233 protein-coding genes, 2 tRNA genes and 3 pseudogenes (2 of these 238 running past the window's edge) are annotated in these 219,670 nt (G+C 66.4%); 117 read left to right on the plus strand and 121 right to left on the minus strand.

Annotation, left to right across the window (positions count from 1 at the left end; genetic code table 11):
* Positions 1–1,148, plus strand: the final stretch of a protein-coding gene (locus tag E6N53_RS06515; RefSeq protein WP_142857853.1) for an Eco57I restriction-modification methylase domain-containing protein. Its footprint begins 2,986 nt before the window's first position; only the last 1,148 of its 4,134 coding nucleotides appear in the window; the start codon falls outside the window, past its left edge; the stop codon is at positions 1,146–1,148.
* 72 nt (positions 1,149–1,220) lie between these two features.
* Here the strand turns inward: E6N53_RS06515 and E6N53_RS06520 are convergent, their stop codons facing one another.
* Positions 1,221–2,000 carry a RodZ family helix-turn-helix domain-containing protein gene (locus tag E6N53_RS06520; RefSeq protein ID WP_142857855.1) on the minus strand — a complete coding sequence of 260 codons (780 nt, stop codon included), beginning with the start codon at positions 1,998–2,000 and terminating at the stop codon, positions 1,221–1,223.
* A 365-nt stretch (positions 2,001–2,365) separates the two neighbouring features.
* Between E6N53_RS06520 and E6N53_RS06525 the strand changes: the two genes are divergently transcribed.
* Positions 2,366–2,698, plus strand: coding sequence for a DUF8070 family membrane protein (locus tag E6N53_RS06525; protein ID WP_142857857.1), 333 nt, complete (start codon positions 2,366–2,368; stop codon positions 2,696–2,698).
* 16 nt (positions 2,699–2,714) lie between these two features.
* Here the strand turns inward: E6N53_RS06525 and E6N53_RS06530 are convergent, their stop codons facing one another.
* The 11 genes from E6N53_RS06530 to E6N53_RS06580 form a co-directional block, all read right to left on the minus strand.
* On the minus strand, positions 2,715–3,020 hold the full coding sequence (locus tag E6N53_RS06530) for a hypothetical protein (protein ID WP_142857859.1): 306 nt from the start codon (positions 3,018–3,020) through the stop codon (positions 2,715–2,717).
* A 2-nt stretch (positions 3,021–3,022) separates the two neighbouring features.
* Positions 3,023–5,023, minus strand: a complete 2,001-nt coding sequence (locus E6N53_RS20655; RefSeq protein WP_161596517.1) for a right-handed parallel beta-helix repeat-containing protein — start codon at positions 5,021–5,023, stop codon at positions 3,023–3,025.
* A complete protein-coding gene (locus E6N53_RS06540; protein WP_142857861.1) occupies positions 5,020–5,595 on the minus strand; it encodes a hypothetical protein in 576 nt (191 codons plus the stop codon). The genes E6N53_RS20655 and E6N53_RS06540 overlap by 4 nt, the downstream gene beginning before the upstream one ends.
* Positions 5,596–5,615: 20 nt before the next feature.
* On the minus strand, positions 5,616–5,825 hold the full coding sequence (locus tag E6N53_RS06545; RefSeq protein ID WP_142857863.1) for a hypothetical protein: 210 nt from the start codon (positions 5,823–5,825) through the stop codon (positions 5,616–5,618).
* Positions 5,826–5,833: 8 nt separating this feature from the next.
* On the minus strand, positions 5,834–6,247 hold the full coding sequence (locus tag E6N53_RS06550; protein WP_142857865.1) for a hypothetical protein: 414 nt from the start codon (positions 6,245–6,247) through the stop codon (positions 5,834–5,836).
* The gene (locus E6N53_RS06555) at positions 6,247–6,774 is read right to left on the minus strand and encodes a hypothetical protein (protein ID WP_142857867.1); all 528 of its coding nucleotides are present in this window, start codon (positions 6,772–6,774) and stop codon (positions 6,247–6,249) included. The genes E6N53_RS06550 and E6N53_RS06555 overlap by 1 nt, the downstream gene beginning before the upstream one ends.
* Positions 6,774–9,179 carry a cell envelope integrity TolA family protein gene (locus E6N53_RS06560; protein WP_142857869.1) on the minus strand — a complete coding sequence of 802 codons (2,406 nt, stop codon included), beginning with the start codon at positions 9,177–9,179 and terminating at the stop codon, positions 6,774–6,776. The genes E6N53_RS06555 and E6N53_RS06560 overlap by 1 nt, the downstream gene beginning before the upstream one ends.
* 2 nt (positions 9,180–9,181) lie before the next feature.
* Positions 9,182–9,361, minus strand: coding sequence for a hypothetical protein (locus E6N53_RS06565; protein ID WP_142857871.1), 180 nt, complete (start codon positions 9,359–9,361; stop codon positions 9,182–9,184).
* A 204-nt stretch (positions 9,362–9,565) separates the two neighbouring features.
* Complete coding sequence (locus E6N53_RS06570) at positions 9,566–10,270, minus strand: hypothetical protein (RefSeq protein WP_142857873.1); 705 nt, start codon at positions 10,268–10,270, stop codon at positions 9,566–9,568.
* Positions 10,270–10,818 (minus strand): hypothetical protein, encoded by a 549-nt coding sequence (locus E6N53_RS06575; protein ID WP_142857875.1) that lies wholly within the window; start codon positions 10,816–10,818, stop codon positions 10,270–10,272. Before E6N53_RS06575 ends, E6N53_RS06570 begins: the two co-directional genes overlap by 1 nt.
* Positions 10,819–10,829: 11 nt before the next feature.
* Entirely contained in the window at positions 10,830–11,114 is a 285-nt protein-coding gene (locus E6N53_RS06580; protein ID WP_142857877.1) for a hypothetical protein, read from the minus strand.
* 288 nt (positions 11,115–11,402) lie between these two features.
* Here E6N53_RS06580 and E6N53_RS06585 point away from each other — a divergent pair, with 288 nt between their 5' ends.
* From E6N53_RS06585 to E6N53_RS06605, 5 genes are all read left to right on the plus strand, one after another.
* A complete protein-coding gene (locus E6N53_RS06585) occupies positions 11,403–11,645 on the plus strand; it encodes a hypothetical protein (RefSeq protein ID WP_142857879.1) in 243 nt (80 codons plus the stop codon).
* A gap of 4 nt (positions 11,646–11,649) precedes the next feature.
* Complete coding sequence (locus tag E6N53_RS06590) at positions 11,650–12,006, plus strand: hypothetical protein (RefSeq protein ID WP_142857881.1); 357 nt, start codon at positions 11,650–11,652, stop codon at positions 12,004–12,006.
* Complete coding sequence (locus tag E6N53_RS06595; protein WP_142857883.1) at positions 12,003–12,530, plus strand: hypothetical protein; 528 nt, start codon at positions 12,003–12,005, stop codon at positions 12,528–12,530. Before E6N53_RS06590 ends, E6N53_RS06595 begins: the two co-directional genes overlap by 4 nt.
* Positions 12,527–12,928, plus strand: coding sequence for a hypothetical protein (locus E6N53_RS06600; RefSeq protein WP_142857885.1), 402 nt, complete (start codon positions 12,527–12,529; stop codon positions 12,926–12,928). Before E6N53_RS06595 ends, E6N53_RS06600 begins: the two co-directional genes overlap by 4 nt.
* Positions 12,929–13,002: 74 nt before the next feature.
* Complete coding sequence (locus tag E6N53_RS06605) at positions 13,003–13,656, plus strand: ATP-binding protein (protein WP_201741089.1); 654 nt, start codon at positions 13,003–13,005, stop codon at positions 13,654–13,656.
* A gap of 179 nt (positions 13,657–13,835) precedes the next feature.
* Here E6N53_RS06605 and E6N53_RS06610 read toward each other — a convergent pair whose 3' ends face one another.
* The 6 genes and pseudogenes from E6N53_RS06610 to E6N53_RS06635 form a co-directional block, all read right to left on the minus strand.
* Positions 13,836–14,315, minus strand: coding sequence for a hypothetical protein (locus tag E6N53_RS06610; protein WP_161596518.1), 480 nt, complete (start codon positions 14,313–14,315; stop codon positions 13,836–13,838).
* A gap of 198 nt (positions 14,316–14,513) precedes the next feature.
* Entirely contained in the window at positions 14,514–19,676 is a 5,163-nt protein-coding gene (locus E6N53_RS06615; RefSeq protein ID WP_142857891.1) for a hypothetical protein, read from the minus strand.
* Between the two features lie 99 nt (positions 19,677–19,775).
* A pseudogene (locus tag E6N53_RS21605) lies at positions 19,776–20,384 on the minus strand (DUF6610 family protein); the annotation flags it as partial.
* Between the two features lie 117 nt (positions 20,385–20,501).
* Positions 20,502–20,636: a hypothetical protein gene (locus tag E6N53_RS21415; RefSeq protein ID WP_269090091.1), complete on the minus strand. Its 135-nt coding sequence runs from the start codon at positions 20,634–20,636 to the stop codon at positions 20,502–20,504.
* A gap of 890 nt (positions 20,637–21,526) precedes the next feature.
* Entirely contained in the window at positions 21,527–22,849 is a 1,323-nt protein-coding gene (locus E6N53_RS06630; protein ID WP_142857897.1) for a tyrosine-type recombinase/integrase, read from the minus strand.
* 201 nt (positions 22,850–23,050) lie between these two features.
* Positions 23,051–23,671 carry a metal-dependent hydrolase gene (locus E6N53_RS06635; RefSeq protein ID WP_201741090.1) on the minus strand — a complete coding sequence of 207 codons (621 nt, stop codon included), beginning with the start codon at positions 23,669–23,671 and terminating at the stop codon, positions 23,051–23,053.
* A gap of 113 nt (positions 23,672–23,784) precedes the next feature.
* On the opposite strand from E6N53_RS06635, the gene E6N53_RS06640 reads away from it, so the two are divergent.
* The 3 genes from E6N53_RS06640 (at position 23,785) to E6N53_RS06645 (ending at position 25,382) form a co-directional block, all read left to right on the plus strand.
* On the plus strand, positions 23,785–24,453 hold the full coding sequence (locus tag E6N53_RS06640; RefSeq protein ID WP_136589603.1) for a potassium channel family protein: 669 nt from the start codon (positions 23,785–23,787) through the stop codon (positions 24,451–24,453).
* Between the two features lie 343 nt (positions 24,454–24,796).
* Positions 24,797–24,919: a hypothetical protein gene (locus tag E6N53_RS21420; protein ID WP_269090092.1), complete on the plus strand. Its 123-nt coding sequence runs from the start codon at positions 24,797–24,799 to the stop codon at positions 24,917–24,919.
* On the plus strand, positions 24,909–25,382 hold the full coding sequence (locus E6N53_RS06645) for a DUF7384 family protein (protein WP_142857900.1): 474 nt from the start codon (positions 24,909–24,911) through the stop codon (positions 25,380–25,382). Before E6N53_RS21420 ends, E6N53_RS06645 begins: the two co-directional genes overlap by 11 nt.
* Positions 25,383–25,537: 155 nt before the next feature.
* On the opposite strand, the gene E6N53_RS06650 is transcribed toward E6N53_RS06645, so the two are convergent.
* The 9 genes from E6N53_RS06650 to E6N53_RS06690 form a co-directional block, all read right to left on the minus strand.
* Positions 25,538–26,161 carry a non-canonical purine NTP pyrophosphatase gene (locus E6N53_RS06650; protein ID WP_142857902.1) on the minus strand — a complete coding sequence of 208 codons (624 nt, stop codon included), beginning with the start codon at positions 26,159–26,161 and terminating at the stop codon, positions 25,538–25,540.
* A gap of 51 nt (positions 26,162–26,212) precedes the next feature.
* Entirely contained in the window at positions 26,213–26,485 is a 273-nt protein-coding gene (locus E6N53_RS06655; RefSeq protein ID WP_136589600.1) for a DUF5808 domain-containing protein, read from the minus strand.
* Between the two features lie 203 nt (positions 26,486–26,688).
* Complete coding sequence (locus E6N53_RS06660; RefSeq protein WP_142857904.1) at positions 26,689–28,287, minus strand: bifunctional N(6)-L-threonylcarbamoyladenine synthase/serine/threonine protein kinase; 1,599 nt, start codon at positions 28,285–28,287, stop codon at positions 26,689–26,691.
* Positions 28,288–28,299: 12 nt separating this feature from the next.
* On the minus strand, positions 28,300–28,614 hold the full coding sequence (locus E6N53_RS06665) for a 30S ribosomal protein S24e (RefSeq protein ID WP_136589598.1): 315 nt from the start codon (positions 28,612–28,614) through the stop codon (positions 28,300–28,302).
* Positions 28,615–28,710: 96 nt separating this feature from the next.
* The gene (locus tag E6N53_RS06670; protein WP_142857906.1) at positions 28,711–29,256 is read right to left on the minus strand and encodes a GTP-dependent dephospho-CoA kinase family protein; all 546 of its coding nucleotides are present in this window, start codon (positions 29,254–29,256) and stop codon (positions 28,711–28,713) included.
* A gap of 5 nt (positions 29,257–29,261) precedes the next feature.
* The gene (gene spt4, locus E6N53_RS06675) at positions 29,262–29,459 is read right to left on the minus strand and encodes a transcription elongation factor subunit Spt4 (RefSeq protein WP_136589596.1); all 198 of its coding nucleotides are present in this window, start codon (positions 29,457–29,459) and stop codon (positions 29,262–29,264) included.
* Positions 29,459–30,028, minus strand: a complete 570-nt coding sequence (locus E6N53_RS06680; RefSeq protein ID WP_136589595.1) for a DNA-directed RNA polymerase — start codon at positions 30,026–30,028, stop codon at positions 29,459–29,461. Before E6N53_RS06680 ends, spt4 begins: the two co-directional genes overlap by 1 nt.
* 17 nt (positions 30,029–30,045) lie before the next feature.
* A complete protein-coding gene (locus tag E6N53_RS06685) occupies positions 30,046–30,417 on the minus strand; it encodes a PIN domain-containing protein (RefSeq protein WP_142858488.1) in 372 nt (123 codons plus the stop codon).
* 15 nt (positions 30,418–30,432) lie between these two features.
* Positions 30,433–31,671, minus strand: coding sequence for a translation initiation factor IF-2 subunit gamma (locus E6N53_RS06690; RefSeq protein WP_142857908.1), 1,239 nt, complete (start codon positions 31,669–31,671; stop codon positions 30,433–30,435).
* A gap of 207 nt (positions 31,672–31,878) precedes the next feature.
* Here E6N53_RS06690 and E6N53_RS06695 point away from each other — a divergent pair, with 207 nt between their 5' ends.
* The gene (locus tag E6N53_RS06695; protein WP_142857910.1) at positions 31,879–32,838 is read left to right on the plus strand and encodes a DUF5787 family protein; all 960 of its coding nucleotides are present in this window, start codon (positions 31,879–31,881) and stop codon (positions 32,836–32,838) included.
* Positions 32,839–32,975: 137 nt separating this feature from the next.
* Here E6N53_RS06695 and E6N53_RS20660 read toward each other — a convergent pair whose 3' ends face one another.
* The 4 genes from E6N53_RS20660 to E6N53_RS06710 form a co-directional block, all read right to left on the minus strand.
* Positions 32,976–33,122, minus strand: coding sequence for a hypothetical protein (locus E6N53_RS20660; protein WP_161596519.1), 147 nt, complete (start codon positions 33,120–33,122; stop codon positions 32,976–32,978).
* Positions 33,123–33,247: 125 nt separating this feature from the next.
* Positions 33,248–34,072, minus strand: coding sequence for an MBL fold metallo-hydrolase (locus E6N53_RS06700; protein WP_142857912.1), 825 nt, complete (start codon positions 34,070–34,072; stop codon positions 33,248–33,250).
* An 89-nt stretch (positions 34,073–34,161) separates the two neighbouring features.
* Positions 34,162–34,530: a hypothetical protein gene (locus E6N53_RS06705; protein ID WP_142857914.1), complete on the minus strand. Its 369-nt coding sequence runs from the start codon at positions 34,528–34,530 to the stop codon at positions 34,162–34,164.
* A 297-nt stretch (positions 34,531–34,827) separates the two neighbouring features.
* Positions 34,828–36,216 carry an ATP-binding protein gene (locus E6N53_RS06710; protein ID WP_136589591.1) on the minus strand — a complete coding sequence of 463 codons (1,389 nt, stop codon included), beginning with the start codon at positions 36,214–36,216 and terminating at the stop codon, positions 34,828–34,830.
* A 433-nt stretch (positions 36,217–36,649) separates the two neighbouring features.
* On the opposite strand from E6N53_RS06710, the gene mobA reads away from it, so the two are divergent.
* Positions 36,650–37,339 (plus strand): molybdenum cofactor guanylyltransferase, encoded by a 690-nt coding sequence (mobA, locus tag E6N53_RS06715; protein WP_201741091.1) that lies wholly within the window; start codon positions 36,650–36,652, stop codon positions 37,337–37,339.
* Positions 37,340–37,451: 112 nt separating this feature from the next.
* Entirely contained in the window at positions 37,452–38,585 is a 1,134-nt protein-coding gene (locus E6N53_RS06720; protein WP_142857918.1) for a thiolase family protein, read from the plus strand.
* A 15-nt stretch (positions 38,586–38,600) separates the two neighbouring features.
* Here the strand turns inward: E6N53_RS06720 and E6N53_RS06725 are convergent, their stop codons facing one another.
* Positions 38,601–40,289 (minus strand): aldehyde ferredoxin oxidoreductase family protein, encoded by a 1,689-nt coding sequence (locus E6N53_RS06725; protein ID WP_142857920.1) that lies wholly within the window; start codon positions 40,287–40,289, stop codon positions 38,601–38,603.
* A gap of 102 nt (positions 40,290–40,391) precedes the next feature.
* On the opposite strand from E6N53_RS06725, the gene E6N53_RS06730 reads away from it, so the two are divergent.
* Positions 40,392–40,568: a spore germination protein gene (locus E6N53_RS06730; protein WP_136589587.1), complete on the plus strand. Its 177-nt coding sequence runs from the start codon at positions 40,392–40,394 to the stop codon at positions 40,566–40,568.
* 155 nt (positions 40,569–40,723) lie between these two features.
* Here the strand turns inward: E6N53_RS06730 and E6N53_RS06735 are convergent, their stop codons facing one another.
* Positions 40,724–42,592, minus strand: coding sequence for a cation:proton antiporter domain-containing protein (locus tag E6N53_RS06735; protein WP_142857922.1), 1,869 nt, complete (start codon positions 42,590–42,592; stop codon positions 40,724–40,726).
* Between the two features lie 134 nt (positions 42,593–42,726).
* Here E6N53_RS06735 and E6N53_RS06740 point away from each other — a divergent pair, with 134 nt between their 5' ends.
* Complete coding sequence (locus tag E6N53_RS06740; RefSeq protein WP_136589585.1) at positions 42,727–43,149, plus strand: universal stress protein; 423 nt, start codon at positions 42,727–42,729, stop codon at positions 43,147–43,149.
* Positions 43,150–43,154: 5 nt separating this feature from the next.
* Here the strand turns inward: E6N53_RS06740 and E6N53_RS06745 are convergent, their stop codons facing one another.
* Positions 43,155–44,057 (minus strand): MBL fold metallo-hydrolase, encoded by a 903-nt coding sequence (locus E6N53_RS06745; protein ID WP_142857924.1) that lies wholly within the window; start codon positions 44,055–44,057, stop codon positions 43,155–43,157.
* Between the two features lie 144 nt (positions 44,058–44,201).
* On the opposite strand from E6N53_RS06745, the gene serS reads away from it, so the two are divergent.
* The 3 genes from serS to E6N53_RS06760 all read left to right on the plus strand — a co-directional run bounded on the left by serS (position 44,202) and on the right by E6N53_RS06760 (position 46,616).
* Complete coding sequence (gene serS / locus E6N53_RS06750) at positions 44,202–45,575, plus strand: serine--tRNA ligase (protein ID WP_142857927.1); 1,374 nt, start codon at positions 44,202–44,204, stop codon at positions 45,573–45,575.
* 64 nt (positions 45,576–45,639) lie between these two features.
* On the plus strand, positions 45,640–46,068 hold the full coding sequence (locus E6N53_RS06755) for a hypothetical protein (RefSeq protein ID WP_161596520.1): 429 nt from the start codon (positions 45,640–45,642) through the stop codon (positions 46,066–46,068).
* A gap of 50 nt (positions 46,069–46,118) precedes the next feature.
* Positions 46,119–46,616, plus strand: coding sequence for a DUF367 family protein (locus E6N53_RS06760; RefSeq protein WP_136589581.1), 498 nt, complete (start codon positions 46,119–46,121; stop codon positions 46,614–46,616).
* 27 nt (positions 46,617–46,643) lie between these two features.
* On the opposite strand, the gene E6N53_RS06765 is transcribed toward E6N53_RS06760, so the two are convergent.
* Complete coding sequence (locus E6N53_RS06765) at positions 46,644–47,006, minus strand: DUF5518 domain-containing protein (RefSeq protein WP_142857931.1); 363 nt, start codon at positions 47,004–47,006, stop codon at positions 46,644–46,646.
* A gap of 244 nt (positions 47,007–47,250) precedes the next feature.
* Here E6N53_RS06765 and E6N53_RS06770 point away from each other — a divergent pair, with 244 nt between their 5' ends.
* Together E6N53_RS06770 and E6N53_RS06775 are read left to right on the plus strand one after the other, a co-directional pair.
* On the plus strand, positions 47,251–47,763 hold the full coding sequence (locus tag E6N53_RS06770; protein WP_142857933.1) for a peptidylprolyl isomerase: 513 nt from the start codon (positions 47,251–47,253) through the stop codon (positions 47,761–47,763).
* A 100-nt stretch (positions 47,764–47,863) separates the two neighbouring features.
* Complete coding sequence (locus E6N53_RS06775; protein WP_142857935.1) at positions 47,864–48,538, plus strand: peptidylprolyl isomerase; 675 nt, start codon at positions 47,864–47,866, stop codon at positions 48,536–48,538.
* 19 nt (positions 48,539–48,557) lie between these two features.
* Here the strand turns inward: E6N53_RS06775 and E6N53_RS06780 are convergent, their stop codons facing one another.
* Together E6N53_RS06780 and E6N53_RS06785 are read right to left on the minus strand one after the other, a co-directional pair.
* Positions 48,558–48,959, minus strand: coding sequence for a DUF8062 family protein (locus tag E6N53_RS06780; RefSeq protein ID WP_136589577.1), 402 nt, complete (start codon positions 48,957–48,959; stop codon positions 48,558–48,560).
* A 25-nt stretch (positions 48,960–48,984) separates the two neighbouring features.
* Positions 48,985–49,272: a DUF8028 family protein gene (locus E6N53_RS06785; protein WP_201740132.1), complete on the minus strand. Its 288-nt coding sequence runs from the start codon at positions 49,270–49,272 to the stop codon at positions 48,985–48,987.
* A gap of 240 nt (positions 49,273–49,512) precedes the next feature.
* Here E6N53_RS06785 and E6N53_RS06790 point away from each other — a divergent pair, with 240 nt between their 5' ends.
* A complete protein-coding gene (locus E6N53_RS06790) occupies positions 49,513–49,992 on the plus strand; it encodes a nucleoside deaminase (RefSeq protein WP_136589576.1) in 480 nt (159 codons plus the stop codon).
* An 8-nt stretch (positions 49,993–50,000) separates the two neighbouring features.
* Here E6N53_RS06790 and E6N53_RS06795 read toward each other — a convergent pair whose 3' ends face one another.
* Complete coding sequence (locus E6N53_RS06795) at positions 50,001–51,353, minus strand: hypothetical protein (RefSeq protein WP_142857937.1); 1,353 nt, start codon at positions 51,351–51,353, stop codon at positions 50,001–50,003.
* A gap of 106 nt (positions 51,354–51,459) precedes the next feature.
* Here E6N53_RS06795 and E6N53_RS06800 point away from each other — a divergent pair, with 106 nt between their 5' ends.
* The 6 genes from E6N53_RS06800 to E6N53_RS06825 all read left to right on the plus strand — a co-directional run bounded on the left by E6N53_RS06800 (position 51,460) and on the right by E6N53_RS06825 (position 56,376).
* Positions 51,460–53,283 carry a histidine kinase N-terminal 7TM domain-containing protein gene (locus E6N53_RS06800; protein ID WP_236642327.1) on the plus strand — a complete coding sequence of 608 codons (1,824 nt, stop codon included), beginning with the start codon at positions 51,460–51,462 and terminating at the stop codon, positions 53,281–53,283.
* A 192-nt stretch (positions 53,284–53,475) separates the two neighbouring features.
* Entirely contained in the window at positions 53,476–53,817 is a 342-nt protein-coding gene (locus E6N53_RS06805) for a ferredoxin (protein ID WP_136600898.1), read from the plus strand.
* Between the two features lie 47 nt (positions 53,818–53,864).
* Positions 53,865–53,949 (plus strand) — tRNA-Leu (locus E6N53_RS06810).
* A 217-nt stretch (positions 53,950–54,166) separates the two neighbouring features.
* Complete coding sequence (locus tag E6N53_RS06815; protein WP_142857942.1) at positions 54,167–55,141, plus strand: endonuclease/exonuclease/phosphatase family protein; 975 nt, start codon at positions 54,167–54,169, stop codon at positions 55,139–55,141.
* A gap of 122 nt (positions 55,142–55,263) precedes the next feature.
* Positions 55,264–55,467 (plus strand): DUF8015 family protein, encoded by a 204-nt coding sequence (locus E6N53_RS06820; protein ID WP_136589571.1) that lies wholly within the window; start codon positions 55,264–55,266, stop codon positions 55,465–55,467.
* A 420-nt stretch (positions 55,468–55,887) separates the two neighbouring features.
* Entirely contained in the window at positions 55,888–56,376 is a 489-nt protein-coding gene (locus tag E6N53_RS06825) for a DUF5813 family protein (protein ID WP_136589570.1), read from the plus strand.
* A gap of 15 nt (positions 56,377–56,391) precedes the next feature.
* Here the strand turns inward: E6N53_RS06825 and E6N53_RS06830 are convergent, their stop codons facing one another.
* Entirely contained in the window at positions 56,392–56,622 is a 231-nt protein-coding gene (locus E6N53_RS06830; protein ID WP_142857945.1) for an Lrp/AsnC ligand binding domain-containing protein, read from the minus strand.
* 2 nt (positions 56,623–56,624) lie between these two features.
* The gene (locus tag E6N53_RS06835; protein ID WP_142857947.1) at positions 56,625–57,308 is read right to left on the minus strand and encodes a potassium channel family protein; all 684 of its coding nucleotides are present in this window, start codon (positions 57,306–57,308) and stop codon (positions 56,625–56,627) included.
* A gap of 137 nt (positions 57,309–57,445) precedes the next feature.
* Here E6N53_RS06835 and E6N53_RS06840 point away from each other — a divergent pair, with 137 nt between their 5' ends.
* The gene (locus tag E6N53_RS06840) at positions 57,446–57,679 is read left to right on the plus strand and encodes an Lrp/AsnC ligand binding domain-containing protein (protein ID WP_136589567.1); all 234 of its coding nucleotides are present in this window, start codon (positions 57,446–57,448) and stop codon (positions 57,677–57,679) included.
* 22 nt (positions 57,680–57,701) lie between these two features.
* On the opposite strand, the gene E6N53_RS06845 is transcribed toward E6N53_RS06840, so the two are convergent.
* The gene (locus E6N53_RS06845; protein WP_142857950.1) at positions 57,702–58,742 is read right to left on the minus strand and encodes a thiamine pyrophosphate-dependent enzyme; all 1,041 of its coding nucleotides are present in this window, start codon (positions 58,740–58,742) and stop codon (positions 57,702–57,704) included.
* Positions 58,743–58,949: 207 nt separating this feature from the next.
* On the opposite strand from E6N53_RS06845, the gene E6N53_RS06850 reads away from it, so the two are divergent.
* Positions 58,950–59,897 carry a hypothetical protein gene (locus E6N53_RS06850; protein ID WP_142857953.1) on the plus strand — a complete coding sequence of 316 codons (948 nt, stop codon included), beginning with the start codon at positions 58,950–58,952 and terminating at the stop codon, positions 59,895–59,897.
* A gap of 73 nt (positions 59,898–59,970) precedes the next feature.
* Complete coding sequence (locus E6N53_RS06855; protein ID WP_136589564.1) at positions 59,971–60,279, plus strand: DUF7991 family protein; 309 nt, start codon at positions 59,971–59,973, stop codon at positions 60,277–60,279.
* Positions 60,280–60,307: 28 nt separating this feature from the next.
* Here E6N53_RS06855 and tmk read toward each other — a convergent pair whose 3' ends face one another.
* Positions 60,308–60,901, minus strand: coding sequence for a dTMP kinase (gene tmk / locus E6N53_RS06860; protein ID WP_142857955.1), 594 nt, complete (start codon positions 60,899–60,901; stop codon positions 60,308–60,310).
* Between the two features lie 157 nt (positions 60,902–61,058).
* Between tmk and E6N53_RS06865 the strand changes: the two genes are divergently transcribed.
* The 5 genes from E6N53_RS06865 (at position 61,059) to cofG (ending at position 65,947) form a co-directional block, all read left to right on the plus strand.
* Positions 61,059–61,943, plus strand: a complete 885-nt coding sequence (locus E6N53_RS06865) for a complex I NDUFA9 subunit family protein (RefSeq protein ID WP_136589562.1) — start codon at positions 61,059–61,061, stop codon at positions 61,941–61,943.
* A 236-nt stretch (positions 61,944–62,179) separates the two neighbouring features.
* Positions 62,180–63,367 carry a tubulin/FtsZ family protein gene (locus E6N53_RS06870; protein WP_201741092.1) on the plus strand — a complete coding sequence of 396 codons (1,188 nt, stop codon included), beginning with the start codon at positions 62,180–62,182 and terminating at the stop codon, positions 63,365–63,367.
* Entirely contained in the window at positions 63,336–64,133 is a 798-nt protein-coding gene (locus tag E6N53_RS06875) for a hypothetical protein (protein WP_142857957.1), read from the plus strand. The genes E6N53_RS06870 and E6N53_RS06875 overlap by 32 nt, the downstream gene beginning before the upstream one ends.
* Positions 64,134–64,769: a 2-phospho-L-lactate guanylyltransferase gene (cofC, locus tag E6N53_RS06880; RefSeq protein WP_142857960.1), complete on the plus strand. Its 636-nt coding sequence runs from the start codon at positions 64,134–64,136 to the stop codon at positions 64,767–64,769.
* Positions 64,770–64,846: 77 nt separating this feature from the next.
* On the plus strand, positions 64,847–65,947 hold the full coding sequence (cofG, locus tag E6N53_RS06885; protein WP_142857962.1) for a 7,8-didemethyl-8-hydroxy-5-deazariboflavin synthase subunit CofG: 1,101 nt from the start codon (positions 64,847–64,849) through the stop codon (positions 65,945–65,947).
* Positions 65,948–65,949: 2 nt separating this feature from the next.
* On the opposite strand, the gene E6N53_RS06890 is transcribed toward cofG, so the two are convergent.
* Together E6N53_RS06890 and cofH are read right to left on the minus strand one after the other, a co-directional pair.
* Complete coding sequence (locus E6N53_RS06890) at positions 65,950–67,407, minus strand: sensor histidine kinase (protein WP_142857964.1); 1,458 nt, start codon at positions 67,405–67,407, stop codon at positions 65,950–65,952.
* 135 nt (positions 67,408–67,542) lie between these two features.
* Positions 67,543–68,928 carry a 7,8-didemethyl-8-hydroxy-5-deazariboflavin synthase subunit CofH gene (gene cofH, locus E6N53_RS06895; RefSeq protein WP_136589557.1) on the minus strand — a complete coding sequence of 462 codons (1,386 nt, stop codon included), beginning with the start codon at positions 68,926–68,928 and terminating at the stop codon, positions 67,543–67,545.
* A gap of 109 nt (positions 68,929–69,037) precedes the next feature.
* On the opposite strand from cofH, the gene E6N53_RS06900 reads away from it, so the two are divergent.
* Positions 69,038–70,186 (plus strand): alpha-hydroxy-acid oxidizing protein, encoded by a 1,149-nt coding sequence (locus tag E6N53_RS06900; RefSeq protein ID WP_142857967.1) that lies wholly within the window; start codon positions 69,038–69,040, stop codon positions 70,184–70,186.
* 15 nt (positions 70,187–70,201) lie between these two features.
* Here E6N53_RS06900 and E6N53_RS06905 read toward each other — a convergent pair whose 3' ends face one another.
* Positions 70,202–70,894 (minus strand): Sir2 family NAD-dependent protein deacetylase, encoded by a 693-nt coding sequence (locus tag E6N53_RS06905; RefSeq protein ID WP_142858491.1) that lies wholly within the window; start codon positions 70,892–70,894, stop codon positions 70,202–70,204.
* Positions 70,895–71,105: 211 nt separating this feature from the next.
* On the opposite strand from E6N53_RS06905, the gene E6N53_RS06910 reads away from it, so the two are divergent.
* Entirely contained in the window at positions 71,106–72,140 is a 1,035-nt protein-coding gene (locus E6N53_RS06910; RefSeq protein WP_142857969.1) for a phosphoribosylaminoimidazolesuccinocarboxamide synthase, read from the plus strand.
* A 179-nt stretch (positions 72,141–72,319) separates the two neighbouring features.
* Positions 72,320–72,574: a DUF8024 family protein gene (locus E6N53_RS06915; RefSeq protein ID WP_142857971.1), complete on the plus strand. Its 255-nt coding sequence runs from the start codon at positions 72,320–72,322 to the stop codon at positions 72,572–72,574.
* On the opposite strand, the gene E6N53_RS06920 is transcribed toward E6N53_RS06915, so the two are convergent.
* The 3 genes from E6N53_RS06920 to E6N53_RS06930 all read right to left on the minus strand — a co-directional run bounded on the left by E6N53_RS06920 (position 72,543) and on the right by E6N53_RS06930 (position 74,946).
* Positions 72,543–73,514, minus strand: coding sequence for a 5,10-methylenetetrahydromethanopterin reductase (locus E6N53_RS06920; protein ID WP_142857973.1), 972 nt, complete (start codon positions 73,512–73,514; stop codon positions 72,543–72,545). The genes E6N53_RS06915 and E6N53_RS06920 overlap by 32 nt on opposite strands.
* A gap of 117 nt (positions 73,515–73,631) precedes the next feature.
* On the minus strand, positions 73,632–74,387 hold the full coding sequence (locus E6N53_RS06925) for a coenzyme F420-0:L-glutamate ligase (protein ID WP_136600915.1): 756 nt from the start codon (positions 74,385–74,387) through the stop codon (positions 73,632–73,634).
* Positions 74,388–74,439: 52 nt separating this feature from the next.
* Complete coding sequence (locus E6N53_RS06930; protein ID WP_142857976.1) at positions 74,440–74,946, minus strand: metallophosphoesterase family protein; 507 nt, start codon at positions 74,944–74,946, stop codon at positions 74,440–74,442.
* Between the two features lie 280 nt (positions 74,947–75,226).
* Between E6N53_RS06930 and E6N53_RS06935 the strand changes: the two genes are divergently transcribed.
* The 5 genes from E6N53_RS06935 to E6N53_RS06955 are packed head-to-tail and all read left to right on the plus strand — an operon-like array spanning position 75,227 to position 81,980.
* On the plus strand, positions 75,227–77,140 hold the full coding sequence (locus E6N53_RS06935; protein ID WP_142858493.1) for an ABC transporter substrate-binding protein: 1,914 nt from the start codon (positions 75,227–75,229) through the stop codon (positions 77,138–77,140).
* Positions 77,141–77,169: 29 nt separating this feature from the next.
* Positions 77,170–78,153, plus strand: a complete 984-nt coding sequence (locus E6N53_RS06940; RefSeq protein ID WP_136589550.1) for an ABC transporter permease — start codon at positions 77,170–77,172, stop codon at positions 78,151–78,153.
* A complete protein-coding gene (locus tag E6N53_RS06945; RefSeq protein ID WP_236639579.1) occupies positions 78,153–79,082 on the plus strand; it encodes an ABC transporter permease in 930 nt (309 codons plus the stop codon). Before E6N53_RS06940 ends, E6N53_RS06945 begins: the two co-directional genes overlap by 1 nt.
* A gap of 1 nt (position 79,083) precedes the next feature.
* Positions 79,084–81,138 carry a dipeptide ABC transporter ATP-binding protein gene (locus E6N53_RS06950; RefSeq protein ID WP_142857978.1) on the plus strand — a complete coding sequence of 685 codons (2,055 nt, stop codon included), beginning with the start codon at positions 79,084–79,086 and terminating at the stop codon, positions 81,136–81,138.
* A complete protein-coding gene (locus E6N53_RS06955) occupies positions 81,135–81,980 on the plus strand; it encodes an HpcH/HpaI aldolase/citrate lyase family protein (protein ID WP_142857980.1) in 846 nt (281 codons plus the stop codon). The genes E6N53_RS06950 and E6N53_RS06955 overlap by 4 nt, the downstream gene beginning before the upstream one ends.
* A gap of 33 nt (positions 81,981–82,013) precedes the next feature.
* Here the strand turns inward: E6N53_RS06955 and E6N53_RS06960 are convergent, their stop codons facing one another.
* On the minus strand, positions 82,014–84,128 hold the full coding sequence (locus E6N53_RS06960; protein WP_142857982.1) for an acetate--CoA ligase family protein: 2,115 nt from the start codon (positions 84,126–84,128) through the stop codon (positions 82,014–82,016).
* A 285-nt stretch (positions 84,129–84,413) separates the two neighbouring features.
* Here E6N53_RS06960 and E6N53_RS06965 point away from each other — a divergent pair, with 285 nt between their 5' ends.
* From E6N53_RS06965 to ddh, 3 genes are read left to right on the plus strand one after another with little or no spacing between them, the layout of a single operon-like run.
* Entirely contained in the window at positions 84,414–85,295 is an 882-nt protein-coding gene (locus E6N53_RS06965) for a DUF3179 domain-containing (seleno)protein (protein ID WP_142857985.1), read from the plus strand.
* A gap of 59 nt (positions 85,296–85,354) precedes the next feature.
* Entirely contained in the window at positions 85,355–86,200 is an 846-nt protein-coding gene (locus E6N53_RS06970; protein ID WP_136589545.1) for a bacteriorhodopsin, read from the plus strand.
* A gap of 47 nt (positions 86,201–86,247) precedes the next feature.
* The gene (ddh, locus tag E6N53_RS06975) at positions 86,248–87,171 is read left to right on the plus strand and encodes a D-2-hydroxyacid dehydrogenase (RefSeq protein ID WP_142857987.1); all 924 of its coding nucleotides are present in this window, start codon (positions 86,248–86,250) and stop codon (positions 87,169–87,171) included.
* Positions 87,172–87,270: 99 nt separating this feature from the next.
* On the opposite strand, the gene engB is transcribed toward ddh, so the two are convergent.
* Positions 87,271–87,891: a GTP-binding protein EngB gene (gene engB / locus E6N53_RS06980; RefSeq protein ID WP_142857990.1), complete on the minus strand. Its 621-nt coding sequence runs from the start codon at positions 87,889–87,891 to the stop codon at positions 87,271–87,273.
* Between the two features lie 124 nt (positions 87,892–88,015).
* Here engB and E6N53_RS06985 point away from each other — a divergent pair, with 124 nt between their 5' ends.
* Entirely contained in the window at positions 88,016–88,795 is a 780-nt protein-coding gene (locus E6N53_RS06985; RefSeq protein WP_142857992.1) for a hypothetical protein, read from the plus strand.
* On the opposite strand, the gene E6N53_RS06990 is transcribed toward E6N53_RS06985, so the two are convergent.
* Positions 88,778–89,224, minus strand: coding sequence for a Rieske (2Fe-2S) protein (locus E6N53_RS06990; protein ID WP_142857995.1), 447 nt, complete (start codon positions 89,222–89,224; stop codon positions 88,778–88,780). The two genes, E6N53_RS06985 and E6N53_RS06990, sit on opposite strands and share 18 nt — an antisense overlap.
* 97 nt (positions 89,225–89,321) lie before the next feature.
* Between E6N53_RS06990 and E6N53_RS06995 the strand changes: the two genes are divergently transcribed.
* From E6N53_RS06995 to E6N53_RS07010, 4 genes are all read left to right on the plus strand, one after another.
* On the plus strand, positions 89,322–90,224 hold the full coding sequence (locus tag E6N53_RS06995) for a universal stress protein (RefSeq protein ID WP_142857997.1): 903 nt from the start codon (positions 89,322–89,324) through the stop codon (positions 90,222–90,224).
* A gap of 36 nt (positions 90,225–90,260) precedes the next feature.
* Complete coding sequence (locus E6N53_RS07000; protein WP_142858001.1) at positions 90,261–90,977, plus strand: 5-formyltetrahydrofolate cyclo-ligase; 717 nt, start codon at positions 90,261–90,263, stop codon at positions 90,975–90,977.
* Positions 90,978–91,331: 354 nt separating this feature from the next.
* Entirely contained in the window at positions 91,332–92,666 is a 1,335-nt protein-coding gene (locus E6N53_RS07005) for a TIGR00341 family protein (protein WP_136589538.1), read from the plus strand.
* Between the two features lie 136 nt (positions 92,667–92,802).
* A complete protein-coding gene (locus tag E6N53_RS07010) occupies positions 92,803–93,528 on the plus strand; it encodes an SIMPL domain-containing protein (protein ID WP_142858003.1) in 726 nt (241 codons plus the stop codon).
* A gap of 72 nt (positions 93,529–93,600) precedes the next feature.
* On the opposite strand, the gene E6N53_RS07015 is transcribed toward E6N53_RS07010, so the two are convergent.
* Positions 93,601–94,623 (minus strand): NOG1 family protein, encoded by a 1,023-nt coding sequence (locus E6N53_RS07015; protein ID WP_142858006.1) that lies wholly within the window; start codon positions 94,621–94,623, stop codon positions 93,601–93,603.
* A 66-nt stretch (positions 94,624–94,689) separates the two neighbouring features.
* Complete coding sequence (locus tag E6N53_RS07020; RefSeq protein WP_142858009.1) at positions 94,690–95,667, minus strand: quinone oxidoreductase family protein; 978 nt, start codon at positions 95,665–95,667, stop codon at positions 94,690–94,692.
* Positions 95,668–95,777: 110 nt separating this feature from the next.
* Between E6N53_RS07020 and E6N53_RS07025 the strand changes: the two genes are divergently transcribed.
* Positions 95,778–96,809, plus strand: coding sequence for a succinylglutamate desuccinylase/aspartoacylase family protein (locus E6N53_RS07025; protein WP_142858011.1), 1,032 nt, complete (start codon positions 95,778–95,780; stop codon positions 96,807–96,809).
* A complete protein-coding gene (locus tag E6N53_RS07030) occupies positions 96,809–97,228 on the plus strand; it encodes an EamA family transporter (protein ID WP_142858014.1) in 420 nt (139 codons plus the stop codon). Before E6N53_RS07025 ends, E6N53_RS07030 begins: the two co-directional genes overlap by 1 nt.
* Before the next feature lie 2 nt (positions 97,229–97,230).
* Here E6N53_RS07030 and E6N53_RS07035 read toward each other — a convergent pair whose 3' ends face one another.
* The 4 genes from E6N53_RS07035 to E6N53_RS07050 form a co-directional block, all read right to left on the minus strand.
* Complete coding sequence (locus E6N53_RS07035) at positions 97,231–98,163, minus strand: DUF5995 family protein (protein ID WP_142858016.1); 933 nt, start codon at positions 98,161–98,163, stop codon at positions 97,231–97,233.
* 25 nt (positions 98,164–98,188) lie between these two features.
* Complete coding sequence (locus E6N53_RS07040; protein ID WP_136589531.1) at positions 98,189–99,262, minus strand: anthranilate phosphoribosyltransferase; 1,074 nt, start codon at positions 99,260–99,262, stop codon at positions 98,189–98,191.
* 74 nt (positions 99,263–99,336) lie between these two features.
* Positions 99,337–100,488: a DUF4350 domain-containing protein gene (locus E6N53_RS07045; protein WP_142858018.1), complete on the minus strand. Its 1,152-nt coding sequence runs from the start codon at positions 100,486–100,488 to the stop codon at positions 99,337–99,339.
* Positions 100,485–101,525, minus strand: coding sequence for a S49 family peptidase (locus E6N53_RS07050; RefSeq protein WP_136600936.1), 1,041 nt, complete (start codon positions 101,523–101,525; stop codon positions 100,485–100,487). Before E6N53_RS07050 ends, E6N53_RS07045 begins: the two co-directional genes overlap by 4 nt.
* A 161-nt stretch (positions 101,526–101,686) precedes the next feature.
* Between E6N53_RS07050 and ahbB (E6N53_RS07055) the strand changes: the two genes are divergently transcribed.
* On the plus strand, positions 101,687–102,754 hold the full coding sequence (gene ahbB, locus E6N53_RS07055) for a siroheme decarboxylase subunit beta (protein WP_142858020.1): 1,068 nt from the start codon (positions 101,687–101,689) through the stop codon (positions 102,752–102,754).
* Between the two features lie 193 nt (positions 102,755–102,947).
* Here the strand turns inward: ahbB (E6N53_RS07055) and E6N53_RS07060 are convergent, their stop codons facing one another.
* Complete coding sequence (locus tag E6N53_RS07060) at positions 102,948–103,721, minus strand: CehA/McbA family metallohydrolase (RefSeq protein WP_136600938.1); 774 nt, start codon at positions 103,719–103,721, stop codon at positions 102,948–102,950.
* Between the two features lie 88 nt (positions 103,722–103,809).
* A complete protein-coding gene (locus tag E6N53_RS07065; RefSeq protein WP_136589526.1) occupies positions 103,810–104,850 on the minus strand; it encodes an NAD(P)/FAD-dependent oxidoreductase in 1,041 nt (346 codons plus the stop codon).
* 382 nt (positions 104,851–105,232) lie between these two features.
* On the opposite strand from E6N53_RS07065, the gene E6N53_RS07070 reads away from it, so the two are divergent.
* The 7 genes from E6N53_RS07070 to E6N53_RS07100 all read left to right on the plus strand — a co-directional run bounded on the left by E6N53_RS07070 (position 105,233) and on the right by E6N53_RS07100 (position 109,369).
* Positions 105,233–105,928 (plus strand): HAD family hydrolase, encoded by a 696-nt coding sequence (locus tag E6N53_RS07070; RefSeq protein ID WP_142858022.1) that lies wholly within the window; start codon positions 105,233–105,235, stop codon positions 105,926–105,928.
* A complete protein-coding gene (locus tag E6N53_RS07075; protein ID WP_142858024.1) occupies positions 105,925–106,719 on the plus strand; it encodes an aldo/keto reductase in 795 nt (264 codons plus the stop codon). Before E6N53_RS07070 ends, E6N53_RS07075 begins: the two co-directional genes overlap by 4 nt.
* Before the next feature lie 132 nt (positions 106,720–106,851).
* The gene (locus E6N53_RS07080; protein WP_136589523.1) at positions 106,852–107,556 is read left to right on the plus strand and encodes an RAD55 family ATPase; all 705 of its coding nucleotides are present in this window, start codon (positions 106,852–106,854) and stop codon (positions 107,554–107,556) included.
* Between the two features lie 5 nt (positions 107,557–107,561).
* Positions 107,562–107,978 (plus strand): DUF8057 family protein, encoded by a 417-nt coding sequence (locus E6N53_RS07085; protein ID WP_142858495.1) that lies wholly within the window; start codon positions 107,562–107,564, stop codon positions 107,976–107,978.
* A 124-nt stretch (positions 107,979–108,102) separates the two neighbouring features.
* On the plus strand, positions 108,103–108,516 hold the full coding sequence (gene msrB, locus E6N53_RS07090) for a peptide-methionine (R)-S-oxide reductase MsrB (RefSeq protein WP_136589522.1): 414 nt from the start codon (positions 108,103–108,105) through the stop codon (positions 108,514–108,516).
* A gap of 160 nt (positions 108,517–108,676) precedes the next feature.
* Positions 108,677–108,937 carry a hypothetical protein gene (locus E6N53_RS07095; RefSeq protein WP_136589521.1) on the plus strand — a complete coding sequence of 87 codons (261 nt, stop codon included), beginning with the start codon at positions 108,677–108,679 and terminating at the stop codon, positions 108,935–108,937.
* A gap of 39 nt (positions 108,938–108,976) precedes the next feature.
* Positions 108,977–109,369, plus strand: coding sequence for a pyridoxamine 5'-phosphate oxidase family protein (locus E6N53_RS07100; RefSeq protein WP_136600943.1), 393 nt, complete (start codon positions 108,977–108,979; stop codon positions 109,367–109,369).
* Between the two features lie 15 nt (positions 109,370–109,384).
* On the opposite strand, the gene E6N53_RS20665 is transcribed toward E6N53_RS07100, so the two are convergent.
* Positions 109,385–109,534: a hypothetical protein gene (locus tag E6N53_RS20665; RefSeq protein ID WP_161596521.1), complete on the minus strand. Its 150-nt coding sequence runs from the start codon at positions 109,532–109,534 to the stop codon at positions 109,385–109,387.
* Between the two features lie 88 nt (positions 109,535–109,622).
* On the opposite strand from E6N53_RS20665, the gene E6N53_RS07105 reads away from it, so the two are divergent.
* Entirely contained in the window at positions 109,623–110,063 is a 441-nt protein-coding gene (locus E6N53_RS07105) for an acyl-CoA thioesterase (RefSeq protein ID WP_142858027.1), read from the plus strand.
* 7 nt (positions 110,064–110,070) lie between these two features.
* Here E6N53_RS07105 and E6N53_RS07110 read toward each other — a convergent pair whose 3' ends face one another.
* Together E6N53_RS07110 and E6N53_RS07115 are read right to left on the minus strand one after the other, a co-directional pair.
* The gene (locus E6N53_RS07110) at positions 110,071–111,042 is read right to left on the minus strand and encodes an aldo/keto reductase (protein WP_142858029.1); all 972 of its coding nucleotides are present in this window, start codon (positions 111,040–111,042) and stop codon (positions 110,071–110,073) included.
* 163 nt (positions 111,043–111,205) lie between these two features.
* Positions 111,206–111,820 (minus strand): translation initiation factor IF-2 subunit beta, encoded by a 615-nt coding sequence (locus E6N53_RS07115; RefSeq protein WP_136589516.1) that lies wholly within the window; start codon positions 111,818–111,820, stop codon positions 111,206–111,208.
* A gap of 155 nt (positions 111,821–111,975) precedes the next feature.
* Here E6N53_RS07115 and E6N53_RS07120 point away from each other — a divergent pair, with 155 nt between their 5' ends.
* Complete coding sequence (locus E6N53_RS07120) at positions 111,976–112,221, plus strand: hypothetical protein (RefSeq protein WP_142858031.1); 246 nt, start codon at positions 111,976–111,978, stop codon at positions 112,219–112,221.
* Between the two features lie 22 nt (positions 112,222–112,243).
* Here the strand turns inward: E6N53_RS07120 and E6N53_RS07125 are convergent, their stop codons facing one another.
* Positions 112,244–113,089, minus strand: a complete 846-nt coding sequence (locus E6N53_RS07125; RefSeq protein WP_142858033.1) for an ion transporter — start codon at positions 113,087–113,089, stop codon at positions 112,244–112,246.
* A gap of 116 nt (positions 113,090–113,205) precedes the next feature.
* On the opposite strand from E6N53_RS07125, the gene eif1A reads away from it, so the two are divergent.
* On the plus strand, positions 113,206–113,490 hold the full coding sequence (gene eif1A, locus E6N53_RS07130) for a translation initiation factor eIF-1A (protein ID WP_136589513.1): 285 nt from the start codon (positions 113,206–113,208) through the stop codon (positions 113,488–113,490).
* Positions 113,491–113,572: 82 nt separating this feature from the next.
* On the opposite strand, the gene E6N53_RS07135 is transcribed toward eif1A, so the two are convergent.
* From E6N53_RS07135 to E6N53_RS07150, 4 genes are all read right to left on the minus strand, one after another.
* Positions 113,573–113,818: a DUF7861 family protein gene (locus E6N53_RS07135; RefSeq protein WP_142858036.1), complete on the minus strand. Its 246-nt coding sequence runs from the start codon at positions 113,816–113,818 to the stop codon at positions 113,573–113,575.
* Positions 113,819–113,949: 131 nt separating this feature from the next.
* Complete coding sequence (locus E6N53_RS07140) at positions 113,950–114,144, minus strand: cold-shock protein (RefSeq protein ID WP_136589511.1); 195 nt, start codon at positions 114,142–114,144, stop codon at positions 113,950–113,952.
* Between the two features lie 193 nt (positions 114,145–114,337).
* Positions 114,338–114,841, minus strand: a complete 504-nt coding sequence (locus E6N53_RS07145) for a cupin domain-containing protein (RefSeq protein ID WP_142858038.1) — start codon at positions 114,839–114,841, stop codon at positions 114,338–114,340.
* Between the two features lie 302 nt (positions 114,842–115,143).
* Positions 115,144–115,605 carry a universal stress protein gene (locus E6N53_RS07150; RefSeq protein ID WP_136589509.1) on the minus strand — a complete coding sequence of 154 codons (462 nt, stop codon included), beginning with the start codon at positions 115,603–115,605 and terminating at the stop codon, positions 115,144–115,146.
* Positions 115,606–115,726: 121 nt separating this feature from the next.
* Here E6N53_RS07150 and E6N53_RS07155 point away from each other — a divergent pair, with 121 nt between their 5' ends.
* Together E6N53_RS07155 and E6N53_RS07160 are read left to right on the plus strand one after the other, a co-directional pair.
* Positions 115,727–116,143, plus strand: coding sequence for a hypothetical protein (locus tag E6N53_RS07155; RefSeq protein ID WP_142858041.1), 417 nt, complete (start codon positions 115,727–115,729; stop codon positions 116,141–116,143).
* Positions 116,144–116,202: 59 nt separating this feature from the next.
* Positions 116,203–117,153, plus strand: a complete 951-nt coding sequence (locus tag E6N53_RS07160; RefSeq protein WP_142858043.1) for an ArsA family ATPase — start codon at positions 116,203–116,205, stop codon at positions 117,151–117,153.
* A gap of 6 nt (positions 117,154–117,159) precedes the next feature.
* On the opposite strand, the gene E6N53_RS07165 is transcribed toward E6N53_RS07160, so the two are convergent.
* From E6N53_RS07165 to E6N53_RS07205, 10 genes are all read right to left on the minus strand, one after another.
* Positions 117,160–118,221 (minus strand): deoxyhypusine synthase, encoded by a 1,062-nt coding sequence (locus tag E6N53_RS07165; RefSeq protein ID WP_142858045.1) that lies wholly within the window; start codon positions 118,219–118,221, stop codon positions 117,160–117,162.
* A 65-nt stretch (positions 118,222–118,286) separates the two neighbouring features.
* Positions 118,287–119,051, minus strand: coding sequence for a Nif3-like dinuclear metal center hexameric protein (locus tag E6N53_RS07170; RefSeq protein WP_136589506.1), 765 nt, complete (start codon positions 119,049–119,051; stop codon positions 118,287–118,289).
* A 58-nt stretch (positions 119,052–119,109) separates the two neighbouring features.
* A complete protein-coding gene (locus tag E6N53_RS21425; protein WP_268951692.1) occupies positions 119,110–119,235 on the minus strand; it encodes a hypothetical protein in 126 nt (41 codons plus the stop codon).
* Between the two features lie 92 nt (positions 119,236–119,327).
* Positions 119,328–120,164, minus strand: coding sequence for an agmatinase (speB, locus tag E6N53_RS07175; protein WP_136589505.1), 837 nt, complete (start codon positions 120,162–120,164; stop codon positions 119,328–119,330).
* Positions 120,165–120,171: 7 nt separating this feature from the next.
* Positions 120,172–120,552 (minus strand): translation initiation factor IF-5A, encoded by a 381-nt coding sequence (locus E6N53_RS07180; RefSeq protein ID WP_136589504.1) that lies wholly within the window; start codon positions 120,550–120,552, stop codon positions 120,172–120,174.
* Between the two features lie 384 nt (positions 120,553–120,936).
* Positions 120,937–122,007, minus strand: a complete 1,071-nt coding sequence (locus E6N53_RS07185) for an aminotransferase class I/II-fold pyridoxal phosphate-dependent enzyme (RefSeq protein WP_142858047.1) — start codon at positions 122,005–122,007, stop codon at positions 120,937–120,939.
* 200 nt (positions 122,008–122,207) lie between these two features.
* Positions 122,208–122,615 carry a DUF5518 domain-containing protein gene (locus tag E6N53_RS07190; RefSeq protein WP_142858049.1) on the minus strand — a complete coding sequence of 136 codons (408 nt, stop codon included), beginning with the start codon at positions 122,613–122,615 and terminating at the stop codon, positions 122,208–122,210.
* A gap of 69 nt (positions 122,616–122,684) precedes the next feature.
* The gene (locus E6N53_RS07195; protein ID WP_142858050.1) at positions 122,685–123,092 is read right to left on the minus strand and encodes a methylated-DNA--[protein]-cysteine S-methyltransferase; all 408 of its coding nucleotides are present in this window, start codon (positions 123,090–123,092) and stop codon (positions 122,685–122,687) included.
* Between the two features lie 50 nt (positions 123,093–123,142).
* On the minus strand, positions 123,143–124,813 hold the full coding sequence (locus E6N53_RS07200) for an ABC1 kinase family protein (protein WP_142858052.1): 1,671 nt from the start codon (positions 124,811–124,813) through the stop codon (positions 123,143–123,145).
* Positions 124,814–124,822: 9 nt separating this feature from the next.
* Complete coding sequence (locus tag E6N53_RS07205; RefSeq protein ID WP_136589499.1) at positions 124,823–125,185, minus strand: Hsp20/alpha crystallin family protein; 363 nt, start codon at positions 125,183–125,185, stop codon at positions 124,823–124,825.
* 111 nt (positions 125,186–125,296) lie between these two features.
* On the opposite strand from E6N53_RS07205, the gene E6N53_RS07210 reads away from it, so the two are divergent.
* From E6N53_RS07210 to E6N53_RS07225, 4 genes are all read left to right on the plus strand, one after another.
* On the plus strand, positions 125,297–126,529 hold the full coding sequence (locus E6N53_RS07210) for a molybdopterin molybdotransferase MoeA (RefSeq protein WP_142858054.1): 1,233 nt from the start codon (positions 125,297–125,299) through the stop codon (positions 126,527–126,529).
* Positions 126,526–128,415: a molybdopterin biosynthesis protein gene (locus tag E6N53_RS07215; RefSeq protein WP_142858056.1), complete on the plus strand. Its 1,890-nt coding sequence runs from the start codon at positions 126,526–126,528 to the stop codon at positions 128,413–128,415. Before E6N53_RS07210 ends, E6N53_RS07215 begins: the two co-directional genes overlap by 4 nt.
* A gap of 156 nt (positions 128,416–128,571) precedes the next feature.
* Positions 128,572–129,225 (plus strand): HalOD1 output domain-containing protein, encoded by a 654-nt coding sequence (locus tag E6N53_RS07220; RefSeq protein WP_161596522.1) that lies wholly within the window; start codon positions 128,572–128,574, stop codon positions 129,223–129,225.
* Positions 129,226–129,428: 203 nt separating this feature from the next.
* Positions 129,429–130,157, plus strand: a complete 729-nt coding sequence (locus E6N53_RS07225; protein WP_142858058.1) for a response regulator — start codon at positions 129,429–129,431, stop codon at positions 130,155–130,157.
* Here the strand turns inward: E6N53_RS07225 and E6N53_RS07230 are convergent.
* The 7 genes and pseudogenes from E6N53_RS07230 to E6N53_RS07260 form a co-directional block, all read right to left on the minus strand.
* The gene (locus E6N53_RS07230; protein ID WP_142858059.1) at positions 130,144–130,791 is read right to left on the minus strand and encodes an HAD family hydrolase; all 648 of its coding nucleotides are present in this window, start codon (positions 130,789–130,791) and stop codon (positions 130,144–130,146) included. The two genes, E6N53_RS07225 and E6N53_RS07230, sit on opposite strands and share 14 nt — an antisense overlap.
* A gap of 91 nt (positions 130,792–130,882) precedes the next feature.
* The gene (gene lwrS, locus E6N53_RS07235) at positions 130,883–131,281 is read right to left on the minus strand and encodes an LWR-salt protein (protein ID WP_142858060.1); all 399 of its coding nucleotides are present in this window, start codon (positions 131,279–131,281) and stop codon (positions 130,883–130,885) included.
* A gap of 1 nt (position 131,282) precedes the next feature.
* Positions 131,283–131,558, minus strand: coding sequence for a 4a-hydroxytetrahydrobiopterin dehydratase (locus E6N53_RS07240; RefSeq protein WP_136589492.1), 276 nt, complete (start codon positions 131,556–131,558; stop codon positions 131,283–131,285).
* 42 nt (positions 131,559–131,600) lie between these two features.
* Positions 131,601–132,944: a glutamyl-tRNA reductase gene (hemA, locus tag E6N53_RS07245; RefSeq protein ID WP_142858061.1), complete on the minus strand. Its 1,344-nt coding sequence runs from the start codon at positions 132,942–132,944 to the stop codon at positions 131,601–131,603.
* Positions 132,941–133,666 carry a precorrin-2 dehydrogenase/sirohydrochlorin ferrochelatase family protein gene (locus E6N53_RS07250; protein ID WP_142858064.1) on the minus strand — a complete coding sequence of 242 codons (726 nt, stop codon included), beginning with the start codon at positions 133,664–133,666 and terminating at the stop codon, positions 132,941–132,943. The genes hemA and E6N53_RS07250 overlap by 4 nt, the downstream gene beginning before the upstream one ends.
* A gap of 144 nt (positions 133,667–133,810) precedes the next feature.
* A pseudogene (gene ahbB, locus E6N53_RS07255) lies at positions 133,811–134,866 on the minus strand (siroheme decarboxylase subunit beta); the annotation flags it as partial.
* Positions 134,867–134,929: 63 nt separating this feature from the next.
* Entirely contained in the window at positions 134,930–135,337 is a 408-nt protein-coding gene (locus E6N53_RS07260; protein WP_136589488.1) for a DUF5778 family protein, read from the minus strand.
* 122 nt (positions 135,338–135,459) lie between these two features.
* On the opposite strand from E6N53_RS07260, the gene uppS reads away from it, so the two are divergent.
* Positions 135,460–136,395, plus strand: a complete 936-nt coding sequence (uppS, locus tag E6N53_RS07265) for a polyprenyl diphosphate synthase (RefSeq protein WP_136589487.1) — start codon at positions 135,460–135,462, stop codon at positions 136,393–136,395.
* A gap of 105 nt (positions 136,396–136,500) precedes the next feature.
* Here uppS and E6N53_RS07270 read toward each other — a convergent pair whose 3' ends face one another.
* On the minus strand, positions 136,501–137,118 hold the full coding sequence (locus E6N53_RS07270) for an undecaprenyl diphosphate synthase family protein (RefSeq protein ID WP_136589486.1): 618 nt from the start codon (positions 137,116–137,118) through the stop codon (positions 136,501–136,503).
* A gap of 185 nt (positions 137,119–137,303) precedes the next feature.
* Here E6N53_RS07270 and E6N53_RS07275 point away from each other — a divergent pair, with 185 nt between their 5' ends.
* Both E6N53_RS07275 and E6N53_RS07280 read left to right on the plus strand, forming a co-directional pair.
* Complete coding sequence (locus E6N53_RS07275) at positions 137,304–138,650, plus strand: DUF92 domain-containing protein (RefSeq protein WP_142858066.1); 1,347 nt, start codon at positions 137,304–137,306, stop codon at positions 138,648–138,650.
* A gap of 6 nt (positions 138,651–138,656) precedes the next feature.
* Positions 138,657–139,154: a GNAT family N-acetyltransferase gene (locus E6N53_RS07280; protein ID WP_142858068.1), complete on the plus strand. Its 498-nt coding sequence runs from the start codon at positions 138,657–138,659 to the stop codon at positions 139,152–139,154.
* Here the strand turns inward: E6N53_RS07280 and dnaG are convergent.
* Complete coding sequence (dnaG, locus tag E6N53_RS07285) at positions 139,125–140,648, minus strand: DNA primase DnaG (RefSeq protein ID WP_142858071.1); 1,524 nt, start codon at positions 140,646–140,648, stop codon at positions 139,125–139,127. The genes E6N53_RS07280 and dnaG overlap by 30 nt on opposite strands.
* Positions 140,649–140,761: 113 nt before the next feature.
* Positions 140,762–141,499: a sugar phosphate isomerase/epimerase family protein gene (locus E6N53_RS07290; RefSeq protein ID WP_142858073.1), complete on the minus strand. Its 738-nt coding sequence runs from the start codon at positions 141,497–141,499 to the stop codon at positions 140,762–140,764.
* A 237-nt stretch (positions 141,500–141,736) separates the two neighbouring features.
* Between E6N53_RS07290 and E6N53_RS07295 the strand changes: the two genes are divergently transcribed.
* The 6 genes from E6N53_RS07295 to E6N53_RS07320 all read left to right on the plus strand — a co-directional run bounded on the left by E6N53_RS07295 (position 141,737) and on the right by E6N53_RS07320 (position 146,981).
* On the plus strand, positions 141,737–141,952 hold the full coding sequence (locus E6N53_RS07295) for a DUF3311 domain-containing protein (RefSeq protein ID WP_142858074.1): 216 nt from the start codon (positions 141,737–141,739) through the stop codon (positions 141,950–141,952).
* Positions 141,945–143,444 (plus strand): sodium:solute symporter family protein, encoded by a 1,500-nt coding sequence (locus E6N53_RS07300; protein WP_142858075.1) that lies wholly within the window; start codon positions 141,945–141,947, stop codon positions 143,442–143,444. The genes E6N53_RS07295 and E6N53_RS07300 overlap by 8 nt, the downstream gene beginning before the upstream one ends.
* Before the next feature lie 174 nt (positions 143,445–143,618).
* Positions 143,619–144,017: a pyridoxamine 5'-phosphate oxidase family protein gene (locus E6N53_RS07305; protein WP_136600971.1), complete on the plus strand. Its 399-nt coding sequence runs from the start codon at positions 143,619–143,621 to the stop codon at positions 144,015–144,017.
* A gap of 57 nt (positions 144,018–144,074) precedes the next feature.
* Positions 144,075–144,890 carry a YqcI/YcgG family protein gene (locus tag E6N53_RS07310; RefSeq protein ID WP_142858076.1) on the plus strand — a complete coding sequence of 272 codons (816 nt, stop codon included), beginning with the start codon at positions 144,075–144,077 and terminating at the stop codon, positions 144,888–144,890.
* A 2-nt stretch (positions 144,891–144,892) separates the two neighbouring features.
* The gene (locus tag E6N53_RS07315) at positions 144,893–145,459 is read left to right on the plus strand and encodes a cysteine hydrolase family protein (RefSeq protein WP_142858078.1); all 567 of its coding nucleotides are present in this window, start codon (positions 144,893–144,895) and stop codon (positions 145,457–145,459) included.
* 604 nt (positions 145,460–146,063) lie between these two features.
* Positions 146,064–146,981 carry an HFX_2341 family transcriptional regulator gene (locus tag E6N53_RS07320; protein WP_136589476.1) on the plus strand — a complete coding sequence of 306 codons (918 nt, stop codon included), beginning with the start codon at positions 146,064–146,066 and terminating at the stop codon, positions 146,979–146,981.
* A 13-nt stretch (positions 146,982–146,994) separates the two neighbouring features.
* On the opposite strand, the gene E6N53_RS07325 is transcribed toward E6N53_RS07320, so the two are convergent.
* Both E6N53_RS07325 and E6N53_RS07330 read right to left on the minus strand, forming a co-directional pair.
* Positions 146,995–148,050: a hypothetical protein gene (locus E6N53_RS07325; RefSeq protein WP_142858080.1), complete on the minus strand. Its 1,056-nt coding sequence runs from the start codon at positions 148,048–148,050 to the stop codon at positions 146,995–146,997.
* Between the two features lie 73 nt (positions 148,051–148,123).
* Positions 148,124–148,840 carry a DUF1405 domain-containing protein gene (locus tag E6N53_RS07330; RefSeq protein WP_142858082.1) on the minus strand — a complete coding sequence of 239 codons (717 nt, stop codon included), beginning with the start codon at positions 148,838–148,840 and terminating at the stop codon, positions 148,124–148,126.
* A gap of 151 nt (positions 148,841–148,991) precedes the next feature.
* Here E6N53_RS07330 and pdxS point away from each other — a divergent pair, with 151 nt between their 5' ends.
* Entirely contained in the window at positions 148,992–149,900 is a 909-nt protein-coding gene (gene pdxS, locus E6N53_RS07335) for a pyridoxal 5'-phosphate synthase lyase subunit PdxS (protein WP_142858084.1), read from the plus strand.
* A gap of 121 nt (positions 149,901–150,021) precedes the next feature.
* Complete coding sequence (locus E6N53_RS20985) at positions 150,022–150,186, plus strand: hypothetical protein (RefSeq protein ID WP_201740130.1); 165 nt, start codon at positions 150,022–150,024, stop codon at positions 150,184–150,186.
* A gap of 48 nt (positions 150,187–150,234) precedes the next feature.
* On the opposite strand, the gene E6N53_RS21430 is transcribed toward E6N53_RS20985, so the two are convergent.
* Entirely contained in the window at positions 150,235–150,369 is a 135-nt protein-coding gene (locus tag E6N53_RS21430; RefSeq protein WP_268951691.1) for a hypothetical protein, read from the minus strand.
* Positions 150,370–150,497: 128 nt separating this feature from the next.
* The gene (locus tag E6N53_RS07340) at positions 150,498–151,376 is read right to left on the minus strand and encodes a homoserine kinase (protein WP_142858086.1); all 879 of its coding nucleotides are present in this window, start codon (positions 151,374–151,376) and stop codon (positions 150,498–150,500) included.
* 189 nt (positions 151,377–151,565) lie between these two features.
* Between E6N53_RS07340 and E6N53_RS07345 the strand changes: the two genes are divergently transcribed.
* Positions 151,566–152,930, plus strand: a complete 1,365-nt coding sequence (locus E6N53_RS07345; protein ID WP_142858088.1) for an NAD(P)/FAD-dependent oxidoreductase — start codon at positions 151,566–151,568, stop codon at positions 152,928–152,930.
* 216 nt (positions 152,931–153,146) lie between these two features.
* Here the strand turns inward: E6N53_RS07345 and E6N53_RS07350 are convergent, their stop codons facing one another.
* Positions 153,147–153,764, minus strand: coding sequence for a DUF6149 family protein (locus E6N53_RS07350; RefSeq protein ID WP_136589470.1), 618 nt, complete (start codon positions 153,762–153,764; stop codon positions 153,147–153,149).
* A gap of 230 nt (positions 153,765–153,994) precedes the next feature.
* Here E6N53_RS07350 and E6N53_RS07355 point away from each other — a divergent pair, with 230 nt between their 5' ends.
* The 3 genes from E6N53_RS07355 (at position 153,995) to E6N53_RS07365 (ending at position 156,122) form a co-directional block, all read left to right on the plus strand.
* A complete protein-coding gene (locus E6N53_RS07355) occupies positions 153,995–155,230 on the plus strand; it encodes an NAD(P)/FAD-dependent oxidoreductase (protein WP_136589469.1) in 1,236 nt (411 codons plus the stop codon).
* Positions 155,231–155,429: 199 nt separating this feature from the next.
* A complete protein-coding gene (locus tag E6N53_RS07360) occupies positions 155,430–155,648 on the plus strand; it encodes a DUF7979 domain-containing protein (protein WP_136589468.1) in 219 nt (72 codons plus the stop codon).
* Positions 155,649–155,702: 54 nt separating this feature from the next.
* Positions 155,703–156,122, plus strand: coding sequence for a DUF7124 domain-containing protein (locus E6N53_RS07365; RefSeq protein ID WP_136589467.1), 420 nt, complete (start codon positions 155,703–155,705; stop codon positions 156,120–156,122).
* Here E6N53_RS07365 and E6N53_RS07370 read toward each other — a convergent pair.
* Positions 156,119–156,895: a DUF7847 domain-containing protein gene (locus E6N53_RS07370; RefSeq protein WP_142858090.1), complete on the minus strand. Its 777-nt coding sequence runs from the start codon at positions 156,893–156,895 to the stop codon at positions 156,119–156,121. The genes E6N53_RS07365 and E6N53_RS07370 overlap by 4 nt on opposite strands.
* 118 nt (positions 156,896–157,013) lie before the next feature.
* On the opposite strand from E6N53_RS07370, the gene mptA reads away from it, so the two are divergent.
* Positions 157,014–157,940 (plus strand): GTP cyclohydrolase MptA, encoded by a 927-nt coding sequence (mptA, locus tag E6N53_RS07375; protein WP_136589465.1) that lies wholly within the window; start codon positions 157,014–157,016, stop codon positions 157,938–157,940.
* 9 nt (positions 157,941–157,949) lie between these two features.
* Here mptA and E6N53_RS07380 read toward each other — a convergent pair whose 3' ends face one another.
* Both E6N53_RS07380 and E6N53_RS07385 read right to left on the minus strand, forming a co-directional pair.
* Positions 157,950–158,753 (minus strand): TrmB family transcriptional regulator, encoded by an 804-nt coding sequence (locus E6N53_RS07380; RefSeq protein ID WP_136589464.1) that lies wholly within the window; start codon positions 158,751–158,753, stop codon positions 157,950–157,952.
* A 97-nt stretch (positions 158,754–158,850) separates the two neighbouring features.
* Entirely contained in the window at positions 158,851–160,473 is a 1,623-nt protein-coding gene (locus E6N53_RS07385) for a DUF255 domain-containing protein (RefSeq protein ID WP_142858092.1), read from the minus strand.
* Between the two features lie 165 nt (positions 160,474–160,638).
* On the opposite strand from E6N53_RS07385, the gene E6N53_RS07390 reads away from it, so the two are divergent.
* From E6N53_RS07390 to E6N53_RS07405, 4 genes are all read left to right on the plus strand, one after another.
* Positions 160,639–161,133: an FxsA family protein gene (locus E6N53_RS07390; RefSeq protein WP_236639581.1), complete on the plus strand. Its 495-nt coding sequence runs from the start codon at positions 160,639–160,641 to the stop codon at positions 161,131–161,133.
* Between the two features lie 63 nt (positions 161,134–161,196).
* Positions 161,197–161,270, plus strand: a tRNA-Ile gene (locus tag E6N53_RS07395).
* A gap of 175 nt (positions 161,271–161,445) precedes the next feature.
* Complete coding sequence (locus tag E6N53_RS21725) at positions 161,446–161,670, plus strand: DUF7563 family protein (protein ID WP_142858094.1); 225 nt, start codon at positions 161,446–161,448, stop codon at positions 161,668–161,670.
* Positions 161,671–162,168: 498 nt separating this feature from the next.
* Entirely contained in the window at positions 162,169–163,815 is a 1,647-nt protein-coding gene (locus E6N53_RS07405) for a DUF7845 domain-containing protein (RefSeq protein WP_201741093.1), read from the plus strand.
* A 269-nt stretch (positions 163,816–164,084) separates the two neighbouring features.
* Here the strand turns inward: E6N53_RS07405 and E6N53_RS07410 are convergent, their stop codons facing one another.
* The 6 genes from E6N53_RS07410 to E6N53_RS07440 all read right to left on the minus strand — a co-directional run bounded on the left by E6N53_RS07410 (position 164,085) and on the right by E6N53_RS07440 (position 169,915).
* Positions 164,085–164,480, minus strand: a complete 396-nt coding sequence (locus E6N53_RS07410; RefSeq protein ID WP_142858096.1) for a hypothetical protein — start codon at positions 164,478–164,480, stop codon at positions 164,085–164,087.
* 568 nt (positions 164,481–165,048) lie between these two features.
* Positions 165,049–166,266 carry a hypothetical protein gene (locus E6N53_RS07420; RefSeq protein ID WP_142858098.1) on the minus strand — a complete coding sequence of 406 codons (1,218 nt, stop codon included), beginning with the start codon at positions 166,264–166,266 and terminating at the stop codon, positions 165,049–165,051.
* Positions 166,259–167,095, minus strand: a complete 837-nt coding sequence (locus E6N53_RS07425) for a hypothetical protein (protein ID WP_142858100.1) — start codon at positions 167,093–167,095, stop codon at positions 166,259–166,261. Before E6N53_RS07425 ends, E6N53_RS07420 begins: the two co-directional genes overlap by 8 nt.
* A complete protein-coding gene (locus E6N53_RS07430; RefSeq protein ID WP_142858102.1) occupies positions 167,092–167,712 on the minus strand; it encodes a DUF8063 family protein in 621 nt (206 codons plus the stop codon). Before E6N53_RS07430 ends, E6N53_RS07425 begins: the two co-directional genes overlap by 4 nt.
* A 5-nt stretch (positions 167,713–167,717) precedes the next feature.
* Positions 167,718–169,529: an Env/VP5 family phage fusion protein gene (locus tag E6N53_RS07435; protein WP_142858104.1), complete on the minus strand. Its 1,812-nt coding sequence runs from the start codon at positions 169,527–169,529 to the stop codon at positions 167,718–167,720.
* A complete protein-coding gene (locus tag E6N53_RS07440; protein WP_142858106.1) occupies positions 169,526–169,915 on the minus strand; it encodes a DUF8023 family protein in 390 nt (129 codons plus the stop codon). Before E6N53_RS07440 ends, E6N53_RS07435 begins: the two co-directional genes overlap by 4 nt.
* Before the next feature lie 117 nt (positions 169,916–170,032).
* On the opposite strand from E6N53_RS07440, the gene E6N53_RS07445 reads away from it, so the two are divergent.
* Positions 170,033–170,257 (plus strand): DUF8053 family protein, encoded by a 225-nt coding sequence (locus tag E6N53_RS07445; RefSeq protein WP_142858108.1) that lies wholly within the window; start codon positions 170,033–170,035, stop codon positions 170,255–170,257.
* Positions 170,258–170,501: 244 nt separating this feature from the next.
* Positions 170,502–170,762: a DUF7386 family protein gene (locus E6N53_RS07450; protein WP_142858110.1), complete on the plus strand. Its 261-nt coding sequence runs from the start codon at positions 170,502–170,504 to the stop codon at positions 170,760–170,762.
* A gap of 190 nt (positions 170,763–170,952) precedes the next feature.
* Here the strand turns inward: E6N53_RS07450 and E6N53_RS07455 are convergent, their stop codons facing one another.
* The 5 genes from E6N53_RS07455 to E6N53_RS07475 form a co-directional block, all read right to left on the minus strand.
* Positions 170,953–172,248 carry a helix-hairpin-helix domain-containing protein gene (locus E6N53_RS07455; RefSeq protein ID WP_142858112.1) on the minus strand — a complete coding sequence of 432 codons (1,296 nt, stop codon included), beginning with the start codon at positions 172,246–172,248 and terminating at the stop codon, positions 170,953–170,955.
* Positions 172,245–173,222 carry a PD-(D/E)XK nuclease domain-containing protein gene (locus E6N53_RS07460; protein WP_142858114.1) on the minus strand — a complete coding sequence of 326 codons (978 nt, stop codon included), beginning with the start codon at positions 173,220–173,222 and terminating at the stop codon, positions 172,245–172,247. The genes E6N53_RS07455 and E6N53_RS07460 overlap by 4 nt, the downstream gene beginning before the upstream one ends.
* Positions 173,223–173,921: a hypothetical protein gene (locus tag E6N53_RS07465; RefSeq protein WP_142858116.1), complete on the minus strand. Its 699-nt coding sequence runs from the start codon at positions 173,919–173,921 to the stop codon at positions 173,223–173,225. It lies immediately after the preceding gene.
* 123 nt (positions 173,922–174,044) lie between these two features.
* Positions 174,045–174,350 (minus strand): helix-turn-helix domain-containing protein, encoded by a 306-nt coding sequence (locus E6N53_RS07470; protein WP_236642315.1) that lies wholly within the window; start codon positions 174,348–174,350, stop codon positions 174,045–174,047.
* A 35-nt stretch (positions 174,351–174,385) separates the two neighbouring features.
* On the minus strand, positions 174,386–174,673 hold the full coding sequence (locus E6N53_RS07475; RefSeq protein ID WP_142858118.1) for a helix-turn-helix domain-containing protein: 288 nt from the start codon (positions 174,671–174,673) through the stop codon (positions 174,386–174,388).
* Between the two features lie 210 nt (positions 174,674–174,883).
* Between E6N53_RS07475 and E6N53_RS07480 the strand changes: the two genes are divergently transcribed.
* From E6N53_RS07480 to E6N53_RS07505, 7 genes and pseudogenes are all read left to right on the plus strand, one after another.
* Positions 174,884–175,303 (plus strand): hypothetical protein, encoded by a 420-nt coding sequence (locus E6N53_RS07480; protein WP_142858120.1) that lies wholly within the window; start codon positions 174,884–174,886, stop codon positions 175,301–175,303.
* Complete coding sequence (locus tag E6N53_RS07485; protein ID WP_142858122.1) at positions 175,300–176,310, plus strand: tyrosine-type recombinase/integrase; 1,011 nt, start codon at positions 175,300–175,302, stop codon at positions 176,308–176,310. The genes E6N53_RS07480 and E6N53_RS07485 overlap by 4 nt, the downstream gene beginning before the upstream one ends.
* A 356-nt stretch (positions 176,311–176,666) precedes the next feature.
* On the plus strand, positions 176,667–178,352 hold the full coding sequence (locus E6N53_RS07490; RefSeq protein ID WP_161596524.1) for an ABC transporter substrate-binding protein: 1,686 nt from the start codon (positions 176,667–176,669) through the stop codon (positions 178,350–178,352).
* Between the two features lie 80 nt (positions 178,353–178,432).
* Entirely contained in the window at positions 178,433–179,383 is a 951-nt protein-coding gene (locus E6N53_RS07495; protein ID WP_142858126.1) for a hypothetical protein, read from the plus strand.
* 255 nt (positions 179,384–179,638) lie between these two features.
* A pseudogene (locus E6N53_RS21610) lies at positions 179,639–179,731 on the plus strand (surface glycoprotein); the annotation flags it as partial.
* Positions 179,732–180,013: 282 nt separating this feature from the next.
* Positions 180,014–182,377: a PGF-CTERM sorting domain-containing protein gene (locus E6N53_RS07500; RefSeq protein WP_236642317.1), complete on the plus strand. Its 2,364-nt coding sequence runs from the start codon at positions 180,014–180,016 to the stop codon at positions 182,375–182,377.
* A 279-nt stretch (positions 182,378–182,656) separates the two neighbouring features.
* Complete coding sequence (locus tag E6N53_RS07505) at positions 182,657–185,347, plus strand: beta strand repeat-containing protein (protein ID WP_142858130.1); 2,691 nt, start codon at positions 182,657–182,659, stop codon at positions 185,345–185,347.
* A gap of 12 nt (positions 185,348–185,359) precedes the next feature.
* On the opposite strand, the gene E6N53_RS07510 is transcribed toward E6N53_RS07505, so the two are convergent.
* The gene (locus E6N53_RS07510; RefSeq protein WP_142858132.1) at positions 185,360–186,577 is read right to left on the minus strand and encodes a DUF7096 domain-containing protein; all 1,218 of its coding nucleotides are present in this window, start codon (positions 186,575–186,577) and stop codon (positions 185,360–185,362) included.
* A 177-nt stretch (positions 186,578–186,754) separates the two neighbouring features.
* Between E6N53_RS07510 and E6N53_RS07515 the strand changes: the two genes are divergently transcribed.
* Together E6N53_RS07515 and E6N53_RS21435 are read left to right on the plus strand one after the other, a co-directional pair.
* A complete protein-coding gene (locus E6N53_RS07515; protein WP_142858134.1) occupies positions 186,755–188,329 on the plus strand; it encodes a DUF7827 domain-containing protein in 1,575 nt (524 codons plus the stop codon).
* A gap of 91 nt (positions 188,330–188,420) precedes the next feature.
* Positions 188,421–188,549, plus strand: a complete 129-nt coding sequence (locus tag E6N53_RS21435; RefSeq protein WP_268951689.1) for a hypothetical protein — start codon at positions 188,421–188,423, stop codon at positions 188,547–188,549.
* 121 nt (positions 188,550–188,670) lie between these two features.
* Here the strand turns inward: E6N53_RS21435 and E6N53_RS07520 are convergent, their stop codons facing one another.
* Together E6N53_RS07520 and E6N53_RS07525 are read right to left on the minus strand one after the other, a co-directional pair.
* Complete coding sequence (locus tag E6N53_RS07520) at positions 188,671–189,687, minus strand: sodium:calcium antiporter (RefSeq protein ID WP_136589456.1); 1,017 nt, start codon at positions 189,685–189,687, stop codon at positions 188,671–188,673.
* A gap of 172 nt (positions 189,688–189,859) precedes the next feature.
* Complete coding sequence (locus E6N53_RS07525) at positions 189,860–191,188, minus strand: GNAT family N-acetyltransferase (protein WP_142858136.1); 1,329 nt, start codon at positions 191,186–191,188, stop codon at positions 189,860–189,862.
* A gap of 87 nt (positions 191,189–191,275) precedes the next feature.
* On the opposite strand from E6N53_RS07525, the gene E6N53_RS07530 reads away from it, so the two are divergent.
* From E6N53_RS07530 to carB, 5 genes are all read left to right on the plus strand, one after another.
* Complete coding sequence (locus tag E6N53_RS07530) at positions 191,276–191,518, plus strand: DUF7996 family protein (RefSeq protein ID WP_136589454.1); 243 nt, start codon at positions 191,276–191,278, stop codon at positions 191,516–191,518.
* A 95-nt stretch (positions 191,519–191,613) separates the two neighbouring features.
* Positions 191,614–191,865, plus strand: a complete 252-nt coding sequence (locus E6N53_RS07535) for a DUF8006 family protein (RefSeq protein ID WP_136589453.1) — start codon at positions 191,614–191,616, stop codon at positions 191,863–191,865.
* Positions 191,866–191,991: 126 nt separating this feature from the next.
* Entirely contained in the window at positions 191,992–192,525 is a 534-nt protein-coding gene (locus E6N53_RS07540) for a DUF5815 family protein (RefSeq protein WP_136589452.1), read from the plus strand.
* Positions 192,526–192,588: 63 nt separating this feature from the next.
* A complete protein-coding gene (locus E6N53_RS07545) occupies positions 192,589–192,837 on the plus strand; it encodes a hypothetical protein (RefSeq protein ID WP_136589935.1) in 249 nt (82 codons plus the stop codon).
* A gap of 167 nt (positions 192,838–193,004) precedes the next feature.
* Positions 193,005–196,244, plus strand: coding sequence for a carbamoyl-phosphate synthase large subunit (gene carB / locus E6N53_RS07550; RefSeq protein ID WP_142858139.1), 3,240 nt, complete (start codon positions 193,005–193,007; stop codon positions 196,242–196,244).
* Positions 196,245–196,408: 164 nt separating this feature from the next.
* On the opposite strand, the gene E6N53_RS07555 is transcribed toward carB, so the two are convergent.
* Positions 196,409–197,236: an NAD(+)/NADH kinase gene (locus tag E6N53_RS07555; protein ID WP_136589450.1), complete on the minus strand. Its 828-nt coding sequence runs from the start codon at positions 197,234–197,236 to the stop codon at positions 196,409–196,411.
* A 153-nt stretch (positions 197,237–197,389) separates the two neighbouring features.
* Between E6N53_RS07555 and E6N53_RS07560 the strand changes: the two genes are divergently transcribed.
* Positions 197,390–198,502 carry a KaiC domain-containing protein gene (locus E6N53_RS07560; protein WP_142858141.1) on the plus strand — a complete coding sequence of 371 codons (1,113 nt, stop codon included), beginning with the start codon at positions 197,390–197,392 and terminating at the stop codon, positions 198,500–198,502.
* Positions 198,503–198,509: 7 nt separating this feature from the next.
* On the opposite strand, the gene E6N53_RS07565 is transcribed toward E6N53_RS07560, so the two are convergent.
* Together E6N53_RS07565 and E6N53_RS07570 are read right to left on the minus strand one after the other, a co-directional pair.
* Complete coding sequence (locus tag E6N53_RS07565) at positions 198,510–198,920, minus strand: universal stress protein (RefSeq protein WP_136589448.1); 411 nt, start codon at positions 198,918–198,920, stop codon at positions 198,510–198,512.
* 249 nt (positions 198,921–199,169) lie between these two features.
* A complete protein-coding gene (locus E6N53_RS07570; RefSeq protein ID WP_142858143.1) occupies positions 199,170–201,047 on the minus strand; it encodes an ATP-binding protein in 1,878 nt (625 codons plus the stop codon).
* A gap of 94 nt (positions 201,048–201,141) precedes the next feature.
* Here E6N53_RS07570 and E6N53_RS07575 point away from each other — a divergent pair, with 94 nt between their 5' ends.
* Positions 201,142–201,474, plus strand: coding sequence for a DUF7113 family protein (locus tag E6N53_RS07575; RefSeq protein WP_136589446.1), 333 nt, complete (start codon positions 201,142–201,144; stop codon positions 201,472–201,474).
* Positions 201,475–201,492: 18 nt separating this feature from the next.
* Here the strand turns inward: E6N53_RS07575 and E6N53_RS07580 are convergent, their stop codons facing one another.
* Positions 201,493–202,734 (minus strand): DNA double-strand break repair nuclease NurA, encoded by a 1,242-nt coding sequence (locus E6N53_RS07580; protein ID WP_142858146.1) that lies wholly within the window; start codon positions 202,732–202,734, stop codon positions 201,493–201,495.
* 111 nt (positions 202,735–202,845) lie between these two features.
* On the opposite strand from E6N53_RS07580, the gene E6N53_RS07585 reads away from it, so the two are divergent.
* Positions 202,846–203,511 (plus strand): HAD family hydrolase, encoded by a 666-nt coding sequence (locus E6N53_RS07585; protein ID WP_142858148.1) that lies wholly within the window; start codon positions 202,846–202,848, stop codon positions 203,509–203,511.
* A gap of 23 nt (positions 203,512–203,534) precedes the next feature.
* On the opposite strand, the gene E6N53_RS07590 is transcribed toward E6N53_RS07585, so the two are convergent.
* Positions 203,535–203,951 carry a DUF7993 family protein gene (locus E6N53_RS07590; RefSeq protein WP_142858150.1) on the minus strand — a complete coding sequence of 139 codons (417 nt, stop codon included), beginning with the start codon at positions 203,949–203,951 and terminating at the stop codon, positions 203,535–203,537.
* The gene (locus E6N53_RS07595) at positions 203,952–204,401 is read right to left on the minus strand and encodes a DUF2240 family protein (RefSeq protein ID WP_136589442.1); all 450 of its coding nucleotides are present in this window, start codon (positions 204,399–204,401) and stop codon (positions 203,952–203,954) included. It abuts the gene before it with no gap.
* 312 nt (positions 204,402–204,713) lie between these two features.
* Here E6N53_RS07595 and E6N53_RS07600 point away from each other — a divergent pair, with 312 nt between their 5' ends.
* Complete coding sequence (locus tag E6N53_RS07600) at positions 204,714–205,094, plus strand: 30S ribosomal protein S8e (protein WP_136589441.1); 381 nt, start codon at positions 204,714–204,716, stop codon at positions 205,092–205,094.
* 172 nt (positions 205,095–205,266) lie between these two features.
* Here E6N53_RS07600 and E6N53_RS07605 read toward each other — a convergent pair whose 3' ends face one another.
* Entirely contained in the window at positions 205,267–206,268 is a 1,002-nt protein-coding gene (locus E6N53_RS07605; protein WP_136589440.1) for a phosphate signaling complex PhoU family protein, read from the minus strand.
* Positions 206,269–206,563: 295 nt separating this feature from the next.
* Between E6N53_RS07605 and E6N53_RS07610 the strand changes: the two genes are divergently transcribed.
* The 7 genes from E6N53_RS07610 (at position 206,564) to E6N53_RS07640 (ending at position 213,784) form a co-directional block, all read left to right on the plus strand.
* The gene (locus E6N53_RS07610; protein ID WP_142858152.1) at positions 206,564–207,595 is read left to right on the plus strand and encodes a PstS family phosphate ABC transporter substrate-binding protein; all 1,032 of its coding nucleotides are present in this window, start codon (positions 206,564–206,566) and stop codon (positions 207,593–207,595) included.
* Positions 207,596–207,663: 68 nt separating this feature from the next.
* On the plus strand, positions 207,664–208,623 hold the full coding sequence (pstC, locus tag E6N53_RS07615; protein ID WP_136589439.1) for a phosphate ABC transporter permease subunit PstC: 960 nt from the start codon (positions 207,664–207,666) through the stop codon (positions 208,621–208,623).
* Between the two features lies 1 nt (position 208,624).
* Positions 208,625–210,277 carry a phosphate ABC transporter permease PstA gene (gene pstA, locus E6N53_RS07620; RefSeq protein ID WP_142858154.1) on the plus strand — a complete coding sequence of 551 codons (1,653 nt, stop codon included), beginning with the start codon at positions 208,625–208,627 and terminating at the stop codon, positions 210,275–210,277.
* Between the two features lie 9 nt (positions 210,278–210,286).
* Entirely contained in the window at positions 210,287–211,165 is an 879-nt protein-coding gene (gene pstB / locus E6N53_RS07625; protein ID WP_136589437.1) for a phosphate ABC transporter ATP-binding protein PstB, read from the plus strand.
* A 109-nt stretch (positions 211,166–211,274) separates the two neighbouring features.
* Positions 211,275–211,949, plus strand: coding sequence for a phosphate signaling complex protein PhoU (phoU, locus tag E6N53_RS07630; RefSeq protein ID WP_136589436.1), 675 nt, complete (start codon positions 211,275–211,277; stop codon positions 211,947–211,949).
* Positions 211,950–212,061: 112 nt separating this feature from the next.
* Entirely contained in the window at positions 212,062–212,730 is a 669-nt protein-coding gene (gene phoU, locus E6N53_RS07635) for a phosphate signaling complex protein PhoU (RefSeq protein ID WP_136589435.1), read from the plus strand.
* Between the two features lie 79 nt (positions 212,731–212,809).
* Positions 212,810–213,784, plus strand: coding sequence for a coiled-coil domain-containing protein (locus E6N53_RS07640; RefSeq protein WP_142858156.1), 975 nt, complete (start codon positions 212,810–212,812; stop codon positions 213,782–213,784).
* Between the two features lie 42 nt (positions 213,785–213,826).
* Here the strand turns inward: E6N53_RS07640 and E6N53_RS07645 are convergent, their stop codons facing one another.
* The 5 genes from E6N53_RS07645 to E6N53_RS07665 all read right to left on the minus strand — a co-directional run.
* Entirely contained in the window at positions 213,827–214,852 is a 1,026-nt protein-coding gene (locus E6N53_RS07645) for an AbrB/MazE/SpoVT family DNA-binding domain-containing protein (protein WP_142858158.1), read from the minus strand.
* A 77-nt stretch (positions 214,853–214,929) separates the two neighbouring features.
* Positions 214,930–215,850 carry a phosphate ABC transporter ATP-binding protein PstB gene (gene pstB, locus E6N53_RS07650; RefSeq protein ID WP_142858160.1) on the minus strand — a complete coding sequence of 307 codons (921 nt, stop codon included), beginning with the start codon at positions 215,848–215,850 and terminating at the stop codon, positions 214,930–214,932.
* A gap of 2 nt (positions 215,851–215,852) precedes the next feature.
* Positions 215,853–217,475 carry a phosphate ABC transporter permease PstA gene (gene pstA, locus E6N53_RS07655; RefSeq protein WP_142858163.1) on the minus strand — a complete coding sequence of 541 codons (1,623 nt, stop codon included), beginning with the start codon at positions 217,473–217,475 and terminating at the stop codon, positions 215,853–215,855.
* Complete coding sequence (gene pstC / locus E6N53_RS07660; protein WP_142858165.1) at positions 217,475–218,608, minus strand: phosphate ABC transporter permease subunit PstC; 1,134 nt, start codon at positions 218,606–218,608, stop codon at positions 217,475–217,477. Before pstC (E6N53_RS07660) ends, pstA (E6N53_RS07655) begins: the two co-directional genes overlap by 1 nt.
* A gap of 88 nt (positions 218,609–218,696) precedes the next feature.
* A protein-coding gene (locus E6N53_RS07665; protein WP_142858167.1) for a PstS family phosphate ABC transporter substrate-binding protein crosses the window boundary here: on the minus strand, positions 218,697–219,670 show its 3' portion. Its footprint extends 247 nt past the window's final position; only the last 974 of its 1,221 coding nucleotides appear in the window; the start codon falls outside the window, past its right edge; the stop codon is at positions 218,697–218,699.

The raw sequence follows: 219,670 nt of genomic DNA on the forward strand, positions 1-219,670 counted from the left end.
CTCCTCAAGAGTACATCATCTATGAAAAGCCAGAGTTGTACAACCCGATGTTTGAGGAATTGTTTGAAAGTGACAAGATCGTCTTTCGAAAAATTAGTGGAAGGGGATTGATGGCTGTGGCCGACGAGAGTGGATACTACTGCTTCTCCACACTCATCCCCTGTGTGAACATTCGACATGTTGCGAATGTTTCTCGCTCAGGGATTCCCGAGGTCACGGAGGAGTCGAAGTCGTATCAGGACATGTACTACCCGCTCGCGGTGGTAAATTCGACGTTGATGGAGTGGTTCTACGGTGTCAATTTGTCTGATGATCTGAGCGTCGTGCCGGGTCATATTAACGAACTACCGATTCCAGCAATCGAGGACATAAACTCGGAGGTGGATGAAGAGGAGTATGAGACAAGACTTGATGTGGTGATGGCTGGGGTTCGTGACGAATCGGAACTCGATACGGCGATGGAGGCGGTTCACGGATTACATTCAGATCGAATCTATCACGACCTTCTCGCAGATCTTGGTCGGGAAATGATGGATATGAATACCAAACATATTGAACTCAATCTCTCACTGCTTGACTATCTTGGAACATATGACGAGGGACCGACTCTGGTTGATGTAGGATTCACCCAGCCCCCACCGAACGCTGCGGAGTCGGTTCTCCAAGAAACAACTAAAGAGAAACCAAATCTTCGGATCGGTCGGGCTGAAGTACATCGTGAATCAAAATCAACCGTTGAAATCGAACTCACTGCGCGGTACAAGCCCGATGATGACACGGTCGACACAGACCAGTGGGGATACACCGAAACTGAGCTCCTCCCCGCATTACGAATCACCGACCTCTCGGCTACCGAGGCTGAGTTAATTGAAGCGTTCGTCCCGGTCGCCGTCGACGAAGCTGGTGGGTTCGCCAACTTCCGTGAAACAGCAACGAAAACAAATTCGCTCATTGACCGGCTTCGCAAGCTCACACTTCCGCAAATCAGTAGTGTTCAGGACGGCTTGGAGAGTTACACAAAAACACGAGAGCGTGCCGACGAACTGGAGTCAAGGATCGAACGTACAGACGACCTAATTGACGAGATTGTCTACGAACTGTACGGGCTGTCCGAGCAAGATATTAGGACCATAGAAGCGGCTATTTAGGAGTGAGAGGGTACGGGGAGCAGTCACCCGACCCGTCGAAGTGCGACTCGGCTTATCGTTTGATTGAGTCTCTCATTCGTCGTCACCGCGCACGATTTCGGTAGCTTCCTTCATTGCGTATCCAGGCGTCTGCGCGGTCTTGGCGTTCATGTAATCTCGACCGAGTTGGGTCAACTGATAGAGGTTCTTGCTCCCTTCTTTCTCGTCGCGGTAGACCCAGCCATGACTCGTGGCTTTCGAGAGCGTAGCCGAGACTGATTTGTAGCTGACCTCCCAGTCAGTGTCGTCCAGCATGGAGGTGATTTGTCCGAGCGTGAGGCCGCCTTGAACTTGGTGAAGAAGACCGCAGACGTACCACTTGTTCGTATCCGGATTGAGCGGCGAGGAGATGATGTCACGGAACTCGTCGGGGCCGACTGTCTCACCTTCAGCAACTCTGTCGATGAGATCTGATTCGAGGTAGTCGCGGGCTGCTTGCCCGGTGTTCTCAGGTCGGTTGGTTACAGGTGGTTCGTTGGTAGGGCCGTCGAGATTGCCTTCAGATGGGGCGGCTGTGGCGGATGCACCACCGTCGGCAGAGAGTAGCTGGTCGGTGGTGTGTCTCTCACCTTGTGATGGGCCGCTGGGCGATGTCTCTGTGCTTTCAGGACCCTCGGTCGTAGTTCCATCCTCGGTGCTCGTGCCGCTCTCGGTAGCTTCGTGTTGGTCCTTCAGGAATGGATTGTTGGATTCGACTTCGATTCGGATTCTCCCGATACTCGGGGTTAGCTCGATCTGGTTTAGGAGCGATTTGAGTAAGGGGATCTGTTCGCCGGTTACTTCCAGTTCTACCGTGTGCTGGTGTTCAGTCATGGTCGATTTGTTTGGCAACCCTCAGTGGGTCTGGTTGGTTTCCATGACTCGACCGCGTCGCACCTGCTCGTAGAAATGCGTCGACCTGGTCGTCGCGCAAAACTATCCGCTCACCGTTCGCGTACACGATCAGCGTTCGCTTACTCACGGTTGACTTGTTAGGTCAACACGGTGTGGTGGTTGGCCGGTCATGGTGGTACAGGGTTGGGAGTGCGTAACCGCTTCCCGAGTATCTCACATCGTACTACTGACTAAGGCTTTGTGATGATTCTATCAGAATTCAATCGGACAGATGCGATCTCAACTAGAAATTCAGAGAACAAGCCTGCACAAGTATTAGCCACTGAAGAAACATATTCGAGGTTATGGACTGGAAGAAGATTCGTTCCGGAGGCTTTCGATACGGCCTAGTTTACGCTGGCGTCACCGTTCTTGTCATTGGGTTTGTGACTAGAAGTGAATTAGCGGTGGCAGCACTCTTCATTGTCGGACTGATGCTTCTACTGTTCGTCTTCGGGATTGGGAACGTACGAACGGGAGACATCTCGATTTCAGGACAGTCGTATGACGTAGATAGCCAACTGGCAGACGCTCATATTGATCAGCACGAGTACGTGAGCTTTGACCAGAAACTCCTCTTTTTTGCGATTGGACTGGCGATATTTGGGTTTGGAGGAATGGTGGTCCTAGGAGGATGACTTCCTTCGCCCTGTGTCAAGGGGGAGCTTTCTTATCGTCATCCTCACGGGGTCGAGCAGCGTTAATCCATTCTGCCACCAGTCGCAGCACGTCACCGGTCGGGACGATAATGAGGATGAACAGCACCAGGAGAACACCGACAGGCATCTCCATCGGCTGTTTCATCCAGTCGCCGAACACCGTTGCTACCGCCGTCGACAGCGCGAGGATGATAGCGAGCGCACTGGTCCTCGGCTCGATCTCGACACCGCCGTCTGTCGCGTACCGTGGTGTTGGCTCGGAGACGTACCGCTGTAACCAGAGACGAAGGCGGCGCAACATGGCTACGTCTCTCGGAGGTCGTCGAACCAGCACCCAGCCCCACTCCCAGCGAAGCCGACCTTTCCGGACTGGTACGTCGTGTCGTTCGCGGTCACGCTGTCGATCTCCGTCCCGTCCTCGTGAGAAGCCGTGAGGTTGAGCGTGCCGTCGGCTTTCACCTGCATGACCAGTTCGACCCACGTATCGGCGATAGCGCCGATGTCGGCACCTTCGACGAGCGTGGTCGAGGCACCGGCGTCGAGTCGCTTGATATTGAGGCTCTTGGAGAAGCCCTGGTCGAACTCCAACTGGTAGCCGCTCACGTCGGCAATGCCCGTCGAGGTGGGCTGGACCATGAGCATCGGCTTCGTGACGTTGCCAGCGAAACAGCGGACCCACAGCCGGTACTCCCGACCGAGGGTAACGTCGCCGTCCGCGTCACTGCGGAACACTAGTGCGCTCGCCTCGCTCTTGAGAGAGGCGGCCCCCTCGTGCGTGATGCCGGTGTCGAACGAGAAGCTCGCCGTCTCACCCGAGTAGTTGGCGAGTGACTGGGCCTCGAAATCCTCGACGGTCCGATTGAGGACGAGGGCGTTGTTGAACGCCGCGCCGTCGTAGTTCTTGAGCCTCGAAGTCTGCCACTTCGCTCCGGTGAAGAACTCGGGCGCGTTCGGCGTCACGAACGACGAGCCGTTGTACGCCTTCAGCTTCCCGATTGCGGGCTTCGTCGTAGGTGCCGTGACGTTCGGCGGCGGTGGCGGCGGTGTCTTGTCGCCCTCTGCGGGGTTCGAGCCGTCGCCACCGGGTGCGGGACCACCGTCGAGCACTCGGGGGAAGCCGGGGCCGATATCGCCCGCAACCTCCCACGCGCCGAGATCGGGGTCGGACCCGTCGTACTCCTCGATGCCGATGGAGAGGATCGCTCCCGAGTTGATCAGAGGGGACACCGAGGGGGTGGGCCGAAGGAAGTCGGGGTCCGTATCGGTGAGGGAGGCAAACTGCGGGTTCGAGATGCCGAGGTTCCACGCGTTGTTGACCGCGTCGTGGTGGAGAAGCGAATCGGCGTTCTGGTAGCTCACGCAGTTGCGGAGGTAGGCGACCTTCCCAGCGAAAGTTACGTCCCCGTAGACGTGGAAGCCATAGAGGTCGTTGTTCCACGCGGTACAGTTGTAGTACTTGATCGGGTAGCTGGCCCCGTTGTTGTCGAAGCCGCGGCGTCCGTTACTCCACGCGGCGCAGCGATAGACGAGGTGTCCGCCACCGTTACGGGACGCTCCGCCGCCACCCATCTTGAAGCCGTTTCCGTCTCCGGTCGCGCCAGTACCGGTTTCGGTCCCGTTGTCGTAGGCGACACAGTTGACGAGGGTACACGGGTCGGTCGGATCTGCTGCCCAGAAGTCGAAGCCGTCGTCGGCATTGTTGTAGGCCGCACAGTTCTCGAACACGATGTTACGAGCACGGCCCTGTGTCGCGTTTCCGCCGACGTAGAAGCCGTCCGAGTGTGATGCCGTCCGGCCCGTGTGACAGACGACGTTCCGACACCGGTTGTTGTACGTGTCGCCGTAGAAGATGATACCGTTTCCAGCGGTCGAGCTACCCGCACCCCCGTAGTGGTGGACGGTCAAATCCTCGTACAGGTTGTCGTGAGATACGAGATTTCCGCTGGTCGAGCACCGAATCATGTTGTCGCCGATGTTCTTGAACTCGATTCCACGAATCACCCACCACGCGGATCCGAACATATCGACGCCGTTCCCCTCGCGGTCGCCGAAGTCGACGACCGGTGACTCTCCGGCGTAGTTCTCGAACGTGATGGGATTCGCTTCGGTCCCTTCGATTGTCGAGAAGTCGATTTTCTCCGAGGGTGTGAGCGTGGCCGTGTCGCGGAGCTTGATCGTGTCTCCCGCACTGGCTTCGAGGCGACCCTGGTCTTCTATCGGTTCCGTCGTTGCGAGCGCGGTAACTTCGGACGTACCAGCCGCTGCGTCGTCGCCGTTCAGTGGGTCGATGTAGTAAGTCGTCATGCGAGGCTCACCGTGCCGGTCTTGGTCGTTCCAGTCGAGTCCTTGACCTCGAAGACGAGGTTCGATCCCGCCTCGTCGAGTCGGACGCGCATTTCGTTGTTCTCCAGCGTCTCGGCCGTCCCGCCGTCGACGACGCCGTGTATCAGCTCATCTCCGGCCACTCGTGCGACGTTCTCGGTATCGACGACAGCCCCGTACCCGAGTGCCGTCGAGGCCGTCTGGTTGGCCTCTGCGGACGGTCCCACGGCCACGCCTCGATACGCCCGCGACTTGGTGGCGTAGCCGACAGCGACCTGCTGTGCGCCGCCTGTCCCCAGCACGTCCGAGGCAGACGCCGAGGTGCCGATACCGACGCTGTTCGGGACGCGAACCAGAGAACCGCCAATAGCGGTGGACCCTTGCGGAACTGCCTCTGCCGGGGCGTTGATTGCGGTGGCGTGTTGGCCGTCCGCCTCGGTGCTGTACCCGAGAGCGAGGGCCGGGGCACTCGACAGGCCGTTGTCCGCCACGGCGTCCTGCCCGAGCGCCATGTTCACCGTGCCGAAGAGCCGCTGGCGAAGGAGCTTCGCCATCGGCTCAGTCGTCCCTATCGTCATGGCGAGGAGGTGTCGATCCAGAGGTCGCCCGCCTCGGGGTTCGCCGGAGCGGTGTCCCCGACGTAGAGCTTTACGTCACCGTTCGAGATGACGAGGTTGTCCCCGTTGAGCGTCACGTTCTCCGGTGTCGGCATCGCAGACGAGTAGACGGAGCGTTCGAGGAGCTTGATGCGTTCGACGAGATCGGTTTCTTCTGCGTTTGGCATTGGTGGATTCAGTACCCCACGATAACGACCGTGGGCGTCGTGGCTGCGGAACTCTGCTGTCGGACCCACACGTATGCCGAGTTGAGGGGTGGTCGGCCACCCATCGAGAACTCCCCCACGTCGTCGAGGGGGATCGCGGCTGACTCGGTGTTTTGTGGATTGCGAAAGGCAACGTCGATATCGTCGGTGTGGCGGATCGTGACCTCGGAGAGCACCCGGCCAAAGTCCACTCTCTGCCAGTCGTCGGACGCGACCTCGACCGGTTCCGGCCCTGTCGAAAAGTACGTCGCCGTGTTGCCCGACCGTGGCTGGTCGAGGGCGGGCCTCGCGCCGTCCTCGTCGTTCTCTTTCGAGGCCAGCGCCTTGCGGATCGCCTTCAGTTCGGCGAGGGCTTCGTCACCCGCGTCACGGAGGAACGGCACTACTGCGTCCCCCCGTTGAGCGCGTAGTTCATCACGACCGCGACGACGAGGAGTGTGACGACGAGTCGCGTCGTCGAGTCGCCGAACAGTCCACTCTCGTTGCCCTTCGTATGGGGAACAGTACGCTCCCGACTTTCGAGGTACATCTCGACGAGCTTCTGCCGCGCTTCTGGTGGAAGGTCCGAGTTGATGATGTCGGCGAGGGCGTCGTCCGCACTCTGTTCCGTCTCGGCAATCTCCTTCATGCGCCGTACGTCCTGTTCACGGAACAGGAACACGCCGCCAGCGGTGGTCGCGCCGACGACGGCGGCGGGCTTCCAGTACGATCTGACGATACTGTCACCACGGCTCGCGGCGTCGTCGACGACGTTCCCTGCGTCGTCCACGACCTTGCCCGTCCGTTCGGCTACGTCGTCGACCAGACGTTTCGCCGGCCCAGTCCCGATGTCGTCGACGAGCTTCATCGCCTTCGAGATGGGAACGCCAGCGACTCGGGCGAGCTTGATTGCGATTGTGCTGTATACCATTATTCGGCCTCCTGTGAGCCGAGCATGACGACAGCACCGACGCCGAGCGCCGCGAGGGCGACCTTGTTGTCGGTGAGCTTTTCGACCACGGAGGTCGAGTCGGTCGCAGTCGTCGTTTTCTCGGTGTCTCTCTCGATGAGTTCCTTGTTCGGCGAACCCCCGGTGGGTTCGTCCTCGACGGCGATCTCACCGTTATCCAGCTTCTCGTAGTACGCGACGAGCGCCGCGTCGAGAGCGTCCAGGTCGGTGTAGATTTTGGGCGTGTAGGCGACCGACCCGTCGTAATCGAGGTACACGTTGTCGCCCGTCTCGTTGACGGACGATGCGAGGTACTCGTCGCTCTCGCCGTCCGTGCGGTGGAAGATTCGCCACGGGGCGATTGTCTGAACCTCCTCCCACACCGACCATGCGGACGCACCACCTTCGGGGACAGCGCCGTCCTCGGGGACGGTGCCGCCACCCGAGACGTTCTTCGCAATCCACAGCTTGTGGGCGTCTCGCGCGGCCTCCTCCGTAGCGAAGAACGGCAGAGATTCGATGGTCGTGGTGTTGGGATACGTCTGTTCGACGCCGGTTTGGTCGAGGAACTTGCTCGACGACTCACCGGGTGCCGCGACGAAGAACCGGGTTTCCGTCCCGTCCGTCGTTGCCACGGACATGAGGTTCCATCCGTTGTTCAGGTAATCGACCAGTTCAGCGGGTGCCCAGCCCGGTGAATTGTTGAGCGCGTCGTCGATTGCCTGATAGCGGGCAGCCTCGGCGTATGCCGCGTCGACGATGGAATCTTCCGATCCCGAGGAGTCCGTTCCACCACCACCCCCGGAACCATCGCCACCGCTCGTCCCGTCCGACGTCGGGGAGGTCGCGGTAATGCTGGTCGTCGAGGTGGCGAACGGGTCAGTGGTGGCAGGATCGTCGGTCCCCCCAGATGTATCGCCACCGAGGAGAGTGGACGCACCCAACACGGTAGCCCCACCGAGTACAATTCCGCCGCCAGTCGTGACCCGTGGGTCTTTGAACAGCGTGGTGGCTGTCTCATCGAGGGCAGGTGCGGTGTCGTCAACTGTCCGTTTCGCCGCATCGGTAGCGTCGTCGAGGATTCGAGACGTGGTGGTCCCAGCATCGTCGGCCGACCGTACCGTCGTCTCAGCCACCTCGTCGGTGACAGTGAACGAATCGTCGACCGTTCGAGTGGTGAGCGTTCCTGCGTCGTCCACCGTTCGGGTGGTGAACGCTCCCGCGTCGTCGACGAGCGTATCACCTCGCCCGAGGATGTCGTCGACCCGTTTGGTGACGACGTTCTTCGCAGTCGAGCCGCCACCGAGCGTGGCAAGCTCGAAGATGTCGAGCGTACCGGGTGAGGCAGAGGTCGAGCCGTCCGACGCCGAGATATCCACACCGTAGAGCGTCTTACCAGCCGCCACGAACGGCGACTGAAGGACCTCGCTGGCTAAATCCACAGCCGGACGGGCGTACTTCCCCTCGAATAGACCGGTCGAGGTCACGCCTTCATCGACAGCGCGGGTGAGGTCCGCGTAATACTCCTGGCGCTCACGAGCGAACTCCTCGTCAGAAAGGTTCGGCCCGAGGATGGCTCGAAGGTTGTCCTGCACCGAGAGGTTTGGATTGTCGAGTACCAGGTCGGTGGTCGTGCGGACCCCGGCGTCGAACTCGGCGAGTCCGCCGAGGATGCCGCCCTGTTCCTGTGCGGCCTCTTTGGCCGCACGATTCTCACGGTAGTCGTCGGACTGGAGGTACTTGGTGACGCCAGTGAGGTTCCCGATGAACCCCCCGATATCGTCAGCGAGGTCCGTTCCTGACGGTTTCGAGGGCTTCGGGTCTTGCGACTTTTTCCTCGGTGTGTTTCGGTCGATCTGTTCGTACCGGGCCGCCTCGGCCTTCGCCGCTGAGACGATAGACGACTCGGACGACTTCTTCGAGGAAGACGAGGACGACCGACTCGACGATTTCGAGGAAGACGAGGACGACCGACTCGACGATTTCGAGGAAGACGACTTGCTGCTTGACGAGGTACCGCCGAGGTTCCGCAACAGCTTGTCGCGTTCGGCCTTCTGCTTCGCTTCCTCGGCCTCGCGCTTCTTTTTCTCCTGGGCAGCCTTCAGGGCCTTGTCCTCGGCCTCGTACCGTTTCGCTTCGGCAAGCGCGGCCTGTACGATGGACGACGACGAACTGCTCCGCTTTCGTTTCTTGTCCTTCTTGTGGGGCGTCTGGTTTCGACTCGACGACGACTTCGACTTCGACGACGAACGCGACGACTTACTACTCGACGAAGAGGACTGTTTCTTCTTCTCGGCTTCCTTCTTTTTCTTCTTCTCTTGCTCTCGCTTGTAGTCGCGGTCGTTCTTCTTCGTCTCCTTCGGCGAGTACCAAGTGCGGAACGCCATATTCACGCACCCCGCAACTCGGTGTAGATGAGGAACAGAAGGACGACCGTGAGAACGTCGAGGTACAGCTGAGCATCGGACTTTTCGACCGAGATAGAACTCTCGGCTCCAGCCCGACGCTCGTTGGCCTCGACGGCCTCGGCACGGTACTCCGGTGTTTCTCGGATACTTTCTCGGATCATGATTCGATGAGTGACGCAAGAGCCGCGAGTGCGGAGAGAGCCGTAGCGATATCTCGACCCGACACATCCACTTCCGGTGGCTCGTAGGCGTTCAAAAACGGAGAGTTGCGACGGGAGACACGACGGGCTGTGTCGGCAGTCGTGTCAGTGTCGACCTCCGGGGCGTCACGTACCGTCTCGGTGATAACGCCCATGCTACCACCCTCAGAGCTTGATGTCGACTTTCTGCTCGAAGGTGGACACGTAGCTACCGGGGTAGTCGTCGTCCGTCCAGACGATCTGAGTATCGCTGTCGAACACGAGTTCCAGCTTCTCGTACTGGCCGAACCGGATGGACCCGTGCATGTTGACCTCGGTGCCGCGTTTGTTCTGGTCGAAGTCGAGGAACCGGTACACGGGCGTTCCCCAGTCGGAGATAACGCCCTCGACCTGCCCGAACTGGTTCACACCGCGGTACTTGAGCGTCCCGTCGCTCACCGTCGGATAGACCTTCACGTTGTCCGCGCCGTTCGGCGGCGCAGCGGCGAAGGTGATGGTATTGGCAGTGTAGTCCACCGAATCGATGGCAAGCTCGGACCCGCCGACCTCGGCAGCCACGACGGTCGGGAACTTCTGGTCTGCCAGTTCCGTCTCGCCGTGGTGCGACTGAAGCGGTGTCGTGAGAGTGAACGTCGTAGTCGCACCGTCGCCCGAGAGGGTTTCCATCGTCCGGGGAACGAACTTCGTCGGGTGGCGCTGTGCGACCAGTTCGATCCAGTCGAACTTGTCGGGACACTCGAAGGCGAGAATCGGCGTCTCAAGCTGGGGAGATACCTGGTTCTGCGAGCGGACGACGTAAGAGGAGCCGAGGACGGACCCCGTCTGCGAGATGGTGTACTCCTGAATCGACTCGTTGGTTGCGGCGGACATCAGCGGCCACCTCGCGTCGAGGCACGCTTGACGGCCTTGCTCTCCTCGGTCGTGAGGTCACTGTGGCTCACGATCTCGGCTGGGACACCGAAGTCCGAGGTGTCGTCACCGATGGTGAGGCGGCTTTCCGAGGCGCTGAAGCCGTTGGAACCAGCCGGGATGTCGATGAAACATCGAACCAGCTCATCCTCGTCGATCATCAGCGGCTTCGTGACCTTCCGGAAGTAGTCGGGATCGGTCCTCATCTGCTCGTAGTCGAACGACGAGAGGAGGTCCGTGATAGCGATCTTGCCACCGAGTCTGTTCCCCTGGCGGTCGCACTTCTGGAGCGTGACGCGGGCACTGGGATCGATGGGGGCTCCCGCAGAGTCCCGGAATTCGGGGGCGAAGTTGGCCCCGACCGGGATTCCAACGACGTAGCCGCGTGGCCCCTTGATCTCGTAGGCCGGTGTTTCGGAGTCAGCCGCCGCAACGTCTTGCTTCGTGACGAAGGGCTTGCTGTCGTCGATGGTGAGTTCCTTTTCGACGGCCTGGTTTGCGATTTCCATTGTTGTGTGGTTTAAATCAGACCGAACTCGTTAGCGGCCACGCGAACGGCGGTAGCGGTCGAACCCATCGCCAGCGGTCGGCCATATCGGCCCGGAAGAATCGCCAGCGAGAGGAACGCCGTTACGACGGCGTACACGGCGTCCCCACCACGCATGGAGAGGTCCATGACGTTCGAGCGCATCCAGTTTGTCGCGATCTGTGCGAGAAGCGAACCCGCGACAATCATGACGGCGGACTTGATGAACGCCGGGGCCATGAGGGTCGAGGTGGCACGATTCACACTAAGTGAAGCCATTACGAGACGTGCCTTTCCGACCTGTGCGGTTATACGGGCCAATTAATTGGTGATTGGCGGATTCGATTTAGAAAACCAGTCGACAGCGGCTGATTCTTGGTGAAGTGTTTGTCTCATACTCAAACCAGACCCTGATTGGGCATGGGTGTAACAACGAATCCACTGGGCGAGTGCCGGTACTGCGCCAGTGAGCGGGTGGTGCCTGTCCTCGACAAGCGACTGCACAACTCTCCGAGCGCCGGGAACCCGTTCCGCTCCCGGTGTCTGGGGTGTGAGCGGTGGCTTCCCATGACGACGAAAGCGGCGTTCAAGCAGTCGCCGAACGCGATGGTCATGCCGCCTGACCAAGATCCCGACGACCCGGCGTTGGTTCCGTTCGACGAATACGACTATGCGGACAAGCTGTCGGATTTGGCGGCGAAGGTGGACGACTCGCCTAATCAGTTCGTGTGCCCCGTCGAGGGGTGCGAGACGGACCATACGGGCTATCCTGACGAGTGCGACGAGTGCGGCACCGAATACAACTGGTGATTCGATGAGTGACGACTATTCCGACATCAAGAACGAGACGCCCAGTACGCCAACCACAGACGACCTCGACGACACCGCCGGGTCGGGGGTACCACTCCCCTCGATAGACAAGCGAAAGGCGGCATTCGCGGTGGGTGCCGTGGTGGTCCTCGCCGTTCTCGTGTGGTGGGTCCGCCAGTCCCGGTCCCCTGGTGAATACGACGGAGGCGAGGACGATGAGGGGCGCGAGTACGTAGACCTCGGCGACGACGGTCCAACTTCGGCAATAGGCAAACCAGACCCTCGTGACGTGGGCGCTGACGACGACGAGGTGCTTGAGTATCTGGTCGAGTCGGGCCACATGGACGGTGGTGAGCAGTGACGACGCCGGAGATAGCGACACAGCCCGACGTACCCGAGATGTCGACCATCGATGACGACGATGCGCCGAGTGAGCCGGAGAACGTCGCCGAGGTAGAGCTAGGTGAGGACGACTATGGCGGGGACAACCTCTTCGACGACGTAGAGGACGCGGAGAGCGATAGTAGTGGTTCGACGCCCGGTGAGTCGAGCGACATAATGGACGGCCTCGACGCAGCGACGGGCGGCCTCTCGTCGGCCATGAACGAAGGAGCGGCGCGTCTCGCCGTGGTCGGCCTCGACGACGAGGAAAAAGAGGAGTTGGAACAGGAATTCACCGAGGTATTCGGCGCGTTCCGTCTCGGCCACTACGCCGGTCGGTGCGCCGAGGAGTACGTGCTGTCAGATACCGATGAGGAGGTTGATCCAGCGTGGGGACTGCTCGGATCGGTGCTGGTGTGTTCGGCGGTCGTGATGTGGATGAGGCCGGACGGGGACCAACAGATCCAGCAACTGAAGCAGGCTCTCGGAGGTGTCGACGAATGAGCGGCATGAGGGGCCTGAATATCGACATGGGGCCACAGCAGGTGATGGGGCTGATGAACGACCCCAAAGGCGTCGAGAGGATGTTGAAGCAGGCTAGCGACGAGACGGGCGACAGCCCAGCGGACATCATGGCGGACATCATCAACATCCAGCGGCTCGACACCAAGATGATCGCCAAGCAGCAGGGCGTAGATCTCGAAATCAACGAGATGACGCCCGAGCGGGCGGCGGAACTGCTTGCGGGCGTGATTCAGGGCGAGGGTGTGGCCCTGCTCATGGTGTTCAACGAGTTGGAGGACTACAACCACCAGATCCTCCGCGAAGCGATGGGTGAAAACGAGTTCGAGAACTACCGTCGTGCGAAGGTCGGCAGTCTCAATTCGACGACGGACGAGTAATGGCCCGTATCACCGTTCTCGGTCGAAGCGGGACCGGCAAGAGCTACTACACGGGCTATCTCCTCGAACAGTCGGTGCCGGACTTCGACCTCGCCGTTCACATGGATATCGAGGATGAGGAAGGCGGGCTGTCCGACCAGGACAACGAGTATGACCCGCTGTACCTGACGCTCACGGTTGACAAAGACACGGCCAACGCTCTCGACTGGGTGCGTGTGCTGTGGAACCACCGGAAGGTTCGAGTCGTTCCCGACGACCTCACCCACGACGAAATACGCGAAATGTTCGCGGCGATCTGTCGGGCGGTCATGCGACTGTGCAAAGACATCCGGCCCGAACTCACGGCGTTCATCTCGTGTGACGAGGCCCACAACATCCTGAAGGAACACGACTTTCCCGAGGCGGTCGAGCGGGCGATCACGGGTGGTCGGAAGCACGGCGTCGAGACGCTGTTTTGTTCCCAGCGCCCGGCTCTCCTGCCGACGACGCTTATTTCGCAAGCGGACAAGCGGGTGTATTTCGCGCTATCAGACGATAACGACATCAAGAAGGTGAACAAGACATCCTCGTTCCCCGGTGACAAACTGGCGAAACTCCCCGCTCGGAAGGCTATCGTCGAGAACAAAGCCACCGGCCAATGGGAGGAACTTGAGACAGATGGTATCGGGCGGAAGCGTCCGCACTTTTCCGGCGACGACGGAATCGCCGACCGTCACTTCCCGATATAGGGCTGTACTGAAACTCTCCGTCGTTGGTAGGTTTTCGAGGGCGTGATGAATACACAGCGCGAGTCGGTCACCAGCGGGTCGCCGAAAACAAGCCGACCGAATCGTTCGATACAAAGCGTGAGTCGGTCACGGGCAAATGTCTACCATCCGTCGTTCGTCGTTGCGCCGATGTTGCTCATTCAAATAAAGGTTCGCTCGATGTCCACCGTTTCAGCATCTAATATCTCAATCGTCAACCCCTCGGAAGCATCCAAAACTTCATCGATAACTAGATTCCCATCAATAATTAGCACGAAGTTATAATGTTCTCCGGGTTTCCTGTACTCACGTAGCTTTATCTTCTCTGCTGGTGCCAACTCGAATTCGTCGTTGAACACATATGTTCCAGATTCGACTGGGGTTCCACCTCCGTCTGGAATATGTTCAAATTCTCCTAACCGCACTCCAACGGTGTGTACATCGTCCGAGAGATTCACCACGGTGAGTTCTTGATTGTCCGGCTCAGGGGTCACACCAGTTTCAGTAGGTGTAGCTGTTGGGGAAGCGTCACTGGACTCCGTAGAAGCAGGTGACGATGATGGGAAGGATGTACAACCCGCGAGCCAAGTTAACGATAGTACTCCGAATCCTTGTGCAAAATCCCGCCGAGAGGAGGGCATGAGTCTTACCAAAATTGGAAGGCGTTGTGACAAATACTTTCTGCGGGCCACAGCAGATTATACTGTTTCAATAGCCACACACAGTACCGGCTGAATCAGTCGTATCCACGTGAAACCAACAAGCGACTGATGCTGCATACAGCCTCTGTATCTCGCACGCGACTCTTGTCGAACTTCAAGGAGTTCAACAGAATCGCTTTAGAGGCTCACTCCGACGAATTTCAAACTATCGACGCCTACGAAGTCCATCTGGTTCGGTGCTTGAATCCATGTCTCGAAGTCCACGACCTGCTCGCGTGCTTGTATGCCTTCGTCCATGTCCTGAGCCTTCGGCGACCGGCGACGGTGGTGTTCGAGCGCCTTCTGATAGTCGGTGTCCATGAGGCTCGTCGCCGTGGCGTTCGCAGCGACGGCAACACCGCCATCCGTCGCCATGTCGATCATCGGATCGTAGGTCGGCGCGTCGAACTCGAACAGCCCGCCGAGGCGACCGAACAGCGTAGTGCCTTCCGTCTCGGCGGTCGGGGCGTTCGTCCCGGCGTCTCCCCACTCGACGTTCACGAGTCTCGGGAGGTCGGCGAGAGCGACCGTCCGTTGTTCCTTCTTCCCGCCTTCGGTCTTGACGGTCACAGTCGTCTGTATCTCCATCGGCTCCTGTCCGAAACGGGCTCGAACCTCGTTGACCATCGACCCGTACTCGCGGGCCTCTCGGAGAGCGTCGTTGTAGTTCTCGATGGCCTTCTTGCTCTCCTCGGCTTCGAGAGCGGCGGCCCGAAAGCCGTTCCACGCTCGCTGTAACGTCCGAAGCGCGAAGGGCGGAAGCTCGGTGCCGTCGCCACCAGCGACCTCGACGACCTCGGCGGTGACAGCTTCCTCGCCCTCCTCAATCGGCCCACCGTCGTCCGTGATCAGCGAGTCCATACGGAACTCCATCTCGGCCACGTCAGCTCTCATCTCCTCGATTTCCTCGTCGGTCCAGCCGCAGTCACTCACGAGATGGACACAGGCGGCTTCGTCGCCCTTCCCACACCACTCCTCAGCGTGATGGCACTCCTCGCCCTGGGCTTTCTTGGCGCTCTTGGCGCGTCGTGCGACGACGTGTGCGGCGTCGTCCTCGTCGGCGTCGGTGTAGTTCGCACCGCCCCCACGCTGGGCACCTGCCCCCGTCCCGTCCGCATCGAACTGCATGGTCCGGGCGGTCTGCTGGGGCACTAGTGAGAGGTGTTCGCGGGCCTCGATTGTGTGGTCGTACTTCGCCAGCCAGTCGGAGATGCCGTGGTACGTGAGGATGGCCTTCGCGCTCCGAGCGTGGAAGCCGTGGGTTCCCCACGTCCACCCGTCACGCTTCTTGAGACGCTTCTTCTCGTCGTCGGTGAGATCGGTCTGTCCGTATTTTACATCGCTCTCACGCTGGTCGTCCAGAGTTTCGGTTTCCCACGTGTCGCGCTCTTTCTCCGAGAGGGCGTCGGCGTACACCTCGACGGTCTTGTGTCGACGGTCGTATTTGCTCGTCTCGGCCTCGTCGGGTAGCTCATCGCGCATGAGGTTCGCGGCTTCTCGGGTGTCGAACCTGTGCGAGAGTGTCTTGCGGTAGCCGTCGCCGTTGTCGTCCTCGGCAGTGGACTGGATGGCCTGCTCGTCGGCCTCCTGCTCAGCGTCTCGCTCGGCGTCGAGGGTGTCGAGCACGTCGAGGTCGGCTTTCTCTGCGGCGGTCGCGTCCAAGTTGGCGAACACGGCGAATCCGGCGGCGGTGTCCTCTTCCTCGTAATCTCGCGTTTCGTCGTCTTGGTAGAGGAAGTTGCTCACGTCGAGGTCACTGACGGAGGCACCCATGTCCTTCCCCAATGCCCACTCGACTTCGGAAAGCCCGTCGAACGCCGGTCCCCACACGTCCTCGTCCGACATCTCATACAAGGCGTCGGCCTTCGCGTCGGCGGCGTCGAGAGCTTCCCGTGCGTACTTCTCGGCGTCCCACTCGTCGCTCGTGGATTCGTCGCCGATAGCGTCCCTGACGAGTGGGACGATCTCGACGAGTCGGTCGTTCATCTTTGGCCCCACCTTGTCGATATCGCCGAAGCCTCCGTGGGTATCGTAGTAGGCGACGAGGCCTGCTACATCATCCACCTCGTTGCGGAGGTTGTCGGCTCCGAAGCCGTCGATGTCGGCAACGTTCAGGACCAACCAGAGATCGTCGTTCGCGGCGTGGTGGCGAATCTGCCCGACTTTCAACTGGGTGAGGCGCTTACCTCGAATCTCCGACTCACCCCACGGTTGCTTTTCTCGGAGCTTCGATTCCTGCTGGCGCTCGAACTGTTCGAGGCCCTTCGTGTCCGCGGTCCGAACACCGAAGCGACCCAGCCCCTCACGTTCGTTCTCGACGCTGGTGGGTTCGCTGGGCGTGGCGAGGTAGCCCTTGTTCTGCGCAGCGCGGTGTTCGCGGCTGGTGCTGTCGGTCCCCTCCTGAATCTCTATGCCGAACAGTTCGAGACCCTGCCCCGCGCCACGGTCGTCGCGATTGTCGGTCCACTGCTCGGATTCGTCTGTTGCCTGCTCCGGGTTCTTCGTGTCCTCGAAACCGGTTTGACTCTCGAACTCGCGCCAGTCGGCGTCACCGGACACAAGCCGTTCGTCGGTGGGCTTACTGACGAACAGTCGCCACTCGTTGTCAAACTCGCGCTCATTGAGGGGAGGAGGGAAGCCGTAGTCACGGAGGCCGTCTTTGACGGCGTTGACGGTGTCCTCGTTCCACGAGTCGTCCATCACGATGACGGGCTTGCCACCGATTATCTCGACGTAATACCGACCGTCTATGCCCGCGTTCGGACCCTCTTTCATCCACCAGAGGGCTTGAGCGGCCCAATAGTGGGCGTTCTCCATGTGCTTGTCCTTGAACGGGCCGGTGTAGTCGTCGGCCTCGACGGCTTCGGCTGCTATGTCTCCAGGGTTGTGGTTCTGCATCCAGTCGGTCGCCAGTTCGACTGCCTTGTTCCCGAACACGCCGCTTTCAACGCGCTCGATAGTCCCCCAGTCGGACTCGACAACGACGTTGTGACGGTTCTTCTCGGCGCTTTCGACCGTCACCCACACAGTGTTCTCGGGATTGATGTAGGTCCACCACTCGCCCTCGTAGCGTTCCCATCCGTTGATGTTCTCGGGGATCGGTGCGGCTCCATCGAAGGCTTCGACGTGTGCCCGTAGCTCGCCGTAGACGGTGCGGTCCTCTCGAATGAGGACGACGCTGTTCTTCCCGATGTCCTTCGCGGGTTTGCGGGTGAACCAGTCGGAAAGAGCGTACTCGCCAGCCGCGAGGGTACCGTCCGGCAGTTCGTACATAGCTGTGACCGATGGGATGCCGTGACTCATGCCCCGATACGCCAACACCACGTCCTCTTTCCCGTGGTCGGCCCAGCGTACCCAGCCGTTCACCTCGTCCGGTGGGTCACGCTCGAACTTGGCGTCTGCCCTCACCGTGGCCTGCTTCTCGCCTTCTTTGAGCCACGCGTCGGCAGCGGCCTTCGCCTGCTCGTCCTCGATCTCTCGTAGTACGTCGGCGTCGATGTTGTCCGAGGCCCACGCGATAACTGTGCGGGCCTTCTGGTATCGACGGTTGAGTGCCTTCTGTGGCTGTTCGTCGGGGTCGATGTCGTCGCTTCCGAAGTTGCCCGACGACCGCTCATACGGGGTGAGCTTGTAGTGCATCTCTCGCCAGTAACCGGGGTTATCGGGGTCGTCCTCGTGTTCGGTAGACCACCGACCCATACTGGCGCGAACGTCTTCGTGGTGACTGAAGCCGGTACGTGCGCCACCGGCTTGCAGGATACGGCGGGCGAGGTCGATTTCCACCTCCTTCTCGCTCTTGGGGACGTTCTCGGGGTGGGCCACGTCCTGCCACTCGATTTCCCCAGTGAACTCCACGTCGTCGTCGAGCAGATCGCGGGGATCGAACGCTCGGGTGCGGTCGGCCTCGTCGGGTTCGTCGTCGCGGTTGAGGTATGCCTTGCGAGCCTTCTGCCATGCATCGAGGCTCGACGGGCCAACGCCCTTCAGGTCCTCGATGGTGCTCGGTGTCGCGCCGAAGGCTTCGTCGAGGGTCGTGAATTTCGAGGCGATTGCCTTTGCTCCCTGTGCGGGGATTCCCTGTGCTTTCAGTTCGTCAATGAGGCTGCTGTCGGTCATGTCTGTGGAGTCGTCAGTGTCGGTATCGTCGGCCTCGACGGCCTCGGGGAGTAACCCCGTCTCAATCAGTGCGTCTCGAACGTTCGAGGCCTCCTCCTTGGTGAAATTCCCCTCGACGACCTCGGCCTTCGGGAGCTTCTTGAGGAACGATGAGTCGAGTTGCTGGGTCGTTTTCAGCGTCTCGGGCTGTGGCTCGTCGCTGTTCCACAGCGTCCCGCCTCGAAGCGGGTTGGGGTACTCGATTCGGACGCTCTTCTGGTTCACCCGGACGACGCGCCCGGTGTGGAGGTTCGGATTGCGAAAGACCACGAGGTCGCCTTCGGACAGTTCGCCTCGCTTGGCGTCCCGTAGCTTCTCACGTTTCAGTTCGTTCTGTTCGGCGACGGAGCTTCCGGCCTTCTTGAGTGCGCGGCTTCGAGCGCCGTTCACTCGGCCCCGTAGCCGTTCTATCTTCTCGTCGAACTCCTCCTTTCCCCGACGCTCGGAGTCACTGGCTTTCCGATGCTTGCGGACGGGATAGTTCGACGGTCCGGCCTCGGCCCAGCCGGGTATCTGGTCGTATCGCTTCTTTCGACCGACCCAGTCGTTGAACGCCCGTCGAGCGGCGTTGATAGTGCGACCGAGCTTGTAGTCGTTGAGGTAGTAGCGTCGGGCCTCGTCGCTGGGTAGCTCGTCATAGGCGCGTCGGAGCCCCTCGACGATCCTCTCTGGCGGCTTCGAGTAGCCGGGGATGTGGAGTTCTTCGACTGCCTCGACCATCTCGTCGATACTCCCGAACGACTTGATTGGACTGAGGTGCGGAGTGGCATCAAGCCGGTCGAGCGACCGCTGGCGGTAGTCGCCGAAGCCCATGACCGTGGGCTTCTGTTTCTTCTCGTCGGCCTCATCGGGTGAGAAGGACTCGAATCCGGTCTGTCCTCCATCAGCTCGTAGCGCCCGCTCGGCGGCTCGCATTGCCCGTTCTTCGGACTCGTTGATTCGGGCCTCCCAGTCGATGCTCTCTGGGACAACTCCATCTCGGTGATCCTGCGGGCTCCACAGATCGGCCTCGTCGGGTGTGATAGTTGGCGGGCCGTATCCGGCTTCGCTCATGCGGCGTTCGGCCTCGATGTTCTCGGCCTCGTCCCATCCTTCGTCCTCGGAATCGGACTCTGCCGGGTCGGGACACTCGCTGGCGTCGTACACTTCTGGTGAGATCGGAGGTCGGTAGTTGTACCTAACAGACCACGCTCTCACGAGATTGTCGAGCGAGTGCTGCATCTTCTCGTACAGCGGGGGGCACTCCCGAGTGGTCTTGATCCACTTGTCCGGCGTGAACAGCCCCCCGGAGCGGGCGGCCTTGATTACAGAAGCCCCGTCGACGCTCTCGACTGGAATACCGAATTTCGAGACGTGGAGTTGGAGCTTCGGACCTCCCCCGAGGAGGTGTACCGAGTCAACGTCTCGATACTCGGTCCACTGGTGAAACACCGGCTTCCCGCGAGTGTCGAAGAACCCTTCAGGATCGCCGTCTGCGCCGATGTCCCAATTAGCGAGAGGAAGCCCGACGCGATGACGGTCGGGAATCTCGGTCGGGTGAACGCCCTTCGGAACCATGATGACAGTCTCAGCGTGCTCGGCGAGGCGGTCGGCTTGTTCGGTGGCTTCATCGAGATCGGCGGCATCTTGCACGTCGGGGGCAACCGCTAGCTTTGGCTGTTCTCGTTCCACAGCGGCGAGGTGCTCCTCGAACGGTGTCCGGTCTCGAAAGTTGTAGTCGCAAAACTCGATTTCGAGGGAGTCGGGTGGCCGACTCCTCGATGTTTCGTAACCGAGGTGCGCTCCCGAGCGGGAGATAGCTTCTGCCGCCTCTGTCCCGTAGGCGGTGGCGCACACGTCGATAGGTTCGGTCATTACCGAACAGTGCTAGCCGAGGGAGCCGTATGTAAATTGGAGAGAATATCAATACCGGCCGACTGAGAGCCAACTTGGGTGGTACTAATTGGTCAGAGTTTGGCCGAGTCGGAAGGATTACTGAACAGTGATTTCTACCTCAACTGTCTCGCGGTCGTCAATGTCGATCCGATTATTGAGGACGGCACCAATGGCGAAGGCACAGATCCCGGCGAGAGACATCCCGATGATGACCTCGTTTTCCGGGTTCATCGCGCAGCCTCTCGGGCTTGAAGCACGAGGTAGGTAACGAGTGGAGCAGCGATGGTGACACTCCACAGTCCGAGGCCGGTTTGACCGGCTATTGGTAGGCCGGTGGCCGAAGTAATTCCGAGACGGAGTGGGTAGGTGAGAAAGACACCGAGTGCCACGAGTATCGACACGGTAACTCGGCTATTCGAGAGGCCGGAAATGTTCGGAGGATCGGGTATGGGGCTTCCAGTTGTGTCGGTGACTGTACCAGTAGGACCGTCTCGTCCATCGAACAGTTCGTTGTTCACGGGCCGAGGTTCGGCGGTAGGTACAAAAGACAGACAAACCGTCGAAAAGGGGGGTTGGAGCGTGGGGGGCGACACGGTGGACAATATCGCCGGGTTGATTCTGGCCCTACTATCCCCGTCGAATCGATTGGTGGGTTACTGAAAAAGACAAACGGACAGTCCTGTTCGGATTCTCGGCTATATCGTTATTCGTGCAAAGCGAGGTGTGATCAATAGGTGTTAGGATTGACGAATCCGTCTCTCTGCTCGATACCGAAGTATCGTCTCGGCATAGTAGGAATCCTTTCGATCACTCTCCGCGACTTCCTCAAACGCTTGACGCGTTATCTGCTTAGTAGACAATTCACCATCCTCAATCTTCCAGGCAAACGGCTCTTTGGGGTCTAATCCTCGCTCTCGCAGCATGTCCCCATCTACCCGCAACGCCCACACGAGTTCGTCACCGTACTCAATTGCTTGTTCTCGGCTCAGCATCAATTTGTCCAGATATTCATCTCCGTGTGGAGCAGGTGCAGCCCACTCCACTTTCCACTCAGACTCAACGTGATTTGAGGACATACACATAAACCAATGCCCGATGAGATAATTGAGGGGGTTCGACTCCTACTCCTCGCCCATTTCAGCCCGCAATTCCGCGAGAAGTTCTTCCTTCATTTCGGCCATGATAGCGGCTTTTGCGTCGGGATCGGACAGAATTTCTTTCGCTGCGTCGAGTCCCTGCTCTTCCTCGACCGTCTCAGTCTCGCCCTTCGACTCCCACAGTGCTTTGTCGGCCATCTGGTCGATGTTCTCTGCCGAGTGCCTGAGTGGGACACCGCATGAGTGACAGAACGCAACCCCTGTGAGATTCGAGATCGTGACACCACAACTCGGACAGTTCTCGAACAGGTGGCCAACCTCTTCTTCGTCGTCGTCGGTGGCCATACCGTAGTGGTCCTCGATGTCCTCGGCGTGGCTCTTGTCCTTGAGGGAACCGTATCGGTCGAGGTGCTGACTGTCGCTGTGCCAGCCGACCATGTATTTGATACGCTGGTCGCTGAGACCATCCCGGATCATACGGCGAATCGCGGTGTGGCGTAGCCGATGGGTTTGTGCCTTCTCTTCGTCGACACCCGCGGAGGCAGCGAGCCGAGAGATAGTTTTCTCGAAGCCGGAATAGCCCAACGGGTCACCCTTGTTGTAGTGACGCCCTCCTCGCATGGTGACGAACAGTGCGTCGTCCTCGTCGTAGTCGGGCCAGTGCGGGTGTTTGTTGAGCCACCGCGTCACGTAGGGAGTCGCCCAAATCATCGGTCGGTAGCCCTTCGCCCCTTTGAGGCCGGCAGCCTCCGGATTGAGATTGAAGCCACCGCGATTCCCCTTAATCTCGATATCCTTCAGTCGGATCGAAGCGAGGGCACTGATGCGCTGTCCGGTAGCCAGCATGAGCGCGAGGATCGCCGAGTCTCGCTCGTCGGCAACCATGAACATCTTGGCTGTCTCGTCGGAGGTGAAGCAGTCGTCCTCGGTGATTTTTCCTGGGGTAGGTTGCCCGACCTCGATCTCTTCGTGCCAGTCACGACCCAGGTGTTTGAAGAACAATCGAAGGGCTTGACGGAACGACCGGACGTACTCTGCGGAGTATCCCCCCTTCTTGGCACCTTCGATGGTGCCCTGCTGTAGCCCATTGAGGAAGTGGGAGAAGTCGGAGTTGTACTCGTCGTGCTCGTACTCGTGTAGGGGCTTGTGGGTCAACTCGGCACACCGAATCAGCATCGTGAGCAGGTTGCCCTGTGTGCTGGCTTCGTATTGACCGCTGGCGTCACGGCGGTCCATGAGAGCTCGAATTGCCTGTCGGTCTTTGTCGTCTATCTTGGCCTTTTGAAGCCGCTTCCGAGTCTGCTGGTATTTGCCTTCGTAGTCCGAGGGGTCGTTGACTGATACCACACCCAAGAGACGACGGAAGGTCTGATAAGACTAACTGTCTTAGATGTCGTATAGTTTCCCAAGCCAATAGCCCGGGTTCAATTCCCGGACGGCGCATGTCCGTTCTCCGTCGGTTTACGTACCGTCAATCACTCATTTCACCGCTCTCGCCGAACGAGCCTCCGCTGGCCGCGATGGGCGCGAAGACGCGGTGAGACCCCGTTACCGATACGCCGCGATGAACGAGGCCACTCTGGTCGGGAGGCGGTCGAACACGTCCTCCGGAATCTGTGGTACCACTCTGTCGGCGAGCGCGACGAGCGGCTTCCGCAGGGCGGTGTACACCACCGAGATTCCGAGCGCGCCGGCGATTCCGAGCTGTGCCGTGCCGTCGAGGACGAGGAGCGCCGGGAGCGCGAGCGCGCCACTGAGCACCAGGTCCTCCGGCGCACCGTCGTACCGAATCCACCGCCGTGGGGCGATCCACCGGCCGCTCGCGTGGTTGTACACCGCTCGCTCGCCCTGTCCGAGCCAGGGACGCGGTTCGAGGCCGCCGCCCGCCGCGTCCATCACGGAGTGGAGGGCCGCCGCGGCGAGGAACAGGGTGACCGCGAGCGTCGTCGGCGTCGTCACGGCCGCGGCGACGACGCCCGCGAGGAGCGCGGCGACGCTGTAGTACACCGGGAAGTGTAGCGTCTTGCGGTGGTCTCCCGTGAGGTCGAAGTCGGGGAAGAAGCCACCCACGGCCGCAGCGAGGACCGGCAGTCCGCCCGCCTCGGGGACGAACAGGGAGACCGCGACTGCGAGTGCCACGCCGGCGAGGGCGTGGGTCGTTGCCATCATCGTCCCCAGTTTGGGGCGTCGAAGAAAAAACGCTGTCGTGATTCGTGGTATCGTGTCGACGCTCGGTCTCGACGGGGTCCATCCTTTAAGTTCGGGGCGGCGTACTCGTGGGTATGCGATTCGTTATCGTCGGGTACGGCCGTGTCGGTGCGCGGACTGCACGCGTCCTCAAAGAGGAAGGCCACAACGTCGTCGTCGTGGAGAACGACGACCAGAAGGTCGAACGGGCCAGAGAGGCGGGGTTCGAGGTCGTCGAGGGAGACGGGTCGAACGAGGCGACGCTCGAACGCGCCGGCATCGAACACGCCGACGCCGTCGGTGGGCTCACCGGGGACCCGAACGTGAACTTCGCAGCCTGTATGATCGGCAAGGAGTTCGACTGTCGGGCAATCATGCGTATCAGTGAGGACTACCGCGAAGAGATCTACGAGCAGTACGCCGAGGACGTCGACGAGGTCATCTACCCCGAGCGCCTCGGCGCGGCGGGAGCGAAGACGGCACTGCTCGGCGGGAACTTCAACGCGCTCGGCGACCTCACCGAACGGCTCCAGCTCTCGACGGTCACGGTTCCCGAGGGAGCACCGGTCGTCGGACAGCGTGTCTCGGAGGTCGACCTCGGCCCACGGGCACGCATCTATGCACACAGTCACGACCGCGAGGAGATGACGATTCCGCTCCCGGGGACGGAGATTCACGTCGGTGACCAGCTCGCGCTCATCATCGATCTCGACGCCGTCGACGAGGTGAAGACGGCGCTGCTCGGCGACGCGGTCGAAGCCTGAGTGAGAGAGTGGTGGCCCGCCGCCGCGAGACAGCACCGACGGCAGGCGACCGGGAGAGATGGAGCGTTACAGGCACCGCCGACCGGTGCCGCACACCGAACAGCTGTGGGGTGTGCCGGGCGCGCGGGTGGGAGGATGGGAACTGAGGCCGTAGTGCGCGCCCACCAGTTCCCACCGCGGGTGTCACCTTAAATCCGCGTCAGACAGGCGTGTGACTCCCTCGCGAAAAACCGACCGACAGCACGGCTCTGTCGAGCGAAACCGGTCGGATTCTGCGGCGGATACGGCCGGACCCGGCGGCGAACCGGTAACTCTCTTGTCGCGCCCACGTGTACCACCACTCGTGACCTGGGAGGCCCTCTTCGAACGAGCGACGAGGTACGACGTGTCCGAAGCGGCCGTCAGAACCGCGCTCGCGACCGTCCGTGACGCCGACGCCGAGAGCGAGGACGACCGTGTCGACTGACGCGAGTCCGGCCCGCGTCGTCGCCGACGCCGACGTCCTCGCCGCCGACCTCCTCGTCGGCGGCGCCTCGCGTGCGGCGCTCGACCACGTCAGACGCCATTCGTGGATGACGCTCGTCGCGAGCGACGCGCTCCTCGACGACGCCGCGGCGGTCATCACGCGACTCGCGGACGCGGCACTCGCGAGCGACTGGCGAGCGCGCTGTGCGGTGTGGCGCGAACCCGTCGACCACCCCACGGGCGACCACCCCGGACTCGCGTCGGCGTATCGCGGCGGCGCGATGCACCTGCTCTCGTTCGACGAACGACTCGGGAGCGCCCGCGCCGGCGCGTCGCTGCAGGGTCACGTCCCGCTCAGCGTCCGCCCGCCGCAGGCGTTCGCGACGCTGTTCGACGCCGAGAGCCTCTATCTGGAGGTCGTCGGAGGCGACTATCCGGGTCCCGATTGTGACCCACGTGGCTAGGACTGGCGAGCGTCTCACCGGTCCGAGCCGCCGTCCTGGCGGTCGGCGAACCGTCTCCGCCACCTCGTGCCCGACGAGGCATCCGTCACTCCGGGTTGCTCCGTTCGGGATACCACCGGAAGACTCGCACTGCTCGTCTTCCGAGATTCGCTTCGCTACCGCTCAGCAAACCACTCAGCGAACTTCGCGAGCGCGCGCCCCCGGTGTGAGACGCCGTTCTTCTCCTCGGTGCCCATCTCGGCCATCGTCTTCCCGTTGTGCTCGAAGATGGGGTCGTAGCCGAAGCCGCCGTCGCCGCGCGGTTCGACGATGCGCCCACGGACGACGCCCTCGAACAGTTTCACCGGAAGACCGCTCGACTCGTCGTCCCCGTCGGGACCGGTCGCGGCCGCGACGGTCCTGTCGTCGCGGTCGACGGGGTCCGGACTCGCGTCGAACCCCTCACCGTCGCAGTACGCGAGCGTACACCGGAAGGCGGCGCGGTGGTCCGTCTCGGCCGCGGCGAGTTCCTGCACGCGCTCGATGCCGACTGTCTCCTCGACGTACGACGAGTACGGACCGGGAAACCCATCGAGGGCGTCGATGAACAGCCCGGCGTCGTCGACGAGGACGGGCTCGCCGGCGTGACGGTACGCCTCTCTCGCCCCGCGTGCGGCGATGGGGCCGAGCTCCGGGCTCTGTATCTCCGTGTAATCGAAGTCGAGCTGGGCGACGGCCGAGCCGAGATACTCCGTCGCCTCGCGGACCTTCCCGGGATTCGTGGTGACGTATCTGAGCATACGTCTCCTGGACCGTCGCGAGCAAAAGCAGGTTCGATTCGGCCGTTCGGCTCAGTCGTCGATGATGACTTCGACGGGGTCGTCCTCGACGGATTCGACGTCGTCTGCACCCTGTCGTTCGTTCCAGAGGAGTGCCGCGACGACGCCGAGCACGACCCACGAGCGCCACGAGGCGAGGTTGATGGTGTAGCCGATGCCGAAGGGCTTCTCGACGAGCATGCCCTTTCCGGGCTGCCAGTACGACGACAGCAGGCGGCCGACGCTCGGCCGCTCGAAGTTGTAGGGAACACCGAAGATGCTACCGGACTGGGGTTTCTCAGCCATACGCTCCCGTACGACGGCGCCGGGTAAATGGTTTAGCCTCCGTCCCCGACCGCGCGCGACCGGTCACTGCTGCCGAAGGTTCTTGTCCGATACCGCGGCCACCGGTCGGTGTGCACTGACAGCCACTGCGGGGTGTGCCGCGACGCGGCGACACGACACCCCGTCCCCCCGAGTGTCGCCCGTTCGCCCCGTCCGTTCGCGAGTCACTGGTACCGACCGCGACCCTCGACCGTCCGGAGCCGGTCGACCACCGCCCTGGCGGCCGCGCCCCCGGAGTCGAGATAGCCCGAGAGACACGCGTCGAACAGCGGCTCCGGGGTCTCGGCTGTCCCCTCGACGCTCTGCCCGAAGACGTGGAGGTCCATCGCGTGGTCCTCGACGTGTCCCGTGTGGAAGCCGAGCCCGAAGTCGACGAAGAACACCGACTCGCCCGCACGCTCGCCGACCCGGACGTTCCGCGTCGTCGGGTCGCCGTGGACGATGCCGGCGTCGTGGAGCGTCGCGAGGTACTCGCCCACGAGCCGCGTCGCCTCCGTCGACAGCGCCCCGGCGAGGTCGACCTCACCCACGTACTGGAGCGTCAGCGTCGCCTCGGGAAGGTCGACGTCGTGAACGAGTGGGGTCGGAACCCCTGCCCGTCGAGCCTCGCTCAGCAGTCGTGCCTCGGCGACGGTCCGCTCCCGTCGCAGTCGCTCGTCGAGTTCGGGATGGCGGTACTCCTTCGGGAGTCGGCGCTTCGTCACGAGGGCTCCCGCCGTGGTCACGGTCGCCTCGGCACCGCGGACGGTCCCCGTCTCCGACGGTGTCCGCGCGACGGACTCCTCGCCGCTGCGCCACGAGACGGGGACCTGGTCGGGCCGGAAGTTCGAATCGACCGCGGATTCGGGAATCGCGAGCGTGTCGCCGGCGGCGTACATCTTCGCCCCGAGGACGGCGATCATCCCGGCGTTGTCGCGGAGGAACCGCGGGTCGGGCGCGTAGAAGGACGCCCCGCGCGCCTCGCACATCTCCCGAAGCATCTCCCGGAGCCGTGCGTTCTGACCGACGCCACCCCCGAGCACGAGTTCGTCCGTGCCGGTGAGCGACAGCGCCCGTTCCGCGACCTCGGCGAGCATCGCGAAGACGGTCTCTTGGAGCCCACAGCAGACGTCCTCCACGTCGACGCCGTCGTCGTACGCGCCCTTCGCGGCGCTCATGATGCCGGAGAAGGAGAAGTCCATCCCCTTGACCACGTAGGGGAGGTCGACGTACTCGCCGTCTTCGGCGGCCCGCTCGACCTTCGGGCCGCCCGGATGTGACCAGCCGACGTGGCGGGTGAACTTGTCGATGGCGTTCCCCACACCGGTGTCCATCGTCTCACCGAGCACCCGGTAGCGACCGTTGTGATATCCGAGGAGGTGGGCGTTCGCGCCCGAGGCGTTCAGACACACCGGGGAGTCGAAGCCCGACTGGTGTCGGCCGATTTCGAGGTGAGCCACCATGTGGTTCACCCCGACGAGGGGGACGTCGAGCGCCCCGGCGAGGGCGCGTGCGGCGGTCCCGACGATGCGGAGACAGGGACCGAGGCCGGGGCCACGTGAGAACGCGACGGCGTCGATACCGCCTCGCGCGCGGGCGTGTGCCAGCGCGGTCTCGACGACACGCGGGATGGCGTCGCCCATGTGTTCGGCGGCTTCACGCGGGTGAATGCCGCCGCTCTCGGGCTGATAGGGGTCGGACTCGATGAACACGTCGTCGGCCTCGACGTCGAAGACCGCAGCGCTCGCTGCCCAGGCCGTCCCTTCGATACCGAGAACGCGCACCTGTCCGCGAAGTCAGGCCTCTTCGGCCTCGACTTCGGGTTCGTCGCCGCTCGTGATCTTGTTCCGCTCGAGCATGTACTCCTGCTCGACGTCACGGGCGAACTCGGGGCTCTCGTACACCTTCGCGTAGCCGACGGTCTTTCGCATCCCGAACTTCGTGTCGAGCGTGTGGACGACGACCTCGTCGGAGTTTTTGTTCAGCTTCGCGGCGAGACTGTCGCGAACAGAGAGACGAGAGGGAGTTGCTTCCTCGTGGACGACCTCGAACCGGACGTCGGTCCGGTGGAGCATCGGATTCTCGTCCTCGTCGATGATTTCGATTTCCATGGTTCAGTTGCTTCTATTTCGCTCCGAGGCAGGCAAAAGGATTTCGAAGGACGTGACGACGCCACGACGACCTCCGACGTCGCTGCATGTTCCGCTTCAGGCGTCGCCGTCTCCCGCTCCGTCCAGCATCGCCAGCGCGGCGTCAGCGTCGCCGTCGAACCGCCGCAGCAACCCTCGCATCGTCTCTCGCGACTCGGGCGTGACCCGGATGCAGACCATCCCGACGTCGGGCTGGCCGTAGACGACGCTCGCGCCGTCCGGGGCGGCGACGACGGCCGGGAGCGTCACGAGGTCCTCCTCGCCGTCGACGTCGAGGACCTGTGGTCCGGGCGCGTCGATGGCTTCGGTGAGCGCCCGGAGTATCGACTCTGACAGTTCGCCGGCGGGGTTCTCCACAGCGGTCCCCGATGGGAGTTCGTCCAGCGCCGCCGCCGTCTCTGCCGAGACCGACTCGCGTTTCGTCCGGCCGTCGACGACCGCGACGTCGGGGGTCTTCCCGGCACGCAGGAGGTGTGCGGTGACAACGTCGCCGACGGCGACGAGCGGACCGTCGACCTCGGCGAGGAGGTCGTCCGCGTCGGTGTAGACGGGGCCGAACGGCTCCTTGAACTCGCTCCGTAGCGATTTCGGGAGGCGGAGCATCGGGCTCAGCGGACCTTCAGCGCGTAGCCACCGGGGTCGGAGACGTTCATCTCCTCGGCGATCTCCGACTCCTCGGGGTGAGTGATGTAGACGTACCCCGCCCAGTCTTCGGTGAGCGACGACGAGCCACAGAGGTCACACGTCTGGTTGTCGGGCCCGTTGATGTGGTGACACTCGCGGCAGGCGAGTCGCTTCTTCGCCATCAGTCACCGGCCTCCGCTTCCGACTCCTGTCGCTTCGCCTCGAGCCAGCCGTGTTTGCCGAGGCCGGGCTGCTTCGCCGTGAGGCCGATCTTCGAGTCGCGCGGGTTGCGCTCGTCGACGCTCTTCGTCACGATTCGCACCCGGACGGAGTCGCCGACGCCGAGCGTCTGGTTCGACTCCGTCGAGGCGAGTTGTTGGTTCTCCCCGTCGTACGCGAGATATTCGTTGGATATCTGCGAGACGTGCAGCAGACCGTCGACGGGGCCGATGCCGACGAACGCGCCGAACTCGACGACCTCGACGACGTTCCCGTCGACGACTTCCTGCATCTGTGGGTCGAAGGTGACGGCGTCGAACTCCGCCTCGTAGTACACGCCCGGGCGACCCGGCAGCACCGAGCCCTCCCCGATGTCGTGTACTTCGATGACGCTGACGACGCTACCGACGTCTTCGTCCATCCGTCCTTCGAGTTTGTCCTGGAGCAATCGCTTCACCCGTCCGGGGGTGACGTCCGCCAGGTGGCGAGGCGGCACTTCCACCGTGTCTTTGAGTCGTACCCGTTTGTACATACGTGGTTTGAGTCCTGCTACGGTTCCGTAATCGCAAGTGTGTTGCGGCCCCGCCGGCCGACGACCGGGACACCCCGGTCGAGCAATCGGCCGCGGAGGGGTCTGTCGTTCGTGACGACGTAGTCGGCGTCTCCCGCCAGTTCGACGACGGCGTCGTCCGCGTACGACGCCTCGGTGCCGACGACCCGACACCGGTCTGCGAGGTCGCGACCGACGCTCGCGGCGACGGCCTCCTTGCTCGCACCCGACGAGAGCGTCTCGAGTTCGGTCACGACGGCGTGCGGAACGACCAGGTCCACCGCTTCGAGCGACCCGCCGAGCAGGCGAGCGAGTTCGTCGAAGACACGGACGTCGCACTCGACCGGCATCATGAGCGCGTTGGTGTCCAGCACGACTGTCGTCACTTACTGTAGGGTTCCGATTCCGATGAGGCGCCAGCGCGCGCCGACGCGTCGGTTGATGGCGATTTTCGCCCCCGATTCGGCGCACACCGGTCGCTTGAGGTTCACCTCGCACTCTCCCTCGCGGGCGCTCGTCACCGCGCCCACCGTGGTGGCGGTCCCGACGGTGAGCATGAGCGGTTCGCCCGTGGAGATGTCTTCGACGTTTCCGCCCTCGTCCTCGGCACCGACCACCCGGTCGAGGAGGTCGACGCCCATGACGAACGACTCCCGCGTCGGCGGCAGCGTCCCGGGTGCACCGGCGACCTGCCCGGCGAGCGCGTCACCCTTCGTCAGCGACGGGTCCAGTCCCGTCCCGACGCCGAGTAACCCACCGGGCCCTGCCTTCTCCAGTTGGGTGCCGCCAGCCTGTAACGACCGGACCGTCGTCTCGATCGGTCGCCACTCGGACTGCCCGCCCTCTTCGACCTCGCGGCCGGGGCGGAGCTGAATCTCGTCGTCGACCTCCAGTTCACCCTCGACCAGACTGCCGCCGATGACGCCGCCGGTGAGCCCGTCCCAGGTCGTCCCCGGACGGTTGATGTCGAAACTGCGGGCGACGAACATCCGCGGGTCCTCTGTCGCGTCGCGCTCGGGCGTGGGAATCTCCCGCTCGACGGCGTCGATGAGGAGGTCCATGTTAATCTCCTGCTGGGCGCTGATGGGGACGATGGGTGCGTCCTCGGCCACGGTGCCCTCGACGAACTCCTGGATCTGCTCGTAGTTCTCGACCGCGCGGTCGCGGTCGACGAGGTCGATCTTGTTCTGGGCGATGACGATGTTCTCGATGCCGATGATGTCGAGCGCCATCAGGTGTTCTTCCGTCTGTGCCTGCGGGACGTTCTCCGTCGCCGAGACGACGAGGACCGCACCGTCCATCAGTGCGGCACCCGAGAGCATCGTCGCCATCAGCGTCTCGTGGCCCGGCGCGTCGACGAACGACACCGTCCGGAGTACCTCGCTCTTCGAGCCGTCCTCGCACTCTTCTTCGACGGTGTAACAGTCGGGTGCCTCGACGCCGGGACACGTACGGAACGTCGCGTCCGCGTAGCCCAGTCGGATGGAGATTCCGCGCTTCATCTCCTCCGAGTGCTGGTCCGTCCACGACCCCGACAGGGCCTGGACCAGCGTCGTCTTCCCGTGGTCGACGTGGCCGACGAGTCCGATGTTCACCTCCGGTTGCTGTGTTGTGTCTGTCACCATTGACCTCCTGAGAGTAATCTTGGGGAAGTTTCGCCCCGAACGACTGATAAATGTGCTGTTCTCGGCCTCTCCGTGCGGCCACGTACCGCGGTTGCGGTCGTCGCTCGCGGCTGTCGACCGCTCACATCGTCCGGGCGGCCCGACCCGGTCCCGACGGCGCGCGCTCGTGTCGGTGTGGTTTTGTCCGCGCCGCCCTCACGGTCTCCCGTGCGGGAGTACGCCTTCGAACTCGCGCTGTGTGTCCACCTCGAGGAGACGACAGACTGGGTCGTCGCCCGGCAGTTGGGCGGGAGTGTGGCCTCGCCCGGCGGCCGCATCGTCGACGTCGTCGGCCTCGTCCCCGGCCCGGGGTTCGACCGCCGAGCAGCCGTCACCGCCGCGACGATCCCGCCGCTCGCGCTCGAGAGCGACGTCGGCGTCGGCACGTCCGTCCGCCCGGAACGAGCGTTCTCCTGTTCGTCATCGGTGGCGCGACGGGTCGCCGACCGCGCGGTCGAGGTCGGGTTCTTCGAGGCCGACCACCGCGGCGGTCACCGCGTCGTCCGTCGCGCCGTCCGCTACCCCGAAGACTGGTTCGCCGAACTGGTCGCCATCGAGAACAAACCCGACCTCGGGTCGCCGGGCGACCTCGAAGCCCAGTTGCGAACCGACGTGAGCCTCGCGCTGTTCGACCGGGTCGTACTCGCGACGGAGAGCTACGTGACCCGCGCGCACCTCAATCGTATCCCCGAGGGCGTCGGCGTGTGGCGGTTCGACCCCGAGGACGGCGTGAGGGAGGTCGTCCGCGAACCGGCCTCGCTCTCGACGGCGGCCACGGGCGTCGAACCCGTCGACGCACAGCCGCTCCGGACCGACGTCGAGTTCGTCGCCCCGGACGAGAAGGCCCGTGTGCGGCGCAGGGTCGCCGAACGCGCCTACGGCAAGGGATGGCGTCCCGAACCGCCGGGGTGTACCCACGCGACTGTCACCGCCGACGGCCGGCCGTACTGTGCGCGGTTCGACCGGGTGGTCGACCCCGGCGCAGACTGCGGCGAGGGGTGTTCGGCGTTCGAGGCGGCGGACCCGCCGGCGGCCGACCGCGCGGCGCTCCGAGCCGACAGAACCCCGTGGGTCCGTGACCCCGACGGCGTCGCTCGCCGGCAGACCGGGCTCGACCACTTCTCGTGAGGGTCTCTGGTTCACTCTCGCCCGTAGCGGAAGCCGACCACGGAAACGTCGCCGAACGCGAGGCCGCCGTGATAGCGCCCCCGCGTCCGTCCGGACGGCTGGGCCGCCTCGGTGAGGCGGATTCACCCCCCGGACTCTCAGAAGGAGCGGATGTCGGTCGACTCGCAGTACACGCACTCGTCGAGCGGTCCCGCCGTCTGGAAGTTCGCGTCGCACTCCCAGCAGTGGTGGAGGTCTCCCCTCGCGATGCCCAGACCCGTCCGGACGCTGTCTATCACGCTCATGGTCCGTCCCATCTACGTCGTCTGAGAAAATAGCCTTATCTGTTCGAATACTAGTAGAAAAAATACCGAAACGGTACTATTTCACACTCCCTCTCGCTGACTGGTACCGGAAGTGGGAGTGGCGGTCAGAGGTCGTACTGCTCGCCGTCGACCGCCAGCGGCTCCTCGAAGGCCTCCTCGACGGGGTAGAAGTGAGCGGTGTGGACGAGTCTCGTCTGCCTCGCGCCGAGCTCTCCGGCGAGGTCGAGTGCCCCCTCGCGCGTCATGTGCTTCGAGCCGAACGTCCGTGGCACGCCGTCGTCGTCCTCGTGCTTTCCGCCGAGCGGATGGTACTCACAGAGCGACGCGGGGACGATGGCGTCGGCGAGGAGGAGGTCGGGGTCGGAGAGCACCTCGCGGGACGCCGCGGGCACGTCGTAGCTCGTATCGCCCGTCAGTGACAGCTTCGCGCCGGTCCCGGGGTCCTCGACGGCGAGGCCGTAACAGACGAGCGGCGGGTGGTCGACCGGCACGAGGGTGCACTCGAAGCCGCAGGCACAAAAGCGCTCGAAGGGGGCGTGGTCACGGACCGTGATGCGGTCGAGATAGTCGTACTTCCGCCGAATCGTGTCGGCGACCGACTCCTCGGTCACCGGGTCGACGTCGTTCGCCGCGTGGACGGGGAGGTCGTCGAAGACGCGGTAGGCGTTGCCGAGGCCGTCGAGGTGGTCGAAGTGGATGTGGGTCACGACGGCCTCGGTTGGCAGTGGAACGTCATGCGTCAGGAACTGGTGGCGGAAGTCGGGGCTGAGGTCGACGAGGAGACACTCCCCCGTCCGGGGGTTCTCGACGTGCACGGCGAAGCGCGACCGCTCGACGCCCAGTTCGCGAGCACGCGCGCAGGTGTCGCAGTCGCAGCCGACGGTCGGGGTCCCGGTCGTGTCGCCGGTGCCGAGGAGGGTGACGCGCATCTATGCAGGGGCAGGGGACGGCGATGCTTAAGGGTGGGCGAAGCGCTCTCACGGACGCCGGCCTCACGCCCGGCGCTGCTCGAACGGTCTCACGCTCGCCACTGCTCGAAGACTCTCGCCCGCACGGGAACCGTCGTCTCGTACTCGCGCGATGCGAGCGAGACGGTCACGTCGACCCATCGCGGGGCCGCAGCCACGAGGTCGTCGAAGAGAACCTCGGTCGCCGAGACCCGGCTTCCCTGTCGGTCGTCGGTGACGGTCCGGGCCACGACGACGGTGGGCACGCCGCCGCGCGATGTGATGCCGACGGACGCGTCGGGTTCGTCGTAGCCGAGCCGTTCGGCGGTCGTCTCCGCCACCGCGTCCGACGCGACACTGGCACGCCGGACGCGACCCCAGCGCTCGAACGGCACCGTGTCGTAGACCGGTTCTCGTTCGGGCTCGGAGCCGTTCTCCACCGCCTCGTGGTTCCCGTGCTCGTACGCCGAGACGTACCGAACCGCGTCCTCGTCCGGGAGATAGGTGTACGCTTCGCCGTCGACGTACGCCTCCCGTGCCGAGACCGGGTCCCCTCGCGGTCGGCGCGTCGAGGGTCGTCCCGCCGAGACACCCCGCGAAGCCGGCGACGGCGAGGCCCGTCGCCTGGAGGACGGTCCGTCGACTCGTCGGGGACATACGTCGGCGTTGTGAAGGGCTCGACAACTGTCCTGTGGAAAACCAGCCGTGTCGTCGAGCGCCCGACTCCTCCTCCGCCGTTAGTCGTGGGTGTGGGTGTGTCCGTGGTCGTGGTCGTGGCTGTGCCCGTTCTCCTCGTTGCCCGAGGAGCCGCCGTCGCCGGCGATGAGCGTCTCCTGGTCGCCGTCGATCATGTCCATATTTTTGAGGTTGTCGCGCTCTTCGAAGTCGGAGACGGCGTCGAGGATGTCCTCCTGGGTGAGGCTCATTCGCTCCTCGGTGAGCGCTTCGAGGACGGCCTCGCGGAGGACGAGTCTGAGGTCGCTCCCGGTGAGCCCTTCGGTCTTCTCCGCGACGGCCTCGGGGTCGAACTCCGCGATGTCCATCCGGCGGGTGACGATGCGCAGGATGTCGGCGCGCATCTGGTAGTCGGGCTTGGGGAAGTTGACGATCTCGTCGAAGCGCCGCCACGCCGCCGAATCGAGCTGGTCGGGGTGGTTCGTCGCTCCGATGAGGAGCACGTCGTCCCTGATGAGCGAGATCTCGTCGATACACTTCAGCAGGGTGTTGACGGCGCGTTTCAGGGCGGCGTGTTCGTCGGACCGTCGGGTCTTCGCCACCGAGTCGAACTCGTCGATGAAGAGGATACACGGGGAGAGCCGACGGGCCACCTCGAACGTCTTGTCGACGTTCTTGGCCGTCTCGCCGAGGTACTGACTCGTGATCATCGAGAGCTTCACCTCCACGAAGGGCAGCCCGAGTTCGTGTGCGAGCGCCCGCGAGACGGTGGTCTTTCCGGTTCCCGGTGGGCCGACGAACAGGAGTTTCCCGATCTCGCGCAGGCCGATCTCCGCGAGGTAGTCGCGGTGTTCGATGGCCTTGACGATCTTCTCGATCTCGCCTTCCTGATCGGTGGTGAGCACGAGGTCGTCGAGTGTCATCTCGATCTCCTCGGGCGCGCGAACGGAGACGAGGTCGAGCATCTCGGCGTCCTCCTCGGCGTCGAAGTACGACTCGAGGAGGCTGTCGATCCAGACCCGGTCCGCCTGGATGGGGCGGTTCGACTTCCGCGCCTCCTCGTGGGTCACGTCGACGTCGTCGCGGTCCTCGACGGCGGCCGCGAGCGTGGGGTTCGTCGCGAACCTGTCGCGGTCGGCCCGCTGGACGAGCCAGTCGAGCGCCATCTCCGGCTGGGTGAGCGTGATGCGCCCCGCGAACTCCTCTTTCTGGGTGAACATGAGGTCGGAGACGGCCTCCCAGGGGTCGTCTGCGCCTGTCGCTTGCCGCGCCGTCTTCTCTGTCGCAACCAGCGGGCGCTCGACCCCTCCGACCTCGCCCTCCTCCTCGGACTCGGCCCAGAAGACACGCCGATACCGCGGCGGGAGGTCGTTCGCGTCCAGTTGCCGGTTCTCGCTATAGATGTGGGCAGTCAGAAGGAACTCAACCACGTCGAGGGCCCGGTCACTCATCCGTTCTTCGTTGCTACTACAGGCGCATAAGACCGTCGAAGGTGTTCTCGTGATTCCGTGTGCGCCCGCCGGCGACGACCGGGCGTCGCGACACACCTGCTCGGGGACGAACTAACGAATGGCCAGTTTCAAGCCGAACTATCTCGTGTTTACGTGACTTAATTCCTTATACATAGATATATATTGTCCCAAATCCGGGTGTTTCGGACCAGAAATCCACTTCTACAACGGGTAGAGTTATATCGCTCCGCTGGCGCACGTTCGAGAGTGCACGAGTCGAACACCCACCGACCCTGGCGCGACGTGTACGAACGACTGTCACCGACCGACGCCGCCGAAGGAGTCCCTCTCAGATGAGTGGTTCAGTGGAGCCCGCGGGCCGCGAGAGCTTCGGGCCCCGTGACGCCCCGCGTCCCGACTGACGATGCCGAGGATGAAGGCGGACACGGGACGGGCCGGAATCGTCCTCGCGGGAGGGCCGTCGACGCGGTTCGAAGACGGTGACAAGGCGCTCGCCGCGCTCGCCGGCCGGCCGCTCCTCCTCCACGCCGTCGAGGCGGTCTCGCCGGTCGTCGACGACGTCGTCGTGAGCTGTCGTCGAGACCAGCGTCGGAGCTTCGAGTCGGCCCTCGAGGGGGTGGACGTGTCGTTCGCCACCGACCCCATCGACGGGCTCGGCCCCGTCGGCGGCCTCCGGACGGCCCTCCGCGAGACCGACCGGCTCACGGCCGTAGTCATCGGCTGTGACAGCCCGCTCGTCCCGCCCGCGTTCCTCGGGCATCTGCTCGACCGACTCGAGGGCTCGACGACCGCCGGTGTGCTCGTCCGAACAGACGGCCGCACGCGACGGCTCCCCACGGCGGTCAACACCCGCGCGGCCGCGGCCGCGGCGAGCGAGGCGCTCGACGACGGCGGCACCCTCCACGACGTCGTCGAGTCGCTCGCTCCGGTCGTCATCCCCGAACATCACGTCGCCGCGGCTGTCGACACCGAGCGCCTCGTGACCGTCGACACGCGTGCTGACCTCGCCCGTGTCGAAGAGACGCTCGGACGCCGTATCGCGTCTGGTTCACCGGACGGGAGCCCGTCCGGTGCGGACGGCGTGCGGTCGAACGGTCGGTAGCGGTACTGTTCGTCGGAGCCACACGGGGGTCTCGACAGCCCTGGACACGTGCTGCGTGTCGCCGGCTGTCACCGAGTCGGGATTTATACGCCCTGGCCCTCGACGGTAGGCTATGTCCACACCTGTCGTCGCGGCCGCCTCGCGCACCCCACAGGGGAGAGACGGCGGCGCTCTCTCGGGGGTCAGAAGCGAGGACCTCTCGACGACCCTCATCGACCACCTGCTCGACGTCACCGGACTCGACCCGGCGCTCGTCGACGACCTCATGTGGGGCTGCGCCCAGCAGCGCTCGGAACAGGACGCCAACCTCGCACGAGTCATCGCGCTCTTGTCGCGGCTCGGAGAGGAGACGCCGGCGACGACCATCAACCGCTGGTGCGCCTCGTCGATGCAGGCGGTCATCTCCGCGTCGGACGCCATCGCGGCGGGGACCCGTGACTGTATCGTCGCCGGCGGCGTCGAGAGCATGTCTCGCGTTCCGCTCTCCTCGATGCCGTACGACGAACTCCACCCGCGGCTCTCGAGTGTGTACGACCTCGCCGACCTGGAGATGGGGGCGACGGCCGAGACGGTCGCCGACGTGTACGACGTCTCCCGTGATGCACAGGACGAGTACGCCCTCCAGTCACAGCGGCGGGCCGCCGAGGCGACCGACTCGGGTCGCTTCGACGACGAACTCGTCCCGGTCGAGACCGACGACGGACTCGTCGAAGCGGACGAGGGAATCCGCCGCGACACCACCCTGGAGGGGCTCTCGGAGCTCCCGCCCGCCTTCAGCGAGGACGGCACCGTCACGGCCGGGAACGCCTCGCAGATTTCGGACGGCGCGGCGCTCGTCCTCGTGACGAGCGAGTCGTTCGCCGCCGACTACGGTCTCGACGTCCTGGCGCGGGTCGGCACGAACCACGTCGCCGGCGTCGACCCGACGGTGATGGGTATCGGTCCGGTGCCGGCGACGCGGGGGCTCATCGAGCGGGCCGGCCGCGACGTCGACGACTACGACCTCGTCGAACTGAACGAGGCGTTCGCCTCGCAAGCTCTCTACTGCCGCCGTGAACTCGGCATTCCCCCCGAGCAGTTCAACGTCAACGGCGGCGCTATCGCCATCGGCCACCCGCTCGGCGCGTCCGGCGCGCGCCTCCCCGTGACGCTCGTCCACGAGATGCGGAAGCGCGACGTCACACGCGGTCTGGCGACGCTCTGTGTCGGCTTCGGTCAGGGCGCGGCCATCGAGTTCGAGCGGTGAGTCGGGACGGCCGTCTCAGTCGTCCGCGGGCGCGGCACCGCCCGACCCGCCGAGGCGCGCGTCGGGGACGGTCCCCTCGACGGTCCAGCCCCGGGCGTCGTAGTAGTCGTCGAGCGCCCGCTCGAAGCCCGGAAGCTCGTAAGGGAGGGTGTCGGCGTCGCGGTCCAGTCCCCGCTGATTGTTGAAGTGTCGCTCGAGGTCGACGATTCGCGCGCCGACGGTCAGCAACTCCTCGAACTCCGCGCCGAGGAGCTCCGCGAGGCGCTCGTCGGTGACGAAGCCGCGCGAGAACTTGCAGACGACGCCCGAGTCGAGCACCGCGTGATGGTTCTCCCGCCCGACGAGCCGCTCCGCCTTCGCGTCGAGTCCCGAGGGGTCCATCGCCTCCTCCTTGTCGACGAGCGGGTACTCGAGCGCGTAGAACGTGGCGTACATGTGGTCCGCCCCGCGGTTCGCGACGGCGAACGAGAGCCCCTGACCCTGGAGCGTCCGGCCGTCGTGGCCGGGGAACTCCAGCCCTTTGACGCTCCAGTTCTCGACGCCCAGTTCCTCGTGACAGCGGGCGACGCCCTCGGCGAGGAGGTCGCCGACGCCCTCGCGGTGAGCGATCTTCGTCACCGTCTCGTGGACGAGGTCGACGTTGCCGAACTCGTCCTCGCTGGCGAGGTACGCGGCGACGGTGTCTCCTGCCGAAATGGTGTCCATCCCGAGCTGGTCACACAGCTCGTTCGACTGCATCACGTCGACGATGTCGTCGACGGCGCAGTTCGACCCGAACGACATCACCGTCTCGAACTCCGGTCCCTCGGTCTCGACGCCGGTCTCGTCGTCCTTCGTGGGGAGCTTGCACGCGAAGGCACACGCCGAACACGTCCCCTTCTTGAACTTCTTCTCCTCGACGCGGTCGCCGTTGATGCCCTCGACGCCCTCGAACTGCAGTTCCGAGAAGTACCGCGTGGGGAGCGCCGACACTTCGTTGCCGAGGTCGGTGACCGAGGTGGTTCCCTGGCGCTTCATGATGTGGTCCGAGGTGGCGGCCTCGCGGTGGACGTCCATCTGCACGGGCGGGACGTCGACCGCGGGGGTGGAGTCGCCGTCGAACGTGATGGCCTTCACACCCTTCGCGCCGAGCACCGCGCCGAGGCCACCGCGGCCGAACGCTCGCGACTCGGAGGTCATGATGCAGGCGAAGCGGACCTCGTTCTCGCCCGCCGGGCCGATGTTGGCGACGTGCTCGGGGGACAGGTCGTGTGACTCCGCGAGGGACGCGACGGTCTCCGAGGTGGTCGCGCCCGCGAGGTCGGGCACCGGTTCGAACTCGACCCCCTCGTCGGTGACGTGGAGCGCGAGGAGTTCGTCGCTCGCGCCGTGGAGTTCGACGGCACCGTAGCCGGTGGCAGTGAAGTTCCGCGACATGAACCCCCCGGCGTTCGACGAGAACAGGCCGTCGGTGAGTGGCGAGACCGCCGTCGCGTTCATCCGACCCGTGAACGACATCTGCGCGTGCTGCATCGGACCGGTGGTGAAGTACAGTCGGTTCTCCGGACCGAGCGGGTCGGCGTCGTACGGGACGCGGTCGTGGGCGAGTTTCGTTCCGACACCGCGACCGCCGATGAACGACGACAGGACGTCGTCGATGTCCGTTTCGCTCGTCGTCCGGTCGGTGAGATCGATCGAGAGGAGTGGGCCCTTCGCGTGGCGCATGGCCACCCTTGTCGGGAGCGGGCGATAAACGTTGGCGTCTCGTTACCACCTCGCCATCAGCAACCGGTACGAATATGTCGGCAAGTGCGCAAGTAGGTGGTCATGAAGCGTCTCGTTGCCGTCGGCGTGGCGGCTGCTCTCACCGGCGTCGGGATGGCTGCCGTCGAAGCTGGACTCGTCGGGCAGCCGATGCTGGGCGACCCCGTCTGGCTCCTCCTCGGCGGACTCGTCGTCGGCTACTGGGCCGTCTTCCTCCACTGGGCGCGAACGCAGTCGTAGCCGGTCGTCTCGCCTACTCACGACGACCCGGCCGACGACGCACACCGAACGTGGTCGTTCCACCGGGCCACCGGGCCATCGGTCCGTCGGTCCGTCGGTCCGTCGGGTCACCGTGCCACGTCCGACCGGTTCGGCGTTCCGACCCCGACTGTCGCTCAGTTCTCGGGGTGGACGAACGACATCGCCTCGCGGACGTCCTCGCGCTCGCCGATGACGGTGACGCGGTCGCCGTACTCGACGGTGAAGCCTTCGGTCGGGACGCGCGCGTCGCCGTCGCGGGCGACGAGCGCGATGAGGACGCCGCCGGGGAGTTCGTCGCTGATCTCCTCGATGGTCATCCCGATGAGTTCGTCCGCCGTGAGTTCGACCTCCTGGACGTCGCCGGACCGACCGATTTCGCTCATCCAGTTCATCATCGCGGGGCGCTCGATGTAGTTGTCGAGCGCCTGCACGGTGGCGAGGGTCGTCGAGATGGTCCGCACCCCGAGCTCCTCGAACGCTTCGACGTTCGCGGGATTGTTGACGCGCGCGAGGATGGTCTCGGGCGCGAACTTCGAGTTCGACAGCTGCGCGACGAGGAGGTTCACGTCGTCGTCGCCGGTGGCGGCGACGACCACCTTCGCCTTCTCCGCGCCCGCCGACCGGAGGACGTCCGTGTCAGTGCCGTCGCCGTGGTGGACGGCGAAGCCCGCGTTGCGGGCGGTCTCGACGGTGTCTTTGTTGTGCTCGATCAGTACGACGTTCTCTCCGCGGTCTTCGAGGCGCTCGGCGAGCGTCCGGCCCACCGTTCCGCCTCCGATGACGAGTACACGCATGGGAATCACGTCCAGGTATTCAGCGATCTGCCGGGCGAAGCCTCCCTCGAAGACGACGGTCATGAGGATGACGAGGAAGACGGTGCCGACGAGGAGGTCCGCGGTCGCCGTCAGCCCCTGCGCCCGGAGTTCGATGGCGAACAGCGTCGCCACCGAGGCAGGGATGATGCCGCGCGGACCGACGAAGCTCATGAACAGCTTCTCACCGCGGGTGAACCGGTTGCCGACGCTGGAGACGAACACCAGCGCGGGGCGGATGACGAGCGCGACGACGGCCACCACGCCGATGCCGGCGACGCCTAGCTGGATGAGCGTCGAGAACTGCAAGAGGGCGGCGAGGGCGATGAAGACGAACGAGAGCACGACGAGGGTGATGTCGCCTTTGAACTCCGAGATGTCGTCCTCGTAGGGGACGTCGAGGTTGCCGAGGAGGACGCCCGCGGTCGCGACCGCCGCGATGCCGGCCTCGGTGACGATGGCGTCCGCGGCACCGTACGCGACGAGTGCACCCGCGAGCACGAGCAGTCGTGCGTTCTGCGGCGCGTTCCCCGGTGAGAGGTCGACGTACCGGAGGAGGTAGTAGACGACCGCAGCGACGACGACGCCGAAGAGCATTCCGACGCCGAGCCGCTCGGCGAACAGCGTCACGAACAGACCCGCGCCGGTCTCCTCGGCGATGAGGGCCTCGAAGATGACGACGGCCAGGATGGCCGCGGTGACGTCGTTGACGATGCCTTCCGTCTCGAGCGCCGCCTCGACCCGGTCGCGTGCGGGGACGACCTCCAAGATGGGAGCGATGACCGTCGGTCCCGTCGCGACGAGGAGTGCGCCGATGAGGAAGGCGACCAGCCAGGCCGCGCCGAGGAGGTAGTGGACGGCCGCCGCGGTCCCGACGAGCGCGATGGCGGCCCCGACGGTGACGAGCCTGACCGTCGCCGCCGGTGCCTCGCGGAGCTTCTCGATACGGAGGTGGAAGGCCCCCTCGAAGACGATGATGGCGACCGAGAGGCCGACGATGTCCGAGAGCCCGCCGCCGAACACGTCCGGGTTGACGATGCCGAGGACCTCCGGGCCGAGCGCGATGCCGGCCGCGATGAGAAAGACCACGCTCGGCACCTGGAACCGGTCCGAGAGGATCTGTGAGATGACACCGATACCGATGATGGCTGCGACGATCGGAATGAGGCTCACTCCGCCACCGACGGCCATTCAGTTCACCTCCATGTACGGCGGTCCATGCCTCCCGCGGACATAAACCCATAGATTGTCCCATCCGTCGGCGTCGTTCTCAGAGACTGAGAGCCACGGGGAAATATAACCCAGTCGACATCCATTGTGTCTTCATGTACCGTAGCGTCCTCATCCCGACCGACGGCAGCACCGGCGCCGACCGCGGCGTGACCGCGGGGCTCGACATCGCAAAGCAGTACGACGCGACCGTTCACGCGCTGTACGTCGTGGACGAGCGCATCTACGGGGAGACGCCCGCGCTCTCCGACACGGAGCTCCGATTCGAACAGCTCGAGACCGAGGGGGAAGGCTATCTCGACGACATCGTCGAGCGTGGCTCGGCGGTGGGTCTCGACGTCCAGACCAGCGTCCAGCGCGGGATGCCGTACGAGATAATCACCTCGTACGCCGAAGAGAACGACATCGACCTCATCGTGATGGGTCGCCACGGTGCCTCGGCGCACCCCGCCCCACACATCGGCTCGTGCACCGACCGTGTCCTCCGCATGGCGACGGTCCCGGTCCTTCCAGCCTGAGTCGCCTACGTCTCGCCGACGTAGTCGAGGTAGCCCAGCACCCCCTTCGTGTTGAGCCGGTCTTCCGCCCGCGCCTTCTCCTCGCCCCACACGTCGACCATGTCGGTGTGGTCCATGAAGTACTCGACGACGGCCCGGTCGTCTTCGAGGTCGGCGCGCTTCGCGCGGACGGCCTCGACCCACTCGACGAGCGTCCGTTTGTACGCGTCCATCACGCCCGCCTCGTACGCCCGCGGCCCGAAGTGGCCGTAGCACAGGATTTCGGGGTCGAGCGCCGTGATGTCGTCGGCGTCGGCCAGGGACTTCTCGAGGTGGAACTGTGCCGGCGGTGTCGTCGGCCGGACGTCGCCCGTCTCGGGGACGAAGATGCCCGCCGCGTCGGCGGTGAAGACGACGTCGTCGCCGTCGTCGTGGAAGATGACGTGGTGGGGGGCGTGGCCGGGGGCGTGGTGGGTCGTGAGCGTCCGGTCGCCGAGGTCGATGACGTCGCCGTCGGTGAGGCCGTCGATGCGCTCTTCGGGGACGGGGACGGGTTCGTCGTAGTACTTCCACTGGTCCTCGACGGCCGCCTTCGTCCCGGCGACGAGGCGGGAGGGGTCGACGAGGTGTTCGACGCCGCGTTCGTGCGTCAGCACCTGCGCGTCGGGGTAGCGCTCGGCGAGGTAGCCCGCCCCGCCGGCGTGGTCGAGGTGGACGTGCGTCGGGAGGATGTACGCGGGCTCGGCCTCGAGTTCGTCGAGCAGGTCGTACACGTACCCGCGATTCCGTCCGAGTCCCGTGTCGACGACCGCTGGGCGCTCCGCGTCGATGACGTACACCGTCCCGTACTCTGCGATGCCGTACGCGCCGATATCGACGTAGTAGAGGTCGGTGCTTCCGGGGACTTCGAACCAGTCGCCGATGGCCATGGCCACAGGAGGGCGGCGGGCTGTCAAAAGGGTTCGGTCGGGGGCATGCTAGCCCTAGCCCGCTCGGCAGTCTCCGGTTCCCTCTCGTTCGTCGGCGCCGGTCGAACGACACGGTTTTGCCGCGCCCGTCTGAACCCGAATCAAATGCTGAGCAGGCAGTACCTCCGCGAGCACCCCGACGAGGTTCGGGCGTCGCTCGACCAACGCGGGTACGACACGGATCTGGACCGACTCCTCGAACTCGACGACGAGTGGCGCAGTCTCAAGAGCGAGGGCGACGACCTTCGCCACGAGCGAAACGAGGTCTCCTCGAAGATCGGGCAGCTGAAACAGGCTGGAAAACACGACGAGGCGGACGAGGCCATCGAACGCTCACAGGAGCTGAAGTCGCGGATTCAGGACGTCGAGGCGCGGGCGGACGACCTCGAATCGGAACTCGAGTCGCTCGTGCTCGAACTGCCGAACACGCCGCACGAGTCCGTTCCCGTCGGGGAAGACGAGAGCGACAACGTCGAGGTCAGCCGCTGGGGCTTCGACGACCTCCGCGACCTCCCCGAGGAGGTAACGCCGCATTACGACCTCGGCGAGGACCTCGACATCATCGACGAGGCCCGCGGCGCGAAGACCACGGGTGCGGGATTCTACTTCCTGAAGGGCGACGGTGCGCGCCTCGAGCACGCGCTCATCCAGTTCATGCTCGACGTCCACCGCGAGCAGGAGTACGTCGACGTCTTCCCGCCCATCCCCGTCAAGAGCCGTTCGATGCGTGGGACGGGCCAGCTCCCCAAGTTCAACGAGGACGCGTACCGCGTCGGCGGCGACGAGTTCGACGACTACGGGGACGACGACCTCTGGCTCTGCCCCACGGCGGAGGTCCCCGTGACGAACATGTACGCCGACGACATCCTCCTCCGTGAGGACCTCCCCCTCAAACACCAGGCGTACACGCCTAACTTCCGCCGTGAGGCAGGTGAACACGGCACCGAGACGAGGGGTATCGTCCGGGTCCACCAGTTCAACAAGGTCGAACTCGTCAACTTCGTCGAACCCGACGAGTCGTACGACCGACTCGAAGGGCTCGTCGAGGAGGCCGCCGCGGTGCTCGAACGACTCGGCCTCCCGTACCGAATCCTCTCGCTCTGTACCGGCGACCTCACCTTCGCCTCGGCGAAGACCTACGACCTGGAGGTGTGGGCACCCGGGACCGAGGCCGACGAGGCTCCCGAGATGGGCGGTCGGTGGCTCGAAGTGTCGAGTGCCTCGAACTTCGAGGAGTTCCAGGCCCGCCGCGCGGGGATTCGCTATCGGCCGGAACACCACGAGTCGGCGGAGTACCTCCACACGCTCAACGCCTCCGGCACCGCGGTCGGCCGGGTGATGGTCGCCATCCTGGAGTACTACCAGAACGACGACGGTACCGTCACGGTCCCCGAAGCGCTCCGGCCGTACATGGGCGGCACAGCGGTCATCGAAGGTCACGAGAAGGTCGGCGAGTCGGCGCTCGGTTCGGACGACTGATACCTGTTCTCACGGCGTGAGAACGACCACGGTTGACACCGCAGTCGGCGTCGTACGTTCTCGTATGACTTCCCGATTCACACGCGGCGTGCACCTCACGACCGGGGTCGTCACCGTCCTCCTCGCGATTCCGGTGCTCGGCGTGTTGCTCTGGGGGGCGTGGCGGCTGCTCTTCTGGGGCGTCGTCGCCGCGGCACCGCACGCTCAGTACGGGGCAGCGGCCGGTATGCCCGCGCCCAGCGCGATGCCGCCGGGCGTCGACACGATGGTCGTCGGTGGGACGCTTTCGGGGACCGGCGGTTCACTGACGCTGCTCGCCGTCGGGAGCCTCGTCCTCGTCGTGTTCCTGCTCGTGGCTCCGTCCGTCACTGCGCGGGTGGGCGACGGTCCCGCGCCGCCCGGAGAGACGTCCGTCCCTGGTGAGGCCGACGACGAGGATGCTCCTCGTCCGCGTCGGACGCTCACCGGCGGACGGGCCGGGCGGCTGCCCTGACGCCATCGACACCCGAACGCGCTTTACCGACGCCTCGTCTATCACACGCCGTGTCCGTCGACCTGCACGTCCGATACGAGGGCGACGACGACCCCGACAAGTGTACGGCACGGAAGCTCGCGCGGTTCGACCTCGCGACGCTCCACCGGTCCGACAGAGCGACGCCGTACGGCGTCGTGTTGAACCCCCACGCCGAGCAAGCGCTCTCGCCGGCGGACGCGACCGAGACACTCGTCGCGCTCGACTGCTCCTGGGAGTCCGCGGGGGAGAAACGCTTCTCGCTCCGTGGTGAACACCGCGCGTTACCCTATCTCGTGGCCGCCAACCCGGTCAACTTCGGGCGGCCGCTCCAGTTGACGACGGTCGAAGCGCTCGCGGCCGCGCTGTGTCTCTTCGGCGAGCGAGACCACGCCGAACGAATCCTCTCGAAGTTCCGGTGGGGCGAGACCTTCCTCGAACTCAACGACGAACCGCTCAGGCGCTACGCCGACTGCGCGGACTCGACGGACGTGGTCGCGGTCCAGCAGGAGTATCTCGACAGGGGGTGAGCAACGGGAGGACTGTGGGTCGGTCGCCTACCTCGTCCGTCGTTCGGTCCACCCGCCGCCGGCCCCGGCGACGGCGGCCGCGGCGGCGAGGAGGAGCGTCACCGCCGAAATCGCGACGAACGTGCCGAACCCGCCGACGAGCGCACCGAGCGCGCCACCGACGGCTGCACCGATGAAGACGACGACGACGGCGACGACCAGCCCCGCGAGTGAACCGGCCACGAGCCCATGCCAGGCGCCGCGCCCCGGACCACCACCGGCGAGATAGCCCGCGGCGAAGCCACCGACGAGCCCCGCCCCGAGCTGTCCGACCGCCGGCACCGAGATGCCGGCTGCCCCGATGACGACGAGGAGGACGGAGCCGACCCCGACCGCACGCCAGTTCGTCATATCCGGGCCGACGAACGAGAGACGAATAACTGCGTTGGGATACGTCGAGTGCGTGACTTGCGAACAGGCGACACCGTTCTGCTGTGCCGTGCCCCGCGGTGTCGCACACCCGCAGTCGGGCCACGGCGTTCGTCAGCGCACGACTTCGGGAGGCCGCGGCATCCCATATGAACCCCTGGACCGCTTCGCCGAGCCACGGACCGCGGACGGCAGGGTTTTCCGCCCGCGCTTCGACAGTCCGGGTATGAGCGACCTGACCGCGACGCTGCACACGTCGAAAGGTGACATCACCGTCGAACTGTACGACGAGAAGGCGCCGAACACCGTCGAGAACTTCGTCGGCCTCGCCACCGGCGAACAGGAGTGGGAGGACCCCGAGACGGGCGAGACCCGCACCGACCCCCTCTACGAGGACGTCGTCTTCCACCGGATCATCGACGACTTCATGATCCAGGGTGGGGATCCGACCGGAACCGGCCGCGGCGGCCCCGGCTACACGTTCGACGACGAGTTCCACGACGACCTCCGCCACGATAGCGCGGGCGTCCTCTCGATGGCCAACAGCGGCCCGAACACGAACGGCTCGCAGTTCTTCATCACGCTCGACGCCCAACCGCACCTCGACGGTCGCCACGCCGTCTTCGGGAAAGTCACGGAAGGCATGGACGTCGTCGAGGAGATCGGCTCGGTCCCGACGGGACGGAACGACAAGCCGCGCGAGGACGTCGTCCTCGAATCGGTCGACGTCGACCGCTGAGCGGGGACAGTACCCCTTCGAGTCTCTTTGGAGATACTCGCCTCCGGAGCGACGCTTCCACAGCGACAGCCGTTATACGTGTGGGCGCGCTCTCGGTGGTATGCACTCGACGCGACGACGCGCCCTCCAGGCCGGGTTGGCGCTGGCCACCGCCGGCCTCGCCGGCTGTACCGCCTCGTCTTCGACTCCCACGACCTCGACCTCGACCTCGACGCCCACTCCGACGACGAGCGGGCCAGCGACCGCTCAGTCTGTGGAACTGCCCGCCGCCGAGCGGGCGACGCTGCGGACGACGATGGGCGACGTGACGGTCGACCTCTACCCCGAGAGGGTGCCGCTCACCGTCGGTAACTTCGTCGGCCTCGCCACGGGGACCGTCGTGTGGCGAGACCCCAAGACCGGTGAGCGGCGGGGGGACCCCCTCTACGAGGACGTCCCCTTCCACCGGGTCATCGACGGCTTCATGATTCAGAGCGGGGACCCGACCGGAACCGGCCGCGGCGGGCCCGGCTACACGTTCGAAGACGAGTTTCACGACGACCTCCGCCACGATAGCGCGGGCGTCCTCTCGATGGCGAACCGCGGTCCCGACACGAACGGCTCGCAGTTCTTCATCACGCTCGACGCACAGCCACATCTCGACGGCCGCCACGCCGTCTTCGGAACAGTCACGGAGGGCATGGACGTCGTCCGCGAAATCGGCGCGGTCCCCACCGACGAGAACGACAGGCCGCTCGACCCCGTGGCGCTCGAATCGGTCGACGTGGAGCGGTAACCGCCTCCGCCGAGGCCGACTATCGGTCGTCGGCAGCGTCGCGTGCAGACGAAGACGCCCAGTCGCCGGGTTCGACGAGGACGGGGTCGCCGTCGGTGCCGTGGCTCACGGCGACGCTGTGTCTCGTGTGTCGGGCGTGCACCTCGGCCCACCGGCGGGCGGCCCGTGAGGAGAGGCGTTCGACGCCGCCGGGACAGTTCCGACAGCGTGCGAGCCACGTCGCCGCGTCGTCGGGGAAGTGGCCCGTGTGCTGTTTGTGGTCGAGGGCGAACTGCTCGACGGCCTGGTTGCCGGCGACGAGTTCGTCGAGTTCGTACGCGAGGTCCCACTCGCGACCGCACCGCGTACACGAGACCGTCGGGAGGTCGTCGACCGCGTCCACGGGGGCGTCGGAGTCGTCGGAAGCGGGGTGGTCGGACACACGTAAGATAGGGACGCGAGCGCCTTCAACACTCCGCGTCGACCGCCTCGGGCCGGTGTGTGTGGCCGAGGACGAACGCGACAGTGTTCGACGCGAGGAGCGCCACGAAGCCGAAGGGGTGCTCCGCGACGACGCCCGTCGCGAGCAACGGGAGGTACGACAGCGGGAGGAGTGCCGCCAACCAGAAGGCGACGGCGCGGACGGCGTCCACGACCGCTTCGACCAGCGCCGAGCCGAACCGCTGGAGGTCGTCGACACCGTCGATGGCGGTTCTGGTGGCGTGTTCGAAGCGGGTGCGATCTGAGATAGACATGATGGGTGAACTCACTTCCTGCTACGAGTGGGGACCACCTATAACGGGAGAATCGTTGCCCTCAGTTCAGACGATTTACGCCGGCCACGCGGCGCCGAGAACGTGTTCGGGACGTTTTACGACGGTTCGAGGCAGCCCGAGACAGTTTATCGACCGGCAAGAACGAGTCTCAGCGGTTTCGACGACTCCGGCGCGGCACGGAGCCGAAACGGTCTCAACCGTCGCCTCCGTCCGACCGGTATGCGCGACGAGTCCACGACGACCGGCGAGACGGACGAACGATTCCTGCGGCGCGCGCTGGAACTGGCCCGTGAGGCCGCCGCGGACGGCAACACCCCGTTCGGGTCGGTGCTCGTCCACGACGGGCGGGTCGTCCGGGAGTCGACGAACACGACCCTGACGGACGACGACGTCACCGCGCATCCGGAGCTCAAGCTCGCCCGGTGGGCGGCACGAGAACTCACGCCCGCGGAGCGACGAGCGACGACGATGTACACCAGCACCTATCCGTGTATGATGTGTTCGGGGGCGTTCGCGTACGCGGGACTGGGTCGCCTGGTCTACAGCGTCGACGGCGAGACGGCCGTGGACCTCGCACCCGACGGCCGGAACGAGGACCCACCGCTGACGACGCACCTCCGCGAGCGCGCGGACGTGACCGTCGTCGGCCCGTTGCTCGAAGCCGAGGGGACGGCGGTCCACCGCGACTGCTGGGACTGAACGTCGCGTCAGCCGGCACGTCTCGCCCTGTCGGCTGTGTACCACGTGGGCGGTTCGACCGTCGTCTGTCCCACGTTGCGGTACTGCATCGTCAGGGACAGGCAGGTCTCCCGCGTGTCGTCGCCGCGGAACGAGACGTAGCAGTACGACCCGGTGTAGTAGACGATGCGACCGTTCGGCTGGACGTGTGCCGTCGCGGTGTAGTTCCGGACGCCGTCCGAGCCAGCCCCCTCGATGTCGACGACGTACAGCCGGGGCTCCCCGAGGACGGTCCGGACGACGGACGTCTGCTCCGCGTCGAGCAACACCCCGTAGTACTGACTCGCGCGCGCCGCCTGCGGTCCGGTGGGGCCGCGCTGTTCGACCGGGGCCGACTCGACACCCCCTGCCGTGGGCTGGTAGCGCCGCTCGCCGTCGGCGTAGGACGACCGGGACGAGACCGGGCCGCGCGAACTGAGGAAGCCGTCCGTCGTCACGTGCGAGGTGTACACTGTGGGACTCGCGACCCTGACGACCTCTGTCGCGCGACCGCTCTCGTTGCCGCCGGCGTACTCGACGTAGGTGAGCTCCCAGGTGTACGACCGGTTCGACACCGACCGCGCGTGCGCGTCGGCCAGCGCCCGGGCGTCGACGATGCGCTCGATGGAGAGCCCCGGTGCGAGACCGAGCGCGTCCGGGGTCGGCGTCGCCGTGGCCACGGTCGTCGGACGTGGCTCGTTCGCGACACCGACGTCGCCCGGGGCTGCACCGGGCGCACCGACGTCGCCTCCCTCCGTGTCCAGGTCGGCGAGCGAGCCGAGTGCCGGTTCGACCGCCGGCGACGCTGCCGCCCCGAACGCGACGAGTGAAGCCACGAGCAGGACGGCGATGACGACCGTCTGCGGGACGGTCGACGCGAGTGAACGAGACGAGCGCTCGTCGTGGCTGGCCCCCCGCACCGACCCGGGTGACGACCGCTCGTCGGCGGGTCGCGTCGGCGGTGCGACGTCGGCGACGACGCAGTCGAAACACTCGCCGAACACCCGGTCTGCGACCGCCCGGTCGAGGCCGTAGCGGGCGAGGTCGTCGAGGTCCGCCGGGGTGAGTGTCGGTGCGTCGTAGCGGGCTTCCAGCCTGTCGGCGCGACCAGGGTCGACAGTGACGACGACGTCCGGTGACGGCTGGGAGGCGCCGAAACGCGACCGGACGCCCGCTATGGCACCGGCCCCGACGACCAGATACCGGTCGCCGTCGACGACGGCGGCATCCGACTCGACCCGCGTGGTCGCGCCACGCGCGGCGTACAGCGCAGCGAGGAACGTGGCGACGTCACGGCGAGAGCGGGTCCGAAGCAGCGCCGTAAGGGTCGGTCGAGTCGCCATCGGTGTGAGCGTTGGCGAGCGACTCGCAAGTATCCACCTGTCTCTCCGCTCGTGTCAACGAGAGAAACAGTGATGTGGCCCTCACGCGTACAGACAGTGATTGAGGATGTCACTCGCTGGCGCGGATAGCGGTTCGCACCCTGTCCTTCTCGCCGTGTCGCCGCTCGGGTTCGAGTGGACGCTCCCCGTCGCAGTCGTCCTCTTCGCCGCGGTCCTCGCGGTCGGGGTCACCGCGGCGCTGTGGCGGCGTCGCGATAGCCCTGGCGCGCGGTTGCTGGCCGCACTCGCGCTCGGCGCGGGGTGGTGGTCACTCTTCTACGCGCTGGAGCTGAGCAGTCGGACGCTGGCCGGGACGCTCCTGTTCGGTCGGCTCTCGTACGTCGGTATCGTCGTCGTCCCGCCCGCGTGGTTCGCGTTCGCCCTCGTCTACACCGGTCGACGAGAGCTGCTCGGGCGGGTCCGGCTCGCGCTTCTCTTCGTGCCGTCGGTGGCGATGGCCGGACTCGCCTGGACGACGGTGTCGACGGGGTTCGTGTGGTCGAGCTACGAACTGACCCAGGCGACGGCGCTCTCGATTCCCGTCCTGGCCGTCGAGTACGGCCCTGCGTTCTGGGCGTGGACGGCGTACGCCTACCTGCTGACCGGGGCCGGCACCGTCCTGCTGGTGCTGTCCGTGGCGCCGGCCCGGCTGTTCCGCGCACAGACGGCCGCGCTCTTCGTCGCCGTCTCGGCCCCCTGGCTCGGGAACCTGGCGTTCCTCTCGGGGGCGTCCCCGCTGGACCTCACCCCCATCGGGTTCGTCGTGAGCGCGCTCGTTCTCGGTGGCGGGCTCTACCGGTACTCGCTGCTCGACGTCCACCCGGTGACGAGCGAACTGGCGCGGGCGGAACTCGTCGAACGGCTCCCCGAGGCAGTCGTCGCCGTCGACAATCGCGGGCGAGTCGTCGACCTGAATCCGAGCGGGGCGTCCGTCCTCGACACGACTCTGGACGACGCGGTCGGTGCGCCCCTCGCGCGAGTCGCCCCGTCGCTCGCGTCGTTCCTCGACGACGACGACGTCGAGGCCGACTACGTCGTCCCCGAGACGCAGCGTTCGTACGAGGTTCGCGTCTCCTCGCTTCGGGCTGACCCCGCGGCGGGACAACTAGTGACGCTCCGCGACGTGACCGAGCGACGACGGCGCGAACGGGCGGTCGCCGTCCTCAATCGCGTCCTCAGACACGACCTCCGCAACGACGTGGCCGTCATCGAGAACTACGTCGAACTGCTCCGGCGGACCCCCGACGACGAGGCGTACCTCGACGGTCTCGCTCGGCGGGCGGGCGAGATGCGCGAACTCGTCGAGACCGTGCGGGCCGTCGAGCGTCACCTCGACGCGGACGAGCCGGCGCGGTCGACGTTCGACCTGGTCCGTCTCGTTCGCGACCGGACGGCGGCGGCGGCAGACGCGTACCCGAACGCGACGGTCGAGACCGACCTGCCGGCGGACGCGTGGGTCCGCGCGCTCGACCTCGTCGGTTCGGCCGTCGACAACCTCGTCGAGAACGCCATCGAACACAACGAAACGGACGCCCCCCGTGTCCGGGTCGCCGTCGAGCGAACCGTCGTCGACGGCGACCGCTACGTCGAACTCACGGTGGCGGACGACGGCCCACCGATTCCCGAGACAGACCGCGAGATACTCGTCGGCACCGACCCGAGCCTCGACGAGGCGAGCGGACTCGGGCTGTGGCTCGTCAACTGGATCGTCACCGACTCCGGCGGGACCGTCAGCTACGAACCGAACGAGCCGCGGGGGAACGTGGTCACCGTCAGGCTCGAGACGCCCGACGACGCGCGGAGCGAGCCGACGCGACCGACGACGGTGCGGCTCCCTGCGGGAGAACGACGTGACGTCGCCCCGACCCACGCCGCACCCTGCGGTCGCTGAGGCTGTGCGTGCCGGTGCGTCCGGGTCCGCTCCCTCGGTTCCCCTCGCCTTCGTCCCCGCGACGAGGCGAACGTCGCCGACGGCTGCTGTGTCTCTCGGGGCGGACTTCGCCCACTAACTGGGCCCCGGGCGGTCCCGGTACCCGTGCCGCGAGACGAAAGACGAAAGTCCGGTCTCTCCGTATCCTCGGTAATGAGCGACGACGACGCCCCGAAGCCGAGCGACATCGGCGACGAGGCGAACGCCCCTCCCGTCGAGGAGAAGCCCTACAAGATCATCTTCGAGGCGAACAAGTGCTTCGGCGCCGGCCGCTGCGCCGAGGTCGCGGCGAACTGGACGATGAGTATCGACACCGGACTCGCCCAGCCGCGGTCGTACTACATCGGCGAGGACGAACTGGACGAGAACGTCGAGGCCGCCGAGGTCTGTCCCGCCAAGAAGGGTCGCGGCGTCATCCACGTCATCGACCGGCGGACGGACGAGGAGATCGCACCGGACCCGAACGGGGACGGGACGCTCTCCGTCGACTGGTGAGGCCGGACCGAAACCCACTTGCGGGGGAGCGAAAAACGGATGAGTGCGCGAGGGTGGCTGAGCTAGGCCAAAAGCGGCGGACTTAAGATCCGCTCCCGTAGGGGTTCGAGGGTTCAAATCCCTTCCCTCGCACTTTCCGACTTCGAACGAACGGTGGGGTCGAACGTGCGGACGGCGGGGGCTCGAACGAGACGACGAGCGACAGCGAGCGGAGGTGGCGTGGTTCGACCCCGTCCGGTACCGAAGACAGCGGCCGAGTCCAGCGGAGCGTCGGTTCCACTCGGGGCAACGATTATCTCGGCTGCACGACATGTATTGGTAACCACAGCGTACGGTCCGTCCCACGCCCATGCCCCACGTCACCGACACCCCACCACCGGAGATACAGGAAGACCTCGCGGGTCTCGAACGCGCACTCGACGAGTGCGTCCCGCCCCGGACCATCGACCGCACGCTCCTCGTCGCCACCTGGAACGTCCGTGCCTTCGGCGGCCTCACCGAGAAGTGGGTCTCCACCGGGGACGACAGCCCGAAGCGCGACCTCCAGTCGATACACGTCATCGCGGCCATCATCCGCCGGTTCGACGTCGTCGCCCTCCAGGAGGTGAAAGGGACGCTGAAGGCGCTCCGGCACACGATGAAGCTGCTCGGGCCGAACTGGGGGTTGCTCCTCACGGACGTCACTCGCGGTTCGAAGGGGAACGACGAACGACTGGGGTTCCTCTACGACCGGCGGACGGTGCAGCCGAGTGGCCTCGCCGGCGAACTCGTCGTCCCGAGAGAACAGCTCGACCGGCGCGACATCACCGAGGAGGCGCTGCGCGAACAGTTCGCGCGAACCCCGTACGCGGTCAGCTTCCGCGCGGGCGACCAGACGTTCATCCTCGTGACACTGCATGTGCTCTACGGGGACTCGGCGGACGCCCGGACGCCCGAACTCCGCGCCATCGCCGAGTGGCTCGACGAGTGGGCGCGCGACATCAACGCCTGGGACCACAACCTCGTCGCGCTCGGCGACTTCAACATCGACCGCAGAGGCGACGAACGGTACGAGGCGTTCACGTCGACGGGACTGACCGTCCCCGACGACCTCAACGACGTCCCCCGGACCATCTTCGGGGACGAGGACGACGAGGGCAAGTTCTACGACCAGATCGCGTGGTTCACCGCCGACGAGGGCAGACCGGCGCTCTCGCTCGACTACCGCGAGAGCGGCGCGTTCGACTTCCGGGAGGTCGCCCTGCCACGTCGCGGACTGAGCCGTCGGTCGCTCTCGTGGCGGGTGTCGGACCACTACCCGCTGTGGGCCGCGTTCGAGCTGTAATCACTAGTGGGAGACAAGGGCGACAGGGCCAGTGTCGCCCCTCCCGGGAGTTGCCGTCGCACACGCCGAACCTGCAACTGGAACGACAAGATACTTGACGGATGGGCTAATGAGATGTAATTATGCGTGAAGCGTCGGCCGCCTCGTCGTCGTTCGCGTGGACTGACGTCGTCCTCGTGACGATGGGTGTCGTCCTCTTCGGGGCCTTCACCGTCGGGTTCTTCTCGTCGATTCCGCTTCGACTCGCCAGCAGTGTGGGGTCGGTGCTCGCGACGGTGACGTGGCTCGGCTCCGTCGCCGCGAACCCCAGTGCGCGCGGCCGGTAACCCGGCCGACGACGCCCGTGCCGAGCGACGGCGAGCACGCTCACAGGTGTTTATTCTCGTGCACTCGTGACGCCGTCCTCGTGTTCCGTTCGTACGCGCCACAGCAGGCGCTCTTCAATCAGTCTCGAAGAGAGTGGTTGCGGTCGCCAAATCGGCGACCGCGAACCGCCCTGAATTGGTCCCCGCTGACGCTTCGGCCCTCCAAAGCGAAGCGTCATCTACCACAAGCCCCCACGACAACTTAAGCGTGCCGCCAGCGGAACGTGTGTCGTGTTCCCAACACCGCGAATATCTGTCTCTCACACGGCGACACAATCCTGCCGGGCGCACGCCGCCGGTGCGTGTCGGTCCGTCTCACGGGTGTAGACGTCGTCGCGCTCGGACAACGGCCTTTTCTTCGGCCGGTTCCTTCCCAGGGATATGAGTGAGGTTCCGGGTCGAGTGCGGCGGGCCTTCGCCGGCCACAGCGGGTTCGAAGAGGCGGGCGTCGACGAGTACGTCTCGACGGCGACACCGTTCGACGCGCAGGTGCGGGTGGAAACGGCCGACGACGGCCACGTCCGGTTCGCCGTCGAGGTGCGCGTCCCGACGCTCTCGGCCGTCGTCGACGGCGACGTCGCGGACGTCGTCGAAGCGGGCTGGACCGAGACGTTCGAACTCCGGGTCGAGGACGTCGGCGGTGTGACGAAGGTCGACCGCGGCCTCAGCCCCACGGTCCGTCAGCTGGACGAGGAGCTCGTCGTGCGCGTGGAGTACACGGACCTCAACGAACGGCGGGGGGTCGACGACGCGGCCGCGCTCGTGACGTTCGTCGAGGGGACCTACGTGCAGGGAGTCATCCCCGGATACGACTACACCGAGCCGGTGACGTCGCTCATGTCGAGCGCGAAGGACGCGGGCGGGTTCTAGCCTCGCTGGACCGGCTCAGTCCATCGCGATGTACGTCTGGGTGTCCTCGATGCCGTCGACGGCCTGAATCGCGGAGGCGATGTCCTTGACGTCGACGGGCGTCTCGACGTGGACCTTCACGATGAAGTCGACGTCCCCGGCGACGATGTTGGCGTCGACGACGCCGTCGCCGAGGTCGAGTATCTCGCCCTTCAGCCGGTCGGCCTCGCCCGTGTTGGCCTTGACCATGATGTAGGCGGTGACCACCGTCACCCACCCCCGGGGACGGCGGCGACTTCGTCACCGACGAGGAGCTGTCGGACTTCGCCGAGGACCGAGAAATCCGCGAGGACGGCGACGCGGTCGCCGAGTTCCAGCGAGTCGTCGGGGAGCGGGACGCCCATCGGCTCGTCCTTCTTCCCGAACGCGAGGAGGTGGGCCTTCTCCGGCAGGGCGACCTCGCTGAGCGTGTACCCACGCATCGGCGACGCATCCGTCACGGTGAGAAGCACCACCTGCAGGTTCTGTGCGATGTCGGCGATGGCGCGGATAGAGCCGCCGAGCAGGGCGTTCTTAGCCACGACCGCGCCGAGGCGCTCGGGGTAGACGATTTCGTCGACCTCCCCGGCGTACTTCTGGTAGATCTCCTCGCGGTACTCCTCGTCGATGCGCATCACGGTCCGGCAGCCGTAATGCTTCCCGATCATGCACGCCGCGAAGTTGACGTTGAGGTTGCTCGTGAGCGCCCCGAGCGCGTCGGCCTCGTCGACGCCCGCCTCGAGGAGCACGTCCTCGTGTGAGCCGTCCCCGGTGACCACCTCGAACCCGGCCGCCCGGCAGCGTTCCTGTCGGTCCTCGTCGAGTTCGACGACGGTCACGTCGTGACCTTCCTCGATGAGCACGCGTGCGGTCCGAGAGCCGACGCGCCCACCACCTATGATAACGAATCGCATGAGTGTCGATACATCGTACGGCGGCAATAAGGTTGTCCCCGTCTCCGCTTCTGCTCCGGTCACCGTCGCTGTCGCCGTCGGCTCTCGTTCCCGGAGCAGGCGAACACTTTTTGCCCTGTTGTGGAGTATCACATGGCATGGTTCACGCGTTCATCATGGTGAAGACCGGCGCCGGCGAGTCAGAACAGCTCCTGGGGCCCGTTCGGGACCTCGACTCGGTCACGGAGGCGCACATCGTCGCGGGGGCGTACGACATCATTGCCGAGGTGGACGCCGACGAGGTGTACGAGGTGCTGAAGGCGGCCTCGAGCGGGATTCAGGGCTTACAAGGCGTGACCGACACCAAGACGTACATCGCGATGGACGACTGACCGCCCGCTGGCACGCTGTTGCTCAGTCTTCTTCGAGCGGGTGGGTCGCCCGGTACCGGCGGCACTCGGCGCGCTGGTCGTCGAGGTGGGGTGATGGCCCCGCGTAGACGGGGTCGAACAGGTCGTCCGGGCCAGGCGTCTCGACCGCCTCCGCGGCCGCGACTGCCGCCGCGAGTTCCTCGTCGGCCCGCTCGCGCGTCTCCGTGACGAACGCGTCGTCGATGACACCCTCGTCGCGGAGGAACGCCTCGAGCCGGTCGACCGGGTCGCGGGTCCGCCACGCGGGCAGGTCGGACTCCGCCGGCCGGTAGCGGTCGGGGTCGTCGGCGGTCGTGTGCGCGCCCTGGCGGTAGGTGAGCGCCTCGACGAGGACGGGTGACCCCTCGCGGGCCGACGCGAGCGCCTCCGAGACGACTTCGCGGACGGCGAGCGGGTCGTTGCCGTCGACCTGCACGCCCTCGAACCCGTACGCGTCAGCCTTCTCGGCGATGCTCTCCGAGGCTGTCTGGCGCTCGCGGGGGTGGGAGATAGCCCAGCCGTTGTTCTCACAGAAGAAGACGGTGGGTGTCTCGAACACGCCGGCGAAGTTCATCGCCTCGTGGGTGTCGCCCTGACTCGTCGCGCCGTCGCCGAAGCAAACGAGCGCGGCCTCGCCGTTTCCCCGATAGTTCCGCGCCATCCCGAGTCCGACGGCGTGGGGCAACTGACTCGCGATGGGGACCGCCTGCGGGAGGACGGGCAGGTCGTGGTCCGAGTGGAACTCGGGGTGGCCCCGCCGAAAGAGCAGGATGTCGCTCATCGGGACGCCGCGGGCGATTTGAAGCGCGTTCGAGCGGTAGGTGGGGAGGAGCCAGTCGTCGTCGCGCATGGCGTGGGCGGCCCCCACCTGCGCGGCCTCCTGACCACGGAACGGCGGGTAGCCGCTCATCCACCCCCGGCGCTGGAGGGCGAGCGCCCGGTCGTCGAACCGTCGCGTCCGGACCACGTCCCGGTAGGCCGCACGGGCGTCTTCGGGGCCGAGCCACGAGTCGCCGAGCGAGCGGTCGGCGATGAGTCGGTGCATGACCGGCGTTGCCCCGCCGGGCGTATAAATCCAGCCGGGAGTCGGCACGCGAAGTAGGCGCTCCCTACCCGATTCGACCCACCCCGTCGCGGCGGGAGCCTGTTCGTAACTAAGGCGGTCCTTCGCTATCGCCCCACCGAGTATGTCAGCTCCCGACGCGGCTCGCGCTGGTGGTCCCGGACGAGTACACCCCTCCCGGAGGCACGGATGAGCGGACGCCGGGCGCTCGTCGTCGCTGTCGCCGTCGCCGTCGTGGTGTCGGCGACGTCCGTCGGCGCGGTCGCCCTCTCCGGGTCGACGACCGACCTCAACCTCGGGAGCGTCGCGAACGGCGGTTCGAGCGTCGAGGCGGTCGACCACGACGGCGACGGCATCCCGTCGGCGCTCGAAACGTACCACGCGGAACGGACCGTCGCGGACCCCGACGGCGACGGCGTCGACCACCGCTTCGACGTCGACAGCGACGGGGATGGCCTCCTCGACGCCGAGGAAGGGGCGACGGACACCGACGGCGACGGCATCCCCGACTTCCTCGACCTCGACAGCGACCGCGACGGTCTCACCGACGCCCGCGAGCGTGCCCTCGGCACCGACCCGTTCGACCCCGACACGGACGGCGACGGGTCGAACGACCGTGTCGAACAGGGACGGACGGACCCGCTCGACGGACGCGACGGCGGCTACGTCCAGACCGACACGGACGGCGACGGACTCGAAGACGACAGCGAGGTGTCGGCGACGCCTCCGTTGAACCCCGCGAACCCTGACACGGACGGCGACGGACTTCTCGACGGCGACGAGGTCTTCGGCTTCGACGCGAGCGACCCGCTCGCCTTCGACACGGACGGGGACGGTATCTCCGACGGCGTCGAGGTGGCCGCCGGGGCCGACCCGACGAACGACGGCGACGTGCCCGCGACCGCCGACCGGGACGGCGACGGCCTCGACGACGCCTTCGAGACGCTCGTCGGGACGAGCCCCGAACTGGCCGACACCGACGGTGACGGCCTCACGGACGCGGCCGAACTCCGCGGCGGACTGGACCCGCGTGACGCCGCGAACGACCGTCTCAGGGTCGACTGGGACGCCGACGGCCGACCGACGACCGACGAGGTGAGGGCGGGAACCGACCCGTTCGATGCGGCCTCGAACTGAGCGGCTCGAACACGTCTCCGAGCGTGACCGCCGCGTCCGACAAGTCAAAGGTCGCTGCCTCCCTACCGTGGATATGGTCTCGGTCGTGAGCCTCGTACTCCTGGTTGCCGTCCTGGTGGTCAACACCGTCATCGCCGCCGTGATGACGCGCTTCTTCCGCATCCGCCTGAAGACCCGGGCCGGGTCGGTCATCTACGCGTTGCTTCTCATCCCGGTCGCGCTCTTCGTCACCACGATGCTGTTCGGGGCCGTCATCCCGGCGAACCTCGGCGTGAGTGTCCTCCTCGGGTTGTGGATCGGGATGCCCCTCGTCCTCGGGTTCACCATCGACGTGCTGTACGTCCCGCCGCCCGAAGAGATCGAACTGCCGAAGACGACCTGACCGGCCGCCGACGACCCGACCCCTCGCCCTATCGGACCGCCTTCTCGACCGCCCTGACCACGTCTGACGCGACCGCCGCGGGTGACTGTGTGGCGTCGACGCGGACGAACCGACCGTCGTCCTCGCGGATGAGCCGTTCGTAGTTGTCCCGCACGCGCCGGAGGTAGTCGACGTGTTCGAGTTTGTTCGTCGCGCCCGCCCGCTCGGCGGCGGTCTCGGGGTCGACGTCGAGGTAGACGGTGCGGTCGGGGTCGCGCGTGAACGGCGCGTGCACCTCGCGGACGTACGTCAGGGCGTCGTCGACCGCGAGGTGGTCGTACGCGGCGAGCGTGGCGGCCTGGTAGGCGTACCGTGAATCGGCGTACCGGTCGGAGATGACGAGACTGCCCGTCTCGAGTGCGGGGCGGACGACCCGCGCGAGGTGGTCGGCGTGGTCCGCCGTGAAGAGGAAGAGTTCGGCGAGCGGGTCGGCCTCGTCGTCACGAATCGAGCGGAGGACGCTCTCACCGTACCACGAGTCGGTCGGTTCGCAGGTGAACGTTGCCTCGGGGAACTCGTCGCGGAGGTGGCCGAGCACCGTCGTCTTGCCGCTCCCGTCGAGGCCCTCGAGCGTGACGAGCATGGCCTGAGGGCCGCCCCAGCGGCGAATAACCCTGTCGGTCGCCCGCCGCCCACACGCCGCTCGACGCCCGCCGCCCACCGTCCGAATCTCCCAAAACCGAGGCACGGAAGTGGCTCGCTCGCGACAGCTTTACGTCACTACCGCCGCAGGAGGAGGTATGAACGTCCTTGTCGTCGGCGGAAGCGGCTTCATCGGTAGCCATCTGTGTCGTGAACTCAAGGAACGAGGACACAGCGTCACGGCGCTCTCGCGGAGCCCGGGAAACGACGACCTCCCGAAGGGTATCTCGAAGGCGATGGGGAACGTCACCGCGTACGACTCCATGCAGGAGGCGTTCGAGGGCCAAGACGTCGTGGTCAACCTCGTCGCGCTCTCGCCGTTGTTCAAGCCGAGCGGGGGCGACGAGATGCACGATACGGTCCACCGACAGGGGACCGAGAACGTCGTCCGCGCCTGTGAGGAACACGGCGTCTCGCGGCTCGTCCAGATGAGTGCGCTCGGGGCCGACCCCCGGGGAGAGACGGCGTACATCCGCGCGAAGGGGAAGGCCGAGGAGGCCGTGAAGGACTCCTCGCTCGACTGGGTAATCTTCCGTCCCTCCGTCGTGTTCGGCGACGGCGGCGAGTTCGTCTCCTTCACGAAGAAGCTCGCGCCGCCGTATCTCACGCCGCTGCCCGGTGGGGGTAAGACGCGCTTTCAGCCCATCTGGGTCGGTGACCTCGTCCCGATGCTCGCCGACGCCTGCGAGGCCGACGAGCACGTCGGCCAGACCTACGAAATCGGCGGCCCGGACAAGCTGACGCTCGCCGAGGTGGCGAAGCTCGCGCACGGCGCGGCGGGTCGCTCGGTGACGGTCGTGCCCGTCCCGATGGGACTCGCGGGAATCGGCCTCAGCGTCGTCGGGAAGCTCCCCGGCGCGCCGATGGGGGCCGACCAGTACCGTTCGCTGAAGTTCGACAACACGACCAACGACAACGCGGTCGGCGCGTTCGGGGTGAGCGAGACTGACCTCACGAGCCTCGAAGCGTACCTGGCCGCCTGAGACGACGTCACGCAGGGCGTAAACGTCAGGCAGGCCGTAATCGACTCTGCGCGTCCACGCGAGTGTTATCGAACCTGAGAACGACAGGCGTCAGACGGGTGGCATACACCAGTCTGACATTGATATACTCCCGCCTCGTCTTTCGATTCTCGACCGAGTAGTAAACATTCCGACAGTCACAAGGCTTATACCTTGATTCGTGTTGGATTCTACCCAATGACGAGGGAACAGCACAGATGAAACTCGCGATGATCGGTTTCGGCCAGGCGGGTGGCAAAGTCGTCGACAAGTTCCTCGCGTACGACAGGAACAACGACTCGAACATCGTCCGCGCCGCCGTGGCGGTGAACACGGCGAAGGCGGACCTCCTCGGACTCGAGAACATCCCGAAGGACCAGCGCGTGCTCATCGGCCAGTCGCGCGTCAAGGGCCACGGGGTCGGCGCGGACAACGAACTCGGCGCGGAGATCGCCGAGGAAGACATCGACGAGGTACAGGGGGCCATCGACTCCATCCCCGTCCACGAGGTGGACGCCTTCCTCGTCGTCGCCGGCCTCGGTGGCGGGACCGGTTCGGGCGGTTCGCCGGTGCTGGCGAAGCACCTCAAGCGAATCTACACCGAACCCGTCTACGGACTGGGTATCCTCCCCGGCAGCGACGAGGGCGGCATCTACACCCTCAACGCCGCGCGGTCGTTCCAGACGTTCGTCCGCGAGGTGGACAACCTCCTCGTCTTCGACAACGACGCCTGGCGCAAGACCGGCGAGTCGGTCCAGGGCGGCTACGACCAGATCAACAAGGAGATCGTCACGCGCTTCGGCGTGCTGTTCGGTGCCGGCGAGGTGGAGGCGGGCCAGGAGGTCGCCGAGAGCGTCGTCGACTCCTCGGAGATCATCAACACGCTCGCCGGTGGCGGCGTCTCCACCGTCGGCTACGCCTCCGAGGAGGTCGAGCCCACGGGGAAGTCGGGCGGCCTCCTCTCGCGGCTCACCGGCGGCGGCAACGACGCCGACGACGGCCTCGACAGCGCCCACACCACGAACCGTATCACCTCCCTCGTCCGGAAGGCGGCGCTGGGCCGGCTCACCCTCCCCTGTGAGGTCGAGGGGACAGAGCGGGCGCTGCTCGTGGTCGCGGGGCCTCCGGAGCATCTCAACCGGAAGGGAATCGAGCGCGGGCGGAAGTGGATCGAGGAGCAGACCGGTTCGATGGAGGTCCGCGGCGGCGACTACCCCATCAGCAACTCGCGGCAGGTCGCGGCCGTCATCCTCCTGTCGGGTGTGACGAACGTCCCCCGTATCAAGGAGCTCCAGCAGGTCGCCATCGAAGCACAAGACAATCTTGCCGAAATCCGAGAGGAGAGTGACGCGAAGCTCGAAGGCCTAGTGAACGATGACGAAGACGAACTTGAGTCGCTTTTCTAGCCTCCTCCTCGTCCTGTTGGTCCTGTGTTCGGCTGTCGCGCCCGCCGCCGCGCTCACCGTCGGCGACGCGACCGTGCCGGACGAAGCAGCCGTCGGCTCGCAGGTCGAAGCGACGATGACGCTGACCGAGTTGTACCAGAACCCGACGCTGGAGCAGTGGCAGCTCCGCGGCGAGACCGAACTGCGCGACGTGACCTGGTCGGTCAGCTACGTCGACCAGACCGGCGCGACAGTCGGTCGCGAGGAGTTCGACGGGCAGAACTTCACCTCCTCACAGATATCCGCCGCGGACGGCACGGCCGAGGTCCGTATCCGCGTGACGGGGACGGTGCCCCCCGTCGCGTCGTACTCGTACGACCCCGAACAGACGTTCGTGGTGGCGTCGCTGACCCAGGCGCGTGCGGGCGGCAACACGAACGCCATCGACACGTGGGAGTCGCACCACTTCACGTCCGCGAGCGACGGGGCGCGGAACGCCCTCGACGACGCACAGGCCGCCATCGACTCGGCGCGCGAGAACAGTGCGGGCGTCGGCGAGGCCGAGAACACGTTCGAACAGGCCGTGAACGCCTACGAGTCGGAGAACTTCGACCTGGCCACCGAACTCGCGAACGAGGCACGGTCGCAGGCCGAGTCCGCCCAGCAGTCACAGCAGACGCTCACCCTCGCACTGTACGCCGTCGGTGGACTCGTCGTGGTCGCGCTCGTCGTGGGCGGCTTCTTCTACTGGCGCTCACAGCAGGACACCCACGACCCGCTCGGGTAGATGCGCGTCGTCGTTCCCTTCGACGCGACGACCCCGAAGACGCGGCTCGCCCCCGTTCTGGACGCCGACGAACGCGACGCGTTCGCACGCTGTATGCTCCGTGACGTGCTCGCCGCCGCTGCGCCGCTGGGTTCGGTCGAGGTCGTCGCGACGAGCCCCGTCGATGTCGACGCGTCCGCGAGCGTCCGCGTCGACGACGCTCCCCTCTCCGCCGTGGTCGACCGCGCCGTCGCGGAGACCGTCGGCGCGGAGGGGGCCGAACGCCACCCGCTCGTCGTGGTGATGGCCGACCTCGCGCTCGCAACCCCGGACGCGCTGACCCGCCTCGTCGACACCGACGGAGACGTCGTGCTCGTCCCCGGGCGGGGCGTGGGGACGAACGCGCTCGTGGTCCGGACGCCCGACTTCCGGACCGACTTCCACGGCACCTCCTACCTGGACCACCGGGAGGCGGCCGCCGCCGTCGGGACGGTCGGGACCGTCGACTCGTTCCGGCTGTCGACCGACGTCGACGAGCCCGCGGACCTCGTCGAGGCGTTCGTCCACGGCGGGGCGTCCACGAGGGAGTGGCTCGCGTCGCGGTTCGAACTCGTGGTCGGCGACGACGAGGGCCGCGTCCGCCTCAGCCGTCGGTGAGACGGCCACGCCGGTTCGTCGATTCTGCCGGTTCGTCGACCCCGCAGCTTATATTCCACTACGACCGAGGCCCGCGTATGTTCCCCGGTGCGGACGCGTACGACATCGCCCTCGACGTCGACGAGGAGGCGGTCGACCGGCTGCTCGACGTGAGGCCCGCCGACGTCGGCCCCGCGCCCGCGCTCACGTTCGCACGGAACGTCTTCGTTCCGCTGACGACAGCGTGTCGCTACACCTGTACGTACTGTACCTACTACGACGTCCCCGGGCAGGCGTCGCTCATGTCGCCCGCGGCGGTCGAAGACGTCCTGCGCACGGGTGCCGACGCCGGCTGTACGGAGGCGCTCTTCACCTTCGGCGACAAACCCGACGCGCGGTACGAGGCCATCCACGACCAGCTAGACGAGTGGGGTCACGACTCCATCCTCGACTACCTCTTCGAGGTGTGCGAACTCGCACTCGACGTGGGCCTCCTCCCGCACTCGAACCCCGGCGACCTCACCGAAGCGGAGTTCGAGCGCCTGCGGGAGGTGAACGCCTCCATGGGCGTCATGCTAGAGACGACGGCCGACGTCGACGCCCACGCCGGCAGTCGACGGAAGACGCCCGGCCAGCGGCTCAACACCATCCGCGCGGCCGGCCGGGCCGGCGTCCCGTTCACCACTGGACTGCTCGTCGGTATCGGCGAGACATGGCGCGACCGCGCCGAGTCGTTGCTGGCGATTCGAGACTTCCACGAGCGGTACGGCCACGTCCAGGAGGTCATCGTCCAGAACGTCGTCCCGAACGAGCGCTCGTCGTTCGAGCGCCCCCCGGTCGAGACGATGCGCCGCGTCGTGTCGATGGCACGCGTCGCCCTCCCCGACGAGGTGTCGGTGCAGGTGCCCCCGAACCTCTCGCCGACGTCGGCCCTCGTAGACTGCGGCGTCGACGACCTCGGCGGCGTCTCCCCCGTGACGGACGACTACATCAACCCCGACTACTCGTGGCCCGCACTCCGCGAACTGGAGGACCTCGCGGACGGGGCCGGCGTCCCGCTTCGAGAGCGACTCCCAGTGTACGAACGGTACCTCTCGGGAGACCAGTGGGTCTCCGACCGCATCCGCGACGCCATCGCCGCGGAGACCGACGCGGGCGCGCGATATCGGGCGTGTCTCTCGGACGAGCCCGTCACGTGAACTCACTCCTCTCGGGGGAGCGTCACCGTCACGACGTTCCCTCGCGAGCCGTTCCGTGTGAACGACAGCGTCCCGTTCGACCGTCTGATGGCCCAGTCGGCGAGCCACAGCCCGAGTCCCGTCCCGTGATGGAGCGGGTCGATCAACTGCTCGCCGGTGAGCGTCGCGACCTCCATCTCGGGAATCGGCGGGCCGTCGTCGACGATTCGGACACACACCGTCTCTTCGTGGGACTCGACGCGCAGTTCGACGAGCGGCGCGTCGCGGCTGTTGTGAACGACCGCGTTCTGGACTAGTTCGGCGAACGCCCGTTCGAGGCTGTCGACGGCACGGACCGGAGCCCGGTCAGGGAGCGCCGCGTCGAACCGGGCACACGGGTGCCGTTCGGCCGCCGCGGCGAGTACCTGCCGCGCGACCGCTGCGACGTCGACCGTTCCCAGAGGTGGACTGTCGGTGACGACGTCGACGAGTTCTTGTTGCTTGTCGGTCATCGACTGCAGCCGCTCTGCCGCGCGGAGGATGCGCGTCGCCGCCGACTGGTTCGGCTCGTCGACCGCGCCCGTGAGTCGCTCGGCCCAGCCGTGGACGACGTTGATCTCGTTCCGGAGGGTGTGTCGAACCAGGTGGGTGAGCGCCGTGAGCTGTCGCTCGCGCTCCTTGCGCTCGGTAATCTCCCGGGCGACCCCGAGGAGCCCGACGACCTCGCCGTGTTCGTCCCGAAGCGGGACCTTCGTGGTGAGGAACCACCGACCCGACGAGGGGAAAAACTCCACCTCGTCGACGACAGCCCCGCCCGTCTCGAGCACCTGTACGTCGTCGAGATACGAGCCGAGCGCCTCCTCGAACGGGACGACGCCGTCGACGTCACGTCGGCCGCGGAACGCGTCGCCGGACGCGTGGAGGCGCTCTTCGACGGGGCCCTCGGTGACGTGTGTGATTCGGCCTTCCCTGTCCTTGACGAAGACGTGCAACGGAAGGTTCTCGAACAGTTGGTCGAAGACGCTCGCCTTCCAGTCGCTGTGGCTCCAGCCGGGAGGCGGGAGACGCCCGCCGGGCTCTGAGCGGCGGGCGTCGGCTGTTGTGGCGCGAAGCGCATCACACAGGTCGGCAGCCGCCACGGCCGATCCGTCGTCGACCACCCGAGCCGCGAAGTCGTCTCTGAGCGCACCGGCGGGGACACGCCCGTCCGTTACCTCGACGAACAGGACGACGGGCACGCCGGGGCACCGTTCGAGCACCCGGTCGAGCACGTCCGTCGCCGCGCCGTCAGGCAGGTCGTCTCGGCAGACGACACAGTCGACCCGGGGGCCGCTGCCGAGCGCGTCGACCAGTTCGGCCACGGAGGTCACGACGAGCGTCTCGAAGACGGACGCCGCGTGGAGGGCGTCGACGACCCTGTCCCGTCCGGCGTGCCGGACGACGGCGAGTACGCGTACCGCGTCGGGGTCCTCGGGGTCCATTTCGGCCGTATTAGGGAGGGCTCTGCGATAGCACTTCTGTACGAACGGCGAGGACACCTCGGGGGGAAACCGGTGTCGCCGGCGCGTTCGACCTGTCGTGGTGAGGTCGACGTCCAGACCGGGTTCGCCGTCGCGTCAGTCGTCCGCGGCGGCCAGGTCTCTCGGCTCGGCCGACAGCATCGGCGTCCCGTCCGCCCGCGGGCCGAGGCGGGGGCCGAACGGCGGGGCATCGGGGTCGACCCGGTGTCGACGTCGGTAATCGGTCGACCGCTCGACCAGCGGTCGTCCGATGGCCGAGACCATGTCGACGTAGTCGGCGACCGAGCGGAACTCGCCGTACTGCCCCCCGGCGCGCTTCGTAATCTCCTCGGAGAGGATGGTCCCCATGAGGTCGTTCGCCCCGCAGTTGAGCAGTTTGAGCGCCTTCGCGTTGCCGTACTTCACCCACGACGACTGGACGTTGTCGACGTTGTCGAGGAACAGGCGGGAGACAGCAATCATGAGTTCGTCCTCGGCGTCGCTCGCGCCGCCGTCGACGATTCCCCGCCGGTACAGCGGCGTGTTCTGGTGGACGAACGACAGCGGCACGAACTCCCTGATTCCCCCCATCGAATCCTGCAGGTCGCGGACCACGTCGAGGTGCATGACGCGGTGCATCTCGTTCTCGACGTGGCCGTACATGATGGTCGCCGTGACGTCCAGCCCCGTCCGCATCGCCCCCTCCATCGCGTCGACCCACCCCTGTGAGTCGATCTTCCCGGGGCAGATGACGTCGCGCACCTCGTCGACGAGTATCTCGGCGGCGGTCCCGGGCGCGGAGTCGAGGCCGGCCGCCTTTAGCCGCCGATACACGGCCTCGTACGACCAGTCGGTCCCTCGCCGGGCGTGGTAGGCTTCCTCGGGCGTCATCGAGTGGAGGTGGACGCCGCCGACGCTCATCGCCGCCATCTGTTCGAGGTAGGTGCCGGGGTCGACCTCGTACCGCTCGGGCGGCTTGTAGTTCACCGTCTGGGCGGGCCGCTCGTACGACGCGAGTATCTCGTGGTGTTCGTCGTCGAGCGCGAACGCCGGGTGGAGCCCCGACACCGAGCAGACCTCCGAGATGCCGAGGTCGAGCGTCTCCTCGACGATGCGGCGGGACTCCGCGGGCGTCTTGGTGAAGCCCGCGTGGTCCGCGCCGCCCGTCTCGAAGCGGTGGGCGGTGTCCTTGAAGTTGCAGAACAGACAGCCGGTGTTGCAGGCGGTCGTGACGTTGTTGTTGAGGTTGGCGACGAAGGTGACGTCCTCGCCGACGACGTCGGCCCGGCGTCTGTCGGCCGCCTCGAGGACGAGTTCCTTCCGGCGGGGGTCGATACCCGCCGCCTCGGTCCCCGTCGTGAGGAGTTCGACGCCGTCGTCGACGGTGAGACGCTCGCCCGCGCGCGCTTTCGCCAGGGCGTTCTCGAACGACTGGTCCGTCTCCGGGACGTGCTCGAACGTCGCCGCGCTCGGAGTGTCGGACGCATCGAGCCCTGATGGCATGGTCTGTGGGAGTAGCCACGGGGTGAAAAGTGGGCCGGTCCGGGGAGTCGTCACCGTGCGTTCGTGCCCCGACACGAACCACTATGCGTCCCCGTGCGGTGGCTCACACATGGACGGCACCAGTCGAAAGCGAGCGGTCGCGGCGGGCGCGTCGACGGTCCCGCTCGACCCCGAGGCGCTCGCCGAGCAGGCGGCGGCGGACCTTCCGCCAGGACCGCGCGCGTATCTCGTCGGCGGGGCCGAGACGGAACAGACCATCCGCGACAACCGCTGCGCGTTCGACCGGTGGCGGATTCGTCCGCGCGTGCTCCGGGACACGTCGACGCGCGACCACCAGGTCACCGTCGGCGACCAGCGACTCACGCATCCCCTCGTCTGCGCCCCCATCGGGATGCAGTCGCTGTACGACGACGAAGGTGAGGTTGCGACTGCCCGCGCCGCCGGACGGACGGGGACGGCCCTCTGTCTGAGCACCGTCTCGTCGGCGTCGCTCGAAGCCGTCGCCCGGGCGCAAGACGAGGCCGCCGATGGCGCGGCGGTGCGGTGGTTCCAGGTGTACTGGTCCGGCCGCGAGGTGACGGCGAGCCTGGTTCGCCGGGCCGAGGCAGCGGGCTACTCGGCGCTCGTCCTCACCGTCGACACACCCGTCACGGGGTGGCGCGTCCGCGAACTCGAGAGCGGCTACGCGCCGCTCGACCACGGCCACGGCCTCGGCACCTACGCCGCCGACCCGGTCGTCCGCGAGCGGGCGGGCGGGACGGACGACGAGGCCGTCGCGTCCGTCGTGAGCGACTGCCTCGGTGATGCGAGCCTCGACTGGGACGACGTCGCGTGGCTCCGTGAGCGGACCGACCTGCCGCTCTACCTCAAAGGGGTCGTGCACCCCGACGACGCCCGCCGTGCGGCCGACGCCGCCGACGGCGTCGTCGTCTCCAACCACGGTGGGCGACAGGTCGACGGCGAACTCGCGGCGCTCGAGGCGCTCGGCCCCGTCGCCCGCGAGGTCGGTGGCTCGATACCGGTGCTGTTCGACAGCGGAGTCCGAACCGGCGCAGACGTCTTCCGGGCGCTTGCGCTCGGTGCCGACGCGGTGCTCCTCGGCAGGCCCTACTGTTACGGACTGACGCTCGCGGGCGCGGACGGGGTCGCGGACGTGCTCCGGAACCTCCGGGCGGCGTTCGACCTGACGCTCGAACTCTCGGGGTACCCCACCGCGTCGGCTCTCGACGGGAACGCGGTCGTTCGCGCCGGGGACTGAGACCGTCTCGGAGACTCACAGCCGCTCGTCGACGAGGTCGACCAGCCGCGGCAGCGCCCTCGTGACGTCCGTGCGGAGGTCGTACTCGGCGCGGCTGGAGTACGGTGTCTCGTCGAGGTTGACCACGACGAGTCGGTCGCCGAGGCCCGCGAGCGACGCCGCGGGGTTCACCTGGAGCGAGGTGCCGACGGCGAGCACCGTCTCCGCCCCCATCGCGAGGTCCTCCGCACGACCGAGCGTCTCGGGGTCGAGCGTCTCGCCGAAGAGGACGACGTCGGGTTTGTAGACGCCGCTGCAGTCACAGCGTGGGGGCGTGTCGCCGTCGCGGACGCGGTCGAACGCCGGCTCCGCGTCCGCCGTCGACCCGCACGACTGGCACTCGACGCGGGACGCGTTGCCGTGTATCTCGGCGAGAGTGGGCTGGCCCGCCGCGCGGTGGAGGCCGTCGGTGTTCTGCGTCACGACGCCGTCGAGGACGCCTCGTTCCTCTAACTCGACCAGCGCGTGATGTGCGGGGTTCGGTTCGATTTCGCCGGGAAACATCGTCTCCTGAAGCCGGAGTCGCTCCTCCCAGAACCCCTCGGGGTCCCGGCGGAACCGCGAGTAGTGGAAGTCGTTCGGGTCGAACGCGGTCTCCCAGATGCCGCCTTCGCCCCGGAAACTCGGTACCCCCGAGGCGGTCGAGACGCCCGCGCCCGTGAGCGCCATCGCGCCCCCACCCTCGACGAGGGCGTCGGCGACCTCAGCGAGCGGACCGTCGTGGTCGGTGGACACGCCCTGACGGAGACGTGCCGCGGACAAAAGCCGTGCGCCGAGTGCCCGCACGACGATGCATCGACGTGTGTATTCTCGCGGCCGACCGCCGAAGGGTACGCACGAAATTGAAAGATACTTCCCATCGGCCCGCGCGCACACGAGTATGACCAGCGTCAAGGAGATACACGTCGACCGTGAGCCTCGAGAGGGGGAACTCGGCGCGGGGACGTTCTACTTCACCGACGACTACTCCGTCTTCGACTGGGGACAGATGCCCGACCGGATTCCCGAGAAGGGCGCGGCGCTCTGTACGATGGGCGCGGCCAACTTCGAACTGCTCGACGTGAACCACATCCCGACCCACTACCGGGGTGTGTACGAGACGAGCGACTCTGGCGAGGGAGAACCGAAGGAACTCGGCGAGTGCGCGAGTCCGCCACGGACGATGGCCATCGAACTCGCCCGCGTCCCCGACCTCCCCACCGACGGCGAGGCGTACGACTACGAGGCGTTCCACGCCGCCGCCGGCGACGGCTACGTCGTCCCCCTCGAAATCGTCTTCCGGAACACGGTCCCCGAGGGGTCGTCGCTCCGCCGTCGTCGCTCGCCCGCCGAGTTCGACCTCCCGTACGAGACGTGGCCCGACGAGGTCGTCGACCTGCCCGAGCCCATCGTCGAGTTCTCGACCAAGTTCGAAGAACAGGACCGCTACCTCTCGCGCACAGAGGCGGAGGCCATCGCGGGACAGGCGAGCCTCGACCGCCTGGAGGAACTCGCGCTGGGCGTGAACACCGTCGTGACGATGCGCGCCGAACAGACCGGCTTCACCCACGAGGACGGCAAGATCGAGGTGGTGTACGACGACGGCACCCTGAAGGTCGCCGACGTGGTCGGCACGTTCGACGAGAACCGCTTCTCCTACCAGGGCCAGGAACTCTCGAAGGAGGTCGTCCGACAGTACTATCGGCGGACCGACCCCGACTGGGTCGACGCCGTGAGCGCGGCCAAAGCCGAGGCGCGAGAGCAGGGCGTCGCCGACTGGCGGAGCCTGTGCGAGGAGTCGCCGGACCCCCTCCCTGCCGAGGTGATCGAGGTCGTCTCCGACGTCTACACCGCGGGGACGAACACCTACACCGATTTCGACTGGTTCGATGCGCCCGCGCTCGACGAGGTTGTCGAGGCTGTCGAAGAACTCTGAATCCGGGTCTTTCTCCCGTTCGAGTCGACGCTGAAGCCGCCGCGCCCGCGGCCTTCCCGGCCACCACGACGCCGTTTCCGCCCCACCACCACAACGCCCGCAGCGTCGACGCGTTTCCGACGACCCTCGTCGAGCGCGGTACCTGAACACACAAGTACCCCCCGTCCAAACCAGCAGACATGGTAACCCTCGTGGACTTCCTCGCCCGACTCATCGGGAGCGTCTTCGAACTCGTCGTCATCTTCATCACGGAGGTCGCGCTGTCCGACCCGCTGTCGTTCATCTCCTTTGCCATCGGTGGGGCGCTGACGACGTTCGCCCTCGTCGCGTTCGCGTATCTCGCGGTCGGGGCACTCGTCGACGCGGTGAGCGGTGGGAGTGGCGGCAGTGGCGGCAGCGGCTCTATCGGTCGTGCGCCGCCGCGGCAAGAGTAATCGCCGCTTCGAGGTCGGGGCCGAGCGGGGACCCGACCACGAGACTGTCCGCGTGTTCTTCGACCCGAGCCATCCGCTCGCCGACCTCTTCGACCGTACCGGCCATGCAGAACGCGTCGACCATCGCCGACGTGACGAGTTCGAACGCCGCCGAGAACTCGCCGGCGCTGATCTTCGCGCCGATGTCACTCGCTCGTTCCGCGTCGATACCGTGTCTCTCCAGCACGGGCGGTGCCGCGCCGGCGGTGATAAAGGCCACCGGGGGCCGCGCAGCCTCGCGCGCGGCCTCGCGCTCCTCGGCGACCGAGACGCTGGCGTACGCTGCGAGGTCGAAGTCACCGCGCTCGTCGGGGCGGTCGGCCACGCCCTGTTCGACCTGGTCGCGTGCCCACGCGAGGTCGTCGGGGTGTGAGCCGTTGAACAACAGGCCGTCGGCGTGCTTCCCAGCCATCCGGCACATGTGCGGGCCCTCCCCGCCGACGTAGACGGGCACGTCGCCGGGGACGTCGAAGTTCAGCCCCGCGTCCTCGCAGGTGAACGTCCCGTCGTGGGAGACGCGCTCGCCGTCCCACAGTCGCTGGGCGACTTTGAACGCTTCCAGCACCGACCGCAAGCCGCGTTCGTCCTCGAGGCCGAGGTTCGTCAGCGTCGACGGGTCGCCCGGGCCGATGCCGAACACCGCGCGCCCGCCGGACTGGTCGGCGACGGTCGCCGTCTGCGAGGCGAGCGTCACCGGATGGCGCTCGTAGGGGTTCACGACCCCGGGGCCGAGTCGAACCGTCTCGGTCTCGCTCGCGAGGCGTGCCAGGACGGCGAAGGGGTCGCGGTTGTTGTAGTGTGAGGAGACGAAGACGGTGTCGTACCCCTCGGCCTCGGCGCGGACGCCGAGGTCGACGACCTCGTCCACGGGGTGTTCGGGGGTGAGTTCGATGCCGAACATCAGCTATCGCCCCCCTCGGCGGTCGCTCGTCGCGTGTCTCGTCGCATACGCCCCCTCGGGACTCGCCGGGTTTGAACGCTCGACATACCGGCAAGGGAACCCGCTCTCGAAACCGCCCTACGACTCGTAGCGCCACCCACGGAGGGCCTGCCGGACGAAGTCACCCTCGACGTCCCGGAAGAGTTCGTCGCTGCCGGCGTGGTCGCCGAAGTCGAAGTCACGGACGACGACGACGGGGGTGCCGCCCGCCCCTTCGCCCGCGACGAGGTTCGACGCGGCGGCGAGTTCGTCGACGACGCTCTCCACCGTGGCGGTGAGTTCGCGGCCGTCGCGGTCGCGTTCACCGCGCCAGTCGCGCGAGGCGGGGAGCCCGGCCCAGCCGATGGCGACGCCCCGCTGCCCGTGGCGGAACGGCCGCCCGCAGGTGTCGGTGACGACGACACGGTCTGCGACGAGACCATCGCGGAGGCGGGCCGCCGACTCTGCGGGACGCTCCGGTAAGAGGAGGAGGTCACCGCCGGGCACGTTCGAACGGTCGATGCCGGCGTTGACGCTGACGTGACCGAAGCGCGTCTCGGTGAGGAGGAAGGGTGCCTCCATGAGGAGGTCTGTCGACTCCTCTAAGACCGCCTGGGCGAACCGTGGGTCCTTCTCGTCGCCCGTCGCCGCTTCGAGCCGAGCGGCGAGTTCTCTCGCGCGGGGCCCGGGAGGGAAGTCGTCGAGCGACCGCACCCGCCGCTCGGCCTTCGAGACGACCGTCGAGGCGACACAGACGACGTCTTCCGCTCGGAGGTCGACCCGGTCGGCGACGAGCGCGGCGAGGTCGTCACCCGGTTCGACCTCGGGGAGGTCGGGGACGGCGAACAGTTCCATAGTCGTCTGATTCGGTCGGGGAGTAAAAAGCGGCGCGTGATGCGTGCGGGGGCTACCGCTCGTGCACCTCGACGTCGAGGGCGTCGCCGTCGACCGTGACGGTGAGCATCGTGGCCCGACTCGCCGGGCGCGCACCCGTCGCGCTCCCGGGGTTGAGCAGGCGAACCCCGTCGACGACCGTCTCGGTCGGCGTGTGGGTGTGGCCGGCGACGCCGACCACCGTCCCCGTCCCGACGTCGACCGTCTCCCCGACCAGGCGTCGGACCCGCGTGGACCACGAGTCGTGCGGCCCGGTGCCGTGGACGACGACGAACGTCACGTCCTCGACCTCGACGGTGGCGGCCGCGGGGAGGTCGACCGACGGCGGGTCGATGTTGCCCGCGACGGCGGTCAGCCCCTGTGCGAGGTCTTCGACGAGCGAGCGCGTCTCGGGCGCGTCGAAGTCCCCGGCGTGGATGGTGTGGTCGGCCGCCTCGATGTGGTCACGGACCCAGCCGGGAATCGCGGCTTCGCGACCTGGGACGTGGGTGTCACTGACGATGGCGAGGTCGGTTGACATAGACGGTGCCTCGGACGCGAAATATAAAAGGTGTCGTTCGCGCGGAAACACCATCAGAAAACGTATTCTAACTGAACTGTACTCTCTCTCTCGATTCGAGTGGGGATATCGACAGACGGCGGTCATCTCTCTCCCGTCTGCGACGGTGAGACGGGAGATGTTTACTATCACTATTGTTCATGTTTTGTATAAACGTTTATGTACAACTAGTGGTTCGTGAGGCGTACGCACAATGTCCAATGATAATAACACGCATGGGTCGGGGCTCTCGCGCCGACGGATGCTGGTGACGACGGCAGCACTGGGTACCGCTGGTCTCGCCGGCTGTGGTGGACAGAGCGGTGACGGCGGCGGGGGTGGGAGCGGAAGCGGAAGTGGTGGTGACGGCGGTTCCGGTGGAAGTAGCGGTGGCGGTAACGGCGGCGGTGGCGACGGTCGGAACGTCCAGACGATGTTCCGCGGGGAGTGGCCCATCGAGACGAAGAACAACGACAACATCCCGTTCGAGTACACCGTGACCGAGGGGGCGGCAGTCCCCGAGATTACGGTCAACTTCGCGTCCGACGAGGAGCCGTGGATGCGCGAACACGCGCTGATGATCCAGCGCGCGTTCACCGACGTCGGCGTCCCGGTGGCGCTCGACGACGTCCCGACGAACGTCATGTACGACGAGTACTGGGCGGCAGACACGGGTCACACCGTCTCGGTGTCGATGAACACTCACGGCCCCGACCCGCAGCGTGGACTCGACCCCAACCCGTTCTTGATGCGGATGCACCCGCGGACGGGCGGGAACTACTACAACTACAACAACCCCGAGATAACGGAACTGCTCGAGCAGCAGGCGACCGAAATCCAGGACCAAGAGCGTCGCGTCGAACTGTGTCACGAGATACAGCGGAAGGCGAGCGATGACGCCTACATCCTCTCTATCGCGTTCACCGACGTCATCATGGCGGGCAACACCGCCGACTGGGAGGGGTACGTCCCCATGCCCGGCAACGGGACCAACCGCGACTCGTTCATCTGGACGCAGGTGAACCTCCAGCCGACCGGCGACTCGAGTACGTGGGTCAAGGGCGTCCTCGCATCGATGGGCGGCCTGAACATCGCGTGGGCCGGCGGTGGCCCCGAGGCGAAGCGCCTCACGAACCTCTACGACGGCCTGTTCGACGCCTCGCCGCAGCTGGAAATCGTCCCGGCGCTGGCGACGGACGCCACCGTCGTCGACGAGACGACCGTCGAGGTTCAGCTCCGCGAGGGCGTCCAGTGGCACGACGGCGAGGCGTTCGGGCCTGACGACGTGAAGTTCAGCGTCGAACTGTTCAAGGAGTACAACTCCCCCGAGATGGGGCCGTTCTACGAGCCCATCGAGAGCGTGGAGGTCATCTCCGAGAGCGGGGGCGGTGCAGTCCGGTTCAACCTCAAGCGACCCGACGCCGCCTTCCTGACCCAGCGGATGGTTCGCAGCGTCATCCTCCCGAAACACAAGTGGGAGAACGTCGACAACCCGGCCCAGCACAACCCCGAGAACCCTGTCGGGACGGGCCCGTTCCAGTTCTCCAGCTGGGAGCAGGGGACCCGCTTCGCCGTCGAGAAGAACCCGGACCACTGGATGTGGGACGAGTCGGTCCGCGAGGAGCTGCTGGGCGAGTACTTCACGTCGGGAGACGGCATCGACGGCATCGTCTGGGCCAACGTCGGCAACGTCGACGCGCTCATCGGGGCGATGCAGAGCGGCGACATCGACGCCATCGGGACGACGCTGTCGAACGACCAGGCCGACCGCGCCGCGTCGACGAGCGGCGTCGAGAAGCAGGTGTCGAAGAACTACGCGCCGCTGGACGTCCACATCAACCACATCAACCCGCTCATCCGGGACAAGGAGTTCCGCAAGGCGCTGAGCCACTCGGTCGACAAGGAGGGGTTCGTTCAGGGCGTCCTCGGCGGCCGCGCGACAGTCATCGAGGGACAGAACCTCATCTCGCCGATGATGAGCCCGTTCTACACCGGAGACATCCCGACGTACGAGTACAACCCCGAGCAGGGCAAGCAGTTGCTCCAGCAGGCCGGGTACACCTTCGACGGTGACACGCTGGTGGCCCCGTCCGGCGACGCCTGGGACGCGTTCGCCGCCCGCGTCGAAGACGGGCACGCCGACCGGTCCGACCTGGACCAGCCCGACTTCTCCTGAACGAGTAGAGAACCGACTTTCAGTACCACATGAGTTTCAGACGCTTCCTCGTCAAACGGGTCGCCATCTCGATCGCCCTGACACTGGTCTCCGTCTCGATTATCTTCCTCGCGCTCCGGCTGCTCCCGGGGGACCCGTTCAGTTCGCTCATCGCCTCCGGGGGGCTCACCCAAGAACAGGTCCAGGCGTTGCGGGTCCAGTACGGCCTCGACGAACCCGTCTACGTCCAGTACGTGAAGTACGTCCAGAGCCTGTTGACGCTCAACTTCGGCTTCTCCATCGCACAGAGCCGGCCGGTGAGCGAGATCATCTTCCCGCGGCTGCTCAACACGATGCTACTCCTGGTGCCGGCGCTGGTCGTGACGGCCATCGTCAGTTCGGCGCTCGGCTCGTACGCGGGCTGGAACCGCGGGTCGTCGTTCGAGCAGCTGAGCATCGTCGTCACGACCTTTTTCCGGTCGACGCCGGTGTTCGTCACCGGCATCTTCTTTCTCATCATCTTCTCGTACCAGCTCGACCTCTTCCCGGCGTTCGGGATGCGGAGTCCGGTGGCGAACCCCGAGGGACTCGTCGAGACGTATCTCCACCCGGACTTCGCGATGCACTACTTCCTGCCCTTCCTCGCGACCGTGCTGTACTACAGCGGTGACTTCCTGCTGCTCGCACGCAACTCGGTCGTCGAACGCAAGGGGTCGGCGTTCCTCACGCTCCACCGCGCCAAGGGGCTCTCCGAGATGGAACAGCTCGCCCGAGCCGGCCGGAACTCGATGCTCCCGCTGTTGACGTACTTCGCGCTCCGGCTGGGCATGATGTTCCAGGGCGTCATCACGCTCGAGGTGGTGTTCGCGTGGCCGGGTATCGGTCGCGCGCTCGTGTTGGCCATCAACCAGAAGGACTACCCGACGGTCCAGGCAGCCATCTTCATCATGGCCTTTGCGGTCATCGTGATGAACCTCCTCGCGGACGTGATGTACGCGAAAGTCGACCCGACGGTCGAGGGAGGTGACGTCTGATGTCACTGCTCTCTGTGGTCTCGGTCGACCGGAGCGAGCTGAAAGAGCGGGCCTCGGAGAACCTCACGCGGGCGAAGAACGTCATGGCCGTCGTGCTCAAAGACGACGCGGCGAAGGTCGGCGTCGCGGTCTTGCTCGTCTTCTTGTTCCTCGGGCTGTTCGGGCCGGCGCTGGCTCCATACGAGCCTATCGAGCACACGATGGAGACCGAGGACGGGCAGATGATGCGGATGGCCCCGCCCAACAGCGCGGCACCGCTCGGCACGACGACGTTCGGCAAGGACGTGCTGAGCCAGTTCCTCGCCGGCGCGCGGCCGACGTTCATCGTCGGCTTCTTCGGCGGCGTCGGCACGGGGGTCGTCGGCTTCCTCGTCGGCCTGACGAGCGGCTACTTCGGCGGGCGGGTCGACGAGGTGTTGATGCGCCTGACCGACCTGACGTTCGCGCTGCCGTTCCTGCCGATGGCGCTGCTCGTGCTGACGTTCGTCCAGCCGAACATCGTCCTCATCACGGCGGTCATCGTCGCGTTCTTCTGGAAGATGCCCGCGCGGGTCATCCGGTCGGAGGTGATGACCGTCCGCGAGCGAACGTTCGTGAAGTCCGCCCGTGCCGCCGGTGCGGGGCACGGTCGAACCATGTTCTTACACGTCGCGCCGAACGTCATCGGCGTCGGTTTCCTCTACACCGCCTACGCCGTCTCCTGGGCTATCGCGGGCCAGGCGTCGCTCGCCTTCCTCGGCTTCGGCGACCCGACGGCCACCTCCTGGGGACGGATGCTCCAGCAGGTGTTCGAGTCCGGCGGGATGCGCGAGGCGTGGTGGTGGGTGCTCCCACCGGCCATCGGCATCGCGGCGGTGACGACGTCGGTGTTCCTCGTCGGCCGCGCGTTCGAGGAGGTCGTCAACCCCGAACTACGGAGTGAAGACTAGTATGAGTCTACTCGAAGTCGAAGACCTACGAATCAGGTACAAGACGTCCGAGGACGACGTCCACGCGGTCAACGGCGTCTCCTTCTCGGTCGACGGTGGCGACAACTACGGGCTCGTCGGCGAGTCCGGGTGCGGCAAGTCGACCATCGCCCACTCGGTTCTCGGCCTGCTCGACGACAACGCCCGCATCGACTCCGGGACCGTGCGGTTCGACGGGCAGGACCTCCTCGACCTCTCCGAGAAGGAGTGGCGTGACGTCCGCTGGCAACGGATCTCGTACATCCCACAGAGCGCGATGGACTCGCTCGACCCCGTCATGACTGTGGGGAAGCAGATCAGACAGGCCATCAGGACACACCGTGACGTCTCGAAGGCCGACGCACAGGCGAGAGTCGACGAGGTGTTCGAAATCGTCGGTCTCGACCCCGAGCGGACGACGGACTACCCCCACCAGTTCTCCGGCGGGATGCGCCAGCGCGTCACCATCGCGATGGCGCTCGCGCTCGACCCGGACCTCATCATCGCCGACGAGCCGACCACCGGATTGGACGTCATCGTCCAGGACAAGATCATCCACAAGCTGCTGGAGATTCAAGACGAGATCGACAGTTCGCTGCTGTTGATCACCCACGACATCGGCGTCGTGGCCGAGACCTGCGACGACGTCTCCGTGCTGTACGGCGGGAAGGTGATGGAGCAGGGGGCGACGCGAGACGTCCTGAAGCACCCGACCAACCCCTACACGATGGGGCTGAAGAACTCGTTCCCGGACATCGACGACTTCGACCACCAGGCCATCTCCATACCTGGGTCGCTTCCGGACCTCACGGAGGAGCCGACTGGCTGTGTGTTCCGAAACCGGTGTCCGTTCGCGACCGACGAGTGTGAGGAGGGACACCCGCCCATCGAACCCGTCGAGAACCAGCGGTCGGCCTGCTACCACACCGACCGCGTCGGACAGTTCCGCGCGGAGGCGACCGAACCCGAGACGTGGGGGCTCGAGTTCGTCGAACGCGGCGAAGGGCGCCGCGCCGGCGACACCGTCCTCGAGACCGACGACCTCTCGAAGTGGTTCACACAGACACAGGGCATCGTCGACCAGCTCCGCGGGCGAGAGCCCAACTACGTCAAGGCGGTCAACGAGGTGGACATCGACGTCCGCGAGAACGAGGTCGTCGGGGTGGCCGGCGAGTCCGGCTGCGGCAAGTCCACGCTCGGGGAGGTCATCTCCGTCCTCCAGCCCCGGACGGCCGGGAGCATCAGCTTCCGCGGGACCAGCGTCGACGAGTACCTCGACGGCGGGGCGAAGGAGTTCCGCTCGAAGGTGCAGTTCATCTTCCAGGACCCGTTCGACTCGCTGAACCCCAGACAGACCGTCCGTGCCGCGGTGGCGGAACCGCTGAAGATTCAGGGGCGCGAGCGCCGCAACATCGAGGAGACGGTCCGGAAGACCCTCTCCGACGTCGGGCTCAACCCGCCGGAGAAGTATCTCGACGACTACCCACACCAGCTGTCGGGCGGGGAGCGCCAGCGCGTCGCCATCGCGCGCGCGCTCGTCCTCGACCCCGAACTGCTCATCTGCGACGAACCGGCGTCGATGCTCGACGTCTCGCTGAAGGCCAGCATCCTGAACATCCTGCGGAAGATGGCCGACGAGCGCGACATCGGCATCGTCTACATCTCCCACGACCTGGCGAGCCTCTCACAGATCAGCGACCGACTCGCCGTGATGTATCTCGGGCGCATCGTCGAACTCGGGCGGACCGAAGAAATCGTCCAGAACCCGAAGCATCCGTACGCCGCGTCGCTCCTGTCGGCGTCACCGAACGCCGACCCGACCGAGAAGCGACAGCGGGTGTTGCTCCCGGGCGAGCCGCCGAACCCGGTGAACCTCCCGTCCGGCTGTAACTTCGCGCCGCGCTGCCCGAAGGCGACCGACGAGTGTCGGGACGCGGAACCGGAGCGGACCACCTACCAGGACGGCGACCACGAGGCCGCCTGTTACCACCCCGTCGAACGCATCGAGCGCGAACTGCTCGCGGAGTACGAGCGATGACGGACACCGCTCGCCCGCGCCGGTCCGCGCTGTTCACGCCCGCCGACGACGTCGAGATGCTCCGGAAGGCGCTCGGAACCGACGCCGACGCGTTCATCTTCGACCTCGAGGACGCCGTCCACCCCTCGCGGCGGGAGGCGGCCCGCGAGAACCTGCGGGCGTTCCTCCCCGACCTCGACGTGGACCGCGAGGTCGCCGTTCGAGTCAACGGCCGGGGCACCGACGACTTCCCGGACGACCTCAAGACCGCGGTCGAGGCCAGGGCCGACGCGGTCGCCCTCCCGATGGTCGAATCGGGTCGCGACGTCCGCGAGGCGTGGGCAGCGCTCTCGACGCTCGCCGACGACCCGCCGCCGCTCCGCGTGACCGTGGAGACGCCGACGGGGATGCACGCTGGCTCGGAGATCGCCGCGGCCTGCCGAGAGACGGGCGTCGAGAGCCTCGCGTTCGGCTTCGCGGACTACTGCAAGGCCATCGGGTCGCCCGGGACGCCGGACCGGGTCAGAGAACGGCTCGAACTGCTCACCGTCGAGTACGCCGCGATGGCCGGCGTCGACCCCGTCGCGTCCGTCCACCTCGACATCGGCGACGAGGACGGACTCCGTCGGGTCGCCGAGCGGGCCCGCGCCACGGGGTTCGTCGGGATGACCGCCATCCATCCGGCACAGGTCGGCGTCATCAACGAGGCGTTCACGCCGCCAGACGACGAGGTGGCACAGGCGAGACGGCTGGTCGAGGCGTTCGACGCCTCCGAGCGGGACTCCCTCGAAGTCGAGGGCGTCTTTCTCGACACGGCGACCGTCGACCGCTACCGCCGGCTGCTCGAACGCGCGCCCGAGTAGAGCCCGCCGTCTCCTTCTCCGACCCGCTCCGTCTTAGTCGCGCGTCCGGACGAGCGCGTCGACGGCGACCGGTCCGTCTTCGGTGACGAGCACCGGGTTGAGGTCGAGTTCGGCGACGTCGGTCGATGCGGCCAGGTCCCCGACCGTCACGACGACGTCGACGAGTTCGTCGACGGAGAGCGCATCGCCGCCACGTCTGTTCTCGAGGAGGTCGGCGAGCGCCGTGGCCTCGACCGCCTCGTGCGCGTCGGCCCGCGAGAACGGCGGCACCAGCACCGTGGCGTCGTCGACGGCCTCGACGAGCACCCCGCCGGCCCCGACGGTCACGAGCGACCCGAACACCTCGTCCGGCGAGACGCCGACGATGGCCTCGACGCCGTCGTCGACCATCGGCTGGACGAGGACGCCTTCGATGTTCTCGTCGGGAGCGTTCGCCCGTGCAGCCTGCATAATCGCGTCGAACGACTCGCGAGCCGAATCGGGGGAGTCGACGCCGACGTGAACGGCCCCGATGTCGGTCCGGTGGGGGAGCGCCGGCGAGTCGACCTTGAGCACGACCGGGAAACCGAGGTCCGCCGCGGCGGCCGCGGCCTCGTCGGGTGTCGTCACCAGCCGCGTCTCGACGACGGACACGTCGAACGCCGAGAGCAACCGCTCGCTCTCCGCCCACGTGAGGACGCGGCCGCGCGGGATGTCGACCGGCGGGGCGGTGAGTCCCTCGGCGAGTTCGGCGCGCCCGGGTCGTGCGGCGAGTCGGTCGCGGTCGGCTACCGCGTCGACGAGCGAGGCGACGGCGTCCAGACATCGACCGGGGTCCTCGTACACCGGGACCGAACCTCTGAGTCGTTCGTACGGCGGGGTCTCGGTCGGGTCGTCGGGGACCTTCCGTCCGGTCCAGAGGACGAACACCGGGTCGTCGGCCCGCTCGACGATGGCCTCGAGGTCGGCGGCGACGCGCGCGGCGCGGTCGTCGACCGCAGAGAGGCCGATGGCGAAGACGTACGCGTCGAACGCGTCGTCCGCGAAGAGCGTATCGGCGATTTCGGGGAGGACCTCCGCCCCGTAGCCGCGGATGTCCGCCGGGTTGTGGAACGCGCCGAACGTCAGCAGTTCGTCCATGTCGAGCAGGGTCCGTTCGGTCTCGCCGTCGATGTCCGGGAGCGAGAGGCCGCGCTCGTCGGCCAGGTCCGCGAGGAGGCTCGCGAGTCCGCCGCTCGTGGAGGCGATGGCGACGCGGTCGCCGTCGGGCACGTCGTACGCCGCGTGGGCGCTCGCCTGCGAGAGCAGGTCGGGGATGTCCGGGACCCGCTGGACGCCGGTCTGTCTGAACGCGGCCGCCCAGGCGTCGTCGTCGCCGGTGAGCGACCCCGTGTGCGACAGCGTCGCGGCCTCGGCGACGTCGCTCTGCCCGATCTTGACGGTGAGGACCGGCGTTCCGGCACGCGTCGCGGCCTCGGCGACGCGCATGAACCGCTCGGGGTCGGTCAGCCCCTCGACGTACGCGCAGATGACGTCGACCGTCTCCTCGGCGGCCAGATACGCGACGTAGTCGCTCGTGGTGAGGTCGGCCTCGTTGCCGGTCGAGACGATGTGGCTGAAGTGGACGTCGGCGTCGGCGGCCCGCTCGAAGAAGGTGGTGAACGCGAGCGCGCCGGACTGGCTGACGAGGCCGATCGCGCCCGGCTGCGGCTCGCGCGAACACGTCGCGGTCAGGGTCGCCCCGCGCGAGGACATCACGCCGATGCAGTTCGGCCCGACGACGTGGATACCCACATCCTGTGCAGTGGCGGCGAGTTCGGACTCCAGTTCCGTTCCGCGGTCGTCCGCCTCGGAGAACCCCGCGGCGACGACGAGGGCGACGGGGACACCGCGTTCGCCGGCCGCGCGCACCACGTCGACCACGTACTCGCGGGGGACGCTGACCACGACGAGGTCGACGGTCTCGGGGACGTCGTCGACGTCGTCGTAACAGGTTCGGCCCCACACCTCGTCGCGCTTCGGGTTCACCGGGTACAACGGCCCGTCGAAGCCGTAGTCGAGGAGGTTGTCGATGAGGTTGCCGGCGTAAAACGAGTCCGGACTCGCGCCGACGACGGCGACGGAGTCGGGGTCGAACAGCGGGGCGAGGTCGGGAGCGTCGACTGGCATCGATTGACCTGGCTCGCCGCTCGTGAAAACGTTTGATAAATCGTTGCATTTGTGATGGGGAACTGACCCGACGGACGACTGAACGTCGTCGCAGTCGCTGGAAACGAGTGAGTTTTGACGCCGGCGACGAAACGGGGTGACGGTGGCAGTGACGACAGTTACCCCCTCCGAGCCCCTTGTGACGAGGACCTCTCCCGAGCCACCGTTCTGAGCCACCGCGAAGCTGCGTGTGAACTTCTCGCACAGCCGCGCGCCGGTTACCTCGCGTCACGTCCACACTCGCGTATGAGACGCTCGTCTCCGACCATCCCCTCGGCGTCGCCAACCCGACGACGGCTCCTGGCAGCACTCGCTGCCGGCGCGGCTGGTGGACTCGCCGGCTGTTCGACCCGTCCGCCGCGCTCGTCGAACGGGGAGCCGACCCCCACGCTCACCTCGACTCCGTCCCTCGACCCCGACCGTGGCACGTTCGCCACGGAGGGGACCCCCGTGCCCGTGACCGAGCGCGACCAGCTCGGCGAGTGGGGGCTGCCGACGACCATCTGCGAGGCGGAGGTCGTCGAAGACACCGGTATCCGGGCGATCGTCGCCCCCGCTCACGCGGCCGACTGGTCCGGGGTCGAGGTCGACCGGAAGTACCGGATGGGGTTCGAGGTCGGCGACGGCCTCACCGACGACAGCTACGTCATCGGCGTGACGAGCGCAGACGGGACGCGAGCACGGGCGTACCCCCTCTCGGTCGTCTGGTGGCATGAAATCGTCAACGACACCTTCGACGGGCCGCTCTTGGTGACGTTCTGCCCCATCTGTCAGTCGGGGATGGTCGCCGAGCGACGCGTCGACGGGGTGGAGACGACCTTCGGCGTCTCTGGGCAGCTCTGGCAACCCCCGCAGATTCGTGCCGAGACGGCGAAGGTCGACGGCCGCGTCTTCGGGGCGAGCGCGACCGACGGTGAGGTCGAGGCGCGCAACTCGGGGAACCTGGTGCTGTACGACGAACGGACGCGGAGCTACTGGAGCCAGTTCCTCGCCCGCGCCATCTGTGGCGAGCGCGAGGGTGACCGCCTGCGTGTCGCGGCCTCGACCGTGGCGAGTTGGGGAACGTGGCGCACCGAGCACCCGAGGACGGACGTCCTCCTGCCACCCCCGCATTCGACCGCTCTGTGAATTTCCACCCCGTCAGACGGCCGGGTAGGTTATTTGCTCGGGGTCCTAAGCGGCCTTTGATGACACTTGCCAGTCAACTGATGACAGTACAGACCGCCCCGCTTCAGGCGACACAGACGGAGGTGCTCCGGATGATACAGGAGAACGTCTCGCTCAGCGCGTCCCTGTGGGTCAACATCGCCCTCGCGGGACTCTCCATCCTCCTGTTCGTCTGGATGGGCCGCCGGGTCGAGTCGACGCGGGCACGCCTCATCTGGGTGGCGACGCTGCTCGTCCCGCTCGTGTCCATCTCGAGTTACGCCGGCCTCGCGTCGGGACTGACCGTCGGTCTGCTGACGATGCCCGCGGGGCACGCCCTCGCCGGGCAGGAGGTACTCTCCCCGTGGGGTCGCTATCTCACGTGGACCTTCTCGACACCGATGATCCTCCTCGCGCTCGGCCTCCTGGCCGGCACCGACCGGTCGAAGCTGTTCACGGCCATCACGATGGACATCGGCATGTGTGTGACGGGGCTCGCCGCGGCGCTCATCACCTCGTCGTACCTGCTGCGGTGGGTGTTCTACGGCATCAGCTGTGCCTTCTTCCTCGCCGTGCTGTACGTCCTCCTGGTCGAGTGGGCGCGTGACGCTGCCGCCGCCGGAACGAGCGAGATATTCGGGACGCTGAAGCTGCTGACGGTCGTGTTGTGGCTCGGCTACCCCATCCTGTGGGCGCTCGGCAGCGAGGGCTTCGCCCTCCTCGACGTCGCGACCACCTCGTGGGGCTACTCGCTTCTCGACATCGGCGCGAAGTACCTCTTCGCGTTCCTCCTCCTGCGGTGGGTCGCGGCGAACGAGCGCGTCGTCGACGCTGTCTCGTCCGGCGCTTCGACGGGGGTAGGGTCCGCCACGGCCGCCGACGACTGACGCGTCCGAACCCCCACCGACTTGTACGCCGGGCGTGAGGCTCGACCATGGAACTCGAGCGCGTCGTCGTCCACGACTCCGTCGACGTCATCTTCGAACCGAGCGTCCTCGTGGCGGCGCTCTCTGACCTGCCCGTCCCCGTCGAATCCCCCGCCGACCCCGACCTCGGCCCCGGCGACGCCGTCGTCGCCTTCGGACCGCATCCATCGTTCCTGAACGCCGCCTGGGTCCACTGCATCCGGGCGGGGTACGACGAGTTCGCCATCGACGAGTACGCCGACGCGGGCGTCGTCCTCACGAACAGCACGGGTATCCACGGGACGGCGGTCGGAGAGACGGTCCTCGGCTATCTGCTCACGCTCGCGCGGGGTCTTCACACCTTCCGCGACCGCCAGCGAGCGAGCGAGTGGGAGCGCGAACCCTACGGCACGCTGTTCACGCTCGACGGCGAGCGGGTCTGTGTCGTCGGCCTCGGCACGCTCGGGACCGGCATCGCCAGACGAGCCGCGGCGCTCGGGATGGACGTCGTCGGCGTCCGTCGGTCCGGCGAACCGCACGACCACGCCCGGCACGTCTACACCCCCGACGAACTGACCCGAGCCGTCGACGGCGCACGGTTCGTCGTGCTCGCGCTCCCGCTGACCGCGGAGACCGAGGGGCTCGTCTCGACGGCGACGTTCGACGCGATGGACGAGCAGAGCTTCCTCGTCAACGTCGCGCGCGGTGCCGTCGTCGACGAGGACGCGCTGGTCGCGGCCCTCGACGCGGAGGCGATTGCGGGCGCTGCACTCGACGTCTTCGAGACGGAGCCCCTTCCACCGGCGTCGCCGCTGTGGGACGACGACCGGGTGGTCGTGACGCCGCACACGAGCGCGATGCACCGCCGGTACCACGAGGACGTCGCGACGCTCGTCCGGACGAACGTGCGACGGCTGCGGGCGGGCGAGGACCTGACCAACCGGGTCGTCTGACCGCGGCAGCCCGGAACGCTCATCCTGTCGGCGGTCTCCCCTTCGAGACATTCGAAACCCGGGGTTTCGAGACCCCTCAGCGACCGACAGCCGGCCGTCTCAGGAGGTGACGAACTTCAGGAGGTCGTCGCGCTTCTGGTCGTGAAAGTGGGTGCGGAGCGCCTCGAGGAACGGCTCGACGCTGCCGCGCTTTGCGCTGATCGGCGTGACGGTCTCGCGCCACTGCTGCCACGGCGGGTAGAGGCCGAGGCGGTCACAGAGCTCGTTCAACCGTTCGTCGCGGTCGTCGACCTTGTCCATCTTGTTGACGGCCACCACGGTCGGAATCCCGAGCTCTTCGAGGAAGTGGAACATCTCGACGTCGTGCGGAATCTCTCCGGCCTCGGTGTGGCGGTCGATGATGTCGATGACCGCCTTGCCGTCGACGACGACGACCCCGACGAGGATGCGGTCGGCGTTCGCCTCGAGATACTGGACGACGTCCGTCTTGATCTGCTCTCTCCGCGCTTCACTCACGCCGGACATGAAGCCGAAGCCGGGCAAGTCGGTGAACATGAACTTCTCGGCGGCCCAGTCGAAGTGGTTGGGCTTGCGGGTGACGCCGGGTTTCTTGCCCGTCTTCACCTTGTGCCCCGTGAGTTCTCGCATCAGCGTCGACTTCCCCACGTTCGACCGTCCCACGAGGACGACCTCGTCGCGGTCGGGTCGGTTCTCGAACATACCTACGATAGACGGGAGAGCGGGATAACCCCCACGAGTCCGCCGGCTCGCCACCGCGACGGCGTCTCGCCCGTCCGTGAGACGGGAGGCGTGGGCTTTTCAGGCCCCCCGGTGAACGTCGGGTATGGAGTGCCCCGACGGTGGCTCACTCGCCGACGCCGCGGAGGGGGTCGGCGAACTCGAGGCACCCGCCCCGGCCGACGCCGACGCGGTCGGCCCGACAGTCGTCTGTCGGCTGAGTACCAAAGAGTGCGACCACCGGCGGGCCGGCGACACGCCGCCGACGCTCGCCCTCCAGCCGTGGACCCCTCGGGGTGCGGCGGCGACCTACGTCGCCTGGGAACTGTCGGGGTGCAGCGGCCACTTCGGCGTCTTCGATTCGGGCCGACAACGACTGCTCCTCGGCGAGGGAACGCCCGCCGGCCGGCGGTGGCGACCCGTCGTGGAGACCGGCCCGGCGACCGAGTACCTCGTCGACGCCACGCCCGACCTCCGACCGTCGGTGCCGCGAGCAGCGGCGACGCCGCTCGACACCCCGACGCTCCACCCGAAGCCGGGCGACGCGACCGAGTGGGGCGAGACGCGTGCGTTCTCCCTGACGTCGTGGACTCGTCCCGTGACGGCGTACCTCCAGCCGTGGCGCCCACTGAACGGCGGGGCCGTCTACGTGGCCTGTCGGATCGACGACCCCGGCGAGCGCTTCTCGTACCACGGCTGGTTCGGGACGCTCGAGTCGGGAGTCGTTCGGCTGGGCCGGCGGCCCGCGCCGGCGTTCGTCGCCGTCGAGCTACGTGAGGGTGCCGACGCGCTGGCCGCCGACGTCGAGCGCCTCGCCCCGGGCCGCTGTTCCCCTCGCGTCGTGCGCGAGGTCACGACCGTCGACGACTCAAAAGGACAGGTGTGAGGTCGAACTCGGCCCGTCGTCACCGTCATCGTCGAGACCGCCGTCGTGGCTGTACTCGACTTCCGGGTTCGTGAGGTAGACCGCACCGTCGTCCACCTCGACCTCGACCGCTGAGAGGTACGACTCCGCCGCTTTGCCGTTGTCACAGTAGCCCGTGCAGCTGTCGAACATCGACCCGTGTTTCGGACAGACGACCTCTCCGTCCCTGACCGCGGCACCGAACCCCCGGTCGAGGCGCTGGTCGGTCTCGTGCTGGCAGGCGTTGCGCCACGCGCGGACCGTGGGCTCCTCGACGCCGCCAGGGGGTGTGTCGGGCGTACACCGGACCAGGATGACCTCCTCTTCGGTACCGTCGCGCTCGCTGACGGTGAACAGGAACGACCCGTTCTCGGGGACCGCCTCGACAGGTGTGAGGCGCGTTCGTGTCATGGCATAGCGTCGTATCGAACGCCGACGTCGTAACGCTGGCGTGTGGACCCGACCCAACGGTTATCTCACGGACCGACGTACTGTCATCCAGATAACAATGTACGACGAGGTCCTGATTCCGACGGACGGGAGCGAGTCGGCCGAACGGGCGGCCCAGTACGCGACCGTGCTGGCGGCGGCGTACGACTCCACGGTACACGTCCTGAGTGTCGTCGACGAGCGTGACTACGACGGCGTCGAGCGCGAGGGGGCCGACGCCGGCAAGACGGCCGCCGAACAGCAGGCGAACGAGGCGGTCGACGCCGTCGCGGCGCTCGTCTCGCGCGAGCGAGCGGGGGGCGACCGCGTCACGACGCGAGTGACTGTCGGCGTCCCCTCCGAGGCCATCCTCGCGTACGTCGACGAAGCGGCCATCGACCTCGTCGTCATGGGGACGCACGGGCGGACTGGCGTCGAGCGGTTTCTCATCGGCAGCGTCGCGGAACGGGTGGTCAGACACGCCGACGTGCCGGTCCTGACGGTCCGCGCCGCGGACCGGCTCCCCTCGTGGGAACCTATCGAACGCCTGCTGGTACCGACGGACGGGAGCGAAGCGTCGTTCGCCGCCCTGTCGCACGCGTTCGACATCGCAGCGCGGTTCGACGCGCTCGTGGAGGGGCTCGCCGTCGTGGACGAGCGGTCGAAGACGAGCGTCTACACCGTCGAGACGGCGCTCGAGGAGGTGGTCGGCGGACTGGAGGCGACCGCCCAGAACGCGACGGAACACCTGGCCGGACGGGCGCGGGAGCACGGCGTCGACGTGGAGACGAGCGTCGTCGACGGAATCCCGTCGCGCACCATCTGCGCGCACGCCGAGACGTCGGGTGCGGACCTCGTCGTCCTCGCGAGCCACGGGCGAACCGGCCTCGCGCACTACCTCCTCGGGAGCGTCGCCGAGCGGGTGGTGCGGAACGCGACGGTCCCGGTGTTGACCGTCCCGGCTCCCGTCCGGGACGAGTGACGGAGGGCACTAGTACCGCACCGCCGTACGGTACGTATGGACAAACAGGAGCTCCGCGAACGCGTCTGGGACGAGCTAGACGCGAGCGGAACGGCCCGTTTCCCCTTCCCACCGCACGGCCGAATCCCCAACTTCGCGGGCGCCCCCGAGGCGGCCGAGCGCCTGACCGAGACCGACGCGTGGCAGGCGGCCGAGGTACTCAAGGCGAACCCGGACGCGCCACAGCTCCCGGTCCGGCGGGCGGCTCTCCACGCGGGCAAGCGGGTGTACATGGCCGTTCCGCGATTGAAAGACGAACGGCCCTTTCTCGAACTCGACCCCGACGAAATCGCCCCCGAAGACCGCGACGCCGCGGCGACACTCTCGCACGTCGACGACTACGCGACGCGAGTCGGCCCCGACGCGCTCCCCGACGTGGACCTCGTGGTGAGCGGGAGCGTCGCCGTCACCGAATCCGGTGTCCGAATCGGGAAGGGCGAGGGGTACTCCGACCTCGAGTGGGCGGTCCTCTTCGAACTCGGACGTGTCGACGCGTCGACGCCGGTGGTCACGACGGTCCACGGGCGGCAGGTGGTCGACGAGGCGGACACCCCCACCCCCGAGGCACACGACGTGACGATGGACCTCGTCGTCACCCCCGAACGGGTGGTCGAAACGGGCGCGAGTGGAAAACCGACCGGTATCGACTGGGACCTCGCGGCCGAGCGGCTCGAGGAGATTCCGCTGTTGGCGCGGCTGGCAGCTGACGATTGAGTCTGCCGGATTCGGGACCCCGATTCTGTCCGTTCCTGCTCGGCATCGTCACACTCTGGGGTGCACGGACGATGACAAACGCCGACGCGGCGGCTCACCGTTCCCTGCCGCCCGACCAGCGTGTCTTCTCGGACTCCGGGTGGCCTGTTCGGTCGAGCGGTGAGAGCCCCCGTTCGAGCGGCGCGCGCGGTACTCGACACGACACGGCGTGAACAAGGTGACAACACACGTCCGTCCCCTCCGCGGACGACCCTCGGGGGCGACAGGCTGTCGTCGTGCACGACCGACTGGCGTCCTGCCACGCCCCCCCGATGCGGGTGAGGATATAAGCCTCGGACGCGCGAGAGGGCAAGCGTGCGACTCGTTCAGGTCACGGTCCCCGCCGGCAAGCGCGACACGGTGCTCTCGACGCTCGACGACGACGGCGTCGACTACGTCGTCACCGACGAGACCAGCGGGCGAGAGTACACTGCTATCGTCTCGTTCCCCCTCCCGACGGCGGCCGTCGAACCCGTCCTCGACGACTTGCGGGAGGCAGGGCTCGAACGGGACTCGTTCACCGTCGTGGTCGACGCCGAGACGGTCATCTCACAGCGGTTCGAGAAGCTCCAGGCCGAGTACGCGGAGACCCAGGAGAACGGCGACCGCATCTCGCGGGACGAACTCACCGCCCGGGCGCGGGACATGGCCCCCTCGCTCGTGACGTTCGTCGTCATGACCGTCATCAGCACCGTCGTCGCCACCGCGGGGTTGCTCGTCGACTCCCCCGCCGTCGTGGTCGGGTCGATGGTCATCGCCCCGCTCATCGGCCCCGCGATGGCGACGAGCGTCGGGACCGTCGTCGACGACGAGGACTTGTTCGACCGCGGCCTCCGGCTTCAGGTGCTCGGCGGCGTCCTCGCCGTCGCCGGGGCGGCGCTGTTCGCCTTCGCGTTGCGGTGGACCGGCATCGTCCCGTTGAACGCGAGCGAGGTGTTCGCCATCGGCGAGGTGCGCGAGCGGCTCTCGCCGGACGTGCTCTCGCTCGCCGTCGCGCTCGGAGCCGGCGTGGCCGGGGCACTGTCGCTCTCGACCGGCGTCTCGTCGGCGCTCGTCGGCGTCATGATCGCCGCCGCCCTCGTCCCGCCCACTGCCGTCGTCGGCATCGGTCTCGCCTGGGGGCGACCGGCGGCCGTCGTCGGCTCTGCCGTCCTCGTCCTGGTGAACTTCGTCGCCATCAACCTCGTCGCGCTCGCGGTGCTCTGGAAGCAGGGATACCGCCCCGACCGGTGGTTCAAACTGGACGAGGCGCGGTCGGCGACCGTCAAACGCATCGCCGTCCTCGCCGTGGGACTGCTCGTACTCTCGTCGTTCCTCGTCGGCGTCACCTACTCGACGTACCGGACGGCGACGTTCGAGGAGGACGCCCGTGCGGCGGTGGCGGCCGAACTGGCCGAGAGTGACACGACACTCGAACTGCTCTCGATGGACGTCGAGTACGAGGACTTCCCCATCCGGCGGCCGACGCGGGTGGTCGTCACGGTCGGACACCCACTCGACGCGACGCCGCCGCCGCTGGCCGACAGCCTCCAGCGACGGGTCCGTGACACGGCACGCCCGCCACCGCTTCCCGCGCTCCCCGTCGAAACGAACGGGAACGTCAGAGTCGACGTCCGGTACGTCCCGCTCGACGAGTCACGGGGTAGCTGAGCTCACAGGACCACGCCACGGCGGTCGGTGGTCGGCAGGCAGTGGGCGATACACGCCGAGTGCGGGCGGCTCGATAGGTGAAAGGTGCACTTATGTCAAAGTCGTATTCAATAGCTGAGCGCGCGTCTGTCTCGGTATGCGAAGACAGGCACTCCTCGCCAGTATCGCCCTCCTCGTCCTGCTCGCGGGCTGTCTGGGCCCGCTCCAGACCACGTCGAGTCCCGCAGCGGCGACGGACGCGGAGGGGACGACCCTCTCCACGACCGGCACCGGCTCCGTCGACGCCGAGGCCGACCTCGCCGTCGTCTCCGTCGCCGTCGTCGCGACGGCCGACTCGGCCGATGCGGCCCGCGGTCAGGTCGCGACCGACGTCGAGCGGATGCGGACCGCTCTCCGCGAGGCCGGGGTCCCCGACGACGCGGTCACGACGGCGTCGTTCGCGGTGTTCCCCGAGTACGACTACACCGACGGCGAGCGCACCGAGCGCGGCTTCCGCGCCGTCCACGCGTTCCGTATCGAGACCGAACCCGCCCGCGCCGGTGAGGTCGTCGACGTCGCCGTCGGCAACGGAGCGAGTGAGGTCCAGGGCGTGAGCTTCACCCTGACCGACGAGACTCGAGCCGCGCTCCGCGCGCAGGCCATCGAGCGCGCCGTGGCCGCCGCGCGGACCGACGCCGACGCGATGGCTGAGACGGTCGGCCTCTCCGTCACGGGTGTCGAGACGATGTCGACTGCGGGCGGGTTCACTCCCGTCGAACGGTTCGACGTCGCCGAGTCCGCGGCTGACGGTGCCCGGACGAGCTTCGAGCCCGGCCCGGTCCGTGTCTCGGTGACCGTGCAGGTGACCTACCGCGCGGCCTGACCGGGGCCTCTCCTCTCTCGCCGTCTCGGTGTTCCTTCCCTCGTCCCCTCGCCGTTCGCTGTTCGATTCGACTCAGCCGTCGAGTCGAGACGGGGGGATGTCGGGGTCGTAGTCGACGGCACCGACCGCGAGGTCGAGCACTTCCTCGACACCGTCGTCCTCGGTGACGCTCATGTACGCGTCGGCGTCGACGTCGCGGGAGCGGTCGGTCTTGTTACAGATAGTCAACACGGGGACGCCGCGCGTGGCGAAGCGGTCCCGGACCGCGTCGCGGAGTTCGAGCTGTGAGTCGAGCGGGTAGCCGCAGTCACCGCTGGGGTCGACCACGAAGAGGACGGCGTCGGCGAGGTACTCGAGCGCGGAGATGGCCTGCTGTTCGATGTCGTTTCGCTCGTCCTCGGGACGGTCCAGGAGGCCGGGCGTATCGATTATCTGATAGCGGATGCGGTCGCGCTCGAAGTGGCCCAACTGGACTCCTTTGGTCGTGAACGGGTAGGAGGCGATCTCGTTCGACGCCCGGGTGACGCGGTTGACGAACGACGACTTGCCGACGTTGGGGTAGCCGGCGACCACGATGGCCGGTTCGTCGGGCCGGACGTCGGGGAGGTCCCTCAGCGCGTCACGGGCCGCGCCGACCCGCAGGAGGTCGTCTTCGATCTCGTCGAGGATGTCCGCGATGCGGGCGAACGCCTGTTTTCGGTGCTTTCGACCCGTCTCGAGGTCCGCGTTTCTGAGCTTGGTCTGGTACTCCGAGCGGATTTCGCGAATCTGTCGGGAGGCCCACGTCACCTCGGAGAGGCTGCCGCGGAGCGCGTCGATACCTGCGGTGTCGCCGTCTGGCGTCTCTCGGGAGAAGGTCGACTGCCGGAGGACGGCGTCGGCGAGTTCCCGGTAGAACGGGTCGACGGTGTCGAAGTCGGGCCAGGCCGTCACCACGTTCTCGAGGTTGTCGGAGACGATGTTCGACGCCGTGACGAGCATCGACTCCTGGGCCTCGAGCCCGGATTTCGACCGCCCGGAACGGGCCGCGCGCGAGAACGCCTTGTCGAGGAGTTCCTCCGCGCGCGGGGTCGTCGGGAGGCTCTCGAATATCATTTCACGACTCTTGACCGCGCGCGCTGAAAAGCCCGTCCGTTCGCGCCTGCCGGGACGAGGCCACGCTCAGGGCTCGATGACCAGCTTCCCGACGAAGCGCTCGTCCACGACTGCCCGGTGTGCGGCCGCGGCCTCGTCGAGCGCGTACCGTCGCGCCACCTCGACCGTCAGCGCTCCCGACGCCAGCAGCGTCGAAAGGTGGTGGAGCACGCGGTCGATGTGCGCGAGGTTGAACACGTCGAACGGCTGGATAGTGACGTCCTTCCCGATGGCGGCGGTGAGGTCCGGAATCCGCGGCTGGTCGTGGTTCCCGCCGATGACGACGACGCTCCCGCCGGGGGCCACCACCTCGATGTCGACACCGGCGTGCGCCCCGAACATGTGGTCGAACACTACTTCGGGCGGGTGGGCCAGCGCGTCGACGGCGGCGACGAGCGCGTCCGCGTCGGCGTAATCGAGGGCGTGGTCGGCCCCGAACGCGACGAGGTCGTCGAGGCGGTCCGGATGAGCGGTGGCGACGACCGTCGCACCCATCGCTGCCGCCAGCTGGACGGCGACGTGTCCAACCCCGCCGGTCCCGCCGTGAATCAGGCACGTCCCGCCCGGCTGGAGGCCGCCGAACTCGACCAGGCCACGCCAGGCGGTGCAGCCGACGAGGCCGACGGCAGCGCCCTGTGCGAACGAGATGTCGTCGTCGAGCGAGGCGAGTCGGTCGGTGCGGACGACGACCTCCTCGGCGTAGGTCCCCTGGCGGTCGCCGCGACTGCCGCTGACGTTCAGCATCGGGACCGTCCCGAAGACGCGGTCGCCGACCTCGTAGCTCGACTCGCTCCCGACGGCGGTGACGACGCCCGCCAGGTCGGACCCGGGAATCAGTGGGAGCCGGTCACCCCACAGGCCCTCGCGACGCAGGGCGTCACAGGGGTTGACGCCGGCGGCGACGACCTGCACCCGGACCTCGTCGGCGGCCGGATCGAGCGTCGGGACGGAATCGAGCGAGAGGACCTCCGGCCCGCCGAACTCGTGGTATCTGATGGCACGCATGGCGTCCGCACGCCGGACGGCGCGAAAAGCCTTCCGTGCGTCGCGGCGCGAGGCCGCGCCGTCCGCCGCCCCGCCCGAAACCACAAGACACCGGGGAGCCTCCCGTCGGTATGCACACTGCCGAGCGCGTCACGCTCGCTCGCCTCCCCTCCGGGATGACGGTCGAGACGACGCTGCACACCTACGGGTCCGGCGAGCCAGTCGTCTACGTTCAGGCCGCCCAGCACGGCCGCGAGGTGAACGGTGCGGCGGTGCTCCGCCGCGTCCACGAGGAACTGCTCGCTTCCGAGGGTTCGCTCGACGGAACCCTGCTCGCGGTCCCCGTCGCCGACCCGCTGACGTTCGACCACGTCTCGTACACCACTCCGCCGACGCTCGACGCCCAGAACGCGAACATGAACCGGGTGTGGCCGGGCGACCCGACGGGGACCATCCACGAGCGGATGGCCGCGCGACTGTGGGAACTGGTCGAAGGTGCCGACGCCATCGTCGACCTCCACACCGGCAGCCGTGACACGCTTACCCACACGGTGTACCGCCGCGGCGACGCCCCCTCGAGGGCGCTCGCGCTCGCGTTCGGCACGGCGGTCTGTCTCGCGGAGGCGGCCGACGAGGACGCCGAAGACGAGTGGGCCGAGCGTGACTTCGACGGAAAGTTCCGCGTCGCCGCCTCCGAGGCAGGCATCCCCGCAATCACGCCCGAACTCGCTCACAACCGCGAACTGGTCGAACCCGCCATCGAGACGGGCGTTCGAGGCGTCTTCAACGTCCTCCGGCACCTCGGGTTGCGCTCCGGTGACCCGGAGACGCCGGCCGACCAGCGGGTCGCCCGCAACCACCTCGGTCGCGTGCGGTCGACGGCTTCGGGGCTGTTCCGCCCGACACGGGCCGCGCGCGTCGGCCAGTGGGTCGAAGCGGGGACACCGCTCGGCCGCGTCACCCACCCGACGACGTACGAGACGCTGCAGTCCGTGGAAGCAAGCCACGACGGCCTGCTCTACTCGGTGACGCGCGAGGCGACGGTGACGGCCGGGTCGACGCTCGCTGGCGTCGCACTCCCGCTCGACGACCGAGCCGGCGAGGCCGACGAATCCGACGACCGCAGCGCTGTCCACGAGGGCGGCGAGGGAGCGAACCGCTGATGCGGGCCGTCGTCTTCGCCCTCCTCGCGGCCGGTGCCTGGGGCGCGTGGGCGCTCTTCACGAAGCTCGCCACACGCACGCTCGCCCCCGAGGCGGTGCTCGTCGTCTCGTACCTCGTCGGCAGCGCCATCGGCCTCGGGTTCCTCCTCTGGACCGGCGAGGAGTCCCCGCTCGGGGCGTTCGCCGACACCCCCGGTCTCTCTTACGCGGTGGCCGGCGGCGTCGCCACCGGCCTCGGCTCCGTCGCGTACTACACCGGCCTCCAGTCGGGCTCCGTGAGCGTCGTCTCGACGGTCACGGCGTTGTACTTCGTCGTCGCCGTCCTCCTCGGAGTGTTTCTCCTCGGCGAACCGTTCAGCGCGACGAAGGCGCTCGGCGTCGCCCTCGCCATCGGTGCCGTCGTTCTGCTCTCACAGTGAGCCTAGACGGGCTGTTCGGCGTCGTCACGGTGGAGCGCCCCCGAGAGCGCGGCGAGCACGGGTTCGCCGCGCTCGACGGCGACGAGTTGCTCTAGCACGGTCGAGTCGAGGCCCGGTGCCAACAGGGCGTACGCCGCGCCGGCCGAGACGGTACGGACGCGCCAGCGGACCAGCGGGGCGAGTCGCGGCCAGTCGGCGAGGGAGACGGCGTTCTCCCACGCGAACGCGCGGGCGGTGCGGAGTCCGACGAGCGTCGCCCGCTCGTCGAACCGTCCGAAGAGTTCGTCTACCTCCGTGAGCCCCGCCGCCGCGTACACCTCGGCGAGCGTCGTCTGGACCACGTCCGCGAGCTGTTTCAACACCGTGTTGACCGCGAGGTGGTCGGCGTGCCGCCGGTCGCGCTCTCGCCCCGTCCCGACACCGACGTCGTCGAGCGCGAACGTGAGGTCGTTGACGATGTGGGCGTTGATACCTAACAGCGCGTCCTGGATGACGAGCGTCTCTCCGCCCCGTGAGGCACCGAACGCGACCCGCCACGCGGGGGCGACCCGTTCGCCCCGCTCGAAGGCGACGAGCGCCCGGCGGTAGTACTCGGCGAACGCGACGAGATACTGCCGCACCCACTCGGGGTCGTCGAAGACGCCGCTCGTCAGCCCGGCGCGGACGCGCGCGGTCATCGCGGCGTACACCGTGAGGAAGACCGCCCGTCTGTCGCCCTCCCCGCGGAGATGCGTCTCCGCGGCCGAGAGTCGGTCGTGGACGTCGTCGACGCTCGAAAACGGCGATGCGAGGAGCGCCGACAGGTCGGGGTCCGGGTGAGCCGGTGGCTCGGCGATGTCGACGGTCAGCCACCCGCGATAGCGGTCGACGACGGCACGGAGTTCGGACCCGAGGCTCGGCCCGGACTCGTCCTCGATGCCTGTCGTCGTGTTCATCACCGTCTCCTCGGTCCCACGGCGCTCAGAACGCCTGCAGCGCGTCGAGCACGGCGGCCGCGTCGCCGCTCTCGATTACGTCCCGGGCACGCTCGAGACCGGCGTCGAGCGAGTCGACGTCGTCGCGGGCGTAGATGCGGAACGCGGCGTTCAGCGCGACCGCGTCGGCGAAGTCGCCGTCACGCTCGCCCGAGATGACCTCTCGGGTAATCGTCGCGGACTCGCCGGCGACGTCGCTTGCGACGCCGAGGTCGTCGTACTCGAAGTCCATGCCGTACTCTGCGGTCTCGATTTCGTAGTCGGTGAAGTCGCCGTCGCGCCACTCGGCCACCTTGGTGTAGCCGGGCCGGATGTCGTCGTACCCTTCCATCCCCTGGAACATGATGACCCGGGAGACGTCGTGGTGTTCGGACTGCTCGAACGTCTCGACGACCTTCTTCGCGAAGGCCAGGTGGTAGAACGAGCCGAGGTGGACGTCGGCCTCGGCGGGGTTCGCGAGGGTCTCGATGGTGTTGACGAAGGTGCGAACGCCCATCTGGTCGCGGCGGTCGAACAGGTCGTGGATGACGGGGTTGAACGCCGGCTGGTAGTAGAAGCCGAACCCAGTCTCGTCGACCATCTCGGCCGACTCCTCCGGCGACAGCTCCGTGCGGACGTCCAGCGCGTCGAGGACGTGCTTGTACGCGTCCTGCTTCTGCGTGGGGACGCGGTCGCCGGAGTGAACCACGACGGGGGTGCCGGCCGCAGCGGCGACGATGCCGGCGGCGACGCCCAGAATCGCGGTCTTGCCCTTGCCGTCGTAGTTGGCACCGCAGTCGACCGGGTCGGCGTCGGGTGCGGCGTACTCGACGTGCTCGCACATGACGTCCGTGTACGCCGCGAGCTCCTCCGCGTTGTTGTGTTTCCAGCGGTTCGCCAGCCAGAACGCGCCTAACGTGGTGGGGTCCGGTTCGCCCGCGAGGATGCGCCGCATCGCCTCGGTCGCCTGCTCGCGGCTCATGTCCTCGGCCGACTTGACGCCCGAACCGACGACCTCGGTCATCAGACGCTTGAGGGGCCACGCGCCGAACTCGCGCTCGTGTTCCGGAGCTTGTGCCATGTGCGCGCGTTCGTGCGCGGGCGGCAAAAGGAGTTCGTCTCCGTCGTCCTCGGTCGAAGCGCCGTCTTCGTCGGTCAGTCCGCTACGCCGACGGCGCTGGCCCGCTCGCCGGTACGGGCGGCTGCTGTCGACGACGCCAACTCGGCAGACCGTGTCGCGTCTCGGTCCGTGACGGGGGCGTGCACTGCCGCCGCCGGCGTCACCGGCTCGGGCGTCGTCGTGTTGTTGAGCGCCACCGTCTCGTTGTCGGTGCCGGTGTCGCCGTCTTCGTCGGTCTCCGTCTCGGCGTCAGGCTCCACGGCGGCCGAGCCGTCGTGGTCGCCGCTGATGAGGTACTCGACGAGGTAGGCGACGAACTGCTCGTTGTCACCGACGTTGAACCGGTCGGCTCTGAGGAACGAGCTGTCGCCGAGCAGAATCACGTTGTCCCGCTCCTTGTGAATCGCTACCGCGTGTCGGTCCGTGCCGTCGATGCCGGCCTCGTGGGTGTTCTCGGCCGCGCGCAGGAGGACCGTCCCGCCGCGCGAGTGGACCGGTGCGGCGGTGTACATCGTGATGCTGTCGAGGTCTAGCCCCGACTCGGGCGTCGGCCGCGCCACGAGGTGTTTGTAGTTCCCGCCGTTCGTCTCGAGGTTGTAGAGGTACGACGTTCCGAGGCTCATGTCGTAGCGCCCCGCGAGGCTGGTGAGCGCGCTCTCCTGGTTCGACACCGAGGTCCCGAAGAGGCTCGCCGAGACCCGCTTTCGATTCGGCTCGCCGACGAGGAGGAGGTGGCCACCTTCGCGCGTGTAGGACCGGACGGACGCCACCTCGTTCGACTCGTACTCCTCACCCGGGTCGATGACGAGGTACGCGTTGGAGTTCGAGAGCACTTGGTCGAGCGTCTGGTCACCGTCGTGGAACCGGACGCCGTACCCGAGAGACGTCAGTTCGCGGACGAGCGGTTCGAGGTCCGCCCGGTCGAACCGGTTCGAGTGGGCGTCGTCGATGACGACGACGCCGTTCCGGTTGCCGAGGCTCCCGTCGGCCTCGATCTCACCCTCGGCGGGGACGGGCGTGGTCGCTACCTCCGCCGGGTCGTACTCCGGCGTGTCGAGCGGTTCGCGGTCGGTCGGTGTGTTCGTCGCCGCCGGAATGGCGAACGCCGCCGCGACGATGAGGACGACGACGAGCGCCGCGACGGCCAGCCGTTTCGCCAGCGCGGAACCCAGACTCTCCGAGGTCATCGACTCCCTCCAGCAGTCACGGCCCGGACCGGTGGCGTCGCGCTGGCCGCACGGAGTCGGTCGACTTCGGCGGCGTCGACCGATTCGGTCGCGCTCGCGCTCGCGTTTGCGTCGACGTCTCCCGTCGTGCCGAGCTCCCACGACGAACTCACGTACGACCCAGGCATCATGAGGAACGTCGGCCCCGTTCCGGGCGCGCCGGAGAAGTACTCGAAGTCGACCATCTCCTTGTTCGGGGCGTCAGAGGCGAGGTAGTTGTTCCGCGAGACGAAACGGAACGTCTGGCCGTCCGGTCGGAGGGTGCGCACCTCGTACGACTCGAGGTTCGCCTCGTCGGCCGCCCGCTCGATGGCGGCCTGTCGGTCACCGATCTCGTCGGCGAGGCCGTTCTGGACCGCCTGTGACCCGGAGTAGACCTGTGCCTGAGACAGTTCGGCGGGGGTCAGCTGGATGCGGTCGCCGCGGCTCTCGTAGACCGCGCTGACGAACGCGCGTCTGAGCGACTCCAGCACGGAGAAGAACTCACGGCTGTCACCGCCAGAGAGCTTGTTCGGGCCGGTGGTCCCGACGATGTCGTTCGGTTCGAGTTCCTGCGGGAGGGTGCCGAGGACGCCGACGCTGCCGACGATGGAGGCGGGTTTGGCGTAGATGGTGCGGGACGGCGCGATGGCGTAGTACGCACCCGACGCCGCAGAGCCGTCGACGCTGGCGACGACGGGTAGCTGCTGGGCCGTCCGTTTCGTCTGGAGGTACATCGTTTCCGAGGCGGAGGCGGACCCGCCGCCACTGTTGGAGACGACGACGACGGCATCGATATCCGGGTTCTGTCGCGCTTGCTGCATCATGTTCGTGTAGGCACTCGCGGTGTTCCCGTCGATACCACCGTCGATCGGGACGATTGCGACGGTTCCGTCGGACCCCGTCGCCGCGCCGTACGCCAGCGGGGCGACCGTGAGTCCGATCACCACGCCGATCACGACGAACAGTACGTAAGATGTCGCCACCCGACGGAGGGCGGACCATATCGAGTCGAGCATCAATCTCGTGTGTGACTGTGTTCCACGGTACTAAAGTCAATGGGTTGTGAAGCATCCGACACGCACGCTCATTTCGGGTGACGTGACGGGGATGGCGGACCGTGATTCGACACGGCTCACGGAGCGAAAGCGATAGGCTTCCCGCCTCCTAAGCTCGAACAATGAGCGCACTGGACGACGACTGGCGTGCGGGCCTCGACGAGGTCGACGCGACGCTTATCGACGAGTACCAGAGCGGGTTTCCCATCGAGGAACGGCCGTTCCAGGCCGTCGGGAACGCCCTCGGCGTGACCGAGGACGACGCACTCGAACGCGTCCGAACCCTCCGAGAACGCGGCGTGTTCCGCCGGTTCGGTGCCGTGCTCAACCCGCCCGTCATCGGGTCGTCGACGCTCGCAGCCGTCCAGGCTCCCGACGACCGGTTCGACGATGTCGCCGACGTCGTCAACGAGTACCGGCAGGTGAACCACAACTACCGGCGGGACCACCCGTGGAACATGTGGTTCGTCGTCACTGCCGGCTCGCGAGAGAAACGTGACGACATCCTCGCCGAGATCGAAGCGCGAACGGGGTGTGCGGTGCTCGTCCTCCCGATGCTCACCGACTACTACATCGACCTCGAGTTCCCCGTGGTGAACGAGGACCGTTTCGCCCGCGAATCGCTGACCGAGACCGCAGTCTCTGCGACTCGAATCTCCGAGGACGCCACCGGGAACCTCACGCCGCTGGAGGCGGCGCTCCTCGTCGAGATTCAGGACGGGTTCCCGCTCTCGAACACCCCCTACCGCGACGTCGCCGAGGCCGTCGACGCGCCGGTCGGCGAAGTCATCGCCGCCGTCGAACGGCTCCTCGACGACGGCTGCATCAAGCGCATCGGCTGCGTCGTCAACCACATCGTCACCGGCTTCGACGCCAACTGCATGGTGGTCTGGGACGTCCCGGACGAGCAGCTCGACGACCACGGAACCGCTGTCGGGAGTCTCCCCTACGTGACGCTCTGTTACCACCGTCCTCGCCGCCCCGAGCAGGACTGGTCGTACAACCTCTTCACGATGATCCACGGGCGTGAGCCCGACGCCGTGGACGAGAAAATCGACGAACTCGCCGCCGACCACCTCCCTTTCACCCACGAGCGGCTCTACTCGACGGAGACGCTGAAGCAGACGGGAGCGCGGTACGACGAACTGGTGGCGTCCGCGGAAGCTGCGGACGGCGACGTCGATAGCTGAACTGGACACACTGCTCGCCGCGCGACACGTCGTGTGTCACTCTCGCTGTCCGTGTCGCGGCGTTCCTCACCGCACAGGGTCGGTGGCCGCGGCTTCAGTGATAAACCCTCGTCCGGTGTCGACGTCTCGCTGACCGGTCGGTGCTCGGTGTCGCGACGTCAGAGTACACATCGTTCGCCTGAGACGACGCCGTTCACCGTGAGAGCGGCGACAGTCGGTAGAGGAGGCGCGCAGCAGAGAGTGCGCCCCGCGCGGCGGTTCGACCGCCTGCGAGTGCGCCGCGCTTGGCGTAGTAGCCGCTCTTTCGTCCGGCGGCGATGGTGTAGTGTTTGGTGCTGACGCGGACGGGCGTCCGCCGTCCCTCGACGCGCGTCGCGCCGTTCTTGATGGCGTCGAGGATGTGGTCGGCGGTGAGTTCCTCGCGCGTCAGACCGTCGAGGCCGATTTCCGTGTACGCCCGCCCGACGAACCCGACGTGATGGGCGTCGCTCCCGGCGACGCGGGGGTAACCCTGCTTGTCGGCGAAGCGCCGGGCGCGTCGGTTCTTGTAGCCGGTGAAGAGCCATGAGTTGTACACCTCGACGGCGTCGGCGTCGGTGAAGTGACGCTTGCGGACGCCGTGTCTAGAGCGCTGGAAGGGGTGCGGGACGATGGCGACGCCGCCGTGCGCGCGGACCCACTCGACCGTCTCGTCGAGCGGTCGCCGGCGGGGGGGAAGCTCGTCGACCCCGAGTGCGAGGAGATGTCCGTGTTTCGTCGAGACCTCGACGCCCGGAATGCCCACCAGCCCGTACTCGGCCGCCCGTTCGGCCGCTTCGCGCGACGCGTGGATGACGTCGTGGTCGGTGATGACGACCGCGTCCAGATCGATGTCCGCCGCGTGCTCGAGGATGAGGTCGACGGGGTCGTGCCCGTCGTACGAGGCCTCGGAGTGGACGTGCGGGTCGATTCGGACGGTAAGTGACACGTGTAATAGTTGGCCCGCACTGTCATAAGCCTCCTGTCTGACGCGTGTTCGCCCTGTTTTCGCCTCGCCGGTCCACTCGGCCGACGGGTTACAGCCGGGACGCCGCGAGGTGTTCGCCGATTCGTTCGCCCTGCTCGATGCCGTTCCACAGCGCGGCGTGGACCCGCGCCGCGCCCGCGACCCAGTCACCCGCGAAGAACAGTCCGTCGTCCTCGGCTTCGTGGACGACGTCGGAGACGCCCTCGTCGGGCAGGGCGTAGCGCCAGCCCTGGTCGTCGTACCAGTCCGGCGTCGAGAGCGCGGGGTCGTCGAGCAGTGTCGCCACCTTCTCCGCGACGACGTCGACGGACTCGTCGAGAGGGTCGTCGTAGTGCGCTGTCGACCACGCGGGTGACATCTGCACCACGAGGAGCGACTCGCCATCGGGGACGTGTCCCGCCTTGCACTCCTCTCGGGAGACCCAGCCGATGTCGTGCGCTTTGTCCACGTTGACGAGCCCGTACCACGGTCGGTCCTGCTCGAAGGGGTAGTGGAGCACGTAGGTTCGGATCGTCCGGTACTGGACCGCCCCGACGGCCTCCCGGAGACGGGGGAGTCGTCCGTCGTCCCACCGGGTATCGGCGAGGAGCGCCGCCGTCTGCGGGGCTGGCGGGGTGAGTAACAGCGCGTCGAACGGTCCGTGGCCGTTCCCGTCGGTGTCGACGACGGACCAGCGCTCGCCCTCGCGGTCGATGGCAGCGACCCGCGTCGCGTTCTTCACCTCGGCGTCGGCCCGGGCGAAGAGCCGCTTCGCGAGCTGTGTCATCCCCTCCGTCCAGTTGAACTTGTGGTCGTCGCGTGAGTCACCCTCGCTGAGTCTCCCGCTCGAATCGAAGGTCCAGACCGGCTCGGTGATGTCGATGAGGCCGTCCTCGCCGAGGTCGCGGACGAACGCGGTGGTCCTGTCGTCGGGGTCCTTGACGTAGTTGGCACCGTGGTCGTAGCGGCAGCCGTCCTTGCGCCGCGTGGCCGCGCGCCCGCAGACGCCGCGGGACTTCTCGAGGACGGTCACGTCGATGTCGGTGTCCGAGAGCGCGTCGGCTGCGCCGGCCCCGGCGGCGCCCGCGCCGACGATGCACAGAGAGGTCATACACGGGCCTTAGGAAGGGGTGGTGAAATGTGTCGTGGCTACCGATTCCTTTGCCTCGTGAGCGCGACGTGGTCCGTGTTCGCGTGGTGTTCTGTCGGCGCTGGCGGTGCAGTGACACGTGGCGGCCTGCGGCTCCGTCAGTGGTCACACGCACGAGACACGAGCGAACAGCCGAGCGACACGGGGATGTGAGGGACTCGACCAGTGGTGGGAGCTTCACCACCTGGCGGCTGTGCTACCCCCGTGTCGCCTCCACTGGACCGACCTGTACCCACACGCCTCGGCCCGAGCGTGCTGTCACGTCCTCCTCGAACGCCGTCGTCTGCTCTTCGCTTCCTCGTCGCCCGGCACGCTCTTTACCCGTCGTCTCCCCTGCTAAGACGTGACTGACGACACCTACGACGCGGTGGTGTTCGACAACGACGGCGTCCTGACGACGCTCGTCGACCGCGCGATTCTGCGAACGGCGGCCGCCGAGACGTTCGCCGCCTTCGACGTCGACCCCGCTCCCGAGGACGTCGACCGGGTGACCGTCGGCGTCTCGCCCGACGACCTCGCCGCCGTGTGTGACCGCTACGACCTCTCACCGGAGGCGTTCTGGCGGCTTCGCGACGAGACGTCCTCGCGGGCACAGATCGACGCCGTCCACCGGGGCGAGAAACGTCTCTACGACGATATCGACGCCGTCGAGGCAATCGACCTGCCGCTGGGCGTGGTGAGTTCGAACCAGCAGGCGACGCTCGATTTCCTCTTCGACCACTTCGCCATCGACTCGTGGTTCGGGACCGTCCACGGCAGGGAGCCCACGCCGGAGAGTCTCGCGTTGAAGAAGCCCGCCACCCACTACGTCGAGCGCGCGCTGGAGAGCCTGGCCGTCGACGCCGACCGGACGCTGTTCGTCGGCGACACCTGGGTCGACGTGGTCGCCGGTGACCGCGCCGGCTGTGACACCGCGTTCGTCCGCCGACCGCACCGACGAGACCACACCGTCGAGCTCCCGCCGACGTACGAGGTCGAGACGCTCGATGAACTGCTCGCACTCGACCGGGTGCCCGTTCGCTCGGAGACGGCCCGATGAACCCTGCAAACCTGATTCCGTCGCTCGGCCTCGGCACGATGGGCCTCGATGGGGACGCCGGTGTCGAGACCGTCACGACGGCGCTCGACCTCGGCTACCGCCACCTCGATACAGCCCAGATATACGAGAACGAGGCCGTCGTCGGCGAGGGGCTGCGTGACGCGCTCGCCCGGGGCCTCGTCGACCGCGACGAGGTGCTGGTGGCGACGAAGGTGTGGGTCGACAACCTCTCGTCCGAGCGGTTCCGCGACTCGGTCGAGACCTCACGCGAGCGACTCGGCGTCGACACCATCGACCTCCTCTACCTCCACCGCCCCCGCGGCCCGTACGACCCCGAGACGACGCTTCCGCGCTTCGACGCGCTCTGCGACGACGGCCTCGTCGACCACGTCGGCGTGAGCAACTTCACCGTCGACCAGCTCGACGAGGCCCGCGACCACCTCGACGCGCCCATCGCCGCTCACCAGACGGAGTACCACCCCCTGTTTCGCCGCCCCGCACTCCTCGAGGACGCCCGCGAACACGGCTACGCGGTCGTCGCCTACTCGCCGCTCGCCGGCGGTCGGGTGTTCGACCTCGACCCCGTCACCGCGGTGGCCGACGCCCGCGGCGTCTCCCCGGCGGCCGTGAGCATCGCGTGGCTCCGTGCGAAGGGGCTCGCGGTCATCCCGAAGGCCTCCTCACCCGAACACCTCCGCGCGAACCTCGCCGCCGCCGACCTCGCGCTCGACGACCGTGAGGTGGCACGCATCGACGCGATCGAGGCCGAGGTGGAACTGTACCCGGAGTAATCAGTTCGTTTATCCAGACCCCCGTACGCGACCGCGACTGCGCTGAGTCTGTCGATTCTTCCGTCACTCGCTGTTATCGAAGCTGATATCCGGTGGAAAACCGTTATGACCGGCTGTCGTGTCGGTCGTCGTATGAGAATCCGGAGTGGCGTGAGTGGGTTCGACGACCTCGTCGGGGGAGGGTTCCTTCCTGAACGGCTGTACGTGCTGAGCGGACCGCCCGGGAGCGGCAAGACGACGTTCACGGCCCAGTTCGTGGCCGAGGGGCTACGCAACGGTGAACAGTGTATGTACATCACGATGCACGAGACGCGCGAGGAACTGGTGAACGACATGTCGGGGTACTCCTTCGGCTTCGAGACGCTCACCGACTCGGACAACTTCCGCTTCCTCAACCTGGTGAGCCCGAAGGGCAAGCACGTGCTCAACCAGTTCTCCCAGAGCGGGGGCTCCTCCAGCGTCAAATCGCTCACCGACAAGATCGTCGCGTTCGTCAACTCGCGAAACGTCGACCGCCTCATCATCGACTCGACGATGCTGCTCCGACTCTTCTTCGCCAACGGCTCAGAGGAGATGACCCGATTCCTCACCGCGCTGAAGCAAGGCGACGCGACGACGCTCCTCATCTCGGAGATGACGGACCCGTCGTCGTACTCCGACGAGCACTACCTCGCGCACGGGGTGGTGTTCTTCCACAACTACCTGGAAGCCGGTGGGATGACCCGCGGCGTTCAGGTCATCAAGATGCGAGGGACGGACATCGACTGTGACATCCGCTCCGTCGAGTTCACCGACGGTGGACTCGTGGTCGACCCCTCGACCACGGTCGAGACGTGAGCACTATGTACGAGGAGGCGTTCGGGTTCGACTGGCAGCGCCTCTCCGAGGAGGAGGCGCTCAAGCGGATGTACGCCCTCGGCGTCGCCGCGATGCTCGACGAGCGACACCCGGACGAGTACACCCGAATCATTCGGCAGGCGTCGACCGCGTACCAGCGGAGCGTCCTCGAACTCTCGTTCAAGGAGGGCCAACAGCGCGCGAAGACCAACCGTCGCGAGTTCGACGAGCACCGTGCGGTGTGGGACGCGCTCGTCGAGCGTGAGGGCGCGACACCCCCACCGTCGTCGCGCGAGGACGTCGACGAGCGCACGCCGAAAGGCAGCGTCCCCGAGGCCGTCACGCGCGCGGAACTGCTCGAACGCGACGTCGACGAACTCGAACGCGTTCGCCTTCCGAAGCTACTCCAGCGCGACTCCTAGTCGACTGTCGCGCGCGGCGTCCGGACGCGCATACAGCGGATACGCGCTGGCCATCCCGCCTGTGACGTGACTCGATCGCTCGACCACGCCAAACGCTCATGGGTCTCCGCCCCCTCCTTCCCGTATGGACTCGTCGACCACGGACAGCGACCTTCCGGACTCCGAGGACGAGTGGCGCGAACGCCTCTCGCCCGAAGCGTACCGCATCCTCCGCGAGCACGGGACCGAGCCGAAATTCAGTGGGGAGTTCCTCGGGAAGTCCGACGACGGAACGTACGTTTGCGCCGGATGCGGCACGCCTCTGTTCGACTCCGACACGAAGTACGACTCGAACAGCGGGTGGCCGAGTTTCTACGACGTCCTCTCGGGCAACGTCGAGACGCGGGTCGACACCAGCCACGGGATGCGCCGCATCGAAGTGTTGTGTGCGACCTGCGACGGCCACCTCGGCCACGTCTTCGAGGACGGTCCCGACCCGACCGGCAAGCGCTACTGTATCAACTCCGCCGCGCTCGACTTCGAACCCGACCGGTCCTGAGTCGGACGCTTCGGCGCACCGGCCCGTCGACGGCGTCCGCTGTCCTCAGCGGTCCCGAAGCGAGGCCAGCAGACGAACAGTCCCGCTCGACACGGGACACATTCAATATAATATGTATATCAGGAAAAGTTATATCTAAAGCGAACGTAGCGACGAGGGAATGAGCAGGACGTTCTCACACTCCGGTTCCTCGAGCGACCCCGTTCCAGCGCTCGCCCTGCTCCTCGTCGGCATCACGTCGCTCGTCTTGGCGGTCCTCTATCCGATCCAGCAACTCGCCGCGCAGGCGTCGGTCATGGGGATGGTCTCCGGGTCGACACTCGTCGTCCCCGTGAGCACGCTCGTGGTCGCCGCCGGCCTCCTCGTCGTCTCCGCCTCCGCGACGACGCTCGGCTTGCTCGTGCTGTTCTTGCGGCTCTGACCGGCAGACGTTCTTGTGGCCTCCACTCCTCTCACGGGTATGACCGTTCCCGCGGAGGTCGAACGTCTGCTCACGAGCGAACCGCTGATGGCACATCTCGCGACCTGCCGCGAGGGTCGCCCGCACGTCGCCCCCGTCTGGTACGTGTACGATGGACGTGCGGACCGCGTCGAACTCGTCACCACCGGGCGAAAGCTGGCGAACGTCCGGGCGAACCCCCGCGTCGCGCTCTCGGTCCAGAAGGACGAGGGCGGACACGCACGGTGGATGGTCTCGCTCCTCGGCACCGCCGAGGTGGTCGACGACGAGGCCGCGACCCGGGAGGCGACGCGCCGAATCAACGCGAAGTACGGGGCCAGCGAGGACGCCTGGTCGGAGAACCGCCTCGTCCGCGTCAGCGTCGGCACCGCATCGTCCCGGACGTACGACTGACCCGCCCGACACCGGTCAGTATCCCAGCCGCGTCAGCGCGTCGTCGAGTCGCGCCCGATAGCGTCCGCCGAAGCGGTGGACGTGTTCGAGGACGAGGCGGTCCGGCCCGGCAGCCACGACCGCAGGGGCCGTCAGGGAGGTGTACTGTGCGAGGACGCGGAGCATCCGCGCCTCCGTCCCGCGGCGTCTCACCCGTCTTCGCGACGAGCGACCCGCCCGACAGGTGTAAGCGGCCGCGCGCTCGCCTTCGTCTATGCCGACGCCTTCGGACACCTACATCCAGAACCGCGAGCGCATCCAGCCGAACCAGACCAACAACTACGACACCGCCCACGGCGGCATCGTCATGCATCTGATGGACGAAATCGGCGCGATGAGCGCCATGCGCTTCGCCGGTGAGACCTGCGTCACCGCGCGCGTCGAGAGCCTCGATTTTCGAAGGCCCATCCCTCGAGGAGACATCGCCGTCGTTGAGGCGTGGGTGTACGACGCGGGGCGGACGAGCGTGAAGGTTCGCATCCGCGTCGACCGCGAGGACCCCCGTACCGGCGACTCAGAGCGCACCAGCGACTCCACGTTCACGTTCGTCGCCGTCGACATCGATGGAACCCCCGTGGGTGTGCCGGAACTCACCCTCGAAACCGACCGCGACCGAGAGCTATGCGAGGAGGGAGTCACGGCACACGGGGAGTGAGTTGTCGCTACTCGTGTCCGGAGACGGGAACCGGCCGGTACGGCTCCTCCAGCCACTCGATGTCCGACTCGGAGAGGGAGACGTCGAGCGCCTCGACCGCGTCTTCGAGGTGGTCGACGCTCGACGTTCCCAGAATCGGGGTGGTGACCCACTCCTTGTGGAACAGCCACGACAGGGAGAGCTGTGCCATCTTCACGCCCTTCTCCTCGGCGAGTTCCTCCACCCGCTCGTTCACTTCGACGCCGCCGCCCTTCTTGTACGGCCGGCCGAGCTCTGCCTCGTGTTCGCCTCTGGTCGTCGACTCGAACTGCTCGTGCGGGCGGGTGAGATACCCCGCGGCGAGCGGCGACCACGGCATCACGGCGACGTCCTCGTTCGCACAGAGCGGGAGCATCTCGCGCTCCTCCTCGCGGTAGGCGAGGTTGTAGAGGTTCTGCATCGAGACGAACCGTTCGAGGCCCTCGCTGTCTGCGAGGTGGAGCGCCTCGGCGAACTGGTGGGCCCACATCGACGAGGCCCCGACGTGGCGGGTCTTCCCTCGCCGAACCGCGTCGTCGAGCGCCCGCAGTGTCGTCTCGATGGGCGTGTCGTAATCCCAGCGGTGAATCTGGTAGAGGTCGACGGTGTCCATGTCCAGTCGGGAGAGCGAGGCGTCGAGTTCTTGCTCCAGCGCCTTCCGCGACAGTCCGCCCGAGTTCGGGTCGCCCTCGCGCATCTGCGCGTACCCCTTGGTGGCGACCACCATCTCGTCGCGGTCGTACTCGCTCAGGACTTCGCCCAGAATCTCCTCGCTTTCGCCGTACGAGTAGACGTTCGCCGTGTCGAAGAAGTTGATGCCGAGGTCGATCGCCCGCTCGATGACCTCGTGGCTCTCCTCGCGGTCCAGCGTCCACTCGTCCCAGTTCGTCCCGAAGCTCATACAGCCGAGACAGATGCGCGAGACGGTCATCCCGGTCGACCCGAACGTGGTGTACTCCATACGCCGGCTTCGTCGAACGCCCGGATAAAGCTACGGCGCGCTGTCTTCGCGCCAGCGGGCGCGCTGTCTCCGCGCTGGCGACGCCGCTCACGCGAGTGAGTCGTTCAGAACATCGGAGACGAATCGTCGAACGGCCGAACGGCCGAACTGCCGCGTACCGAGTCTACACTTTGCGCGCGAACGCCAGCGAGCCGCTGATGTTCTCGATCTTCGCCGTGACGGTCTCTCCCTCGCGTGCGCCGGGGACGAAGATGGTGTACTTGCCCCGTTCGGCGACGCCGTCACCCTTCCGGCCCGTCCCGGTGATTTCGACCTCGTAGGTCTTGCCCTCTTCGAGCGCGTTCGGCGACGCGCGCGTGCTCGTCTGTTTCTTCTGCTTCTGGACGGGGCGGAACGCCCCACACGCCGTACAGCGGAGCATGTCAACGCCGTCCTCGGTGGTGAGACGCGTGTCCGGCAGCCCACACTCGCTACAGAGGACGAACTCCTCGATGTAGCTCTCGATGACGGCGTCGAAGTCGGCCACCGTGAACGACCCGTTGTAGCGGGCGCGGTCGCCGTCGAACTGCCCCGCCGTCCCCAGTTCGCGCTGGATGGCGCGGTGGAGGTGTTCGGGGTCGCGCGACAGCGCGTCGGCGATGGCGCCGAGGTTGGTCAGCCGGGTGAACGCGCCGTCAGTCTCTCCGGCGGGGTCGGGTACTCGAAGGCGACTGTCTTCGCTTCCTGTTCGCTCCGGGAGCGAGTCGATTGCGCGGTCGAGAGAAGACTCGTAATCCATAGGGTCAGAAGACGCCGGAGACAGATAGGCGTTGGCAATCGAGGATTCACCGCCGTTGCTCGCTCCGGCACTGGGTCCGCTCGCCGACGGCGACGGCAGCCCTGGCACGACAGCCTGACCGACAAGCGGATGTGGCACACGCGTGAGTAAGCGCTATGGCACTGCCAGTCTCCGTCCCCATCAGCGTCCCCACCGACCGCTCGCTCTGTGAGACGCTCCGCCGCGTCGAGACCGTCGTCTGGTCGGTCTGTACGGTCGCCACGCTCGTGCTCCTCGTCGCCAGCGTCGGCGGCGCGTTCGTCGTCGCCGCCAGCCCGCTCACCCCGTCCGCGGCTGCGCTCCTCGCGTCCGTCGTCGTCGGCAGCCTCGTCTTCGTCGCGGCCGACGTCGTCTTCGAGTGACACGGTCGACCCGCTGTGGGACTCACTCCCGAGAGTCGTGCTCCTGGTAGATGACGTGTCCGCAGGCCTTACAGTGTGAGGCGTCGGAGTCGTGGTACTCCAGCCCGCAGTTCGGACAGGTGACGTTCCGCTTGTCGCGGTGGGTCCACTCGCGAACGATCTTCGAGGCCTGCCACGGGATGAGGATGATTCCGGCGAGGATGGCCGCGATAGTCACGAACCGACCGGCCTGGGTCGCCGGCGTGATGTCGCCGAACCCGACCGTCGTGAGCGTGACGACGGTGAAGTAGAAGGCGTCGCCGAACGTCTCCACGCGGTCGTTGACGCCGTGTTCGAACTCGTAGAACAGGCCCGCGGAGACGAAGAAGATGGCGACCACGGTCATGAGCAGCTTCATCACCCGGAGCGTCTCGAGGCTGACGGTCCCGAAGAAGAACTCTTCGTCGCGTGTAAAGCGGAAGAACCGGAGGACGCGAACGACACGGAGCAGGCGCAGGGCCCCGAGCCCTGCCGCCCACATCGGGAGCGCTGGCCCCGCGAGGACGGCGAACGTCGGGAGGATGGAGAGCAGGTCGACGATGGTGTACGGGTTCGTGAGCTCCGCAACCCGGCTCCGTGCGCCGTAGACCCGGAGCAGGTATTCGAGGAAGAACACGGTGGCGATGACGACTTCGGCCGTCCAGAGGGCCGCCTCCTGCGCCGCGCTGAGCGGGTAGGTGTCGGCGACGAACAGTCCGATGAACAGGAGGTTCAACCCGAGTAGCGAGACGTCGAGCCCCTTCCCGACCGTCGTTCGGTGGTCGATGAGGTAGAAACGGACCGTATCGCGGTACGTTCGGGTCGCTCGGTGCCCCCGGTGTCCGTCCATAGACGGGTTACTGCACGGTGACGACTAAGCGTTCCGGACAGGGCTTCGATGCGGTCGTGTCACACGCTATCGCGCGTCTCCAATGACTTAACCGTCGGGGACTCCTACCAGCTACAATGAGCGAAGAAGTAGAACGGAAGAACCTCAGGATGCCGAACAGCGACGAGCTGTTCGCAGTCGTCACAGAACACAACGGTGGGAACCACGTCCGCGTGCGCTGTGAGGACGGAAAGAACCGTATGGGCCGTATCCCTGGCCGGATGAAGTACCGGACCTGGATCAACGAGGGCGACGTCGTCCTCGTCGAACCGTGGGACTGGCAGGACGAGAAGGCCAACATCGAGTGGCGCTACTCCGGGCAGGACGCCGACCAGCTCCGCCGCGAAGGCCACATCGACTAACTCTCTTCGCACCCTCCGATTCGGCTTTTCCCCGGTCGGGTGTGTTTTTCACCGCTGTCGAGCGACGCGTTCCCGAGTGCGGTCAGTTCCCCCCACGCTTTCGGTACCACACTCGCGAGCCGACCGGCGAGTCGCCCTCGGCGAGGTCGAGCCGCCGGACGAACAGGTCTCTGATGGCCAGCGTGACACGGAGTTCGACCGCCTCGTCGTCGTCGTCGACCACGACGACACAGTGGCCGTCGCGCTCGAAGACGTCCTCGATCACACCCGTCTCCCACCGGTCGAGGTCGTGCGTCGGCTTCTTCGCGTGGATTCTGTCGTGAGCCACGCCTGTACCGGGGCGTCCCTCCGGGTTCACGTCACCGGTTCTCGCCGCACGCACCGCTCGCCGTCTTATCTCCTGAAGAAAGTAGCCTAACACAATATCGCCGTCAGGCGACCGTGTGTGAGGTAGTATCGTTAGTTACGAACGAGGTTCGTCGCGCGCGGGCCTTTGGGGGCCTGTTCGATGCTGAATTCGACCGAAGTACCCTCCGTCAGGTCCTCGCCGCCAACGTCCTCCATGTGGAAGAACACGTCGTCGTCAGAGTCGTCCGTCGAAATGAAACCGTAGCCGCCAGTGTCGTTGAAGAAGTCGACCTTACCGTTTGCCATTGCGAATAGACACAGTCAGGGTATACGGATAAGTGCTGTGCATTTGTTTTCCAATATCCGAATCTACTGGACGAATATCTGTAATAGCGGTAATATCGGTTAATATTTCTACCTCGGCGGTTCGCAGACAGCGTTTCGCGGACCTCGCTACGTTCGCCCGGTGCTTTGTCCGTATCCACAGTTTCTCCGGGTCTCAGTTCGGAAGCGGGCCGAGGATGTCGAGGCCGTACTCCCGACCGAGCGCGACCAGCGCGTTCACGTCCGGCTCTGCGGGTGGCGGCGTCTCCATCGTACTCGCTGGCTCGCCGGCCGCGACGACGAACTCCTCGAAGCCTCCTGGCGCGAGTTGAATCAACATCCGGCACGGGTCGTCGCTCACGACACGGAAGCCGTGCGGGACGTCACGAGGGAGAAACACGGTGTCACCGGGTCCGGCGGAGACCGTCTCCTCACCGTTCTCGCCGTAGTGACGGTCGATGGCCCCGTCGAGGACGTAGAACAGTTCGTCCTCGCGGTGGTGAACGTGGTACGGCGTCTCGTAGCGCGGTGCGGCCGTGTGCTCGACCAGTGAGAACGCGCCGTCTGTCTGTTCCGAACCGGTCTTCACGAGTATCAACGCCCCGCCCGACCACAGCGCCTCGCCTGCGTCTCTCGTCGTCACCGTCGGCATCCGCTTCACGTTGGCACCGCTTGCCATAGTTCCCTGCTGTCACGCCCCGACGAGTTATACACATGTTGGTGTGTCAGCACAGAGACGTCGCGTCTCGGCCTGTACGACGGGTGCGCGGTCGCTGGTCCTCACTCGTCAGTCACCGTGTCGAGCGACTGGCCTCGGCACTCATAGGGCTCGTCACGACCGGGTGCCACCCCGGCTCGGAGCGGATGCCTCGTCATCGGCCGGTCGATGCTGTGGTCTCCAGGGAGAAACGGGTTTCTGTACTACGCACTCAGCCCGTCGGTCCGCTCACCGTCGCGCTGGTCGGCCACGTTCGGGGCGGGCTACTCCTCGTCGCCGTCGTCGCCGTCGTCGCCGTCACCGTTGACGTTGACGGTCAACACGGGAACCGGGGCGTTGGCGACGACGCGGGCCGAGACGCTGCCGACCATGTTCTGTCGGTAGTTCGCGCCGTGGGTCCCCATCGTGACGACGTCGATGCCCGCCTCGTCGATGTACGCGATGATCTCCTCGGCGGGGTCGCCGCGGCGGAGGACCGCCTTCGTCTCCACCCTGTCGGCGTCGAGCTGTGCCTCTGCGGCGGCCGTCGCCTCGTTCCCCTCGCCTTCGAGTTCGTCGACCACGTCGTCGACGAGGTCGGGTGCGAGCGTCAGGAAGGCGCGGTCGTCGACCACGTAGAGCACGTGGACCGTCGCGTCGTGTCGGCGGGCGAGGTCGAGCGTGTGCAGATAGACGTCGTCCATCGACTCGGTCCCGTCCGTCGGCAGCAGGATGTCGTCGTACATCAGTCTCGTTCGACGGGAGGGCGTCGGACGGCAAGAACGCTGTCATCCGTTCTCGACGGGTGGGAACCGACGCCGCCGCGGGGCACACAGTATTTGCCCATCGCGTTCGTCTCACCCCGTGATGGCGCTTCCTCCGCGGACCGAGGCGGACCTCAGACGCGAACTCACGGGCCTCGTCGTCGAGAGCCTCGCCGTCCGCCAAGACCTCTCGCGCCGGAGCGTCCACTGTGTTGCGTGTGCTGCCGAGGGGCGCGACGCCGCCCGCACCGTCGGCGACGAGGTCGGCGTCGTCCTCCGCGAGTACGAGGGGTTCACGTGGGAGATTCAAGACCTCGTCTGTCCCGACCACCGCGTCGACCGCGTGACCGACGCCGTCGGTGTCGAAGCCGACGACCAGGTCGTCGTCTCGGCCGTCCTCGAAGCCGCGGGCTACCACTCGCCCGACGGACAGTACCACCCCGAGGCACTCACGCTCGGTGCCGTCGAGGTGGTCGACTACAGCCCTGCGGCCGAGGGGTATCTCGAACCCGACGAGTAACTGCTGTGGACGCGGCACCGCCCCGGTGGCTTTGTACCGGCACCACCTACGTGAGCGCGATGACCGGCACGGAGACGAGTCCCCCCACGGACGTCGTCCTGTACGGCGGGAAAGGCGGCGTCGGCAAGACGACCTGTGCGGCCGCGCACGCGCTCGCGCTGGCCCGGGCGGGAAGCGAGACGCTCGTGGTCTCAACCGACCCGGCCCACTCGCTCGGCGACGCGTTCGAGCGCGACCTCGGCGGCGACCCCGTCGAGGTCACCGACGACCTCTTCGCCGTCGAGGTCGACCCCGAGACCGGCCAGGACGCCTATCGTCGGGTGGTCGAGGCGCTCGCGAACGAGTTCCGCACCGCCGGCCTCCGCCTCTCCGACGACGACCTCGAACGGCTGTTCGAGGCGGGGCTCATCCCCGGCGGTGACGAGGTCGCTGCGCTGGAGTACGTCGCCCGGTACGCCGACGCCGACTACGACTGCGTCGTCCTCGACACGGCCCCGACCGGACACACGCTCCGCCTCCTCGACCTCCCCGACGTCCTCGCGGAGACGCTCGGCGTCGCCGGGGACGTCCAGCGGCGGGTGAGAAAGGCGGGCCGCGCGGCCAAGAGCATGGTCCTCGGGCCGGCGGCGTACTGGGGTTCGGGCACCGACGGCGACGAGGTTGCCTCGCTGCAAGCGCGGGTCGCCGAGGTGGGGACGCTCCTTCGCGACCCGTCCCGAACCCGGTTCCGCGTCGTCCTCACCCCCGAGCAGATGGCTATCGCCGAGGCCGAACGGCTGGTCGCGCGACTCGCCGAGGCGGGCATCACGGTCGACTCGCTCGTGGTCAACCGCGTCTTCGACAACAGCGACGGGTGTTCCTGTGACCGATGCGTGCGCGACGCCGAACGGCACGCCGCGCGACTCGACGCGGTCGAGACCCGCTTCGACCTCCCCGTTCGGACCGTCCCCGAACTGGAGGGGGAGTCACAGGGCCTCGACGCGCTCGAACGCGTCGGCGCGTTCCTCTGAGGCCGTTCACTCGCCCGCTCGTTCGCGCGCCGCGGCCACCACCAGCGGGAGGGTGATGGTCGCGTCGGCGACGACGGTGACGTTCCGCGCGGACTTCTCCAGTTTCCCCCACGACCGCGCCTCGTCGAGCGTCGCGCCCGACAGTCCCCCGGTGTCGCTCGTGTCCATCGTCAACTGCACGGCGTAATCGTAGGCGTCCGGGACCGTGAGCATCGTCTGGAGGACGTAGTTCTTCGGAACGCCGCCCCCGACGACCATCGCACCCGCCGAGTCGGCCTCGAAGGCGAGGTCCGAGAGGTGGGTCATGTCGCCCAGCGCGTCGAGCGCGAACGCCGAGGTCTGGCCGTATATCCACGCCTGGATGCCGAGGACGGAGTCCTGGATGGCGGGTACGTAGATGGGCACGTCGCAGTCGTACGCCGCCGCGGCGATGCCGGCGTCCTCCTCGACGCCGCGTTCGCGGTTCTGTTCGAGGTTCGCTCGACCGAGTTCGTGGGTGAACTCCTGGATGGTGACCGTCCGCTCCACCGCGGGGAAGACGTTCGCACGGAGGTGTTTCTCGAACAGCGTGAAGTGCTCCTGTGGGAGGTAGACGTTATAGATGCGGTCGACGCCCTCGTCGCGCAGGCGCTCGTCGTGTTCGCGCTCGCTTTTGGCGTCGGTGCGCTCCTCCGCGCGGTGGTCGTGCGGACCGACGCTGCCGTGGTGGTGCTTGCCCCCGACTGCCTCGATGGCGTCGTGTGTGAGGTTCGCGCCGGTCGTCACCAGGGCGTCGATGTGACCGTCGCGGATGAGGTCGACGACGACCTGGCGCATCCCCGTCGGCACCATCGCGCCGGCGAGACCGAAGAAGTTGGTCACGTCGGGCGAGAGCATCTCGGCGTAGACGTCGACGGCACGCTCGACGCCGGCGGCCCCGATGCCCGCCTTCCCGTACTCGTCGACGAGTTCACCGACGGTCATCCCCGCGCGGACCTGCGTGTGGCCGATGGGGTCCTCGTGGAACGTCTCTCGGTGGCTGGTCTCCCCGCCCGCGTCGGACTCGTCGGGCGCGTCGTGGTCGGTCATGGACTGAGATGTGGCGGGCCGGTGTTTGAACGTCTCGGTCCCGCGTGCGGCGACGACGGTGTGACCTAGAGGCCGGTCGGATGCTCGACGTACGTGGTCTCCAGCCCCCAGTCGTCTGCTAACGCCGCGAGCGCGCGGACGCCGAACGTCTCCGTCGCGTAGTGGCCCGCGAGCAAGACGTTCACACCCGACTCGCGCGCTTGGTGGTACACCTGCTGTTTCCCCTCGCCGGTGACGAGCGTGTCGACCCCCGCCGCGAGGGCGTCGTCGAGGAAATCGACGCCGCTTCCGGTCACGATGGCGACCTCCGAGGCCTCTTCGGGCCCGAACGGCAGCAGTCGTGTCTCACCCGCCCCCTGCGGGAGTTCGTCGAGTTCCTCTTTGAGACGCTGTGCCGACTTCGGTGTCGACAGCGTCCCCCGTTGGCCGATGGGTTCGCCGCCCATCGTCGCGAACGGTTCTCGTTCCCGCACGTCGAGGAACTCCGCGACGCCGGCGGCGTTGCCCAACTGCTGGTGCCCGTCGAGCGGGAGGTGTGAGACGTACAGCGCCACGTCGGCGTCCACGAGACGGGCGATGCGGTCGTACGCTCGTCCGGTCACTCGCTCGATACCCCCCCACGAGAGCCCGTGGTGCGTGACGAGGACGTCCGCTCCCGCCGTCGCGGCCTCGTCGATGGTCGCGGCCGCCGCGTCGACGGCGACGGCGACGTGGTCGACCTCGCGCGCGTCGCTATCGACCTGCAGTCCGTTGGCGCTCGCGTCGACGTCAGCATAGGCCTCCGTCCGGAGCGTCTCGTCGTACCGGGCGACCAGTTCGCTGAGTTCCATGCGTCGATGCTCGGGGTCGAGGTGTTTGTATCTGTACTTCTCGGACCGTCCCGCCCCGTCAGACCCCGAGCCACCGGGCGACACCACCGCCGAGTAAGGCGAGCGCGCCGGTGGTGAACGTCCCCGGAACGGGGAGGACGAACAGGAGTGCGCCGACTGCGAGGACCAGTGTTGATGTTCGCACGACTGACACGAACGCCGCCATCGGTGTAGGCCTTGTGTCCGAGGCGGGGTCGCCTCGCGACCCGTCGCTCCAGCGGTCGGCTCTCGGTGGCGCTAGCCGTCTCCGACCGGGCCGTCGCTCGCGGCGTGTGTGTAGACGAACTCACGGAGGAGTTTGCCGGCCAGCGCGGCGGCCTGACCGTCGTCCCGGTCGTTCACCTCGACGACGTCGAACCCGACACACGAGGGGGCCACCGCGCGCACGACGTCGCGCATCTCGCGCGACGAGAGTCCGAACGGCTCCATCGTCCCCGTCCCGGGCGCGACGCTCGGGTCCGCGCCGTCGATGTCGACGCTGAGGTACACCTCGTCTCCGTCCGCCCCGCACTCGTCGAACGCCGCGAGCCACTCGCGCACCTCCTCGGGCGGGACGACGGTCACGTCCCCCTCTCTCGCCCGCTCCCACTCCTCTCGCGCCCCCGTCCGCGCGCCCAGGATGACCGCCTCGTCGACGACACTGAGGACGTGTCGGGTGACACAGGCGTGGCTCCACTCGTTGCCGTCGTACTCCGGTCTGAGGTCGAGGTGGGCGTCGAGACAGACGAACGTCTCCGGCTTCGTCGCCGCGACCCCGGCGTACGTCACCGTGTGCTCGCCGCCGAGGAGAAGCGGGACCGCGTCGTCCCAGACGACGTCGCGGAGGGTGCCTTCGAGAAACGAGAGATACGCTTCCGCGTCGTCCCACGCCCGGACGTCGCCGTCGTCGGCGACGCCGAGCTCGGTGAAGAACTGGTCCGTTCGGTGGTCGTAATCGTCGTAGGTCTCGGCGAAGCGCCGAATTCGGTCGGGACCGAACCGCGTCCCCGGCTGGAACGTCGTCGAGACGTCGAGCGGCGCGCCGACGACGACGTAGTCCGCGTCGTCACGGTCGGCCGTCGAACCGGGAAACATCTACTCTCTACGACCGGACGATCTTGCGCTGTCCCTCGTACTCGAGGAACTCGATCTCGTCGTCGGAACTCGCGCTGATGCCATCGGGGATACGCATGGTGAACGTGTCGTAGGTGTCGAGGTCCATGACCTGCATCTCGTCGTCCGAGACCGACAGGACCTGTCCGCCCTTGCGCTCGATGATGGGCACCCAGACCTTCGCGTCGACGGGTTGTGAGAGCGAGCGCTTCTTGTTGTCGAAGACGCCCTTCCCTTCGATGCGTGCCTTGGCGCTTCCGTGCTTACCCGGCTTGGCGGTCGAGTACGCGTTGATCTTACAGGGAGAGTCCTCCATCATGACGTAGCTGCCCTCTTGGAGCTCTCGGACCTGCTTCTGCTCTTTCGCCATAGGTGTGCGTTCTTGGGACGGCAGTATAAACCGTTTGGAACGTCGGTGCGACAACGCGGGGTGAGGTACTCCCCGTGTAATCCCCCGTTAAGTCGCTCGTTCCGCGTCCGTTCGGGACGCCGCCGCCTAGCGATGCGGCCTCACCAGTACTGCTCGGCACATAAGCGGGTCATAACTAATCCCTCCGCTGCTGTTGTGACTGATGCGCACACGCTCCCTGCGCCGACGTACCGGTGCCGTATGGCATTCCCTTTCCGTACCCCCACACCGCGCCGTCGGCTGCGCTTTAGGGTGCGGTGCGCTTGTGCCTCTCGACGTCTGTCATGGGGTGATCGACGCACGACACGTTCCCGTCTCTGTTCCTGTTCTCGCCGACGTCCGCGGTCACCGACCCGCGCCGAGGAACTCGTCGAGACGGCTCAGTCCCTCTGTCAACTCTGCCGTCGGGAGGCCGAACCCGATGCGGAAGTAGCCCGGGAACCCGAACGCGTTCCCCGGGGCGAGGACGACCGACGCCTCGTCGACGACGGCGCGACAGAACACCTCGCCGTCTCTGAACCCCTTGGGCACCGTGACGAAGCCGTTGACGCCGACGGGGTCGTGCCACGACAGCCCGTGGGCTGCGACCCAGTCGGCGACGCGGTCGTGGTGGTCGCGGACGAGTTCTCGGTTCTCTCGTAAAATAGCCTGCTCGCGCCGGCCCAGCGCCTGCCGGGCGACGTGCTGGCCGAAGAGCGACGGCGAGATGGTCGTGTAATCCTTCCACTGCCAGGCGCGCTCGACGACCTCCTGGTCTCCCACGAGCCAGCCGAACCGGACCCCAGCGAGACCGTACGCCTTCGTGAGCGACGTCGTCGACAGACCGTGTGGTCCCATCGACGCGACCGGGGGGAGCGGGTCGGCCGTCAGCTGGCGGTACACCTCGTCACAGAGCAGATACGCGTCCGCATCGGCTGCGAGGTCGTAGAGCGCCTGAACCGTCTCCTCGGCGTGGTATCTGCCAGTGGGGTTGTTCGGGTTGTTGAGGACGATGAGCCGTGTGTGCGGTTCGATGGCGTCCGCGACAGCGTCGACGTCGAGTGTCCACCGTGGCGGCGTCAGGTCGACGGTCGTCACCGAGCCGAACGACCGCGGGAGTTCGTGGAGCGACTGGTAGGTCGGAGTGACACAGACCGCGTGGGCGTCGCGGTCCATGAGCGCGATGAACGCGAGGAAGTTCGCCTCCTGCGTCCCGCAGGTACAGAGCACCTCGTCCGCCGTCCGGTCGTAGCGTCCCGCGAGTTCGTCTCTGAGCTCTGGGTCGCCGTTCGTCGGGATGACGTAGTCCAGCGCGCCAGGGTCGGTGTCGAAGCGGTCCGCGGGGAGCGACCGGATTCCCGACTCGGCGAGCATGATGTCGGCATCGTGTTCGACCTCGGCGAACCAGCGTTCGAGCGCGAACGGAGCGATGTCCATGCGTTCGCCTCGCGTGGGTCGCTGAAAGCTGTTGGTCCCCGAGCGGTGACGCCAGACGGGCAATCCTTCGAGCCGAGCGTTCTTGTACGAAGCCGGGGCCCACCACCCGTATGCGTTGAGCGCTACCGGAGGGCGCTTCGCGGGAGCGTGGTGCACCGTCCTCCGTGCGGACGGACACCACCTGTTCGCCCCTTCTCGCTTCACGCCCAGTCTTCGGGCATCCACGCCGCGGGCCCGTGGCTGACCCGGACGAGACTCCCGGCGGCACCGGTGAGGACGTTCGGGAGCGTCACCAAGAGGAGCATGGCCGTCGTCACGTCGCCGGGCGTTCGCGTGTACGGCAGCACGAACTCCAGCGGGAACGGCAGGCCAGTGGTCCGGGTGAGCGTCACGAGGACACCTGCGGGTATCAGGACGATCCCCCACGAGAGCGCGGTCAGGAGCCCGTGCCACGCGCCGTCTGTCACCTCCTCGCTGGCGACGTAGCCGGCGATTGCGCTCCCGACGAGTCCGCCGATGAGCGATAGCCGGCCGGAGATGAGCCAGATGACCGCCTCCATCGTCAACGCGACGAGGAGACCGGTGACGACCGCGTGCCAGCGCGCCATTAGCCCAGGTACGCAGCCACCGGTACATAATAGTCGCACTCGGAATATCGAGTTTGATATTCGGGTGGCTCAGTCGAGCGTCTGCTGGACCGGTCCCCCGCGCTCGTGGGCGAGGAGCCGACGCTTGGCCGCGACGCCGCCGTGCGCAGAGAACCCCCCGAGCGACGACGCACCGACGACCCGGTGACAGGGGACGACGAGGGGAAGCGGGTTGCGTCCGCACGCGCCGCCGACGGCGACAGCACTGGTGTCGAGTTCGTCCGCCAACTCGCCGTACGTCCGTGTCTCACCGTACGGGATTTCGGCCATCGCCCGCATCACCGCGCCGGTGAAGCCTTCGGGGTACGCGACCGCGCACACGAACTCGCGGCTGTCTCCGCGTTCGTACGCTGCGACCGCTCGACGGAGCTCCGCGGGTGTGACGTCGACGAGCGTCTCGTCGAGTTCGAACACGTAGCCGAACACCGAGAGTCTCATCCGAGAAGGGTGGGTCCGGTCGAACAAGAACGAATCGCTGTCGGTCCCGTTCAGTCGCCCCGCCGCTGTCTGAGGTTCTGCCGGGTGAACTGCGGGCGCGCCTTCAGCCCCTTCTTGCGCTTGAACGACCGGTAGAGCAAGAAGACGACCGGGAGGGTGACGGCGGCCGCGACTGCCGCGGGCTCGAAGCCGTCGAAGGCGTAGAGGATGGCCGTCGAGAGGACACCCACCGCGAGCAGGACCCCGTACACGATGCGGCGAGCGAGTTTCGAGAGCACGTCGTTCTTGTCCTCGATGCGGACGTTGACCGTCAGGTCGTCGCGTTCGACCTGGTCGAGGACGCGTTCGAGCTTCGGCGGCACCCGAAAGAGCGAGCGTGTCGTGGCCTGGACCTGCTCGCCCGCCTCGGTAGCGAGCCGCTTGATGGTCTCCTCGCGGTACCCCTGCTCTGTGAGGTAGTCGGTCGCGACGGCGATGAAGTCGAAGTCGGGGTCGAGCGTGACGCACACCCCCTCGACGACGGTCGCGACCCGCAAGACGAGCGCCAGGTTCCGCGGGAGTCGGAGCGGGAACTCGTAGATGGTGGACTCGACCTGCTCGATGATCTGCTGGACGCGATACTGCTCGATGTCCTCGCCGCGGGCGTCCGCGATGGCGAGTTCCATCACGTCGCCCATCACCTGCCGGTCGGCCTCGGGTGAGAGCGTCCCCATCTCGATGAGCGTGTCGAGGATGCCGTCGATGTCCTGGTTCGCGACGGCGATGTAGAACTCGACGATCTTCTCCTGGATGAACGGGTCGACCTGCCCGCTCATGCCGAAGTCGTAGAAGATGATGGCACCCTCGTCGTCCACAGCGAGGTTCCCCGGGTGGGGGTCGGCGTGGAAGTCGCCGTCGTCGACGATCATCTGGAGGTAGATTCGCTGGAGCCGGCTCGCGAGTTCCGTCCGGTCGATGCCGCGCTCGTCGAGCGTGCTCAGGTCGTTGATCTTCACGCCCGGGAGGTACTCCATGGTGAGCACGCGCGGCCCGGAGACCTCGCCGACGAGTTCGGGAATCCTGATGTCGTCGTCGCCGGCGAAGTTCTCTCGAATCGTCGTCAGGACCCGCCCTTCGCGGGTGTAGTCCATCTCCTGACGGATGGTCTTCGCGAACTCGTCGGCGAGGTTCTCCAGGGAGAACGCCCGCCCCTGGCCGATGAACCGCTGAATCAGCGGGAGCGACCAGCGCACCACCCGCAGGTCGGCCTCGACGAGTTCCTCGATGCCGGGGCGACGGACTTTGACCGCGACCTCTTCACCCTCGTAGGTGGCGGTGTACACCTGCCCGAGGGAGGCACCGCTGATGGGGTCGCGGTCGAAGTCGTCGTAGACCTCGTCGACGGGTCCGACTTCCGCTTCGAGCACCGCCTCGACCTGCGCCCAGTCCGCGGGCGGGACGTCGTCTTGGAGCCGCGAGAGCACGTCGACGTACGCCGGTGGGAGGATATCCGGCCGGGTCGACAGCAGTTGGCCGAGTTTGATGAACGTCGGCCCGAGTTTCAAAAGCGAGTCGAGGAGAACGTTCGCCCGGCGTTTCTGCTCCTCGGTGTCGACCTGCCGCGACCCGCCGAACAGCAGGAACCGCCGCTTGTCGCGCGCGTACGCGATGATGAGCGGGAAGAACTGGTAGAGGACGACGAAGAAGCGCCAGTAGGCACGGAGATTGACCAGCGTGACCACCCCACCCGATTACGCGTCCTTGTCCGAGATCGGGATGGTTCGTTGGGGGGCCGAATCGCGCTTCGGCAGACGAAGTTCGAGGACACCGCGGTCGACGGTCGCCTCCGCTCCCGCGCCGGTCGCGTCCGGCGGGAGCGGAAGTTCGGCGTCGAGGAAGAGCGACCGGTTCTCGCGGACGTACCGGAACTCCGGCGGGAGGCTCTTTTCACGGCGCGCCTCGACGACGAGTCGGCCCTTCTCGACGGCGATATCGACCGTCTCGGCGGTGACGCCGGGCAGGTCGAGGACGAGGAGATACTGGTCCTCCGACTCGAGGAGATCCGCGAACACTGCCTCTGGGAGGTCGCGCAGCGCGTCGCGCAGTGCTGACATAGCCGGCTCTAAGGAACCAGGGTGTAAGAAGGCCGCGGTCACGGACGGCCGCGGGTCGCGGTCCCCGTCTCCCGCCGACGCTTTTTATGTTCCGTCCCCCCAGGTCCACGTATGCACGACGACCGGAAACGCTCGGGGTTCAAGACACGAACCCGAGTCGACGACGCCCGCGAGCGGCTGCTCGGGGCGGTGACTCCACACGGGCGCACTGCGCGCGTCGACCTCGCACGAGCCGACGCGCGACCCCTCGCCGAACGCGTCACGGCACCGAATCCAGTGCCGGGCTACGACCGCGCCGCGATGGACGGCTGGGCCGTCCGCGCTCAGGACACCTTCGGGGCGTCCGGCCGGTCGCCCGCCGTCCTTCGGGTCACCGGTGAGGCCGGGAGCGACGCGTCCGTCGGACCGTCCGACGCTGTCAGGGTCCACACCGGGAGCGCCCTCCCCGACGGCGCGGACGCCGTCGTCATGATCGAGGAGACCGAACAGGTCGGCGACGAAATCGAGGTGTTCGACGCCGTCACCGGCGGCGAGAACGTTGGCGACGCCGGCGAGGACGTCGAGGCCGGGCAGACGCTATTCGAGGCCGGACACCGACTGCGCCCGTCGGACCTCGGCCTGCTCAAGTCGGTCGGACTCGCCCGCGTTTCGGTGTTCGAACAGCCGACTGTCGGCGTCATCCCGACCGGCGAGGAACTCGTCCAGGCCAACCCCCAGCCCGGAGAGGTCATCGAGACGAACGGGCTCACCGTCTCCTCGCTCGTCTCTCGGTGGGGCGGCGTGGCGACGTACCGCGACGTCGTCACCGACGACTTCGACGCGCTCCGGGCGGCCATCCAGCGCGACCTCACGAAGGACGTCGTCGTCACGACCGGGGGGTCGTCGGTCGGCAAACGCGACCTCCTCCCCGAAGTCATCGACGAGCTCGGAGAGGTGCTGGTCCACGGCGTCGCGCTCAAACCGGGACACCCCGTTGCGCTCGGCGTCGTCGAGGAGACGCCCGTCATCTCGCTCCCGGGGTATCCCGTCGCCTGCATCGTCAACGCCGTCCAGTTCCTCCGTCCGGTCCTCAAGCACGTCGGCGGGATGGACTGTCGACCGCTCCCGAGCACGGAGGCGCGGCTCGCACGCAAGATTTCGAGCGAGCCCGGTACCCGGACGTTCGCCCGGGTCGAACTGCGCACCGAGGACGGTGAACGCGTCGCGGTTCCGACACGGACCTCCGGGTCGGGAATCCTCTCATCGGTCGCGCTCGCCGACGGCTGGGTCGTCGTCCCCGAGTCGCGCGAGGGGATTCCGGAAGACGAACGCGTCCCGGTCGAGGACTGGGAGTGGTCCGCATGAGCGACCGCAAGGAGTTCCGTGACCTCTCCACCCCCGAGGAGGCCCACGAGGCCATCGCCTCCCTCTCGCTCACGCCGCCTCCCGAGTCGGTCCCCCTCGACGCGGCGCGCGGGCGCGTCCTCGCCGAACGGGTCGATGCGACCATCGACGTCCCCGGCTTCGACCGTGCGAGCATGGACGGCTACGCCGTCCGTGGGCGGGACACCTTCGGTGCGGACGAGTCCGACCCCGTCGTCTTGGACCTGGTCGGCGCGGTCCACGCGGGGGAAGCGCCCGACGTCACGGTCGAACCGGGGACCTGCGCGGAGATCTCGACCGGGGCGGTGCTTCCGCCGGGAGCCGACGCCGTCGTCATGGTCGAACGGACCGACGACCTCGGCGGGGCAATCGAGATCCGGACGGCCGTCGCGCCGGGCGACAGCGTGATGCTCGCGGGGGCGGACATCGCTGCGGGGTCACGCGCGCTCGGTCCCGGCACACGAATCACTCCCCGAGAGATCGGCCTGCTCTCGGCGCTCGGCGTCGACGAGGTACCCGTCCACGGCGCTCCGACGGTCGGCATCGTCTCGACGGGCGACGAACTCGTCCGTCCCGGCGACGAACTCGACTCCTCGCGCGGGGAGATCTACGACGTCAACTCGCAGACCATCGCCGCCGGCGTGGCCGAGGCCGGCGGCGAACCCGTCCTCTACCCACACGCCGGCGACGATTACGAGGAGATGGAGCGGCTGCTGCGAGACGCGGCCGACGAGTGCGACCTCGTCCTCTCCTCGGGGTCGACCTCCGCCTCCGCCGTCGACGTCATCTACCGCGTCATCGAAGAACGCGGCGAGCTCCTGCTCCACGGGGTCGCGGTGAAGCCGGGCAAGCCGATGCTCGTCGGTCGACTCGACTCCGCGGAGACTCCGTCGGCGTACGTCGGTCTCCCCGGCTACCCCGTGTCGGCGCTCACCATCTTCCGGACCTTCGTCGCGCCCGCCATCCGCCGCGCCGCCGGACGCTCGGAGCCGCGGACGGCGACGATGACCGGCGAGTTCGCGGTCCGCGAGCGGTACAGCGAGGGGCGGCTCCGACTGATGCCGGTCGGTCTCGTCGAGCGTGTGGGGACCGACGAACCGCTCGTCTACCCCGTCGACAAGGGAAGCGGCGCGACGACGAGCCTCGTCGAGGCGGACGGCATCGTCGAGGTCCACCCGGACACGGAGTACATCGCCGCCGGCGAGACGGTGACGGTCACGCTGTTCTCGCCGGACGTCCGCGTGCCGCGACTGCTCGGTGTCGGGGAAGACGACCCGCTGCTCTCGCGGCTCCTCGACCGGGTCGACGCGCCGCGATATCTCCCCGTCGGCAGTCGCGAGGGGACCCGTCGGCTCCGCGACGGCGCTCCCGACGTGGCGGTCGTTGCCGGGCCGAGCGAGCGCGAGGTCGACAGCGAGGAACTCGGGGCGTGGACGCGCGAGTGGGGACTCGTCGTCTCCGACCCGCTCGACGGACTCGCCGACCTCGTCGACCGCGACCTCCGGTTCGTGAACCGCGACCGGGCCGCCGGACTCCGCGCGACGTTCGACGCGGCCCTCGCGGCGCTCGCCGACGACCGGGGGAGTTCGCGCGCGGCGCTCGCCGAACAGATCGACGGCTACGACCTGACGGTGAAGGCCCACGAGAGCCCCGCCCGTGCCGTCCGCTCGGGGAAGGCCGACGCCGGACTCGGCCTCCGCGCGACGGCGGAGACGCTCGGACTCGACTTCGTCTCCCTCGGTTACGAACGGGTGGCCCTTCTCGCGGCCCCCGGCCGCGCCGACAAACCGGCCGTCGGCGAACTCGTCGACGCGCTCGCCGACAGCGCGGACGACCGGGCGCTCCTCCCCGGCTACGACGTGGTCTGACCTCGTCACCCTGGCCCGTCGGCGACCGCTCGCCCATCTCACCTGTCACCCGCGCCTCCCAGCCGCGACCGTCGTCCCGACGTGTCTCTCCCGTCGAGAATCAATTCTGATACTTTGACCGCCTCGTTTATGTGGCTCGTCTGCTTCTCGGCGGATATGCCTGCACCCATCTCCGTGCTTCACGTCGACGACGAGCCCGATGTCTTAGACCTCTCGACGAAGCTGTTCGAGCGGCAGGACTCGCGGGTCTCGGTCGTCACGGCGGGAAGCGGCCCGGCGGGTATGGACGTGCTCTCGAGCCGCGACGTCGACTGCGTCGTCTCCGACTCCGTCCGCATGCCCGACGGCCACTCGTTCGTCGAGGCCGCGAGCCGTGAGACGGACGCGCCGATCGTCCTCTTCACCGCCAAAGAGTGGCGGGAAGTCGCCTCCGACGCCGTCGCGGCGGACGTCGCCGAGTACGTCCGGAAGGCGGACGTCTCCGACTACAAATCCGTCCTCAAGCACGTCCTCCGCCTCACCGACGACACGACGAAGGAGACGGCCGCGAACCGGCGCCTCATCGGTCGCCACGACTTCTCCTCACCCACCGAACTCGGCGTCTCTATCGTGCACGCCGTCGAGACGGCCGTCGACGAAGACGTCGACGAGTTCGACCCGCTGTACGACACCATCGACCCCGACGCGCTCGAGTCGCTCTTCGGCCCCGTCCGCGGGAGCGCTGACGGCGGCCAGCTCGAGGTCCACTTCTCCTACCACGGACTCGACCTGGCCGTCTCCGGCGACGGGAACATCGCGATTCGGTCCTGACGCGGACGGGACCGCACGACCGCGAACCGGCGCTGTTGCAGGCTGTCTCCTTACCCGTCACCTGACGCCGAGTTGACTACTGTACACTTATGTTCACGTGCTGTGTACTCCCTGCGAATAGCGAAGACACACTGACAGATGATGTGTACGCCCACAAACAGCAACCTCGGTAATTTATCTCGAACCGATTCGTCCCTAATATTATGGATAGGTCGCCAGTAATCCTTCACGTCGACGACGACGAGGCGTGCCTCGAACTGTCTCGGTCGTCGTTCGAGCGTGCGCTCCCGACGGTGGAGCTCATCACCCGGTCCGACGCGGACGAGGCGCTCGCGACCCTCCGCGTGGAGCAGGTCGACGCCGTCGTCTCGGATTCGGTCGAACTGGCGGACGGCACTCCGTTCGTCGAGGCCGCGCGGAACGCGTATCCCGACCTCCCCATCGTCCTCTACACCGGGCGGGAGTTCACCGACGCCGCTCCCGTCATCACGCGGGCCGGCGTCACCGAGTACGTCCAAAAGCGCACGGACACTCCGGTCCGTGACCTCGTCACTCGCGTCGAACGCGTCGTCGACTCCGACGACCGACTGGGCACGGCGCAGTTCCGGCACGCACCCGAGAGAGCGGACACGCCGCGGGCGCGTGACGACCCGGCCGGTGACCCCAGCGAGACCACGGCCGACGGGTGGACGGAACTCGCCCGCTGTGACCCCACCTCCGTCGACGACCTCCTCGTGACCCTCGTCGACGTCCTCGGCGACCGGGCCGACGAGCGACCCCTGGTCGAACTGTTCGACGCCGAGGCGCTCGCCAGCATCTTCTCCTCACAGAACGGCGACCGCTCCGTGCAGATTCGACTCCGTCTCGACACACACGAGGTCGTCGTCACCGACGCGGGCGTCGTCGCCAGTCGCCCGCTCACGTCCGATTGAGTTCGTCGAACGACGACACGCGGTGGTCCGCGAGCACGCAGTGGCCACGCCGCTCCGGCGGGTGTCGCTCGACGTGAATCCCGTCGAGGCCGGCGTTCCACGCCGCGCCGATATCGCTCGCACCGTCGCCGGCGAGCACCCCTCGCGCCCGTGCAGGCACGTCGAGCTGTGACAGCGTGTACTCGATCGGCGCGGGGTCGGGCTTCCAGCCGACCTCCGAGGTACAACAGAGGACGGCGTCGAACCAGTCGCCGATGTCGAGGTGCTCGAGGACGGGCCGAGCGAGGAACTCCTGACAGTGGGTCACGAGGCCGATGGGCTGGCCCGCGCGCTGGACGTCGCGGACGAGCGCAGCGGCGTCGTCGTGGAGGTAGGTCGCCTCCGCGCGAGCGAGCGGGTCCTCCTCGTCGTGGAAGACGGGCCAGAACTCGGCGGGGTCGATGCCCCATGCTCGAAGTTGGGGGTCCCGTGCGCCGTTGAGGCCGTGCCAGATGATCTCCGCCTCGTGGTCTGTGAACGCTCTACCCAGGCGGGCACCGACGCGCTCGAACACGTCGCGCGTGTACGACCACTCGGCGTCGACGATCGTCCCGTCCAGGTCGAACAGCCAGACGTCGTACGCGCCGACTACCATCAGTGCGGAGAGAGGAGACGAGACGCTAAGTCGTTTGTGCCCCGGCTCTCGCGCGCGAGAACAGACCGCACGTCGCGTCCCCGTCGAGTCGTTAGTCCCGGCCCCGCACGCGAATCGACGACCCGAGGTGGTTGTGTCGGACCTCACGCACCGAATCCGCGTTGTACCGGTCGAGTTCCGCGGCGACGGCGTCCGTCCACGCCTCCAGGTAGGCCTCGCTCACCACGAGTTCGCTGAACGAGACACGGTCGACCGGCACCGAGAGCCACGTCTCCATCACCTCTCGGAATCTCGCCGCGTCGGTCAGTTCGCCGCGCCAGAGCCACTCCTCGAAGAACCGCCACCGTCCCTCGTCGTCGCCCGGTTCGGCGGCGGGGTACCGGACCACGGTCTCGAACGTCTCGGGTTCGGTCTCGACTCCGGGTGCGTCCAGCCGGAACCGCACGCGGAACACGTAGCACGCTTCGTCCGTCCAACGTGTTCGGCCCACGCTACCGCTCGTCGTCGAACAGGTTCGCCAGGCGGATGTCCTTGTCCGTGATGCCGCCCTCCTCGTGGCTCGTCAGCCGGACCTCGACGGTCTTGTATCCGATGACGATTTCGGGGTGGTGGAACTCCTCTTCGGCGACCTCCCCGACGTGCATCGCGAACGAGACGCCGGCGAGGTAGTCGTCGAACTCGTACGTCCGGGAGATCTCGTCGTCGTCCCGCACCCAGCCCTCGGGGAGGCGCTCGTCGACCTCGTCGTCGGAGAGCAGTTCAGCCATACCGGTGGGTCGTCGCCGTCCGGGTTAACTGTTCGGTCTCCGCTAGTCGTCACTCAGGCGGTCGACGACGTGCGGCGGGACGTCGGCGTCCTCGGCGACGCCGTCCGGCATCTCGCCGGCCGGCAGCGTCGGCCGCTCGCCGCCGAACTCGGGGTCGAACAGCTGCATCGCCGTCTGGATGGTGGTCCAGTCGTCCTCGGCGGCGGCTTCCCTGAGACTCTTCGTCGGCGCAGCGAGCAACTGGTTGACGATGGTGTCGGCGAGCGCGCCGACGGTCTCGCGCTGGTCGTCGGTGAGCTCACCCTGTGACTCCAGCTTTCGAAGCGCAGTCTCGACCTCGCGCTGTTTCACCCGTTCGGCGCTCTCGTACATCGCGCCGATGGCTTCGTCCGCGCGGGCCCGCTTGAACCGCTCCATCAGGTGGGTGAACTCGTCGTCGATCATCTCCTCGACGCGTTCGGCCGCTGCCTGGCGCTTGTCGTGGGTCTCTTCGGTGACCGACTCCAGCGCGTCGATGTCGTGGACGGTCACCGCGGCCAGCGAGGCGACCGCCGGGTCGATGTCCCGCGGCTGTGCGATGTCGATGAGAAGCGTCTCGCCCGCCCCAGAGAGCGTCGCGTCGTCGAGAACGTAGTCGGGGCTGGCTGTCGCGCTCACGACGAGTTCGGCCGCGCCGACCGCGGCGGGCAGAGCGTCGAGTGCGACCGCACTCGCCTCACACGTCACGTCTCTGGCGACGTGTTCGGCGTGCGGCACCGTCCGGTTCACGACGAGGAGACGGCCGATACCGGCCGCGTCGAGCGCCCGTGCCGTCAACAGGCCCATCTCCCCCGCGCCGACGACGACCGCCGTCGACTCCGTGAGGTCGAGGTGGCGCTCTGCGAGTCGAACCGCCGCGGAGCCGAGCGAGACGACGCCCTCGTTGATGGCGGTCTCGGTGCGGGCACGCTCGCCGACGTGGAGCGCCTTCGTCAGCGCCTCGTCGAGCATCGGCCCGATGCCGCCGACGGAGCGCGCTTCCTCGATAGCGGTTCTGAACTGACCGAGGATCTGGTCCTCGCCGACGACGAGCGACTCCAGCCCGGTCGCGACCCGCATCAGATGTCTGATGGCTGCCTCGTGGTCGAGGTCGGTGACCGCCCCGTCGCGAACGTCGGGGGCGAAGTCACGCAGGGCACGCCGACCGACCGCCGCGTCGTCGCTGACGATGTACGCCTCGGCGCGGTTGCACGTCCGCAGCGCGAACGCTTCGTCGACGCCCTCGCGAGTGAGGAGGTCGCGGACCATCTCGCGCTCGGAGTCACCGCTGACGCGTTCGATCTCGTCGACGCTCGCGTCGACGTGCGAGACGCTCACACCGGTGATGACGCTTCGGCTCCCGCTCATGAGTCCTCGCGCTCCCGTTCGGAGGGGTTCGTGGTTTCGATTCGAATCACGTCCTCTGCTACTTTTCGAGCGTTCGTCGTGCCCGTACGTAAAGCCTTCCAAACGCGTGACGACCGGACGACGCGACGCATCGCCGCCCGGCGTTCACCGGGGGTGAGGTCGCGCGTCTTGAGGTCGGTCCGCAGGTCTCGCGTCAGGTCCGCCATCGCGCCCGCTCCCGCGAGGTCGGCTTCGAGGCGCTCACGGAGGTACTTCGAGAGCGCGGGACTGGCTCCGCCCGTCGTGACGGCGACGGAGACCGACCCGTCGTCGACCGTCGCGGGGACGACGACGCTTCCCGCGTCGCGCCCGCCGGCCCGGTCCGTGCGGTTGACGAGGACCTGTCGAGACTGTGCGGCGGCGGCGGCAGCCTCGTTCACTGCCTCGATGTCGGTCGCGGCGACCACGAGCGTCGGGTCGACCCTGTCGACCCACCCGGAGACGGTGTCGGCGGTCGGGGCGTCGCGGACGAGTTCGATGCCCGGGCCCTCACCGGACGGTCGCCACGTCTCGTGTGTCGCCTCCCGCACGGTGGTCGTGTCAGCGAGCGCGTCCGTGAACTCGGGGCTCACGACGACGACGCGCGCCTCCGCGGCGAACCGTCGCGCCTTGCGCTCCCCGACGGTCCCGCCACCGAAGACGAGAACGGTCTGGTCGGTGAAGTCGTGGACGAGTGGAATCATCTCGGCTCAGACGGCGTCGGTGGCCGATTCGGTCTCTGACCCGGACTCGGACTCGGACTCGGACTCGGACTCGGACTCGGACTCGGACTCGGACTCGGACTCGGACTCGGACTCGGACTCGGACTCGGACTCGGACGTCCGGCTCGTGTTCGCGTCGGCGCGCTCGTCGAGACGGATGCCCGTCTTCTTCAGGATGCGCGTCGAAAAGAGCGTGTCCCAGTCGTCGTCGTCGACGTCCCAGTACGACTCCATCGTCTCACGAACCTCCTCGACCCGTCGCTCCGACTCCGCCTCGGAGCGGCCGTGCGTCATCGCGAAGAAGTTGTACGGCCAGACTCCCTCGTGGCGCGGTCGCCGGTAACAGTGGGTGACGAACTCCAGTGCGGCGACGGCGGGACCGACCTCCTCGACCAGTTCGTCCGGGACGTTCCAGACGGTCATCCCGTTCTCGGTGTACCCGAGCGCGTAGTGGTTCGGAACGACGCCGACCCGCCGAATCTTCCCCTCCGCGACGAACCGTTTCAGCGTGGCGAGGACCCACTCGGTCTCGACGTCCAGCCGCTCGGCGATGTCGCGGTACGGCGTCGCCGTCACCGGCAGGCCGCCCTGGACCTCCAGGACGAGGTCGCGCTCGTCGGGCGTGAGCGTCGCTCGCCCCTCGGGGTCGACGGCCGGGCCGAGGGCCGAGAGGTCGACGTCGCCCTCCGAGACCGGCCCGTCGACGAGGAACTTCGCCTCGACGCGGAACTCCCGCTCTTTCGGCATGTTGTACGTCGGCTGCCCCGTCTCCTCCTCGATGGCGTCGAGCACCGCCCCGACCGCCTCCGAGTCGGCGACGCTCACCACGAACCACATGTTCAGGTGCGGATGCTCGCGCTCGTAGTTGTGGGCGACCTCACGGTGACTGTTCACCTGCTCCGCCACCTCGTCGAAGCGCTCGGGCGGCGCGTGCATCGCGACGAGCGTCGCGGTACCCCCGATGGCTTCGGCGTTGACGAGCGGGCCGAACCTGGAGAGGACACCCGTCTCGTCGAGGTGTCGAACGCGTTCGACCAACCCGTCGGCGTCGACCTCGACCCCGCGCTCGCAGAGCGCCTCGGCGGCCGGCCCGAAGGGCCGCTCCACCACGGGGAACCCCCCCTGGAAGGCGTTCACGATCGCGCGGTCGAGCGGCGTCAACTCCGCGTCCACCGTCTTCATATACGACCCTCAGGGCGAGGGGCAGTTAAGCGTCTCGTCCCGATTCTCACCGACTGGAAATCGTTACTCGTCGGCCCACACGGTCGACGCACGGTCGACGTGGCCGAGCGCCTCGACGTCCGCGACGAGCGCGTCCTGGTCGACGTCAGCCTCGTAGTAGAAGACGAGGTCGAACGTCCCCTGTCGCAAGAGCTGTTGGCACTCCCAGACGAACGCGTCGTCCGCCAGGGTGAGGCCCTGGAACTGGTTCGAGGCGAAGTCCGTGTTGTCGTTCCCGGCGTAGATGTACGACTCGCCCTTCCCGGCGTGCTCGGCGATGACCTCGTTGAGGCCGACGGTGAGTTCGTGCATCTCGAGGTCTTCCTGCCCGCTCAGGTCGGTGTGGACGATGAGGCCGACGAGGTCGATGTCGCCGGGTTCGATGAGCGCCTTCGTCCGTCGGTAGAGGTCCTCGTCGTAGACGTCGGTCATACGCCCGACTCGGAGCGACGTACATTTACTGGTGACGATAGCCGTCGCGCACCCGCAGCGCCCCTGCCTGGGAACGCACCCGAACACAAGACACATACCAACGGCCACGAGTATCTTGCTGTATGTTGCGCTGGGTCCGCGAACAGATACGGCAGGCGTACATCCGCCATCTCGACCGGGCCATCGAGGACGGACCCACCCACGTCGCCATCATCCAGGACGGGAACCGTCGCTACGCGCGACGACAGGGTGACGACGCCCCCGACGGGCACCGCGCCGGTGCCGAGACCACGGAGCAGGTGCTCGACTGGTGTCACGAACTCGGCATCGAGGAGCTGACCATCTACGCCTTCTCGACCGAGAACTTCTCGCGCCCTCCCGAGGAGCGCGAGCCGCTGTTCGACCTCATCGAGTCGAAACTGTACGAACTGGCCGACGCCGACCGCGTCCACGACAACGGGATGCGCATCCGCGCCGTCGGCGAGATCGAACGACTTCCCGACCGCCTCCGCGAGGCGGTCGACTACGCCGAAGCGCGCACGAGTGAGTACGACGCGTTCAGCCTGAACGTCGCGCTCGCGTACGGTGGCCGCGCCGAACTCCTCGGTGCGGCTCGCGACGTCCTCCGCGACGTCGCCGCTGGCGACCTCGCCGCGAGCGACGTCGACGTCGACGCCATCGACGCTCGCCTCGCGGGTCAACCGGTCCGAGACGTCGACCTCATCATCCGGACGGGCGGGGACGAGCGCACCTCGAACTTCCTCCCGTGGCACGCCAACGGTAACGAGGCCGCCGTGTTCTTCTGTGCCCCCTACTGGCCGGAGTTCTCGAAGGCGGACTTCCTGCGTGCCATCCGAACGTACGAGTCGCGCGAGGACTCGTGGCGTCACACCCGGACCGAACGCGCGGTGGCGCTGGTCCGTGCCGTCGCCGAGACCGAACTGGCGGAAGCGCGGACGGTCTCGGCCCGGCTGCGCGGCCAGCTCTCGTCGGCCGCCGCCCGCGAACTCACCGACGAACTCGAACGCCAGGGTGAGGAGCCGGCCACCGCGGACTGAGCGTGTCGAACCGCCGGGGGATGCTCACCACCCAGTCGCTGTCGTCCGAACGTCCGAACGGCTCGCCACCGCTCGCCGTTCGCCGCTCGGACGGCTCGCTGACGCTCACCGACCGAACCGTCGGTTCCGGTTCTGGTAGTCCAGCACCGCCCGGAGGTAGTCCCGTCGACGGAAGTCGCGCCAGTTGACGTCGGTGAAGTACAGCTCCGCGTAGACGGACTGCCAGATCATGAAGTCCGAGAGCCGCTCGGCTCCGGTCTTGATGACGAGGTCGGGCTCGTCGCGGAAGACGAGGCGGTCCTCGATGTCTGTCTCGTCGACCTCGTCGATCATCGCCGGGTCGACGTCGTGGCCCTCGACCGTCTCGGCGAGCGCCCGGACCGCCTCGGCGAACTCGTGTTTCCCCCCGAGCCCGACGCTCACCTGGATGGGTTCCGTCGCGGGCTCGGTGTCGCCGGGCTGACGCACCGCCAGGGGCCGCGGCGCGTCGACCTCGAGCAGTTCGCGCTCCAGGGTCGGGACCACGGCCTCGTCGAGGACGCTCACCGAGATGGTGACCCGCTCGGCACCGTACTCGAACGCCCACGAGAGGAACTCCTCCAGCGTCGCGTACGCGCCCTGTTCGAGGAGGTCACGCTCGGTGATGATGACGGCGACGTGTTTCGGGGGCTCCTCGGGGTGGAGCCGGTGGCGGACGGCGAGGTACCGGTCGTACAGGCCCACGTGTGGTGGTCTTCACCCGCCAACTAAACCCCGTCGGGTTCGGTCGCTTCGCTCACTCTCTCGACGGCGTCCCGCTCGCGCTGCTCGCCGTTCCTCCATCGCTCTCGAGGGGCCAGTCCCGTCGGCGTTCAGTCCGTCGAATCGGTGTCGGGACCGTTAAGTGTGCGTCCGGGGAAGCAAGCGGTGTGACTTCGACGCTCCGGCGGGCAGGCGGCTTCGCCGCCGTGGGCACGCTCTCGCTCGCAGCGCCCGCGCTCGGCGTCGCCGCCGCCGCCCCGTTCGCGGCCATCGCGCTCCTCGCCGCCTTCGTCATCACCGACGGGCCGCTGTTCGAACTCTTCGCTCGGCCCGGCGACCGCGAGGACGGCCGACTCAACGGGCTCGCGAGCGTCTCGCTCGCTGCGACGGGCCTCGCGCTCCTCGCGACGGTCCCCCGCGACTCGATGCCGCTGACGGTCTTCGTCGCGACCGTCGTCGGCATCACCTACGGCAACCTGGGCGGACAGCTCGCCAGCACCCGGCGGGACGGTCCGTTCGCCACCGTGGCCGGCTTCGCCGCGCTCGGTTTCCCCGCGGCCGTCGTCGGCCAGGGGCTCGTCGCCGTCGTGGCCGGCGCGGCCACGCTCCCGGCGCTCGTCGCGTCGACGCCGGGCTTCGTCTTCGTCGCCGCCTGCGGGACGCTCGTCGCGGCACTCGTCCGCTCGGTGCTGTACGAGCGCGACGACCCGGTCGTGCTCCTGTCGACGGGGCTGCTCGTGTGGGTCTTCGACGCGCTCGTCGTGAGCGTCGACCCCCTGGAAATCGCCGTCGCGCTCGCCGTGACCGTCGCGCTCGGGTACGCCTCCTACGCGCTCGGCACTGCTTCGGTGACGGGGATGCTCACCGGTGTCCTCCTCGGCCTCCTCACCATCGTACTCGGGAGTTTCGGCTGGTTCGTCGTCCTCATCGCGTTCTTCTCTGTCGGCGGGCTCTCGACGAAGTTCCGCTACGACGAGAAACTCGACCGCGGCGTCGCCGAGGACAACGAGGGCGCGCGCGGGTCTTCGAACGTCCTCGGGAACGCCGCCGTCGCGTTCGTCGCCGTCGTCGGCTTCGCCGCCTCCGCGCAGCTCTCGCTGCCCGTCCCGGCCGACACCGCGTTCGGCTTCGCCTTCGCCGGCTCCATCGCGGCCGCGATGAGCGATACGCTCTCCTCGGAGATCGGTGGCCTGTACGACAGCCCGCGGCTCATCACGACCTTCCAGCCGGTCCCGCCGGGGACCGACGGCGCAGTCACCTGGCAGGGTGAGGTGGCCGGGGTCGTCGGTGCGGCGCTCGTCGCCGGCCTCGCACTCGTGCTCATGCCGCTCTCGGGCGCGGCCCCGCTCGCCGCCGGGACCGTGGTCGTCGGGGGCGTCGCGGGCATGACCGTCGATAGTCTCCTCGGCGCGACGCTGGAGGGCGACCGCATCGGCAACGAGGCCGTCAACCTCCTCGCGACGCTCTCCGGCGCGCTCGTCAGCGGTGGTATCGCGCTCGCGGCCCTCGTCTGACCCTCGATGGCACCACCGACCGCTCCGGCCGTCCGGCCTGCTCGCCCCGACGACGAGTCCACGCTCCGCCGACTCCAGCAGCACCTCGACCAGCCCGCACCGGCGCTCCTCGGCGCGTCCCTCGCCGGGACGTTCGGCGAGTGCCTCGTCGCCGTCGACGACGTGGACACACCGGTTGGCTACCTGCTCGCCGTCACCGGCGACGGCGGTGTCCCGGTCGCGAGCGGCACCGCGGCCGACGCACCCGAAGACGGTACGCCGACGACACACGTCGCCGAACTCGTGGTCGCGCCCGGAGCCAGACGGAACGGCCACGCCTCGGCACTCCTCGCGACGGTCCTCTCCACGCACCCGACGGCGACGGTGACGCTCACCGTCGCGCCGGCCAACGAGGCGGCGCGGGCGCTCTACGACCGGTTCGGGTTCGAGGTGTCGCGGACGCTTCCGAGCTTCTTCGACGACGGGCCCGGGCTCTTACTCGCCCGCCGGCCGCGCCCCGAGTAGCTGCTCTGCGGTCCGGATGCGGACGCTCACCGGCCGCTTGACGAACTCGCCGAGCGAGCGCCCGACGACGTGCTCGGTGCCGCGCTGGGCGGCCACGTCGAGGAGCCGCTGTGTCACCTCGCCGTCGACGAACACCGCGTAGGGGGGCTGCTCGGCGTCCTTGAGGAGGTCGAACGCCTCCCCGGCCGGTCCCGACGTGACCACGCGGAACGCGTCGTCTGTCAGGCACGCCTGGTCGGTCTCCGCCGCGATGACGTCGCGCGCGACGCCACGGAGCGTCCCGACATCCTCGTCGCCTCCGACCGCCCGCTCGCCGTCGGCCGCGCCGGCAGGGGCGTCGGTCGTGTCGGCGTCCGGTTCCCCTGCGTCGGCGTCAGTGTCCGTGTCAGCGTCGGCGTCCTCCTCGCTTCCCCGCTCCGCGTCGGTCTCGTCGACGGAATCGGAGGCGACAGTCGGAGCCGTCCGTCCCTCCGCGCCCGACGTGACGACCGCCCCGGCCCCATCGGTCTCGGCGACCGTCGGTGCCGACGCGTCGTCGGTCTCGGAGCCGGAGTCGCCGGCGTGGTCGCTCTCGGTGTCGCCGTCCGCCGTCGGCTCGGTGTCGGCCGCATCCCCGTCGGTCGGTTCCGATTCGGCCGCGTCGCCGCCCGAGAGCGCATCGATGACCGCGTCCGCGCCGTCCTCACCGCCCGTCGCGAACGTCTCGTACGGGACCTTGTCACGGAGCGCCGACATGACCGCCGTGCGGTCGAGGTCCTCGACGGACTTCGCGCTCGGGGCGAACGCGACGTAGTCGACGTTGCCGACCTGCACGAGTTCCCGCAGGATGAGTTCGCCGCCGCGGTCGCCGTCGAGGAAGGCGGTGACCGTCCGGTGCTGGGTGAGGTCCGCCACGGCGTCGGGGACGTTCGTTCCCTCGACGGCGATGGCGTTCTTGATGCCGTACTTGAGCAGCGTGAGGACGTCCGACCGTCCCTCGACGACGACGATGGCGTCGGAGTCGACGACGTTGGGACCGGCGGGTAACCCCTCGTACTCGGTGATGTCCTCGACGCGGACGCTCTCGCGGACCTCGTCGAGTATCTCCGTGGAGGTCATGATACTCTCGCTGAACGACTCGGCGAGGAGCTCTTTCGCCCGCTCGACGACCTCCCGGCGCTTGGCCTCGCGGACGTCTTCGATGTCGGTGACGCGGACCTCCGACCGGCAGGGGCCGACTCTGGTGATCGTCTCGAGGGAGGCGGCGAGAATCGACGTCTCGACGCGGTCGAGGCTCGTGGCGATGGTGACGTGGCCGAACGACTGGCCCCCCTCGCTCTCGATTTCGACGTCGATTCGCCCGACCTTCGACGCTTGCTGGAGGTCCCTGAGGTCGAGTTCGTCGCCGAGCAGTCCCTCTGTCTGTCCGAAGATGGCACCGACGACGTCGCTCCGCTCGACGATGCCGTCGGTCGTGATGGCCGCGTGAATGAGATATTTGGCTGTGTCGTCCATGGCTACTGTCGCGTGGTGAAGCTGCCTCCGGGTGGAGGCGATGATGGTGATGGTGACGAGGCCGCGGTCGGTTCCACGGCTGACTGAATACTAGCCGCTCAGCGTGGAAATACCTATCGTGCTTCTGACGGCTCCCGTTCGAGCCACACCGCCGCTTCACGCACTGTCCTGACCGGTTCCGCGGGGTCGTCGTGCTCGAACACGACCCACTCGACGTCCGCTTCCGCGGCGGCCGCCAGCACTCCCGCGAGGTCGACGTCTCCGGCGCCGAGGTCGACGGGGACGCCCCCACGCGGGGCGTCGCTCTCGACGCGGACGTCCTTCAGGTGGACCAGAGGGATGCGCGCGCCGAACCGCTCGAGGAGCGACACCGGGTCCGCGCCAGCGGCCGTCGCCCAGCCGACGTCGAGTTCGAAGCCCAGCCGCGTCGTGGCGGCGACGACCCGTTCGAACGGCGTCTCTTCGCTCTCCTCGATGCTACCGAACTCGAACTCGTGGTTGTGGTACAGCAGCCGCCCGCCGGCTGCTTCGACCCTGCCGGCGAGCGCGTCGAGTCGCGCGGCGGTCCCCTCGACCGCCGTCGGCGCGAACGCTGCCTCGTCGACGATGGGGACGACGACGGTGTCCGTCCCGACGGCCTGCACCTGTTCGACGACGCCGCCGGGGTCCGCGTCGATCACTCCGACGCCGACGTGGACCGCCGGGACGCCGAGGCCGAGTGCCGCGCAGTCGGTCGAACGCTCGGACAGACCGACGGGTTCGACACCCTCGAAGCCCGCGTCGGCGACCGGCCGACAGCGTTCTGTCAGGGGGAGCGACCGGAGGGTGTAGAGCTGTGTCGCATACTGCATGCGGGTGGGTTTCTCACCGCCGACAAAAAGCGACGGTTCTCGTCGTTCCTCCACCGTCGGGCCGCTCACACCCTCGTCTCGCCCCTTTCCTCGTCTCTCCACGTCTTTCAGGTGTCTCGCACCCTATGAATCTCCCAATTCGCTCAACCGGATAGTGTGAAGAAAATCTTTCTTCAATACTCCACACCGAATTAGAAACAACAACCTTTAGGTGCAACTGACGATTATCTGCTCTGTATGAGCCGACCGAGAACGGATTACCTCTGGATACCGGTCTTCGCGCTCCTCGTGGTCGGAGCGATTCCGTGGTTCCTGTGGGGCGATGCGACTGTCGTCGCCGGGCTTCCCGTGTGGCTGTGGTGGCACATCGGCTGGATGGCCCTCGCCGCGTGCACCTTCGCGCTGTTCACCCGTGGGGCGTGGGACCGCGGGATGGGGGTGCGACATGGCTGACCTCGGCCTCTCGCTCGGCATCGTCGGGGCGTATCTCGTCCTCGCGCTGGGTATCGGCCTCCTCGCGTACCGACTGACGAGTAACGAGGCCGAGGACTACTACCTCGCCTCGCGGTCGATGGGGACCGTCGTCCTGCTCTTCACCACGTTCGCGACGCTGCTCTCCGCGTTCACCTTCTTCGGCGGCCCGAACCTCGCCTACGGTGCCGGCCCCGAGTGGATTCTCGTGATGGGACTCATGGACGGCATCCTCTTCGCCATCCTCTGGTACGTCGTCGGCTACAAGCAGTGGCTCGTCGGCCGAACGTTCGGCTACGTTACCCTCGGCGAGATGCTCGGCGACCGCTTCGGCTCGACGACGCTCCGTGCCCTGGTCGCCGGCGTCTCGCTCTTCTGGCTCTTCCCGTACGTGATGCTTCAGCAGGTCGGCGGCGGGCAGGCGCTCGTCGGCCTCACCGACGGTGCCGTCCCCTACTGGGCCGGCGCGGCGCTCATCACGGTGTTCATGATACTCTACGTGGTCGTCGCCGGCCTCCGAGGCGTCGCGTGGACCGACACCCTCCAGGGCGTGTTCATGCTCGGCGTCGTCTGGGTCGCTGCGGCGTGGGTCGTCACCGGTGCTGGCGGCCTCTCGGCCGTCGGAGCGCAACTGGCGACCGAGAAGCCCGACTTCGTCGCGCTGGGCGGGGGACTGTACTCCGTCCAGTGGATGATCGCGAGCGCCGTCACCATCGCGTTCGGCGTCACGATGTTCCCGCAGATCAACCAGCGGTTCTTCGTCGCAAGGGACGACCGCGTGCTGAAGCGCTCGTTCGCGCTGTGGCCCGTGCTCGTTCTTCTCCTCTTCGTCCCCGCCTTCCTGCTCGGGTCGTGGGCTGCCGGCCTCGGGGTCGCGGTGCCGGAGGGTGGGAACGTCATCCCGGCCCTCCTGAACGAGTACACGCCCGCGTGGTTCGCCGCGCTCGTCATCGCCGGGGCGATGGCCGCGATGATGTCCTCGTCGGATTCGATGCTCCTCTCGGGGTCGTCGTACCTGACCCGGGACCTCTACCGCCCACTTTTGAACCCCGACGCCTCGGAGACGAAGGAGGGGTGGGTGGCCCGACTCGGCGTCGTCGCCTTCGCCGTACTCTCGTTCGTCGCGTCGCTGTTCGTCGCCGGTGGGGCCGGCGGGGGCGGCTTTGACCTCCTCGTCAGCATCGGCGACACCGCCTTCGGCGGCTACGCCCAGCTCGCGCTCCCGGTGATGGTCGCGCTCTACTGGGCGCGGACCACCCGGTTGGGGATGATCGCGGGTATCCTCGGCTCGCAGGCGTTCTACCTCGCACACGTCTTCGGCTCGCTCCCCGCGACGTATCTCGGGTGGGACTACGCCCTCTACGGGATGGCGCTCTCGCTCGTCCTGACCGTCGGCGTCTCGCTCGTGACGACGGCCGCCCCGGAAGAGAAGGCCGCGCGGTTCACTGACAGCGACGCGCTCCAGGCCGACTGAGTCGCCACCCGACGAACACCCGTTCTCGCCGGTAGCTACAGTAGACTTTGAAACTCTTCGCAGCCGATTGCGTCGCTCTGGCCGTCCCAACGGGTTCACAATAGGCCCTGGCAATCGAGTGAGTGGATTCTTTCAAAGTCTACTATAGAAAATGTCACCACGAGTTTATTTCACATGGCGCAGCTACCCGATGACGTCCACGACCTCTTCGAGAAGGCCACGTTCGCGCACTTCGCGACGATGACGCCGATGGGTTACCCGCACGTCACCCCCGTCTGGGTCGACTACGACGCCGAGACGGGTCACCTCCTGATCAACACCGAACGCGAGCGCCGCAAGACGAAGAACGTCGAGGCCAACCCCAAGGTGGGGGTCAGCATGGTCGACCCCGACAACCCCTATCGCTTCCTCTCGGTGTTCGGCGACGTGGACGAGGTCACGACCGACGGCGCACGCGACCACATCGACGCTCTCGCCAAGCGATACATGGGCGAAGACGAGTATCCGAACCCCATCCAGTCCGAACGCGTCATCCTCAAAATCGCGCCAGAACGCGTCTACACCGGCCCCTGACCTGCCCGACGGGCTAGCGGTTCGAAGGGGCTTTGTCCGTCGCGCCCAACACCGGGTATGAACGAATCGGGCTTCTCGGGACTGCTCGACCAGGAGACGCTCGCGGCACGCGTCGAGGCCGGCGACGCGCCCGACTGGGTCGCCGCCCACTGGACCTCGTTCCGCGACGGCCTCCTCGGGGAGCGAAACGGTTCCCCCTTTCCCTGTTTCTTCGGCGTCGAATCCGTCGAGAAGGGGTGGCCGCTCTACTCGGCGGTGGAGTCGGTCACCGACAAGGACGCGCTGCTCGCCTTCCGCGACACCCTCCTCGAGTATCTCGCGACCTACGACGACCACGCGCCGAGCGCCTCGTTCGTCGTCTTCTTCAAGCCCGACGCGGCCGAGACCGAGTCCGAATATCACGAACGCCTCTGGCACGTCCTGCAGTTCCTCCACGTCCACGACCCCGAGCCGTGGCCCGACGACATCCCGACCGACCCCGACGACCCACACTGGGAGTTCTGCTTCGGCGGCGAACCGATGTTCCCGACCTGTCGTGCGCCCTTCTACGGCGAGCGCAAGAGCCGGTACTGCCCCGTGGGGCTCGAAATCACGTTCCAGCCCCGGCAGTTGTTCGACGGGATTACCCACGACACGGACGCGGGACAGCGCGCCCGCGACGTCATCCAGGGTCGCCTCTCCGACTACGACGGCGTCTGCCCCCACGCCGACCTCGGCGACTGGGGCGTCGAGGGCGACCGCGAGTGGGTCCAGTACATGCTCTCGGCGAACGACGAACAGTTCCCCGACGAGTGCCCGCTCACCATCTCCCGCGAGCATCCGAAGGCCGTCTCGACGCCGCTCGACGCGGGACCCGAGACGGCGGCGGACTGACGATGTCGCTCTCGCTTCCCGCCGCCCCCGTTCTGCTCCTCGTCGACCTCCAGACGGGCTTCGACGACCCCCGCTGGGGGGAGCGGAACAACCCCGACGCGGAGGCCCAGACCGCTCGGTTGCTCGACGCGTGGCGCTCGGCGGAACTGCCGGTCGTCCACGTGCGCCACGACTCGACCGAGGAGAACTCCCCCCTGCGTGGTGATTCCCCCGGCTTCGCGTGGAAACCCGACCTCGAACCCCGCGCGGGCGAGCAGACGTTCGTCAAGCGGGTCAACAGCGCCTTCGTCGGGACCGAACTAGAACAGTGGCTCCGAGCGCACGGCCACGAGAGCGTCGTCGTCGTCGGTCTCACGACCGACCACTGTATCTCGACGACGACGCGGATGGCCGAGAACCTGGGCTTCTCGCCCGTGGTGGTGAGCGACGCGACGGCGACCCACGAGCGTGAACTCGACGGCGAGACGTTCGACGCCGACCTGGTACACCGGACGGCGCTGGCACACCTCTCGGGGGAGTTCGCCGACGTGGCGACGACTGACGACGTGTTGACGGCGCTGGAGGGATGAGACGGATTCGGTAGCTGGACCGGTGACGGTGGCGTGTGACGGCGTGGCCTCCGTGCCGCGCCGACACCGCGTGCGGGCCGACTGAGTGACCGAGTGAAACGAGGGAACGACGGAATCGGCTGGGGAGGCCTTCGTGAACGAACGGCTCGAAGCGACTCTGCCGCTTCGGTGACTGCGGTTTCACCGCCCTGGCGGCTCAGCTCTCTGTTAGAGTGGGCGCGCGATTTTAGCGGGTCCATTTCGGAACCTGGAACGCCCACAATTGAGCCGCAGTCGGGACACTGGAACTCGTCGTCGGGGCCTGCTAGGTAGCTCTGATTGACCACACGTACCTCTCCACAGACGGGACAAGGTTCTTCATCGTGTTCTCTGACTGGTTCGAGCGTGTGCTGGCCGACTTCTTCTGAAATTTCAGGCGACGCACACTAATCTGTACTGTTGACACAGATAAATCTGAGAGCACTCGTGTCGCGTATCCCGGTACGAAGTCGCCCTCGTCGTCCGACAGAAGCCAGTGACGGCGTAGACCCGGACCAATGTGGATGTACGGTTCAACGGTCAGGAGTCTGGTGGTTTTTATAACTACCACGCCTCCGTACCACGTATGCAGACGCACATCGTCCCGGTGGGGTTCGATTACGACCGCCTCATCGCGCCGCTCATCCGGGACCAGTTCGACGTCGACCGCGTCGTCCTCCTCGAAGGGGCCGTCGGGAGCGAGGCGAACGTCGAGTACTCGCGTCACCTCTCGAAGAAACTCGAGAAGGACTTCCAGAACCTCCTCGGTGCCGAAACGGAGCGTGTCGTCGTCGACGACGTCTACGACTACGACGCGGCGTTCGAGCAGGCGTACGCGCTCATCAACGCCGAACTCGACACCGGCGCGGAGGTGTGGGTGAACGTCAGCGCCATGCCGCGGCCCGTCTCCTTCGCGTTCGCGACGGCCGCCCACTCCATCATGGTCGAGCGCCAGGAGGACCGCGAGCGAATCCACACCTACTACACGGCCCCGGAGAAGTACCTCGAGACCGAACTCGCCGAGGAACTCCGCGCGGGCAGGGACCTCCTCGCCGAACTGCTCGACGACGCGGACGAGGCGAGCGACGTCACCGTCGACGTCGCCCGCGAGCGGGTCGAGGCGCGCCTCGACGCCGCGTCGAACCTCCTCGAGGAGTTCGACGAGCGCGGGACGACTATCGGCGCAAAGCGCATCGGTGAGAACCACATCGTCGAACTCCCCGTCGCCTCCTTCTCGAACGTCAAGCCGTTCGAGGAGGTCATCCTGTTCAAACTCGGCGAGCGGGGCGTCTTCGAGTCGGTGTCGGAACTCGCCGAGGCGCTCGCGGCGGAACTCGACGAGGAGTACACCGACTCCTTCCGGTCGAAGGTCATCTACAACGTCGACCGACTCGGCCCCGGCGGGAAGGGGTACATCGAGCAGGAAGAGCGTGGGAAGTCATACCGCACCCGGCTCTCGCGCATCGGCGAGCTGTGGGTACGCGCCCACACCGACCGGACCTGACCGTTCGGCCCGCTCAGAAGTCCAGGCCGACCGGCTCGTCTGCCCGGGGTTCGAGCGGACTCGCCGGCAGCTCCTCGGGGAGCTCCGGGTCGTTGTAGACGCCCGGCGCGACGTCGTTGGGGCCGTCGGGGTAGCACAGTGAGGCGAGCGCCTGGATGTGCGCGCGCCCGACGTCGAGTTCGAACTGCCCGCCGCCGTACAGCTGTATCCCCTCTCGCTCGGCGTACGCGAGCGTCTCGAACAGCGATTTGACGGTGCCGAAGCGCGAGGGTTTGATGTTCAGCCAGTTCGGGGGGTACGGGAGCGACTCGACCGACTCGACACCGGTGATGGGGAGGTCCCACGAGAGTCGTTCCGTGTGCGCTTCGACGATGGCTGTGGTCTCGTCGACGAGCGCCGGGTCCTCGACGACGGCGTCGGGGAACCCCTCGAAGACGAGCCGGTAGAGGTCGGCGTCGGGCTCCTGGTCGACCTCGGTCCCCTCGTACTGGCCCTTGATGTCGAGGATTCGGACGGCACCCGTCTCGGCGAGTGCGTCGACGATGTCGGGCGTCCAGTCCGTCGTGGGGTCGAGTTTGAACTCGATGTCGGGGACACGGTCGAGTATCGCGTCCACCCGAGTCGTCGACGGCGGCTCGCCCAGCCGGGTCGACGCGACGAACCGCACGGGGTCGTACTCGCGGCCGACGGCGGAGCCGAGACTCTCGCCGGCCTGTCGGAGCGCGAGGTCCAGTCCGGCTGATTCGAGGCCCCATCGACGGTAGTGGTGGGCGGTCTCGCGTTCGGGGGCCTTCGTCGGGAAGAGGTCGATGTCGTCGAGCCGAGCCGAGAACGACGCGACGGTGTACTCGCCGGCGAGGTCGTACCCCGCCGACTCCCACGCGGCCGCGAGCGCGTCGTGGTCTTCCGTGTCGTACGTCACGTCCTCGCCGCGGCCCGTCTCGCCCGCTCCAGAGAGGACGAACGTCGTCGACTTCCGGTGGAAGCCGCTGGAGGTGTCGCGCGCGTGCTGGGCGATGTCGACTGACTCGACGGTGAGCGGGAGGTCGGCGACCCGTGAGAAGTCCATACGTCTCTTATCGCGGGTTCGGGCTTAAAACGTCAGGTGACACACGGGTTACCGCGGCCGTCCGAGCCTCCGCTCAGCGCGCCGCTTCGAGCAGTTTCACCCGTGTCGACAGCGCGAGGAACGTCGCGGTGAGCGTCAGCACGACGGCACCGGCGGCGGCGAGTTCGTGCGCTGGCGAGACGTGCTGGACGACGCCGTCGACGATGGGTTCGGCCGGAATGAGCGTGTGGTGTGGGGTCCCGACGACGGGGACGAAGTAGTCCACGAGGTCGTTGACGCCGTACCAGACGAGAGCGACGAGCACCGCCTTGACCGGGAAGGCAGAGAACCGGTGGATGACGAACGCCTCGACGACCATGGCGAGGTGGCTCCAGAAGAGGAAGTTGTACATCGCCGGGTGGAGGTACGAGAAGTCCTGCTTGAAGACGAGGAGCACGTACGGCGTCCACGCGCCGAGTTTGAGACAGCCGAAGAAGGCCAGCGCGTTGAGATACTCGTTAGGCCGGCCGAGATACCACGCGCCGAACGCGAGCGCGATGAACAGCGTCGCGACCGGCGAGTCGGGGACGAGCGGCCACATCACCGTCGGTTCGATCGAGAACTGAAAGCGGTAGTACCAGAAGCCGAACGCCGTCCCGACGAGGTTGGTGAGCACGACGAGCGGGACGAGGTTGAGCCCGAGGTTCTCCACCGACCGGGGGAGGGGAGCGAGCCACCGGGGGAGGTCCGCGGGCGCGGGGAGTCCGTCGCCGTCGAACAGTTCGACGAGGCGACGTCGAGCCGTGGCCATGACCCATCGAAAGGAGGGGGGTGACAAAGCCATGGCGGTCCCGTGCGGTCGCCGGGTCTGCCCCGGGTCGTGGTGTTGCACTCCTCGGACGTCTCACCCGACCGGTGGGGCCGAAAGCACGGTTTAAGTGTGTCCGGTCCAAGCCCCCGATATGGCCGAAGAGACCGACCTGGAAGAGCTTCGACGGGGAACCGACCTCGTCAAGCGTGGCTTCGCGCAGATGCAGAAGGGCGGCGTCATCATGGACGTGGTGAACGCCGAACAGGCCCGCATCGCCGAGGAAGCCGGTGCCGTCGCGGTCATGGCGCTCGAGGCTGTTCCCGCCGACATCCGCAAGCGCGGCGGCGTCTCGCGCATGCCTGACCCGGAGAAGGTGTCCGAGATAATCGACGCCGTCTCCATCCCGGTGATGGGGAAGGCCCGCATCGGTCACTACACCGAGGCACAGATCCTCGAGGCCCTCGGGGTCGACATGGTCGACGAGAGCGAGGTCCTCACCCCCGCAGACAACGAGTACCACATCGACAAGCGCGAGTTCACCGCCCCGTTCGTCTGCGGTGCCCGAAACCTCCCCGAGGCGCTCCGTCGCATCGACGAGGGCGCGGCGATGATTCGCACGAAGGGCGAGGCCGGCACCGGCGACGTCAACCAGGCCGTCACCCACCAGCGGACCATCAAACACCAGATCCGCTCCGTCATGGGACTGCAGTACGACGAGCGCGAGAAGTGGGCACGCGAACACGAGGCACCCGCTGCTCTCGTCCACGAGACGGCCGAGATGGGCCGCCTGCCCGTCGTGAACTTCGCCGCGGGCGGTATCGCCACCCCGGCCGACGCGGCGCTCATGATGTACCACGAGTGTGACGGCATCTTCGTCGGCTCCGGCATCTTCGGCGCGGAGAACCCCGAGGCCATGGGCCGCGCCGTCGTCGAAGCGGTCACCAACTGGGACGACCCCGAGGCGCTGGCGGAGATTTCGACGAACATCGGCAAGGGGATGAAGGGCGAGTCGAACGTCGACATGCCCGAAGAGGAGAAGCTCCAGGGTCGCGGCGTCTGAGGACCGGCCGCTCTCACGCCCTCGGTCGGGTTACCCGTAGTCGACTGCGCTCTCGACGCGCCGACCGCCCATTCAACGGAGTGACAAGACACATTACGCACCCGGTCGAACTCCGTTCCGTATGGGATTCTCACTCGCGAACTACTGGGACGAACTCGAACCGACCGCGCTCATCATCGTCGGGTTCGTCCTCTTCGTCATCCCCGAACCGGCGACTTCCACTCTCGGAATCGGCCTGATGCTCCTCGGCATCGCCTGGTGGTTCTACGAGTGGGACCGACCCTGACGCGCCCGGGTCGACCGAAAGAAACGGACCGTGGATGTGGTCGACGAGCTATACACCCGTGGCGGAGACGACCGGGTTCGGGCTGTCTCCACCGTTGAGAATGCGGTCGACGATTTCGCCGAAGTCCGGTGAGTCTTCGTCTTCCGCTGGCTCGTCGGACGGATAGTGTGGTGCGATGGGCATCGGAGTCCACCCCGCCACGTCGGAGTTGACGTTTGTCCTCAATAATAGTTGGGTCCGGACGGGGCTGGTTCGCGCTCTCGTCGCCGTGTCCTGTCGGCCATCGGAGCCACGATGGGCCCGGGTCGCTGTTACTTCAGCACCTCAGCGCCGCGGCCGATCCGCGTCTGGTAGGCGCGGGCGTCGACGCCGACGTCGGCGAACGCGTCGAGCATCGCGCCCGCCACCGCCCGGCGGTCCCCGTCGTAGCAGGCCGCGATGACCGAGGGGCCGGCACCCGAGACCGTCACGCCGGTCGCGCCGGCGTCGAACGCGGCTGTGCGGACCTGGGTGTACCCGGAGATGAGTCCCGCCCGGGCGGGGGTGACGATCTCGTCCGTCATCCCCTCCCCGACGAGTTCGGGGTCCGACCGGCACATCCCGACGGTGAGCGTCGCGGCGTGGCCGACGGTGTCGACGAGGTCGGTCATCTCGGCCGTCGAGGGGACGACCCGCCGCGCGTCGCGGGTCGAGACGGCTATCTCGGGGAGGCAGGCAACGAGCGGGATGTCGGCGTCGACCGAGGTGATTCCGTCGCCCGAGGCGATGGTGAAGCCGCCCAGGAGCGAGGGGGCGACGTTGTCGGCGTGGGGTTCGCCGGAGACCACCGCCTCACCCTTGGCCGCGATGGGGACCAGTTCCTCTCTCGTGAGCCCTCTGTCGTACAGTTCGTTCAGCGCGAGCGCGGCCGCCGCCGCCGAGGCCGCCGACGACCCGAGTCCCGACGAGGGGCGAACCCCCTTGTTGATGTGGATGTGCGCCGGGGCGTCGAGCGCCTCGGCGACGGCACCGACGGTGTTGCCGTCGGGGTCGGTCGGGATGTACGTCGCACCGACGCCCGTCACCTCGATGGTCGTCTCGTCGGCCTTCTCGACGCGCACGACGTCGGCGGGTCGGTCGAGGGCGACGCCGAACACGTCGAAGCCACTCCCGAGGTTTGCGCTCGTCGCGGGTGCCCTGACCGACAGCATGCACCGACTTTTACGAACGGCGAGTAAAAAGGTAGCGAAGCACCAGTGTCGGCGACACGGGCTCGAACCTCCGATTTCGCCGGCGAGAACCCCGCACACGGCGTCTCTCGCCGTCGGTGGCTCCGAGAGCCCACGGTGGCGAGCGGCCGAACCACAAGGTCCTAACACGTTCGCTTCCAACCCCAGACGATGAAACACGTCGTCGGCGGCGGAATCGCCGGCCTCGCCGCCGCGTACCGTCTCAGACAGCAGGGCCACGACGTCCGCGTCTTCGAGGCCGCCGACCAGCTCGGGGGGCTCGCCGCGACGTACGAGACGCCCGGAGACCGTATCGAGGCGTTCTACCACCACCTCTCGAAGTCCGAAGAGACCATCGTCGACCTCGCCGAGGAGCTGGGCGTCGACGACCGCCTCGAGTGGCTCGTCGGGAAGAACGCCTACTACGTCGACGGCGTCGTCCACCCGCTCGACACGCCCTGGGAGATCCTCGCGTACCCCCACCTCTCACTGTACGACAAGTTCCGCCTGGGGATGCTCACGCTCGGGGTCGACCTCCGCGAGTTCCCGCCGCGGTTCGACTCTTACGAGTCGCTGGCGGCGTACGAGGACGTCCCCATCCGCGAGTTCATCGTCGACCACGCCACCGAAGGCGTGTACGAGAACTTCTTCGAACCGCTGCTCGACGCGAAGTTCGGCTCGCGGAAGGAGGACGTGAGCGCGGCGTGGCTGCTCGGGCGGATCAAGTTCCGCGGCGAGCGCGACCTCCTCCGCGGCGAGGTGCTCGGCTACTTCGACGGCGGGTTCGCCCCCTTCGTCGACGCCCTCGTCGACGCGGTCGGCCGCGAGAACATCACGACGGGCGCGCGGGTCACCGACCTCGGTCTCGCCGACGGTGCCGTCTCGACGCTGACTGTCGAGTACGAGGGTGAGTCGACGACCCACGACACCGAGGGCGTCGTCGTCGCGGCGATGCCGAACGTCCTGGAGTCGCTCTGCGGCTACGCGTGCGACATCGACTTCCAGGGGGCGGTGTGTGCGGTCGTCACGATGGACCGGCCGCTGACGGACACCTACTGGCTGAACATCGCCCACGACGCGCCGTTCGGCGCGCTCATCGAGCACACCAACTTCGTCCCGCCGGACAGATACGGCGGCCAGCACCTCCTCTACGTCGCGAGCTACATCCAGTCGTACGACGAGGAGTTGTGGCAGTCGACGGACGAGGAGATACGAGAGCAGTGGCTCACCCACCTCGAGGAGATGTTCCCCGACTTCTCCCGCGACTCGGTGACCCAGTTCCGCCTCGCGCGCAACCCGCGTGCGGCCCCCGTCTACGAGCGGGGGTATCTGGAGAAGGTCGTCCCGTACGACCTCGGTGCGGTCGCCGACGGCCTGTACTACGCGGGGATGGCCTCGCAGGCGCAGTACCCGGAACGCTCCCTGAACGGAGGAATCGTCGCCGGCTTCGAGTGCGCCGACCGCATCGACGCCCGGGCAAGCGAGTCGACGCCCGAGGAGAGTCGGGCCGTCGCGGACGGGTCCGGCGAGGAGTAGCCGCCCACCGCATCACACAGGGACGCCGCGCTCGCGGCGCGGCCGACGGGAACGGCGACTGACCGGTCTCCCGTCGCCAGACTCGTCGGTACCGCGGCCTGGGAGGGACGTCGAGCGTGACAGCCTGGAGAGGAACGAGAGGTCTCGCCCTGCCGAAGCAGGGTGGACGGCGATACCGCGGCGGAGAGAGCGGGACGACGGCCCGCCACACCGGCCTCAGTCGGCCTTCGCGTCTTCGGGGTCGTCGGTGTCGACGTCGTGCATCCCGGGGGCCGCGGTGACGTCGACCTCGTCGTCGTCGGGGTCGATGGCGTCACCGACGTGGAGGTTACCCTCCTCGTCCTCGACGTAGACGTCGTCGGCGAAGCCGCCCTCCGCGTGGGGGTGTTCGGGCGCGTCGAGTTTCTCGGGCGTCGACGGTGCGCTCGGGATGGTCCGCGTGCGGAAGTCCCCGAGCGGGTCGTCGATGGTGATGTCGTACGTGCGGAAGAACTCCTCGTAGCGCTCGTAGTGCGCCTCGAGTTCGTCGGCCGGGAACTCCATCATCTCCGTCCAGCCGTGGTTGTAGAAGTCGAAGTTGGCCTGCACGTGAGTCACCTCCCGCGCTTCGGCCTCGGTGAAGCCGGCGTCGAGCGCGGCGACGTACGTGTCGAACGTGCAGTGGAAGAAGTCGGCCATGTGCGCCTCCCGTTCCTCGCGACGACCCTCCTCGGCCTTCCGGCCGAAGACGTCCACGTGGAGGTCGACGAGTTTGTCGCGGGCGATGTCACCGACGACGGGGGTGGTGAGCGCCTTCTTCGCCGCCCAGTGTCGGAGGTTCTGGCGTATCTTCATTACGTCCGAGTCTTGGAGCGAACTCGGGTAAGGGTTGCGGCACGAGCTGCCACGGCCGACTCCTGCCTGTCGGTTGCAGGGGGCTGTCGGGCCGTCGACTCTCCGGCCGCAGGGGGCTCCTGACGACCGTTTCAGCCTCCGAGCACCTCCGTTGGGCGGTCCCGGACCGATTCTCGCGGATGATGCACGGATAGCAATCCACATTAACCCCGAACTACAACGTGCGGAATATGAGCCAGTCGTATGTGATCATCGGCGACGGCATCGCGGGTTCCTCCGCGGCCGAGACGCTCCGTGAGGAGGCGCCAGACGCCGATGTCACCGTCATCACAGACGAGGGCGAGGCCCTGTACAACCGGATCCTCATCAAGGAGTTCGCAAAGGGCAAACTCCCCGAGGCCCCCATCTCCATCCACTCAGACTCGTGGTACGACGACCGCGACATCGACCTGCGGCTGAACACGGTCGTGACGAACGTCGACCCCGACGCGCACACCCTCTCGACGCACGAGGGGGAGGAGATCGAGTACGACAAACTCCTCGTCGCCACCGGCGGAACGCCGACGCAACTCCCGGTCGAGAACTCCGACGCGGACGGTATCCACCACTTCTGGACGTTCCAGGACGCCCGCGCCATCCGCGAGCACGCCGAGAACTCCGACACCGGCGTCGTCGTCGGTGCAGGGCTGTTAGGAATCGACCTCGCCGCCATCTGTGCCGCCCAGGGTATCGACGCGCACTACCTGATGCGCGGCGAGTGCTGGTGGCGCTACGCGCTGTCGCCCGACGGTGCCGAGATCATCCACGACGCCCTCGAAGAACGCGGCGTGAAGCCGGTCTTCGGCTCGGGCGTCGACCGTTTCGAGACCGACGACGACGGCCACGTCGTCGCCACTGTCGACCCCAACGGCGACCGCTACGACTCGGACTTCGTGGGAATCGCCATCGGCCTCGACTTCAACGTCGAACTCCTGCAGGGCACCGACGTCGAGTGCGACGACGGCATCGTCGTCGACGAGTATATGCAGACGAACGACCCCGACATCTTCGCCGCCGGCGACATCACGGAGTTCCACGACGTCATCCTCGGCGAGCGCACCCAGAACGGCGCGTGGGGCAGCGCGAAAGAGCAAGGGACCATCGCCGCGAAGAACATGGTCGACTACGGCTCCGAGGAGTTCCGCTGGGTCTCCTCGTACTCCATCACGCACTTCGACTTCCCCTTCCTCTCGTTCGGACATCCGACCCTCGGCGACGATGACGCCGAGATGAAGTACGAGGACAACACCTGGCGTCGCATCACGTTCAAAGACGGTAAGATCATCGGCGGCGTCCTCGTCGGCGACCTCTCCGCGCAGTCGGCGTACAAGAAACTGATGCGCGAGGAGCGCGTCGTCTCCGACCAGAAGGACGTCCTCTTGGAGAAGCGCGTCGACCTCGACAAGGTCGCACCCGCCCAGCAGTAACACCGGCGCGGCCAGGCGACTGCGTCGCCCAGTCGCCCCGGCGGGTCGCGTCGCGGCGGATCCGGCCTCCGCTTCGAGCCCTCGCCCCCCTCCGACACGCGCTCTCGTCCCTCGATTCCTCGACTCGGCCTCGACCGACTTGTTCCGTCTGCCGCCCCCCGGGGCAACGTTTATATCTCGACATGTCTTTTGCTAACGCATGTCACGCTCCGCAGGACAGACGCTCGACGGGCACGTCACGCTCGTCCCGACCACCGAGGTCGCCGCGCGCGACGAGGTCCGCCACTTCGACCAGCTCACCCCGCGGGCGAAGCGCGCCGTCATCGCCGCCGCCGAGGGTCGGCCAGCCACCGTCCACGCCCCGTCGCTCACTGCCGTCGACGTCGTCGTCTTCACGGAGTACTACCGCGTCGACTAGCGCCCGCCTGGCCGGAAGCGAAGCCGTTTTTCGCCGTGCCCTGTTCCTTCCGGTATGGACGGCGGCGATACGAGCGGAACGATGACGCTCGCCTTCGAGTTAGACGCGCTCAAAGCGCTCTCGGACCCGACGGCGGCGTTCTCCGACGCTCGACAGTGGACCAAGTACGTCGGCGTCGTGAGCGAACAGCCGACGTACGTCGTGACGAATTACACCCGTAAACACCGCATCAGACAGGACTTCTTCTCCGGTCCTCGTGGGGTCACAGAGAGCCTCGAGAACGTCAAGCGGCAGTTCGACACCGACCGGCACGTCTACGTCGGCACCACGGACGACGACCGTGCGGCCGCCGAGGAGACCGACTGGGAGTACCTCCCGGTCGAACAGGCCGCTGCGGCCGCGGAGTGGGCACTCGGTGACGAGGAACCCGAAGCGGACCCGTTCGAGGACGACGGCCGCGACGACTGGCCCTAGGCACCCAGGGCGTCAGTCGTCGGTCGCGGCCCCTGCGTCGACGACTCCCCGTCGCGGAGCTGGACGAACGCGTCCGAGAGTACCGCGAGCAGGTACAGCGTCGTCAGGACGTTCACCATCGCCACGGCGATGCCGGCGAGACCCGCGCCGGCCGACCCGAGCGCGAGGCCGACGCCGAAGTTGAACACGAACGTCACGGCGAATATCATCGCGACGAGGATGGTAAGCAGCACGAAGAGGCGAATCCAGTTGCCCCGCGTGAGCCGCCAGCTCCGCCGCATCGCCGTGACGAAGTTCACGTTCTCGACGGCGACGAACTGCACCATGAAGATCAGGCTGATGTAGGCGATGATTCCCGGGACGACCAGCAGGACCGACCCGACGAGGACGACCAGCAGGAAGGCGACGCCGCCGACGAAGAGGTTGACGACGGCGAAAGGGAGTCGTTCCGTGAGGAAGCGTCGGGGGATCTGTCCGCGCTCGCGAGCGACAAACGTCCGGACGGCCACGACGCCGACGACGGTGGCCACGACCAGCGAGAGGGCGAGCAGGCCACCGGCGACGGCACCGGGAAGCGGGAGCGTGACGAGCCCAGCCGACGGTGCCTCGGCACCCGGCGGCGTCAGCCCGGCGATGACGGGCTGGAGGAGGGTGTTGAAGCTCAACTGGTAGACGAGCATCGTCACCGCGTACGCGAGGACGATGACGGCACCGCTCCGGCTGAAGAGCTGGGTGGCGCCGCGTTTCAGGGCGGAACCGAGTTGGAGGGACATGCGGGCCTCACTCCACGGTCCCCCGGCAAAATACTGTCGGTAGAGTGACTGAACGTCGTGTGGAGCGCCGACTCACCCCATCGAAAGCCATAATCAGGCCCGGTCCTTGGCTCCGGTAATGAGCCACCAACTGCCCGACGTGCAGGCGACGCGGCCCGACGTGACCGTGGGGCTGAGCCAGGTCGGCGTGACCGGCGTCGAGAAGCTCGTGAAGATCGCGCGCAACGGGAAGCGCCCGCTCGTCCTGATGGCCGAGTTCGAGGTGTTCGTCGACCTCCCAGGGGGGAGAAAGGGAATCGACATGAGCCGGAACATGCAGGTCATCGACGAGGTCCTCGAAGAGGCCGTCTCCGAGCCCGCCTACCGGGTCGAAGACGTCTGCGGCGACGCCGCAGAGCGCCTCCTCGCGAAACACGACTACACCTCGTCGGCGGAGGTCCACATGGAGGCGGAGCTCATCCTCAAAGAGGACACGCCCGAGAGCGGCCTCTCCACCCAGAGCAGTGTCGACATCATCGCCTCCGCGGTCGCAACCGAGGAGGGCACCCGCGAGGAGATCGGCGCGCGAGTCGTCGGAATGACGGTCTGTCCCTGCTCGCAGGGGATGTCCGCCTCCCGCGCCCGTGAGACCTTGCTCGACCTCGGTGTCGACGAGGAGACGACCGAGGAGTTCCTCGAGAAGGTCCCCCAGCCCGGTCACTCACAGCGCGGGCACGCCACGCTCACCGTGACGAGCGACGGCTCGCCCGACGTCGACCTCATCGACATCGTCGACATCGCGCGCGACTCGATGAGCGCACGCATCTACAACCTCGCGAAGCGCCCCGACGAGGACCACATGACGTACCACGCCCACGCGAACGCGAAGTTCGTCGAGGACTGCGTGCGCTCTCTGGCCGAACAGAGCGTCGAGAAGTTCGACCATCTGCCGGACGACGCGGTCATCCACATGAAACAGTCGAACGACGAGTCCATCCACCAGCACAACGCCCACGCCGAACGCGAACTGACGATGGCACAGCTCCGCGAGGAACTCGACGGCTAATCGGCTCCGTCACAGCGACAGCGGCTCGGCATCCACCCACTGCCGGTCGAACGTCTCCCGCAGGTTCGAGGTGAACCCGGGGTCGGTGAGCGCGATCATCGCGAACGCCTGCGTCGGGTCGAGCGGGTTCGGCACCTCGAGACAGACCTCGACGTCGTCGATGAGGTGGAACGAGCCGGTGATGGCGTCGTCGACGCGCGCCTCGAATGCGTCGTTCGTCACCAGCCGGCCGTGGTAGTCGTCCCAGACCGTCTCGGGGATGGAGTCGACGAGGCCCGGCGAGAGGAGCAGCGAGACCTCGACGCCGCGGGCGAGCGCCTCGTCGAGCCGGTCGACGACCCGCTGGCTCACCCGGCCGATATCGAACTGCGGCGAGGGAGTCCCGATGACCATGATGAGCCGCTGGTCGGCGGCCGCCAGGCGTTCGACGAGGAGGTCTGCGCTCTCGTCTGCCCCGACCGCCGCGGTCCAGAACTGCTCGTCGGCCGGGCGGTGTGCGTCGAGTTCCGTCGACAACTCGGAGACGATGGACTCGTACTGCTGGGCCTTCCGCTCGAGTTCGGACTTCCTGTCGTCGAGGAGGCGCTCGAGCCCCGTCTCGGGTTCGACGCCGATGTACTTCTTCGGCCGACTCGACGCCTGGCTCCGGACCAGTCCCCACTGTTCGAGGCTGTTGAGGACGTCGTACACCCGCCCCATCGGGACGTCACTCGCCCGCGAGAGCTCCTTCGCCGTCGCCGGGCCGAGGCGAAGCAGGGCCCGGTACGACCGAGCTTCGTACTCGGACAGCCCGAGGTCGCGCAGTGTCGCCATATCCGCACACGTCGTCCATCGAATAAAAACGCGTCGACAGTTCATCTCCGTGTCTCGCGACTGGCCGGCGTGCGACCTCAGAGCGCCTGTTATCGGGTCACTGGAGCGCCGAGACCGCGTCCATCAACTCTTTCGGTGTTGTCGCCGTCCGCCGGTCGTCGCCGACACGGACCGTCGCAGCGTCGTCCGAACCGGGGACGACGACCTTCTCGTGGTCGGCGATGCGGTGGGCCGCCCGGTGGAGGTCGCTCCCCCGTGGCACCTCGACGACGAGGTCCGGCCGACAGAGCCGTGCCGCGACGGCACCGTAGCCAGCGACCTGGATACCGATCCGCTCTGTCGCCCCGGCGAACGCCGCGACGGTGTCACGGGCGACCTCTCGATACGTCTCCTCGCCCGTCAGGGCCGCGAGGTCCAGACAGGCCTCCGCGAGGTCGACGTTGTCGTCGATGGGTCGGAGCGGGCGGTCGACGAGGCCCGCACCCGTGGCGGGCCCGTCACGGAACGACCCGTCGTCGTGGAGCGTCTCGATGGCGTGGTCGACGACGGCCCGTGCGGTCTCGACGCCCTCGCCGAGGACCTGTTCGGCCCGACAGAAGGCGGCCGCGACACGGGCCTGTTCGGCGAGCAGTCCCTGTTCGCCCGTCTCGCCGCCGTCACGATAGCGCGTCACGACGCCGTCGTCGAGGAGTTCCTGTTCGAGATGGTCGAGGATTCGCTCGGCGGCCTCGCGCGCGTCGTCGTCGTCCGTGTACGCGGAGAGGGTGAGAAGCGCCTCCGCCGCGAGGCCGTTGTCGCCGGCGTAGACGGTCAAATCACGCCGTGGCGGGGCGGCGTCGGCGCGCTCCTCGTCGGCGCGGTCGTAGTAGTTGGACTCCGCGGCCGGGCCGAGACTGCCGCCGACGGCCTGTCCCGTCCAGAGGTCGTCGGTCAGGAAGTCGACGGTCGCCCGCGCCGTCTCGCGGTACCGCTCGTCGCCCGTGTACAGGTAGCCGTTCGCGTACGCGCGAACGAGCGCCGCGTTCGTCGCGAGCAACTTCTCGCGCTCGACCTCGCTCCAGTCGCGGGTCGTCGCGTAGCGGAAGAACCCGCCGTCGACCTCGTCGAACAGGTTGCGCTCGATCACGTCGAGCGTCGACAGCGCCTGGTGGCGCTCGCGTTTCAGGGCGAACTCGACCGTTCGGGGCATCGGGAACTTCGCGTCGGTGCCCCACCCGCCGAAGTCGTGGTCGTACTGCACGCCGAGTTGGCCGGCGAGGTGCTCTTCGATGGCCGTCGTCACCTCGCCCGCGGGCGTTGGGTCGCCGGCGAGCGCGCGCGGAACGCTCCCCGCCGCTTCGCCCCGTTCGGTCCACGTCTCGCGCATCCGGTCGAGTACCTGCTTCATCCCGTCCGGGCCGAGATACGTCGTCCCCGTGAGCACCTCGCCGGCGGGCGTGCAGAACACCGTCGACGGGAAGCCGCCCATGTTGTACCGCTCTCTGACCCTCGGGTGACGGTCGACGTCGACCCGGACCGGTACGTAGCCGTCTCGAATCACCGCGGCGACGCGCGGCGACGCGTACGTCTCGCGGTCCATCTCGTGGCAGGCGCTACACCACGTCGCAGTCAGCGAGAGGAGCACGGGCACGTCGCGCTCGCGTGCCTCCGCGAAACTCGCTTCGCCCCACTCGCGCCAGTCGACGCCGACCGCCGGCTCCGCTGCGCCCTCGTCGTTCATACTCGCGGCTGGGAGGTGGAGGGGTAAAGCCCCTCGGGATTTCCCCCTCCGTTCGCCGGGTCGCGACACGCTCACGCGCCGGGGGCGAGTGCTCACCGTCCGTCCCCGCTCTGACCCGACGCGCAGTGCAGAAAGGCTATGCGTCCCGACCAGCAAACTCGACACATGCCGCGCACGCGCTGGCTCATCGCGTCGCTCCTGCTCATTCCCCTGGCGGACGCGCTGTTCCTCGTGGTCGTCTCGGACTTCGTCGGGTGGAAAGCCACTGTCGCCCTCGTCGTGCTGACGGGGCTCGTCGGGATGTTGCTCGTCCGTGCGGAGGGACGACACACGCTCCGCACGTTCCAGCGGAAGGTTCAGACGGGTGACCTCCCGACGAACGAACTCCTCGACGGGGCACTGCTCATCGCCGCCGGCGCGTTCCTCCTCACGCCGGGGCTCGTCACCGACACCATCGGCTTCCTCCTCGCGGTCCCGGTGACGCGCTACCCCATCCGGGAGGTGCTCAAACGTGTCGTCGTGAAACCGTACCTCGACAAGCGGATGGACGGGTTCGTCTCCGGGAACGTCTGGACGGCCGGCTTCCCACAGGAGAACGTGAGCGGTTCGAGCGAGTACGTCGACGTTGACGGCGGAACCGTGAACGATGATAACCGGTGACGACGCGCTACTGAAAGGAAACCCTTAAACAAACCAGCGCGCAACGACTGAATGCGCTCACCTGGGCCAATAGCTCAGTCAGGTTGAGCGCTCGGCTGATAACCGGGAGGTCCGCGGTTCAAATCCGCGTTGGCCCACCTCCATACCCTCCGGCCCTCGGTCGGAGGAGATTGGTGGGGACAACTCCCCAGCCACCCAATCTCGGCACTTAAGCAATTCTGAGAGGCGTCTATGCGATGTTAAGTTCGTTAGTTTTTGCTGCGGTAGTCACCGCCGTCCGGCGATTGGGTTAGCCGAAACGGGGGTGTCGGCGTGACGCCGCTCTCGGCCGGAACCCCCGAAAACGAGTGTCTCCACTGCGGAGCGCACGTCACGAGCCGATTCTGTCGCGTCTTCGGTGACGAGCAGCGACGAGCCCACCGTTGCACCGAGTGTGACACACATATTCGCATCTCCAAAGGGTCTGCAGCCGGGCTCGACGTCGACGTTCCTGACCCCGAAATCGCGGAGGGTCGCCACGGGGGTGAACCGGCGTGACGTTCGTCCGAGCATCACGACTGTACGACGTCGAGCGTCGCGAGCCACAGTCGTTCACCTGGTCGCGTCCGGACGGTGAGGGCCAGTGAACGGCGGACCGTCTCGCGACCGAGAGCGGTTCCCTGCCGTTCGCGAGCAGATCGGTGAAGACCCCGCTCGATTCCTCGATTACGCGGTTCTCGAATATCTCCGTCTCGCCCACGCTCGCATTCGTGGAATCGACTATCAGCACGTTATCGTCGAGTGGCTTCGCGTCGAGCGTGAGCTGGAGCGCGGACCTCGTGAGACTGTCGTCGAGTGGATCCAGGAGCGGAACCGAGAGCTCATCGAACACGGTGACCGAGACGACCAACTCGCGACCGCGACTCCTCACGACGAAATCCCGTCTACAGAGTCCGTTGCTGTCTGGGCTGACCGTGACGGTGGGCAGCGTTCGTCGACCTACTCACGAACAACGAGACGTCGCCAGCGCGCGGAGACCGAGGGAGGGGCCTGAGCGTGGCGCACGTCGCGAGTCAGGTCCACGAGTGGTCTGGGAACCTTCTGTACGCCGACGACGGTGACACGCCGTACTGGGCGCTCAGGCAGATATTCAGTGACAATGGCATCGGCGGTGGAGCGTCGAACGTTCTCGTCGAGGTCGACGGGACACCGTGGGACGTCTCGTTGTCGCACCAGAAGAGCGGGCTCGAACCCCGCAAGACCGACAACGTCGAGCAGCTGTACGAGTACCGACTGAACGCCCAAGTCGCGCGAGAAGACGACCGACAGACGCTCGCACTTCTGTTCCAGCCGCGTCTCGACTGGAACGACCCAGAGCGGTACCCACAAACGGTTCCAGAGGCCACGCCTGAGTCGGTGAACGTCCGCGTCGAGAAGGCCGTGAACATCGAGCCCACAGACACGAAGAACCTGATTCCGAAGCTGCTGATGAAGGTGTTCCATTCGCTCGCACAGTGGTGGAACGCTGAGTTCTTCGACGGAGAGCTTCACGAGTTTTCCTGTCTCACGCAGTTAGAGCGGTACGTCCGTCTCCAGCGCGAACAGGCACACAAAATCGTCCGGTCGGACGGCGTGTTTCACCGACTCTTCCACACGGTCGCGGACGTGGAGGGCTCGAAGATCGTCTACTCAGCGGACAATCGAGATATCGTGGGCCACAACCACCAGGTCCGACTCGACACCAAAGCAGTGAATCAGGTGCTCTCTGGCTGGCGAACTGGTGGGCAGTTCAAGCACTACCACCCCGAGCACGTGGGCGAGAGAGGAGAAGATGATCCGCTGTACCATCCGAAGGTGGGCTTCCTGTTCAAAAAGAAGTGGAACGACGGGAACTCGGTCCCGTGGTCGAAAGTCGACCAGCTGAACCAGCAGGTCGAGGAGAACTTGATGAACCTCCTGGAGTGGGCAGGTGTCCCAACGAAGCCGGGAGGCTGGTTCGTCGAAGATGACCACTTCGCGCCTGTCGCATCTGAGCGCGACGTCGCGTTGTACGACGACCCGACGCCGGAGATTGAGCGCGAGCAGGACAGCGTCATTCTCCGGACGCTCTCTCGACTAACCGACGCGGACCACGACGTCCTGGAGAGCATCGCTCTCACTGACGGTGGGTGGCACGTCGACGAACTCGAGGAGGAGACTGACTGGAGCTCATCGACGATTTACCGCGTGCTGAACCGCCTCGGTGGACTGCTCGACTCGGACAACGGGAACGTGCAGTTTGTGAGCGCGAAGATTGCCGAGCGCGTTCAGGACGTCCTCAGCGTGGCGAACGACGTCGTCGAGACGACGGCACGGGCGATTGAAGACGTGCTGTCGGTCGACCCGCGCGATCTAGAGCGAAAGGGTCGTGCGTGGCAGAACTGGCTGAATCGGTACGCGGCCGAGCTCGTCGACGAGGGTGGTGAGGACGGTCGCGCGACGATTCGGATTCGGACGCTGATGACCGAGCTGAAGAGTGGAACCGGTGAGTACGCGCCCAAGATACTGAACTACGGATACATCGCGTGGCGTGAGGCCGGGCGTGACGGTGCGGTCTTCCGGAATGCTCGCGTGGTGTTCGATTCGGTTGGAGGGACGGTGACAGCGAACGTGAAGCGCCTCCTGACGGAAGCTCGCGACGACGTCGTTCGGATTCCCGGCTGACGCGGTGTCGTCGTGAGTGGCAACACTACCGTTCTCTCTATTCTTTATATACTGTACACTATATTTCCGGTGAACCTACTTTTCGAGTGGAACTCGTGAGACGCCGAATCGCCGTCTCGACGACGATCTCGGACGGGGCGCTCTCACTGGGTGGGAGCACCTCCTTAGGGTGTGTACCTAAGGGTACACTCAATCAAAATACACCGCATAGCCCCGCGATTCCAGGTGATGCACGTGAAACCCAGCCGGTCATAGGGTGGCCCCGTTGTCTACGTATTTACTTTGACGAAAGAGATCGACAGGTCGGTCTGAGCTTTCAATCGGGACTCGATTATCTCGGCTATGCTATTGCAGACTGCGGATGGTACCTGACGGTCTCCACTGAACCCCGGGGCTTCTCTAACAACGGACGCATAGACAAAAGCCACATCCGCAGGTTTCCCAATATTGGTAGTTTCTATAGTTGGCGCGTTTACGTCGCTTTTCACTTCAAGCAGGACATTATCCTCCTGCACGTTGGCCTCCTTCAGTGCATTTAGTATAGTCTCGTACATCCCCTCGTGGGACGCATCGTCCGACTCAAACACGCCGATGACGACATTCACAACATCATCCAGTGGTGCTGCCCGTCTCTGGGACACCGGTACTCCATCAGACCAGTCCATACAAGATAGTGTTACAGATAGTATATAAGCGTCAGATCAGTCAAATACCTCTCCGATTCCAATCTTCGCCTGCTTCGTCTCTCGATGACCCCCACCGCCGTGCCACGACAGCCGCGGCAGCTGCGACGAGTGAATCATCTTCATCCGCCGGACACGGAGCCCTCGTTTCGTCGGTGTATAGACCACGAACACGTACCGCCCATCGTGCCGCCGAAGCTTCCGGTGGTACGCCTCGTATAGTTTGAAATTCCCCGGCTGACCGTCTGCGTGTTCGTACGCCGTACTCTTGATTTCGACCGGGAAATTGTTCGGATGCTGCGCATCTCGCCAGGAATCACGGTCAGGTTCGAGCCCGTATTGGTCCATCGCCCGCTGCTCGCAGATCGTGCCGTAGTGGTTCGCTCGATGTGACGGCATCAGCGACCCTCGCGCGTATTATATATATTCGACCGCCCGCCCTCTGTCGTGTTAGCACAGCCCATGCGTCTCGGAAGACGACCGAAGGGAGTCGCGCGTATGGGCCGGGAGGGGGGCTGTTGGTGGTGGAGAGGTATCGACCGTCTCGGAGTCATGCGATGAGCTGTTGAATCGTCCCAACTGTCTCGCCGTGCTCTCCACGGTCGTATTCGTTCCACCGACGACGACACCATTCGCCGGAATACAGTCCGCCAAGCCGTCTATTGGCGATTTTCTCGAATGACAGCCTCTCGTCGTCCTTCCCGAGTTCCCTCGTCTTCTCGTGGACCACGGTCCACAGCGCCAACTCTCGCAACACGTCGTCTCGGGCGATTTCTTCGCCGGTTTCGTCCGAATCGCCCGTCTCTGGGCCACCCCACGACCACGGGGCCGGGTCCTTGTCGTTGGGAGACCACATCGAGTCGGGCCATCCCGTGATTTCTGGCGTGATCGGGTTCCTTCCTTTCCGATTCGATACGCTCGCGTAGAACCGCGCTTTCTTTTTATCCGTCTTGTGGAGCACCTTGCACAGCTCTCGAACTGCGGGGTGGAGGTCCTTCCCGTCGTGACCGACGATGACGACCGCACAGCCGAACTTCCGCATCTTGTAGACGAGGACAGCGAGCTTCATCTTCGCCTCGTACCCGTCCTTCCCGCTCCCGCTCGCCTGTGACGACGCCTCGTCGAAGAAGAACAGCGTCGGCGGCACGTTCTCGTCGAGAATGTCGTCCATGTCAGCGTACACCTTCTGTTTGAAGCTACCCCAGCTCGAGGTCCACTCGATAGCGGGGTCTTCTCCTCGAAGCGTTCGGATGTTCGTGAGTACGCGCGCGTTTGTGTGTCCCTCTTCGCGGCGCTCGTCGAGCCAGTGACGGGCGACGAGACAGCCCGATCTCGTCTTTCCGTTCCCTGGTTCGCCGTAGATGTACAGCCTGAGGTTCCGGTCTGTGGCGACGTTTCGGATTCGTTCGATATCGTGCCAGCCGCTCACGTCCACCTCGTCGGATTGGCTCCCGACGTGGTGTCTGAGCCCGTCCGAATCACCCTCTTCGATCCGCTGAGAGAACGATTCGGTGTCGTGGTACGCCCGAACGTCGCGGTAGAACTGCGTCTCCTCGAAGCGGTCAGGCCACTCGTCGTCGATCCAACCGCGCTGATACGCCTTCTCGTAGGCACGACGAATCGCCGTCATGGCCTGCCGCGTGGTTCGATTCCGTATCTCTCCGGCGTGCGGGAGGACGTGCTGGTTCGCACGGCGGTGTCTGCCGTCCTTCCAGTCTTTCGACTCCGAAAACGCCCACGAGTCACCGCCTCTGCCCTCGTTACTCATTCTGTCCTCCGTCGTTCAGCATCGGTCGCTGTTGGTCAGTTATTTCGGGCGAGTCGTTCGGGAGATTGCCGTCGAACTCTCCGAGCCCATGTACTCGCGCGTGCTGTGGGTCGTGGTCGTTGGTCGGACCACTCGGGAGGTCTTCGACGTCTTGCTCCATCTCCTCGATCAGCGAGGTGACGGACACTTTCGGCCCGAGTTGAGACTTCTCGCTCTCGCTCATCATCATCATGACCGTCGCTTCGTGTATCTCGGTCGCGTAGCTGTGGACGGTCGCTTTCAGATTCGAGTACGCTCGACGAATGCTCTGGTGGTGGAGGAACACCTCGTCGACTCGCTTGGCGTTCTCCCACGCTTCACCGGGTTCGAGCGCGGCCTGGTCGACGCCACGCACTTCGAGTTCACCAATCTCCTCGTACCAGTTCAGCTTCGTCACCACGTAGTCGAAGCCCTCGTCAGGCTGGAGCGGCGGCGCACCGACGACGGTCTTCTCGTTCCAGAGTTTCTCGGGGACGCGCTTGGCGTCGTAGAGGTTCGGTCCGCCATCTTCCCCGTTGGTGCCGGGATCTGCGACGCCGACAGTGACACCACCTTTCTGGTGGAGGTACTTCGCGACCTGGAGGCCGAAGACGTACGCGGGCAGGGCGATGATGAACGAGGCAATCGAGAAGTCGACGAGCGCCTGTGGCGGGGTTGGGAGTTCGGGGCGAGCCCATGAGACCCAGACTCCCGCTGCGAGGATCATCACCGACAGTGGGATGCGGTACTCCGCGAGCAGGTATGTGATTCGGTCCTTGTTGCTGGCGAACGTCGGGAGTGGCTCGCTCATTCGAGGTCCTCCGGTCCGTTCTGTTCCTTGTTCTTCCGGCGGTACGCGGCCGTCGAGACCATAGCGGCGGTGACGAGCGTGCCACCGAGCCAGCCCGCGCTCGAGGAGGTTCGCTTGAACGGTGAGCCCGACGACCGCTCTCCAGTCGAGATGTATGGGCATGAGCCAGATCGGATGCACTGACTCGTCGTGATCGAGACGACGGCCGCGCCCGCGTCCTCGCCCGCACCGATCTCAACGCGCGTCCGGCCGGGCGGTGCGCGAACCTGCTTGATGTTGAACGTCCCGGCTCCCTCTTTGACGTCGGGACTCTCCGACAGCGTGATGAGTTGCGGGACGTCGGTCTCGAAGACTATCGAGAAGGAGCCGTCTTGGTAGTCCCAGGAAACGACGCGCGTTACGGGGTCGACGGCCGTCACGTACTCGGTCTGGTTCTCCGCATCGCTGCTCGACTCCTGATCGGCGGCGCTCTCGACAGCTGTCCGTGCAGCTGCTTCGGCGGCGTCGGTCGGGGCGGTCGTGGTGCTGTTCGTCTCGGTCTGAGTCTCCTGTGCGACGACCGCGCCGGGTAGCGCGGCGGCTCCGAGGAGAGCGATTATCAAAAAAATCCTGAGCATGGGTGTTAGTCGCGCGTTCCGGCGAGCAGGACGACGACGGCAGCGAGGGCGATTAGCATCCCCGTTCCGGTCCCTCCGAAGTTGAGTGAGAAACCACCGACACCAGCAGCAGTCTGCTGGCTCTCGTAGTAGTCACGGAGTTCACGGAGTTCGTCAAGCTGCTCAGTGATGTTTGAGGTGTTGGTTGTGGTGTAGTCTCGAACCTCCATTTCGGTCGCATCCATCGACTCACCAGTTTGGGCATTAGTGGTAGAGACGATGGTGAACGGATTTGAGACGTGCATGAAGCGGTCAGCTTCAAGAGCCGAACCGGACTGGGTATCCTCAATAGAGGAGACCGTCATGTACACCTGCCCGCCGAGGTTCGCCGGGTCGTAGGTCGAGGAGTTGTTGAACACCTGACCGTCAGAGCCGGTGTAGAACAACGTCCCAGTGACAGTGACGTTCTGCGTCTCAGTGGTTCCGTCAGTTTCGTTGACGACAGTGCGAGTCGTCTCGATGACGTGGGAAGCGTTGGTGTCCCCGTCGAGGCCCATAGCAGCGAGTTGGGCGTTCGAGAAACCGTAGTACCCCGTCGAGTCGTAGTCAGTAGCAGCTTGCGAGCCGATAGTTGTCGGGCTCATCGAAGCGAGGTCGGTTTCGTTGATGTCACCAGCGGCGTAGGCAGCGAACAGGTCGTCAGCGAACACAGCAACGTTGTCCTTGACCTGCGTGCTGGCAGTCTGCGCAGCGGTGAATCGGGCGTTGTAGTCGTTGTTAGCATGGAGGACGTTCTCGACTTCGCCCTCGTCCGTGACGACGTCGGTTCGGCCGTCAGTGCCGTCACCGACGTTTGTCCACCACGTCCGAATCGTGTCGTTTTCGAACTCACTCTCTTGGACGGGCTGGCTGTCGGCCTGAGCGATGTGCTGGTACGGGTAGAGAGCAGTGCCCTCCTCGGAGCCGTCTCTGGCAAGCGCGCGAGCATACTTCCGAGAGCCGTTGACGAGTTCCGTTTCAGCGCCAATCTCGCGGAACGACGAGTTCACCTCGTAGGTGCTGGCACCGGACTCGAAGTGAACCGAGACGTTCGGGACGCTGTCGAGATAGAGGAGGTGGGACGCGCGAGCATTCCAGTCCTCGATGAGGTTAGACTGTTGGAGAGCGTAGTAGTCCTCAACAGTCTGGTTTGCAGCCGTCTTCGCCTCAGCGACAGACGAGCCGTTGTTCAGTTCGTTGATAAGCGTGAGCTTCGCCTTCATCCACGCGACAGAACGGGAGTCTTGAGCGAGGTTTTCACGAGCCGCCGTGGTCGAATCAACGCCGGATTGCATGGACAGCGCAGCCGACTTAGCGTCGACGGCGGTTGTGTTGTCGGTGTCTCCGTCAAGAACCTCTTGGCAGAGGACAGACTGCCCAAGCTGGATTCCTATCGATGTTTCGACAACATCCGTCAGATACGCATCGAACTGGCATTGTTCAGTGACTCCAGCCTCAGCGGACCCAACCGGAGAGACCGGGCCACCCACGCCGGAGAGCGCGGTGGTCGTCACGACCAGCGCGACCACCGCGACCGTCGCCACGCGCTTCGTCGTCGTTGAGGAGACGACGCGGTCGACGGTCGGGATGTGTGCGCGGAACGCGACCAGACCGAGCAGCAGTGCGAGCCCGACGAAGAGGCCGGCGGCCGGGACGAGACCCTGACCAATAGCCGCGCCTTGGTGGGTGGTTGGTTTGACTTGACCCGAGACGACGGGATGCAGGAGCGAGCCACCGACTAACGCCGAGGAGATGCAACCAACCGACAGGAGCCGGTTATGCAGTCGCATCTGAATCACTCAGCCCAGGAGATGTATATCGTCGCGGCGCTCAGTCCGAGCGAGCTGAAGAACGACGCGATGTCGGAGCTGTTGATGAAATCAGCGACAGGCGGGATGAGGATGTACGCGGGCACCAGAGCGAACATGACGACGATGACGCCGTACTCCCACTGCTCGTAGTTCGAGCCGTCGAGTTCGTTCGTGGCGACGATCCACGTGATACCGAGGACCGTGATGAGTGCCGCCCAGGAGAGTTCGACTCCCGAACCGGACCAGATGAGGTCGGTGAAATTGAAGCCGCCGAAGACGTCGACTCCGAGGGTGATGGTTCCGAGTGCAATCGCGCCCATGAAGGGGACGAGAATCAATGCACCGAGGTCGATTTCGTCGATGTTCTGTTGCATGTCGACGTTTCGGCCGCCACCCGGGACCCTGTAAAACTAAGCAATGAGTAGGTTCTCCTATAGGAGAAAGTCACTGGTGGAAACTGTTAAGTAAGATAGGGTGGGCGGGGTTGTCGGATGTTCAGAAAACTCCGCGATCACGACGGTACTCCGCTCGTCGCGCTCAACAAGGGAGACCTCCAGATTGACGGCGTCCTCGACGACGAGGGCGCACTGCCGATTGACCAGCAGGTACACGTTCAGCGGCTCGGTGACGGGAACGCGTATCTGGTACGGCTCGTTGACGACGGGAAGGTTCCCGACCTTGTCGACGCGCTCCAGCCGCTTGTGAGGGACGAGTGATGCTGCAAGCGTCTGGAGAGGGTTTCTCGAATCCGACCCCGTGGGGTTCGACTCAGATGTATGCAACATCCTCGATGTATGCACCCCTTCGCTTCCAGTCGAACGGTCAGGTGCATAAAATCGGGGCTGGTGCCCGGGGTGATCAGCGCGGTCGCGCCATGGGCGTGGGCTGGGTAGATGAAGAACCAACGCTCAGTCAGCTCAGAACCACGCGCTCGCACCCCCGGTGCATACCTTCATTCATATGACGAAGCGAACGAGTCTGAAACTCACTGACGACCGGCAGCTACTGTTGGACCGTGCGACCGAGATTGTGGCCGAGGGACCGGACGACGACCCGCCGATGTCGGTCGTGCTCGACGCCGCGCTCACGCACTTGGTGGAATCGCGCGAGAATCTGGAGGCCGTTCGGGACCGCTACCCGCCGCAGGAAGTAAAGGACTGCTGTAACACGTCCGTTCTCGGGCTCCGGTATCGGACGAGTATCGAAAGTCGGTGGCGTTGAGTGTCGGCTGGCCCATAGTTTGAAACTACAAATTTCAAATACTAACTCTATCTTCGAGAAATCGCATAAGGAGACACACGTCAGGCTCAATCACTATTCCAGTAGACCGGAATCACTTTTGCAATTATCCTTCGTACACAATGATTAATTATCAAACACCGTCTTTATATGGAGTATGATATAGCAGCTTTCAGGACTGCAGTGCTTTGATTCTCTTTGCTGTGGCCGGACCAATTCCATCTATCTCTTGTAGTTCCTCAATGTCTGCAGCGATTACGTCCGATACACTACCATACACTTCTTTTAGCCTCCCTTCGATAGTGGATCCAATATCTGGCAAATCTTGGAAACTGAAGGTTTCTCCTCTTTCTTCGATTAAATCTGGCATATCTTTATACTCCCCGTACAGGTCAACCACAGCGTCTCTAAATTTATGTCGCGTCGTTTTTCGAAACTGTAGACCAAAGGGGTCCTCGTTCTTCCCGCCAGAAACCAGTTCATACTCTCCTGTAATTGATAGGTCAAATGCGTTCCGCCCTTTCTCCTTAAACCTCAAGGTAATCTCTACACCTCGAGCTCGCTCCGTATTTTCACAGTAGATTTTTGCTGAGTCAAAATAGAACCCATTCTCAATACACTTTTCAACAATCTTGTTCTCACGTACGCTCTGTCCCGTGAGTGCAAGTTCCTTGATATTTGATAGATGATTGTCAACCAAATCTTCGAACTCCCCGGTAGAATCTAATTCATCACTCTCATCGGGGTCTTCATCCTGACGGACTCCAAGATGGCTGACGTTTCTGAGATCCCAATTCCCTGGATTGTATGTTAAGAAATCGTCAAAGAAGTCTACTCTATCCTCTAGTGACGGAATTGCGTCTAGACTTATATCTGCACGACTTACTGAGGATTCACCACTGATTTGCCGCCTCCGGTCCCATTCCCCGAATAAATTCTTCGCGGCAGTAAACTCGTCCGCATTAAAAAACGAGTGATCTACCCGAAAAATATTATCTTCGTTGGTATTTTTTATTTTGAATGAGGTCGTCCGGTTCCTGGCATCCATCAAGTTTCGATTATTCTCTTTCCGGTGGGTATAGCTTATTTCTACCCTGACAGCATTTTCGCTCCGCTTTGTGTCAGAAATAGTTAAATTAGAGTCGTTGTCAAACACCTCCGCGTCTTGTTTTCTGCGCTTGAGATCGCCTTCGATTTCGTCAAGTGATGCCAGAGACTCCACGACAAATGCTGTTGACTTTTCATTTCGGTTCCGCGCGGATAACTTTCGCTTTAGGCGTATCAGACTATCAATGTCGTAGAGTAAGTGGCTACCCACCTTGGCCACATCTGAATCAGACCCTGTGTGTACAAAGAAGCCCATCTCTTCTTTCAGAAATTCTTGGGATTCCTTTCGGCTTAACTTATTTTTAAGAACAACCTCCAAGTCCTTGACTGATGGATACTCCTCGATAATCTGTTGTCTCATTGGTTTCCTCCAATTAGTCTGTCCGCGTAGTTATCGTACTGCACCGAGGGTAATACATAGAAGTTGAAATTTGGATTCTCCTCATCATCTGGCACAATATTATTCCTGAACTGTCTCTTAGCCGCGTCAATATCTTGCATATCACGATCAACATCCGGATCGTGATATATTCGAACCTCGTTGACGTTGAGGAGATTATACAGCACAAGGGACTGGAAAACCACCTCTAATGCTTCAACAGTCATATCCCCATAGTGAAAGACAACCAATATCTCCTCGTGTCCGGTCACCTCTCCGTCAATCGTTCTTGGCTTCTCAACCTTTGCAAATATCAAATCGGAAACTATCGACTCAAGAGCTAACGACTCCGTCTTGTCTGGAAACGGTTTATCAAGCATAGATGGATAATAAAAGTATATCTTTGTAGCCTCGTGGTCGAATTCATTCTTCAAATCAGAGAATTGTTTGGAAGTTCTCGCAAGTCTATTCAACTTTTTATTTCCTAAAATCGCAATCTCATAAGTCCCTCTCTCTTTCCGGTGAATCCCTACATCAGAGACGTAACTAACAAAATCTTCATCATAGTAATCGTCAGGTGCCCACACACTAATGACACCTGCGTTATGATTTCTTGGTACACCGAAATTCAATCGTTGTTCGAACACGTCCGACTCGGGAGCACACTCAATTGTTCCCAATGTTTGGGTCATAAAATTCCTCAGTGACGTCCTATTAACTGACTCCCAGTTTCGAATTTTTGACTCTACAAAAACCCCACGTTCAAGTTCACGGAATGGGTCTTTATACTGGAAATATGCGTCTACCCCGTGGTCGTTCTGCCGATCACTGTGGATTCCGGATGAACACGGGATGTCAACGTTCTCCTTTCCCTGTTGTATCCAGCCGAGTTCACCCAGCACCGCAATAATCCGTTTGTTTGCTCTCTCCCCTCTTTCAGGCTCATCCTCGGGCATTTATGACATCCCCTCAGAACCGCTGATAGTCTTCTTTATAACGTCCATGACTGATGAATATTCACCCAAATCATTGTAAATCAAAACAGAACCGCTGTCATACAATCCAATTGTGACATTATCGCTTGACTTCCCGATTCGAACACCGATATAAGATATATTCCCTTGATATTCAGAAACTAGTTTTTCACCTACGTTCTGATTATCAATATTAACTTGAAAATCTCCAGATATGGAGTCTGCTATCTCATAGTTGGATATCTTTATTGAGGTGATTTCGGTGCGATAGTCCAATTGGATTGCGTCTAATACCTTCTTTGGGGACATGTTTATTGTCTCTACTGAAATCCCCCAGCTCGATAACTGCCCCAATTTGCTTGACACACTACTAGATCTTTTTTTATCAGCTAACACCTCAAGTATGTTGTACCGCGTATCTATCCGGAATGGAACCGTCTCGACTGTTTGTATTTCTTCATCGACAACTGAGCCGGAATCGTCATCATATACCTGCCTAACTTCGGGTCGAGTTACCAGAAGGTAAGCAGATACCAAAGAGGGCTCTACTTCATCAATACTGAATCCATAAGCATCTCCTTTATTATATGTATTTTCTTTGATTAGACCAACCAGGTCAGATATGGATGTTTTATCAAGATATATTCGCCTCATGTTACTCGCAAATGGTGGTGATTCCATCGTTCTGACAACTCCATTATTATGCCGTATACAAGAAGCTACCTCACGATAGAAATCGCCGAGCGCTGATCCCCTCGGCAGCAGAAACAGAGTTGTTCCGACAGAAGGCTACGGGGTTTGAATTCACCCAAACCCAGCCCACCAACCCGGCCTCACCTTATCCGGTGGCCGCATCCCTGGTGTCGGACGATCTAAATCAGCGTCAACCTCGCCCTCTAGATACAGCATTCCCCACGCCGAGATCTCGAACATCTCCACGTCGGGCTCGTCGAGAAACGGCTCAATCAGGCCAGCTTCACACAACACCTGGCACCGCTCGTGAACCCGAGTCTCCGAACCACCCACGCGAGGGTCCCGAGCCATCTGTGACGGCCACGAGAGGCCCTCCCGCGCGAGCTTTTCGAGAATTCGGTCGTCGAGCAGTTGCATCCACTGACCGGTTCGTCGTATCTTGTCCATCTGGGTTACGCTGAAGCAGCTCCGTTCTCTTCGCTCGTATCCTGCAACTCGTCGGCGTCGACCTCGCCGTCCAGGTACTCCTCTCCGATTTCGGTGATGACGTACACCCCGTTCCCGAGGTGATTGAGCATCCCGTGTTCGGCGAGCTTCTTGAGCCGGCGAGAAACGTGTTGGGGCGACACCCGGATATACTTGCTCTCAGCCAGTTCTGTTGGAGATCCCGAACCCTCCCGTTGTATTATCTCCAGAATCCGGTCGTCCCAGATAGTCATCCATGTTCCCGAACGGCGCATTGATTGCGTGAATACACGATGGGAACCTAATTGTCGTGCTTCACCTGTTTAGGTTAGATATACCACTATAAGTTCAGTCATAACCTATATGTGATAAGGCTCCAATTCGGTGAATACGGGACCGAGTGAGATACCGTAGGCTATTGTCGATAAAGTAGGTCCCGCGGGCGTCGCTGGTACCGACGTCCGCGGGTGGTCCCGCCCAGAACGATGAGCGAAACTAGCAACGCGGGGGTTAGGCCCCGCACAGAGTCGGATGTAGCGCTCTCTCAAAAGAACCCCGGACCGGACTCCTGCGAAGTCTGTAGCGACCGAGACGCCGCAGGCCTCGACGCGCGGACGAACCAGCACGTCTGTCGACCGTGTGCGCGACTCCGCGCGGACGGTGGGCTCGACTTCGAAGGGCTGGCTGTCCTGGAGCGCCAGGCAGACGCGCTGGAGCGGCTCGCTGACGAGATGGAGTATCAGAACGCGGTGCTCGCTGAACTCGCGCACGCGGTTCACCAGGTGGCTGTGAACGCCGACGAGCACGCATATCCTGACGAGAAGCGCAGTCGCGTCCCGTCGTACCGTGGGCTCCACGGTCGAATCGACGACCAGCGATTCACTCGTGAAGAGGGGTACAGATGAGCAGCCTCGACCCGCTCGAACCCGAGGCTGCGGTTGACCTCTATCTGGACCACCGGCGTGATGAGGTGAGCGAAGAGACGCTTTCCTCGCACCGCTACCGACTCGGTGCGTTCGTCGACTGGTGTGAGGAGGAAGGAATCTACAATATGAACGATGTCTCAGGGCGTGACCTCCACGCATATCGGGTCTATCGTCGCACCGAGCACGAGCTCCGACCCATGACCCTCCAGGGACAGCTCTCGACGCTCCGTGTGTTCCTCCGGTTCTGTGCCTCTATCGACGCCGTCGAAGACGACACAGCGTCGAAGGTACTCCTGCCGACCGTCCGCGGGGAGGACCAGGCCCGTGAGACGCTCCTCGCCGAGGACCGCGCCGAGGAAATCCTCGAGTATCTCCAGAAGTTCCACTACGGCAGTCGCGCGCACGTCCTGTTCTGCCTGTTCTGGTACACTGGAATGCGCACGGGTGGTGCGCGGGCGATCGACCTTGACGACTACGACTCAGACGACAACGCGATCGAGCTGGTCCACCGCCCCGAAGAGGACACACCGCTGAAGAACGGGACCGGTGGTGAACGATTCATCGCGCTCTCTCCGGGTCTGACGGAGATTCTCGATGACTACATCACGGGACCCAGAATCGACATCGAGGACGAGTACGGCCGTGAACCACTGCTGACGACCACACGTGGTCGGCCGGCGACGGGAACGATTCGGGATATCGTCTACCACTGGACTCGTCCGTGCTACATTGGTCGGGAGTGTCCGCACGACCGCGACCCAGACGAGTGTGATGCGGCGAATGGCGGAGCCCCGACTGGGTGTCCTTCGGTTCGTTCCCCGCACGACATCCGCTCCGGCGCGATCACGTCACACCTGCTCGAAGACGTCCCGGTCGAAGTCGTCAGCGACCGGATGGACGTCAGTCAGGACGTCCTGGATCGTCACTACGACCGACGCACCGAGCGCGAGAAAATGGAACAGCGCCGGGAGTACCTCTGGGACTAACACGATGTTCGATTTCACACCCTCACGGCTAGGGCTCCACGCATATTCTCAAATCCTGCACCCGCGTTGGCCCACCTCCAAAACGGACGGTCTCTGGCCGTCCGAGATGGGTGGGGAACAACTCCCCAGCCACCTAACTTCGTTCCTGATTCCTCGAGTGAGTGCTGTACGTCGTCGGTTCCCACGGCCGAACGAGTGACACCGGCGAACACGTAGTATCTTCCCCATCCCGTCTCCGACCCGTACGGATGTCGCTCAGTTCACGCTAGTGAGAGAACCCGCCCACGCCGCTCCGCCTCTGAGTAAGTCTACTTGTATTAGGTAAATTCTTATTGTTCTTGTGCATGGGACGGGACATGAGCACGATACGTACGCTCCTCGTCGTGTCACTCGTCGTCGTGGCGCTACTCCCAGTCGGCGTCGTTCCCGCAGGTGCCAGCGAGCACTGCACGTTTCCGGTGACATCGACCGACGCGACGGGGACCGCGGTGACCGTGAGCGAGCGGCCCGACGAGATAGTCACACTCGGTCCGAGCGCCGCCCAGACCCTCTACGAGATCGACGCGTGGGACCGCGTGGTCGGCGTCACGGACAACGCCGACTACCTCGCGGGCGCGGACGAAAAGACACAGATCGGCAACCCGTACTTCGAGACGTCGGCCGTGACCGAACGAACCATCGCGGCACAGCCGGATCTCGTCCTCGTCCCGAACGCCTACCGCTTCTCGGTCCAGGTCGACACGCTTCGGCAGGCGGGGGTGACCGTCTACGTCTTCGACCGCGCCACCGATATCGACGACGTCGTCGAGAAGACGCGGCTCATCGGCGACCTCGTCGGCTCCTGTGAATCGGCGGACGAGACTGCGGACACGATGGAGACGCAACTCGACACCGTCCGCGACGCCCTCCGAGACGAGGAGAAGCCGACGGGCCTGTACTACTTTTTCGGCTTCACCGCCGGTTCGGACACGTTCGTCGACGAGATACTGACCACTGCGGGCGTCGAGAACATGGCGGCCACGGGCGGGGCGAACGCGACCCAGTCGAGCGGCTACTTCCTCGCGAGCCCCGAGACGGTCGTCGCCGAGGACCCACAGTGGTTCGTCCTCAACGGCGACGAGTATAGCGAGGCGCGCGTTCCCGCCGGGCCGAACGGCGCGTTCACCGAGACGACGGCGTACGAGCAGGGGAACGCCGTCGTCCTCGACGCGAACGAGGTCTCACAGCCCGCCCCCCGGGTGATGAACGCGCTCTTGGACGTCGTCCAGGCGGTCCACCCTGACGCGTACGAGGAGGAGATTCGCGACCGACTCGACCGCTCTGACGACCTCGGCGGCGCGAAACAGGTCCGGAGTTCGACGGCCGCTGACGGCACCGTCCGACTTGAGGCGCGGAATCTGGGGCGCGACAGACAGGTGAGCTTCGCCGTGCCGCCTCGGGAGAACGCCACGGCGCGACTGCACCACCTGAACGTCTCGCTCTCGACGCTGAACCCCTCCTTCACCGCCGATATCCGGTATCTCGCTAACGAGACCGGGCCCACGGGCCTCAACGGGACGTACGCGTTCTCGCGGTTCTCCCTGAACACGAACGGACTCCCCGACGAGGACGTCGCGCGACTCCGCTTCCGGTTCAGCGTGAACGACTCCGCACTGGCTGTGCGGAACGCTTCCGCCGAGAACGTCACGCTGTACCGTCACGACGGGACTACCTGGAGCGCGCTCGACACGCGCGTGGTCGACGAGACGAACGACACCGTCGTCTTCGAGGCGACGTCGCCCGGGGCGTCGACGTTCGTCATCGGGGTCCCAGAGACCGACGCGGCACAGGCGGTCACCGCGACGCCGACGCCCGAACCGACGCCCACGCCGACGAGCACATCACCGACGCCAGCGCCGGAGACACCCACAACGATGGAGACCTCGCCGACAGCTGACCCGTCGACGACGGACACCAGCGCGCCCGGGTTCGGCATCGCTGTCGTCGCCGTCGCTCTCCTTCTCGCTGTATTACTCAGTCGCGCACGCGTGCGTGAGGAGTAAAACCCGAGAGCGACCGACTCGAATTCGGGAGTGACTGAATCGAGAACGGTTTTACCTCGGGCGACCGCCCTTCCGAGCAGATGCGTCGTCGTCACCTCCTCCTCGCGTCGCTTTCGGCGGTCACGGGCTGTACGACGGCGGGATACCGTCCGACAGGGCCGCGCACCCCACCTCCGGCACCTGAGACGGACGTCCCGTCGTCCGCCTCGGACCCCACAGACCCCACAGAGCGGCGTGCGCAGGCGGTCATCCGGCGACTCAACGAGCTGTATCGGCTTCTCCGGGCACCCCTCGGTAGCTTCGATGTCGAGGACGTCACGCCCGAGACGCTCGAGACGGCCGAGGCGTCGCTCGCTCGCGCCCGGGAGGCGCTCGCCTCGTTCTCCGACGTGGTCGTCGACGCTCCCCCTCGGTATCGGTCGCTCCCCGTACTCGTGACCGCCCACGAGCGCCTGCTCGACGGACTGGCCGGCGCTGTCGAGTGCTGGTCGGCGCTGTCCGGGCTCGAGGGCGAAAGCGTCACCGCCGATGTGTTCGAGCGTGCCCACGCCGCACAGCAGACACTCGTCGCCGCCGCCGCCGGCCTGCGTGAGACCGTCGAACAGCAGCCGACGGTCCCCGCCGCGGTGTTTCTCACTGTCGAGCGTCTGCGTGACTTCGCGACGGCGTTCGAGACGCAGTCGATGGCGGCGGCTCGGCTGGTGGATGCGAGCGAGCGACTCGCCCGGGGGACCGGCGACTGGCGAACCGCACGCGCGGCCCTCGAACGTGACGCGTTCCAGCCGGCCCGGACGGGGTTCGACGACGCCCGAACTCACTACCGCACAGCGGCGGAGACACTGGACAGTATCGAGGATGCAGCGGGCTCGTTCGCGGACCTCGTCGAGACTCGCTCGTGTGTCGCCACCGCGGGTGTCGAGGCGACGGGGACGGGGCTCGATGCCGTCGATGCGGCCGTCGCAGGCGATGTCGCGCGCGCCGAACGGCTCCTCGAACGGGCCGAAACGACCCGGAATCGCTGTGTGCGGTGAGTGGATCGCCCGCGAGACCCCTCCGAGGGGCGAAACGACGTCTGACACAAGAGCTTTATCCGATGACCAAAACCGCACGACAGCGACGCATTTGACAGCTGTTCTCACGACGGGCGAATCACACAAAACTTATTACAGAACCGGACTGCCAATGCCATGTACCCCTACCCATGGTGGCAACACCGAGTATCGCCGCTCACCCGAACGGTGGCCGGCCGAGAAAGTTGCTGTCGCCGACTGCAATCCAATCAAACCATGACAGATAACAACAATAAGGTCCGCGCTGTTGTACTCGCAGCGCTGATGGTCTTCTCCGTCTTCGCGGGGTCCATCGCGTTCGCGGGTACGGCGGCTGCGGTCGCCACTGACGTCAGCAACGCTAGTGTTGCTGACGTTCAGACTGGGTCCGCCGGTACGACTCAGTCCGTTACGTTCGACGTAACGCTTGAAGACGACACAGAGGATAACATTACAATCAGCTACGGTACTGGCGCCATCACTGGCGTTACGGCGTCCGACGTCGGGTCCATTGACGTAACAGCCACCTCGGACGCGGATGACGAGGTCGTTGTCAATGTCGCCGACAACACTGCTGACGGTACGCCTGCAACGGAAACCATCACGGTGACCGTGACGCACGACCTCAGCAGCGGTGTCACGGCATCCGGCATCAACGTCGACTTCTCCGACGATGCTGGTGACGACACTGCCTCGGACACTTTCAGCATCACGTCCGATCGCGCACCGGGTGACCCCGCAACGGTCTACCTCGGTGAGGAAGACGTCGACCTGACGGCCCTGCCCGGCGTCGACGCCGGCAGCGCCGCGACGTTCACCGGCGAGTCCGGTGACGCCGACGGTTCGACGGCCAGCGTCGGCAACGGTGCCTTCGCTGACATCACCGAAGCGAACAACTTCCAGGCTGGCGGCTACGACTCGCCCGGCGCGACGGGCGACGCCGACCGCGAGCTCTTCGTTATCGAGCCCCAGGTCACCGACCTGACGATCTACTCCGGTGCCGGCACGGACGGCGCTGACGTCACGGACGGTTCCATCGTCTCTGACGAGGACGTCATCACCGTCGAGTCCGAGTGGAACTTCGACACGGCTGAAGGCGTCGAAGTCACCATCGAGGACGAGGACGGCCTCGAGGTTCAGTCGCAGCTGACCTCGAACACCGGCTCTCTCGTCATCGGTACCTCGGGCGAGAACGTTGAACTCTCCGGTGTCGACGAGCTCGACACGGGCGAGTACACGGTCACGGTCGAGGGTGAGGACGACCTCGACGGTGCGTCGCGCAGCGCGACGTTCACCATCCGCGACGAGGCCCAGTCCATCTCGCTGAGCCAGTCGACCGTCACCCAGGGCGACACGGCCGTCGCCACGGTCACCGGCACGCCCGGTGAGTACGGTCTCGTCCGCATCTCGGCTGACGACCTCGACGACCTCGACGCGACCGACGCGTCCGCCGAGGACGTCTTCGCCAGCACTGGCGACGTCGAAGACCGCCGCGGCACGGACGCGCTCACCACCGACGACGAATACGTCGGTGCTATCGTTGACCTCGACGACGAGGGTGAAGCGCAGGTCCGCATCCGCAGCGAGTTCCTCGACACCACGACCGTCGACGTTGAGTTCGTCGAACTCGACGCACCGAACACTGACGACGCTAACGTCGAAGCAGGGTTCGATGCCGGCGAGGACGACTCCGCCGAGCTGACGGTCGAAGAACAGTCGATCAACATCACGTCCGCCCCGAGCGTCGTCCGCATCGGTGAGGAGTTCACCATCGAGGGAACTGCTCCCGAGTCCGACGACGTGAAGGCGTACGCCCGCATCGACCAGAACTACGTCCCGCTCGTTGACGAGGACGACGACCTCTCCGAGGACGACGTCGACTCGAACGGCGAGTTCTCGGTCGAGATTGACTCCGGTAGCGAGATCAGCCTGCCTGACTCGTACCGCATCGCGATCGTCGCCGACCCTGTCGACGACGATGGCACGGACTACCTGACGGACACCGACGAGATCAGCTCGGACGTCTACAGCGAGTTCGACACGAAGGCGACGACGACAGTCCGCACCGTCGAGGGTGACCTCACGGCGCAGCTCTCGTCGAGCAACATCGCCGCAGACGTCGGTGACGAGGTCACGCTGTCGGGCAGCGCGCTCGGCCAGGGTGACGCAGTCCGCGTCTACCTCATCGGTCCGCGCGGTAACTTCCTCGACGCCAGCGGTAACTCGCAGGCAGCCGAGTCGATCGACATCGACGAGGAAGAGTTCGACGAGGACTACGACGCCTTCACGCGCCGTGGTCAGTACACGTTCATCGTCGTCGGCCAGGGCCGCGACGGTGACTACGCGTCCGACATCGGCTTCGGTGGCGACGCGCTCCGTTCGGACCTGACGCCGCAGCAGGCAGTCGAAATCATCAACGACGAGTACACGGGCGCCGGTGTCGATGACCAGATCATCGAGCTGACGCTCTCCGCAGAGAACCCGTCGCTGACCATCGACGACTTCACCACGGACGGGCAGGTCGCCCAGGGTGAGGTCACGATCTCGGGTACCTCGAACCGTGAGGACGGCACGACCGTCTTCATCGAGGTCCTCGGCGAGAACGAGAACGTCATCGCCTCGGACGAGGCTGAGGTCAACGGTTCGACCGGCGAATGGTCGACCACGATCGACATGTCTGACGTCGAAACCGGCACGTACACGCTGCGCGCCGATGACGACGAGGCATCCGCCTCGCTCGAGTTCGAGCTCGTTGGCGACGTGAGCACCCCGACTGAGGAGCCCACGCCGACCGAGGAGCCCACGGAAGAGCCGACTGAGGAGATGACCGAGGAGCCCACCGAGGCACCCTCGGACGGCACTGAGGAGCCCACGGAAGAGCCGACTGAGACCTCCACGTCGACGCCCGGCTTCGGCGTCATCGTGGCCCTCGTCGCGCTCATCGCCGCGGCACTCCTCGCCTTCCGCCGCGACTAAGTAACCACGACTGACCGGCGATACCGGTCACCGCGGTCCGCCACACGGCGGTTTCATTTTTTGCGACACTCGCCCGACGAGTGACGACACCGTCGCACCGCGCTCGCGTGGGTGCGTCCGCGTGGTGACGACTCGGGTGTGTCCCGAGGACACCGACCGGTTCCGCACCACTTATGCAACTGTAGTTGTCCTATAACAACCAATGTTGCCCACACGTTCAGGACGGTCGATAGCTCTGATCACGCCCGGTTCAGCACCTGCACACGCGGCTGGGCAGACATGACGAGGAGTCACAGCAGCGTGGTCGCCATCGTCTTCGTCCTCGTGGTAGCGACGGTCGGAGCCGCTGGTGTCCCGGCCCCCGTGAGCGCCGCGGCGACGGGCGTCTCCGCGACGGCTGTCACGCCGTCGACGGTGACTGTCGGGGACGCGACGACCCTCTCGTTCTCGGCGACTGTCGAGGGCGTCGACACCAGCGACGGGACGAGCGGGGCGAGCGTCACTCTCTCGTTCCCCGACACCGTCGACCTCGGCGGTGCGACGGTGACGAACGTCGTCGTCGGTCCCAACGCCACGAGCGCCGCGGGAACCGTCGACACCGACGCGGGGACGGTCACCGTCACCTGGGACGACGACACGGGTGTCTCCGACGAGCGCCTCTCGCTCCAGGTGGACGTCGTTGACGCCGTCGTCACCCGGACGGGCGAATCGGCACTCAGTGTCGACGTCGACGCTGACGCTGCCAGCGGTGCGGAACTGACGGTCGCCGTCGACCCCGTCACCGCCGTGGCTCCGAACAGTGACCGGAGCGTCTCCGAGACGCCCGCGACGGTGTATCTCGGCGAGCAGGACGTCGACGTGACCAGGCTCGACGGCGTGGCACCCGGGGGCAGCTCACAGCAGTTTTACGGAGCCAACGGGAACGCCGAGGGAACCACCGCCCGGACCGCGGACACGCTCGCGGTGGACGTGACCGCCGCGAACGGGTTCGTGACCGGGGGCTACGCGTCCTCGCCGGCCGGGGACACGGTGTTGTCCGTCGTTAACCCGCGTGTGACGGACGTCGCACTGTCTCCGGGGGCGACTTCGTCGAGCGTCGACGTCGCCGACGGCTCGATTCCCCGAGACACCACACAACTGACCGTCTCCGCCGACTACAACTTCGCCGCCGCGGAGAACCTGACCGTCACTGTCGAGGACGAGGACGGGCTGGACGTCACGCCTCAGCTCACCGACGCGCCGACCATCACGACGACAGGGGGGAGCGTGACACTGGACGTCTCGAGACTCGACGCCGGAAGCTACAACGTGACGGTGGAGGGGGCCGACGACCTCGACAACGCCTCCCGGACGGTCTCGGTCCGCCTCCGTGACGCGGAGAAGGTCCTGTCGCTCTCGAAGACACGCGTCACTCGCGGTGAGAGCAGCATCGTCTCGATCGCCGGGGCACCCGGCGACGTCAGGTACGTCCGCGTCGACGCGGAGGCGTTGCGCGAGGAGACGGTGGTCAACACGCCGACGGCACGCGCCGTCTTCGACGACACCGAAGCCATCCAGACGATCGGTGCCGACGCCGACGCGGGTGTCGTGTACGCCGTCGTCACCCTCGACGACGACGGGCTCGCCGACGTCCGGCTTCAGACCGAGCCGTTCGCCGTCGGGTCCGTCGACGTCGAACTCACGACCGGACTCGACGGTCCCGTCGAGGACGACGCCACACTGGAAGTCACCGACCGGGCGTTGACGGTCGACGCGCTTCCGACGACGGCCGTCGGCGAGTCCGTCACCGTCTCCGGAACCGCCGCAGAGAGCGACCGGGTCAAGCTGTACGCCGCCGTCGGAGGGTCGTACCGTCCGCTGTACGAGACGGACGGGCTCGCCGAGGTGGACGTCGACAGCGACGGAACGTGGGAGGTCGACGTCGACACCTCGCGTGTCGTCGACATCCCCGGGGCCTACCGCGTCGTCGCCGTCGGCGACGCCGACACCATGGGGTCGACGGCGTCGGTCGACAGCGAGACGCTCCGTGGGTTCGACGTGCGGGGGTCCGCCTCGCTGACCACCGTCGAGGGTGGCCTCTCGCTCGACTCGTCGCGAGACACTATCGCCGCGACCGGGACGGACGAGTTCACCCTCTCCGGGACGGCCGCCGGTCAGTCGGACCGACTCCGACTCTACCACGTCGGGCCGCGAGGCGAAGCGGACCTGACGCTCGTCGACGAACGCGACGGCGCGTTCGAAACGGAGGTCTCCGGGGTCGACACGCGCGGGACGCACACGTATGTCGTTGTCGGAGCGGGTCGCGACGGACAGTACGCACACGCGCCCGACGAGCCGACCGTCGACGCACTCCTCTCGGGGCGCGAGACACCCACCGCGGCCGTCGAGATAATCCGCGACGCCTACACGGGGGCGGGAGTGGACGACCGGGTCGCCGTCGTGGCGGTACAGGCTGTCGACGAGGGACTCACGATATCGACGCCCGGGGCGCAGGTCGCGCCGACGGCGGTCGCCGTCACCGGACAGTCGACGAACGAGGACGGCTCGACGGTGGTCGTCGAACTCAGCGGGGCGAACGTGACCCGGTTCGCCGAGGCGTCGGTGACGAACGGGACGTGGAACGCGACGCTCGACCTCAGCGACGTCCCGACGGGCACGTACCAGCTCTCCGCGGAGACCGCGACGGTCCGCGAGTCACGTCGGCTGACGGTCACCACGACGGGTGGTGCGTCGTCGACGTCGGGCTCCACGGCCACACCGAGCGAGGAGGTGGCGGAGACGACTGCCACGGACACGCCGTCGGATGCACAACCGACCGGGACGACCGAGCCCGTCGAGCCGACCGGCACGGCGGGCGGGCAGTCGACGACGGACACTCAGCTCCCCGGGTTCGGCGGGGGCAGCGTCCTGGGGGCACTCACGCTCGTCATCGCCGCGCTCGTCGCACTGACCCGACGCGCGACGGAGTGAGGTCGGCGGCGGTCAACCGACTGGCTGGGCCGTGGCGGTGACGTTGCCCGCGTCGGTCTCGAGCGTCACCTCGTACTGACTCGTCGGGCCGACGAACCAGCGTTGGCCGCCGCTCGTCCGTCCGACGCGTTCGCCGTCGACGTAGACGGTGCCGTCGACGGGCGCTCCGGTCGCCGTCTCCTGTGCGACGACCTGCACCGGGCCACCGCCGAAGCTCTGGTTCACTCGGAGCGTCGTCCCGTTCGCTTCCGCGGCGGTCGGTTGGCCGGTCGGCATCCGGCTCAGCGACTTGTACTGGATCTCGCTGAAGACGTTCTGGGTGCTCCCGTCGAGGTAGCTCGTCAGCTGGCCGTGGGTGTGGTCGACGTTGATCCGGTAGAAGCCGTTCTCGAAGTTGGTGTAGGTCCGCACCGAGGAGGTGTCGCCCGTCCACGCCCACGGGTACAGCGCCCCGATGCGGTCGATGACTTCGTTCTCCGTGGCGAAGCCGTCTGAGGTGGTCGAGTCGATGTTCGACGGGTCGTTCGCCTCCCTGATGTAGGTGTTTCCGCGGATGGTGGCCAGCGCGACCGCCTCGCCGGCGACGGAGACGTGAATGCGGGTGGACGCCGCCTCGCCGCGGAAGACCGCACGCGCGTGTTCACGGACGGGACCGCGAAGCGTCGCCAGTTCGACCTGCAGGGACTGGAGACGGGTCTCTGTCGCTGAGAGGAACTGCACCTGTGAGACCTCGTCTTGGAGCAGTGCGACGAGCTGTTCTGCCTGCCGGGCCTCGGCGTCGACGGCCGCGAGCGTCCGAAGGAGGTCACTGACGGAGATGTCACCGCGTTCGTACTGGGCGAGTGCCTGTCGCTCGGTGCGTTCGAGCGCTTCGACCTCCGCGGCGAGACGCTCGGTCTCCTGTCGGAGCACCTGCCGACGCCGGTCGACCGTCGAGGCGTCCCTGAGGCGTTCACGGACGATTCGCTCCCGGAGTTGGATGCCGACGGCACCGTGAGTCGCGCTGACTGCTGGTGCGAGGTCCATCGTCGACTGGGCGTACCCCGACGTGGGCTCGCCGGTCAGGAGCAGGACGCTCGTGGTGTTCTGCCCGGCGATGGGCTGGACCTGTGCGGTCTGCTGGAGTGGCTCCGCCCCGCCAGTGTCCGTGGCGCCGACGAGCGGGGTCGACACCGGGAGGGCGGCGACGACGACGAGGAGGGCACAGAGTGTGCTGAGGGACCGACGCATACTCTCTGTACGACGCCGTCCCGGCGTAAATCTAGTGGTTCATCACCCGAGACGAACGGTCGTGACTCTCTGTCTCCCGACTGTGCCCGCACCTTCACGCGCCGCGGTGCGGTTCCCGAGAATCACGCGCGAAAACCTGCCCACAAAGGACTTACCACCCCATCGACTGAACCACACATGCACCCCTCCCGTGGCCTCGTCGTTGCCGTCTGTGCCACGCTCCTCGTGAGTGTGCTGTCCGTCGCGACGGTTCCGCTCGCCGCGGCCGCACCCGGAACCGGCTTCGGGGTCGACGCCTACGAACAGCAGGCGGGTGACGTCGTCGCGCTCGACCTGTCGGTTCCGAGCGGGTCGACCGTGACGCTCGCGGTCGCCGGGCCGGCCTACGACGTCGAAGCGACCGTCGTCGACGTCGACAGCGACGGGTTCGTCGTCGTCCGGTTGAACACGTTCGCGGCCGGGTGGCGGTCGACGGAACGAGTCGCCTACGAAGCCACCGGCGCAGACCGCGTCGCACACGTCGTCCGTGCGTCCCCGAGACGCGCGGTGCCGCTCGCGACGGGACCGTACGCTCTCGAACTGCGCGGACCCATCGCGGACCGCGCCCGACTCGACCTCGAGGCGGCCACGTTCGAGGCGGCCGTTCCGCGCGTGGCCCCACGCGACGCACATCCCGCCGACTCGGCGGACGTCGCGGCCCTCTCGCCCCCGAACGGGACGGTCGCCGAGGGCGACTGGGCGGTCGTGACGTTCCACGCGAGCGGGCTGGGCGGCGTCGCCCGCCTCGACGAGGCTCCGGTGACGAACCTCGTCTACGCGACAGAGAGCGCCGCGAACGCGGAGTCGACACACATCGTTCGACACACCCTCGCGGCGAACGGGTCGCTGTCGGCGCTCACACTGGATTACGACGCGGGCGACGGTGGGATTCCGGACGGTCTGGCCGGCGTCTCACGAGCGACCCTCGACGTCGGCTACGACCGCGACGGCGACGGCGCTGTGGACGTCGACCTCACGTCCGCCGTCTCGCACGTGACGCTCCCTCGCGCGGGACAGGTCCTGGTCTCGTTCGCCGACGCGCCGCCAGCGGTCGCCGGTGACACGCTCGTCGTCCGACTGCCGGTGACCAACCCCGACGGACGTGGTGGCGACGCCGTCGCACTCACCGTCGACGGACGGCGCACGAACGGAACCCTCGAGTACGGCCTCGCCGGCAGCGGCGCGCTCGGGAACGGGCTCGACCTCCGACTCACGCCCGTCGCGCCCGACGGTCGCGTCGGCGCGGCCCGAGCGGTGTCGCCCGCGGTCCACGAGGTGTTCGTCGACGACACCCGCGACACGCTCTCGGTGGTGTTCGACACCGCGGTCCTCGACCGTGGCACGTACGCGGCGACGCTCGCGCTGACCCCGTCGAACCCGCGTGTGAGCACGCCACAGATGCTCACGACCACGTTCAGCGTCGTCGAGCGACTGGTCACCCTCGACCGACCGGCGCCGTCGTTCGTCGTCGACGGCTCGAGGGTGCCCGTCCAGGTGGACACGACGCTCGCGCCCGGGAGCGAACTCACCCTGCACGTCTCCTCGGGGTCGACACCGGGGGTCCTGCAGGTGTACGTGCTGACGGTCGGGCCGGACCGGACCGCGTCCGTCGACGTCACGCTCACCGACCGACTCGTGGGCGCGGAGGTCCGGGTCGTCCTCCGTGACGACGGCCACGTCGTCGCCGGGCCACACGTCGGGCGACCCGTGTGACTCTTCGCGCCGAGACTGTCTCCCGACCTATCAATTAACTCAATTCCGTATAACAGTAGTATTATATGGAATGCTCACATACGGTGTGGTGATGCCCGAAATCACCGTCTCAGACAGCCTCTACAGACAGCTCATCGACGCGTCCGCTGGTGAGGAACTCGACCAGACGATGTGGCGGATGGTACACAAGTACCAGCGCGGCAACAGCCCGGGCGAGTAGCGCTGTCGACTTGCGGTCCCCGTTCTCCCGTCCCTGTTCTCGGTAGCGTCGACACAGCGGGAACCAGCGGTCTGTTCGACTCGCCCGGTGACCAGGTCGCCGCTTCGGCACCACGCCGCGCTCACGGGAGGAACCCGGTCACTCCGAGGCTCTCGGCGACAAGCCAGCAGACGAAGAGCAGGTAGAGCCCGAGCAGGACGTACGACTCGCGCGTCGTCAACAGCATGTCGGTGCGGAGGATGGCGAAGAAGGCGATCGAGGCGAAGATGAGGAACGCCATCATCGGGACGACGCTCGCGAGGTCGACCGTGACCACGCCCGCGGCGAGCACGCCGGCCGGGAGCGCGACGAGGAGCGCGAAGACGTTCGAGCCGAAGACGTTCGCGAGGCTCATCGAGGCGTTGCCGACGCGCGCGGCCGCGACGGACACGAACGTGTCGGGGATGGACGTCCCGGCCGCGACGACGGTCAGTCCCCAGAGGAACGTGGAGGTCCCGAACAGTTCGCCGAAGCCGACCGCCGCGCGAACCAGGAGGTCGGCACCGACCAGGATGGTGAGGAGCGCTCCCCCCAGAATCGCCCACTGGCGGCCGACGTCGACCTGCGTCCGCGTCGCGGTCCGGCGGTAGTCGACGCTGTCGTGGTACTGGATGAACACGTACAGCCCGTAGAGTGTGAGCGGAAGCAGCGCGAGCAGCCAGGTCAACTGCCCGTCGAGCCGCGCGTCGGTCGCGTCGACGGGGTAGTACAGCACGGCCAGCGTGAACGCCAGCAGCAACACCGCGAGCGAGAGGAGGTAAAACTGCGCCTCCTTGTAGACGAGGTCACGGTTCGAGGCGAGCTGGCCCTCGCCGGCGAGCGCCGACACCGCGGGGATGACGAGGATGTTGTACACCGCCGAACCGATGACCGCGCCGACGCCGATCTCGAACGCCCCGTACCGCAGGGTCGCGATGACGGTGCTCGACAGTTCGGGGAACGACGAGCCGACGGCGGCGATGACCGCCCCCTGGACGACCGGCGGGAGGCCGTAGTGGCCGCCGAGCCGCTCGGAGGCGTTGACCAGGTAGTCGCCGCCCTTCCACGCGAGCGCGGTTCCGGCGACGGTGAACGCGATCAGGAGCGGGAGACTCGGCACAGACGCTTCGAGGGCTGGCGGTTTCAAAAACCCGCCTATGTCCCGTCCCGGTGGCGACACCGGCGCCTCGTCGGGAGTCTCGTAGTCGCCGCCGGCAATTCAGTACTCCTCGACTGGGTACGCTGTTCGATTCGGATACAACCGACGCTGTGAAGTTCTCCGAGACTCCCGCTCAGAACCACTCTCTGAGGTACGGCGCTGGCGATTCGACGGGAAGCAGGGAGTCGAGCTGTGTGACCGCGTCGGCGTCGCCAGCGACGTGTCCGAGTCTGGCGAGCACCGCTGCGGACCGGGCTCCCACGAGGACGCGTGACAGTGCACTGATGTCGATGTCGATGTCGACGTCGACGTTCCCGTCGGCGCCCCCCCGCCGGCAGGTCGTCAGTCCGTCGTCGACGCTCAGCTCGAACCGGTCGTCGTTCCAGTCGTACCGGGGGTCGCGAACCGAGAGGACGACACGCTCGTCCGTGGCCGGCGTCGCCAGTCGCGAAAGCGCCGCTTCCACGTCGACGACACGGACCATCGGGCCGGGCTTCACCGTCGTCGTCACGTCGTCCGCGGGGTCAGAGAGCCGGTCGAGGAGGCTCGTGTCGCCCGCGAAGAGACGGACCTGCGAGACCTGTGAGTCGTGGTTGCGCAGGAAGGTGAGGAGCTGTCGGTACGCTTCGTCGTCGGCCGCACCCCAGTAGGTGACGGCGAGGGTCCGCCCCGGGTCGTCCTCCTCGAACCCGTAGACGAGATACGCCCGGAGTTCCTGGTCGTCCGTGTCGCCCCAGCCGTAGACGAATCGCTCCCCTGTCCAGGTACGGAAGACGCGGTGTCGCCACCAGTCAGGGGAGCGGTCGAGTGCGAGCGGTTCGGGTGCACTCCGTTCGTGCAGGGCGGCGAGTGCCTCGACGTCCGCGGGGTCGTCGGCAGCGAGTCGGCGAAACGACCCGTCTTCGTCGGGTGTCGCCGCCGGCGAATCGAGCGCGTCCGGCGGGAACTCGAACTGGACGTAGTCGTTCGTCCGTCCGTAGTCGAAGCGCCGGTAGAAGGCGTGCGAGAAGGGCCAGAGGGCGGCGACCCCTACGTCGCGCTCGCGGAGTTCCTCGTGGAGGTGGTCGAGGAGCGTTCCGACGTGTCCCCGTCGGCGGTGTTCGGGTGGCGATGCGACGGCTGTGACACCCCCGACGGGGCGAAACGCCCCCCGAATCCGCATCCGGAAGTCGACGAGTGCGCTGGCGACGACGAGGCCGCCGGGAGCGACGTCGGTCGCCTCACGCGGGCGGGCGGAGGCAGTCGGCGTCTCAGTCTCAGTGTCAGTCTCGGCTGTGTCGCCCACACCGCTCGAGGGTTCGTACAGCCCTCTCGGTTCGAACTCGGCGGGCTGTTCGTGTGGGTCGTCGTCCCAGTCCGGGCCGCGCTCGGGAGCGAACGCGTACTGGAGGAGTCGGCGGTAGACGGGGCGGTGCTCGTCGTCGTCGGGGACCGCGCGATACGCCAGGGTCCTGCCACTCATACCTCTTCGTGGCGGCCGGTCGACAAAACTGTCGCGCACGGGCGGGGGAACCGAGAGGTTGAGGTGCGTTCGGCCCAACCGTTCGGTATGGCTGACAGCGTCGACGGCACGGACGAGACGGGCGGCTTCTTCACGCGGGACAAACTGCTCTTGCTCTCGATCGTGGTCGCCGGTATCGTCCTCCCGGGTATCGCCCGGCGATTCCTCGGCGAGGCCGGGTACGGTGGGCTCGGGACCATCGTGTTCGTCCTCGGCTACGCGGGTATGATCTTCCTCGTGTGGTACGGCTGGATTCGTCCGCTGGAGCTCACCGGCCCCGTCGACCGCTGACGGGACAGCGGTCGGCCTGCCGGTGCGTTCGTCGTCCCGCGTCGGGAGCACCGAAGAACGGAACTTTAATTGCCGATTCGTTCGGAATCTCGAACATGGTTCCGCTCCAGCTCATCGACAGCTTCCTGCTCAACTACAACGTGGGGCAGGCGCTGTTGGTCGTCTTCGTCCTCGGGGGTGTCGGGATCCTCCCGTTGAAGTCACAGAAACTCCTCTCGCTGCACGTCATCGGGTTCGGTGTCATCTTCCTCCTGACGCCGCAGGCGCTGGTCCCGACGCACTATCTGTTCCTCGGGATCGTGCTCGTGGTCGTCGGACCGCTGCTGTACGTCACCGCACGCTCCTGACCACACCGCCGCGTTCGGGCCCCCCGTCCGTCCGCTGTCGACACCGGAACCCCCTCCACTCTCGTCTTCTGCTCTCGCGTGTCGTCGGAGCGCGACGTTTAAACGACGACGCTCCCAATCGCGAGTATGAGCGAACCGCGCGTCCCCGGCGGTCGTGGGGCGGAACTCGACCTTCCCTGTGGACGGACCCGGCGTGTTCGAAGCATCGACCTGGGTATGCGGGAGTTCGAATGCCCGTGTGGCGAGTCGCACGCGACGGTGATGGACGTCCACCCGCCCGAACGGTTCCTCCCGGAGTTCCTCGTCGAGGTCCTCCGCGAGGCCATCGAGACGACGAGCGACGAGATGCCCGAGTTCGGCACACCGCATCTGATGGCGCTCGTGAAAGAGGAGTTCCCCGAGCAGGTGGTCTCCGTCGACGTCAGCGACGACGGCGAGGTCGGTGCCGGAATCGTCTGGGTGACCGACTTCCGTTCGCGCCGACTCCACGAGGTCATCGTCGAACTCGTCGTCGAACTGATGGAACACGCCGTCAGTCACGCGGAAGACGACTCCCTGTTACCCGAATTCGAGGCGCAAATGCTGGATTTCGACGTTTCGGAGTTCGTAGACCAGTACCGCGCGGAGCGGGACCTCTCTGAAGAGGACGCGTACGTCTGACGGTTGTCTGACTCCCGTCTCACTGAACGCTAAGTCGTCCCCGTGTGTACGTATGACGTGACGATGCACCCCCAGACGGACTTCGAACCGCTACGGGGTGTGCTCTCTGAGGCCGACGAGCCGTTGACCGCACGGGAGATTCTGTCGCTCCTCGACGAGCACGACCAGTTCGACAGCGCCCACAGAGTGGCAACCGTGCTCGGTCGGTGGGCCCAGCGGGGTGAGGTCGAAGTGCTCCGCGAGAGCCCCTACCGGTACCGCCTCTCTTCGACCTCGTCCTCGGCTTCGTCGTCCTCCTCGACGTACTCTTGACGCGGCGAGCACACCACCGTCCACCCGGCGCTCGCACACGCCGGTCAGCACTGCCGCTCGTCACCTCGAACACCGTCCCTCGCGGTGGTTTACGAAATTCGAAGTTCACTTGCGCTTCTCGTAGAAATTCGTCGCGCTTATTACGATGAACCGGCTTCGACCACGTAATGACCGACGAGCCACAGGAGAAACCCGAGTCGGCCTCGGAGCACAGAACCATCCTCCTCATCGGAAGCGGTCCCATCCAGATCGGCCAGGCGGCGGAGTTCGACTACTCCGGCGCACAGGCCTGCCGCGCCCTCCAGGAGGAAGGTGCCCGAGTCGTCCTCGTCAACTCCAACCCCGCGACCATCATGACCGACCCCGAGATGGCCGACCGGGTGTACATCGAACCCATCACGACCGACGCCATCGCGGAGGTCATCCGGAAGGAGCGCCCCGACGGTGTCATCGCCGGTCTCGGCGGGCAGACCGGACTGAACGTCACGGCCGAACTCGCCGAGGAGGGCATCCTGGACGAGTACGACGTCGACATCATGGGGACGCCGCTCGACACCATCTACGCGACGGAGGACCGCGACCTCTTCCGCCAGAGAATGGAAAAAATCGGCCAGCCCGTCCCCCGGTCGACGACCATCTCGCTCGAAGAGGGTGAGTCCGTCACCGACTTCGACAAGGACACGATGGCGAAGAAGGTCGAAGCCGCCGTCGATGCGGTCGGTGGCTTGCCCGTCATCGCCCGCACCACCTACACGCTCGGTGGCTCCGGGTCCGGCGTCGTCGACGACTTCGAGGAACTCCGCGAGCGCGTCCGCAAGGGCCTGCGCCTCTCGCGGAACTCGGAGGTGCTCATCACCGAGTCCATCTCGGGCTGGGTCGAACTCGAGTACGAGGTGATGCGCGACGCCGACGACTCCTGTATCATCATCTGCAACATGGAGAACATCGACCCGATGGGCATCCACACCGGGGAGTCCATCGTCGTCACGCCCTCGCAGGTCATCCCCGACGAGGGCCACCAGGAGATGCGCGACGCGGCGCTCGAGGTCATCAGGGAACTCGGCATCCAGGGCGGCTGTAACATCCAGTTCGCCTGGCGCGACGACGGCACCCCCGGCGGCGAGTACAGAGTAGTGGAGGTGAACCCCCGCGTCTCCCGTTCCTCGGCGCTGGCGTCGAAGGCGACCGGCTACCCCATCGCCCGCGTGACGGCGAAGGTCGCCCTCGGCAAGCGCCTCCACGAGATCGAAAACGAGATCACCGGCGAGACGACGGCCGCGTTCGAGCCAGCCATCGACTACGTCGTCACGAAGGTGCCGCGCTGGCCCAAGGACAAGTTCGGCGACGTCGACTTCACCCTCGGGACGGCGATGAAGTCGACGGGCGAGGCGATGGCCATCGGTCGGACGTTCGAGGAGTCGCTGTTGAAGGCGCTCCGCTCCTCGGAGTACGACCCGGCGGCCGACTGGGCCGAGGTGAGCGACGAGGAACTCGAGGCAGAGTACCTCGCGAAGCCGACACCCGACCGCGCGTACGCCATGTTCGAGGCGTTCGACCGCGGCTACTCCGTCGAGGACGTCGCCGACCTCACGGGCATCAAGACGTGGTACGTCGAGCGCTACAAGCGCGTCACCGACGCCGTGGAGGCCGCACAGGACGGCGACTTCACCGCCGCCGCCATCGCCGGTCACACGAACGCCTCCATCGCCGCGGCCACGGGCTCCGACGTGGGCACCGTCGAGACGCAGGTGCCGGGGCGGACGTACAAACAGGTCGACACCTGCGCCGGCGAGTTCGCCGCCCAGACGCCGTACTACTACTCCTCGCGGATGACGGAGTTCTTCAAGGGGCCGCTCGAGGGCGACGCCGCCGCGGGCGAACTTCGCGTCGACCGCGACGTCGAGAGCGTCGTGGTGGTCGGCGGCGGCCCAATCCGCATCGGACAGGGCGTCGAGTTCGACTACTGCTCCGTCCACGCCATCCAGGCGCTCCGCGACATGGGCATCGACGCCCACGTCGTCAACAACAACCCCGAGACGGTGTCGACGGACTACGACACCTCCGACGGCCTGTTCTTCGAGCCCATCACGGCCGAGGAGGTCGCCGACGTGGTCGAGGCGACGGGTGCCGACGGCGTGATGGTCCAGTTCGGCGGGCAGACCTCGGTCAACATCGGCCACGAGGTGGAGGCCGAAATCGACCGCCGCGGCCTCGACTGTTCGGTCATGGGGACCTCCGTCGACGCGATGGACCTCGCGGAGGACCGCGACCGGTTCAACCGCCTGATGGACTCTCTCGGTATCGCCCAGCCCGAAGGTGGCTCCGCCACCTCCGAGGCGGAGGCGCTCGACCTCGCCCGCGACATCGGCTACCCGGTGCTCGTCCGCCCCTCGTACGTCCTCGGCGGACGCGCGATGCAGGTGGTCCACTCGGACGACGAACTGAAAGAGTACATCGAGGAGGCCGTCCGCGTCTCGCCCGACAAGCCCATCCTCGTCGACGAGTTCCTCGCCGACGCCATCGAACTCGACGTCGACGCCGTCTCCGACGGCGACCGGGTGCTCATCGGCGGCGTGATGGAGCACGTCGAGAGTGCGGGCGTCCACTCGGGCGACTCGGCGTGTCTCATCCCGCCGCGCTCGCTGGACGACGACGTGATGGCCCGTGTCCGCGCCGTCACCGAGGACATCGCCGGCGCCCTCGAGACCGTCGGCCTGCTCAACGTCCAACTCGCCGTGAAGGACGGCGCTGTCTACGTGCTGGAGGCGAACCCCCGTTCTTCGCGGACGGTCCCGTTCGTCTCGAAGGCGACGGGCGTCCCCATCGCGAAGCTGGCGGCGAAGGTGATGGCCGGCGAGACGCTCGACGACCTCGCTGCCCAGGAACAGATCCCCGAACAGACCTCGGTCAAAGAGGTCGTCCTCCCGTTCGACCGCCTGGAAGGGAGCGACCCACGCCTCGGCCCGGAGATGAAGTCGACGGGTGAGGTGATGGGGACCGCTTCGACGTTCGGCAAGGCCTACGAGAAGGCACAGTCCGCGACTGGCAAGCCTATCCCGACCGAGGGGACCGCCGTCGTGGACCTCTCCGCCGAGGAGTTCCCCGCCGCCGACACCGATGCCGGACGGGAACTCACCGAGGGCTTCGCCGAGTTCTACGACCTCGCCGAGTTCAACTCCGGTGAGGCGTTCCGCACGGCCATCCGCGAGGGCGAAATCGACCTCATCGTCTCGCGCAACCGCGACGCGCTCGAAGTGGCCGTCGAGGAGAAGGTCACGTACTTCTCGACGCACGCCTCGGCGAAGGCCGCGCTCGAGGCCCGCCGTCACCACGACGAGGACATCGACGTCGTCGCCGTGACCGACCGGCCGAAGACCGTCGCTCAGTGGGGCGCACAGGGCGAGTAGGCGCGAACCCTCCTACGGGGCACGTCTCGCGTCTTCCGTGACGCTCTCGTTATCTTTTCTCCGCACGTACGGCTAATCGCAGGTCGGGACGCCGCTGGGAGGACGGTGACCTGTTCACCCTCGGATACACACGAACCGGCGGCCGTCCCGCCTGCGCTCGTCTCTCAGTCGAGCTTGCCGAGCGCCTCGAAGAAGTCCACGGCCGGCCCGGCCAACCGGACGGGCCGGTCGGCGAGCCCGACGTGGACGTCGGTTCCGGGTTCGACCTCACGTTTCGTTCGGCCGTCACTCACGACGACGGCGTAGTCGACGTCGGTGACGGTGACGGTCACGTCGTGGTCCGAGGCCAAGACGAGGGGCGGCATCCCCTCGCGCGCGGCCATCTGATTGACGATGAGGCCGGCGACCTCCGGGTGGACGAGCGGACCGCGCTCGCTCAGGTTGTAGGCGCTCGACCCCGTCGGCGTGGCGACGAGGACGCCGTCCGCTTCGCCTGCGTCGTACAACGCGCCGTCGACACGCACCTCGACGCGTCCGCCACCGCCCCGCCCACGGCGCGGTCCCTGTACGACGACCTCGTTCATCGCCGGTTCGCCGACCCAGTCGTCGGTTCGGGCGGCGATCCGTGGGACCTCTTGTACGCTGAGTTCGCCTCGTCGGTACGCGTCGACCTCGCGCTGGACGGCGCGTTCGGCCTCGTCCGGTCCGACGGCGTTCAGAAACCCGACCTCGCCGAGGTTGACGCCGAGTATCGGTGTCCCGTTGGCCCCGCGCGCGGCGAAGAGGAAGGTCCCGTCCCCCCCGATACTCACCACGAGGTCACACTCGTCGAAACGGTCGACTGAACAACCGACGTCCGCACGGTCCAGCGCGGCGGCCGTCGTCGCGTCGAAGCGTGTCCGGACGTCGCTCTCGTCGAGTCGCGCCCCCAACGTCCGTGCCAGCGCCGCGGCGCGGTCGTTGTCCCGTTGGGCGACGATGCCGACTTCCATACCCCGCGTAACCCCCCCGGTGAGAAAAGCCCACCGTCACCGCGGAATCAATGTTGAGAGACAGGGCGGCAAAATATATACGAACCGGCTCGAAACAGGCTCCAATGGCGGTCCGAGTCGGTCTTGTCGAGTTCGACTGCCGGAGGGGGTTCCGTGAGTAGCGACGACGACTGGTTCGAGCGCGCGTTCGCGGACGACGAGACCGAGGACCACTCCGACGAGGAGCGTCGCGACGAAGCCGGCGAACGAGCCGAACCGACCGAGGCTGTCGCCGAATCCAAGGAGGGGGCCGACCCGGAGCCGTCCGCTCCGTTCGCCGAGACCGAGACCGAGACCGAGACCGAGACTGAAGCCGAAGTCGACGCTGGAGCCGACTCCCCGTTCGCGGAGGACTTCTCGGACGCGTTCGATAGCGCCCCAGACCCCGACGCGGGGCTCGGCGGGTCGTCACGGAACGAGTCCGCCGAGAGCGGCGGCCCGTTCGGTGGCGTGGACGGACTCGCGTTCGGGGATGCGGACGCAGGCGGGTTCTCGACGAACGAGTTCGACGAAGCGGAACTCGACTCTCAACTCGACAGGGTCTCTATCGGTATCGAAGGGCTGGACGAGATGATTCTCGGGGGTATCCCGACCCGGTCACTCATCACCGCCATCGGGAGTGCCGGGACGGGAAAGACCACCATCGGGATGCAGTTTCTCAACACGGCCCTGGCGAACGACGAGCGAGCGGTCTACATCTCGCTGGAGGAGAGCCGACAGCGGGTCCTCGACACCGCAGAGGAGAAAGGCTGGGAGTTCCGGCGGTACGAACGGGAGGGCTCGCTCGCCGTCGTCGACCTCGACCCCGTCGAGATGGCGAACTCGCTCGCGAGCATCCGCAACGACCTGACCCGACTCATCAGCGACTTCGGCGCTGGACGGCTCGTCCTCGACTCGGTCTCGCTCCTCGAGATGATGTACGACCACCCCGCTCGTCGCCGTAGTGAGGTGTTCCAGTTCACGCGGGCGCTCAAGGAGGCCGGTGTGACGACGCTCGTCACGAGCGAGGCGAGCGACACCGACCCCTTCGCCTCTCGACACGGCATCATCGAGTATCTCGCCGACGCCGTCTTGATTCTCCAGTACGTCCGGTCGAACAACTTTCAGGAGACGCGGCTGGCGATCGAGATACAGAAGATTCGTGACGCCAACCACTCGCGGCAGCCGAAGCCGTACGAGATTACGAGCGACGGCATCAGCGTCCACCAGCAGGCGAACCTGTTCTGAGTTCGAGCTACCGCACGATCGTGACGGGAACTGGCGACCGCCGGACGACGGCCTCGGCGACGCTCCCCAGGACGACCCGCGAGACGCCCGTGCGTCCGTGGCTCCCCATGACGACGTGGTCGACGTCTTGTGCGACTTCGACGATGCTCGCCGCCGGCCGGCCGGCTACGACGACCTGTTCGGCGTCGACGCCGACCTCCTCGGCCAACTCCGTGAGGCGCGTTTCGGCCTCTCGGCGTGCCCGCTCGTACCACTCTTCGGCACCGGACGGAAAGGCGCTCCCGGTGTAGCCGGTGTCGACCGGGTCGATGACGCTCAGGAGGACGACGTCGGCGTCGGGCCACTCGTCGGTGACGAACCGTATCGCTTCCGCCGACTGCGGGGAGCCGTCGACGGGAACGAGGATACGTTTCACCATGGCACTGCGAACGCGACCAGCGTGCAAGAATCATGGGGGCGTCGCGCTCGCCGTCGGCGCTCGATGGAAGCTGGCGAACAGGTGGTACACGGGCGGTCACAGGACGGCGTACCACGCGGCCGCGGGACGTCCTGCGATGGCTCGTCAGGGCACGCGGTCAGTAGGCTGCGGCCTCGTATGTGAACGTCCGTGACGACCCACCCCCGGGAACCGAACGCAGCCCACACGACGACCCGCCGCTCCCGACCTCTAGTCGCCGTGGCGCGTCACGCAGGTCGACAGCCCCGTCAGTTCGACGGGCTCGGAGTTGTCGGGCGAGTAGATGACCATCTGTCCCTTCTCCATGTAGGGCACCTTGTCCTCCAGCGTCGAGGGGATGTTCACCGACTTGATGGCGTCCTCGTCGCCGAGGTTGAGCACGAGCTTCGTGTTCACCTGCTTGAACACGGGGTCGGCGATGTCCTGTGGGTCCTGCGTGATGAGGAACAGGCCGAGTCGCTCCTTCCGGCCCTGTTTCGCCGCCTCGGTGAACTTGTGAACGACCTTCCGCGCCTGCACGGAGTCGGCGTCCGCGAGGAAGTTGTGCGCCTCGTCCATCCCCAGCACGACCGGCGTCCGCTTGATGCGGTCGTACGTGGGGTCGTTCGAGAGCTTCTCGTCGACGAGGAGGCTCGCGACGGCGAGGACCACCGTGACGGCAGCCCGCGAGTCGTTGATGTGATACGTCGGGACGACGGTGAGCCCGCCCGGACGGACGAACTCGTGGACCTGTTCGGTGATGGGGCGGGCGGCCTGGTCGAACACGTTGCTGAACGTCGCCGAGCGGACCCGACGCTTCACCGCGTCGAACGTCGCCTCGTGGACGCGGCCGGTCTCGTGGAGGTCCTCTTTGAGCCCCGGGTCGTCGAGGTACGTCTTGAACTGCTCGTACGTTCCGTCGTCGCCCGCTTGCCGGAAGAACCGGTAGATGAGTTCCTCGAGGGCGTTGTACTGGTTGTCGTTGAGGGCCGCACCAGCGACGAGCCAGGGGCGAGCGCGGGTCATCGAGAACGGAATCGTGAACCGCGCCTGCTCGGCGCGATGTCCCTCCCCGGGATAGGTCGAGCCGCCGACCTCGGGGACGAACGCGACGGTGTCGTCGTAGCCGCCGTAGGCGACGCCCTCGCGGTCGAACTGCCGGGCGATGTCGCCGTCGAGCGCCGGGTTGTCGTCGTGCATCTGGGCGTACTCGTCCTGTGGGTCGAACTGGACGACGGCGGGGGCGACGTTGCGGCCGTCGTCCATCCGATACCGGGTGTCGAGGAACTGCCGGAGCACGTTCTTCGAGGCGTGGGTCTTTCCCGACCCCGTCCCACCGGCCACCAGCAGGTGCCTGAACACGAGCGGGTCGCCGTCGGCGTAGTCGTTCTTCAGTCGGTAGTCTATCGTCGGCGGCGACGCCGCGGTGCGGACCTTCTCGCCACCGACCGAGAGGTGTCCAAGGAAGACGCCGTCACGGGGAATCTTCAGCCCCGCCTTGATCTGAGCGGCGTCCGTCGCCTCCTGCACGACCGCGCCGGGCTTCGGCACCCGGTCGGTCATCCGGCGCTTCCACTCCTCGTCCGTCTCGTCGTAGAACAAGACGGCGACGGGGTCGAGTTCGGAGACGAACTTGTAGTCACGCTCTTCGAAGTCGTCGCGACGCATCGCCCGTCGGGCGGCGATCTCCGTCGCGTCGTCCTCGTGGAACTCCTGGGCGTACTCGAGGGCCGTGATTCGACAAAAGAGCAGTTCACGGTCGGGATACGGGACGAGGAGGTACTTCCCCAGTCGGACGGAGTCGCGGTTGCCGACGGTGACGAACGCCTCCATCGCGGTGTCGTCGCCGTCTTCTGCCACCCGGAGGCCGCGGGAGACGGAGACGACGCCGAGGCCGCGGTCCGTTCCGGCGGGGGAGACGTCGTAGGGCTCGAACGGCGTCCTCGCGTCCGCCTCCCGCCCGTTCGTCGTCTCGCCGTCCGCTTCCGCCGCGCCGTCTGCCTGCGCTCCGTCGCCGCGTTCGTCCCCGGTGTCGGGTTCGGGCTCAGCCGCCGTCTCGGACCGTCCAGCAGCGTCACCGAAGTCAGTAAAATCACCGAGGTCGGACATATCTCACGCAGGGAGAGCCGCGGATAAATCCCTTTCCCCGTTTCGGTGTCACCCCGAGCGTGGCGCTTTATCCCTCGGAGCCCCTATCACTCGTATGTTACTGATTCGGGGGCTCGGCGGCGGAACCGGCCTCACGGGGACGCTGTACGAGCGTGGGGAGACGCCGCCGAGTTTCCGGGGAGCGCCGGACGAAGACGCCCCGTACGTCTGGGTCTGCGACGAGTTCTACGAGGTCGAAAGCGGTGGCTCCGTGACGACCATCGACGGCCGGCAGATTCACGTCGCGTTCGAATCGCCCATGCCTCGCGGGTTCGAGACGAAAGAGCAGGCGCTCGACGCGGCCGAAGAACACCTCAGAACCCAGTTCGCACGCGTCGGCGTCCCGTCCGACGAGGTCACCATCGAAGTCGAGCGCACGGAGCCGTGAGCGGACTCGGATTCAGACTCAGCTGAGTCCCCAGCGCTCCTCGTCGTAGCGGCGGACCGCGTCGGAGTCGAGGTATTCCTCCAGTTTCCGGCGGAGCGCCGCCTTCTCGCCCTGGCTGACCCGTGCGAGTTCGTCCGCTTTCTGGACGGCCGGCGGCGGCCCCCGCCCGACGGCGACGTCGTGGAGCACCTGCTGGGTGAGCCGCTCTCGCGTCTCCTCGTCGCGGACGAACGCCGCCGGCGATTCGACCCGATACAGTACGTCGGTCCGAGGGTCGTAGACCGGAAGGAAGGCCACCTCGTAGTCCTCGGGCGAGAACCTCCGGTCGATGCCGAGTGCGTCCCCACGCTTCGACATCGTCTTATCGGTTCCACTCCGGGAGACGAACCAGTTCGTGAAGGTGAGACCGTCCGTCCGGCGCTCGCCGGCCTCGTCGTCCCACCGCTCGAGGAGCCGGGTGAAGAGCGCCGCGTCGTCGGTCCAGGGGGCCTCGACGCCCTTCTTCCGGAGGGTGCGGACGATGCCCCGAGCGGCGGGGTTCTTGACGAACCCGACGAGCGGGACGTCCCGCTCGACGAACGTCTCGACGAGGCGGACGTAGTTCTCGACGACGTCGCGGGGCGCGGCCTCGCTCACGAGGTCCCGAAGCTCCCGCTCGCCGTCCTGCCAGGTGAGGACCTCCATCGGGTACAGCGGGCCGTCGAGGACGAGCAGGTCGTCGACGGTGTCGGCCTGCAACAGCGCGTGCTCGCTCTCGGCGAGGTACAGCGCGAGCGCGTGGACGACCCCCTCGGCGTAGCGGTCGACGCGGGGGGCGTGCAGCACCTTCCGCCGCGAGTAGCCCTCGTCGTCGACGATCCAGTCCGTCTCGCAGTCGACTGTCGGGTCGTTCGCGTGGACGGTCACGACGAGCGTCCGGGCGCGGTGGAGGTCGAGGTCCGAGGGGACCCCGGCCATCGCCGCCTGCGCCACGTCGAGGACGAGGCCGTTCTTGAACGTGGTGGGGTTGATGGTCCCCGAGTCGAGGCCGTGTGTCGTCTCGAACGGTGGTTCGGCGAGGGCGACGTCCTCGATGGGTGCCGACCGGAGGCGTTTCTCGCCGACGGGCTCGACCACGACGCGCGAGCCGTCGCGGAGCGGGTCGAGGAAGTTCTCCCAGACCTCGGTTGCGAGGTCGCCGTGGTCGGCGTCGTCGACGGCCCGGGCGATGGCGCTCGCCAGCCGAGCGATGCCGTCGACGTGGACGCGGTCGAGAGTCATACTCGGTCTCGCGCTCCCGACTACGAAAACCCTGTCCTCGCCCCGGTCCGTTCTCGTGTCTCGCCGTCGCGCCGACATCCTCATCCCCTTGCCCGTCGAAGGCTCTCTCGAATGCCACCCACGGCTGTCGCGTTCGACCTCGACTACACGCTGGCGGTTCCCACCAGGGACCGTCAGACCATCCTCTCCGAGGCCGCGCGGGTCGCCGGTGCGCCGCCGCTCTCTCGGGAGGCGTATCTCGCCGCCCACGCGAAGTGTCTCACCGAGGAGACGCGCGAACCCATCTTCGCGACGCTCCTCGCGGAACACGACCACGACACGGAAGCCTCTCCGGCCGCCGTCGCCGAGGCGTACCGCGACCTCATCGCGGAGGCACTCGTCCCCGTCGCGGGGGTCGAAGGGATGCTCGACACGCTCCGACGCGAGTACCGCGTCGGGTTGCTCACGAACGGCCCCGTCGTCGCCCAGCACGACAAACTCCGAAAGCTCGACTGGGTCGGCGCGTTCGACGTCGAACTCGTCACCGGGTCGCTCGCGGCGGGCAAGCCCGACTCCCGGGCGTTCGAGGCTCTGCTCTCGGAACTCGGCACGCCGCCCGAGGAACTCGTCTACGTCGGCGACGACGTCGACGCGGACATCGAAGGTGCCGCCGCCGCCGGCATCACTCCGGTCCAGGTCACCTTCGACGGGAGTGCCGACCCCCACCCCGACGCCGTCGCGACCCTCGGACGGGACGCGCTCGCGACCGACCTCCCGGCGCTGTTGACCCGACTCTGACCCACCGGCCGACGGGCCCCGGCTCAGGCGCTCGCCGCCCCGTCGACCGCCGCAACGACCGCCTCGAAGACAGTGACGACCCGTTTCACCTCGGCCCCGTCCTCGACGAACACCAGCGTTCGCGGGGGGCGAGACGCCTTCGGCCGGACGCGAAGCCCCTCGTCGCTCGCGACCTCGGCGGCCGTCTCCTGCTCGACGAGGAACTCCACGCGGGCGCGGTCGGGCTGGACGAAGACGACGGCCAGGTCGAACGCCCCGCTCCTGTCGGTACTGTCGTCCCGTCTGGTCACTCGATACGCGTGCGCCCCGTCGGGCGTCGGTGTCACCTCCCTGTCGGCGTCGGTGATGGCGACCCGTGCGAGCGCGTCGCCGAGGCCGTCGAGTTCCGAGGCGAGGAACTCGGCGATGCGCTTCCCGTCTCCGAGGCGGTCGTCGACCATCTACCCCTCCACGAGCGAGCGCCGCACTTCGTCTGCGAGCCCGCCCACGTCGACGTCGCGGCGGCGGGCGTAGAGGACGGCGGCGGCCTCGATGGTCACGCCGAGGTCGCGCTGGAGACGGTTGACCGCGGCGACGGCCTCCTGTTTTTCCACCCCGTCTGCGACGATCTCGTTCAACAGGCGCTCGAACGTCGACTGCGACTGGAGGATGGACTCGTCGGGCGTGAACCCGTCCGGAATCTCGACGTCTCCCGGCGCGAACGCCGCGACCAGGTCGCCCTCGTCGCGCTCGACGAGGCCCCGGCCGGCGGCGATGTCGATGAGGCGCTTCGCCTGGTCGGGTGAGAACCACTCGCGGTCGAGCGACAGCGCGACGACGAACTCCCCCTCGCCGAGTCGGTCGGTCCCGTGCTGGCGGAACGGGACGGCGACGGTGACCTCCATGCTCATACTCCGTGGGGGACGGGCGAGCGGATTAACCGTTGTGTGTCTCTCCGCCGAGTGGGGGAGAGACTGCGGTGGGACGATTCGATGTGTGGACGTGGTGTGGGTGTGGCGGTCCCGGCGACGGCACGGGACACGGGTGCGGTGGCCCGTCGTTCCCTCCTGTGTCCTCCAGCCTGAACGGTCGTGTACCGACCCGGACCCACCGACTCGTCCACGCGGCCACACCGACCCTGTCTGGCTGTCCCGTGTTCGCACAGCTCACCGTAGAGCGCGCGAGTCGTGCGATTCAAGTAGTCGCTGGCTCTCTATCCCCGTATGAAGCACCAGGGACGCTCGATGACGAAGCGGACGGGTGGTCGAATCAAGCCCGCTCGGAACAAGAAACGCTACGAGCAGGGTCGCGAAGCCAGCGAGACTACTGTCGGCGAGCCGCGGTTCCAGACCATCGACTCGCGCGGGAACGCGACCAAGACGCGCGCGCTCTCGACGAACGTCGCACAGATCTCCGACGGCGCGGAGACGGTCCACGGCGAAATCATCGGCGTCGAGGACAACCCCGCGAACGTCAACTACAAGCGACGGAACATCATCACGAAGGGCGCCATCATCACCGTCGAGGTCGACGGCGAGGAGAAGGAAGCGCGCGTCACCTCGCGTCCCGGGCAGGACGGTCAGGTCAACGCCGTCTTCGAGTAACACGACTCGACACGCGCTCTCGACCGGACTCGGTTCGGCTCTTCCGGTTCTCTCGTTCTCACAGTCGTCGGTCAGTCGGCCGACCGCCGCTCGCGTCGTACCCAGCGCCGACGGCATCACTCCGGTCCTGTTCACCCCGACGGGAACCCCAACGCGCAGAACGGGTCGCGCCTCAGGGCGTCGGTGCCGCCTTCTGCAGCGCCGTCTCGGCGATGTTGCCGCCGTAGTCCGCCGAGCGGGAGACCGAGTCGACGATGAGGCCGAGCACCTGCGCGCGGGCGGGGTCGAGTTCACGGAGGTACTCGTCGATGGCGCGGGCGCGTTCGTCGATGGCCTGGACGGCCTCGCGTGCCTCGTTGGCGAGGCGGGTCGCCTCCGAACTGTCCTCTTCGAACAGGGCGTCCATCCCGTCGTCGACGACGTTGGCGGCGTCCTCGCGGAGTTCTTCGAGCGCGTCGACGATCTCGTCGGGGACGGCCTTCTCGAGGTTCAAGGTGAGGTGGGCGATCTTCGTCGCGTGGTCGGCGATGCGTTCGAGTTGGCGGGCAGCCGACTGGTAGTCGAAGCACATCTCGCGGGGGAGGCCGAGTTCCTCGGCGGCCTTCGGGGTCCGGAGCGTGGCTCGGAAGATACGCGAGACGACCATCCAGAGGCGGTCGACGTCCTCGTCGCGCTGGATGACGTCGCGCGCCATGTCCTCGTCGAGGTCACCGAGCGCGAGGAGCGCGTCGTCGAGCATCGACAGTGCGATGAGTCGCATCCGGGTGACGGCGTTGTGAATCGACAGCTCCGAGGAGTCCAGGAGGTCGCGGATGACCACCCGGTCTCGGGTCTCTTCTAACACCTCGAGACCGACGAGACTCTGGGTGGCCTTTCGGATGGTGCGGCGCTGGTCGGTCGTGATGCGGGCGCTCTCGAGGGCGATGATGTCGAACCCCGAGACGTACATGGTCATCACGGCGCGCGTGAGTTCGTCGCCCTCCAGGGTCGTGACGTCCAGCGTCCCCTCGGTCCGCTCTTCTTCCGACCGTGGGGTGAGGAACAACGAGTCTCCCTCCGGATAGAACTCGACCTCGCTCCCCGCCGACACGCCGTTCTCTGTCGCCCAGTCCTTCGGAATCGAGACGGTGTACGTCGAGCCACCGGTGACCTGCACCTTGCGCGTTTCCACCATACCGATTGATTGGTAGGCATCCCACTATAAATTTGGCTATCGATATATATCTCTCAGCTGCCACCGGTCCGAATCCGCTGCTGCGGCGCAGAGCCGTCCAATCGTGCCGGCTTTCTCCCGACCGACTCTCCGCGTCCGCTGTCGCGGAAAGTCGCTCTGCCACCGCTCTCAAGCCTCCGCGAGCCGTTCTGTCCGCCGGCGTGTCTATTGAGATTCTGACCGGGTTTTTCACAAACATAGTACTATATATTTATATTAGTAGAGTATTTACTTGTCTCTCCGCCACTCTGTGATGATGACACGGAAGGGTGATTTCCTCTCGCGACGCGACTTCGTGATCGGCGCCGGCGCGGCCGGCGTGGCCAGCCTCGCAGGCTGTACCCGCCAGAACACCGAGGGTGGCTCCGACGGCTCCGGCGGGTCCAGTGGCTCCGACGGGTCGTCCGATGGCGCGCTCTCTGGCCCCATCGACATCGCGGGCTCGTCGACCGTGTTCCCGCTGGCGACCGCGTTCAGCGAGATCTTCAAAGAGGAACACCCCGACGTCGAGTTCAGCCTCCAGTCGACCGGCTCCGGCGGTGGGTTCCAGAACTTCTTCTGCGTCGGCGAGACGGATTTCAACAACGCCTCCCGCCCCATCTCGCCCGAGGAGGAGACCCTCTGCTCCGACAACAGCGTCGAACCCGTTGAGCTCCAGGTCGCCACCGACGCACTGACCGTCATCGTCAACAACGACAACGACTGGGCGGAGTCACTCACCGTCGAGCAGCTCCGGCAGATCTGGTCCGCAGAGGACCCGCCGAGCACGTGGTCGGACATCGACTCCGACTGGCCCGACGAAGAGCTCGAACTGTTCGGCCCGACCGACGCCTCGGGGACCTACGACTACTTCATCGAGGCCGTCATCGGTGAGGAGGGACCGGGTCACCGCCAGGACTACTCGCCGACGGAACAGGACCGCACCATCATCCGCGGTGTCGAGGGCTCGCAGTACGCCATGGGCTACATGGGCTTCGCGTACTACAGCCAGAGTTCGGACGCGGTGACGGCCATCGCCATCGACAGCGGCGACGGCCCCGTCGAACCGTCACTCGAGACGGCGAAATCCGGCGAGTACACGCCGCTCTCGCGCCCGCTGTTCACCTACCCCGCGACGTCCTCGCTCACCGAGCCGCAGGTCGCCGAGTTCGCCCGCTTCTGGATGGAGAACACGACCAACGAGGAGGTCGTCGCCGACGAGGTCGGGTACGTCCCGCTCGACAGCGACCAGCAGCAGGCGCAACTCGACACGCTCGAAGCCGCCATCGAGGACGCACAGTCGAACTGAGGACCGATTCGGAGACTGACGTTCGAATAACGAGATTTTTCACCAGTGAATATAGGATATATAGGTAAATGAGCACGGACGACATCACGAACGACCTCACACGGAACACGGAGAACGCGCCGGAGGAGCTCCTGACGCGCGCGTTCTTCTTCCTGTGTGCGGCGCTGTCGATCGTCACGACGGTCAGCATCATCCTGCTGCTCGTGACCGAGGCGGCGAAGTTCTTCACCGTCACCGCGCCGCTCATGGGTATCGAGGGGCCGACAGCGTCCGTCGTCGACTTCCTCACCGGCACGACCTGGGAGATCAACAACAACGAGTTCGGCGTCCTCGCGCTCGTCTCCGCCACGCTGATGATCACCATCGGCTCGGCCATCGTCGCACTCCCGCTGGGTGTCGCGACGGCGATCTACCTCAGCGAGTACGCCAACCCCCGCCACCGCGCCTTCCTGAAGCCGGCACTCGAGGTGCTGGCCGGTATCCCGACCGTCGTCTACGGGTTCTTCGCGCTCATCTACATCACGCCCGCCATCCAGACCGTCCTCCCGGGGACCGGCACGTTCAACCTCATCTCGGCCAGCCTCGTCGTCGGCATCATGATCATCCCGATGGTCGCCTCCATCAGCGAGGACGCGATGTCGGCCGTCCCCGACGAACTCCGGCAGGCCGGGTACGGGATGGGTGCGACGAAGTTCGACGTCTCGACGGGTATCGTCGTGCCCGCCGCGCTGTCGGGCATCTTCTCGTCGTTCATCCTCGCGCTCTCGCGAGCCATCGGCGAGACGATGGCCGTCACCGTCGCCGCGGGGTCGCGCGCGCAGTTCCTCAACCCGCTCAACCCCGCCGCGTACCAGGAGGGGGCGCTCCCGATGACCGCCGCGATGGTCCAGTTGCTCCTGGGCGACATCACCGGTGGGGGGCTCGCGTACCGCAGCCTGTTCGCCATCGGCCTCACGCTGTTCGTCATCACGCTCGTCATGAACATCATCAGCGACTTCGTCGCGCAACGCTACCGGGAGGAGTACTGAGATGGCGACCGAGAGAGGCCAGGTCATCGAGAGCTTCGGAACGGTCAACAAGACCGTCGGGACGCTCTTCCAGTACGTGTTGCTGGCGGCGACGCTGTTCGGGCTCGTCACGCTCGGCATCCTCCTCGTGTTCGTCGCCAACGACGCCATCCAGCCGCTCACCGCGGACCCCGGCTGGCACCTGACGTTCTTCGTGACGCTCGTCGTCCCGACACTCCTCGTCGGCGGCTTCCTCTACGTGCGGCACTCGAACGCGCTGACCTTCGGTGCCACGTCGGTCGGACTCTTCGTCGTCAGCCTCATGTTCAGCGGGGGCGTGGCGATGGTCTTCGTCGACATGCTCTCGCCGGTGACGTGGTTCGGCTTCCTCCTCGCGCTCGCCATCCCGCTGGCGGGCGTCGTCGGCATCGAACGCGCCGGCCGACGCCTCCCGTTCTCCGCCAAACTCGTCGTCACGACCCTGCTGTTCTACGTCCCCCTCTTCGGCCTCCCCGGACCGGTCGGGGCCGCCGCGGGCGTCCCGACGCTCGTCCCGAGCGTCGTCGACCTCTTCTCGTCGCTCCCCGTGCTCCCCGTCGACTGGGTGCTGCTCTCGCTCTCGCTCGGCGGTATCGTCGGTGTCGTCGTCGGTACCTACGCCCGCCGCCTCGGTGGCAACCGGGCCGGTGTCGTCGGTGGCGTCGCCGCTCTCGGCATCGTCGCGCTCAGTGCGGTCGTCGGCCCCCTCGCGGGCGTCGACCCCGTCCCGGCGACGGTCATCGCGAGCGTCGCCGTCGTCCCTACTCTCGCGTACCTCGCCGGGGGTGCCGTCGCGCGACCCGACGACCGCGCCGGCCTCCTCGTTCCGGTGGTGATGGTCGGTGGGGCGTTCCTCGGCGCGTTCGTCGTCGAGGCGGCGGGCTTCTCGGGGCCGGCCTCGTGGGTCGACTGGCAGTTCCTCACGAGCGCGCACAGCCGAACCGCCGTCGACGCCGGACTGTACCCCGCCATCGGCGGCTCCATCCTCCTGATGATCACCGTCGCCGTCTTGGCGTTCCCGCTCGGCGTCGGCGCTGCCGTCTACCTCGAGGAGTACGCGCCGAACAACCGCTTCACGCGGTTCATCGACGTCAACATCTCGAACCTCGCCGGCGTGCCGAGCGTGGTGTACGGCCTCCTGGGGCTGGGGGTGTTCGTCACCTACCTCGGCCAGCCGACGGGGACCGTCGCCATCGGCGGCGCGACACTCGGACTGCTCATCCTGCCCATCGTCATCATCTCCTCGCGAGAGGCTATCCGGAGCGTCCCGAACGACCAGCGACAGGCCTCCTACGGGATGGGCGCGACGAAGTGGCAGACCGTCCGGCGCGTCGTGCTCCCGCGAGCGTTCCCCGGCATCCTGACGGGGACCATCCTCGCGCTCGGGCGCGCCATCGGCGAGACCGCGCCGCTCATCATGATCGGCGCACCCAGCGTCATCTTCTCGCTTCCGACGGAGTTCTCCGCGAAGGCGAGCGCGATGCCCCTGCAGGTGTTCGCGTGGGCGAGCCTCTTCGCCAGCGACGACTTCTACACCAAGGCGGTGCCGGCAGGCGTCGTCGTACTCGTGAGCGTGCTGCTCGCGATGAACTCCATCGCGATCGTGCTCCGAAACAAGTACCAGACCGACGGATAATCGACAACCATGAGCGACAAAGAGACACAGACGATGGCCGAATCGACAGCCGGTGAATCGGCGGACCCGACCGAAGAGGACATGCTCGTCCAGACGGACGTGAGCGAGAGCGTCGAACAGGCTCGACGCCCCCCGGCGAAGACCGTCATCCGCGCCGAGGGCATCGACGTCTACTACAACGACGTGCAGGCGCTCGACGGCATCTCGATGGAGATCCCCGAGAACCGCGTCACCGCGATGATCGGGCCGTCGGGGTGTGGGAAGTCGACGTTCCTCCGGTGTGTCAACCGGATGAACGACCTCGTCGACGCCGCGAGAGTGGAAGGAAACCTCTACCTGCGCGGGAAGAACGTCTACGACGACGACGTCGACCCCGTCGCCCTTCGGCGACGCGTCGGGATGGTCTTCCAGAAGCCGAACCCCTTCCCGAAGAGCATCTACGACAACGTCGCGTACGGCCTCGAGATTCAGAACAAGGAGGGCGACTACGACGCCATCGTCGAGGAGTCGCTCAAGCGGGCGGCGCTGTGGGACGAAGTCAAGGACAAACTCGACGAGTCCGGCCTCGACCTCTCGGGCGGCCAGCAACAGCGGCTCTGTATCGCCCGCGCGATCGCGCCGGACCCCGAGGTCATCCTGATGGACGAACCTGCGTCCGCGCTGGACCCCATCGCCACCTCGAAGATCGAAGACCTCATCGCGGACCTCGCCGAGGAGTACACGGTCGTCATCGTGACGCACAACATGCAGCAGGCCGCCCGCATCTCGGACAAGACCGCCGTCTTCCTCACCGGGGGCGAACTCGTCGAGTTCGACGACACCCAGAAGATCTTCGAGAACCCCGAAAGCCAGCGCGTCGAGGACTACATCACCGGCAAGTTCGGGTAGGGACTCGCGCGCTCGCTGTCGCTTCGCCACCCCCGCCCGACGTCTCCGAGTCGCCGTCGTACTGACACCGAACCAAACAGTAATCCACCCTTCCAGAGAAGTATCGACCATGCCTCGTGACGCGTACCAAGACGCTCTCGAGACGCTCCGTGCGGACGTCGTGGCGTTCGGCGAACGGGTGTCGGACCAACTCGACGACGCCCTCCGGGCCATCGAGACCGACGACGACGCCCTCGCCACGGCTGTCATCGAGGGAGACGACGCCATCAACGAGCGCTACCTGGAACTCGAAGGCGACTGTATCGACCTCATCGCCCTCCAGCAACCGGTCGCGAGCGACCTCCGATTCGTCACCGCCTCGTTCAAGATCATCACCGAACTCGAACGGGTCGGCGACCTCGCGACCAACCTCTCGGCGTACGTCCACTCGGTCGACTCGCCACACTTTCCCGACGTGAGCCTCCTCGACGTCGGCCGACTCGCTCGCGAGATGGTCGACGAGGCGCTCGACGCCTACGACGGCGCGGACCCCGACCGCGCGGCGGCCGTCGTCGAACGCGACGACGAACTCGACGGCCTCTGTGAACGGGTCGCCGAGACAGTCGTCCTCGAACTGGTCGAGACGACAGAGACCTTCGCGGACGACGAACTGGCCGACCTGCTCTCGGAGGTGAACCTCCTCTTGCTCACGCTTCGGGACATCGAACGCGTCGGCGACCACGCCGTCAACATCGCCGCCCGGTCGTTCTACATGGTGACGAACCGGACGACGCTGCTGTACTGACCGGCTCGTGCGGTCGGCCTCGGTATTTCGCTCTCGGACGATATACATAGGACTAAATAGCAATATTGTCCCGTGGGAAAGTGATTTATAACCGGACCCACTCGACTCGGGTATGGCTCGACAAGCGTATCAGTCCCGCCTCCAGGGACTCCGCGACGAGGTGCTCTACATGGGCGAACTCGTCGCCGAACAGCTCCGGACGGGGTTCGACGCCCTCGAAGGGAAGGACGACGAGTTGGCACAGGCGGTCATCGACGGCGACGAGGAGATCAACGGACTCTACCTCGAACTCGAGAAGGAGTGTATCGACCTCATCGCGCTCCAACAGCCCGTCGCCGGCGACCTCCGCTTCATCGCGTCGTCGTTCAAAATCATCACCGACCTCGAACGCATCGGCGACCTCGCGACCAACCTCGGCGGCTACGCCCTCCAGGCCGAGCGCGATGCCTACCCCGAGGTCGACATCCGACGCATCGGCGACGCGACGCTCGAGATGCTCGAGCGGGCGCTCGAAGCGTACGCCAACGAGGACGTCGACGGCTGTTACGACATCGCCGACCGCGACGACGAGGTCGACGCGATGTGTCAGGTGGCGAGTCAGACCGTCGTGCGCTCGCTCCTCGAAGCCGACTCGTTGGAACAGGACGTCGACGAGACGTTCCAGGACGTCTCTCGGCTCTTCCTCACGATTCGCGACCTCGAGCGTGTCGGCGACCACGCCGTCAACATCGCCGCCCGCACACTCTACATGGTCGAGCAGAACGACGAACTGCTGTACTGACTCGACCGATACGGTCGCTTCTGGCCGGTCGGTCGCGGTGACGGAAGCTATAACGGACGGGCTCGAGTAGTCACGCGCAATGAGTCACGAGGACCGCGAGCCTGCGCCGAACTCACTCGCCGGCCGCTCGCTGGACGATGCTGTCGACGCCGTCGTGAACCGAGACGAGTCACACGACCCCGACGAGGTCCGTCGGGTACTCTCGTCGGTCACCGAGGACGGGGTCGTCTCGACCGACGCGGCCGACGACGCGGTTGCTCACCTCTCGAAGGTCGTCTCGACGCCAGAGACGCGGACCGAACTGGCGGCCATCGCGCTCGCGGATGCGAAGGAGGCCGCCGAACCGGTCGCCCACCTCGACGTCGTGCAGGCGCGACTCGACCAGTACCAGACGCGACTCGACGAACTGGAGGCGTACGTCCCCGACCTCGGCGAGGAACTCCAGGCCGTCGCCGCCGACGATGGGGACCTCTACGAACGCGCCGTGCGAATCCAGCGGCTCACCACGGCCGCCAACCGCACACAGGGGGCCGCCGACGAACTCCAGGTCGACCTCGAGGAGTTCGAGCGCTGGCTCTCGAACCAGACGGTTCGGTACGACGAGTTCGCCGACGAACTCGACGCGCTCGAAGGGTCCATCGAAGAACTCACCGCCCGGGCCGAGGAGGTCGCATCGGTTCTGGAGACGGCCACCGAGACGCACGTGACGCTGAACGAAGACCCCATGGCGTCCTGGGTGGACGTCAGCCTCCGTCACCGGGCGCTCGGACTCCTCTTCGACGACCTCCGTGCGGAACTCGAGACGCTCCGCGAGTGGCCCAACACCGAGTCCACCGACGGTGCGACCGACTTACAGGCGCGGCTCGCCGACCTCAGAACGCGGTGGGAGACGACCGGCGACCGCCTCGCGGCGGTCGGCTCGGACGAAGCCAGATACACTGACTTCCTCGAGGCCTTCGAGAACGACCTCGACGCGTACGAACCGCCGATCGACTGGCGCGAGGTGCAGTCGACGCTCGACGACTACCGCGAGCGTGTCGACGGGCTCGCGTAACCGTCCCCTCGACGAACCCCACCCGACCCGACAGTCCCGACGTCACAGCCGGTCGTCGCGCATCGCCGCCTGCAGGGCGACGTCGCCGATGGCGTCCCCGTGGTCGAGCGTTCTGCGGAGGGCGTCGAGACACCGTGCGACCGCGACGACGTCCCTCGTGGTGCTCGCCGACATCTCGCTTCGGTCGGCGACCAGTGCGTCCTCGAACGCCTCCAGGGTCGCCCGCGCCTCCGTACCGGTGTCGAGTATCTCGTGGACCCTGTCGGTGTCGCGGCCCTCGAGGACCGCGTTCGAGGCGCCCTCGACGATTCCCCGCGCGGTGTTCGAGAGGACGTCGAGTTCGGCGGCGACCGTCTCGGGGAGCGGCTCCGTCAGCCGTCGACCCGCGCGGGCGATGGTGACGCCGTTTCGTGCGACTCGCCTGAGCCGCCGGGCGGTCTCGTAATACTCGAACAGTTCGGGACGACTCGTCTCGACCCGGTCGACTTCCGCCAGCGAGACGAGCGCGCGACTGAAGTGCCGGACCACCATCCCACAGAGTCGGTCGGTCTCGGTCTCGCGTTCGCACAGCCGGTCGTACGCTCCCGCGTCGGCGTCGACGAACGACCCCGTGGCCTGCTCGTGGACGGAGAGGGCGACGTACTGGAGTTGGACGACGGATTGTCGGACCGAGACGTCGGAGGCGTCGAGCAGGTTCCGGACGGTCAGTTCGCCCTCCTGTTCGTCGACCAGTTCGGTCCCGACGAACTGGCGGACGAGCGACCGGACCGCCCGACACGTCTCGGCGTCGAACGGCTCTCCGGCGGTGAGCGTCACCCGCTCGAAGCCGACGGCCTGCGCCGCGCTGAGGGCACGCGCGACCTGTTCTCTCCCGCCGTCGACCTCGACGGTGATGGTCGAGAGCCCGTCGCTGTCTTTCGCGCGGCTCCGGACGACGATCGAGCCGTCGAGGTGGCTGTAGAGGTTGACAGGGGTCCCCGCCTCGAGGCCGCGGGCGGTCGCCCACTCCTTCGGAATCGAGACCGTGTACGTCCCGCCGCCGACCTGCTGGAGCTTTCGCGTCTCCATCGTCACCCACCGAACGTCGGCCGGTGACGAGACGGGCCGTCGACGTCCGACGAGCGGCTCCCGGTTGCTGTCATCGGTCACCCGAACTTGCCGCTGATGTAGTCTTCGACGCGCTGACTCTCGGGGTCTTCGAAGATCTTGTCCGTATCGTCGAACTCGACGAGTTCGCCCCCGGTGAGGAACACCGCCGTCTGGTCGGAGATCCGCGCCGCCTGCTGCATGTTGTGCGTCACGATGACGACCGTGTAGTCCTCCGAGAGCTGGTGGATGAGGTCTTCGATTTTCGAGGTGGCGATGGGGTCCAGTGCGGACGCGGGCTCGTCCATCAGCAACACCTCGGGGTCGGTCGCCAGCGCCCGTGCGATACAGAGCCGCTGTTGCTGGCCACCCGAGAGACCGAGCGCGTTGTCGTCGAGGCGGTCTTTGACCTCGCTCCACAGCGCGGCGTCGGTGAGACAGCGTTCGACGAGTTCGGCTTCCGCCTCCTCGTCGCTCCGACCGAGTAGCCGCGCGAGAAAGCCTTTCTCGATGTCGCCGTGCTTGCGCGGTCCGTACGAGATGTTGTCACGGATGCTCTTCGGGAACGGGTTCGGCGACTGGAACACCATGCCGACGCGCTTTCGCAACTCGACGAGGTTCACGCCGTCCTGGTATATCTCCTCTCCCTCCAGTCGGACGGAACCGTCGATGCGTGCGGACTTGATGCGGTCGTTCATCCGGTTGAGACACCGGAGGAACGTCGACTTCCCACACCCCGAGGGACCGATGAGTGCGGTGACGCTGTTCTCGGGGATCTCCATCGAGACGCCTTTGAGCGCGTGGTCGTCGCCGTAGTAGACGTCGAGGTCCTCGGCGGTGAGTTTCGCCTCGCCGTCGAACTCGTAGTCGACCCACTCCGGCCTGGCCTGTTCTTCGGTTTCGCCTGCAACCGTCTGCAGGGGTTGGCCGCTCTCGCTGTCGGTGCCGCTCGCCTTCTGTGATTGTCGTGTTTCACTCATTGTTACTCGTGCTGAAGTTTGCTCCGGAAGTAGTACCGGGTCGCGATGCCGATGGCGTAGAACGAGAGGACGACGACGAGAAGGACGAGCGCCGTCGCCCACCGGAACCCCTCGGGGTCAGCGACGCTGTCGCCCAGCCCCACGCCCGCCGTGATGAGTGCGAAGAGCTGGTAGGGCAGCGCCGACGTCGCCTGCAGGAGTTCGGGGTTGGCCACGAACGGCGGTGCCGACGTGAACTCGAAGCCACCGATCACGTCGACTGTCTGCGCGCCAGGGACGAACGTCCCGCCCGCCATCGTCAGCAGAATCGGTGCCGTCTCGCCGGCGATGCGACCGACGCCGAGGATGACGCCGGTGACCACACCCGGCAGTGCCGCCGGCAGGACCACGCTCTTGATCGTCTGCCACCGACTGACGCCGAGTGCCACGCTCGCATCACGGTACTCGTCGGGCACCGCGATCATCGCCTCACGAGACGTGATGACCACCAGCGGGAGGAGCATGAATCCGAGCGTGAGCATCCCCGCGAGCAGCGACTTCTGATTCCCGAACCGCGGAATGAGGAACGCGAAGCCGAACAGCCCGAAGACGATGCTGGGGGTGGACCACAGTCCGTTGGTCGCGACCTCGACGGCCTGGGTGAACCGTCCGCGTTCGGCGTACTCGGTGAGGAAGATCGCGGCGCCAACACCGAGCGGGACGGCGAACAGCACCGCGCCGATGACCAGCCAGAAGGTCCCGACGATGGCGGGGAGAACGCCCTGGAAGTCGTTCAACAGCGCCACACCGTTCATCACGAACGGGAGGGACAGCGGCAGCGTGAACGTGACGCCGAGGAGTGTCGTCTCCGGGCCAGCGCCGGCACCGAACTCGGCACCGGTCAAGAGCCCGGGAACTCCCTGGACCACGACGAACGCCACGAGGATGAACAGGAACGCGACGATCGAGATGGCGTTCAGGTAGATGAGCGTGTACGCGCCCATACGACGGCCACGTGCTCCGAACCCGCCGTACGCCTTCGCGGCCGCCCAGCCAGCGAACAGGGTGGCGAACAGCGTCGCGACCGGGATGACGAACTCGGCGGTGAGCGACGCAGACTGCTCCCAGCCGAGGTCCCACACCCACTGTGGGCCGACGGTGCCGGTCACGAACACGAGCCCGGTCAGGAGACAGAGCAGTCCGATCGGCACCGTCGAACCCACGTCTTCCCGGGTGACGACCGTGACCCCGAACGCTGCGGCACCAACGACGACGCCACCGACTAAGCCACCGACGGTTCCCAGTCCGAGGGTCTGGGAGGCGAAGCCGCCGGCGACGGTGAACCACGCGATGCCGGCGACGACGGCCACGATGAGTCCAGCGCTCGAACTGGGTTGTGTTTCAACGAACTCCAGCCGTGAGCCGATGCCGAACGTGATGACCGCCCCGCCGAGCAGGGCGAGGAGCCCGCCGAGGAGCGTCACGGCCGGGACGCCGACGATCCGGTCGGTGATAGTGACCCGCTCGAACAGCGCCGCCAGCGAGAGCGCGAACAGGATCGCCGAGAGACCGACGGCCGCTGCGGCGACGGCGTCCGCCCCGGTGGTTTCGCGCTCGACCAGTTCGTTTCGCGTCGCGCCCGCCATCAGACCTCACCTCCGAGCTTGCGCCGCATCCGCCACTCGATGTACTGCGCACCGATCGAGATGAAAAGCACCGTGACGAAGAGGATGACACCCGCGACGAACAGCGCGTCCATCTGCAGGCCGTCCGCCTCGCCGTAGTTGCGGGCGATGAGCGAGGTGAGTGTCTCCTGTCCGTAGAAGACGTTCACGAGCGGTTCGGTGAGTCTGGGAACGCCGCGGAGCATCACGGTCGCGGCCATCGTCTCCCCGATGGCCCGACCCACGCCGAGCAGGACTGCCGCCGAGACGCCCGAGAAGGCCGCAGGGATGGTGATCGAGGTCATGGTCTGCCAGTCGGTCGTCCCGACCGCGAGCGAGCCGCTCTTCATCGATTCTGGCACTGAAGAGAGGGCGTCCTCGGCGACCGAGACGACCGTGGGGAGGGCCATCAGTCCGACGACGATCCCCACGAACAGATACGTCCCCTGGCCGGTGAGATCGAACTGCTGGGAGGCCCACGGGCTGAGGACGGTAAAGCCGATGAAGCCGTAGACGATCGAGGGGATACCGGCGAGAATCTCGACGCCCGGCTTGACGAGTTCTCTCACTACCGGCGGGGCGATCTCCGAGAGGAACAGCGCCGCCGAGACGCCGAGCGGGGCGGCGACAGCCGTCGCGATGACTGTCACCAGCACCGTCCCGTGGATCATCGGAGCCATCGAGTACCTGATGGGGTCGGAGACGGCGTCCCACCGCGTCTCGATGAACAGCCGAAGTCCCGGGACGCTCACGCCGAACACGGTGGCGCTCTCGTACTGAACCACGGGAATCGCCTCGAGGAAGATGAACACGATGATCAGACCCAGTATCAAGAGCGTCGAGATCGTCGTGGTCAGGGTCAGTATCAGCGCGGTCTCCTCTTGATATCTGAACCAGCCGTACACCGACGAGCCGACGAACACGGCGAACGGTGCCACCGTGAGCGACGAGACGAGGAGGAACCCGACGAACGCCGCGAGCAGTGACAGCGCGATTACCGTGATGGTGACGAGCGCCCCTGTCGACGTGTCGTCGACGAAGTCTTCGACTCGAGTGAGTTGGCGCCGCACTTTCGTCTGTAAGCCGGTCCGTTCTCCATCCGTGACTGAGGTCATATTGTGTGTTGTGGACGTGTTGTGTGAGGTGTGGTAGAAAAAAGCGAAACGCGTCGATGCGCCGTCCGAACCGACTACTCGGTTTCGCTTACTGCTTCAGCTCCTCGAGCTGGCTCTTGAACTCCTCGAGGTCGCTCGTCGGGAGCGGGATGTAGTTGTTCTGCTCGACGAAGACGGACTGTCCGAACTGCGTCAGGAACATGTTGATGAACGCCGCCTCGCGCAGGTCGCGGCCGCCGCCACCGGGGTTGTCCTCCTCGATGAGCGTGTACATGTGGAGGTCGCGGTTGAGCGGGTAGCTGGAGTCGAAGATGGTGTTCTCCGCGTCTCGGTCCGGCTCGTACACCGTGCCCTCGAAGTCGATCGCGATGGGCTGGACCGACTCGCTCGTGAACGCAAGCGCCATGTACGCGATGGCACCCTCGTTCTGCTGGACGAGCTGGGCGACCTGCTGGTTCTGGCCCTGACGGGTGTCGACGTCCATCGGCGCGTCGGCGTCGCCGAGCATGTTGAGGCGGAACGACGTGTCCGTCCCGGAGCCCTCGGCACGACCGATCACGAAGATCTCTTGGTCGTAGTCGATGCCCTCGAGCTCGCTCCAGTTCGAGACCTCGCCCTGGAAGATTGCGCGGATCTGCTCGCCCGTGAGCTGGTCGACGCCGGCGTCGGCGACGTCGGAACTGACGACGACCGGCTGGCCGTCGCGGCCGACGACGTTGTCGACGACCGTGCTGTTGGCCTCTTCGTCCGACCAGTCGAGCTCGGCCGTGATGGGGCCGGAGGAGTTACCGATGTCGACGAGACCCTCGACGACGGCCTCACAGCCCGTCCCCGAGTGGCTCAGGCCGACCGTCGTCGGGAACGGCGGCGACGAGCGCTGCTCGGTCGGCTCGAAGCCGAACTGGCTCGCGAAGTAGTCGGCGATGAGCATGTCGGTCTCGATTTCGCTCCAGCCGGGGACCGTGCTCTCCGAGTTGGAGCCCCAGTACTCGCCGTCCGACGGCGGCGCGTTGGAGTTCCAGTACGAACTCCCCTTGTTCGAGATGGGGTAGACCGTCGAGG

The organism is Salinigranum halophilum, from assembly GCF_007004735.1.
Lineage (GTDB): Archaea > Halobacteriota > Halobacteria > Halobacteriales > Haloferacaceae > Salinigranum > Salinigranum halophilum.

Excerpts from the sequence above, each read along its gene's own strand:
- E6N53_RS06520 (WP_142857855.1), bottom strand. The coding sequence starts at position 2,000 with ATGACTGAACACCAGCACACGGTAGAACTGGAAGTAACCGGCGAACAG.
- E6N53_RS06525 (WP_142857857.1), top strand. The coding sequence starts at position 2,366 with ATGGACTGGAAGAAGATTCGTTCCGGAGGCTTTCGATACGGCCTAGTT.
- E6N53_RS06530 (WP_142857859.1), bottom strand. The coding sequence starts at position 3,020 with ATGTTGCGCCGCCTTCGTCTCTGGTTACAGCGGTACGTCTCCGAGCCA.
- E6N53_RS20655 (WP_161596517.1), bottom strand. The coding sequence starts at position 5,023 with ATGACGACTTACTACATCGACCCACTGAACGGCGACGACGCAGCGGCT.
- E6N53_RS06540 (WP_142857861.1), bottom strand. The coding sequence starts at position 5,595 with ATGGCGAAGCTCCTTCGCCAGCGGCTCTTCGGCACGGTGAACATGGCG.
- E6N53_RS06545 (WP_142857863.1), bottom strand. The coding sequence starts at position 5,825 with ATGCCAAACGCAGAAGAAACCGATCTCGTCGAACGCATCAAGCTCCTC.
- E6N53_RS06555 (WP_142857867.1), bottom strand. The coding sequence starts at position 6,774 with ATGGTATACAGCACAATCGCAATCAAGCTCGCCCGAGTCGCTGGCGTT.
- E6N53_RS06560 (WP_142857869.1), bottom strand. The coding sequence starts at position 9,179 with ATGGCGTTCCGCACTTGGTACTCGCCGAAGGAGACGAAGAAGAACGAC.
- E6N53_RS06565 (WP_142857871.1), bottom strand. The coding sequence starts at position 9,361 with ATGATCCGAGAAAGTATCCGAGAAACACCGGAGTACCGTGCCGAGGCC.
- E6N53_RS06570 (WP_142857873.1), bottom strand. The coding sequence starts at position 10,270 with ATGTCCGCCGCAACCAACGAGTCGATTCAGGAGTACACCATCTCGCAG.
- E6N53_RS06575 (WP_142857875.1), bottom strand. The coding sequence starts at position 10,818 with ATGGAAATCGCAAACCAGGCCGTCGAAAAGGAACTCACCATCGACGAC.
- E6N53_RS06580 (WP_142857877.1), bottom strand. The coding sequence starts at position 11,114 with ATGGCTTCACTTAGTGTGAATCGTGCCACCTCGACCCTCATGGCCCCG.
- E6N53_RS06585 (WP_142857879.1), top strand. The coding sequence starts at position 11,403 with ATGACGACGAAAGCGGCGTTCAAGCAGTCGCCGAACGCGATGGTCATG.
- E6N53_RS06590 (WP_142857881.1), top strand. The coding sequence starts at position 11,650 with ATGAGTGACGACTATTCCGACATCAAGAACGAGACGCCCAGTACGCCA.
- E6N53_RS06600 (WP_142857885.1), top strand. The coding sequence starts at position 12,527 with ATGAGCGGCATGAGGGGCCTGAATATCGACATGGGGCCACAGCAGGTG.
- E6N53_RS06610 (WP_161596518.1), bottom strand. The coding sequence starts at position 14,315 with ATGCCCTCCTCTCGGCGGGATTTTGCACAAGGATTCGGAGTACTATCG.
- E6N53_RS21415 (WP_269090091.1), bottom strand. The coding sequence starts at position 20,636 with ATGAACCCGGAAAACGAGGTCATCATCGGGATGTCTCTCGCCGGGATC.
- E6N53_RS06635 (WP_201741090.1), bottom strand. The coding sequence starts at position 23,671 with ATGATGGCAACGACCCACGCCCTCGCCGGCGTGGCACTCGCAGTCGCG.
- E6N53_RS06640 (WP_136589603.1), top strand. The coding sequence starts at position 23,785 with ATGCGATTCGTTATCGTCGGGTACGGCCGTGTCGGTGCGCGGACTGCA.
- E6N53_RS06650 (WP_142857902.1), bottom strand. The coding sequence starts at position 26,161 with ATGCTCAGATACGTCACCACGAATCCCGGGAAGGTCCGCGAGGCGACG.
- E6N53_RS06655 (WP_136589600.1), bottom strand. The coding sequence starts at position 26,485 with ATGGCTGAGAAACCCCAGTCCGGTAGCATCTTCGGTGTTCCCTACAAC.
- E6N53_RS06665 (WP_136589598.1), bottom strand. The coding sequence starts at position 28,614 with ATGGAAATCGAAATCATCGACGAGGACGAGAATCCGATGCTCCACCGG.
- E6N53_RS06670 (WP_142857906.1), bottom strand. The coding sequence starts at position 29,256 with ATGCTCCGCCTCCCGAAATCGCTACGGAGCGAGTTCAAGGAGCCGTTC.
- spt4 (WP_136589596.1), bottom strand. The coding sequence starts at position 29,459 with ATGGCGAAGAAGCGACTCGCCTGCCGCGAGTGTCACCACATCAACGGG.
- E6N53_RS06680 (WP_136589595.1), bottom strand. The coding sequence starts at position 30,028 with ATGTACAAACGGGTACGACTCAAAGACACGGTGGAAGTGCCGCCTCGC.
- E6N53_RS06690 (WP_142857908.1), bottom strand. The coding sequence starts at position 31,671 with ATGGTGACAGACACAACACAGCAACCGGAGGTGAACATCGGACTCGTC.
- E6N53_RS20660 (WP_161596519.1), bottom strand. The coding sequence starts at position 33,122 with ATGAGCGTGATAGACAGCGTCCGGACGGGTCTGGGCATCGCGAGGGGA.
- E6N53_RS06700 (WP_142857912.1), bottom strand. The coding sequence starts at position 34,072 with ATGCGCGTCACCCTCCTCGGCACCGGCGACACGACCGGGACCCCGACC.
- E6N53_RS06710 (WP_136589591.1), bottom strand. The coding sequence starts at position 36,216 with ATGAGTGACCGGGCCCTCGACGTGGTTGAGTTCCTTCTGACTGCCCAC.
- mobA (WP_201741091.1), top strand. The coding sequence starts at position 36,650 with ATGAAGGCGGACACGGGACGGGCCGGAATCGTCCTCGCGGGAGGGCCG.
- E6N53_RS06720 (WP_142857918.1), top strand. The coding sequence starts at position 37,452 with ATGTCCACACCTGTCGTCGCGGCCGCCTCGCGCACCCCACAGGGGAGA.
- E6N53_RS06725 (WP_142857920.1), bottom strand. The coding sequence starts at position 40,289 with ATGCGCCACGCGAAGGGCCCACTCCTCTCGATCGATCTCACCGACCGG.
- E6N53_RS06730 (WP_136589587.1), top strand. The coding sequence starts at position 40,392 with ATGAAGCGTCTCGTTGCCGTCGGCGTGGCGGCTGCTCTCACCGGCGTC.
- E6N53_RS06735 (WP_142857922.1), bottom strand. The coding sequence starts at position 42,592 with ATGGCCGTCGGTGGCGGAGTGAGCCTCATTCCGATCGTCGCAGCCATC.
- E6N53_RS06740 (WP_136589585.1), top strand. The coding sequence starts at position 42,727 with ATGTACCGTAGCGTCCTCATCCCGACCGACGGCAGCACCGGCGCCGAC.
- E6N53_RS06745 (WP_142857924.1), bottom strand. The coding sequence starts at position 44,057 with ATGGCCATCGGCGACTGGTTCGAAGTCCCCGGAAGCACCGACCTCTAC.
- serS (WP_142857927.1), top strand. The coding sequence starts at position 44,202 with ATGCTGAGCAGGCAGTACCTCCGCGAGCACCCCGACGAGGTTCGGGCG.
- E6N53_RS06755 (WP_161596520.1), top strand. The coding sequence starts at position 45,640 with ATGACTTCCCGATTCACACGCGGCGTGCACCTCACGACCGGGGTCGTC.
- E6N53_RS06765 (WP_142857931.1), bottom strand. The coding sequence starts at position 47,006 with ATGACGAACTGGCGTGCGGTCGGGGTCGGCTCCGTCCTCCTCGTCGTC.
- E6N53_RS06770 (WP_142857933.1), top strand. The coding sequence starts at position 47,251 with ATGAGCGACCTGACCGCGACGCTGCACACGTCGAAAGGTGACATCACC.
- E6N53_RS06775 (WP_142857935.1), top strand. The coding sequence starts at position 47,864 with ATGCACTCGACGCGACGACGCGCCCTCCAGGCCGGGTTGGCGCTGGCC.
- E6N53_RS06785 (WP_201740132.1), bottom strand. The coding sequence starts at position 49,272 with ATGTCTATCTCAGATCGCACCCGCTTCGAACACGCCACCAGAACCGCC.
- E6N53_RS06790 (WP_136589576.1), top strand. The coding sequence starts at position 49,513 with ATGCGCGACGAGTCCACGACGACCGGCGAGACGGACGAACGATTCCTG.
- E6N53_RS06795 (WP_142857937.1), bottom strand. The coding sequence starts at position 51,353 with ATGGCGACTCGACCGACCCTTACGGCGCTGCTTCGGACCCGCTCTCGC.
- E6N53_RS06800 (WP_236642327.1), top strand. The coding sequence starts at position 51,460 with ATGTCACTCGCTGGCGCGGATAGCGGTTCGCACCCTGTCCTTCTCGCC.
- E6N53_RS06805 (WP_136600898.1), top strand. The coding sequence starts at position 53,476 with ATGAGCGACGACGACGCCCCGAAGCCGAGCGACATCGGCGACGAGGCG.
- E6N53_RS06815 (WP_142857942.1), top strand. The coding sequence starts at position 54,167 with ATGCCCCACGTCACCGACACCCCACCACCGGAGATACAGGAAGACCTC.
- E6N53_RS06820 (WP_136589571.1), top strand. The coding sequence starts at position 55,264 with ATGCGTGAAGCGTCGGCCGCCTCGTCGTCGTTCGCGTGGACTGACGTC.
- E6N53_RS06825 (WP_136589570.1), top strand. The coding sequence starts at position 55,888 with ATGAGTGAGGTTCCGGGTCGAGTGCGGCGGGCCTTCGCCGGCCACAGC.
- E6N53_RS06835 (WP_142857947.1), bottom strand. The coding sequence starts at position 57,308 with ATGCGATTCGTTATCATAGGTGGTGGGCGCGTCGGCTCTCGGACCGCA.
- E6N53_RS06840 (WP_136589567.1), top strand. The coding sequence starts at position 57,446 with ATGGTTCACGCGTTCATCATGGTGAAGACCGGCGCCGGCGAGTCAGAA.
- E6N53_RS06845 (WP_142857950.1), bottom strand. The coding sequence starts at position 58,742 with ATGCACCGACTCATCGCCGACCGCTCGCTCGGCGACTCGTGGCTCGGC.
- E6N53_RS06850 (WP_142857953.1), top strand. The coding sequence starts at position 58,950 with ATGAGCGGACGCCGGGCGCTCGTCGTCGCTGTCGCCGTCGCCGTCGTG.
- E6N53_RS06855 (WP_136589564.1), top strand. The coding sequence starts at position 59,971 with ATGGTCTCGGTCGTGAGCCTCGTACTCCTGGTTGCCGTCCTGGTGGTC.
- tmk (WP_142857955.1), bottom strand. The coding sequence starts at position 60,901 with ATGCTCGTCACGCTCGAGGGCCTCGACGGGAGCGGCAAGACGACGGTG.
- E6N53_RS06865 (WP_136589562.1), top strand. The coding sequence starts at position 61,059 with ATGAACGTCCTTGTCGTCGGCGGAAGCGGCTTCATCGGTAGCCATCTG.
- E6N53_RS06870 (WP_201741092.1), top strand. The coding sequence starts at position 62,180 with ATGAAACTCGCGATGATCGGTTTCGGCCAGGCGGGTGGCAAAGTCGTC.
- E6N53_RS06875 (WP_142857957.1), top strand. The coding sequence starts at position 63,336 with ATGACGAAGACGAACTTGAGTCGCTTTTCTAGCCTCCTCCTCGTCCTG.
- cofC (WP_142857960.1), top strand. The coding sequence starts at position 64,134 with ATGCGCGTCGTCGTTCCCTTCGACGCGACGACCCCGAAGACGCGGCTC.
- cofG (WP_142857962.1), top strand. The coding sequence starts at position 64,847 with ATGTTCCCCGGTGCGGACGCGTACGACATCGCCCTCGACGTCGACGAG.
- E6N53_RS06890 (WP_142857964.1), bottom strand. The coding sequence starts at position 67,407 with ATGGACCCCGAGGACCCCGACGCGGTACGCGTACTCGCCGTCGTCCGG.
- cofH (WP_136589557.1), bottom strand. The coding sequence starts at position 68,928 with ATGCCATCAGGGCTCGATGCGTCCGACACTCCGAGCGCGGCGACGTTC.
- E6N53_RS06900 (WP_142857967.1), top strand. The coding sequence starts at position 69,038 with ATGGACGGCACCAGTCGAAAGCGAGCGGTCGCGGCGGGCGCGTCGACG.
- E6N53_RS06905 (WP_142858491.1), bottom strand. The coding sequence starts at position 70,894 with ATGGCGCTCACGGGCGCGGGCGTCTCGACCGCCTCGGGGGTACCGAGT.
- E6N53_RS06910 (WP_142857969.1), top strand. The coding sequence starts at position 71,106 with ATGACCAGCGTCAAGGAGATACACGTCGACCGTGAGCCTCGAGAGGGG.
- E6N53_RS06915 (WP_142857971.1), top strand. The coding sequence starts at position 72,320 with ATGGTAACCCTCGTGGACTTCCTCGCCCGACTCATCGGGAGCGTCTTC.
- E6N53_RS06920 (WP_142857973.1), bottom strand. The coding sequence starts at position 73,514 with ATGTTCGGCATCGAACTCACCCCCGAACACCCCGTGGACGAGGTCGTC.
- E6N53_RS06925 (WP_136600915.1), bottom strand. The coding sequence starts at position 74,387 with ATGGAACTGTTCGCCGTCCCCGACCTCCCCGAGGTCGAACCGGGTGAC.
- E6N53_RS06930 (WP_142857976.1), bottom strand. The coding sequence starts at position 74,946 with ATGTCAACCGACCTCGCCATCGTCAGTGACACCCACGTCCCAGGTCGC.
- E6N53_RS06935 (WP_142858493.1), top strand. The coding sequence starts at position 75,227 with ATGCTGGTGACGACGGCAGCACTGGGTACCGCTGGTCTCGCCGGCTGT.
- E6N53_RS06940 (WP_136589550.1), top strand. The coding sequence starts at position 77,170 with ATGAGTTTCAGACGCTTCCTCGTCAAACGGGTCGCCATCTCGATCGCC.
- E6N53_RS06945 (WP_236639579.1), top strand. The coding sequence starts at position 78,153 with ATGTCACTGCTCTCTGTGGTCTCGGTCGACCGGAGCGAGCTGAAAGAG.
- E6N53_RS06950 (WP_142857978.1), top strand. The coding sequence starts at position 79,084 with ATGAGTCTACTCGAAGTCGAAGACCTACGAATCAGGTACAAGACGTCC.
- E6N53_RS06955 (WP_142857980.1), top strand. The coding sequence starts at position 81,135 with ATGACGGACACCGCTCGCCCGCGCCGGTCCGCGCTGTTCACGCCCGCC.
- E6N53_RS06960 (WP_142857982.1), bottom strand. The coding sequence starts at position 84,128 with ATGCCAGTCGACGCTCCCGACCTCGCCCCGCTGTTCGACCCCGACTCC.
- E6N53_RS06965 (WP_142857985.1), top strand. The coding sequence starts at position 84,414 with ATGAGACGCTCGTCTCCGACCATCCCCTCGGCGTCGCCAACCCGACGA.
- E6N53_RS06970 (WP_136589545.1), top strand. The coding sequence starts at position 85,355 with ATGACACTTGCCAGTCAACTGATGACAGTACAGACCGCCCCGCTTCAG.
- ddh (WP_142857987.1), top strand. The coding sequence starts at position 86,248 with ATGGAACTCGAGCGCGTCGTCGTCCACGACTCCGTCGACGTCATCTTC.
- engB (WP_142857990.1), bottom strand. The coding sequence starts at position 87,891 with ATGTTCGAGAACCGACCCGACCGCGACGAGGTCGTCCTCGTGGGACGG.
- E6N53_RS06985 (WP_142857992.1), top strand. The coding sequence starts at position 88,016 with ATGGAGTGCCCCGACGGTGGCTCACTCGCCGACGCCGCGGAGGGGGTC.
- E6N53_RS06990 (WP_142857995.1), bottom strand. The coding sequence starts at position 89,224 with ATGACACGAACGCGCCTCACACCTGTCGAGGCGGTCCCCGAGAACGGG.
- E6N53_RS06995 (WP_142857997.1), top strand. The coding sequence starts at position 89,322 with ATGTACGACGAGGTCCTGATTCCGACGGACGGGAGCGAGTCGGCCGAA.
- E6N53_RS07000 (WP_142858001.1), top strand. The coding sequence starts at position 90,261 with ATGGACAAACAGGAGCTCCGCGAACGCGTCTGGGACGAGCTAGACGCG.
- E6N53_RS07010 (WP_142858003.1), top strand. The coding sequence starts at position 92,803 with ATGCGAAGACAGGCACTCCTCGCCAGTATCGCCCTCCTCGTCCTGCTC.
- E6N53_RS07015 (WP_142858006.1), bottom strand. The coding sequence starts at position 94,623 with ATGATATTCGAGAGCCTCCCGACGACCCCGCGCGCGGAGGAACTCCTC.
- E6N53_RS07020 (WP_142858009.1), bottom strand. The coding sequence starts at position 95,667 with ATGCGTGCCATCAGATACCACGAGTTCGGCGGGCCGGAGGTCCTCTCG.
- E6N53_RS07025 (WP_142858011.1), top strand. The coding sequence starts at position 95,778 with ATGCACACTGCCGAGCGCGTCACGCTCGCTCGCCTCCCCTCCGGGATG.
- E6N53_RS07030 (WP_142858014.1), top strand. The coding sequence starts at position 96,809 with ATGCGGGCCGTCGTCTTCGCCCTCCTCGCGGCCGGTGCCTGGGGCGCG.
- E6N53_RS07035 (WP_142858016.1), bottom strand. The coding sequence starts at position 98,163 with ATGAACACGACGACAGGCATCGAGGACGAGTCCGGGCCGAGCCTCGGG.
- E6N53_RS07040 (WP_136589531.1), bottom strand. The coding sequence starts at position 99,262 with ATGGCACAAGCTCCGGAACACGAGCGCGAGTTCGGCGCGTGGCCCCTC.
- E6N53_RS07045 (WP_142858018.1), bottom strand. The coding sequence starts at position 100,488 with ATGACCTCGGAGAGTCTGGGTTCCGCGCTGGCGAAACGGCTGGCCGTC.
- E6N53_RS07050 (WP_136600936.1), bottom strand. The coding sequence starts at position 101,525 with ATGCTCGACTCGATATGGTCCGCCCTCCGTCGGGTGGCGACATCTTAC.
- ahbB (WP_142858020.1), top strand. The coding sequence starts at position 101,687 with ATGAGCGCACTGGACGACGACTGGCGTGCGGGCCTCGACGAGGTCGAC.
- E6N53_RS07065 (WP_136589526.1), bottom strand. The coding sequence starts at position 104,850 with ATGACCTCTCTGTGCATCGTCGGCGCGGGCGCCGCCGGGGCCGGCGCA.
- E6N53_RS07075 (WP_142858024.1), top strand. The coding sequence starts at position 105,925 with ATGAACCCTGCAAACCTGATTCCGTCGCTCGGCCTCGGCACGATGGGC.
- E6N53_RS07080 (WP_136589523.1), top strand. The coding sequence starts at position 106,852 with ATGAGAATCCGGAGTGGCGTGAGTGGGTTCGACGACCTCGTCGGGGGA.
- E6N53_RS07085 (WP_142858495.1), top strand. The coding sequence starts at position 107,562 with ATGTACGAGGAGGCGTTCGGGTTCGACTGGCAGCGCCTCTCCGAGGAG.
- msrB (WP_136589522.1), top strand. The coding sequence starts at position 108,103 with ATGGACTCGTCGACCACGGACAGCGACCTTCCGGACTCCGAGGACGAG.
- E6N53_RS07095 (WP_136589521.1), top strand. The coding sequence starts at position 108,677 with ATGAGCAGGACGTTCTCACACTCCGGTTCCTCGAGCGACCCCGTTCCA.
- E6N53_RS07100 (WP_136600943.1), top strand. The coding sequence starts at position 108,977 with ATGACCGTTCCCGCGGAGGTCGAACGTCTGCTCACGAGCGAACCGCTG.
- E6N53_RS20665 (WP_161596521.1), bottom strand. The coding sequence starts at position 109,534 with ATGCTCCGCGTCCTCGCACAGTACACCTCCCTGACGGCCCCTGCGGTC.
- E6N53_RS07105 (WP_142858027.1), top strand. The coding sequence starts at position 109,623 with ATGCCGACGCCTTCGGACACCTACATCCAGAACCGCGAGCGCATCCAG.
- E6N53_RS07110 (WP_142858029.1), bottom strand. The coding sequence starts at position 111,042 with ATGGAGTACACCACGTTCGGGTCGACCGGGATGACCGTCTCGCGCATC.
- E6N53_RS07115 (WP_136589516.1), bottom strand. The coding sequence starts at position 111,820 with ATGGATTACGAGTCTTCTCTCGACCGCGCAATCGACTCGCTCCCGGAG.
- E6N53_RS07120 (WP_142858031.1), top strand. The coding sequence starts at position 111,976 with ATGGCACTGCCAGTCTCCGTCCCCATCAGCGTCCCCACCGACCGCTCG.
- E6N53_RS07125 (WP_142858033.1), bottom strand. The coding sequence starts at position 113,089 with ATGGACGGACACCGGGGGCACCGAGCGACCCGAACGTACCGCGATACG.
- eif1A (WP_136589513.1), top strand. The coding sequence starts at position 113,206 with ATGAGCGAAGAAGTAGAACGGAAGAACCTCAGGATGCCGAACAGCGAC.
- E6N53_RS07140 (WP_136589511.1), bottom strand. The coding sequence starts at position 114,144 with ATGGCAAACGGTAAGGTCGACTTCTTCAACGACACTGGCGGCTACGGT.
- E6N53_RS07145 (WP_142858038.1), bottom strand. The coding sequence starts at position 114,841 with ATGGCAAGCGGTGCCAACGTGAAGCGGATGCCGACGGTGACGACGAGA.
- E6N53_RS07150 (WP_136589509.1), bottom strand. The coding sequence starts at position 115,605 with ATGTACGACGACATCCTGCTGCCGACGGACGGGACCGAGTCGATGGAC.
- E6N53_RS07155 (WP_142858041.1), top strand. The coding sequence starts at position 115,727 with ATGGCGCTTCCTCCGCGGACCGAGGCGGACCTCAGACGCGAACTCACG.
- E6N53_RS07160 (WP_142858043.1), top strand. The coding sequence starts at position 116,203 with ATGACCGGCACGGAGACGAGTCCCCCCACGGACGTCGTCCTGTACGGC.
- E6N53_RS07165 (WP_142858045.1), bottom strand. The coding sequence starts at position 118,221 with ATGACCGACCACGACGCGCCCGACGAGTCCGACGCGGGCGGGGAGACC.
- E6N53_RS07170 (WP_136589506.1), bottom strand. The coding sequence starts at position 119,051 with ATGGAACTCAGCGAACTGGTCGCCCGGTACGACGAGACGCTCCGGACG.
- speB (WP_136589505.1), bottom strand. The coding sequence starts at position 120,164 with ATGTTTCCCGGTTCGACGGCCGACCGTGACGACGCGGACTACGTCGTC.
- E6N53_RS07180 (WP_136589504.1), bottom strand. The coding sequence starts at position 120,552 with ATGGCGAAAGAGCAGAAGCAGGTCCGAGAGCTCCAAGAGGGCAGCTAC.
- E6N53_RS07185 (WP_142858047.1), bottom strand. The coding sequence starts at position 122,007 with ATGGACATCGCTCCGTTCGCGCTCGAACGCTGGTTCGCCGAGGTCGAA.
- E6N53_RS07190 (WP_142858049.1), bottom strand. The coding sequence starts at position 122,615 with ATGGCGCGCTGGCACGCGGTCGTCACCGGTCTCCTCGTCGCGTTGACG.
- E6N53_RS07195 (WP_142858050.1), bottom strand. The coding sequence starts at position 123,092 with ATGAGACTCTCGGTGTTCGGCTACGTGTTCGAACTCGACGAGACGCTC.
- E6N53_RS07205 (WP_136589499.1), bottom strand. The coding sequence starts at position 125,185 with ATGTCAGCACTGCGCGACGCGCTGCGCGACCTCCCAGAGGCAGTGTTC.
- E6N53_RS07210 (WP_142858054.1), top strand. The coding sequence starts at position 125,297 with ATGCACGACGACCGGAAACGCTCGGGGTTCAAGACACGAACCCGAGTC.
- E6N53_RS07215 (WP_142858056.1), top strand. The coding sequence starts at position 126,526 with ATGAGCGACCGCAAGGAGTTCCGTGACCTCTCCACCCCCGAGGAGGCC.
- E6N53_RS07220 (WP_161596522.1), top strand. The coding sequence starts at position 128,572 with ATGCCTGCACCCATCTCCGTGCTTCACGTCGACGACGAGCCCGATGTC.
- E6N53_RS07225 (WP_142858058.1), top strand. The coding sequence starts at position 129,429 with ATGGATAGGTCGCCAGTAATCCTTCACGTCGACGACGACGAGGCGTGC.
- E6N53_RS07230 (WP_142858059.1), bottom strand. The coding sequence starts at position 130,791 with ATGGTAGTCGGCGCGTACGACGTCTGGCTGTTCGACCTGGACGGGACG.
- E6N53_RS07240 (WP_136589492.1), bottom strand. The coding sequence starts at position 131,558 with ATGGCTGAACTGCTCTCCGACGACGAGGTCGACGAGCGCCTCCCCGAG.
- hemA (WP_142858061.1), bottom strand. The coding sequence starts at position 132,944 with ATGAGCGGGAGCCGAAGCGTCATCACCGGTGTGAGCGTCTCGCACGTC.
- E6N53_RS07250 (WP_142858064.1), bottom strand. The coding sequence starts at position 133,666 with ATGATTCCACTCGTCCACGACTTCACCGACCAGACCGTTCTCGTCTTC.
- E6N53_RS07260 (WP_136589488.1), bottom strand. The coding sequence starts at position 135,337 with ATGACCGACGTCTACGACGAGGACCTCTACCGACGGACGAAGGCGCTC.
- uppS (WP_136589487.1), top strand. The coding sequence starts at position 135,460 with ATGTTGCGCTGGGTCCGCGAACAGATACGGCAGGCGTACATCCGCCAT.
- E6N53_RS07280 (WP_142858068.1), top strand. The coding sequence starts at position 138,657 with ATGGCACCACCGACCGCTCCGGCCGTCCGGCCTGCTCGCCCCGACGAC.
- dnaG (WP_142858071.1), bottom strand. The coding sequence starts at position 140,648 with ATGGACGACACAGCCAAATATCTCATTCACGCGGCCATCACGACCGAC.
- E6N53_RS07290 (WP_142858073.1), bottom strand. The coding sequence starts at position 141,499 with ATGCAGTATGCGACACAGCTCTACACCCTCCGGTCGCTCCCCCTGACA.
- E6N53_RS07295 (WP_142858074.1), top strand. The coding sequence starts at position 141,737 with ATGAGCCGACCGAGAACGGATTACCTCTGGATACCGGTCTTCGCGCTC.
- E6N53_RS07300 (WP_142858075.1), top strand. The coding sequence starts at position 141,945 with ATGGCTGACCTCGGCCTCTCGCTCGGCATCGTCGGGGCGTATCTCGTC.
- E6N53_RS07305 (WP_136600971.1), top strand. The coding sequence starts at position 143,619 with ATGGCGCAGCTACCCGATGACGTCCACGACCTCTTCGAGAAGGCCACG.
- E6N53_RS07310 (WP_142858076.1), top strand. The coding sequence starts at position 144,075 with ATGAACGAATCGGGCTTCTCGGGACTGCTCGACCAGGAGACGCTCGCG.
- E6N53_RS07315 (WP_142858078.1), top strand. The coding sequence starts at position 144,893 with ATGTCGCTCTCGCTTCCCGCCGCCCCCGTTCTGCTCCTCGTCGACCTC.
- E6N53_RS07320 (WP_136589476.1), top strand. The coding sequence starts at position 146,064 with ATGCAGACGCACATCGTCCCGGTGGGGTTCGATTACGACCGCCTCATC.
- E6N53_RS07325 (WP_142858080.1), bottom strand. The coding sequence starts at position 148,050 with ATGGACTTCTCACGGGTCGCCGACCTCCCGCTCACCGTCGAGTCAGTC.
- E6N53_RS07330 (WP_142858082.1), bottom strand. The coding sequence starts at position 148,840 with ATGGCCACGGCTCGACGTCGCCTCGTCGAACTGTTCGACGGCGACGGA.
- pdxS (WP_142858084.1), top strand. The coding sequence starts at position 148,992 with ATGGCCGAAGAGACCGACCTGGAAGAGCTTCGACGGGGAACCGACCTC.
- E6N53_RS20985 (WP_201740130.1), top strand. The coding sequence starts at position 150,022 with ATGGGATTCTCACTCGCGAACTACTGGGACGAACTCGAACCGACCGCG.
- E6N53_RS21430 (WP_268951691.1), bottom strand. The coding sequence starts at position 150,369 with ATGCCCATCGCACCACACTATCCGTCCGACGAGCCAGCGGAAGACGAA.
- E6N53_RS07340 (WP_142858086.1), bottom strand. The coding sequence starts at position 151,376 with ATGCTGTCGGTCAGGGCACCCGCGACGAGCGCAAACCTCGGGAGTGGC.
- E6N53_RS07345 (WP_142858088.1), top strand. The coding sequence starts at position 151,566 with ATGAAACACGTCGTCGGCGGCGGAATCGCCGGCCTCGCCGCCGCGTAC.
- E6N53_RS07350 (WP_136589470.1), bottom strand. The coding sequence starts at position 153,764 with ATGAAGATACGCCAGAACCTCCGACACTGGGCGGCGAAGAAGGCGCTC.
- E6N53_RS07355 (WP_136589469.1), top strand. The coding sequence starts at position 153,995 with ATGAGCCAGTCGTATGTGATCATCGGCGACGGCATCGCGGGTTCCTCC.
- E6N53_RS07360 (WP_136589468.1), top strand. The coding sequence starts at position 155,430 with ATGTCACGCTCCGCAGGACAGACGCTCGACGGGCACGTCACGCTCGTC.
- E6N53_RS07365 (WP_136589467.1), top strand. The coding sequence starts at position 155,703 with ATGGACGGCGGCGATACGAGCGGAACGATGACGCTCGCCTTCGAGTTA.
- E6N53_RS07370 (WP_142858090.1), bottom strand. The coding sequence starts at position 156,895 with ATGTCCCTCCAACTCGGTTCCGCCCTGAAACGCGGCGCCACCCAGCTC.
- mptA (WP_136589465.1), top strand. The coding sequence starts at position 157,014 with ATGAGCCACCAACTGCCCGACGTGCAGGCGACGCGGCCCGACGTGACC.
- E6N53_RS07380 (WP_136589464.1), bottom strand. The coding sequence starts at position 158,753 with ATGGCGACACTGCGCGACCTCGGGCTGTCCGAGTACGAAGCTCGGTCG.
- E6N53_RS07385 (WP_142858092.1), bottom strand. The coding sequence starts at position 160,473 with ATGAACGACGAGGGCGCAGCGGAGCCGGCGGTCGGCGTCGACTGGCGC.
- E6N53_RS07390 (WP_236639581.1), top strand. The coding sequence starts at position 160,639 with ATGCCGCGCACGCGCTGGCTCATCGCGTCGCTCCTGCTCATTCCCCTG.
- E6N53_RS07410 (WP_142858096.1), bottom strand. The coding sequence starts at position 164,480 with ATGGACTGGTCTGATGGAGTACCGGTGTCCCAGAGACGGGCAGCACCA.
- E6N53_RS07420 (WP_142858098.1), bottom strand. The coding sequence starts at position 166,266 with ATGAGTAACGAGGGCAGAGGCGGTGACTCGTGGGCGTTTTCGGAGTCG.
- E6N53_RS07425 (WP_142858100.1), bottom strand. The coding sequence starts at position 167,095 with ATGAGCGAGCCACTCCCGACGTTCGCCAGCAACAAGGACCGAATCACA.
- E6N53_RS07430 (WP_142858102.1), bottom strand. The coding sequence starts at position 167,712 with ATGCTCAGGATTTTTTTGATAATCGCTCTCCTCGGAGCCGCCGCGCTA.
- E6N53_RS07440 (WP_142858106.1), bottom strand. The coding sequence starts at position 169,915 with ATGCAACAGAACATCGACGAAATCGACCTCGGTGCATTGATTCTCGTC.
- E6N53_RS07445 (WP_142858108.1), top strand. The coding sequence starts at position 170,033 with ATGTTCAGAAAACTCCGCGATCACGACGGTACTCCGCTCGTCGCGCTC.
- E6N53_RS07450 (WP_142858110.1), top strand. The coding sequence starts at position 170,502 with ATGACGAAGCGAACGAGTCTGAAACTCACTGACGACCGGCAGCTACTG.
- E6N53_RS07455 (WP_142858112.1), bottom strand. The coding sequence starts at position 172,248 with ATGAGACAACAGATTATCGAGGAGTATCCATCAGTCAAGGACTTGGAG.
- E6N53_RS07460 (WP_142858114.1), bottom strand. The coding sequence starts at position 173,222 with ATGCCCGAGGATGAGCCTGAAAGAGGGGAGAGAGCAAACAAACGGATT.
- E6N53_RS07465 (WP_142858116.1), bottom strand. The coding sequence starts at position 173,921 with ATGGAATCACCACCATTTGCGAGTAACATGAGGCGAATATATCTTGAT.
- E6N53_RS07470 (WP_236642315.1), bottom strand. The coding sequence starts at position 174,350 with ATGCAACTGCTCGACGACCGAATTCTCGAAAAGCTCGCGCGGGAGGGC.
- E6N53_RS07475 (WP_142858118.1), bottom strand. The coding sequence starts at position 174,673 with ATGCGCCGTTCGGGAACATGGATGACTATCTGGGACGACCGGATTCTG.
- E6N53_RS07480 (WP_142858120.1), top strand. The coding sequence starts at position 174,884 with ATGAGCGAAACTAGCAACGCGGGGGTTAGGCCCCGCACAGAGTCGGAT.
- E6N53_RS07485 (WP_142858122.1), top strand. The coding sequence starts at position 175,300 with ATGAGCAGCCTCGACCCGCTCGAACCCGAGGCTGCGGTTGACCTCTAT.
- E6N53_RS07490 (WP_161596524.1), top strand. The coding sequence starts at position 176,667 with ATGAGCACGATACGTACGCTCCTCGTCGTGTCACTCGTCGTCGTGGCG.
- E6N53_RS07495 (WP_142858126.1), top strand. The coding sequence starts at position 178,433 with ATGCGTCGTCGTCACCTCCTCCTCGCGTCGCTTTCGGCGGTCACGGGC.
- E6N53_RS07505 (WP_142858130.1), top strand. The coding sequence starts at position 182,657 with ATGACGAGGAGTCACAGCAGCGTGGTCGCCATCGTCTTCGTCCTCGTG.
- E6N53_RS07510 (WP_142858132.1), bottom strand. The coding sequence starts at position 186,577 with ATGCGTCGGTCCCTCAGCACACTCTGTGCCCTCCTCGTCGTCGTCGCC.
- E6N53_RS07515 (WP_142858134.1), top strand. The coding sequence starts at position 186,755 with ATGCACCCCTCCCGTGGCCTCGTCGTTGCCGTCTGTGCCACGCTCCTC.
- E6N53_RS21435 (WP_268951689.1), top strand. The coding sequence starts at position 188,421 with ATGCCCGAAATCACCGTCTCAGACAGCCTCTACAGACAGCTCATCGAC.
- E6N53_RS07525 (WP_142858136.1), bottom strand. The coding sequence starts at position 191,188 with ATGAGTGGCAGGACCCTGGCGTATCGCGCGGTCCCCGACGACGACGAG.
- E6N53_RS07530 (WP_136589454.1), top strand. The coding sequence starts at position 191,276 with ATGGCTGACAGCGTCGACGGCACGGACGAGACGGGCGGCTTCTTCACG.
- E6N53_RS07535 (WP_136589453.1), top strand. The coding sequence starts at position 191,614 with ATGGTTCCGCTCCAGCTCATCGACAGCTTCCTGCTCAACTACAACGTG.
- E6N53_RS07540 (WP_136589452.1), top strand. The coding sequence starts at position 191,992 with ATGAGCGAACCGCGCGTCCCCGGCGGTCGTGGGGCGGAACTCGACCTT.
- E6N53_RS07545 (WP_136589935.1), top strand. The coding sequence starts at position 192,589 with ATGCACCCCCAGACGGACTTCGAACCGCTACGGGGTGTGCTCTCTGAG.
- carB (WP_142858139.1), top strand. The coding sequence starts at position 193,005 with ATGACCGACGAGCCACAGGAGAAACCCGAGTCGGCCTCGGAGCACAGA.
- E6N53_RS07555 (WP_136589450.1), bottom strand. The coding sequence starts at position 197,236 with ATGGAAGTCGGCATCGTCGCCCAACGGGACAACGACCGCGCCGCGGCG.
- E6N53_RS07565 (WP_136589448.1), bottom strand. The coding sequence starts at position 198,920 with ATGGTGAAACGTATCCTCGTTCCCGTCGACGGCTCCCCGCAGTCGGCG.
- E6N53_RS07570 (WP_142858143.1), bottom strand. The coding sequence starts at position 201,047 with ATGTCCGACCTCGGTGATTTTACTGACTTCGGTGACGCTGCTGGACGG.
- E6N53_RS07575 (WP_136589446.1), top strand. The coding sequence starts at position 201,142 with ATGTTACTGATTCGGGGGCTCGGCGGCGGAACCGGCCTCACGGGGACG.
- E6N53_RS07580 (WP_142858146.1), bottom strand. The coding sequence starts at position 202,734 with ATGACTCTCGACCGCGTCCACGTCGACGGCATCGCTCGGCTGGCGAGC.
- E6N53_RS07585 (WP_142858148.1), top strand. The coding sequence starts at position 202,846 with ATGCCACCCACGGCTGTCGCGTTCGACCTCGACTACACGCTGGCGGTT.
- E6N53_RS07590 (WP_142858150.1), bottom strand. The coding sequence starts at position 203,951 with ATGGTCGACGACCGCCTCGGAGACGGGAAGCGCATCGCCGAGTTCCTC.
- E6N53_RS07595 (WP_136589442.1), bottom strand. The coding sequence starts at position 204,401 with ATGAGCATGGAGGTCACCGTCGCCGTCCCGTTCCGCCAGCACGGGACC.
- E6N53_RS07600 (WP_136589441.1), top strand. The coding sequence starts at position 204,714 with ATGAAGCACCAGGGACGCTCGATGACGAAGCGGACGGGTGGTCGAATC.
- E6N53_RS07605 (WP_136589440.1), bottom strand. The coding sequence starts at position 206,268 with ATGGTGGAAACGCGCAAGGTGCAGGTCACCGGTGGCTCGACGTACACC.
- E6N53_RS07610 (WP_142858152.1), top strand. The coding sequence starts at position 206,564 with ATGACACGGAAGGGTGATTTCCTCTCGCGACGCGACTTCGTGATCGGC.
- pstC (WP_136589439.1), top strand. The coding sequence starts at position 207,664 with ATGAGCACGGACGACATCACGAACGACCTCACACGGAACACGGAGAAC.
- pstA (WP_142858154.1), top strand. The coding sequence starts at position 208,625 with ATGGCGACCGAGAGAGGCCAGGTCATCGAGAGCTTCGGAACGGTCAAC.
- pstB (WP_136589437.1), top strand. The coding sequence starts at position 210,287 with ATGAGCGACAAAGAGACACAGACGATGGCCGAATCGACAGCCGGTGAA.
- phoU (WP_136589436.1), top strand. The coding sequence starts at position 211,275 with ATGCCTCGTGACGCGTACCAAGACGCTCTCGAGACGCTCCGTGCGGAC.
- phoU (WP_136589435.1), top strand. The coding sequence starts at position 212,062 with ATGGCTCGACAAGCGTATCAGTCCCGCCTCCAGGGACTCCGCGACGAG.
- E6N53_RS07640 (WP_142858156.1), top strand. The coding sequence starts at position 212,810 with ATGAGTCACGAGGACCGCGAGCCTGCGCCGAACTCACTCGCCGGCCGC.
- E6N53_RS07645 (WP_142858158.1), bottom strand. The coding sequence starts at position 214,852 with ATGGAGACGCGAAAGCTCCAGCAGGTCGGCGGCGGGACGTACACGGTC.
- pstB (WP_142858160.1), bottom strand. The coding sequence starts at position 215,850 with ATGAGTGAAACACGACAATCACAGAAGGCGAGCGGCACCGACAGCGAG.
- pstA (WP_142858163.1), bottom strand. The coding sequence starts at position 217,475 with ATGGCGGGCGCGACGCGAAACGAACTGGTCGAGCGCGAAACCACCGGG.
- pstC (WP_142858165.1), bottom strand. The coding sequence starts at position 218,608 with ATGACCTCAGTCACGGATGGAGAACGGACCGGCTTACAGACGAAAGTG.